This is a genomic window from Companilactobacillus mishanensis (assembly GCF_003946505.1).
Classification (GTDB): domain Bacteria; phylum Bacillota; class Bacilli; order Lactobacillales; family Lactobacillaceae; genus Companilactobacillus; species Companilactobacillus mishanensis.
Map to the genome: position 1 here is coordinate 57672 of NZ_RHON01000004.1, position 182176 is coordinate 239847.

The 182176-nt window shown below is 37.1% G+C and carries 185 protein-coding genes, 1 tRNA gene and 2 pseudogenes (1 of these 188 running past the window's edge); 118 read left to right on the top strand and 70 right to left on the bottom strand.

Annotated features, from left to right (window positions below):
- On the top strand, positions 1-471 hold the 3' portion of the coding sequence (locus EKM63_RS05645) for a sulfite exporter TauE/SafE family protein (protein WP_125704599.1). The gene continues 375 nt to the left of window position 1, outside the view; only the last 471 of its 846 coding nucleotides appear in the window; its start codon lies off the left edge, out of view; its stop codon occupies positions 469-471.
- Positions 471-830, top strand: a complete 360-nt coding sequence (locus EKM63_RS05650; protein ID WP_125704601.1) for a DUF1634 domain-containing protein — start codon at positions 471-473, stop codon at positions 828-830. The genes EKM63_RS05645 and EKM63_RS05650 overlap by 1 nt, the downstream gene beginning before the upstream one ends.
- A 56-nt stretch (positions 831-886) precedes the next feature.
- Here the strand turns inward: EKM63_RS05650 and EKM63_RS05655 are convergent, their stop codons facing one another.
- Positions 887-1603 (bottom strand): zinc metalloprotease, encoded by a 717-nt coding sequence (locus EKM63_RS05655; RefSeq protein ID WP_125704603.1) that lies wholly within the window; start codon positions 1601-1603, stop codon positions 887-889.
- 246 nt (positions 1604-1849) lie between these two features.
- Here EKM63_RS05655 and EKM63_RS05660 point away from each other — a divergent pair, with 246 nt between their 5' ends.
- The gene (locus EKM63_RS05660) at positions 1850-2257 is read left to right on the top strand and encodes a DUF1828 domain-containing protein (RefSeq protein WP_125704605.1); all 408 of its coding nucleotides are present in this window, start codon (positions 1850-1852) and stop codon (positions 2255-2257) included.
- A 59-nt stretch (positions 2258-2316) separates the two neighbouring features.
- On the opposite strand, the gene EKM63_RS05665 is transcribed toward EKM63_RS05660, so the two are convergent.
- From EKM63_RS05665 to EKM63_RS05675, 3 genes are all read right to left on the bottom strand, one after another.
- Positions 2317-3294, bottom strand: a complete 978-nt coding sequence (locus tag EKM63_RS05665; RefSeq protein ID WP_125704607.1) for a hypothetical protein — start codon at positions 3292-3294, stop codon at positions 2317-2319.
- Positions 3295-3510: 216 nt separating this feature from the next.
- The gene (locus EKM63_RS05670; RefSeq protein ID WP_125704609.1) at positions 3511-4380 is read right to left on the bottom strand and encodes a hypothetical protein; all 870 of its coding nucleotides are present in this window, start codon (positions 4378-4380) and stop codon (positions 3511-3513) included.
- Between the two features lie 320 nt (positions 4381-4700).
- Entirely contained in the window at positions 4701-5537 is an 837-nt protein-coding gene (locus tag EKM63_RS05675; protein WP_125704611.1) for a hypothetical protein, read from the bottom strand.
- A 221-nt stretch (positions 5538-5758) separates the two neighbouring features.
- Here EKM63_RS05675 and EKM63_RS05680 point away from each other — a divergent pair, with 221 nt between their 5' ends.
- The 10 genes and pseudogenes from EKM63_RS05680 to EKM63_RS05725 all read left to right on the top strand — a co-directional run bounded on the left by EKM63_RS05680 (position 5759) and on the right by EKM63_RS05725 (position 15009).
- A complete protein-coding gene (locus EKM63_RS05680; RefSeq protein WP_125704613.1) occupies positions 5759-6256 on the top strand; it encodes a hypothetical protein in 498 nt (165 codons plus the stop codon).
- 344 nt (positions 6257-6600) lie between these two features.
- Positions 6601-7599 carry a helix-turn-helix transcriptional regulator gene (locus EKM63_RS05685; protein ID WP_164504912.1) on the top strand — a complete coding sequence of 333 codons (999 nt, stop codon included), beginning with the start codon at positions 6601-6603 and terminating at the stop codon, positions 7597-7599.
- Positions 7600-7744: 145 nt separating this feature from the next.
- Positions 7745-8488 (top strand): hypothetical protein, encoded by a 744-nt coding sequence (locus EKM63_RS05690; protein ID WP_125704617.1) that lies wholly within the window; start codon positions 7745-7747, stop codon positions 8486-8488.
- A gap of 14 nt (positions 8489-8502) precedes the next feature.
- On the top strand, positions 8503-9174 hold the full coding sequence (locus EKM63_RS05695; RefSeq protein ID WP_125704619.1) for a snapalysin family zinc-dependent metalloprotease: 672 nt from the start codon (positions 8503-8505) through the stop codon (positions 9172-9174).
- 23 nt (positions 9175-9197) lie between these two features.
- Positions 9198-9866, top strand: coding sequence for a zinc metalloprotease (locus EKM63_RS05700; protein ID WP_125704621.1), 669 nt, complete (start codon positions 9198-9200; stop codon positions 9864-9866).
- Between the two features lie 21 nt (positions 9867-9887).
- Entirely contained in the window at positions 9888-10550 is a 663-nt protein-coding gene (locus tag EKM63_RS05705) for a snapalysin family zinc-dependent metalloprotease (protein ID WP_125704623.1), read from the top strand.
- 172 nt (positions 10551-10722) lie between these two features.
- A complete protein-coding gene (locus tag EKM63_RS05710) occupies positions 10723-10911 on the top strand; it encodes a hypothetical protein (RefSeq protein WP_125704625.1) in 189 nt (62 codons plus the stop codon).
- Between the two features lie 96 nt (positions 10912-11007).
- Positions 11008-13398, top strand: a pseudogene (locus tag EKM63_RS05715) (helicase C-terminal domain-containing protein).
- Positions 13376-14092, top strand: a complete 717-nt coding sequence (locus EKM63_RS05720; protein ID WP_125704627.1) for a hypothetical protein — start codon at positions 13376-13378, stop codon at positions 14090-14092. Before EKM63_RS05715 ends, EKM63_RS05720 begins: the two are co-directional and overlap by 23 nt.
- Positions 14089-15009 carry a sce7725 family protein gene (locus tag EKM63_RS05725; protein WP_125704629.1) on the top strand — a complete coding sequence of 307 codons (921 nt, stop codon included), beginning with the start codon at positions 14089-14091 and terminating at the stop codon, positions 15007-15009. Before EKM63_RS05720 ends, EKM63_RS05725 begins: the two co-directional genes overlap by 4 nt.
- Before the next feature lie 22 nt (positions 15010-15031).
- Here EKM63_RS05725 and relB read toward each other — a convergent pair whose 3' ends face one another.
- Positions 15032-15280: a type II toxin-antitoxin system RelB family antitoxin gene (relB, locus tag EKM63_RS11440; RefSeq protein WP_318530632.1), complete on the bottom strand. Its 249-nt coding sequence runs from the start codon at positions 15278-15280 to the stop codon at positions 15032-15034.
- A 203-nt stretch (positions 15281-15483) separates the two neighbouring features.
- A complete protein-coding gene (locus EKM63_RS11595; protein WP_225418271.1) occupies positions 15484-15567 on the bottom strand; it encodes a putative holin-like toxin in 84 nt (27 codons plus the stop codon).
- 810 nt (positions 15568-16377) lie between these two features.
- On the opposite strand from EKM63_RS11595, the gene EKM63_RS05735 reads away from it, so the two are divergent.
- The gene (locus EKM63_RS05735; RefSeq protein ID WP_125704631.1) at positions 16378-17016 is read left to right on the top strand and encodes a hypothetical protein; all 639 of its coding nucleotides are present in this window, start codon (positions 16378-16380) and stop codon (positions 17014-17016) included.
- A 363-nt stretch (positions 17017-17379) separates the two neighbouring features.
- Positions 17380-17517: a hypothetical protein gene (locus tag EKM63_RS11285; RefSeq protein WP_153383538.1), complete on the top strand. Its 138-nt coding sequence runs from the start codon at positions 17380-17382 to the stop codon at positions 17515-17517.
- A 306-nt stretch (positions 17518-17823) separates the two neighbouring features.
- On the opposite strand, the gene nrdF is transcribed toward EKM63_RS11285, so the two are convergent.
- The 4 genes from nrdF to nrdH are packed head-to-tail and all read right to left on the bottom strand — an operon-like array spanning position 17824 to position 21604.
- Positions 17824-18798, bottom strand: coding sequence for a class 1b ribonucleoside-diphosphate reductase subunit beta (gene nrdF, locus EKM63_RS05740; protein WP_125704633.1), 975 nt, complete (start codon positions 18796-18798; stop codon positions 17824-17826).
- A gap of 45 nt (positions 18799-18843) precedes the next feature.
- The gene (gene nrdE / locus EKM63_RS05745; RefSeq protein ID WP_125704926.1) at positions 18844-21009 is read right to left on the bottom strand and encodes a class 1b ribonucleoside-diphosphate reductase subunit alpha; all 2166 of its coding nucleotides are present in this window, start codon (positions 21007-21009) and stop codon (positions 18844-18846) included.
- Positions 20996-21370, bottom strand: coding sequence for a class Ib ribonucleoside-diphosphate reductase assembly flavoprotein NrdI (nrdI, locus tag EKM63_RS05750; protein WP_125704635.1), 375 nt, complete (start codon positions 21368-21370; stop codon positions 20996-20998). Before nrdI ends, nrdE begins: the two co-directional genes overlap by 14 nt.
- A gap of 3 nt (positions 21371-21373) precedes the next feature.
- Complete coding sequence (nrdH, locus tag EKM63_RS05755) at positions 21374-21604, bottom strand: glutaredoxin-like protein NrdH (protein ID WP_125704637.1); 231 nt, start codon at positions 21602-21604, stop codon at positions 21374-21376.
- A 260-nt stretch (positions 21605-21864) separates the two neighbouring features.
- Between nrdH and EKM63_RS05760 the strand changes: the two genes are divergently transcribed.
- Entirely contained in the window at positions 21865-22491 is a 627-nt protein-coding gene (locus tag EKM63_RS05760) for an LVIS_2131 family protein (RefSeq protein ID WP_125704639.1), read from the top strand.
- A gap of 101 nt (positions 22492-22592) precedes the next feature.
- Here EKM63_RS05760 and EKM63_RS05765 read toward each other — a convergent pair whose 3' ends face one another.
- Positions 22593-22802: a DUF2187 family protein gene (locus EKM63_RS05765; RefSeq protein WP_125704641.1), complete on the bottom strand. Its 210-nt coding sequence runs from the start codon at positions 22800-22802 to the stop codon at positions 22593-22595.
- 91 nt (positions 22803-22893) lie between these two features.
- Here EKM63_RS05765 and EKM63_RS05770 point away from each other — a divergent pair, with 91 nt between their 5' ends.
- Both EKM63_RS05770 and EKM63_RS05775 read left to right on the top strand, forming a co-directional pair.
- Entirely contained in the window at positions 22894-23451 is a 558-nt protein-coding gene (locus tag EKM63_RS05770; RefSeq protein ID WP_191988654.1) for an AAA family ATPase, read from the top strand.
- 213 nt (positions 23452-23664) lie between these two features.
- The gene (locus EKM63_RS05775) at positions 23665-24405 is read left to right on the top strand and encodes a C40 family peptidase (protein ID WP_125704643.1); all 741 of its coding nucleotides are present in this window, start codon (positions 23665-23667) and stop codon (positions 24403-24405) included.
- Between the two features lie 382 nt (positions 24406-24787).
- Here EKM63_RS05775 and EKM63_RS05780 read toward each other — a convergent pair whose 3' ends face one another.
- Positions 24788-25174 carry a MerR family transcriptional regulator gene (locus EKM63_RS05780; protein ID WP_125704645.1) on the bottom strand — a complete coding sequence of 129 codons (387 nt, stop codon included), beginning with the start codon at positions 25172-25174 and terminating at the stop codon, positions 24788-24790.
- A gap of 67 nt (positions 25175-25241) precedes the next feature.
- Between EKM63_RS05780 and EKM63_RS05785 the strand changes: the two genes are divergently transcribed.
- Together EKM63_RS05785 and EKM63_RS05790 are read left to right on the top strand one after the other, a co-directional pair.
- Positions 25242-26021 carry an SDR family NAD(P)-dependent oxidoreductase gene (locus tag EKM63_RS05785; RefSeq protein ID WP_225418264.1) on the top strand — a complete coding sequence of 260 codons (780 nt, stop codon included), beginning with the start codon at positions 25242-25244 and terminating at the stop codon, positions 26019-26021.
- Between the two features lie 258 nt (positions 26022-26279).
- Positions 26280-26639, top strand: a complete 360-nt coding sequence (locus tag EKM63_RS05790) for a hypothetical protein (protein WP_125704647.1) — start codon at positions 26280-26282, stop codon at positions 26637-26639.
- A gap of 314 nt (positions 26640-26953) precedes the next feature.
- Here EKM63_RS05790 and EKM63_RS05795 read toward each other — a convergent pair whose 3' ends face one another.
- The 4 genes from EKM63_RS05795 to mazE all read right to left on the bottom strand — a co-directional run bounded on the left by EKM63_RS05795 (position 26954) and on the right by mazE (position 30003).
- A complete protein-coding gene (locus tag EKM63_RS05795; RefSeq protein ID WP_125704649.1) occupies positions 26954-28279 on the bottom strand; it encodes an MFS transporter in 1326 nt (441 codons plus the stop codon).
- A gap of 3 nt (positions 28280-28282) precedes the next feature.
- On the bottom strand, positions 28283-28795 hold the full coding sequence (locus tag EKM63_RS05800; protein ID WP_125704651.1) for a DUF1440 domain-containing protein: 513 nt from the start codon (positions 28793-28795) through the stop codon (positions 28283-28285).
- Between the two features lie 607 nt (positions 28796-29402).
- The gene (locus EKM63_RS05805; RefSeq protein ID WP_125704653.1) at positions 29403-29777 is read right to left on the bottom strand and encodes a type II toxin-antitoxin system PemK/MazF family toxin; all 375 of its coding nucleotides are present in this window, start codon (positions 29775-29777) and stop codon (positions 29403-29405) included.
- Positions 29764-30003, bottom strand: a complete 240-nt coding sequence (mazE, locus tag EKM63_RS05810; protein ID WP_125704655.1) for a type II toxin-antitoxin system PemI/MazE family antitoxin — start codon at positions 30001-30003, stop codon at positions 29764-29766. The genes EKM63_RS05805 and mazE overlap by 14 nt, the downstream gene beginning before the upstream one ends.
- A gap of 327 nt (positions 30004-30330) precedes the next feature.
- Here mazE and EKM63_RS05815 point away from each other — a divergent pair, with 327 nt between their 5' ends.
- The 5 genes from EKM63_RS05815 (at position 30331) to EKM63_RS05835 (ending at position 32767) form a co-directional block, all read left to right on the top strand.
- Positions 30331-31074: an SDR family oxidoreductase gene (locus EKM63_RS05815; protein ID WP_125704657.1), complete on the top strand. Its 744-nt coding sequence runs from the start codon at positions 30331-30333 to the stop codon at positions 31072-31074.
- A 12-nt stretch (positions 31075-31086) separates the two neighbouring features.
- A complete protein-coding gene (locus EKM63_RS05820) occupies positions 31087-31476 on the top strand; it encodes a DUF2255 family protein (protein ID WP_125704659.1) in 390 nt (129 codons plus the stop codon).
- A 206-nt stretch (positions 31477-31682) separates the two neighbouring features.
- The gene (locus tag EKM63_RS05825) at positions 31683-32015 is read left to right on the top strand and encodes a hypothetical protein (RefSeq protein WP_125704661.1); all 333 of its coding nucleotides are present in this window, start codon (positions 31683-31685) and stop codon (positions 32013-32015) included.
- Positions 32016-32227: 212 nt separating this feature from the next.
- The gene (locus tag EKM63_RS05830; protein WP_164504913.1) at positions 32228-32491 is read left to right on the top strand and encodes a type II toxin-antitoxin system RelB/DinJ family antitoxin; all 264 of its coding nucleotides are present in this window, start codon (positions 32228-32230) and stop codon (positions 32489-32491) included.
- A gap of 6 nt (positions 32492-32497) precedes the next feature.
- Complete coding sequence (locus tag EKM63_RS05835) at positions 32498-32767, top strand: Txe/YoeB family addiction module toxin (protein ID WP_125704665.1); 270 nt, start codon at positions 32498-32500, stop codon at positions 32765-32767.
- On the opposite strand, the gene EKM63_RS05840 is transcribed toward EKM63_RS05835, so the two are convergent.
- Positions 32764-34164, bottom strand: a complete 1401-nt coding sequence (locus EKM63_RS05840; RefSeq protein WP_125704667.1) for an aminotransferase-like domain-containing protein — start codon at positions 34162-34164, stop codon at positions 32764-32766. The two genes, EKM63_RS05835 and EKM63_RS05840, sit on opposite strands and share 4 nt — an antisense overlap.
- 119 nt (positions 34165-34283) lie before the next feature.
- Between EKM63_RS05840 and thiD the strand changes: the two genes are divergently transcribed.
- From thiD to EKM63_RS05855, 3 genes are read left to right on the top strand one after another with little or no spacing between them, the layout of a single operon-like run.
- Complete coding sequence (gene thiD / locus EKM63_RS05845; RefSeq protein ID WP_125704669.1) at positions 34284-35069, top strand: bifunctional hydroxymethylpyrimidine kinase/phosphomethylpyrimidine kinase; 786 nt, start codon at positions 34284-34286, stop codon at positions 35067-35069.
- Positions 35066-35575, top strand: a complete 510-nt coding sequence (locus tag EKM63_RS05850; protein WP_125704671.1) for an ECF transporter S component — start codon at positions 35066-35068, stop codon at positions 35573-35575. Before thiD ends, EKM63_RS05850 begins: the two co-directional genes overlap by 4 nt.
- Before the next feature lie 6 nt (positions 35576-35581).
- The gene (locus tag EKM63_RS05855; protein WP_125704673.1) at positions 35582-36154 is read left to right on the top strand and encodes a TIGR01440 family protein; all 573 of its coding nucleotides are present in this window, start codon (positions 35582-35584) and stop codon (positions 36152-36154) included.
- A 293-nt stretch (positions 36155-36447) separates the two neighbouring features.
- Here EKM63_RS05855 and EKM63_RS05860 read toward each other — a convergent pair whose 3' ends face one another.
- The 7 genes from EKM63_RS05860 to hflX form a co-directional block, all read right to left on the bottom strand.
- A complete protein-coding gene (locus EKM63_RS05860) occupies positions 36448-37500 on the bottom strand; it encodes a Fic family protein (RefSeq protein ID WP_125704675.1) in 1053 nt (350 codons plus the stop codon).
- Between the two features lie 596 nt (positions 37501-38096).
- Positions 38097-39023: an ABC transporter ATP-binding protein gene (locus tag EKM63_RS05865; protein WP_125704677.1), complete on the bottom strand. Its 927-nt coding sequence runs from the start codon at positions 39021-39023 to the stop codon at positions 38097-38099.
- On the bottom strand, positions 39023-40075 hold the full coding sequence (locus EKM63_RS05870; protein WP_125704679.1) for an ABC transporter ATP-binding protein: 1053 nt from the start codon (positions 40073-40075) through the stop codon (positions 39023-39025). Before EKM63_RS05870 ends, EKM63_RS05865 begins: the two co-directional genes overlap by 1 nt.
- Before the next feature lie 11 nt (positions 40076-40086).
- Positions 40087-41109, bottom strand: a complete 1023-nt coding sequence (locus tag EKM63_RS05875) for an ABC transporter permease (protein ID WP_125704680.1) — start codon at positions 41107-41109, stop codon at positions 40087-40089.
- Positions 41109-42041, bottom strand: a complete 933-nt coding sequence (gene opp3b, locus EKM63_RS05880) for an oligopeptide ABC transporter permease (RefSeq protein ID WP_125704682.1) — start codon at positions 42039-42041, stop codon at positions 41109-41111. The genes EKM63_RS05875 and opp3b overlap by 1 nt, the downstream gene beginning before the upstream one ends.
- Positions 42042-42063: 22 nt before the next feature.
- Positions 42064-43698, bottom strand: coding sequence for a peptide ABC transporter substrate-binding protein (locus tag EKM63_RS05885; protein WP_125704684.1), 1635 nt, complete (start codon positions 43696-43698; stop codon positions 42064-42066).
- A 143-nt stretch (positions 43699-43841) separates the two neighbouring features.
- Positions 43842-45128 carry a GTPase HflX gene (gene hflX / locus EKM63_RS05890; protein WP_125704686.1) on the bottom strand — a complete coding sequence of 429 codons (1287 nt, stop codon included), beginning with the start codon at positions 45126-45128 and terminating at the stop codon, positions 43842-43844.
- A gap of 372 nt (positions 45129-45500) precedes the next feature.
- On the opposite strand from hflX, the gene EKM63_RS05895 reads away from it, so the two are divergent.
- The 3 genes from EKM63_RS05895 (at position 45501) to EKM63_RS05905 (ending at position 46769) form a co-directional block, all read left to right on the top strand.
- Complete coding sequence (locus tag EKM63_RS05895) at positions 45501-45944, top strand: LytTR family DNA-binding domain-containing protein (RefSeq protein WP_164504914.1); 444 nt, start codon at positions 45501-45503, stop codon at positions 45942-45944.
- On the top strand, positions 45941-46408 hold the full coding sequence (locus tag EKM63_RS05900) for a DUF3021 domain-containing protein (protein WP_125704690.1): 468 nt from the start codon (positions 45941-45943) through the stop codon (positions 46406-46408). Before EKM63_RS05895 ends, EKM63_RS05900 begins: the two co-directional genes overlap by 4 nt.
- Before the next feature lie 76 nt (positions 46409-46484).
- Positions 46485-46769: a type II toxin-antitoxin system RelB/DinJ family antitoxin gene (locus EKM63_RS05905; protein WP_125704692.1), complete on the top strand. Its 285-nt coding sequence runs from the start codon at positions 46485-46487 to the stop codon at positions 46767-46769.
- A gap of 203 nt (positions 46770-46972) precedes the next feature.
- Here the strand turns inward: EKM63_RS05905 and EKM63_RS05910 are convergent, their stop codons facing one another.
- Positions 46973-47890, bottom strand: a complete 918-nt coding sequence (locus EKM63_RS05910) for a zinc-binding dehydrogenase (protein WP_125704694.1) — start codon at positions 47888-47890, stop codon at positions 46973-46975.
- Positions 47891-48008: 118 nt separating this feature from the next.
- On the opposite strand from EKM63_RS05910, the gene EKM63_RS05915 reads away from it, so the two are divergent.
- Positions 48009-48665, top strand: coding sequence for an HAD hydrolase-like protein (locus EKM63_RS05915; protein WP_125704696.1), 657 nt, complete (start codon positions 48009-48011; stop codon positions 48663-48665).
- Between the two features lie 75 nt (positions 48666-48740).
- Here the strand turns inward: EKM63_RS05915 and EKM63_RS11290 are convergent, their stop codons facing one another.
- From EKM63_RS11290 to EKM63_RS05925, 3 genes are all read right to left on the bottom strand, one after another.
- On the bottom strand, positions 48741-48887 hold the full coding sequence (locus EKM63_RS11290; RefSeq protein WP_153494208.1) for a hypothetical protein: 147 nt from the start codon (positions 48885-48887) through the stop codon (positions 48741-48743).
- Between the two features lie 152 nt (positions 48888-49039).
- Positions 49040-49789 (bottom strand): sulfite exporter TauE/SafE family protein, encoded by a 750-nt coding sequence (locus EKM63_RS05920; protein ID WP_125704697.1) that lies wholly within the window; start codon positions 49787-49789, stop codon positions 49040-49042.
- Between the two features lie 157 nt (positions 49790-49946).
- Positions 49947-50327 (bottom strand): winged helix-turn-helix transcriptional regulator, encoded by a 381-nt coding sequence (locus EKM63_RS05925; protein WP_125704699.1) that lies wholly within the window; start codon positions 50325-50327, stop codon positions 49947-49949.
- A gap of 178 nt (positions 50328-50505) precedes the next feature.
- On the opposite strand from EKM63_RS05925, the gene EKM63_RS05930 reads away from it, so the two are divergent.
- From EKM63_RS05930 to EKM63_RS05940, 3 genes are all read left to right on the top strand, one after another.
- Positions 50506-51258 (top strand): SDR family oxidoreductase, encoded by a 753-nt coding sequence (locus EKM63_RS05930; RefSeq protein WP_125704701.1) that lies wholly within the window; start codon positions 50506-50508, stop codon positions 51256-51258.
- A 132-nt stretch (positions 51259-51390) separates the two neighbouring features.
- Positions 51391-52176, top strand: a complete 786-nt coding sequence (locus EKM63_RS05935; protein ID WP_125704703.1) for a glucose-1-dehydrogenase — start codon at positions 51391-51393, stop codon at positions 52174-52176.
- Between the two features lie 34 nt (positions 52177-52210).
- The gene (locus EKM63_RS05940; protein WP_125704705.1) at positions 52211-52969 is read left to right on the top strand and encodes an alpha/beta hydrolase; all 759 of its coding nucleotides are present in this window, start codon (positions 52211-52213) and stop codon (positions 52967-52969) included.
- 15 nt (positions 52970-52984) lie between these two features.
- Here the strand turns inward: EKM63_RS05940 and EKM63_RS05945 are convergent, their stop codons facing one another.
- From EKM63_RS05945 to EKM63_RS05965, 5 genes are all read right to left on the bottom strand, one after another.
- Complete coding sequence (locus tag EKM63_RS05945; protein ID WP_125704707.1) at positions 52985-53539, bottom strand: bifunctional transcriptional activator/DNA repair enzyme AdaA; 555 nt, start codon at positions 53537-53539, stop codon at positions 52985-52987.
- Positions 53523-54038 (bottom strand): methylated-DNA--[protein]-cysteine S-methyltransferase, encoded by a 516-nt coding sequence (locus EKM63_RS05950; RefSeq protein WP_125704709.1) that lies wholly within the window; start codon positions 54036-54038, stop codon positions 53523-53525. The genes EKM63_RS05945 and EKM63_RS05950 overlap by 17 nt, the downstream gene beginning before the upstream one ends.
- Before the next feature lie 149 nt (positions 54039-54187).
- Positions 54188-54463, bottom strand: a complete 276-nt coding sequence (locus EKM63_RS05955) for a helix-turn-helix domain-containing protein (RefSeq protein ID WP_125704711.1) — start codon at positions 54461-54463, stop codon at positions 54188-54190.
- The gene (locus EKM63_RS05960) at positions 54450-54818 is read right to left on the bottom strand and encodes a type II toxin-antitoxin system RelE/ParE family toxin (RefSeq protein WP_125704713.1); all 369 of its coding nucleotides are present in this window, start codon (positions 54816-54818) and stop codon (positions 54450-54452) included. The genes EKM63_RS05955 and EKM63_RS05960 overlap by 14 nt, the downstream gene beginning before the upstream one ends.
- Positions 54819-55216: 398 nt before the next feature.
- Positions 55217-56659 (bottom strand): APC family permease, encoded by a 1443-nt coding sequence (locus EKM63_RS05965; protein ID WP_125704715.1) that lies wholly within the window; start codon positions 56657-56659, stop codon positions 55217-55219.
- 178 nt (positions 56660-56837) lie between these two features.
- Between EKM63_RS05965 and EKM63_RS05970 the strand changes: the two genes are divergently transcribed.
- From EKM63_RS05970 to EKM63_RS06035, 14 genes and pseudogenes are all read left to right on the top strand, one after another.
- Positions 56838-57590: an ABC transporter ATP-binding protein gene (locus EKM63_RS05970; RefSeq protein WP_125704717.1), complete on the top strand. Its 753-nt coding sequence runs from the start codon at positions 56838-56840 to the stop codon at positions 57588-57590.
- A gap of 12 nt (positions 57591-57602) precedes the next feature.
- A complete protein-coding gene (locus EKM63_RS05975) occupies positions 57603-59384 on the top strand; it encodes an ABC transporter permease (protein ID WP_125704720.1) in 1782 nt (593 codons plus the stop codon).
- Positions 59385-59778: 394 nt separating this feature from the next.
- Positions 59779-60516 (top strand): amino acid ABC transporter ATP-binding protein, encoded by a 738-nt coding sequence (locus tag EKM63_RS05980; RefSeq protein WP_125704722.1) that lies wholly within the window; start codon positions 59779-59781, stop codon positions 60514-60516.
- Positions 60517-60532: 16 nt separating this feature from the next.
- Positions 60533-61357, top strand: a complete 825-nt coding sequence (locus tag EKM63_RS05985) for a glutamate ABC transporter substrate-binding protein (protein WP_125704724.1) — start codon at positions 60533-60535, stop codon at positions 61355-61357.
- Positions 61357-61995 (top strand): amino acid ABC transporter permease, encoded by a 639-nt coding sequence (locus tag EKM63_RS05990; RefSeq protein ID WP_125704726.1) that lies wholly within the window; start codon positions 61357-61359, stop codon positions 61993-61995. Before EKM63_RS05985 ends, EKM63_RS05990 begins: the two co-directional genes overlap by 1 nt.
- A 15-nt stretch (positions 61996-62010) precedes the next feature.
- Positions 62011-62664, top strand: coding sequence for an amino acid ABC transporter permease (locus tag EKM63_RS05995; RefSeq protein WP_125704728.1), 654 nt, complete (start codon positions 62011-62013; stop codon positions 62662-62664).
- Positions 62665-62970: 306 nt separating this feature from the next.
- The gene (gene nhaC / locus EKM63_RS06000; protein WP_125704730.1) at positions 62971-64350 is read left to right on the top strand and encodes a Na+/H+ antiporter NhaC; all 1380 of its coding nucleotides are present in this window, start codon (positions 62971-62973) and stop codon (positions 64348-64350) included.
- 350 nt (positions 64351-64700) lie between these two features.
- Positions 64701-64832: a hypothetical protein gene (locus EKM63_RS11540; protein ID WP_263852855.1), complete on the top strand. Its 132-nt coding sequence runs from the start codon at positions 64701-64703 to the stop codon at positions 64830-64832.
- 164 nt (positions 64833-64996) lie between these two features.
- Positions 64997-65854, top strand: a pseudogene (locus EKM63_RS11450) (Abi family protein).
- A 420-nt stretch (positions 65855-66274) separates the two neighbouring features.
- Entirely contained in the window at positions 66275-66529 is a 255-nt protein-coding gene (locus tag EKM63_RS06015) for a hypothetical protein (RefSeq protein WP_125704736.1), read from the top strand.
- Positions 66468-67280 (top strand): hypothetical protein, encoded by an 813-nt coding sequence (locus EKM63_RS06020; RefSeq protein WP_125704737.1) that lies wholly within the window; start codon positions 66468-66470, stop codon positions 67278-67280. The genes EKM63_RS06015 and EKM63_RS06020 overlap by 62 nt, the downstream gene beginning before the upstream one ends.
- 24 nt (positions 67281-67304) lie before the next feature.
- Positions 67305-70169, top strand: coding sequence for a glycoside hydrolase family 3 protein (locus tag EKM63_RS06025; RefSeq protein ID WP_125704739.1), 2865 nt, complete (start codon positions 67305-67307; stop codon positions 70167-70169).
- 189 nt (positions 70170-70358) lie between these two features.
- Positions 70359-70820, top strand: a complete 462-nt coding sequence (locus EKM63_RS06030; RefSeq protein WP_125704741.1) for a phage tail protein — start codon at positions 70359-70361, stop codon at positions 70818-70820.
- A gap of 1085 nt (positions 70821-71905) precedes the next feature.
- Positions 71906-74764, top strand: coding sequence for a glycoside hydrolase family 3 protein (locus tag EKM63_RS06035; RefSeq protein ID WP_125704743.1), 2859 nt, complete (start codon positions 71906-71908; stop codon positions 74762-74764).
- Positions 74765-74851: 87 nt separating this feature from the next.
- Here the strand turns inward: EKM63_RS06035 and EKM63_RS11295 are convergent, their stop codons facing one another.
- Positions 74852-75001, bottom strand: a complete 150-nt coding sequence (locus EKM63_RS11295; protein ID WP_153494206.1) for a hypothetical protein — start codon at positions 74999-75001, stop codon at positions 74852-74854.
- A 212-nt stretch (positions 75002-75213) separates the two neighbouring features.
- Between EKM63_RS11295 and EKM63_RS06040 the strand changes: the two genes are divergently transcribed.
- On the top strand, positions 75214-75483 hold the full coding sequence (locus EKM63_RS06040; RefSeq protein WP_125704745.1) for a LasU family protein: 270 nt from the start codon (positions 75214-75216) through the stop codon (positions 75481-75483).
- A 199-nt stretch (positions 75484-75682) separates the two neighbouring features.
- On the opposite strand, the gene EKM63_RS06045 is transcribed toward EKM63_RS06040, so the two are convergent.
- The gene (locus EKM63_RS06045) at positions 75683-76474 is read right to left on the bottom strand and encodes an alpha/beta hydrolase (RefSeq protein ID WP_164504916.1); all 792 of its coding nucleotides are present in this window, start codon (positions 76472-76474) and stop codon (positions 75683-75685) included.
- A 169-nt stretch (positions 76475-76643) separates the two neighbouring features.
- The gene (locus EKM63_RS06050; RefSeq protein WP_125704749.1) at positions 76644-78338 is read right to left on the bottom strand and encodes a phosphoenolpyruvate carboxykinase (ATP); all 1695 of its coding nucleotides are present in this window, start codon (positions 78336-78338) and stop codon (positions 76644-76646) included.
- Between the two features lie 186 nt (positions 78339-78524).
- Between EKM63_RS06050 and EKM63_RS06055 the strand changes: the two genes are divergently transcribed.
- A tRNA-Asn gene (locus tag EKM63_RS06055) sits at positions 78525-78597 on the top strand.
- 122 nt (positions 78598-78719) lie between these two features.
- Here the strand turns inward: EKM63_RS06055 and EKM63_RS06060 are convergent.
- Positions 78720-79379 (bottom strand): histidine phosphatase family protein, encoded by a 660-nt coding sequence (locus EKM63_RS06060; protein WP_125704751.1) that lies wholly within the window; start codon positions 79377-79379, stop codon positions 78720-78722.
- 163 nt (positions 79380-79542) lie between these two features.
- Between EKM63_RS06060 and EKM63_RS06065 the strand changes: the two genes are divergently transcribed.
- From EKM63_RS06065 to EKM63_RS06080, 4 genes are all read left to right on the top strand, one after another.
- Positions 79543-80163, top strand: a complete 621-nt coding sequence (locus EKM63_RS06065) for an NAD(P)-dependent oxidoreductase (protein ID WP_125704753.1) — start codon at positions 79543-79545, stop codon at positions 80161-80163.
- A gap of 8 nt (positions 80164-80171) precedes the next feature.
- On the top strand, positions 80172-80615 hold the full coding sequence (locus EKM63_RS06070; protein ID WP_125704755.1) for a flavodoxin domain-containing protein: 444 nt from the start codon (positions 80172-80174) through the stop codon (positions 80613-80615).
- 134 nt (positions 80616-80749) lie between these two features.
- The gene (locus EKM63_RS11390) at positions 80750-81355 is read left to right on the top strand and encodes a sunset domain-containing protein (RefSeq protein WP_191988655.1); all 606 of its coding nucleotides are present in this window, start codon (positions 80750-80752) and stop codon (positions 81353-81355) included.
- Complete coding sequence (locus EKM63_RS06080) at positions 81352-82209, top strand: DNA/RNA non-specific endonuclease (protein WP_225418265.1); 858 nt, start codon at positions 81352-81354, stop codon at positions 82207-82209. The genes EKM63_RS11390 and EKM63_RS06080 overlap by 4 nt, the downstream gene beginning before the upstream one ends.
- 46 nt (positions 82210-82255) lie before the next feature.
- On the opposite strand, the gene EKM63_RS06085 is transcribed toward EKM63_RS06080, so the two are convergent.
- Positions 82256-83161, bottom strand: a complete 906-nt coding sequence (locus EKM63_RS06085; RefSeq protein WP_125704757.1) for a proline-specific peptidase family protein — start codon at positions 83159-83161, stop codon at positions 82256-82258.
- 191 nt (positions 83162-83352) lie between these two features.
- Here EKM63_RS06085 and EKM63_RS06090 point away from each other — a divergent pair, with 191 nt between their 5' ends.
- Positions 83353-85749: an NEAT domain-containing protein gene (locus EKM63_RS06090; RefSeq protein ID WP_125704759.1), complete on the top strand. Its 2397-nt coding sequence runs from the start codon at positions 83353-83355 to the stop codon at positions 85747-85749.
- A 289-nt stretch (positions 85750-86038) separates the two neighbouring features.
- Positions 86039-86305, top strand: coding sequence for a type II toxin-antitoxin system HicB family antitoxin (locus EKM63_RS06095; RefSeq protein WP_125704761.1), 267 nt, complete (start codon positions 86039-86041; stop codon positions 86303-86305).
- A 27-nt stretch (positions 86306-86332) separates the two neighbouring features.
- Here EKM63_RS06095 and EKM63_RS11565 read toward each other — a convergent pair whose 3' ends face one another.
- The gene (locus EKM63_RS11565) at positions 86333-87079 is read right to left on the bottom strand and encodes a winged helix-turn-helix transcriptional regulator (protein WP_125704763.1); all 747 of its coding nucleotides are present in this window, start codon (positions 87077-87079) and stop codon (positions 86333-86335) included.
- Between the two features lie 292 nt (positions 87080-87371).
- Here EKM63_RS11565 and EKM63_RS06105 point away from each other — a divergent pair, with 292 nt between their 5' ends.
- From EKM63_RS06105 to phoU, 5 genes are all read left to right on the top strand, one after another.
- Complete coding sequence (locus EKM63_RS06105) at positions 87372-88268, top strand: phosphate ABC transporter substrate-binding protein PstS family protein (protein WP_125704765.1); 897 nt, start codon at positions 87372-87374, stop codon at positions 88266-88268.
- A 106-nt stretch (positions 88269-88374) separates the two neighbouring features.
- Entirely contained in the window at positions 88375-89298 is a 924-nt protein-coding gene (gene pstC / locus EKM63_RS06110; protein WP_125704767.1) for a phosphate ABC transporter permease subunit PstC, read from the top strand.
- Positions 89295-90182: a phosphate ABC transporter permease PstA gene (gene pstA / locus EKM63_RS06115; RefSeq protein WP_125704769.1), complete on the top strand. Its 888-nt coding sequence runs from the start codon at positions 89295-89297 to the stop codon at positions 90180-90182. Before pstC ends, pstA begins: the two co-directional genes overlap by 4 nt.
- Before the next feature lie 7 nt (positions 90183-90189).
- The gene (pstB, locus tag EKM63_RS06120; protein WP_125704771.1) at positions 90190-90984 is read left to right on the top strand and encodes a phosphate ABC transporter ATP-binding protein PstB; all 795 of its coding nucleotides are present in this window, start codon (positions 90190-90192) and stop codon (positions 90982-90984) included.
- Positions 90985-91043: 59 nt separating this feature from the next.
- Complete coding sequence (gene phoU, locus EKM63_RS06125; RefSeq protein WP_125704773.1) at positions 91044-91763, top strand: phosphate signaling complex protein PhoU; 720 nt, start codon at positions 91044-91046, stop codon at positions 91761-91763.
- Positions 91764-91836: 73 nt separating this feature from the next.
- Here the strand turns inward: phoU and EKM63_RS06130 are convergent, their stop codons facing one another.
- From EKM63_RS06130 to aroC, 8 genes are read right to left on the bottom strand one after another with little or no spacing between them, the layout of a single operon-like run.
- On the bottom strand, positions 91837-92616 hold the full coding sequence (locus EKM63_RS06130) for a shikimate kinase (protein WP_125704775.1): 780 nt from the start codon (positions 92614-92616) through the stop codon (positions 91837-91839).
- Positions 92609-93451, bottom strand: coding sequence for a prephenate dehydrogenase (locus EKM63_RS06135; RefSeq protein WP_125704777.1), 843 nt, complete (start codon positions 93449-93451; stop codon positions 92609-92611). Before EKM63_RS06135 ends, EKM63_RS06130 begins: the two co-directional genes overlap by 8 nt.
- Positions 93452-93454: 3 nt before the next feature.
- The gene (gene aroA / locus EKM63_RS06140; RefSeq protein WP_125704779.1) at positions 93455-94738 is read right to left on the bottom strand and encodes a 3-phosphoshikimate 1-carboxyvinyltransferase; all 1284 of its coding nucleotides are present in this window, start codon (positions 94736-94738) and stop codon (positions 93455-93457) included.
- Positions 94739-94765: 27 nt separating this feature from the next.
- The gene (aroB, locus tag EKM63_RS06145; RefSeq protein ID WP_125704781.1) at positions 94766-95836 is read right to left on the bottom strand and encodes a 3-dehydroquinate synthase; all 1071 of its coding nucleotides are present in this window, start codon (positions 95834-95836) and stop codon (positions 94766-94768) included.
- Positions 95837-96829: a 3-deoxy-7-phosphoheptulonate synthase gene (aroF, locus tag EKM63_RS06150; protein ID WP_125704783.1), complete on the bottom strand. Its 993-nt coding sequence runs from the start codon at positions 96827-96829 to the stop codon at positions 95837-95839.
- A 24-nt stretch (positions 96830-96853) separates the two neighbouring features.
- Positions 96854-97663, bottom strand: coding sequence for a shikimate dehydrogenase (gene aroE / locus EKM63_RS06155; RefSeq protein ID WP_125704785.1), 810 nt, complete (start codon positions 97661-97663; stop codon positions 96854-96856).
- Positions 97664-97667: 4 nt separating this feature from the next.
- Positions 97668-99638, bottom strand: a complete 1971-nt coding sequence (tkt, locus tag EKM63_RS06160) for a transketolase (protein ID WP_125704787.1) — start codon at positions 99636-99638, stop codon at positions 97668-97670.
- Positions 99639-99665: 27 nt separating this feature from the next.
- On the bottom strand, positions 99666-100844 hold the full coding sequence (gene aroC, locus EKM63_RS06165; RefSeq protein ID WP_125704788.1) for a chorismate synthase: 1179 nt from the start codon (positions 100842-100844) through the stop codon (positions 99666-99668).
- Between the two features lie 705 nt (positions 100845-101549).
- Here aroC and EKM63_RS06170 point away from each other — a divergent pair.
- The 5 genes from EKM63_RS06170 to EKM63_RS11300 all read left to right on the top strand — a co-directional run bounded on the left by EKM63_RS06170 (position 101550) and on the right by EKM63_RS11300 (position 105431).
- Entirely contained in the window at positions 101550-103400 is a 1851-nt protein-coding gene (locus EKM63_RS06170; protein ID WP_125704790.1) for a heavy metal translocating P-type ATPase, read from the top strand.
- Positions 103401-103482: 82 nt separating this feature from the next.
- The gene (locus EKM63_RS06175; protein ID WP_125704792.1) at positions 103483-103713 is read left to right on the top strand and encodes a heavy-metal-associated domain-containing protein; all 231 of its coding nucleotides are present in this window, start codon (positions 103483-103485) and stop codon (positions 103711-103713) included.
- Positions 103713-104267 carry a ferritin-like domain-containing protein gene (locus EKM63_RS06180; protein ID WP_125704794.1) on the top strand — a complete coding sequence of 185 codons (555 nt, stop codon included), beginning with the start codon at positions 103713-103715 and terminating at the stop codon, positions 104265-104267. The genes EKM63_RS06175 and EKM63_RS06180 overlap by 1 nt, the downstream gene beginning before the upstream one ends.
- A 25-nt stretch (positions 104268-104292) precedes the next feature.
- Positions 104293-104976 (top strand): Crp/Fnr family transcriptional regulator, encoded by a 684-nt coding sequence (locus tag EKM63_RS06185; RefSeq protein WP_172968611.1) that lies wholly within the window; start codon positions 104293-104295, stop codon positions 104974-104976.
- A gap of 308 nt (positions 104977-105284) precedes the next feature.
- Positions 105285-105431: a hypothetical protein gene (locus EKM63_RS11300; protein WP_153494198.1), complete on the top strand. Its 147-nt coding sequence runs from the start codon at positions 105285-105287 to the stop codon at positions 105429-105431.
- A 16-nt stretch (positions 105432-105447) separates the two neighbouring features.
- On the opposite strand, the gene EKM63_RS06190 is transcribed toward EKM63_RS11300, so the two are convergent.
- Positions 105448-106281: a class I SAM-dependent methyltransferase gene (locus tag EKM63_RS06190; protein WP_225418266.1), complete on the bottom strand. Its 834-nt coding sequence runs from the start codon at positions 106279-106281 to the stop codon at positions 105448-105450.
- Between the two features lie 96 nt (positions 106282-106377).
- On the opposite strand from EKM63_RS06190, the gene EKM63_RS06195 reads away from it, so the two are divergent.
- A complete protein-coding gene (locus tag EKM63_RS06195) occupies positions 106378-106935 on the top strand; it encodes a M15 family metallopeptidase (protein ID WP_125704796.1) in 558 nt (185 codons plus the stop codon).
- A gap of 91 nt (positions 106936-107026) precedes the next feature.
- Complete coding sequence (locus EKM63_RS06200; RefSeq protein ID WP_125704797.1) at positions 107027-107596, top strand: LOG family protein; 570 nt, start codon at positions 107027-107029, stop codon at positions 107594-107596.
- Between the two features lie 109 nt (positions 107597-107705).
- On the opposite strand, the gene EKM63_RS06205 is transcribed toward EKM63_RS06200, so the two are convergent.
- Positions 107706-109805: a KUP/HAK/KT family potassium transporter gene (locus EKM63_RS06205; protein ID WP_125704799.1), complete on the bottom strand. Its 2100-nt coding sequence runs from the start codon at positions 109803-109805 to the stop codon at positions 107706-107708.
- Positions 109806-110267: 462 nt separating this feature from the next.
- Positions 110268-112820 carry a YhgE/Pip domain-containing protein gene (locus EKM63_RS06210; protein ID WP_125704801.1) on the bottom strand — a complete coding sequence of 851 codons (2553 nt, stop codon included), beginning with the start codon at positions 112818-112820 and terminating at the stop codon, positions 110268-110270.
- A gap of 641 nt (positions 112821-113461) precedes the next feature.
- Between EKM63_RS06210 and EKM63_RS06215 the strand changes: the two genes are divergently transcribed.
- The 7 genes from EKM63_RS06215 to EKM63_RS06245 all read left to right on the top strand — a co-directional run bounded on the left by EKM63_RS06215 (position 113462) and on the right by EKM63_RS06245 (position 119853).
- Entirely contained in the window at positions 113462-114040 is a 579-nt protein-coding gene (locus EKM63_RS06215; protein ID WP_125704803.1) for a TetR/AcrR family transcriptional regulator, read from the top strand.
- Positions 114041-114289: 249 nt separating this feature from the next.
- Complete coding sequence (gene pxpB, locus EKM63_RS06220) at positions 114290-115024, top strand: 5-oxoprolinase subunit PxpB (RefSeq protein ID WP_125704805.1); 735 nt, start codon at positions 114290-114292, stop codon at positions 115022-115024.
- Entirely contained in the window at positions 115017-116033 is a 1017-nt protein-coding gene (locus EKM63_RS06225) for a 5-oxoprolinase subunit C family protein (protein WP_125704807.1), read from the top strand. The genes pxpB and EKM63_RS06225 overlap by 8 nt, the downstream gene beginning before the upstream one ends.
- Before the next feature lie 15 nt (positions 116034-116048).
- Positions 116049-116453 carry an acetyl-CoA carboxylase biotin carboxyl carrier protein gene (locus EKM63_RS06230; protein WP_125704809.1) on the top strand — a complete coding sequence of 135 codons (405 nt, stop codon included), beginning with the start codon at positions 116049-116051 and terminating at the stop codon, positions 116451-116453.
- A gap of 10 nt (positions 116454-116463) precedes the next feature.
- Positions 116464-117777: an acetyl-CoA carboxylase biotin carboxylase subunit gene (locus tag EKM63_RS06235; protein WP_125704811.1), complete on the top strand. Its 1314-nt coding sequence runs from the start codon at positions 116464-116466 to the stop codon at positions 117775-117777.
- 78 nt (positions 117778-117855) lie between these two features.
- On the top strand, positions 117856-118605 hold the full coding sequence (locus tag EKM63_RS06240) for a LamB/YcsF family protein (RefSeq protein WP_125704812.1): 750 nt from the start codon (positions 117856-117858) through the stop codon (positions 118603-118605).
- Between the two features lie 21 nt (positions 118606-118626).
- A complete protein-coding gene (locus tag EKM63_RS06245) occupies positions 118627-119853 on the top strand; it encodes an NRAMP family divalent metal transporter (protein ID WP_125704814.1) in 1227 nt (408 codons plus the stop codon).
- Here the strand turns inward: EKM63_RS06245 and EKM63_RS06250 are convergent.
- The gene (locus EKM63_RS06250; RefSeq protein WP_125704816.1) at positions 119845-120609 is read right to left on the bottom strand and encodes a biotin--[acetyl-CoA-carboxylase] ligase; all 765 of its coding nucleotides are present in this window, start codon (positions 120607-120609) and stop codon (positions 119845-119847) included. The genes EKM63_RS06245 and EKM63_RS06250 overlap by 9 nt on opposite strands.
- 289 nt (positions 120610-120898) lie before the next feature.
- On the opposite strand from EKM63_RS06250, the gene helD reads away from it, so the two are divergent.
- Complete coding sequence (gene helD / locus EKM63_RS06255; RefSeq protein ID WP_125704818.1) at positions 120899-123208, top strand: RNA polymerase recycling motor HelD; 2310 nt, start codon at positions 120899-120901, stop codon at positions 123206-123208.
- A 35-nt stretch (positions 123209-123243) separates the two neighbouring features.
- Here helD and EKM63_RS06260 read toward each other — a convergent pair whose 3' ends face one another.
- On the bottom strand, positions 123244-124689 hold the full coding sequence (locus EKM63_RS06260; protein ID WP_125704820.1) for a hypothetical protein: 1446 nt from the start codon (positions 124687-124689) through the stop codon (positions 123244-123246).
- A 117-nt stretch (positions 124690-124806) separates the two neighbouring features.
- Here EKM63_RS06260 and EKM63_RS06265 point away from each other — a divergent pair, with 117 nt between their 5' ends.
- From EKM63_RS06265 to EKM63_RS06290, 6 genes are all read left to right on the top strand, one after another.
- On the top strand, positions 124807-125808 hold the full coding sequence (locus tag EKM63_RS06265) for a tRNA dihydrouridine synthase (protein WP_125704822.1): 1002 nt from the start codon (positions 124807-124809) through the stop codon (positions 125806-125808).
- 165 nt (positions 125809-125973) lie between these two features.
- The gene (locus tag EKM63_RS06270; RefSeq protein ID WP_125704824.1) at positions 125974-126453 is read left to right on the top strand and encodes a hypothetical protein; all 480 of its coding nucleotides are present in this window, start codon (positions 125974-125976) and stop codon (positions 126451-126453) included.
- Between the two features lie 356 nt (positions 126454-126809).
- Positions 126810-127787 carry a UDP-glucose 4-epimerase GalE gene (gene galE / locus EKM63_RS06275; protein WP_164504917.1) on the top strand — a complete coding sequence of 326 codons (978 nt, stop codon included), beginning with the start codon at positions 126810-126812 and terminating at the stop codon, positions 127785-127787.
- Positions 127788-127822: 35 nt separating this feature from the next.
- Positions 127823-128701: a mechanosensitive ion channel family protein gene (locus EKM63_RS06280; protein ID WP_125704828.1), complete on the top strand. Its 879-nt coding sequence runs from the start codon at positions 127823-127825 to the stop codon at positions 128699-128701.
- Positions 128702-128777: 76 nt separating this feature from the next.
- On the top strand, positions 128778-129311 hold the full coding sequence (locus tag EKM63_RS06285; protein ID WP_125704829.1) for a helix-turn-helix domain-containing protein: 534 nt from the start codon (positions 128778-128780) through the stop codon (positions 129309-129311).
- Positions 129312-129319: 8 nt separating this feature from the next.
- The gene (locus EKM63_RS06290) at positions 129320-130207 is read left to right on the top strand and encodes an IS3 family transposase (RefSeq protein ID WP_263852857.1); all 888 of its coding nucleotides are present in this window, start codon (positions 129320-129322) and stop codon (positions 130205-130207) included.
- 62 nt (positions 130208-130269) lie between these two features.
- Here the strand turns inward: EKM63_RS06290 and EKM63_RS06295 are convergent, their stop codons facing one another.
- Genes EKM63_RS06295 through EKM63_RS06305 form a run of 3 tightly spaced genes read right to left on the bottom strand, consistent with a single transcriptional unit; the run spans position 130270 to position 131829 of the window.
- A complete protein-coding gene (locus EKM63_RS06295; protein ID WP_125704833.1) occupies positions 130270-130578 on the bottom strand; it encodes a bacteriocin immunity protein in 309 nt (102 codons plus the stop codon).
- 22 nt (positions 130579-130600) lie between these two features.
- The gene (locus tag EKM63_RS06300; RefSeq protein WP_125704835.1) at positions 130601-131236 is read right to left on the bottom strand and encodes a GPP34 family phosphoprotein; all 636 of its coding nucleotides are present in this window, start codon (positions 131234-131236) and stop codon (positions 130601-130603) included.
- A gap of 11 nt (positions 131237-131247) precedes the next feature.
- Positions 131248-131829: an SGNH/GDSL hydrolase family protein gene (locus tag EKM63_RS06305; RefSeq protein WP_125704837.1), complete on the bottom strand. Its 582-nt coding sequence runs from the start codon at positions 131827-131829 to the stop codon at positions 131248-131250.
- 99 nt (positions 131830-131928) lie between these two features.
- On the opposite strand from EKM63_RS06305, the gene coaA reads away from it, so the two are divergent.
- Both coaA and guaA read left to right on the top strand, forming a co-directional pair.
- On the top strand, positions 131929-132855 hold the full coding sequence (gene coaA / locus EKM63_RS06310) for a type I pantothenate kinase (RefSeq protein ID WP_125704839.1): 927 nt from the start codon (positions 131929-131931) through the stop codon (positions 132853-132855).
- Positions 132856-132934: 79 nt separating this feature from the next.
- Positions 132935-134485, top strand: a complete 1551-nt coding sequence (guaA, locus tag EKM63_RS06315) for a glutamine-hydrolyzing GMP synthase (RefSeq protein ID WP_125704841.1) — start codon at positions 132935-132937, stop codon at positions 134483-134485.
- A gap of 159 nt (positions 134486-134644) precedes the next feature.
- On the opposite strand, the gene EKM63_RS06320 is transcribed toward guaA, so the two are convergent.
- Positions 134645-134971 (bottom strand): helix-turn-helix domain-containing protein, encoded by a 327-nt coding sequence (locus tag EKM63_RS06320; RefSeq protein WP_153494194.1) that lies wholly within the window; start codon positions 134969-134971, stop codon positions 134645-134647.
- 177 nt (positions 134972-135148) lie between these two features.
- Here EKM63_RS06320 and EKM63_RS06325 point away from each other — a divergent pair, with 177 nt between their 5' ends.
- The 8 genes from EKM63_RS06325 to EKM63_RS06360 all read left to right on the top strand — a co-directional run bounded on the left by EKM63_RS06325 (position 135149) and on the right by EKM63_RS06360 (position 142379).
- On the top strand, positions 135149-135880 hold the full coding sequence (locus EKM63_RS06325) for a hypothetical protein (protein WP_125704844.1): 732 nt from the start codon (positions 135149-135151) through the stop codon (positions 135878-135880).
- Positions 135881-136064: 184 nt separating this feature from the next.
- On the top strand, positions 136065-136418 hold the full coding sequence (locus tag EKM63_RS06330) for a hypothetical protein (RefSeq protein WP_125704846.1): 354 nt from the start codon (positions 136065-136067) through the stop codon (positions 136416-136418).
- Position 136419: 1 nt separating this feature from the next.
- Positions 136420-137055: a hypothetical protein gene (locus tag EKM63_RS06335; protein WP_125704848.1), complete on the top strand. Its 636-nt coding sequence runs from the start codon at positions 136420-136422 to the stop codon at positions 137053-137055.
- 261 nt (positions 137056-137316) lie between these two features.
- A complete protein-coding gene (locus EKM63_RS06340) occupies positions 137317-138510 on the top strand; it encodes a Rep family protein (RefSeq protein WP_164504918.1) in 1194 nt (397 codons plus the stop codon).
- Complete coding sequence (locus EKM63_RS06345) at positions 138494-138700, top strand: DUF3173 family protein (protein WP_125704852.1); 207 nt, start codon at positions 138494-138496, stop codon at positions 138698-138700. Before EKM63_RS06340 ends, EKM63_RS06345 begins: the two co-directional genes overlap by 17 nt.
- Positions 138690-139907 carry a tyrosine-type recombinase/integrase gene (locus EKM63_RS06350; RefSeq protein WP_225418267.1) on the top strand — a complete coding sequence of 406 codons (1218 nt, stop codon included), beginning with the start codon at positions 138690-138692 and terminating at the stop codon, positions 139905-139907. Before EKM63_RS06345 ends, EKM63_RS06350 begins: the two co-directional genes overlap by 11 nt.
- 318 nt (positions 139908-140225) lie before the next feature.
- A complete protein-coding gene (locus EKM63_RS06355) occupies positions 140226-141068 on the top strand; it encodes a hypothetical protein (protein ID WP_125704856.1) in 843 nt (280 codons plus the stop codon).
- Positions 141069-141485: 417 nt separating this feature from the next.
- The gene (locus EKM63_RS06360; protein ID WP_125704857.1) at positions 141486-142379 is read left to right on the top strand and encodes a YitT family protein; all 894 of its coding nucleotides are present in this window, start codon (positions 141486-141488) and stop codon (positions 142377-142379) included.
- Between the two features lie 55 nt (positions 142380-142434).
- Here the strand turns inward: EKM63_RS06360 and EKM63_RS06365 are convergent, their stop codons facing one another.
- Positions 142435-143367, bottom strand: a complete 933-nt coding sequence (locus tag EKM63_RS06365; RefSeq protein ID WP_125704859.1) for a helix-turn-helix transcriptional regulator — start codon at positions 143365-143367, stop codon at positions 142435-142437.
- 87 nt (positions 143368-143454) lie between these two features.
- On the opposite strand from EKM63_RS06365, the gene EKM63_RS06370 reads away from it, so the two are divergent.
- Positions 143455-144099, top strand: a complete 645-nt coding sequence (locus EKM63_RS06370) for an FMN-dependent NADH-azoreductase (protein ID WP_125704861.1) — start codon at positions 143455-143457, stop codon at positions 144097-144099.
- Between the two features lie 54 nt (positions 144100-144153).
- Here the strand turns inward: EKM63_RS06370 and EKM63_RS06375 are convergent, their stop codons facing one another.
- Both EKM63_RS06375 and EKM63_RS06380 read right to left on the bottom strand, forming a co-directional pair.
- Positions 144154-144456 (bottom strand): bacteriocin immunity protein, encoded by a 303-nt coding sequence (locus tag EKM63_RS06375; RefSeq protein WP_125704863.1) that lies wholly within the window; start codon positions 144454-144456, stop codon positions 144154-144156.
- A gap of 103 nt (positions 144457-144559) precedes the next feature.
- Positions 144560-145240, bottom strand: coding sequence for a YjjG family noncanonical pyrimidine nucleotidase (locus tag EKM63_RS06380; RefSeq protein WP_164504919.1), 681 nt, complete (start codon positions 145238-145240; stop codon positions 144560-144562).
- Positions 145241-145327: 87 nt separating this feature from the next.
- On the opposite strand from EKM63_RS06380, the gene EKM63_RS06385 reads away from it, so the two are divergent.
- Both EKM63_RS06385 and EKM63_RS06390 read left to right on the top strand, forming a co-directional pair.
- Positions 145328-146053 carry a CPBP family intramembrane glutamic endopeptidase gene (locus EKM63_RS06385; protein WP_125704867.1) on the top strand — a complete coding sequence of 242 codons (726 nt, stop codon included), beginning with the start codon at positions 145328-145330 and terminating at the stop codon, positions 146051-146053.
- A 152-nt stretch (positions 146054-146205) separates the two neighbouring features.
- A complete protein-coding gene (locus EKM63_RS06390; protein ID WP_225418268.1) occupies positions 146206-147189 on the top strand; it encodes a DUF4767 domain-containing protein in 984 nt (327 codons plus the stop codon).
- Between the two features lie 58 nt (positions 147190-147247).
- On the opposite strand, the gene EKM63_RS06395 is transcribed toward EKM63_RS06390, so the two are convergent.
- Positions 147248-147706, bottom strand: coding sequence for a GtrA family protein (locus EKM63_RS06395; RefSeq protein WP_153383911.1), 459 nt, complete (start codon positions 147704-147706; stop codon positions 147248-147250).
- 145 nt (positions 147707-147851) lie between these two features.
- On the opposite strand from EKM63_RS06395, the gene EKM63_RS06400 reads away from it, so the two are divergent.
- Positions 147852-148400: an HAD family hydrolase gene (locus EKM63_RS06400; RefSeq protein ID WP_225418269.1), complete on the top strand. Its 549-nt coding sequence runs from the start codon at positions 147852-147854 to the stop codon at positions 148398-148400.
- Here EKM63_RS06400 and EKM63_RS06405 read toward each other — a convergent pair.
- Positions 148397-149074: a type 1 glutamine amidotransferase domain-containing protein gene (locus tag EKM63_RS06405; protein WP_125704871.1), complete on the bottom strand. Its 678-nt coding sequence runs from the start codon at positions 149072-149074 to the stop codon at positions 148397-148399. The genes EKM63_RS06400 and EKM63_RS06405 overlap by 4 nt on opposite strands.
- Before the next feature lie 157 nt (positions 149075-149231).
- On the opposite strand from EKM63_RS06405, the gene EKM63_RS06410 reads away from it, so the two are divergent.
- The 6 genes from EKM63_RS06410 to pepI all read left to right on the top strand — a co-directional run bounded on the left by EKM63_RS06410 (position 149232) and on the right by pepI (position 156012).
- Positions 149232-150998, top strand: a complete 1767-nt coding sequence (locus tag EKM63_RS06410) for an ABC transporter ATP-binding protein (protein WP_125704872.1) — start codon at positions 149232-149234, stop codon at positions 150996-150998.
- Positions 150999-151088: 90 nt separating this feature from the next.
- Positions 151089-152072: an aldo/keto reductase gene (locus tag EKM63_RS06415; protein WP_125704874.1), complete on the top strand. Its 984-nt coding sequence runs from the start codon at positions 151089-151091 to the stop codon at positions 152070-152072.
- Between the two features lie 483 nt (positions 152073-152555).
- Entirely contained in the window at positions 152556-153515 is a 960-nt protein-coding gene (locus tag EKM63_RS11570; protein WP_318530631.1) for a C40 family peptidase, read from the top strand.
- A gap of 372 nt (positions 153516-153887) precedes the next feature.
- A complete protein-coding gene (locus EKM63_RS06425) occupies positions 153888-154340 on the top strand; it encodes a LytTR family DNA-binding domain-containing protein (protein ID WP_164504920.1) in 453 nt (150 codons plus the stop codon).
- 2 nt (positions 154341-154342) lie between these two features.
- Positions 154343-155110, top strand: a complete 768-nt coding sequence (locus EKM63_RS06430; protein WP_125704878.1) for a LiaF transmembrane domain-containing protein — start codon at positions 154343-154345, stop codon at positions 155108-155110.
- A 17-nt stretch (positions 155111-155127) separates the two neighbouring features.
- Positions 155128-156012, top strand: a complete 885-nt coding sequence (pepI, locus tag EKM63_RS06435; RefSeq protein ID WP_125704880.1) for a proline iminopeptidase — start codon at positions 155128-155130, stop codon at positions 156010-156012.
- Positions 156013-156249: 237 nt separating this feature from the next.
- Here the strand turns inward: pepI and EKM63_RS06440 are convergent, their stop codons facing one another.
- Positions 156250-157680 carry an MFS transporter gene (locus EKM63_RS06440; protein ID WP_125704882.1) on the bottom strand — a complete coding sequence of 477 codons (1431 nt, stop codon included), beginning with the start codon at positions 157678-157680 and terminating at the stop codon, positions 156250-156252.
- Between the two features lie 983 nt (positions 157681-158663).
- On the opposite strand from EKM63_RS06440, the gene EKM63_RS06445 reads away from it, so the two are divergent.
- Both EKM63_RS06445 and EKM63_RS06450 read left to right on the top strand, forming a co-directional pair.
- Positions 158664-159314, top strand: a complete 651-nt coding sequence (locus EKM63_RS06445) for a hypothetical protein (RefSeq protein WP_125704884.1) — start codon at positions 158664-158666, stop codon at positions 159312-159314.
- Positions 159315-159668: 354 nt separating this feature from the next.
- Positions 159669-160208 carry a GNAT family N-acetyltransferase gene (locus EKM63_RS06450; RefSeq protein ID WP_125704885.1) on the top strand — a complete coding sequence of 180 codons (540 nt, stop codon included), beginning with the start codon at positions 159669-159671 and terminating at the stop codon, positions 160206-160208.
- 33 nt (positions 160209-160241) lie between these two features.
- Here the strand turns inward: EKM63_RS06450 and EKM63_RS06455 are convergent, their stop codons facing one another.
- The 3 genes from EKM63_RS06455 to EKM63_RS06460 all read right to left on the bottom strand — a co-directional run bounded on the left by EKM63_RS06455 (position 160242) and on the right by EKM63_RS06460 (position 161422).
- Positions 160242-160700: a nitroreductase family protein gene (locus EKM63_RS06455; protein ID WP_125704887.1), complete on the bottom strand. Its 459-nt coding sequence runs from the start codon at positions 160698-160700 to the stop codon at positions 160242-160244.
- Positions 160701-160850: 150 nt separating this feature from the next.
- The gene (locus tag EKM63_RS11305; protein ID WP_153383894.1) at positions 160851-161024 is read right to left on the bottom strand and encodes a hypothetical protein; all 174 of its coding nucleotides are present in this window, start codon (positions 161022-161024) and stop codon (positions 160851-160853) included.
- Positions 161025-161137: 113 nt separating this feature from the next.
- On the bottom strand, positions 161138-161422 hold the full coding sequence (locus EKM63_RS06460; RefSeq protein WP_125704889.1) for an iron-sulfur cluster repair di-iron protein, ric: 285 nt from the start codon (positions 161420-161422) through the stop codon (positions 161138-161140).
- A 163-nt stretch (positions 161423-161585) separates the two neighbouring features.
- Between EKM63_RS06460 and EKM63_RS06465 the strand changes: the two genes are divergently transcribed.
- On the top strand, positions 161586-161822 hold the full coding sequence (locus tag EKM63_RS06465) for a cytochrome b5 domain-containing protein (protein WP_125704891.1): 237 nt from the start codon (positions 161586-161588) through the stop codon (positions 161820-161822).
- 53 nt (positions 161823-161875) lie between these two features.
- Here EKM63_RS06465 and EKM63_RS06470 read toward each other — a convergent pair whose 3' ends face one another.
- Entirely contained in the window at positions 161876-162628 is a 753-nt protein-coding gene (locus EKM63_RS06470; RefSeq protein ID WP_125704893.1) for a Fic family protein, read from the bottom strand.
- A 121-nt stretch (positions 162629-162749) separates the two neighbouring features.
- Between EKM63_RS06470 and EKM63_RS06475 the strand changes: the two genes are divergently transcribed.
- The 5 genes from EKM63_RS06475 to EKM63_RS06495 all read left to right on the top strand — a co-directional run bounded on the left by EKM63_RS06475 (position 162750) and on the right by EKM63_RS06495 (position 169383).
- Positions 162750-165284, top strand: a complete 2535-nt coding sequence (locus EKM63_RS06475; protein WP_125704895.1) for a M1 family metallopeptidase — start codon at positions 162750-162752, stop codon at positions 165282-165284.
- A gap of 475 nt (positions 165285-165759) precedes the next feature.
- Complete coding sequence (locus EKM63_RS06480) at positions 165760-166320, top strand: hypothetical protein (protein WP_125704897.1); 561 nt, start codon at positions 165760-165762, stop codon at positions 166318-166320.
- A 162-nt stretch (positions 166321-166482) separates the two neighbouring features.
- Positions 166483-167415, top strand: a complete 933-nt coding sequence (locus EKM63_RS06485; RefSeq protein ID WP_125704899.1) for a hypothetical protein — start codon at positions 166483-166485, stop codon at positions 167413-167415.
- Between the two features lie 216 nt (positions 167416-167631).
- Positions 167632-168147, top strand: a complete 516-nt coding sequence (locus EKM63_RS06490) for a helix-turn-helix transcriptional regulator (protein WP_164504921.1) — start codon at positions 167632-167634, stop codon at positions 168145-168147.
- Positions 168148-168198: 51 nt separating this feature from the next.
- Complete coding sequence (locus EKM63_RS06495) at positions 168199-169383, top strand: hypothetical protein (RefSeq protein WP_125704903.1); 1185 nt, start codon at positions 168199-168201, stop codon at positions 169381-169383.
- Between the two features lie 45 nt (positions 169384-169428).
- Here the strand turns inward: EKM63_RS06495 and EKM63_RS06500 are convergent, their stop codons facing one another.
- Positions 169429-170208 (bottom strand): PhzF family phenazine biosynthesis protein, encoded by a 780-nt coding sequence (locus EKM63_RS06500; RefSeq protein ID WP_125704905.1) that lies wholly within the window; start codon positions 170206-170208, stop codon positions 169429-169431.
- 275 nt (positions 170209-170483) lie between these two features.
- Here EKM63_RS06500 and EKM63_RS06505 point away from each other — a divergent pair, with 275 nt between their 5' ends.
- Entirely contained in the window at positions 170484-171119 is a 636-nt protein-coding gene (locus EKM63_RS06505) for a DUF6574 domain-containing protein (RefSeq protein WP_125704907.1), read from the top strand.
- A gap of 17 nt (positions 171120-171136) precedes the next feature.
- On the top strand, positions 171137-171844 hold the full coding sequence (locus EKM63_RS06510; protein WP_164504922.1) for a zinc-ribbon domain-containing protein: 708 nt from the start codon (positions 171137-171139) through the stop codon (positions 171842-171844).
- A 52-nt stretch (positions 171845-171896) separates the two neighbouring features.
- On the opposite strand, the gene EKM63_RS06515 is transcribed toward EKM63_RS06510, so the two are convergent.
- From EKM63_RS06515 to EKM63_RS06525, 3 genes are all read right to left on the bottom strand, one after another.
- Positions 171897-172595: a Bax inhibitor-1/YccA family protein gene (locus EKM63_RS06515; RefSeq protein ID WP_125704911.1), complete on the bottom strand. Its 699-nt coding sequence runs from the start codon at positions 172593-172595 to the stop codon at positions 171897-171899.
- A gap of 81 nt (positions 172596-172676) precedes the next feature.
- A complete protein-coding gene (locus EKM63_RS06520) occupies positions 172677-175847 on the bottom strand; it encodes an AAA family ATPase (protein WP_125704912.1) in 3171 nt (1056 codons plus the stop codon).
- Between the two features lies 1 nt (position 175848).
- Positions 175849-177012 (bottom strand): exonuclease SbcCD subunit D, encoded by a 1164-nt coding sequence (locus tag EKM63_RS06525; protein ID WP_125704914.1) that lies wholly within the window; start codon positions 177010-177012, stop codon positions 175849-175851.
- Positions 177013-177106: 94 nt separating this feature from the next.
- Here EKM63_RS06525 and EKM63_RS06530 point away from each other — a divergent pair, with 94 nt between their 5' ends.
- The 5 genes from EKM63_RS06530 (at position 177107) to EKM63_RS06550 (ending at position 182036) form a co-directional block, all read left to right on the top strand.
- Positions 177107-178210, top strand: a complete 1104-nt coding sequence (locus EKM63_RS06530; RefSeq protein WP_125704916.1) for a DUF6508 domain-containing protein — start codon at positions 177107-177109, stop codon at positions 178208-178210.
- 84 nt (positions 178211-178294) lie between these two features.
- Positions 178295-178636, top strand: a complete 342-nt coding sequence (locus EKM63_RS06535) for a hypothetical protein (RefSeq protein ID WP_125704918.1) — start codon at positions 178295-178297, stop codon at positions 178634-178636.
- 132 nt (positions 178637-178768) lie between these two features.
- Entirely contained in the window at positions 178769-180547 is a 1779-nt protein-coding gene (locus EKM63_RS06540; RefSeq protein ID WP_125704920.1) for a DUF2075 domain-containing protein, read from the top strand.
- Between the two features lie 3 nt (positions 180548-180550).
- Positions 180551-180886 (top strand): nucleotide pyrophosphohydrolase, encoded by a 336-nt coding sequence (locus tag EKM63_RS06545; protein WP_125704922.1) that lies wholly within the window; start codon positions 180551-180553, stop codon positions 180884-180886.
- Between the two features lie 319 nt (positions 180887-181205).
- Positions 181206-182036 (top strand): SHOCT domain-containing protein, encoded by an 831-nt coding sequence (locus EKM63_RS06550; protein ID WP_225418270.1) that lies wholly within the window; start codon positions 181206-181208, stop codon positions 182034-182036.
- The last annotated feature ends 140 nt before the right edge of the window (positions 182037-182176 follow it).

Sequence of the window (182176 nt, forward strand, 5' to 3'; positions counted from 1 at the left end):
GAGGCAGTCTATACAGAGCAGAATTCGACCGTCCAGAAACTTAAGTTGGCCGATTCATATTATGACAAAGCAGAACAGAAACAAGTCGATTACTCTTTGAAAAATATTCCTGGAGGATTCATTATGATGTGGGCCGCTGGATTAGCCAGTGGACTGCTAGGAATCGGTAGTGGAGCCTTTAAAGTCATCGCTATGGACACAATTATGAAGATGCCACTCAAACCATCAAGTGCCACAAGTAACTTGATGATGGGAGTCACAGCCGCAGCTAGTGCGACCGTGTATTTCTTCAATGGATCGATCAAACCCGATATCGCCGGACCATTGGCAATTGGAGTTTTAGTTGGAGCCACGATCGGTGCCAGGTTGATGCAAGTCTTGAAGCCAAAAGTGATCAGAATGATCTTCGTACCAATTATTTTCTATATGGGATTGCAAATGGTCCTTAAAGGATTCGGGGTGATCGCATAATGGAAAAAAAGGAAATGCGAGAAGTCGAATTAGTAATCGGAAAGATATTGCGGATTGGAGTCATCGTTTCAGCAATCGTAATAGTTTTAGGAATATTGCTGTTTTTCATCAATGGTGGAAGTGGATATGCTGACGGCGAATGGCCACGCAGATTCGGAGTAATGTTCCAAGGAGTATTCCAATTGAAATCGTATGCTGTGATCATGTTAGGAATCTTCTTATTGATCCTGACGCCAGTGTTGAGAGTCGTCGTATCGATTTATGCGTTCGCCAAAGAACACGATAAATTGTACGTTTACATTACGACCGCCGTTTTGATTATTTTGGTGTTTGCTATGGTATTTGGATATAATGGATAAAACAAAATCCACGAGCCTGTTAGGTTTGTGGATTTTTTGATCTCATCGAAATTTTATTATTTGCTAGCTGTCATAGCATTATCTAAAGCGAGTGGTGCATACATGCGGATAAGGCTAAGTGAATCGTAATCAGTAATGTTTTTAACGTTTTTACCCATTACAGTTTGTTGAACGGAGTTATCGTTCCAGTTTATATCAGTATCAGTAAAGCCAAGTGCATGTCCAGTTTCGTGTTCATATAGTTCAAGACTGGCAGTCGAAGTTGTTAACTGTTTGTGATTTACTTGAATTACCGCAGATGTGAATACATCATTACCTTCATGCCAAGTTACTCCACCAGGTGTGTTTGTTTGATCATCAAAGTCATACATCATATAAGCATCTTTTGGTGTGTCTACTTGATAGAAATTGAAAACGCCAGGTGCTGCATCGTTCCAATCGGAAATTGCTTGTTTGATGATACCTTGTTGTTTAGCAGGAATTCGGGAATCAATCCAATATGGCACATCTTGAGATGGTGTGATTCCAGAGAATCTATTTACATAGTGCATTTGACCATTCTTGTCTGTTTGTGGAACTTGCACTAATGGTCGGCCCTTAAAATAGTCAGCTCTCTTATTAATAGCATCCTTATCTAATGTGTCATAGAATTTCGACTGTGGAAATAAGTTATCTGTTGATGCGTATACTGAATTGCTTAGAGCAGGTAAGGCAACTGGAACTGCCATAACTGCGACAGCGAGTGCAGTTAAAAATTTCTTGTATAGCTTCATAGTTCTATCCTCCATAATTTTAAATTTTACGAGGTAATTGATTTATCTCGTATTTAATTTACAACTTCATCTTACGTGGAATAAGGAGGAATCCAAGAATCAAAGCTGGTACATCAGCGTTATAACGATGAGAAATTAAAATTGTAATGCTTCAATTCAGAGAGTATTGTTGTGTAGCATGGCAATTGTATTTAATTTTACATATGGCTCAGTGCAAAGTTAGCATGATGGGAATGAGTGTTAAGTATGACAAAAGAAATCGAAACTAAAGAGTTGAAACAGAGCATTAAGGAGTTCTATGCCAATGCTTTTTCATTTAGCAGTCCCAATAATTCAGAGTATACGAGAATAGACACTCCATTTTATGATCGTCATAAAAACCAAGTAATCTTATATACAAAAAGAGTAGGGGACTCATATATTTTGACCGATGGGGGATACGTATTGGATGATATAGAATCTAATGATTTTTATTTAAAGGAAACAAAAAATCGTCAGTTATTGGAATCTCAACTAAATATATATTCCATTTCAGTAAACTTTGAGAACAATGAACTATATATAAAATCAAGAAACCTGGATGATTTAGGAATGAAGCTAAATCTGTTACTTCAAGCAGTACTGTTTGTAAACTGTATGCATTTGAACAGATAAAATAAAATCCACGAGCCTGATAGGTTCGTGGATTTTTTGATCTCATCGAAATATAAGTATTATGCTTGATCCTTTTCAATAGCACCTGTCTCTAGGTTAACTAATGTATGATCCATGGCGTTTCCACCGTCGTAAGTCTTGTTGTAGAAGACTGCATAGTTACCAGATAGTTGTTTTGATCCTTCAGCATGAGTCTCATCCGAAGAACCACTGTGTACAGTTGGGTTCTCTACGATTTGACCATCATATCCATTCTTAACAGTATCAAAGTTTCCATCGTTAGTTTTTGAATATGGAAGATCAAGTTTCTGTCTCATTTGATCAATCGTATATTTACTCTTATATGTTTTTCCATCTTTGCTTGTAATTGTGTACTTAAGATCGTCTGAACCTTTGTTTGATGAAGATTTTGTATCAGACGAAGTGTCGCTTGAAGGCGATTTTTGAGCTGATAGTAAGGCAGCTTTTGAGTCGTAATGCTTGTACCAATCTATGGTATAAGTGCCATCATCTTTAAGCACCTTAGTTTTGTCAAAGGAACTAGCAGAATTATCGCTCATTCCTTGAGCCTGTGCTTGATCACTCATTATGTAAGTACCAATATAACTGACACCATTTTTAACTTTTGTGGAAATTTTTACGTAGAAAGTAGGGCGACTGGAATCATAATGATTATCGATACCCTTCAACACGTAATCAGTATCAGAAACTTGCTTGTATTGAACAGAGTCAAGGACTGTTGCATCACCTACTCCAAAAGAAACAGATTTGTCTAAGAAATACATTGGTGCCAAAGTTTTCTCACCATAGGCGTTGGTCATTCGACCATAGTAACCCTTGTACTTAGCTGGAACACCATCAGTCCATTTGTTTGGATATGTAGCTTTTCCATTGTCGTTAGAAGAACTCTGCTGTGAAGTAGTGTTACTTTTTTCTGGTACAGAAGGAGTTGATGAGCTGGAACATCCAGCTAGAATCAATCCTAGTAAAAATAGTGGCAGTAGTAATAGTACGTGATTTATTTTTGTGTTCTTCATAATTTAAATTATTCCCCTTTAAAATGAAGCCATCGGATCTTCATTGTAACGTTCGCCATTTTCAATATTTATCAAAACGTAAGTATCATTCAGTGCACCATCGGTTGCGCGAGTACCAAAGTAGACATAAGTTCCCTGCAGTCTGAGTGAACCAGAAGCATACGATTCATCTTTTGATCCGTCGTGAACTAGTGGGTTAACTTGAATATTACCCTCTTACTTGTTGGCAATCATGTGTTCCCCGTCATTGTCGTATTCTCTGTAAGGTAAGTCATACTTCTTTCTCATTTGATCAATTGTGTAGATACTCTTATATTTCTTACCATCTTTATCAGTGAGAGTGTATTTTAATGGTTTTGTACCGCTGTTTGATGATGAAGATGATTTAGTTTTAACACCTTTTGCATAGTCATCTGCAGCAGCATCTAAAGCTTTCTTTGATTTGTATTTGCTGTACCAACCAACATTATTCTTTTTACTTAAGTTCGCAGACTTGGCTTTTGCTAGCGGATCTTTATCAGTACTATTTGAAAATAAGGAAGAAATCCCTGCTTGTGTTACACCATTTTTAACAGTAAATCTGATTTTGATGTAGCAAACTGGATGCTCTGCATCGTAATGATTATCGATACCTCTAATTACAAATTCATTAGGCGCAACTTGCATGTACTTGGGCGAATCCATAATCATTGTATCTCCAAGGCCAAAAGATACAGATTTATTCTGAATAGTTAATTTGTCCATAGCTTTGTCTTCGCCATATGCAGAGTGTCTACCGTAGTAACCTCTGTATTTGGCAGGCACACCATTTGTCCATGAGCTTGAATATGTTGCTGCACTATTAGTGTTAGAAGTGTGTTTTGCTCCAAAACCGAAGAAACCACCTGACTTCTTATTAGAAGTACTCTTCGTTTTGTTACCAGAATTGTCATTTTCGTTGGAGTTGCCAGAACCTGATTTTGTTGATGAGATTTGGTTTTTCTCAGGTACTGATGGAGTTGATGAATTTGAACAACCTACTAGAACAGATCCTAATAGTGTGAATGATAAAACTAATATAGAATGCTTTACTTTGGAAAGCTTCATAAATATAATCCCCTTTTTGTTGATTGACTATAGTTAAATCTTACTTCTGATATGTGTTGGAACAAGAATCAAAACTGGTACATTTTAGTTTTTGGCGTTATAACGATTGATTTTATAATTTTAAAAATCATGAATCAATCGTCAAGCATGGTTGAATCAAATACATACTTAGATACCATAGATTCAGCAATGTTGCATCAGCTATGATTTTTACAAGAATGAACGTGTGGACAAAGAATAGTCAGTCTAGCCTCGTTATCAGGATAGACTGACTTAAGTAAGAATTAATTTAATTTAAAATTCATGAGTATAAATGGTGATTACTCTAAGACATGAGGATAATATTTTGCGGTTTCAATTTCGTGTAATTCAGTGGAAGCTTTATCATCTTTGGGTAACCCATTTTGTTTGTAATACATGGCACTGTTTGGATCATCATCTATGTGATAATTAAATGTACTACGATCATACGTTTTATAGAAATCTCCTTGACCATAAATTGTGTGAGTCGATGGTTGATAGAATTGACCCGGAGCAACACGGTAAAGGCTATTGGGATTATATTCAAATGTCCCATTGTAGTCCGGACCGTAAAGTGGACTCCCGTTGTTATCAGATATTTTTCCTTCTTCACCAGTGGAATTGTCTTTATATTCGTAATGGGTTACATCTGATTCTTGTTTAGTTTGTAGAGCAGTATAAGCAGTTCCCGAATCGTGATCTTTTAATTCTCCTGACTGGGTTTTTTCGATTGCAATTTTTCTTGCACCATTGTTTGATTTATTGGGTGTAACACTGATGTTTCCTGAGTTGCTCTTACTTATCTTGCCATCAAAAAATTTGTGTTCAGGGTAAATATTGCCATTTGCTTGTTTTCTAAACTCATAAACTCCCTTTGTGCCGAAAGGATGAATAGCAAGTATTCGATCTGGGTTTTGTTTATCCTGTAAGAAAATATTGTCGTTTGATTTAGTTTTTTTCCTATTTGAATTTGTTTTGATTGAAGCATCTGCTTTATCGTTATGCTTATTAATGTTATTCTCAGTTGTTTTAATATTTGTATCTGAATAACTATTGTATGCCGAATAGATAATTCCGAAAATCACAGCTGACACAATTATTGCAATGGAAATTATCAGTTTAAAATGTTTTTTCATAAAAGGAAATTCCTCCATATTCTTATTTGTATGGTTAAAGCTTACTTCAGACAGCACGTGATTCAAGAAACAATGCTGGTACATTTTTAGTTTATCCGTTATAACGATAGATTTTATGTTTATTATTTTTACGCATGTGTATATAATAATCATATTAATACAAATAAACTTATATTTTATTATTTTATTGAGTAATAAATAAACATAGGGGATGTTAACACATGAAAAGATTTTCAAAGTTATTTCTATTATCACTTGTTGCTGGTGTAACTGTCTTTGTCTCAGCCGCTGGAACGATTAATGCAGCAAGTACGGATTCTCCAAAACAACAAACTCTTATTCAATGGAACATTAGTAGAATATCAGCTATTGATCCTGGTGGATATACTTATTATATTGAGAGTAGTAATACCAAATTAATTAATGACTTTAAGAGTGCGGCACAAATGGTAAATGATGAGCAGGGGTCAAAACCTAATAATAAATATAAGCTGATGGTAGTAAGCAACAAGGCTGATGCCAAGTTCGTTGTTAAGGATAATCAAATTATTGATTCAAATGAGTTGTATGATGAAATTGATTATCTTAATGGTGATGGTTGGATCGATGGCGGCGAAATTCTGGTTACAAATAAAGCTGTTCAGCAAGATGATGCTCAAATTATCAAGGACCTATATCATGAAATAAATCATTCAATGGGACTGGGTGATAATAAGTAATCGCACATTGTCCCATTAAATGTTTAAACAGAAAGAAATCTCAATTTAAAGTTATTACAAGCAAACATTTGGTTATATCTATATTTACCTTTTGTAAATTTAGAATTACAGACCATGTGTTTGTTTTTTATTGGGCTGATTTAAATGGTTTAAAAAAAATATTCTGTTAAAATAATTCCCCCAAAATAAGGACTTTCAAAATGATCAACAAATTGAAAAATCACAAATTTATATTATTATTGCTTTCTATAATTAATATTATATCGTTATTTTACTTAAAATTAATTATAATTAATAGCGCAAACGGGATATATTACTATCCGTTCTTTAAAACGATGAGTTTTATGGAATATATAAGTCTATCCGGGGTCAATTTATTTGAGTTTGTTTTGTTAGTTTCAGTGCCGATTTCATATATTTTCTTGATACTCAGTCGATTTTCTAAAGACGACTATCTCATTTTTTTAGTTCTCGGTGTTTTAGAAATTTTGGCCGTGCTGTTTCTTATATTAAACATGATCACATTCCAGTTGGTTCATCGGGATGTAACAGCGTTGATTGGACCTAGCATATACATTGCCTTACTTCACGGAATCGGTGGAGTGCTGTATGGCTGGAGTGAAAATCGTAAAAGTACTACCGAAGTTGAAACTAACCAAGCAAAATTTGAGGGAATGGAAGATATGAAACCAATTGGGGATATTCTTAGAGAAAAACGTGAGGCTGGTAATTTAACTCAGCAAGAATTGGCTGATAAAATTCCGGTTTCCAGACAGACTGTTCATAGATGGGAAGCGGGTAAATCGCATCCTGATATGGAATACATGATCAAAGTTGCTGAAATTCTGGATTTCCCAGTTGTTGAATTTTGGGGAAATGATAGTGAACAGGTCAACAACGAAATTGGAAATGTTGTTAAGAAGAGAAATCGATATCGTCAGTCTTTGTATTTCCTATTAACGTTAATACTGGTCAGTTTCACGGTTACTGCTGTGGCGTTTTTAGGTAAAAATGTAAATTCTCCATATATTGACATGGTCAATCCATTCTTAAAAGAAAGAACCGGTTATGCTTTGGTAACACAAGCTGGACAGCACAAGGCTATCGTTGTCGATAGCGAGGATGGGGACGGAAACATTGTTACATTGAACGGATACAGTAATAAACAGGAATTTGTCCGCGTGGTTCATAAAGGATCGTATGTAAAAACTGAAGTCAGAAAAGTACCTCGAAACAAAATTCCATCGAGGATAATATACAATCTGTTCTATGCAAGTCACTTCTCTAACCTGAATGAAGGGTTGAGGCAAATGCAAATATCGTATTCTAAACGAGATATATAAAAATGACGTTCATCATTTGATGGACGTCTTTTTTTACACCGTTATAACGGTGAACATGCAAATGTACCAGCTTTGTCTATTGAGACTGTAGTGATTTGGCCATATTATCGAATCATAGATAACAAGCTAAAGAAGGGAATTGATCATGTCACAGAGGGAGAAAGTTCTAAATGAATATAAAAGATACGCAGATCTTTGTACAGATATACAAAACAACTTGGCTGAAGAAAGTAGCAAGATTGAAACTATTAGAAAGTTAAATTTTCAAATAGCAGCGAAGAATCACGATGCCGGGTTTTTAAATGCCAAGTTGATAAAAGTAAGAAATAAATTGGTTAAACATAGAATTCAACTAGCAATCATTTCTTATTTAATTCTATTTCTGGTGATGTTTGCATGGATAGTGCTAATAGATAATGGCAATACTGCGACGTTCAGTATTCTACTAACAATCTTAGTTCCATTTATAGTATCGGTGCTCGAATTACTTATTTTTGATAAAGAAGTAACTGTTCCATACATTAAGATAAGTGAAGATGAGAAGACTGATGAGTACAGAGAGCTGGAAATGGAAACAATTATAGGAAGAAAAGATTTGAACAAACTGATTTCGAGATATCAAGCATTTGAATCAAATGCCTTGATATCAGGATTCATAACACCATCTGATCAGATAATCGGACCAACCATTGAGACGATGGGGGAGTTCAAATATCCGTTCATTTCAGCGGAGTTGAGAAGTATTCACGACTATCTCAAAAAGAGACAAGCTGAAAATATTTATGAAGCATCAATGCTGTATTCACAGCGAATAAATTTTAAAAGCTCCTCGGAGCCGGATCCACAAATATTAGTGAACGTCGCAAAAGCGGCAAATTATGCAAGATAAAGGGAGAACTCATAATGAAAAAATTTAGTTTAAAGAAAGTCATTTTATCAGCTGCAGTAGCAATGGCAGTGTTAGGAACGGGAATTACAGCATCAAGTACATTTGAAAATACAGCAAAGGCTGATACCGCCGAATCCACAGTTACATTTGATGATGGCGTTGGTACACCTGGAAGAACTGTTATGTACAATGTTGCCACTGGAGCAGCTACAAAAGAAGCTACTCCAACATTTAGTAGACTGAAGGATGCAACTCATATAAATGTATATATTGATCCAGGCCTGACTGATGCTGAAGTTAAAGCTGTACTTGCGGCAACTCAAAGTTGGTCATATGCAGCACAAAAATTGAATTTCTATATAACAACTGATCCTTCTCAAGCACAGATCAAATATTTAACTGGTAACTCTAAAGAGGGTACTGCAGGTATGACAACGACACATATTCATAATGGTTACATTTCCTATAGTGATGTTCATCTAAACTTGCAACACCCTGATACTTATGACAATACAATGGTCAGAGCATTAATCCATGAGACCGGACACGCATTGGGATTAGATGACAATTATGATATGGAAACAAGCAGTGTAATGTATGGTGTAATTACACAAAAATCAATTGATTCAGGCATTACACCAAAGATGTATGACATCAATAATATTGATAGTTTGTACGGATTTTAATTAGACATTAGGGGAAAGTAATTATGAAAAAATTTAGTTTTAAGAAAGTTATTTTATCAGCTGCGGTTGCAATGGCAGTGTTAGGAACAGGAATTACAGCAACAAGCTCCTTTGAAAGCACAGCAAAAGCCGATAGTGCAGAATCCACAGTTACATTTGATAGTGGCAATACATCTGGAAAGGTAGTTCAGTATAATGCAGCTACTGGAGCTTCTGCAACAAAGGATACTCCAACCTTTGGTAGCTTGAAAGATCCCACTCACATCAATATTTATATCGATCCATCATTAACTAGCTCCGAAATCAAAGCCGTTCTGTATGCAACACACAGTTGGTCATATGCAGCACAAGAATTGAATTTCTATTTAACAAATGATCCATCACAAGCACAAATCAGATATGTTACAGAAAAAGCGGATAATGGAACAGCTGGTCAAACAACAAGTTATTCATCAGATGGACATATTTTATACAGTAAAGTTCGTTTGAATTTACACGAACCAGATAATTACAATAACCTCATGGCAAGAACTCTAATTCATGAAACAGGTCATGCACTAGGATTAGATGACAATTATGACATGCCTACAACTAGTGTCATGTATGGTGTTGCAAATGCAGAATCAATGGGGTCAGGTATTACTCAAAAGACTTATGACATCAATAATATCGATAATTTATATGGGTATTAATTATAATTTAGGGGAAAACTAATGATGAGAAAATTTAGTTTTAAGAAGATTATTTTATCAGCTGCGGTAGCAATGGCAGTGTTAGGAACAGGAATTACGGCTTCAACGACTATGGAAAATACAGCAAGTGCTGCTGAATCTACAGTTACATTTGACCGTGGGTCTAATGGACAAGTTACACAATATAATTCATCTACCGGTGCTACCGCAACAGAAGATGGTCCAACATTTAGCAAGCTCAAGGATGCAACTAATATCAATGTTTATATTGATCCGGGATTAACTTCGGCCGAAAAAAAAGCAATTTTTTATGCAACTCAAAGTTGGTCCTATGCAGCACAAAGATTAAATTTCTATCTAACAACGGACCCTTCCCAAGCTCAAATTAAGTACTTAACAGGTAATTCTAAAAAGGGAACTGCCGGTATGACAACCTCACATATTTTGGGCAACTATATTACATCAAGTGATGTTCATTTAAATTTATCTGAACCTGATAATTACAATAATATGATGGCGAGAACATTAATTCATGAGACAGGTCATGCATTAGGATTAAACGACAATTACGATATGCCTACAACCAGTGTCATGTATGGTGTTGTGGATACAAAATCAATTAATTCTGGTATTACGCCAAAGGAATATGACGTTAATAATATCGATAGTTTGTATGGATTTTAAAAACAACTGAAACTAAGTCTTCTCCCAAGAAAGAAACTTAGAACACAAAAAGGCAGTTCAATACAATTTAGTATTGAACTGCCTTTTTGTGTTTGGTGAGAATATTTGGTTTCTATATCGGCATAACTTTGATATTGTTAAGTCAAACGGTAATCAGAGAAGAGTGATCGGAATGCATAATCGAATATTGTGGATAAGTATGGGAAGTGCGTTTGGGGCAATGGCTGTGATGGCAATTGTTAAGTATTTCTTTGATTTAAATTGGATTGGCACCGGCATCTTGATTATAGTTATGGCTGCATTAGCTGGATTGATTGCTAACTTTTTTGATCAGCGGCATAAATCGAATAGTTCTAAATGAATACATCTCAAATTGAGGTGTATTTTTATTTTCAGAAGACAAACTCGAACGTATGTTTTACAATGTTAGATAGCGAATTCGGAAGGAGGCGACAGTATGGCGACTAAAATTGGGATTCGACAATTGGTCGAATTTGTTTTGCGTAGCGGCGATTTGAATGAAAGCAAAAATAGTCAAAATACTGCTCTTGAGGGTGCCAGGATTCATCGGCAACTTCAAAAAAGCCGTCCAGTCGATTATGAGAGTGAAGTTTATCTGAAAAAAGAAGTTTCTATGAACGGCCAAGATTATCTGATATCTGGCCGTGCTGATGGAATTCAAGTCAATGATGATGAAGCTATTATTGAAGAAATAAAAACTTCTGATCAGGAGTTCAAGGATATTTCTGACAACACGATGGAGCTGTATTGGGGTCAGGTCAAGGTATACGGCTACTTGTTGCTTTAGGATGAAGTAAAGTTCGATAGTGTTAAATTGCAGCTGACTTATTTCCAAGTTACGACTGCCAAAGCTACTACGACTGAGAAAAGTTTTACTCGTGATGAACTGGAAGAATTCTTTCAAAGCTTAATTGATGAGTATGAATACTGGCTCAAGTTGCGTTCTGATTTGCGTAATCTCCGTAATGACTCGATTTCTGAATTGCCATTTCCGTTTCCTGAATTTCGGACTGGTCAACATGAGATGGCAGGTGCCGTTTATAAAACAATTTGCCTGAAGAAACGTTTATTTGTTGAAGCTCCAACTGGAACGGGTAAAACTATTTCGACTCTGTTCCCTGCTATTAAGGCAATGGGTGAAGACCGTATTGAGCGGTTATTCTATCTGACTGCCAAGCAGAGTACTCGCCACGTTGCAGAGGAAACTGTCGAAATGATGGCTAAAGACGGTCTCCGTATCAAGTGCATTACTTTAACTGCCAAGGACCAGATTCGTTTTCCGGAAGAAAGGGATTTGTTGCCGGAAGAGAATCCATTTATGGTCGGTTACTATGACCGCTTGAAGCCTGCTTTGAACGATTTGTTGCAGCATGAGGATATAATTACCCGCGCTGTGATTGAAAAATATGCTCGAAAACATATGGTGGATCCATTTGAGTTTTCTCTGGATACTTCGTTATTTTGTGATGTTATCGTCTGTGATTATAACTACTTATTCGATCCACTTGTATATTTACAACGATTCTTTACTGAAGAAGATCCAGATAACTTTTTCTTGATTGATGAAGTTCACAACCTAGTTAGTCGTTCACGAGACATGTATTCAGCGACTGCTAGCAACCTGCCTATTAAGGATTTACTGAAGCAAGCGCAAGAACAACATACTAAAGCAGCTGATGATTTCCAAAAGCAATTGAAGAAAGTTAGAAAAGTTTATAACAGTATCAAAAGTAACATGATGGATGAGAATAAAGTCGACGAGATTTCGGATGAATCGCCTGATGATTTATTGAAGGCTATGTCGAAATTTAACGATTTTATGACTGATTGGATGCAACAGCAGAAGCCATCAGACTTTTTGACAGCAACGAGAGACTATTTTTTTGAAACTCTGACTTTCGTAAAAATTGGTGGTTTCTACGATAAGACTTACAAAACGAGAATCGTGCTCGATGGTCCAACTGTTGTCGTGAAAGAATTGTGCCTGGATCCCAGCAACTTTCTCAATCAATCACTTCAGTTAGGGAGCGGTGCTGTATTGTTCTCCGCTACTTTATCACCAATGAATTACTATCAGAACGTATTGGGTGGGGAAGATAACAGTTTGGCTTATCAATTGCCATCACCATTCCCACCAGAAAACCAAGATATTTTGGTGACTCAATATATCAGAACGACCTATGCGCAGCGTGCTAACAGTGAACCTAATATAGTTGCTAGCCTACATTCTTTGATTGAGGCAAAAACTGGAAATTATCTATTTTTCTTCCCATCATATGGATATTTAAGACAAGTTAAATCAGCGTTTGAAGCTAAATATCCTGATATCAAAACAGTAACGCAGGAAACTTCAATGGACGCAGTTGCCAGGACGGAATTCTTGGAACAATTTCATGAAGATCCTGATGAGACATTAGTCGGATTTTGTGTGTTAGGTGGGATATTCTCAGAAGGAATCGACTTACGTGGAAACCGCCTGATTGGTGTCGCAATTATTAGTGTAGGATTACCTGGGCTGAGTGAAGAAAACAATCTTATCCGTGGTTATTATGATGAAAATAATGGTCAAGGATTTGCTTATGCTTATCAATTGCCAGGGATGAATAATGTCCTGCAGGCTGCCGGAAGATTGATCAGAAGTAGCCACGATGTTGGGGTGATTTTACTGTTAGATCAACGATTTGCCAGCTACCGGTATACGCAATTATTCCCACCGCATTGGAGAAATTATCAGAGGATACCTTCCCTAGACAGATTAACTAGTACAATTAACGATTTTTGGAATCAAATGGAGACGAAATCAGATGAAAACAAAACTGACTCGTAATTTAGAAAGTACACTTTATCAATATTGTTATGAACAAGGTGCTTATGTGGTCGAGGAAGTATCGATGCCAGATAAGAAAGGTATCGTTGATACTCTGAGTTATCAACAGCTTCCTGATGGACAAATAGAGTGGCGCTGTTATGAGCTTAAGGTCACAAAGAATGATTTTCACTCAAAAGCCAAGTTGTCATTTATTGGTAATTATAATTATTTTGTTTTAACGCAGAAATTATTTGAAGAAGTTGAGGATGAGATTCCAAGTCATATTGGAGTGCTTATTTACCGTGCATTTGATAAGAAGGCAGTTGATCTCGCACCGCAAACATTGCGGGCACCAGGATTTTTGACAGTAGCAAAAAAGGCCCAGTATCAAGGCTTACAAGTCGATGAAAAGGGGCTGACTAGTCATTTCGTGGCTTCTTTGTTTCGTGAAGTTGATAAAGCAAAACGTGTCGAAAAAGGCCTACAGTTATATTCAGATGACAAGCTCTTCAAAGAGTTAAAGAAGCGTGCAAAGACCGGTTATGATGTTTACAATCCAGATCATAATTTGTATGACCACTTTATTGATGATACTGAAAGTGATGCCGTAACGGCGTTGCAAGAAGAGTTGGATGCCAGAAACGCTGAGTACCAGGAGTTGAAGTTGAGATATGATGCATTGACCCAGCCAAATTTGGAGGGAAAAGTATGACCTACTATCCCTATTTGCGTGGACGAATGTATGACTTGTTAGCCCTGAAAGAATCAGTTGAAGCAGGCGATTTAGGACCAGATATTGTACCAATAATCGAGCCGGTCCGTGATTCTAAAGAGTTGCAACAGACTGTAAAGACACTGATTGAACATGAGCAACCATTTAGCGTAGTAGCGAACCCACAAGTTAGTGTCTACGGATTGAACGACACAAAACTATATCCATTACCGGATTTAACAACTATTCCATTCTTTTATCCAACAGCGATATTGGCGCCTGATTTCAGCACCGAGTTTGTAGAAACGGCAACGAATCAAAAGACTTTATTGATAGCTAAAAATTATCAGATTTTAAAAGCATATGAGAAGACAAGAATTTTGAAAAAGGTCAGTGGGGTTCTGATTCCGGAAGAAGCTCGAATTCACGAATTAGTCGGCGACAAGGCAATTTCCCTGACTGATCCATTAACTTTTGTGCCACATGTTGAAGATTATGCGGACATAGAGGATGAGTTTTTCGAAGGGGCTAACTGGTACCGCCAAAATGATAATTACCAAGGATTCGGCGATTATTCGATGGTCGGCAGCTATTACTTTGATAAAGGAATGCCATCCAGAGCCATTGCCCTACACGTAATTTATGCAACCGAAGATGGCAGCCTGAGAATTCATCATTTCGTTTCCGACAGCAATGAGAAAATGAGTGGCCAGAAAGATAAATTTTTCGAGGCAATCAATAAATTGGCAAAATGGGCGCCCAATAATATTCGAGGATTGAACGACACACCAGCGTTAAGAGAGTTGATAGAATACGCCAACCATGATAAATTCCCAGGATTAGGCATAGTAAAGAAACTCTCAATGCGCCACCATTTTCAACTAATGCATCGATTGTTTGAAATAAAAAAAGCATAGGTCCATTGCGGATTTATGCTGACTAATCATTTCCAAATTTTTTGATGACTTTAGTCATCGAAACAGTCTTTTTGCCTGAGTTAATGTATTCTTTGTGAGCCAGTTCTCCAACTATAGAGTCATAGGAATCTTCGAGCTCTTCAATTGAATAAGTTAATAAGAGATCGGATATTGAAGTATTATAAAGCGTAGCCATGTGTTGTAACCAAGCTTTTTCATCCTTAGAAACATGAACATAAATGTTTGCTATTATACTGTTCTCCCATTCGATTGATTAAGTTGATAGTAGTCCATATATGCACAAATCCACAAGTGGAAAAATAGAGCCATTTTCTATTGCACTAATATATCATGCTGTTATACTTGGGTTGTAACAAAAAGAGGAACACCAATTAAGGTATTCCCCTCGTAGCCCGTTAGACGGTGGCTTGAAACAGATACACTAATGACCGGAAACTCGCCAAAGCTAGACGGTCATTTCTTTTGTTTAAAGGTAAGTATTAGTACTACCAATGTTGAGAAAGCAATCATCAACATCAGAGAGTCATACACACTCATGTTTCCTTTCCAGGCAACACTTGCTATTATTAACCATTGGCATCACCCTCATTTTGTGAAAGTTAGCCACCGTCTAAACTTGCTACCAAATCATCATAGCATATATATACGTCGATATTACTCCCACAAGGGAATAAGACGACTAATTAATCATCTAATTTATTATAAATTAGATGATTTTTTATTTATTTCAATATAATTTCACAAAAAAAGTCCAACCAATTGGCTGAACTTTCGACTAACTATTTAAAATGTCTAATTAACTTTTGATCCAATGGAGGTTGTCCATTTTGTGGTTGAGGTTTAACTGCCTCGTTCAATGTGTGTTGGAAATCATTTGGGAAGTTATTCATAGTAGTATCCTTCTTGTCGTTTAAATTTTAGTTTTTGAAATATTTTGATTCTTTGATTAATGCGATTGATGCAGAAGTATATGATTTAGATGACTCTGCATTCATATTAGTTTTAGTGGAATTTTGTTTCATAATCGATATCCTTCTTTAATTGTATTTTTTATAAGTTTAATGTTTTTTATTAGTGTAATTTTTGAATGTTATTGAACAATGGATCAATAGCTAAATCAGCTTTACCATCGTGTCGTACCGCTGTGTTAACAGCGTTGTGAAAATCGTTTGAGAAGTTATTCATGTAACTACCAACCTCCTTTCTATGTCTTACATTATTGCTTCTGGAGCTTAGGTGGAGCTTAAAATAATGTAGTCAATTTATGAAGATGATATGAATAATTATGACGAGAATATTATATTCTTGATATACTCTACATAGGATACACAGGGGGGAGAAATCACGATGAAAAAATGGATGATGTTAGCAGTTGCTGCTGTAGCTCTGGTTACATTGGAGGAAACAACAACAGTGAGTGCAGCTACGATGACGATAGTTGATAAAATGGCGCCAGATTATACGGAAATAGTTCCTTATGATTCAAATATTCGTGAACCAAATTATGCGGGAATCAGCACGGTCTATACAAAGAATGCACTAACGACAATTTATGATTCAAATGGTAAGCCATATGAAACCATACATTTGGCTCCGAAGACTGCTTGGCACACCGATAAAATTTTTACTCAGAATTCAAATAGTAGTAATTCATCAGCTTTTACACAATACTTCCGAGTTTCTACAAACGGGTTTGTTAAAGATAGTGATATAACCATCGTAAATCCAGATGGTACATCAGTATTAAAAATGAATGAGTTCGGTGAGGGAGAGGCTTACAATAATTTCATATGGGGAAGTGGAAGAAATTACAATATAGTTCCGCTACAAGCGGGAACAACGTGGAAAATAATAAACGTCAAGCACATACACTATAGAATTCGTTTGGATAATCGAGACTTTAAACGAACAGATTACTTATTACAGATAGGAAATAATGTGTACTATTCAGTACTACAAAGTTCAGGTAAATTCACAATTGAATAAAAAAAGCTGATCCATAAGGACCAGCTCAAACCAGGGGAAAGGTTATAAATGAAATACTTGATTAAGGTTACTAAATTCTATTAGAAGCGTGTGACGCTATCGAACAATTGACCAACAGCGTTAACATCGTTAGCGGCTGTATGAATACCAGTAGAAACACCTGCACGTAATGAGTTTAAAATAATCATATTAATTTGTTCCTCCTTCTTTTGAACAAGTTCATTATGCAATTGGAGTCATAAATTAAACTTAAAAATCAGAGAACTTTCCGTATTTAAGTAAATAATTGCAGAATCAGGTTAATTATTTACAATTACAAGTTTTTGAGATATGGCGGAAGTATACTAGATACGAGGTGATCCCATGGAAAATGAATTAAAGAAACCAAATCAAAACATTCTTGATTCAGTGAAAGAAGTCGAAGACGACCTTTCAGGAAAAATTAGATTACCATCAGCAAACAATATAGAGGCGTTGAACAAAATATTAAATGGCAATTAAGAAAATATTCTTAACTGAAGCCAGCAAAATACCCACAAGCGATTAAGCGAGTGGGTATTTTGCTGGCTTCAAATATTTATTATTAATGATGTCCAAAGTGAACCTCATACCAAAACCCCAAAAATATGGTTATGGAACAATCTAGTTCGTAGGCCCGGTTCGCCGGGGGCTCAGCCGTGAATGAACGTATGTCGCCTTCGGCGCATGCGCAACCGTTGAAAATGTTGGCTACGCCAACAAGCTTCGAGGAAGCCAGCCCCCGCCGAACCGGGACGTAGAACGGGAAGAATATTACTATCTATCTACTTACTTCTTCTCACGACCAATATCATAATCATTATCCTTCATAGCCTCAACCTTACCCATCAAATAACCATTACCAACCTGTGAAAAGAAGTCATGGTTAGACGTACCGGTTGAAACTCCGTTCATAACGATCGGATTAACATCCTCAGCGTTACCATCAGGGAATAGAGGACTTTGACCAAGGTTCATAAGGGCCTTGTTAGCGTTGTATCTAAGGAAGACAAGGACTTCATCAGTCCAGCCAATATCATCATACAAAGTATGAGTGTATTTTTCCTCATTGTCATAAAGCTTGTACAACAAGTCATACATCCAGTCTTGCATCTTGCTTTGTTCCTCTTCAGAAAGCTCGTTGTAACCCAATTGGAATTTGTATCCAATATAAGTTCCATGAACTGATTCGTCACGGATGATCAATTTGATGATTTCAGCAACGTTAGCAAGCTTGTTGTTACCAAGATAATAAAGTGGTGTATAGAAACCTGAATAGAACAAGAATGTTTCCAAGAAGACACTGGCTACTTTTTTCTCTAAGCCGGTACCGTTTTTGTAAATTTCGTTGATGTATTCAGCTTTTTTCTGGAGGAACTCGTTGTGATCTGTCCATTCGAAAATTTCTTCGATTTCTTCAGCGGTATTCAACGTACTGAAGATAGATGAATAACTCTTAGCGTGAACTGATTCCATGAATTGAATATTGTTGAAAACAGCTGTTTCAGCTTGAGTACGAATGTCTTTTCTGATTTCTTCAATACCATCTTGAGATTGAAGTGTATCAAGCAAAGTCAATCCACCGAAAACGTGTCCGACTAGTGTATGTTCTGTGTCGCTCAATGTACGCCAGTCATCAATATCATTTGAAAGTGGAATACGTGTATCTAGCCAAAATTGGGAAGTAAGTTTTTCCCAGGTAGCCTTATCAACTTGGTCCTCAATTTTATTCCAATTGATGGCCTTATAATATGTATCAACCATGTCAGTTCTCCTCTGTATAACTATTTAAATCTAATATATTTTACCTTAAATTGAGCAGCTTTCGCACTCGTTACTTCCGATTTCATCATTATTTTCTGTAAATGTTCTTACATAATAAAGTGACTTGATTCCTTGGTAATAAGCGTAGTTACGCAAAATACTTAGGTCACGTGTTGTTTGTTTAGGATCTGTCTTCCATTCGTAGATTCCTTCAGGAATTTCTGAACGAACGAACAGTGTTAAACTCATACCTTGGTCAACGTGCTTTTGAGCGGCAGCGTAGATATCGATAACTTTACGCATATCTGTGTCGTAAGCTGACTTGTAGTAGCCAATTGTGTCATTACTTAGAAGTGGAGCTGGGAAGTATAACTTACCATTTTTCTTTTCTTGACGTTCTTCAACAAGACGTGTGATAGGCTGCAAACTAGCACTTGTGTTATTTACGTATGAGATTGAACCTGTTGGTGCAACAGCCAAGCGGTATTCATTGTAAAGACCGTATTTTTGGATGTTCTTCTTTAGTTCTTCCCAATCAGCTTTTGTAGGGATGTCGATACCATCGAATAATTCCTTAACACGGTTCAATTTAGGAGCGAAATCTTTATTAAGGTATTTGTCGAAGTATGATCCATCAGCGTAAGCAGATTTTTCGAAATTGTAGAATGTTTCACCTTTATCTTGAGCAATCTTGTTACTTTCGAATAATGTCCAGTAGTTAAGAAGCAAGAAGTAAATTCCTGTAAACTCGATTGACTCTGGTGAGCCATATTCGATGTGCTTGCTTGCTAAATAAGTGTGAAGTCCCATAGCACCGAGACCAACTGAATGGCTCAACTTGTTACCATGTGCGACTGAAGGAACAGCAACGATATTTGAGGCGTCACTGACATAAGTAAGAGCACGTGTCATTGAACGAATTGAACGTCCAAAGTCAGGGCTTTGCATCATGTTAAGAATGTTTGTTGAACCAAGATTACAACTAACATCTGTACCCATTTTTACGTATTCTTGGGCGTCGTTGATTTCTGAAGGTGTTTGAACTTGTTGGATCTCAGTACATAAGTTACTCATGATAACTTTACCGTCGATAGGATTGTCGCGGTTAACAGTATCAATGTTCAAGACATATGGATAACCAGATTCTTGTTGTAACTTACTGATTTCATCTTCAAGCTCACGTGCTTCGATCTTGTATTTCTTGATACGGTCGTCTTTGACCATGTTGTCATACTCTTTTGTAATATCAACATATGAGAAAGGCACGCCGTAGACACGTTCAACTGAATAAGGGCTGAATAAGTACATATCTTTGTCTTCACGAACTAATTCGTAATACTTATCAGGTACGATAACGCCTAATGATAAAGTCTTAACACGAACTTTTTCATCAGCATTTTCTTTCTTAGCAGATAGGAAGTCAATGATATCAGGATGGAAAACGTTCAAGTAGACAGCACCGGCACCTTGTCTTTGACCAAGTTGGTTACTGTAACTAAAACTGTCCTCGAGCAATTTCATAACTGGAAGAACACCAGATGATGAGTTGTCGATTCCTTTGATAGGTGAGCCAGATTCACGCAAGTTTGAGAGTGTAATACCTACACCACCACCGATACGTGACAATTGGAGGGCACTGTTGACAGTACGTCCAATACTGTTCATATCATCAGTAACTTGTAATAGGAAACAAGATACGTATTCACCACGACGTTTTCTACCGGCATTCAAGAATGATGGAGTAGCTGGTTGATAACGTTGAGCAATCATTTCTGTAGCAAGTGACTTAGCTAGATCTTGGTCACCATGTGCGAATAATAGTGCGTTAAAAAGAATTCTCATTTCATAGTTTTCGAGGTACAAGTCACCATCGTTAGTTTTGATAACGTATTGGTTGAAAAACTTGTATGCTGCCATGAATGATTTGAATTTGAAATGTTGATCCAATAAGTAGTTATATAAACTTTCGATGAAATCAAATGGATATTCGTCCACTACTTCTTTTTCGATAAAGTCGCCATCGATCATAAAGTCGATGTGATCTTTGAATGTATCGAATTTCTTAGTATTAGGATTAACGTTTTCATCAAAAAAAGCCTTAATGGCTTCTTGATCTTTGTTTAATGGAATCTTGTCATCAACTGGAATGTTGATCTCGTTATTCAATTTGAAATAACTTACATTTGTTACGTCTAGGTTATTTAGCCCCAACTTCACTCACGACCTTCTTAAAGTTTTTTACATCTTTATCGGTTCCATTGAACTCGAATTCAAACACAACAGGTACATTTAATCCCTTAGCAATGTCGCGTGCTGTGTGATTATATAATGTATTGAAATTGCGATTGCCGCCGCCTGCTACGCCGACACAATTTTTTGCATTATCTTCATATTGTAGAAAATCAATCACAGAATCCATCATATCATCGTCATATGAAGGAACGATGAGAATAAAAGACCGACCCATTTTGTGGAACGGATCGGCATCATTTATTTGGTATCCTTCTAAACCAGTTTTATTCATAAAACGAATCGTCTGGCCTGTAATTGAGTAAAAAGCGATGTCGGTCATATATTAACCGACAAGACCTTTCAAGCTATCTGGACGAAATCCGACGATTGGATCACTGTCTGCAGGCATAACAACAGGAACACTTTGGTATCCTTGTTGCTTAAGCATATCAAGATATTGTGGTTGTTGATTGATATTACGTTCTTCAAATTGGACGTTATGTTCTTTTAAGTATCTCTTTGTCATTTTACATTGCATGCAATTATTCTTGCTATATACGATTACGTTGTTCATAGTGCTTAACCCCTTTATTGAATGATTCAAAGACTAGTATAAAACAATTAAAATGAAAAGTAACTACATTTATACTATATATTGTGGTCGGTGGTATTTTTGCTACCGTATAAGGTGTGTCAAAATGCGGTAGGTCGCCATTTATCGAGATATAAAAAATTTGAATTTAATAAAAATGGGGCACTCGTGTTAAAATTAGCATATCAATAATTATAGCAATCCAGTAATATATTAAACATAAGATTTTAGGGGAGAAAAAAATGAGTGCATGGAATTTTATCGGAATACTTGCTTGGATCATAATCATCGTTTTACTATTTCTCGTCGTATTTAATATTAGAAATCGTCATCTAAAGATTTTAGTTGAAGATCGAAAGAAAATAACTTGGAAAACAATTGCTGTTGACGTTATCGAGATACTAGTTGTTATAGCTGCCGTTAGTGGGATGTTATACACAACTTTATTTACTCGTGTGAATTTGAATGATAAAAATGAAGTCAACGTCTCATATAAGTTTGAACCAATGATCGTTCAAACGACTTCTGATGGCCAAGGATACTACGTTAAAATCGACAAAGAGAATTCCAACAAGTCGACTAACGTTTACCAATATTGGTTGAACAATTCGCAATACAGTGTTTCCAGCCGTGATTCATCAGTTCAAGATGCTTCGTTACCATTTAACGTCTCAGGCGTTCGTTTAGATTGGCCAATGAAGAAAATCAAGAAGATGGATCAAAAATATCAGTACGCTTATGTAATTACAGCTGAAGCAAAATATAAAAATAACTTCATTAATGGTCTTGGTTTGAAGGCAGGTAGATTTGCATCAGAATACCGTGTTCTCCGTGTTCCTGACAGATCATTCATTCAAGTAGATAAGTAAACAATATACTTGTCTTGTAGCAGTTTTCTCGTATAATACAAGACAACAACAAAAGAGGGGGCTAAACCAATTTGGTTTAGCCCCCTGAGTTTCCGAATAATTTACTTAGCTTTAGTCATTTTCTTAGCACTAACAACGATTTTGTTGTTTAGTTCCATTTTGTTTGAGTCGTCTTTTGGATCATTCTTAGTTATTTCAACAAGTGCTGAATGTTCGTAGACTTTTTCAACCTTGCCTTGGAATGCATAATCCATATCTTCTTCGACTTTACAGTCGTATGTTTCGCCAATTTTTACGTCTTCTATTTTCATATCCAAACTCCCTAGAGTTATTTACTTAACAGACTAGTATCATAATATAGTAGAAAGATTTTTTCAAACCAAAAGTAATAGGATGATAATCATGAATAAAAAAGTCATAGTGATAACTGGTGCTAGTGGTACTGGTAAGACAACAATCAGCCGCTATTTAAAAGAAAAATATAATATTCCACAAGTTTTGACACACACGACCAGATTGCCTCGTGATGGAGAGGCTAATTGCGTAGATTATTATTTTGAAACTGATGAAACGTTTGAACATAATCACTATCTTGAAAGAGTCGAATACAGTGGACATAAATATGGATCGTCTGAAGAGGGATTACAGAAATCTTGGGATGTTGCAGACATCGTTTCAATTGTAGTGGATACAAAAGGGGCAATAGCCTATCAAGAAAAATACGGTGATTCTGCAATTATTATATTTATGAAAGCAGATTTAGATGCTGTGGCTGAACGATTGAAGTTGCGTGGGGATGAAAAAGCTCGTTTGGAACAAAGAATCAAAAGCCAAGAGAATCAACGTGATCGAGAAGTTCCTAAGGAATTTCAAAGAAATTATTATGAAATTGTTAACAAAGACATAAAAAAGACTAAAGAGTGCGTTGATCGAGTAATAGAAGAAATAAAATTAAAATAAAATTACATAATTTTTACAGAGTAAATACCACGGTTGAGCCAATTGTGTGTATTTATTTTTTTGTTTTTCAAAGTGTAACATTCTTATACAACTCTTGTAACAATTATGAAACATTCAGAGTGTATAGTAGTCCTCGTTGAGTGATAAAAGTAATTTAATTTATGAAATTTAAAACATTAAAAAAAAACAACCATTTACGGGGGAAATTTAATTTTGAATAAATCAGTAAAAAGAAGTCTTGTTACATTTACAGCTGCTGCTTCATTAGCAGTTACAGGTTTTGGTATCTCTACATTAGCTGACAACGCTAATACAGCAGATGCTTCTACAATCGTTACAGAAAACGTACCTTCAGTTGTACGTGCTAACTCAGATATCAAGTTATACACAGCTGCAGACAACAACGCCAAAGAAGTTGGTCGTTCACTTGCATCTGGTACAGACTGGGCCGTAGTTGGTGCAGCAAAAGACGATGCCGGTAACATGTGGTACGCCGTTGCTAACAACGAATGGGTTAAGGGTGCTGACGTTACAACAGATCCTTCAGCTACACAAGCAGCTACACAAGCAGCTACACAAGCTCCTTCAGCTTCATCAGTTACAGAAGGCTTGATCAACACTGCTAAATCATTTATCGGTACACCTTATGTATGGGGTGGTAAAACACCAAGTGGTTTCGACTGCTCAGGTTTCACATCATACGTATATTCACAAGTTACAGGTAAGAACATTGGTTCATACACAGTAGCTCAAGAATCAGCCGGTACAAAAGAATCAGTACAAGCTGCTTCAGCTGGAGACCTATTATTCTGGGGTAACTCAGGTTCAACATATCACGTTGGTATCTACTTAGGTAACAACCAATATATCGCTGCTCCTCAACCAGGACAATCAGTTAAAGTTTCAAACATCTCTGGTTACTTCATGCCTTCATTCGCCGTTCACGTAAACTAATATAAAGCGAATACGAAACATATAAAATTAAATACTACCCGTAAAAGACACGACGTTGGATCGTGTCTTTTTTATTGTCAAAAATACCGTAATAATTGCTGCAAAACATATTCGTTATGATAAGATAATAGAGCAACATTTGTTGCCTACCAGCCTTTTTTAGTTGGTAGTACTACTTATTGAGATGCCCTATGTGTGGACACCCAGTTTAATAAGTTCAGCTGAATAAAATTCGGCTTGTGTTTCATTATGATGAGGAAGGGTAAGAGACGAGAATCTTACCTTAAGGAGACTTGCTAGAAGTTCGAGAATACTTCTGGTAGGTCTCTTTTTATTTGGTTCAGATTACAAAAAAACTCTCCCAAAATGTTTTGGGAGAGTTTTACTTTTGTAGATTCTTAAGTTTGTTCTTCTCTGATTCCAGATGATCCGTTTTTCTTTGCAGGAATTCCTTCTGCTCTTGGATCTCAGAGATACGTTTATCCAGGTTTATATCAAGTTGATGTAAAAATTCAATTCCGTTGTCGTAATCTTTGGCATCCATTTTGCCATTTCCTAAAAGAGTCATAAAATCCTTACATTCTGTGATAGTTGCTCCTAGTTTTCTAAGGTGCATGACTTTATTGAGTTCTTCAATATCACTGTCAGAGTATTCTCGTTGTCCCTGACTGTTACGTCCAATTGGTGGTAATAATTCAATCTGTTCGTAATATCGCAAAGTATCATAAGTAACATCGAATTTTACAGAGACTTCTTTAATTGTGTACATATTTATTCACCTTTTTTTAAATATTCGCTTGCGCTAGTGTAACACTAGCGTGCTAGGATGTTCAATATTGAATGAGAAGGGACGTAAAAATATGAACGAAAAGACTATTACACTAGTAACAGGTGGCAATCGAGGAATGGGATTGGAGATTGTCAGAGAATTAGCTAAAGCAGGACAAACTGTCATTTTAGGATCACGTAATCTTTCAAAAGGACAAGAAGCTGTTAAAAAGTTAGTAGATGAAGGAATCCAAGCTGGTGTCGTTGAACTAGACGTAAATAATCCAGAATCTGTAGTTAAAGCAGCAAAAACAATCGAAGACAAATATGGCTATTTAACAAGCTTGATCAACAATGCAGGAGCAGTATTTGATTTCCGTCAAAAACCATCAGAGATCAATTTAGATGATGTAAGAAAAGATTTCGAAGTGAATTACTTTGGACTGATCAGCGTTACAGAAAATATGATTCCACTATTAAAGAAGAGTAGTAATGCAAAAATCATCAACGTTTCCAGTATGATGGGCTCGAAAACAGAAGCTCTTAATCCAGAATCAGAAGTATACAACGCAGTTGCAGTAGGATATCAATCATCAAAAGCAGCTGCAAATATGTACACAGTTCAGTTAGCAAAAGAATTTAAGAGAGAAAACTTGCCAATTACAGTTAACGCGATCGACCCAGGAATAGTTGCAACCGAGTTCGGTGGAGCCACACCAGAACAAGTATCAGCCATGGGTGGAAAGCCAGTTGATTTCGGAGTAGCAAGAACAGTCGAATTGGCAACTGATTTTGATAATAAAGACACAGCTACATTCAGCAATACACATGGAAAAGTTGCTTGGTAATAACTACATATAGGTAGAAAAGGAAGAGTGGGTCAGAATGATCCACTTTTTTTTGCTGCTACTTCTTAATAGGTAACAGATACAGCTATTGTTGTCACACCAAAGGATGCTACTCAAACTATTATATGGAGAGTATCTTGAAAAATCTTCACAGATATTATTGTATTTATATTATATTAATACTATTATATTAAATATAAATATATTTATATTATACATAGGCGTATTTATAAACATTTTATTGTGGGGGTATTTTATATGAAGATTAATAAAACTTTTAAAGGTGTTTTAGCAGCTGCTATGATGCTTAGTATTGGGGTAGCGCCAGTTGTTGCAATGAGCAACGTTAATACAGTTCAAGCATCACCAGAAAGCAGAGATTTTCCGGATGGAACTAAGTTTCCAGACCCTGAAACTCTTATAGTATATTCAGATGGTGGCGATTCTGTCGTATTTCTACGTAACTATAACAACGGTAAGCTAACAATGTCTAATCGTGGACTAGCCAATGATAGCGGTTGGTACGCAGATGAATACATGTGGGTACAGGGTGAAAAGTACTACCGTGTGTCAACCAATGAATGGGTTGCATCTAGAGATATTTTGTACTTTGATTAATATTTAAAATACTTATTAAGGCATTCAAATTTTGAATGTCTTTTTTAGTACGTAGTTTTGTGAAGAAATAAAAAGAACACCAAAGCTGCAGTTTAAAAATTAACCAACAACAGTATGGTGTTCTGTAACAGATATTTAGTTTTGAAATAAAATACGATTGAGTGCTAGCACGTAGGAAAGGTTCGCCGGGGACCAAGCAGCGGAATGAACGTATGTCGCCTTCGGCGCATGCGCAACAGTTTAAAATGTTGGCTACGCCAACGAACGTCATGGAAGGAACCTGACCGAAGTGCGGCAGTGAACAATAGACTAAACTAGTTAGTATTTTCGCGAATAGCCTCAGTAATCTTAGTCTCGTTATAACCCAACAAAATCAAAAACATAACAACATACAAAACCAAAGGAATCAGGGCATAATTGAGATTGATCGCCGATATTGCACTAGCTGTCTGCACATGATTAGAAGAATAACCTGCAACACTAAGCGATTCAGCAGTGATCAAACCACCAAGTCCAAGTCCCAGGTTAACTCCGAAATCATCAGTCGAAGCCAGCACACCTTCTGCTTGAATACCCATAGAAGTACCATATCTGATAGTGTCCGCGATCATAATTGAAACTAATCCGATGATAAATCCATTACCGATCGAGTTGACGAAGATACCTGTAAATATGGTAGGTAAATTCTGTGTATAAGCACCGAATGAAATTATTGCTTGTCCGATAAAACCAGTAATGATACCAATCAGCATGGTATTCTTTTTACCGATTTTTGCGGAAACAAAGTAAATTGCTACAACACCGAGAAGTGCTGTGAAAGTAAATCCATTAGCAATCGAAACTAGGTTCTCGTCCCTCATAACATATTTAAAGTAGTAGACAGTCGTCTGATTCTTGATTGAGGTCGTTAACCAATACAAGAAGATGACGATTGAAATGACGATCCAGGGTTTATTCTGTTTTAACATATTCCAGACGCTCTTGAGTGGTTGATGGCTGATTGTTTTATCAGTGAAACGCTCTCTGACGTGGAAGAATGTGTTTAAAATCAAGGCTAGGGAAATTATACCGAATAGAATAATTGTTCCTAAGAAGCCTTTTTGTTGGTCTCCACTGCCAAATAGTTGAACTAATGGCAATGTAAAAACGGCAACGATGATTTGGACAGATGAACCGAAGAATTGTCTGATGACACCGAGTAATGTGGTTTCCTGCTCGTTATCAGTCATAGTTGGTAGAATTGACGTGATTGGCAAATTGACAGCTGTGTAGAAGAATCCTAAACCTAGGTAAGTTACATATGCCCAGACTAATTTTCCGGCATGAGGGAAGAATGTTGGTGTTACGAAAGTTAAAATGGCAAAAATCACATATGGGAAGGCATACCATAAGAAGAATGGACGACTTTTACCCCAGCGAGATTTAGTATGATCGATCATAATACCGATGATCAAACTTTCGAAAACATCCGCAGTTCTAGCCACAACAAAAAGAATAGCTACTTCACTTGCGGTCAAACCAAAAACATCTGTGTAGAAAAACAACAGATAAGTAGTCATCATTTGGAAGACTAAATTATCTGCAGCGTCACTTAAACCATAACTAATACGTTCAGTTAAAGAAGTTCGCCATTTACTCATTGGCTATTTCTTCGCAGTCAAACGACGATAAAGTTCACGACCAACAATATCGTTAGTCCACATCCAAGCAATGTGGCCAAGTGCTTCAGAAATATGTTCTTCAGTAGGCTGATCTTCAGCAGCAGGGACAGTTTTCATCATTGGCATGATACCGATGTGGAATGCGACCCAAATTGCTAAACCGAAGATTGCGCCAGAGCCGACTCTTAAATAAGGACGGTTTTGTGACAAAACTTCATAAATAATTGCGAATGAGGTTGAGAAACCGAAGTGCATCAGGTAACTGACCCAAGGCAATTTATGTCCAGAATAAGAATATGTAGCATGAGTAACTTTTTCTGGGATACCAAATTGTTGTAGTAGTTTCTGTGGAGGATTAGTAGAATCACGTTCAGCTGTACGTGGTGGTAGCACGTTTTCCCAGCCAAGTTTAACTAATCCAGAGACCACACCTGTAGCAGTGCCGGCAATGACAGCTGCCTTCAGGTCAGTCTTTTGCTTCCTATTAAGTCTCATAAAAATACCTCCTCAAGCTATTTGTCTTCATTATAGAACAAGCTTCAGATACATGCTTCCGTTAAGTTTCAAACTAGGAAAGAATTTCTTACAAAAAGCGGTCATAATTTCTTCATACTTTTAATGAAGATTATTCTCAATTAGATAATTATTTGTTCATAATTCGGCGGTATTCTTTATACATAGACAAATAACAGAGAGGTGATAGATGAGACAGACTTCTGAAAGTTAAATATCCCCGATAGATATTTTCATAAATTACTTACACAACTTACTAAATATAAATAATCCCTAATAAATATAACTAAATAATATTCCCCCCTAAAAAATATTATTTAACCCCTAAATATATATTCCCCTATATATACAAGTAAGCCCGATCGAGCAATCTTTTGGGCCAAATTAAAAGAACACCGCATGCGTTGGCATCGGTGTTCTTTTGTTTTTAGTTGCACTAAGCACCTCTGGTGCGTAGTGCAACTTATGTCTGTGTGAGAACTCCACACAGACGTTCCGTTAAAAAGAAACTAGAGAGTCAGATCATAAATTAGAATGGTGCATAGTGCGACTTATATATTCGAAAAAAGGTCGACGGAGATGTTTATCATCAAAAAATATTAAAAATATCCTTGATTCCGTCTAGTCCAGCAACTTTAACACTATTACTAACATGATCAACTACTTGACCATTTCTAGCTTCAAAATCGTAACCCAATACGCTATTTGTTAAGGCATACCCAGATATTTTATTGGTAGAAATTTTGATGGCAGTTGGATAATTATTGGGAATTTTCGAAGTAATAGGAAAACCGACAATCATTCCAGTCAACTGATTATAAATATCAGAACTCATCACTAGCATAGGACGTCTAATATTGTTCGAATTCGGATCGTGTCCACCATACTCGTGTCCCGCATGTGGTTCAAAATTTATCCAAATAAGATCACCTTGCTTTGGGGATGTTCTATTATTTCCAAGCATCTTCTTTACCTATTGGATTACCATTATCGCCTATACCCATCTCTTTCATTGCTGATCTAAAATCGTAATCTTTGTTGGCTTCGTATACATTCTCGTGTACAGGGATGAATGATAATATTCCATTTTCATCAATCATAGGCTTGTATTCCTCATTTTCCTTAACATTGAAGCTAGCAGGTATAGTTATCATCAAAGAATTTCCTTGTTTTCTCGTTTTAACTGTCATTTGACTAACCTCCAATTGTTAATGTAATTATACATGTAATTACGGATATATACCATAGTTATGTATAAGGTAAATTACGTACATTTAATAAATTTATTCTGAAAATTCTTAAATCTTTTTTGGAACCATACTTCCAATTTTCACTTAATTTCCAAATTTTGGAACTATACTTCCAATTATTCAAAAAATCCATAATTTTGGAAGTATGTTTCCAATTACACCATGCTTAAAAAGCATAGAAATATATAAAAATAAGGTATTAGACATATATATAGAATGGACTTAATCTAATACTTGTAAATTAAGTGAACGAGAGGAATTTTAAATATGATTGAAAATAAGGTAGTAGTAATTACAGGGGCATCAAGTGGTATTGGTGCCGCAACAGCAATTCTTTTAGCTAAGAAGGGTGCCAAATTAGTATTGGGCGCACGTCGTGAAGATAAGTTGCAACAATTGGTCAATAGAATTGAGCAAGATGGCGGAGAAGCCGTCTATCAAGTAACTGATGTTGTTGATCCAGACGACAATAAGGCCTTAGTTGAAAAAGCTAAGAGTACTTTTGGCAAAGTAGATGTCATCTTCTTAAACGCGGGATTGATGCCAAATTCACCACTTTCAGAATTGAAGACAGACGAATGGAATCGTATGGTCGACGTTAATATCAAAGGTGTGCTAAATGGTATTGCCGCTGTATTGCCAACTTTTAAAGAACAAAAATCAGGTCACGTTATTGCAACTTCATCTGTTGCCGGCTTGAAAGCTTATCCTGGTGGAGCTGTATATGGTGCTACTAAGTGGGCAGTCAAAGACTTGATGGAAGTTCTCCGTATGGAATCCGCTCAGGAAAATTCACATATCAGAACAGCAACGATTTATCCTGCCGCTATCAAGACAGAATTATTGGACACTATCACCGATCCAGAATCAGCCAAAGGGATGGAACAAGTTTATAACCAATATGAAATCGGACCTGACCGTATTGCGAATGTTGTCGCATTTGCTATCGATCAGCCAGATGATACAAATGTTAACGAATTTACCGTTGGTCCCACAGACCAACCTTGGTAATGTGGAAATCTTATGACGAAAAATAATAATGAGGTTTGGACTTTGAAACAGCTAAAGGATTTTTCAACCGCAGATGATATGAGAATCTCACCGTTTTATAGCGATGGAAAAACATATGGAACACCAACGTGGATCTGGTCAGTTGTTGTGAATGATCAGTTGTACGTCAGAGCATGGAATGGTCAGAATTCTCGATGGTATCGTTCTGCTGTTCAACAAAGAGCTGGCAGAATGTATCTGGCTGGTAAGAATTTTGAAATCAGTTTTAGAGAGGTAGCTGATACAGAGCTAAATGATAAAGTCGATGCTGCATATCGTAAGAAATATGCTGGGAGTGCTTATTTAGATTCGATGGTCCAAGCAAGACCTAAAAGTTCGACATTAAATATTATCCCAAGATAAATTTAAACTTGCCAACTGTCTTAAAAACGTTGAGGTAAACATCCATGCAGACTGTTATAACAGGGATATTTGATGAGCACTTACTCAGTAAACAATTGATTTCTCAAATGAGATAAGTACCTACAGACATTACTTTTGAATATAATTTCAGCATTCGGATAAATGCAAGTATACTAAGCATACATAATTGAAGGCGGGGTATTCTTTTGATGAAGAAGTATATGTTGGAGATTTTTGTGGGTCATGGAGGGGAATGCATAGTATATTTTCATGATGTTTCGAGTGTTGTAATTGAAGACGCAAGCTTAAGTATTAATCAAATAGTCAATGATCTGGACCAATTTTACAGACTTGTTTTTGAAAAAGAGCAAATAATAATTTTAGGAAATAATGGAAGTAAAATAATAATTAATTCGAATAGTTACTATTCCGTTGGAGCCATTGTTGAAGAGGACGCAACACGTTCCGTAATTTATAGGAATCGGAAAAAAGAGCAGCAAGAAAGCAATTCATTGATTTTTCAAACTTATCAAGATTAATCACTTAACATAAATTGGAGTTCCATCAATCGTTTCTCGTCCATGAGAGCGACATTGAATCGGAACTCTTTTTTTGTGAATAAATTTAAATAAATAATTCTTCTTTTGCGTAATTAAAATATATAGAAGCAAAAGGATGGTAGTAAAGTGATGGTAGTAAAGTGATGTTAATTGGTAGCAACATGATATATACTTGCCGTGAGGTGATTAAAATGACAAGTAAATCTGATAAAGTTCAAGTTTCTTTTAGAATTGATAAGGATGATAAAGAAAAGGTTATGGAGATATACAATAATCTTGGAATGAGTCTTTCAACAGCGTTCAATGTATTTGTGAAACGCAGTATCCTCGAAGGAGGATTTCCGTTTGAAACAAGAGATCCGTTTTATAGCAAGAAAAATATGAACGAACTTGCCAAGAGAATAGCCCAAGCAAAAAACAATCCAGGAGAGGTTCATCAGCTCCTGGATGACTAATATGCAATGGATAAAAATAGAAAATTAACGTTTATTGATCAGGCATGGAATGAATATGTGTATTGGCAATCCGAAGATAAAAGGACACTTAAAAGAATAAACAATTTGATCAAGTCAATTAAGCGTGACGGATATAACGAAGGTATTGGTGAACCCGAATTACTCAAATATGAGGATAATTCTACGTGGTCCAGACGAATTGATAAATATAACAGATTGGTGTATTTAGTTACTGATTCACATATTAGTATTATTCAATGCAAAGGTCATTATTAATTACGCAACCTAAATTGGAGTTCCATCAATCGTTTCTCATCCATGCGAGCAACATTGAATCGGAACTCTTTTTTTGTTGCCCCATAAACTGTTCCGGGTTTGACTAGAATTTTTTCATCGAGTAATTTATTGAATATATCTGGATCATCTTGAGTTATCCACAAGTAGAATCCACCGTCTGGGACTGTGAATTTCCAGTTGGGACGGTATTTATGAAAGATTTCGGCCACAGCTTCACGTCTTGCCTGTAGTTTCTTAGTTAATTGAATCAATCCGAGTGAAAACTCTGAACTTGTCAAAGCTGAATTGACCATCTCTTGAGCCAACATGCTTGGTACCATGTCGAGTTGTTTTTGGACTTGTAATAGTCGTTGTCCGATTGCTTGTGGGGCGATGATCCAGCCTATTCTTGTACTTGAACCCAACAATTTTGAAAGTGAACTGATATAAATCACATTTTCTGGAGCTAGTGATTTCAAGGTTGGCGTGGAACTTTGGTCATTTATTAACCAGCCAAAAACGTCATCCTCAACGATTGCTACTTGGTATTTTTGGCAAATCTCTAGGACTTGTTGACGTTGGTTTAGAGTCAGGGTCTCGCCAGTTGGATTTTGGAAAGTCGGATTCAAAATAAGTAATTTTATCCGATGTTTTAGAATGACTTCTTCTAAGCGTTTCAGGTCGAATTGACTGTGGATAAGTGGAACTCCGTAAGTATTTATCCCCAGGGTTTGGAAAACGGCGGTGGAATTAAAATATGACGGATTCGTAAAGGCGATTGAATCCCCCGCACTCAACAAACTGCTCAATACCAACAAGAGCGATTGTTCAGCACCGCCGGCAATCATGACAGTTTGCTTATTCAAATCAATTTTCTGCTGGATTTCTTGTTGACGGGTCAATGTATTGATCAAGTCCAGATATCCGGTTGATGAAGCATGCTTTTGATCCTTTAAATAGGCTTGCCAATCCAATTTGAAAGTACCCAGATTAGGAATCAATTCTGCTGGCAATTCGTTTGCCGCGCCGTCGATGATATTTTGTGGGTCGAGTATCCGTGCTTGATTCAATTCTTCTGTCGTTAGGTCGGGATTGGCGTTGGTGGATGACAGTAGTGCTTGCCAATTAATGTTTACAGATAAAGGTTTCAAATGAGGTAGCTCGGCAACGAAAGTTCCGCTACCTCTTTTTTTGACCAATAAATCTTGCGACGTCAGTTCGGCGATTGCACGGGTAACTGTTGAACGGTCAACATCCAGTAACCTTGCCAAATTACGTTCTGCGGGAAGTCGTTGTCCAGGAATGAGCTGATCAGTTTGGATCAAATGCTTGATCAATTGAATGATTGCTTGATATTTAGGTTTGATATTTGGTAGATCTGCTGACCAGTTGATCATGGCGGACGCCTCCTTGAATTAATTGTTAGTATACTAATTGGCTGGATTAAAAACAATCCAATTGGCTGTTGTATAGCTAACATTATCTAGGATAATAGAAGAAATTAGGAGGTGATCGTGTGGAAAATGTGTTAACAATTGCAGGCTCAGATAGTTTGGCCGGTGGTGGATTACAAGCTGATTTGAAGACATTTGAAGAATTTAATGTTTTCGGATTGAGTGTGATCACTAGTGTGGCAAATATTTTTCCAGATGACCTCAAAATCAATGTTCTCAGTCCCAAGTTGTTGCATGAACAATTAGATTCTGTTACGTCTCAGGTAAAAATAGCAGCGTGCAAAACTGGTCTATTAGGCTCTGTTGAGAATATTCAATTAGTTGCAGAAATTATCAATGAATGCCAGATTCCCGTGGTAGTTGATCCGGTTTTGGCGTTTAAAGAAGGTACCAGTGATAATGATCCAGATTATCTTGAAGCGATGAAGAATGACTTGTTACCACTTGCGACAATTACTACTCCTAACATTTCAGAAGCTGAACAATTGAGTGGTATCAGTATTTCCAGTAAAGAAGACATTCAATTGGCAGCTACTAAAATTCAACAATTGGGGGTTCTAAATGTCTTGATAAAAGATGGTCGAGAAACTGGTGACGACTACTTATTAACTGGAATTGAACAACATTGGATCTCAAGTGAAAAACTGATTTCAAACACTACAAACGGTGCAGGTTGCACACTTTCTGCAGCAATCACCGCCTTACTATCACAAAATAAAACAATTTTAGAATCGGTCACGATTGCGAAAAAATTTGTCCACGATGCAATTGAATTAGGGGTGCTGATCGACACAAATTCAGGAAGTGTTTGGCAAGGTGCCACACGGAAAAAGGGGAACCAAATATGAAACATAAAGACTTATTAAAACAACAAGTTTTGGCGGCAATAATAACAGCCTTAACAGTAGCGATGTCCATCCTAGTTGTCATTCCAGTACCGGCAACACATGGGCTGGTAACATTGTGTGAAGTAGGAATTTATACTAGTGCAATATTATTCGGAAATCCGGTCGGATTCATGGTCGGTGGAGCAAGTGGATTCTTGATCGACATCATTTCAGGATATCCAGTCTGGTGCTTATTCTCGTTGGCAATCCATGGCCTACAAGGATTCACCGTTGCTTTCTTATCTAAAAAACATAAATCAGGAATCATTAATTTATTAATACCGCTATTAGCAGGAAGCGTAATAATGGTAGTCGGATATTACCTATCCACAAGTTTGTTATTCGGCTGGCCAGCAGGATTAGCGTCGATTCCAGGAAACTTATTACAAGTTGGATTTGGAATTGTCGTAACAATATTAGTAGTCGGGAGTTTAAGGAAAATCAAGCCTAACTGGGCTCAGGGGTAAGGAAATATGACTTTTGAAAATTTGGAAAAAGATTTATCAAAAATAACTGAAGAAGTGTTGGAAGCCGCAAATTTGCGTCCAAATGATGTATTCATTTTAGGATGTTCAACTAGTGAGGTAGTTGGCGGCCATATCGGCAAAGATTCCAATCCGGAGATAGGGCAAGGAATCATTAAGACACTGCTTTCAGAATTAAAACCACGAGAAATAAATTTGGCAGTTCAAGGCTGTGAACATATCAACCGGAGTGTTGTTGTAGAAAGAAAAGTTGCCGAAGAAAAGGGTTTCGAAATAGTTTCAGTAGTACCAGCAATGCATGCTGGGGGAGCCTGTTCAGTTGCAGCTTTTGAACAATTCGAGGATCCGGTAGAAGTTGAACATATCGTAGCTCAAGCTGGGATCGATATTGGCGATACATCTATCGGAATGCATGTAAAATTTGTTCAAGTTCCGGTACGACCTAGTCAAAAGGAATTGGGTGGTGCTCATGTGACGGCATTGAGATCACGCCCTAAGTATGTCGGTGGTCCAAGAGCTAATTACGAACCAATCGAACGTAAGAACTATGTAAAAGAATAGTTGAAAAGGGACTTCATACTTATTTTTTGTATGAAGTCCCTTTTTTTGATAAATATGCCGTCTTCAGAGCTGAGAAATATTTCCTGGCTGTGCGGTACGGTTCGAGCCTTGGTCTCGAACCTCGGTTTTAAGCCTTACCACGGTTCGGTAAGTCTTCAAACTCGCCCGGTGGTGTAAGAGCTAAAGCTCAACGCCACTTTCACTGCCAGAATATTTCTCAGCTCTTACGACTGGTTTGGAATAAATTTTGAAATTAGATTTAATCTATGTAAAATTTGGAATATTTACATAGATTAGACAACTAGTACATATTTTGTTGAGCGTCCTCCACCTAACTTGTGTATTTTCCCACTAGTCGTCAGATCGGCTAGTCCATGTTCAATTGATGATTGGCCATATTGGGGGATAGTCGCCATAATATCTCTTTTTGACATTGGTTTAAGTTCGTTTTGAAGTGAATCTATTATTAGCATAGTTACAGATTTCGGTTTGTTAATAGTTGATTCAAGATGAGAATCTAGTTCTCGATAGGCTTGAAGAACAATACTTAGAAAAAAGTCTATAAATGGTCCATAGTCGTTTTTATTGTTATTCCACCCATCAGAACTTAATTTCAACGCTTGATAATATTGACTCTTTATTTTTTCAATCAAGCTTTCCAAGCTGATATAACGCCCAACTCCATAGTTAGATTGATACAGTACAAGTAGTGTTAGTAACCGTGACATTCGGCCATTTCCGTCCCTAAATGGATGAATAGAAACGAAATCAAAGACAAAGGCCCCATTGAGGATAAGTGAAGGAAATTTGTCGAGTTGTTTTGCTTTGTTGAATTCACTACATAAGTCGTCAATCAAATTGGGAGTTAAAAATGCTGCTGGTGGATCGAATCTGATTTCTTCTGATCCGTCTTTAAAGGTTGTAACAATTTGATTATTTATGTCTTTAAATTTTCCACCCCAGTTACTGGCGGTAAAACTAAACAGATGCTTATGCAAAGTTAAAATGGTTCCTGAAGAAATAGGAATGTAAGCATATTGTTGATGAATCAAGTCCAGGACATCACGATATCCAGAAATTTCCTCTTCACTACGATTACGAGGCATTGTTTTCTTGGCCATAATTTGTTTAAGACGAGTGTCTGAAGTATGAATACCTTCAATACCGTTTGATGCATCAGTACTCTGAATTTTTGCGACTTCAACAAGGCGTTCTAAAACAGAATCGTGCGACTGAAGATCAGAAGCCTCAATTTTTCCACGGATTTCGGAAATTTGAATAATTTTCTGAGTCATTTCCGGAGTAATAATCAAGTCATTGAGAGAATCGTAGTCAAATTTTTTCATAGTAAAAATCTCCTAATCTATGTAATTATAACAGTATTTACATAGATTAGGAGAATGTATGAGTTGAATTAATGTTGTTTGTCATAATCTTCAAGGATCTTCAATGCACCAGCATGTTTAAACAGTGATAACCTCAAACCTTTTAAAAATTGTTTCTCTTCAGCATTATGTTTATGATTATCGTCTGCAGAAAAATCGCTTTTTTTTATTAAGCTCGTTTATCATAATTACACCTTCAATTACTGACGTGTGGTGATATTGAAATTTGCGAATATAGTATTCTACTTAAGATCTTAATACTAAAATGACTAAAGTAGAATCGGTTGTTATTTCAAAAAATACCAATATTAAAACAGACTTACCTGATTAGTTTTCATAATTATATAGACAATTTAGTTCGTAGGTCAGGCTCGCCGGGGGTGCAGCAGCGTAGTGAACGTATGTCGCCTTCGGCGCATGCGCAACAGTTTAGAATGTTGGCTACGCCAACGAACGCTAAGGAAGCCACACCTCCGCCGAGCCTGACCGTAGAACGGCAGTGAACCCCACACCACAAACCAAAAAGGACACTCACAATTGTGAGTGTCCTTTCGTTTTTAATTTTTAAACTTAGCTGCAGTTGCATCATCACAATACAAGAAATGCCCAGGCAAAACTTCTTGCAATGTCTGATTATCAGTAAAGTGCTTAGAATGGTCAAAATCAATACGCTTACGAGTTTTCTCAACTTCAGGGTCAGGAACCGGGATAGCTGATAATAAACTCTGTGTGTAAGCGTGAAGGGGATGACTGTAGATTTCATCAGCATCTGCCAACTCAACAATTTTACCGTGATACATAACAGCGATTCTATCACTGATATATTTAACCATCGACAAATCATGGGCGATAAACATATAGGTTAAACCTTGTTGTTTTTGAATATCTTGCAACAAGTTAACAACTTGAGCTTGGATAGAAACGTCTAAGGCTGAAATTGGCTCATCAGCGATGATAAATTGTGGATCAACTGCCAAGGCTCTGGCAATACCGATACGTTGACGTTGTCCACCAGAGAACTCATATGGGTAACGTGTCATATGCTCAGGATTCAAATGGACCATACCAAGTAGTTCCTTAATACGTTTCTCACGCTCGTCGTCATTTTTAACAAGACCGTGAATGTCCAATCCTTCAGCAATAATATCCTTAACTTTCATTCTAGGATTCAATGAAGCGTAAGGATCTTGGAAAATCATCTGCATGTCTCGACGAAATTGTTTCATCTTAGGACTGCGATTTTTGAGCTTGCTGATATCTTGTCCTTTGAACAAAATTTGTCCACTTGTTGGATTATATAAACGGATGATACTGCGTCCAGTGGTACTTTTACCTGAACCAGATTCACCAACTAATCCAAAAGTTTCGCCAGGATAGATATCAAAAGTCACGTCATCAACGGCTTTTACTTCGTTAGGTTTACCAATGTTGAAATATTGTTTGAGATGTTTGACTTGTACAATAGGTGTCTTTTCGTCTGCCATTATTTAACACTGCCCCCTGACTTTAAAGCTTGAAATTTTTCGAAACGTTTTTGGATCGATTCTGGTGGTGTAACTTTTGGTGCATCTGGATGCAATAACCAAGTGGCTGCATAATGCGTCTTCGAAACTTTGAAGAAAGGTGGTTGCTCTTCTTCGTCAATTTCCATCGCATATGAGTTTCTTGGTGCAAAGGCATCTCCCTTTGGTGGGTTCAACAAGTTAGGTGGTGTACCAGGGATCGAGTTCAAATGATCTTGTTCGCTGGTGTCCAGAGTAGGCATTGAATCAAGCAAACCCCATGTATATGGATGTTGAGGGTTGTAGAAAATCTCATCAACAGTTCCATATTCTACGAATTTACCAGCGTACATTACGGCCACACGGTCGGCAATACCAGCAACGACACCAAGGTCATGGGTTATGAAGATGATCGAGGTACCGATTTTTTCTTGTAATTCTTTAAGTAGATCAATGATTTGAGCTTGAACTGTAACGTCCAAAGCTGTTGTTGGTTCATCTGCAATTAGAATTTCTGGATAATCCACGATTGCAATGGCGATAACGATACGTTGACGTTGTCCACCAGAGAATTGGTGAGGATAATCTTTCATTCTAGCCTTTGGGTTAGGAATACCAACTAGTCTGAGCACTTCTTCTGCACGGTCCATAGCTTCTTTTTTAGAAACCTTATGATGGATCAAAAGTGGTTCAGCAACTTGCTTACCAATAGGCATAGTTGGGTCAAGCGAAGTCATAGGGTCTTGGAAGATCATAGCAATTTTGTCGCCACGGATCGCATCCATTTCCTTATCGGATTTTTGTAGAAGGTCGTCACCGTGGTACAAGATTTGACCTTCTGGAATATCTGAGTTTTTAGCTAACAATTGTAAAATTGAACGGACTGTGATGGATTTACCGGATCCAGATTCACCAACTATCGCTAACGTTTCACCACTGTTTAGATGAAAGTCAACGCCACGAATAGCTTGGACAGTACCGTTATAGGTTGCAAAGTTAACATGTAAATTTTTTACATCTAGTATTTTTTCCATAACTATTCTCCTTAGTCTGATGATTGTGGATCAAAGGCATCACGTAAGCCGTCACCTAGCAGGTTGGTAGCAATCATGATGATACTCAAAACGATTGCTGGTGCCCACATTTGGTAAGGCAAGAATCTGAAGGCTTTTTGACCGTCAGAAAGCAATGTACCTAATGATGCGTTTGGTGCGGGAATACCAATTCCGATGAAACTCAAGAATGCTTCAAAGAAGATAGCATTAGGAATGGTAAACATTGTTTGAATAATAATTGTTGATGATAGGTTAGGAATCAAATGCTTTGTAGCAATTTTGGTTGATGATTCGCCTAACGTTCTAGCTGCCAAAATATATTCTTGCTCTTTCAGCTGGAACGTCTGGGCACGGATCAGTCTGGCCATCGTGACCCAATCGGTCAAGGCAATCGCAATAACAATTGAAGCTAGACCGGGCTTTAAGATGATCATCATTAAGATAACAACAATCAAGTTAGGGATGGAAGAAATGATTTCGATAATACGCTGTAAGACGATATCAGTCCTTCCACCTTTCCAACCAGAGATTATTCCGTATGGAAGTCCGATGATCAAATCGACTAAGGTCGCCAGAATGGCAACGATAAGTGACAATCTAGTTCCGTAAATTATTCTAGAAAGCAAATCACGGCCAAGATAATCAGTACCTAATAAGTAAGTAGTTCCTTTAGGTGCGCCGACCTCTTTATAGGCGTTAACAACTTTACCGCCACGTTTTTGCATACCATTGAATCCGGGAATGTTAGCTTCACCGATCTTAGGTGGCAAGTTAGCGTACTCAACTTTTTGTTCGTTAGGGTTGTGAGGTGCCACGATTGGAGCGAAGACAGAGATAAGAACAATGATACTAAGTAAAACCATGCAGACGGTCGCAACTTTGTTAGAAAGCAGACGACGACGTACATCTTGCAAATATGTTAGTGAAGGTGTGCCAATCTTTTCTTGTTCTTGATTGTCATCTTCATGGATCATTTTAAATTTTTCTTTTGGTATTTGCGGAGTTTGCTCCATTATTCTTTACCTCCATTTCCTAGTCTGATTCGTGGATCAATGAATCCGTACAAGATATCAACAATCAAGATAACCAAGATCAATAGGAATGAATAGAAAATCGTAAGTCCCATGATAGTTGGATAATCATTAGTTGTGATCGATTTGACGAATTGTTCACCGATACCAGGAATTGAGAAAATATTTTCAACGACCATTGATCCGGTCATAACTGAGACTGCCATTGGTCCAATAATAGTAACAACGGGGATCAATGAGTTTCTCAAAGCATGTTTAGTAACAACTTGCCAACTTGAATTACCTTTGGATTTCGCTAATTCAATGTAATCACTACTCATAACATCGACCATTTCGGTTCGCATGAAACGGGCAACGTTACCAAGCGGTAGAGCTGCCAGAGCTAAGGTAGGCAAGACACTTGATTGGAAGTTATCCCAAAGGGCAACTGGATAAATGTGCCATTTGAAGGCTAGGTAAAATTGAAGTAAAACGGCTAGGACGAAAGAAGGAATCGATAATCCTAGAATTGAAATAAATGTAGCGAGTGTATCGACCCAAGTGTTTTTACGGATAGCAGCGAAGGCACCTAAAAGGATACCTAAAACAGTTCCGACAATCATAGCTTGAGCACCAATTTGCATTGATGGAGCAAGTCTTTGGCCGATCAATTGAGTAACAGGTTCGTTGTTAAATTGGAAAGATGTACCCAAGTTTCCTTGGAACAATCCACCCATATAACGAAGATATTGGATAAGTACTGGTTGATCCAATCCATATTGTGCTTTAACGATGGCTAATTGTTCATGTGAAAGACGATTCTGGTTAGTAAATGGAGTACCAGGAAGTAATTTCATCAAGAAGAATGTTATCGAAGCAATTATGAATAGGGTCAAGAACAAGTAAAGAATTCTTTTGAGAATATATTTAGTCATGTTTTTCTCCCCAACTCCCTAATTAATTTTTGTAAGCTGTGACTAAGTTATACATACCGTTTGGTGAAACTCGGTAGTTTTGAACGTTCTTTTTAGTTAAGTTTGCTTGATAGTATTGATACAACATAACGACACCTTGGTCTTCAGTCAGAATCTTGGTAGCTTTAAGCATGTCGTCCCAACGTTTTTCTTTATTGTTGGCATCAGTTGTAGCACTACGTTTGACTAGGTCATCGAATTCCTTGTTTGAATATTTACCATCATTTTGTGCATTACCAGTAGTAAATATTTGTAGGAATGTATATGGATCAGGGTAGTCAGCGTTCCAAGCAGTAACGACCATTTGGAAATCACCGGATTCTGATTTCTGTAGACGAGACTTGAATGGAAGGTTACTCAAACTTAATTTCAAACCAGGTAAGTTTTTCTCCATCTGACCTTGGATGAACTCGTTTTGTTTCTTAGAAGTATCAGTATCATCACCGATCAAATTGAAGCTGAGGTTCTTTTGACCAGTTTCTTTGATACCTTTCTTCCATAACTTAGCAGCCATCTTAGGGTTGTAAGAACTGTATTTCTCAACAGACTTGATTGGTTTTTCACTCGTGAAGTCTTTTCCAGTTTCAGGATTGTATGACATGCCTGAAGGAATTACAGAAGCGGTGAAACCACCAGTATTACCAAGAACATTTTCGTCTAATTGTTTACGGTCGATCGACATACCGATAGCACGACGAATATTCTTATTTCTGAAGAAAGCATATTTCTCCATGTTCATTTCAATGTAGAAAGTTGATGAGAATTTATCATTGGTAAATGTCTTATAAGTAGACACTTGACGAGCAGTATCTCCACCGATTTTTTCAAGACGGTTGATTCTGTTTGAATCATAAAGGTTCAATTGAGTATTAGGATCTTTGGCTACATAGTATTGAACTTTGTGTAATTTAACTTTTTTAGCATTCCAGAACTTATCGTTCTTAACTTCAGTCCAACTATTGTCAGAAACGTGCCAATTGATAAGTTTGAAAGGTCCATTGAAGACCATTCCTTTGCTGTTTAGGCCATATTCTTTGCCAGCTTTTTCCACTGAAGGTTTGTACAATGGGAAAAATGTAGCATTTGCCAATAATTGGTTGAAATAAGGAATCGGATCATCAAGTGTAACTTGCAAAGTATATTTGCCTAATGCTTTGACACCAAGAGAATCGACTGGCTTTTTACCAGAACTGATGTCATCAGCGTTTTTCACACCTGAAAAAATATAAGCATATTGAGATGCTGTTTTTGGGTCGACCGTGCGACGCCAAGAATAAACGAAATCGCTGGCTGTCACTGGTTTACCATTTGACCATTTAGTATGTCGCAGTTGATAGGTATAGGTTTTACCGTTGTTAGTAGGTTCAACCAACTTTTTGGCAACAGCTGGTTGAAGAGTTTTACCGTCGAAACGATAAAGACCATCCATTGTATTTGTTAAAGCCTGTCCACCAATGACGTCGGTATTGAGTGATGTATCCATCGAAGCAATAACGTCAGATGAACTGATAGCCAAGGTATCTTTACTGTCCTTTTCGACAGACGAACCACAGCCAGTAAGTAGCAACATAATACCAAATAAAGGTATAAGTCCCCATAAATACTTCTTAGTTTTCATACTTTCCTCCCTGTAACGTACGTATGCAACATATATTAGAATACTCTATTCAAAATTAATCACAATAAATTCTGATTAAAATTATTCTAATTCACAAGCAATAATATTGTAGCTAATATTTGGGCAAAAGAAAAGAGGACTCCTTATTTGGAGACCTCTTCTTGAATAAAATTATTATACTTTTCTAATTCATCTGGACTTAAATTAGCAGTTAGCAATGAACCATCTGCTGTGAAGTCTTTAGATTGAATTTGAGCTGAACGCAAAATCTCTTCAGCAATTTTTTGTTGAGTATAAGGTATCAACAAAGTTACTACTTTATATTGTGCGAATAGCTTCAACTTGATCAAGTTGACCAGTTTATCGATTGACTCTTTATCGAGGGCTGAATAGTAAATATTATCACCTTCGATAACTGGGAATTGTTGTCCCGGTTTAAGATCAGCTTTGTTAAAAGCATAGATCATTGGCTTACCTTGGACGCCAACTTCGCGCAAAGTCTTTTCAGTAACATCGATCATATTGCGCCAATGTTCATCACTGACATCGATAACTTGTACAAGTAGATCAGCATCTGCAGCTTCTTTCAAAGTTGTTTTGAAAGATTCAATCAGATTATGTGGCAACTTGCTGACGAATCCAACTGTATCAGATAGAAGGAAACTAGTATTGTCTTCCAAATCGATTTTACGAACACTAGTATCTAGTGTGGCAAAGAGCATATCCTTTTCGAAAACTTTTCTGTCTTCGGAATCGTCTTTATTTACGTTTAGCAAACCATTCATTGTCGTTGATTTACCAGCGTTAGTATAACCAACTAGTGAAACCAGCGGAACAGTCGTATTGGTACGACGACGGCTTTGAACGTCGATAGTTTTATCAACTGATTTAAGTTGAGTACGAAGATAATCGATACGTTTACGAATTACACGACGATCCATTTCCAACTTAGTTTCACCAGCACCACGGTTAGCAAGACCACCTGAAGAAGATTGTTGATCAAGTGGATTACCAGATGGGTGAATCCGAGGAAGTTGATATTGCAATTTAGCAATTTCAACTTGAAGTTTAGCTTGCTTAGTGTGAGCTCGATTTGAGAACACCTGCAAGATCAATTCAGTTCTATCCATAAATGATAGTTTAGTACTTTTTTCAAGATTACGAATCTGTGATGGAGTAAGTTCATCGTTCAAGATGATCGTAGTTACATCATCAGCATTGGCGATTTCAGCAATCTCAGTGACTTTACCTTTACCAAAGTAAGTTGCACCACTGACAGAATCAGCATTTTGCTTGATAACTTCAGCAACTTCCATGTTGTTTGCGACAACTAAAGAACCAAGTTCTTCCATAGTATAGTCAAAGTCAGGTTGCAGGTGACTGACACCTGCGATAATTACACGTTCTTTATTATTATTTAAGTCTTCCAAATTTGCCTCCAAAGAGAGAGCGTGCCAAAACTCGGTCAGCTTCTGAGCATAACATGAAAATCACAATATCCGCTTTATGGATATGGTGATTTTGGTGTTAAGCGGAGGAAGTTGAGTTTTGTCGCGCGTTTCCGCATACTTAGCAAAACCCAAAGTTACGCCACGTTCTCGTGTTATTTATATATGTTGTTATTGATATTTCTTAAGCGCATGAAACGCATGGCAATCAAATCCCTTCAAAATTATTATTACAATGATAACACGATTGTTGAGTTATAACCATTTAGACCGATTATTCGACCATTTATTCCCAAAAAGTTTTGATTTTTCTTTAAACGATATATATTACAAATGAAAGGAGGTTTTGTACGTATGATAATTAATTTCAATATAGCCAAGAAATTTATTGAACCTCTAATTACAATCAATACTGATGAAAAAACCTCTGATATGGAAAGACTTGCTAAATCCATTGATCGAATTTCTGATGGCTGGCAAATTCAAGGGATTCAGAATGGTAGGAAAAAACAAATTTCGATGTACCAAATAATTGGATTTCATACAGATGGTAAAAAGGTGATCTGTCAGACTTCTGAAGGCGAATATAGAGTCAACAAGCGGATTTATGAGTTGAAAGACGCTTTGCCAGATAAGTTATTCATCCAAATCTCTAGTTCAGAAATTATAAGCATTGCTAGTATTAAAGACTTGGAACTAACCAAATCTGGAATATATCAAATCAATTTAAATGATGGCAGTGAAACATATACTTCTAGAAGGTATATGAAATTGCTTAGAGAGAAGCTTTTAAAATGAAAACATTTAATAGATATTTTATAGTCGGATTCAAGGGAATTTTTATTGGAATAGCAATAGGCTTTCTGATGTCATTGTTGTTCTCATTTATATACAAGACCCCAACGTTTGTACCATCTTCTTCAGACTTTTATTTAAAATATAGCAATCTAAGAATTGCGACAGGAATTTCCACATTACTTTGGGCGGGGATGGGACTAGTTTTTTCCTTCGCAAGCTTGGTTTTCAGAGTTGATAAATGGAGTATTACGAAAAGAACAATCGTAAACTTTGTGATTACATTTTTCGGCTTCACTCCGTTGGCAATTTTGGCAGGATGGTTCCCAAGTACAGCGTATTGGTACGCCTTCTATGTTGTGACTTTTCTGATAACGTATACGGTCATGTGGATAATTTCCATGAATATTGCTAGAAGTCATGTTCGAGAGATCAATGAAAGAATTCAACAGTTGAATGGAAAATAATTTTTTGAACTCATTGTGAGCTTTATCCGAGGTCTATATGATGGTATAATGACTTTACACGAAAGGGATGATTAAAATGAGTTTGAGTTCAACAACGATTAGATTAGATGATGATCTTAGAAAAGAATTAGATATTAGACTCAAAGCAACAGGGCTTAGTTTGAATGCATATTTTACGTTAGCAACCAAGCAATTTGTTATTCAGAATCGGGTCCCATTTGAAATTGTTGCCCCTGAGGTCCCTAATGAAACAACTCGGATTGCAATGGTCGAAGCAGAAGCAAAAGAACTTGGAATTATCCCTGATGATACTCCTGAATTTACAGATGTTGAGGAATTGAAAAAATATTTAAACAAATAAAAACTGCGATTATTAATTTAATCGCAGTTTTATTTTATATTCAGCTTTTTTAAAACGAACAACACAAGACAAACTATGAATACCGCTCTAACCACCCAAGCGGCAAGAAATGTTCCAAAAAGTATGTAAAAGGCCTGATGGAAAAATGTATTACTTGTTAAATCAGTTAATAGCGGTAACCAAGGCATAAATATACTTCCTTTCTAATATTGTAATAAGATCCTTCCAGATGAATGTGAGTTCTTGGATATGTTTTGAGCTTTGATCACATCTTTGAAATCGAATATTTCTTGGATGTAGGCGTGTAATTCATTATTGGAAAGTTGCTGAATAACTTTCTTATAATCTCCGGGCATGATTGGTCCTTGTGTGAATGAAAATGATTGATCAGATTTTGTTGTGGAAAAATTTGGTAATGACAAGGATATGATTTGTAGATTGTTCAAATTTTGTGAAATTGTCGAAAGTAGTTCTGGCCGTCCGACGGTATCTAGGACCCTATTTATTTCTGGATGTGCCTGGAGCTGATTGACCAAATTGGAAGTATAGTCGATAAATTCATCGGCACCTACATTGAGCAAAAAATCTTTATTTTGGGGATGTCCCAGAGCAATGACATGAACATTTCTCATTTTTAAGAACTGGATCATGTACGTTCCAACACCTCCAGAAGCGCCAGTGATCAAGATTGTGTCACCAGATTCGGCGTGGATTTTTCTGACAGCACTCAATGCAGCATCTGCACCACCGATGATTGTTGCCCCTTCAGCTAGACTGACATCATCTGGTAAGGTAAATAAAAATGGCGATATCAAGATATTATTTATCTGCTGAGAAGTACCAGATTGAGAAACCCCAATAACTTTTCTACCCATAAGATTGTTTCTCGCCATGATGCCGGTTTCTTTGACGACGCCGCTGAAGCTGTATCCGATAGTAATTGGTAAATTCACAGGTCGGATGTTTCGTAGTTCGCCAGTTTCTGTACGCCAATCATAAGGCAGAACTGGTGTATATTTTGTTTCAATCAGGGCCGATAACGGTCCCACTCTTAGTTCATTGATATTTTTTATTTTTAAATCTTCGATACCATTGAAAGATTCCTGTATGATAGCCTGCATAATATTTACCTCCGTCATCATTAAAAGCATTGTATTTTATACGCAAAATTTATAGAAATCAGTATTCTGATATTTGGCGGTGTACAATTGAATTAACTAAGTTTTTGGGGAGGGAATTATGCAAAAATATTTAACATTTGACTGTTATTTTACTTTATTGGATGAAAGTAGCTTGTATGACAAGGTTGCGGAAATCGGCGAGAAGCTAGGCGTTGATGGCAAGTCTGCCCGTGAACGATTCGTAACTTATCAAGAAGACCGCTCGAACATGCATCCATATTTGGATTACGACCTACTTACCAGAAATAATTTGATCAATCTGGATTTTAAGTTTGGATTAGAGCACAAATTTGAGAAGTATTATGTTGAAGTGATGGAAGCTCATCGTAACTTGAAGCCTTATCCAGAAGTAATTGACACCTTGGAAAAATTTATTGCATTAAGATATAAATTGATCATGATGTCGAATTCGTCTTGGAGTATAATTCCAGAAAACGTCAAGGCGTTGGAAGTGCCATTTGATGTCTGGACTGCAGAAGATGTTCATTCGTACAAACCAGATCTCCATTTCTTCAAGCCAGTAGAAGACCATTATGGATTCAACGAACAAAACCATATCCATATTGCACAGGGATATATGAGTGATATGGAGCCTGCCGGTGCGATGGATTGGCCAACAGTCTGGGTAAATCGTTATCACGATAAGGCCACAGGATTATATAAACCAACATATGAAGTATCGAAGTTAGATGAAATATTACCAATATTGAAATGAAAAACAGAGAGCTGGCGTAATTCAGCTCTCTGTTTTTTTAGAAATGTTTGTATTTTTTGAAGCGTTGATTTTAATTTAGATATTCAAATCTTTGAAAAAGGCTTCGGTACTATCAGCTGTTATGAAATTTGTTTTATCACCTCTAGCAGCTTCATCGGCAAGTTTTTGAGTCTCGTCATTTAAAATCTCGTTGTCATATTCGTCAGAATGTATTTTTTTCATAATTACGCCTCCTGATGAGTACGTGAGTGCTCATTTAGTACTTACACAATAACACGTGCTATCTGTAATGACACTAAATTAGACGTAATAAAATATATTTCTAGTTTAAGAAATTTAAAAATGGAATCAGCATAGTCTGACTCCATTCAAGTCTATATAACCATGTGCAATCCCATAACGACTAGCAATATACCAATAAACGGTTTTACATAATTATTGAATTTAACTGGATCCATTTTGGCTAACATCTTCGGTGCAACTAATCCACCAACGATAGCACCGATCATCAAGCAAACTCCAATTTTCCAATCGATATTTCCGGTTGATAGATGGAATAATAACCCAACACCTGTCGTACCAACTAATATGTAAGAAGAAGTTGCTGCGGCCCGGATCATGTCCAAATTCATCACTAATAATCCGGCTATAACTGGTCCACCACCGCTTAATCCAGCAATACCAACCATTAGTCCAGCCAAGATTCCAAACAAGGCAGTTTTTAAATTAGCGTGTGCAGTTTTTGCATCCGCCTTTTTATTTGAGAAAAATCTTGAGTACAAAATTTGAATTCCTAGAACGGTCAAAATAATTGCAACAATCCAGGTATATATTTTCATAGGAATGTATGGAGAAACCAGTGCACCCACGATGGCTGCAGGGATGGCAGAAATCAACATTTTATTTCCAATTTTAAATCGAATATTGCCAGTCCGATAATGTCCGTATGCACCCACACATAGTGAGGGGAAAGCAGTGAACAGTGAGGTTGCCGCTGCTACCGGAGCACTTAGATGAAAGAATGTTGTTAAAACTCCTATATATAAAGCGGCCCCACCACCACCAGTGGAAAGTACGAATAATCCAATTGCAAATCCAATCAATATCAAGGAAACATAAGTCATTTTGGTGCCCCCAGTCGATGTCTATATTACTCTCAAAAATATAATTAACCAATTATAGATTGGGCACTTAGAATGAAACTTAATAAGATATGACTTGCATCAATCTGATAGATTTATTTTATATTGAAATAGACATCCGTAGTATGGCATCTCATAACTAATTACTATAACCATCATGTTCTGGATAAACGAGATCAACTGTCTGCCCTTTATCTTGCAAACGTTTGATCCTATCTTCACCCCAAGACGACATTGCCACCAATACCTTATTCAAAGTGTGACCATACTCAGTGATTTCGTATTCAACATGTGGCGGAACCTCATTGTAGACGTGTCGTTCAATGATTTCGTCTCGTTCTAATTCTCTTAACTGATCAGTCAGTACTTTGGGTGAAATTCCTGGAACGACTCGGCGTAATTCAGCGGGACGTATTGGTCCTGCTCCCATGTGGCAAAGAATCAATGGTTTCCATTTTCCACCCATAACGGCAAGGGTCGCCAAGACACCGTTTTGATAACTTTCTTGTTTTTCTGCCATTTGTAATACCTCACTTGTTAAAAATATTTTACCATTTAAATTTTTTTTATTTTCTATTTTCCTAGAGTGCCAACATAACTTACTTTTAGGTAAGTAATGTATGTAAAAGTGCCTAATTGTTTATATTTTGAATCCCAGTAAACTGTGTCCATAAAGTAAATCACAGGAGGATTTAACAATGGAATTCATTCAAAACAAAGTAGTAGTTATTACAGGTGCTTCAAGCGGAATTGGAAAAGAAACAGCAACACAACTGGCTGCCAAAGGGGCTAAATTAGTTTTAGGCGCAAGAAGAGAATCTGCACTTAAAGACTTATCTGACTCATTGAAAGAATCATATCCTGAACTAGAAATAATTTATCGCTCAGTCGATGTTACCAAAAATGAGGAAGTTAAGGAATTAATTGATGCTGCTGAGGAAAAATTTGGAAGAATTGACGTCCTATTTAACAACGCTGGATTGATGCCTATTTCCGAATTACGTGATGGGAAAGTTAGCGAGTGGGAACAGATGATGTCAGTCAACGTCATGGGCGCTTTATATGGTATCAATGCTGTCCTTCCTATTATGGAAAAACAAGGTAGCGGACAAATCATCACAACTGATTCTGTAGCTGGACACTTCACTGGTGCTGGTTCAGCCGTATATTCAGGTACTAAATATGCAATGCGTGCCATCATGGAAGGATTGCGCGTTGAAGAAGTTGGCAAGAATATCAAGTCGACAATGATTTCACCAGGACACGCACAAACTGCTTTGGCACAAACGATCTCTGATCCCGAAACGAGAGCCGCAGTTAAGGCTACAGAAATGAATGAAGGATTGAATGTCAAAGATGTCGCAAGTGCTGTAGTTTATGCCATCAACACTGAAGACACAGTCGCAATCAATGAAGTGATTCTTCGTTCAACAAATCAACCCGATTACTAAAATTATTTTAAAAAAAAGCTTGCCCTAGAGTCCAGTCGAGGGTCTATATTTAACCTCGTTCAGTTGATTTTTAGAATTATAGGACTATTTTAAAGTTGTAATAAAATCAAATAAGGTTGGAGGGATTTTCATATGTACAACGATTTAAAAGATAAAGTTGCCGTTGTAACTGGCGGTTCTAAAGGCATTGGTAATGCTATTTCTGAAAGATTTGGTAAAGAAGGCATGTCAGTTGTTATCAACTATAACAGTGACAGAAAAGGTGCCGAAGATGCTGCCAAAGTCGTTTCAGATAACGGCGGTAAGGCATTCGTCTTGCAAGCTGATATCAGTACAGAAGAAGGCGCAAATAGTCTACTAAATGCCGCTATTGAGCAATTTGGCAATTTGGATGTTTGGGTCAACAATGCTGGGATGGAAATTAAATCTCCTACTCATGAACTTTCATTGGATGACTGGAATAAAGTCACATCAATTGATCAAACTGGCGTCTTTTTGGGCGCAAAGACAGCTTTGAAATATTTCAAAGATAACAATATCAAAGGGAATATTATCAATATGTCTTCAGTTCATGAACAGATCCCTTGGCCAACATTTGCCAGTTATGCCGCCGCAAAAGGTGGAGTAAAGCTATTCACACAGACGATTGCCATGGAATATGCCAAAGATGGGATTCGTGTAAATTCCATTGGACCTGGTGCCATCAATACGCCAATCAACGCTAAGAAGTTCGCTGATAAAGCACAATATGATAAAACAGTTTCGATGGTACCAATGGACCGTATCGGTACACCCGAAGAAGTTGCAGCCGGTGCAGCTTGGTTAGCATCAGACGAATCAAGTTACGTGACAGGAATCACACTATTTATTGATGGTGGAATGACATTGTATCCTGCATTTAAAGACGGAGAAGGTTAAAATATATTCATAACTAAAACTTTAGGAGACAATTTTGAGTTCAAAAAATATTGTTGAGGAATATAGAGTTACCGAGGGAAGCCGATTCGTCTATATGCGGACGATACGTCAGAAATCACTAGCAGAGCCAGCACCAACTATGATTTTTTCACACGGATTAGGTGAGACGCATAAATATTTGATGGATTATGCCAATCATTTTGCCGAGAAAGGTTATGTGTGTGTAGTGTTTGACTTTTGCGGTGGTGGCAATATGAGTCGCAGCTCTGGCAAGACAAGTAGGATGTCGATCTTCACGGAGCAAGAAGATTTAGAAACTATAATTGGATTTACCCAATCATTAAAATACGTTGATAATAGACACATTATTCTAGTGGGAGCCAGTCAAGGTGGAGCAGTTTCCGCAATGGTGGCCGATGAGATTCCAAACGAAATTGAGTCACTGGTATTGATGTATCCAGCGTTCAATATCCCATATAGCGCCAGAAAAACTTACGCCACAGTAGATGCAATACCTGACCATGTCTTCCAATGGGTAGATTTAGGTAAAGTGTATTTTGAAAAACTGCTCGATTACGAAATTTATGATCACATTGCCAATTTTGAGAAACCCATCTTAATAATTCATGGTGATCAAGATAAAATCGTTCCAATTCGTTATTCAGAAAAGGCAGAAAAAGTTTATAAAAATGCTGAACTGAAAGTAATCGAAGGCTCAGGTCACGGATTTTATGAAGATGACCGAAACGTATCAATGCAATTATTTGATGATTTCATATCAAAACTAAAATAAGCACGATATAAATATTTAACTATTTATATCGTGCTTTTTTGATTGGAATTGTTTAGGAGTAACACCAAACTGATTTTTGAATAGCTTGATAAAATAAGCCGGATTGCTAATACCAACTTGTTCACCGATTGATTTAACTGGGTTTTCAGAATTAATCAACATGGATTTAGCTGCATCTAATCGAATGATAGTCAGTCTTTGTTGAGGTGTCATACCAGTTAGATCCTTGTATACATGACGTAAATAGGACTCAGAACCGTGTATTTCATTAGCTAGGTATTCCAAAGTAATATTATTTGAATAATTTTCTTCTAAGAAGTTATCAATCTCTTTGACCCAGATCTCATTGGAAACAATCGCATTAAGAGGACGACATCTTTTACAAGGACGAAATCCATCAGCAAGAGCCTGGTCAGGGTTCGAATAGATACTAATATTTTCTCTTTTAGGTAATCGAGAAGGACAAGAAGGACGACAAAAAATCTTTGTAGAAGAGACCGCATACCAGAACTTACCGTCATAATTCGTATCATTATTTTTGATAGCCAGCCACTCAGATTGCGTTACCATGCTTAGCACCTTCTAAATCCAACAAAGCGATTTTACGATCGATTCCGCCAGCATAACCAGTCAAAGAACCATCTGCACCAACAACACGATGACAAGGGATGATGATAGAAATTGGATTGTGACCAACAGCACCGCCAACAGCACGAGCAGCAGATTTTCGACCCCCGCGCATTTCACCAATTCTGTCAGAGATTTCTTTATAAGTAATAGTTTGACCATAAGGAATGGAAGTCAAGACTTCCAAAACAAGCCCTCGAAATTCAGTGACCTCAGGATAAAGAGGGACAGCAGAAATAGCAGGCTCATAACCAGAAAAGTAAGCATCCAACCAATCAGAAGCCAAACGAATTGGAGAATTGACCCCAGATTCAATAGAATCCATATCATAACCAGCACCAAAATGAGCTTGGCCAGAAAACCAAGCACCAACTAAGAACTTATCATGAGCCAACAAAACCATTTCCCCAAGAGGAGAATTATAAGCAGATTTGAGATACATAAAGACCAACTCCTTTGCAGTAAGAATATTACAACAAAAGAAGACCAAAAAGTATAACAATCTGGCTTTTTAATCCAAAGAAGAAAAAAAGAACCAACGATTAATTATCGTTAGTTCCTATAGTTACGTTACCTAAATGATTGAATTAATTAGTTAAAATTTACTTCTAATTTTTTTCCAAGGGCAAAAGCGAGTTTGGATAAAGTATCAAAACTAGTGTTATCTCCGCGTTCAATGCGAGCCACTGTTGATTGGGGTACTGAAGCCTTTGCAGCCAATTCCTGCTGAGTAAGTCCTGCAGCTTCGCGTGCCTTCATCAATGCGACGGCACTTTCTAATTTAGCACTTTCGGCTTCGAATCCTTTTTTGAACTCTGGATCTTTTAACTGTTCTTTTAAATAATCGTCAAATTTAATTGTTGTCAATTGTGTGTTCCTCCAAATATTCATTTCTGATTAATTCGGCATGATGAATCTCTTTTACTGGTGTTTTTTGAGTTTTTTTACTGAATCCGTGCGTTATGACAAAGTGATTTTCTTCAGCATGAAAATATAGGGATCTTTGAATATTTGTCCCTAAATTAGATCGTAATTCAAACAAGTTACCACTTATCTTTTTTATCCATTTCATTTTCTTGCTTGTAATTAATCCGTATCTTTGAACTTTATCAATCGTTGCAAATAATTTTTCACGATCTCTTTTGGGTAAGGTATTCATGAATTCCATGAATTCGTTGTGGCCATTGGGTCTAGTATAAAATTCAAAAGTAGGTTTTTCCATAGATTTATTATAGCATATAATGATGAAAACAACAGTATATGCTATTAAACATAATCTTTTCGATTTTTCTGAAATAGGTGATTTTGGCTTTTCAATTCAATCATCCAAAAAAGAGCCCATTCCCAAAGAGGGGAATGGACACATTAATATATTTTTTTTAAAATCACCAATCTGCAGTGAACCCCTTAAAAAAAGGAGGATTACTGTTTGGGTTATCTAATCAGAGTTAACCACAATTCAGCACGAAGGGAAGGAGATACGGAGGCCAAGCCGTGGCATTTATCTTGAAACGGCAAAGGCCGTTGCTAGATAAAAGATGTGATTTATGACCGCTTTTTGGCATAAATCCATCTCACAGCGTCCACGCCTCCGTATTTCCTGACCGAAGTGCGGAAAGGCTACACTAATTCGTCATGACGACGCTCAGCCCGAGCAATCAAAGGCAAAATAACCCCAACAGCAATCATCAAAAGCGGCTCGATAATATTGAGCGCCAATACATGATACCAAGTACCAGTACCATAAACCTCATCAACTGGCAAAATACCCATAGTAGCAGCACCGAAAGTGATCAAGAAACACCAAGCACCAACGATAACGGCCCATTTTTGATTTTTGATATAAGTGAAGTCAGAAGGGAACTTCTTAGGTTTCAAACGAACAATAATAAACGAACTAAATAAGAAACAAGTCGTATATGGAGAAACGATTCCGTTCAAGTTCAGCAGTTGATTAAAGATAGAATTCATATTTGGCAAGGTTGCACTAAGAACCATGATCACGGTACAAATACCAGTTGTTAACCAGTAACCATTGATTGGCAAACCACGTTTGTCTGTTTTTGTAAGTCCCTTTGGTAGATACGATTTTGCTGTATCAGACAAGAACATACGTGTACCGGCATCGATCAAGACAGCTAACTGGGCCATCATGTAAATTGCCTGTGTTATCGCGAATACATATAGGAAGAATCTTCCCATTCCAAAATCATTTCCCATGGCTTGAAAGGCATAGTATGAACCGTTCATCTTCAAGTCGTTAGGCAGGTGATGGGCGTTGAAGAATACTCCCAGTGAGAATGAACCAAGGACAGTCAAGAATCCTGTCATAATGGCTAACATCCACATAGCTTTTGGAAAGTCCTTCTTACCATTTTTCATTTCAGTAACATATGGTGCGGCAAATTCTGAACCATTCATAGCAAAAATTACTAATCCGAAAGTTGATAGATAATGTAAATCAAATTTTGGAATGAATGATTTTAAGTTAAATGGTTGTGTATGTGGCATATTTCCTTGTCCAAGGTATACGACTGTCATGATAACGTACAGGACAGTTACGATGAACATTGCTCCACCACCGATAATTCCCAACCATTGTAGTGAGTTTTTCAAATGATGTTGAATAAAAATAAATAGCGTAAAAATTGCTGCAGTAAGTAATGCGAACATACTATTACTCATTGTGTTCGACATTGAATTGTTTCCGTGGATCAACCAACCGAATGAAATAAGCATTGAGTTGGCAACATCGACGATGTAAGGCAATCCTGATACCCAATATGTCCACGCACAAATATATCCCCAAATGTTTCCACTAGTACCACGGACCCAAGACGACATTCCACCACCTTCGTGGCTAAAAACTGATCCCATGTGTCCTACCATCATTTCATAAGGTACGACGAATAAAAATAGCATTAAAATCCATGTTGTAACAATACCGAGTCCCTGATTTTGAAAATTATAAATAATATCATCAAAACCGATCACGGTAACGAAGTCCATCAAGGCAATGACAGGCCAGCTAATATACGACTTTTTTGAGTCGATTTCTGGCATTTTCTCCCCCAAATCTAACACCCCTAATAATCAAATTTTTAAAGAACTAACTAATTATAAGAAAAAATATACATCAATTCCAGATAATCTTACAAAAGTGTAAGTAATTGTAATATGAATCGAACGACCTTTAGCTGATTTTTTCATAAGATGGGTATATCAGATGGAGGGAACACACATGACAAAAATAGTCGAAGTTAAAAATATCGAAAAAATTTATGGTAAGGCCAATGAAAAACAGTTCAAAGCTTTGTCGGATGTAAATTTTGAAGTTCAACCTGGCGAATTCGTGGGAATCATGGGTGCCTCAGGTTCAGGTAAAACAACTTTATTGAATATCTTATCCACATTGGATACAGCAACTAGCGGGGAAGTTAAGATTGCTGGTGAGGATATCACAAAATTAAAGAACAATGAAATGGCAGACTTCCGTGCTAACAAAATTGGCTTCATTTTCCAAGATTTCAACTTGTTGGAAAATTTAACAGCTTACGAAAATATTGCTTTGCCACTGGCATTACAAAATACTAGTCCTAAAAAAATCAAACCAGCGGTCGATAGTATTTCTGCAAAATTAGGTTTAACAGAAATTCTAAATCACTATCCAACAGAATTATCTGGTGGTCAAAAACAACGTGTTGCCGCAGCTAGAGCTTTGGTACACAACCCTTCAATTATTTTCGGGGATGAACCAACTGGTGCTTTGGACTCAAAGAGTGCTCGTGCCTTGATGGACACCATGACAAAAGTTAACAAAGAAGATAACGTTTCTATCCTATTAGTAACGCATGATCCATTCTCAGCAAGTTTCTGTGACCGTATTTTATTCATCAAAGATGGTGAAATCGGTCAAGAGTTGAAAAAAGAAGAACATTCTCGTGGTGAATTTTATCAAGAAATTTTAGATTCACTTGGAACATTTGCGGAATAGGAGGGGACTTAAATGTTAAATAAATTAGCTATAGGTGGAATAAAGCATCGTCTACGTGATTACAGTGTTCTGTTCTCAGGTTTGATGATAGCAGCATCCATCTTTTATATGTTTTTATCGTTGGCTTTGAATAAGGCATTCTTGAAATCCAATTCACCAGCACAGGCAACAGCCTTTATCTTCGGATTCGGTATTGTACTTTTAGCAATAATTACCATTGTTTATATAAATTATGCGAATAAATTTTTATTGAGTATGCGGCAAAAAGAGTATGGGATGTTTATGATGCTCGGTGCCAAAAGTAGTAAAATTTCCAAAATGATTTTCGTTGAAACATTTGCGATTGGAGCTATCGCTACAGCTGTTGGTTCATTGATTGGTATTGGTATCACAGGCTTTGTCGGTGATTTACTAATCAAAAATATGGATATGCAAGTCAGCCACTTCAATAGCTTTTATCTACCAGCATTGCTTTGGACATTTGTATTTTTCATCGTAATATTTATTTTTTCAGCATTAAGAAATTCAATATCACTTAGATTTACTAAAGTTATGACGCTGTTGAACATGGACAGCCAACCAACTAAACTTAAGCGCAACAATGCCTGGACTATTATCCAATCAATCTTAGGAGTAATTTTATTAGCAATCGGATATTGGTGCATGGTCAAAATGGGTAAGGATGCTACATTTATTTTCTTAGGTGTCCCTGTAGCCCTATTCACTATCGTTGCCGGTACATATTTCGTTATCAACTCACTAACGACTACCATTATTAATTTGTTGAAACGTAATACAAGCTTTTCACAAAAAGGTTTGAATAATTTTACCTTGTCACAATTGAACTTTAGAATTGCTGACTACACAAAAATCCTTTCAATGGTATCGATCATGTTCGCACTTGCTCTTGGTGCAATCACTGTTGGACTAGGATTCCGTCAACAAATCGACACTGTTGCTAACGGTCAAAATTATTATGATGCAAGTATCAGAAACATCAATAATAAGGAACAAAACTTGGTCGACAAAATTGACCATAAGAAGTTGACGGTATATGAATTCAAGAATACTAAGAAATTCACTTATTACCGTAATAGTGATCTCGAATCACAAGGATTTACGTACAATAAATTCAGTAAATCCATGATTTCTAAAGAGGTTCCTACACACAAATCTAACCCTTCAGTTGCTTTTCAATTGCAAAACACTATTCCAGTTGATGAAGCTGCACCTCAGGCTAAATTTGTCAGTGATGCGAAATTTGATAGCTTGAGTGGCAAGCCTGAAACGATGACGTTTGTAAAGACTGATTCATTCAAGAATAATTTATCAACGTTTAAAAAGATTTCTGAAATACAGGCAGCAAGATATCCAGCTTATAAACAATTCGGTGGCGATAAATATTCAGTTTATAAGAATATTAATAGCTTCTTCTCAGGACTAGAATTCATGGGATTCTTCCTTGGAATCGCCTTCCTGGCAATGTTAGCAAGTTGTTTGATGTTCAAGATATTGTCTGGAGCTGCTGGAGACGTCAAACGTTACAACATGCTTTACAAAATTGGTACTAGACAAAGATCATTACGTCAAACTATCAATAAAGAAATTGCTGTGTTGTTCTCAGTTCCTGCAGTTTTAGGAATAGTCCATGTGCTAGTTGGTTTACAGATGTTTAAGCCATTGTTATATAAACCATATATGCACATTGAAGTGCCATTCCTGATCTTCTTCGTACTGTATCTGGGTTATTATTTCATAACCAGATATTTGTATAAGAAGATAGTACTAAAATAAAAGATTCCCCCGTTTTAAATGAAAAAATATCCTCAACAGATATTGCCGAAAACTTATGTTTTCGGCTTTTTTTTAATATCGTAGATTAGGACTTTATAATAATTGTGTAAGCGCTTAATTGGAAAAATCAAAAATATTTTTGAAAAATTGATAATAGTTGATATATCGTCAAGGAATAGCGGTATCATTGCAATGTTGATTTAAGTTTATAAGTATTTAAGTGGAAAAATTACTGTAGGTAATTTCATTTTTATTGCCAAACGCTTAGAAAAACATTAAAATTTCTTTAATAGTCATTTTTAGTGATAGTGTCGCTTAACCGATTTCTGTGTTAGTGCTCAGAAGCCACCCAGGTTTTGCTACGCTCTTACACGATACGAAGGGAGAATGTTATATGTCGATGATCGAGTTTCGCGATGTGCAAAAATATTATGGTAAATTTCACGCATTGCATGACATTAACTTAGAGATTGATAAAGGGGAAACTGTTGTACTTATTGGACCTTCTGGTTCTGGTAAAAGTACTTTGGCAAGATCTGTTAACGGATTGGAAACTATTCAAGAGGGCCAATTGATCGTTAACGGTCATGATATTGCTGACAAGAATACTAATATCAACCGTATCCGTACTGATGTTGGTATGGTTTTCCAACATTTCAATCTATATGCTAATAAAAATGTTCTTGAAAACGTTATGTTGGCTCCAAGAATTGTTTTGAAGATGGATGAAGCTGAAAATAAAAAGTCAGCTATGGCTCTTCTTGATCAAGTTGGTTTGGCTGATAAAGCTGAAAATATGCCTTCACAAATTTCTGGTGGACAAGCTCAGCGTGTTGCTATTGCTCGTGCTTTGGCCATGAAACCTCGTTGTATGTTATTTGATGAACCCACTAGTGCTCTTGATCCTGAAATGATCGATGATGTTTTGCGTGTTATCAAATATGTTACTAACCAAAGTGATATGACATCTTTGATTGTTACTCATGAAATGGGCTTCGCACAGGAAGTTGCCAACCGTGTTATTTTCATGGCTGATGGACGTATTCTTGAGGATGACAAGACTGATACATTCTTCGAGCACCCTACAAATGAACGTGCAAGACAGTTCTTAAGTAAAATTATTAAGCACTAGAAGGGGGCAGGATATTATGAAAAAGTTTAAATATTTTTCGATGTTTGTCATGTCCTTGCTTCTAGCACTGATCCTTGTCGGATGTGGTTCAAAGCCGCTTTCTAAACAGGATGTTTTGCAAAATGCCAAGGACGCAAACACTATTAGCTGGGGTGTTAAGGCTGATACAAAATTAATGGGACTTATTGATGTTAAGGACGGTCAGGAAAAAGGTTTCGAAATTGACATGGCCAGAGCATTAACTAAGAAAATTTTGGGTAAGAATGGTAAAGCTAAATTTGTTACTGTTACTTCTCAATCACGTATCCCATTACTAAAAAATGGAAATATCGATGCCATTATGGCTACAATGACAATCACTCCTGAACGTCAAAAAGTTATCGATTTTTCTAATTCATACTTTGATGCTGGACAATCTATTTTGGTAAAAGATGGGTCACCAGTCAAAAGAGTTCAAGATTTGAATAATAGAACTATTATCGGAGTTGTTGGTTCTAACTCTGTTGAAAATGTTAAGAAATATGCTCCAAAGGCTCGAGTACTTCAATTACAAGATTATGCTCAAGCTTTAGTTGCTCTGAAATCTGGCCAAGGGGATGCTTTGACAACAGATAACGTTATTTTAGCTGGTATGGCTGTTGAAAATCCTGGCTATCGTGTTCAGGGTAAAGCTTTCACAACGGAACCTTATGGTATTGGTATCAACAAGGATCAACCTGAATTCAAACATGCTTTGAATAAAGCTATCAAGGAAGTTGAAGCTGATGGTACTTATAACAGACTGATCAAGAAATGGTTCGGAAACGTTCCAGGATTCAATTATAGGGAGGTGCTACGCTAATGATTTCAGCATTCACAAATAACTGGCAAAACTTCCTAACTGGATTTGGCTGGACACTTCTATCAAGTATCGTGGCGTTATTTTTCAGTTTGATAATTGGCTCGCTTTTCGCCATTTTGGAAGTTGTACCTAACAAAGCTTTGAGAGTTATCGGTAATATTTATGTGGAAATTTTCCGTAATATTCCCTTACTTGTTATCACAATGTTTTTCTATTTAGTTATTCCATTGTACTTTGTTAAAATCAACGGATTTACCGCTGGTACGATTGGGTTGACGATTTATACTTCGGCTTTTATTGCTGAAACCGTCCGTTCAGGTATCAATTCAGTTGATGTCGGTCAGATGGAAGCATCACGTGCTCAAGGGATGAAGTATACACAAGCTATGCGTTATATCGTTTTACCACAAGCATTCAAATTGGTTATTCCACCATTGGGAAATCAATTCGTCAACTTGGTCAAAAATTCGTCAGTTTTAGCCTTCGTTGCTGGATTTGATTTGATGTACCAAGGTAACGCGATTGCATCTCAAACTTTTGATACTGTAAATACCTACTTGGTAGTTGGTGTTTTCTACTTGATCATCACATTACCGATCAGTTATTACATGCAGCATCTAGAAAGAAAATTGGCTTAGAGGGGAGAATGAATTATGCAAAATTGGATTGATGCTTATTCTGCCGTCAACTTGAAGTTCCTTCTCCAAGGTCTCTGGGTCACGGTGGAAATCTCAATTATTTCGGTTGTATTTAGTATGATAATTGGTTCCATTTTAGGAATCATCCGTTATACAAAGATTCCATATTTCTCAAAAATTGTCGGATTCATCATCGATGTTATCCGTAATTTACCATTACTATTGATTATCTTCTTCGTATACTTTGGTCTACCAGCGTTTGGATTCAAACCGGATACGATTCCAGCCGCCATTTTAGCTATGACTGTTTTCGAGTCAATGATGGTTGCGGAAATCATTCGTTCAGGTATCTTGGCAGTTGATGTTGGCCAGATGGAAGCGGCCCGTGCTGTAGGTATGAAATATACCCAAGCAATGTGGCATATCGTGTTACCACAAGCATACAAGAAAATGATTCCTGCCTTAGTTAGTCAATTGATCTCATTGATCAAGGATACTTCTTTGGCAACTATCATCGTTGTGCCAGAATTAATGCAACATGCTCAAGTTATTTACGGTCAAAACGCAAATTATATCGTTCCAATGTACTTAGCTTTAGCAATTTTATACTTTATCGTATGTTACGCACTGTCAGTCGTTTCAAAGATTATCGACAGACGTTTAGCTTAAGATTGTGAAATTTTGGTTGACGAACATAGGAATAATTGTTAATATTCAAGACATTAAAGACAAGTGTTTGAACAAAGTAATACTGCATCTGTGTGTAAGAAAGCCAGTGGTCGATGCGAACTGGTCAGGGTGTTAGTACTGAAATACCAAACATGACTTGGTTTTCCAAGCGGAAATGAGTGCCGATATCACTCTCGAGTGGAGGTCTGCTTAGGTCTCAAGCTGGGTGGTACCACGGTTGAATACAGTCAAATCGTCCCTGTTGCATTTATTGCAGCGGGGACGATTTTTTTGTGGGAGAAGCATATGAAAAAAGAGCGGGTAAGTTTTAGAGAAGCAATCTTACTTTTACTAGTGATGCTGATAATTTTGGGAAGTGGTGTTATTGGATTTGGATTGTCACCACAAACTCCAGTTTTAGTAGTAATTGGATTGTTGATTTTATGGGAGAAAATTAAACGTGCAAGTTGGGATGAAATTCATGATGGAATCATGGAGGGAGTAAAAAATGGTATCGTGCCGATATTTATTTTTATTCTTATCGGTGCCTTGATCGGTACTTGGATAGCAGCCGGTGTAATTCCATCGATGATGGTCGCTGGTTTCCATTTGATTTCTGCACAGTGGTTCGTGCCATCGGTATTCTTGGTCTGTGCTTTGATTGGAACGTCAATTGGATCTGCATTTACGATTGTCTCAACTATCGGAATAGCTCTATTTGGAATGGGAACGACGATGGGTGTCAATCCCGCACTGGTAGCCGGAGCTATCATTTCAGGGGCTATTTTTGGAGACAAAACATCACCTCTTTCTGACTCCACAAATCTTGCCGCCGCCATGGCTGGATCAGATTTATTTGCTCATATCAAGAACTTAATGTGGACCACAATTCCAGCATTCTTGATCTCATTAGTGTTGTACTGGATTTTAGGATTGAATGAAACTGGGGCCAAACTTACTAATATTGCCCCAACTTTACACACTTTAAATACGCATTTTGTTGTAAGTTGGTGGGCAGTTCTTCCTATTATATTGTTATTCATTTGTGCAATCTTGAGAATTCCCGCCATAGCAACCTTGTTGTTGAATATTGCGGTTACCATCGTAATGATTTTTATTCAGAAACCAGGAACCTCAGTACCAGATATTGCCGGATTTATCGAAAATGGTTTCGTATCTAAAACAGGGAATGCCAATGTCGATGCACTGTTGACTCGAGGTGGAATAACTTCAATGATGGGGACAGTTTCGTTGATATTCCTTACACTTTCGCTAGGTGGATTGTTGATGAAGTTTGACGTCATCCAAACCGCCATTGCACCATTGGCAAAACGACTCAAGTCAGCAGGATCATTGGTTACAGCCACGATACTTTCAGGTATCGGAGTTAATATTTTCGTCGGTGAACAATACCTGTCAGTTATTTTGCCAGGTAAAGCATTTAAAGAAACATTCAATAAGCGTGGATTGGATAACTTGGCCTTGAGTCGAGTACTTGAAGATGGAGGAACTGTTATCAACTACTTGATACCTTGGGGAGTTGCCGGAGCATTCGCTGCCAACACCTTAGGAGTACCAACACTAGAATTTCTTCCATTCTGTTTCTTTAGTTTATTGTCACCAATTTTGTCGATCATTAGTGGATTCACTGGGATTGGCTTGAAACGCATGCAGCCAAAAAATTAATAGAATGAAAAAAGCTGACTCATTTGAGCCGGCTTTTATTATAGAAAATTCTATAAGATTTATATCAAAATATAATAAATATCTTTGTGCCTTTTAGTTGATTCTTAATGCTTTTAGTCCACAATAGAAAGAGTATCAAGGGATGGAATTTCACTTCCTGCCAAAGGAGGTGTTACTAATGGCTAGACATAAAAAGCCACGCCGTGAGTTTAGAATTTCACTAAACTTCTTGGTCGTGGCAATGTCATTCAAAGTCATCTGGTAATACTTTTTACACAGGGGAGAGGGATAAACTCTCCCTTGGTACTTTGTGCAACTAAAGAATAACTGTTCTAAGGAGAAATAGCAAGATGAAAAAACTCATTGACACAGAACATGTTCAACTGACTATTGAAAGAGTTGAACCTAAATTAAGTGTGCTATTTGTATATTTGATTTTGATTGGTGGATTGGCTCTACTTTCACTTTTCAAAGTCCGTTAAATCAAGTATTATCAGTGGTTCAGTTTAGGTATTTTATAAAAATTATGTTATTTTAAGTACTGGGTAAAGAATGAAGGTGATTAAAATTGCGTAGCCCAAAGCAACTGTCATATGAGGATCAGTTGGACCTCTTTGAAAAGAGAGGGATGACACTTGATCCAGAAATGCGCGACAAGAACATCAACGCGATAGAAGCAATCGGCTATTACACATTGAAACAATTTGCCTATCCATTTGCTTACAGGGACGGATATAATACTCCGGACTATGATGGATTAGAATTTGATTTTGTAGTTAAAAGATATTATCAAGATAAGAATCTTCGTATCAATTTGCTGCATGCAATCGAAGATATTGAAGTTTCAATGAATAGTTTGATTTCTCACGTTTTGGGAAATAAATATGGTGCGTTTGGCTATTTAGATTTTTCAAATTGGGCTGATAATAGAATTTCAAAATACAGTCTTGAAGAACGACAATTTTACTTTAAGAAATCATTATTAAGACAAGCATATAATTCAAATATATGAGATTTAGACTATCGGGAGAACTTAAATGCCGATAATTTTCCAACAGTTTGGTTAATGACTAACCTCTTAACTTTCGAAACAACATCGACTCTGATCCGGCTCATGTCGCCGGATAACGTCAAATACTTTACCGATTATTTTGACTGTACCCGAGATGAATTGGTCTCTTGGTTAGAGTGTTTAAACTTCGTCAGAAATATTTGTTGCCACAATTCAAACTTGCTAGATATTACATTGTCTACCGATGCAATGGCACCGAAAGATTATCAAGAATTCTTGTGGTTTAAGAATATTAATGGTGATATTAGCTACACTAATAAGATAGCTTTGGTGATCGTAATTGTCGTACATATGATGTATGCCATTAATCCAAAATATCGATTTGATAATATAAAACGATCCTTCACTAGTATTACCAGAGATATAGATGGGTCGATCGAGAAATTAGGATTTAAAAATATGGATGCATTCTATGACATCTTTAGAAAATAGCCGAAAGGCTATTTTTTTTGCGATAATTTCTAAATTCAATCTCATTTTATTTAGCTATTTTTAGTTAATATCTTGCCTAATTATGAGTGTTTTTATGAATACAACTACAGGGATGCCTATATTACGGCAATTCAATATATTATATAACTTTCAAAAATTTAAATTGTGGTTATATTATGACTTACATTTTAATTTTATTTATTCATTTTTTTGTATTAATGGTGTATAATTTATCTCGATTTGGTACCGCTGTCATTAAAAGAATTCTGTTGATATTTACTGATTAGTCAAGTTTTGTGGGAGGAATGCGACTAAACAGGTTTTTAACGAATTACATTATTGGGAATGGTTGGGGTAGTACTAATGAAAGTCCCTAAGTGTGACTAAATAGGGCATTTTATATTCGAAAAGGGGATTCTTATGAAATTAAAAAAAGCTTTGATTTCGTCCTCATTTGCCATTGCCATTGCTTTGACAGGAATCACTGTTGCTTCAGGCACAGCAAATGCCGACACTACTAATAATACAAATACTACTGGCGACGCTTATGTAACTACACAAGTCGCTCCACAAAACGTTTCAACATCAACAGATGCAGCTCAAACTGCTACTGATGCAAACAGATACAACAAAAGATACAGATACAAACGCTGTAGCAACTTCTGCTACAACTGATACACAAACACAAGAACAAGCTCCACAAGCAAATGTTACTGATTCTTCAGCAACACAAGCAACAACAACAGCTGCAACTGACACAACATCAGCAACAAAATCTGATGAGAATCCAGTTGTTTCTAAGATTAAAACTACAGCTAAAAAAGCTGTAGGCGACATTGTTGGTAAGGATATCGTTGGACCAGTTTCAGGCGACGTTCTTTCAAAAGTTAAACCACTTTCAAATGTTTACGCTGGTGCGGTTGGATTTGCTGATCCTGAATCAAACTCACTAGGTAATGCTTCACACGCTATCCAAGATGCAGCTATCGACGTTGTCGGTGCTATTCCAGGTGTTGGTGGAGTTGCTTCAACAGTTATGAAATTAGTACAACCACTAGACTTAGTTGATAATGCTATCGGTGGTGTTTATGGATTAGCTACAGGTAAAAACAATTTGATCCCTGACGCAATTGGTAACAAAGTTGCTGACGCCATCAATAACAAAGATGCAGATACTAAAGAAGCAAAAGCTGCAACAGTTCCTGCAGATACAGCATTTTATTCAAACAGAAAATTAAACAATAAAGTTACAACTACTACACAAGCTCCATTATTTAACGTAATGGGCGAAACAGCTACTAGATCATTGGCTCCAAATACGGCTTGGTTCACTGATCTACAACGTGTAAATACAAAAACTGGTCAAACATTCTATCGTGTTTCTACTAACGAATATGTTCGTGCCCAAGATGTTGTTTTAAGTTAATTAAAATAAAAATGAGGTGAGACGATGAAGAAACTTTCTTCAAAGAAACTCATCACCGTTTTAACTAGTTTAATTACAACATTCGTTTTCGGGTTCGTAACTTATTCAGCTGATACGGTCAACGCTGAAACTACCGATACGACTCAAGGCGCTGTTCAAGTTGAACAAACCACGCCTGCAGTTACTTCGGATACAAGCCAGCAAGATGATGTTTCAACAACGACACCTGCTACTACCAGCGATACTGTTTCTGCAGTAAACGCTGATTCTAATGCAAATGTCCAAGCGAGTTATTCAGCCACTTCGGATCAACCAAACGATACTGAAATTGCTAACTCTCAATTAGCTACTTCAGCTGCCGAAGATGGTATGGTTTTATTGCAAAACCAAGATAATTCATTGCCAATCTCAACTGACCAAAGTGTTGCCTTATTCGGTGCCGGTGCATACGGTACTGTCAAAGGTGGTACCGGTTCTGGTGACGCCAATCCAAGACAAACTGTTAATATTTGGGACGGATTGCAAAATGCTGGTTACCAGGTCACAACAAATGATTGGCTAACAAAAACAGCTGCAGACTACGATCAAAAGAAAGCTGATTTCAGTAAAACAGCTGTATTGTTGAGTACATTCAACTATACAGATCCTGAAATTTCACAAGCTGATTTTGATGCAGCTCCTGCCGATGTTGGTATTTACGTCTTATCACGTAATGCCGGTGAAGGTAAGGATCGTACAAATACAAAGGGCGACTATCAAATCACTGATGCTGAATTTAATAACATCAAGAATATCGCTAATAATTATAGTAATAGTGTTTTACTCCTCAATGTCGGTGGACCTATCGATATGTCATTCTTATATGAAGTTCCAAACTTGAAGAGTGTTCTCTTAGTTTCACAAGGTGGTCAAAATACAGGAACCGCTGTTGCCGACCTTATCAGTGGAAAAACTACTCCTTCTGGTAAATTGACAGATACATGGGCACTAAATTATTCTGATTATCCTTCTTCAGCAACATTTGCTGAAAACGATGGAAATTCTATGACTGAAAACTATAATGAAGGAATTTATGTTGGATATCGTTACTTTGATTCGTTCAATATAATCCCTCAATATGAATTTGGTTATGGACTTTCATATACAAACTTTTCAATCAATCCTGACAAGACTTATGTTGACGGCAATAACTTGGTTTCACAAGTTACTGTAACTAACACTGGTGATACATATTCCGGACGTGAAGTCGTTGAAGAATATTATTCAGCACCTGCTGGTACTGTCGACAAAGCTTTCCAAAATTTGGCAGCCTATGCTAAAACTGATGTCTTAGCACCTGGACAAAGCCAAACTTTGACATTGTCATTCCCTATTTACAACATGGCTAGTTACGATACAAGTACAGCCAGCTACATTATGGATGCCGGCGACTACATTATTAGGATCGGAAATAGTTCACGTAATACACATGTCGCAGCTGTTTTGAATTTACCTGAAAAGGTAACAACGGAACAACTTGCCAATGAAATGATGCCAGATGCAGATCCAACTACTTTACATGGTAGCTCGACAATGTATACTCCTGCTGATCAAGCAGCTGAAATGGCATCTGCAACACAAATCACTTTAGATCCATCAACATTAAGTTACGCATTAGGCGACAATACTTCACAATATGACACCAACCGTGTAACTACATATGTTGAACAGGGTAGCAATCAACTACTACCAAACAACGGATTGAAACAAGATATTCAATATGTCGATCCAGCTGAAGGGTCATCATTATTTGATGTTTATACTGGAAAGATCACAATGGATCAATACGTTGCTAGTTTATCTACAAAACAACTTACAAAGATCGTTAATGGTAACTTGGATCTCAATGCCGAAGGATTCGAAGCTTTGAAGAATCAAATAGGTATTGGCCAAGGTGGAAGCTCAAACGTTGTTGTTGGTGGAGCATCAACAACAGTACCTGGTGCAGCTGGACAAACAACTTCAGCATTACTAGATCGTGGAGTTCCCGTATCAGTTAATTCAGATGGTCCTGCAGGTTTACGTTTGACACCGATCGCAACTAAGAACGGACAAACAATTTATCAATATGCTACAGCATGGCCAATTGGAACCTTGATGGCTCAAACATGGGATCCAGCAATGGTTTATCAAGTCGGAAATGCTGTTGGTAAAGAAATGGCTGAATTCGGAATCGATACTTGGTTAGCTCCAGGTATGAATATTCATCGTAATCCATTAAATGGACGTAACTTTGAATACTATTCTGAAGATCCATTAGTTGCAGGTATTACAGCTGCAGCCGAAACACGAGGAGTACAATCAAATCCTGGTGTCGGTACAACTATCAAACACTTTGTAGCTAATAATGAGGAAACAAACCGTTTCGTTACAAACTCAGTTATTGGTGAACAAGCTTTACGTGAAATCTATCTAAAAGGTTTCGAAATTGCTGTCAAAGATGCTCAACCAGAGTATGTCATGTCATCTTATAACCGTGTAAACGGTGAATACAACTCAGGAAACTACGATCTATTAACAAATATTCTTCGTGGCGAATGGGGCTTCAAAGGTGGAGTTATGACTGACTGGTTCAGTTTCAAGAGTTTCACAGATCCAGCAGCATTGATGCACGCTGGTAATGATTTGATCATGCCAGGTGGAACACAAATTCCATTGCAAGTCGATGCTTCAGTTTTGCCTATAGGTGGCAATAAGTTGATGCTTGGCGACCTTCAAAAATCAGCCAAGAGAGTTCTAACTTCAATAATGAACACAAATTCATTTGCGAAAACTTATAATGTACCTGTAAATTCATTTACACCACAAGATGTTTCGACGACAATGGGTGCAAATGGACAAAATTGGTAGGAGAGGTGAGATTTTATGGATGATATAAAAAATATTTTTCATCAAGTTGGCGAATATGTACAAAATTTGCCAGAGATCTTAGACGCACTATTCAATTAATAGAAATCCCCCTAAAGATTAACTTTAGAGGGATTTTTATTTCAATAAAACGGTATAATATGATTGATTTTATTTATGGAGGACATGGCTATGTCATATAAAGTAGATTTCAAAGATGTTTCGACAGTCGGATTGGAAAGTTCACCAGTTGCTGATGCATTGGCAGGTTTGAGAGCCAATGAGGCCAGATATTACTGGAATAAATTTAAGCATGAATTTGTAACTTATACCTTGGATGAGGATAAAGAGACACTTCCTTGGATCGAGAAAATTCTTGCTGAACGTGATATGAAGTTTCCATATAAGCCTTTGGAAGTAACTCAATTTGAAGAAGACGGAACTAAGTTTGCTCACGTTTTTTACGAAAACGGTCTTGAGGTCAATGTGATGTATGCGCTTGAAGATGGTGGCAAACGTGCTGTTGGGTTTAAGTTATCTGATGGGATGGAAGTTCCTCAGGAATTCGAGGGTAAGTTTAAGTTTGCACACCAGAAGTCGAAGTTAGCCGGTACTATCCGCGGTTCGTTTTTTGTTATTAAAGGTGAGTATTAAAACTGCTTTTTTTGTGGGATGCTGCCGATTCCGGAAGAAAATAAATTTTTTGGCTGGAACGCCATCGAGCCATTTGGAGCCTTTCCGAGTTCTGGAAAGTCTTCAAACTGGCTCTTTGTCTAAGACTCGTTCCGAGTCTAAGACAAATTTGATGGCTGAGCCAAAATTTATTTTCTTCCTGCATCTGGTGTTCGGTGTAATTTTATTACTCAAATTTCATTGTGTTTTCGTTGGTGGCAATTATGTTTTATCCAGCGATATTAATGTGTAGTGAAAATGTCAAAATCTCTGAATCAGTTTGCCACTGATTCGGAGATTTTTTGTTTTGCCATTTTAAAATATCACATTCAGAACCAATTCATTGGATCTAATATTTTCACAAAATTTTCAGATAATTCTTTTTTAAAAGTGTTTTTCAATTTTTTATCTTTATTTGAAAATATCGTTTTAGAAAGTGCGACTATGAATGATATGACTATATATGTTATTAACGCTGTTAGTAAAATCATTAAAATAGTTTTCAATATAATTTTCCTCGCAATTCATCTCTTGAAATTGAATGATCATGGTACCTCTAAAGGTATCACACAAATCTAAACAAAAATAATTGAAGTTTTTATATTCCAAACATAAGTTGTAGTATTGATTCTTATATAAATTTCTAAAACAAGGAAAAAACAGTCAAAAAACTGAACAACAATGATTTCATTTCTCACTACCTAACCAGTAAAGAAGTGAATCCACCCACTCACTCAACCCCAACTTAAATTTTTATGAGAACTTATCTAGATGTAGGAATCAAATCGATTTCGGCTCAGATCTGGGCGTTCCCTTCCTTGGTCGTTCGTTGGCGTAGCCAACACTTGAGATGGTTGCGCATGCGCCAAAGGCGACATACGTTCCTTAAAATAATCGATTTGATTCCGGAATCGGCAGTATAAAACCACTTTTCATAAAAAAGCCACTCTATTTACTGAATATTTATTAAAAAACATTGTCACATAAATGTAACAATACTGTATAATAATCAGTATGGTAACGCTTGCAAAAGGGCGTTATACATCTATAGGTTTAGGGGTGATAGGATGAATAGAAAACAGAAGCGGATTTTATTGCTGCTGATCAGTGCTATCTCGGTATTTTTCATAAGTTTCTTTACATACCTTGGCAATGCATCTGCTGCAACGACTTCTGATTCTGACGTTTCAGAGACAAGCTCACAAACGTCATCTAATGGGGCAAACGATGGTGCGGTGACTAACGCGTCAGCTACTACTGATGTGAATGCTAACACCACTGCTAACTCTGATGAATCGGCTACTACTAGTCCAGATCCTAATGAAACTGAAATTGCTAATTCTCAATTATCAACTTCTGCCGCCGAGGACGGTATGGTATTGTTGCAAAACAAGAATGGAACTTTACCTATTTCTACGGATGACTCAGTAGCTTTGTTTGGTGGAGGCGCCTATGGAACTGTTAAAGGGGGCACTGGTTCCGGTAATGTGAACCCTCGTAAAACTGTCAATATTTGGGACGGTTTAAAGGATGCTGGTTATCAAATCAAGACGGATGATTATTTAACAGGTATTGCAAAAGATTATGATACTCAAAATGCTGCTTTTGCTAAATCTCATCCTATGATGGGTACTTTTAACTACGCTGATCCACAAATTTCTCAAGCAACTTTTGACAGTGCTCCAGCTGATGTTGGTATTTATGTTTTGTCACGTAACGCTGGTGAAGGTGCTGATCGTACTGACACTAAAGGTGATTACGAGATTACTAATGCAGAATTAAACAACATCAAGAATGTGGCACAAAAGTACAACAAGAGTATTTTGCTACTAAACGTTGGTGGCCAAGTTGATACTAAGTTTATCGATCAGATTCCTGATCTTGATAGTGTTCTCTTGGTTTCACAAGGTGGTCAAAATACTGGTGTTGCCGTCGCTGATTTATTAAGCGGCAAAGTGACTCCTTCTGGTAAATTGGTTGATACTTGGGCAAATAATTATTCTGATTACCCAGCTTCAGCTACTTTCGGTGCCAATGATGGCAATACTGAAAAAGAAAATTATACCGAAGGTATCTATGTTGGTTATCGTTATTTTGATACTTATAACGTGACACCACATTATGAGTTTGGTTACGGTCTTTCATATACTGATTTTAAAGTCGCAACTAACTCAGTTTCAGTCAACGGAACGAATCTTGTTACAAAAGTAACTGTAACTAATGTTGGAAATAAATACTCTGGACGTGAAGTTGTTCAAGAATATTATTCAGCACCAAAGGGTACAGTCGACAAGGCTTTCCAAAATCTTGCAGCATATGCTAAAACAGATGTCTTAGCACCAGGACAAAGTGAGACTTTGACTATGTCATTCCCAATCTACAATATGGCAAGTTACGATACTGCAACTTCTAGCTATATCATGGATGCTGGAAACTACATTGTAAGAGTCGGTGATAGTTCACGTAATACTGATGTTGCTACAGTTTTGAACCTTCCAAATAAAGTAACCACTGAAAAACTTTCTTCAGAAATGGCACCTGCTGTTGATCCAACAGTCTTGCATGGTAGCGATAATACTTATGTTCCTGCAAATCAAGTTGCTGAATTGGCATCGGCACCTGTCATCAATCTAGATAGTTCATCATTAAACATGGTTCGTGGAAACAATGCATCGACTATCGACGAAAACGCCGTAACGACCATTGTTAACAAGAACTCAACACCAAAATTACCTACAACTGATTTAGATCAAACAATCGTTTCGATCAATGCAGCTAATGGATCAAGTTTGAAAGATGTTTACAGTGGCAAGATCACAATGGATCAATTCATTGCCAGTCTATCCACAAAACAACTTTCACAAATCGTTAGTGGAAACTTAGTCATGACGGCTAAACAACTTGCTTCAACATATAATATGATGAAGAACGGTATGGATAGCGTGTCAAGTGTCGACAGTTCTGATCCTGATACAGCTTCTGCATTATCAATTATTGGTAGTGCTTCAACTCAAGTTCCAGGTGCTGCTGGTCAAACTACTGGAGAACTCAAAAACAGAGGAATTCCTGTTTCAGTTAATTCAGATGGTCCTGCTGGACTACGTTTAACACCAGAATCTAAAGTCAATGGTCAAACAAGATATCAATACGCTACAGCTTGGCCTATCGGAACTTTGTTAGCACAAGCATGGGACCCTCAAATGATGTATAAAGTTGGGGATGCTGTAGGTAAAGAAATGAAAGAATTCGGAGTAGATACTTGGTTAGCTCCTGGTATGAATATTCATAGAGACCCATTAAACGGCCGTAACTTTGAATACTACTCAGAAGATCCACTCGTTGCTGGAGTTAGTGCTACAGCTATTACAAAGGGTGTTCAAACAAATCCTGGCGTAGGCACAACTGTAAAACACTTCTTCGCAAATAGCCAAGAGTCCAGTCGTCAGACGATGGATGCTGAAATTGGTGAACAAGCAATGAGAGAAATTTATCTTAAAGGCTTTGAAACAGTCATGAAAGATGCTCAACCTGAATATGTAATGTCATCATACAACCAAGTAAATGGACAATATAATGCCGCTAATTTCGACTTATTAACAAATATTCTACGTGGCGAATGGGGTTACAAAGGTACAGTTATGACAGACTGGTATAACTTGAAGAGTTTGTCAGACCCAGCATCAATGATGCGTGCCGGAAATGATTTGATCATGCCCGGTGGTACACAACAAGCCTTACAAATTGCTGCAACTAATGCAGCTGATGGAAACAAATTAGCATTAGGTGATCTACAAAAATCTGCAGAAAGTGTCTTGAACACTATTATGAAAACTTACACATTTGCACAAGCAAATAACCTAACAGCTAAATCAATTACTCCTTATGATGTCGATAGTATTATGACAGCCAATGGAGCTAGTTGGTAGAAGAGAATCATATAGTAAAATTTGTGTGAAAGCACAGGTATAATCCTCCCCGGATACAAATAAGCCCCGACCATTTGGTCAGGGCTTTTATTTATTCTTTTTCTTAGGTTTATCTTTTTGATCCTGTTTAACTTCAAAATTAATAATTTTATCAGAGGAACTTTTACCAACGATTTTTGCTAGTGCTTTGGATATTTGGCTCAGTTGTTTGACCATATAGTCATCTTCTAATCCCAATTGTAATGCCCCCCAGCAATAAAGTTAAAATCACTTGGATTATACCACATGTTATTGATTAATTAAGGTGCTAATGTTAACGTTAAATCAGAATCTAGCATTTGAAAATATAGAGGATTTGAATTCTGAATTATATCTTTACAGTTATTAATTTTTAAGAACCACCAACGATGATTTGGTTTGGAAAATTTAAAAACGAATAGGTGATAAAAATGGAATTCAAGAAAAGTGCAGTACAGATACCTAATATTATATTGATATTATTGGTGATAATTGGAATCTTTTTGAAACAAGCTAGTTATATTGCAGGTGGTATCGGGGGACTTTTTGTCTATAATTCCGTAGCACTAGCTATTATTTGCCTTAGTTTGTCATATAGACATGAACAAACAAAAGGGCAAAACAAAGTTAATCTGATAATTATGGTGGTATTGCTGATTTTAGTAGTTCTGCTTGCCATGTACTTCATGACTCACAATTAATTAAATACAAATAAGCCCCGACCATTTGGTCAGGGCTTTTATTTATATATGAAAAGCCTTCGGACCGCGAATCCAAAGGCTTTTCAGTGTTTTTAAAATTTAATTGTTATATGATGCTGCCATATGGTAAATAGGAAGTGGTACTTATTGGAAGTAACGACTGATTCCAATCTTGGGAATCAGTACTGTCAACCTCAGTTCAGTTCAAATCGATATATTTCGAAATGATCTGTGCCATTTGAGGTGCAGAAACTTGGTTACAGTGAATGGCATCTTCACCGCTCAAGTATAGATATGTCAATGATGCAGTGTGTCCTGGGAAGATATGACTTCCGTCCATGGCACTTTCACGTGCTACGACTGTATCAGTTGAAGTATCGTCTCCGTTACGTCCGATTACGTTGTAAACTTTCATGCTTGGATTTAGACGACCGGCACCAGCAGCTTGGCTGATGAGAAGTGGATCAGCGGGGTCACCATTATTTGCTCTCATGTTGTAAGGAGTTCCTACGGTAATGAATGTGCCGCAGGCTGTAGAAGGATATGCTTCCATATATCTTGTTACAATATTTCCGCCGTTTGATTGTGCGACGAAATCGTCATGAGTAAAGGGATCCTTAGCTTGATAACTTTGAATAGCTGATTGTAATCCAGCAGCATTGGCATATACTGCATCGTCGTTCCAAAGGATATTATCAAATGCTACAGTTACAAAAGGTCTTTCGCCAGGGTTGCCGGCTCTAACGTCAGTTCTTGTAACGGCACCATTTGGTGCAACATTAAGTTTTACTACGGGATGAACATTGCTAGGGTCAAGTTGTTGATACATTGAATCCCAGCTGTTCTGGTCTGAATAAGAACCTGGTACAAAGAAAATTGGATCACTAGTTGTGGCAGCTTTTGAAGTTTGAACGTTACTAAATTGAGTTACGCAAATCAATGAAACTAATGAAACGAATGCTATTAAAAACGCTGTTATTTTCTTTTTCATAATTAACTCTCCGCGTTGCGAGAGCTTCATCACGGTTATAAAGTATCATGATTCTTTTTGTGGGTAAATTATAAGCCCCTGATATCCCGGTTCTACTTTTGTTATAATATTTTTCCGGAAATGAAAAAGCCTTCAGACGTTGTGTCCGAAGGCTTTTGAGGTTTCAAATTTAGTTATTCATCAATTGATCAAGCAATTCTTTAGCTGATTCTTGGAGGCTATCTTTAGATTTATCATAGCCAAGATGAGTATAAATTTCACCAACATAGATATTATCTTGATAAAGTTTATTAAATACTTTATCGATAATTGGACGTGTTCTTTCTTCTTCTTGAACTGGTCCAAATGGGTTAGCAAAGAATGTTGTACTCATACCAACTTCATCAGTTGTACCAAGAGCTTTTCTCTTACCAGCGATAAATGTTGCTTTAGCAGCATCTTCATCTGGGAATTGGTGCAAACCTATCTCTGAATCGTAGTTATTTGCGTAGACCCACATGTCGATTGTATGATGTTGAACCACACGTTTGTATGTGTTGGCAGGCAAGATAACACGGGCATTCTTCAACTCAGGGTTCAAGTAGATACCACGATCCATGTTATTGAAGGCAACTGAACTACTCAAGTCGTCCAAACGAACGAAGGCACCAGTTTCTGTACCTTGTGCGTATAGATTGCCATCTTTGTCGAATGCAAAACTACCCATATCATCAAAAATAGTTTCAATGTTGATAATTTTGTCATCGGCAATTTCTTGAAGCGCTTCGATTGATTCAGATTTTCCGGCACCAGAATCTCCAAAGAAGACAACTGTCTTAGTCTTACCATTTGAGAAACTGATTTTAACCATTGAACCATGGATTGGAAGTCTGTTTTCGTAAATCATGTGAAGGTTATGCAAAGTTAAGCACATCTTCTTCATATAACCAAAGTATGTAGTCTTGTCGTTATATGGAACTTCACCGACCCAGATATCATTAGCTTCATCATGGTAGTAGTGACATACGTCGCCTTCAGTTTCAGGTAGTCCGAATAGCAAGATTTCGTCAGGTTTCTTACCCCTAACTTCTTCTTCACTAGCAACTTCGAACAAGTTACCTAAAGCAATACCACTGACAAAATAGTCTCGGTGGAAGTAGATATATGATAGACTTTCACCAATTTTGGCAGGGAAGCAATACCATTCGTTTGATTTACCGTTGAATTTCTTAATAGGGTTGTCGGGAACGGCGTCGAACAATCCTTCACGTTTGTTACTCTTTGTATGCATCATCATTGGTGGACGTAACATCAAAGTGTCCAAGAATCTGATACTTTTTAGATTTTCGTAACCTGCTGGAGTTGGCCAATCGATAGATTGAGTGATAGCACAAGCATTAGTACCAGCATTGATTTGACGATAGGTATGGTTTGAGAAACCTTGAACCTTTTCTTCAACTGCACGGTAGAGATCGATAACCAATTCGTTGAAATTATTATCGATATCCATGAATCCGCCTTTAATAACGGCGTTATTATGTTTATTGATTACTGAAACACGGAAGTATTGACGGTAGTATGAATAAAGATCTTCAATACTTTGAAGGATCAAGTCTTTATCATATTTTTCATATACTGCGGTATTATCGGTTAAGATAGCCTTCAATACATTTACATATTGTTCTGGATCTTCTTGAACAATATCGTCTTTAGAATTACTTTGTTGTTCTGCTAAATATAGTTTTACTAGATTTAGTAGACCTTTACTGTTTACAAGTTGAAAAATATTTTGAATATAACCTTCGCTATAATTGAGTACAGATACTCTGCTATCAGGGTTGATATAAAAGGAATCTGAATCAATAGCCTTTAATGGTTTCAACATTAAAATTCTCCTTTCAAGTTACGCATATTTCTATTCTAAAACAAAACAGTGAAAACATACAGCAATATATTAAATTTTCATTAGAAAAATTACAAGTTTCTAATTTTGGTAAAGGATTTTGTTGAAAAATGGAATTTTTTTGCTGAAAAATATATTAATATGATTATTGTAATCAAAAGTATTAATTGCTCAGTAGTTCAGCTGGTAGAACGCTTGACTGTTAATCATGAGGTCGTTGGTTCGAACCCAACCTGGGCAGTAGATAAAGTGTGAAAAGGGGCGGTAGTTCTTGAGCTTTTCTCAAGGATTGCGGCTCTTTTTACACGTTTAGGATGTGAAAAAAGAGAAAACACTACAAAATGTGTTTTCTCTTTTTGATTTCTATTTCAATAATTTATTATAAGTAGTAACACGTTTTTCACCATCATCACATTCAAGAATAGTCAAACTTGAGTTACGTGGGCTAACTGTAATGTCGAAGTTACCAGCATTATATCTGTCGGTGATCGAGCGAATCGTTGTTCCGTGTGATACCAAAAGTATTCTGTCGCCGTCTTTGGCAATATCATCTAATTTATCGAAGCCTTTATCCAAACGAGTCCAGTATTCTTCAGCGTTTTCGGCATCATGGAATGGGTCAGCTTCTTTGACGAAATCTTTACTGGCATCCATTCCGTATTTTGTGATCACTTCTGAATAAGAAGTGCAGCCGTGCATTGCACCAACTGTGAACCATGTTTGGCGTGAACTGTTTCCTTCGAAATAGCCATAGAATTCTTCACGGAATTCAGGCAATTTTACTGGAGTAATTTTATCATGATCTTTATTTGCATCAACGATTATTTTACATGTATCGATTGCACGACGAGCGTCTGAAGAGAATGCAGCGCTGAAGTCTACATCTTTAAGTGCTTCGGCTGCTTGTTTAGCAACTTCAACTCCATCTGGAGCAAGTGGCGTATCTGACCAGCCTTGCATTTTATCGTAACGATTGAACCATGTTTTACCGTGTCTAACCAAATAAACTTGATATTTTGCCATTTTATCCTCCATTATTTAAGAAATTACTTTTAAACTAACAATAATAGTATATCAGATGGGAAATTTTTCTGGTAAGAATGGAGCCTTAATAACAACAATAGATTTATTAATGAGATAATATATTAAGTGCGTTTAATAGGTGATTAAAAAGGAGATAGTTACTATGAAAATTGCTGTTATTGGTGCTAATGGAAAAGAAGGCTCGATGATTGTCAAAGAAGCTCAAAGTCGAAACATCGATGTAACTTCAATCGTTAGGGATGCAAAGAAGTCTCCAACTGATAAATATATCGTTAGTGATATTTTTGGATTGAAAAAGGAAGACATAAAATCATTCGATGCAGTTGTAAATGCAACAGGATTCTTCGGTGATGATGTAGTTAAATTTGTGCCATCAATTGAACATTTAGTCGAAATCTTTTCCGGTGAAAATACAAGACTGCTTGTAGTTGGCGGTGCTGGCTCACTTTATCTTGATGATTCACACACTCAAAAGCTTTATCAATCTGATGGATTTCCAGATTCTGTAAAACCATTGAGTGAAGAGATGGGCAAATCCTTAGACGTATTAAAGAAAAGTAATATAAACTGGACATATGTAAGTCCCGCAGCTGATTTTGATTTCAAAGCTGAAAAAACTGGTAAGTACGTTGTTGCCGGCGAGGAACTAACTTTTGATAAAAATAAAAATAGTAAAATTAGTTACGCTGATTACGCAATCGCTATGGTCGATGAGATCGAGGAACCTAAGCATGAAAATGAACGAATCAGCGTCAGATGGTAGGGGTGCAAATGAGTAATATTTTAATTACATATACAAGTATGACTGGTCATAATGAAAAAATCGCCAAACATTTAGAGGAGTATCTCAAGGGAAAAGGTGCAGATGTAACACTTGAACAGTTAGTAGATAGCGATGCCTTCGATTTACCTGACTATGACGCCGTTATAGTAGGAAGTTATACGTATCACGAAGGTGAATTACCTGACGAGGCACAAGATTTTTATGAAGATTTAGAAGATGTTGATCTAGACCGTACAAAATTCGCCGTTTTCGGATCGAGTTCTAAAGGACACATCCACTACGGTCGTGCCGTTGATTACTTTACAATGCAATTGAATAGTAGCAATGGTGATCAAGCCGCCGATTCTGTTAAAATCAATGGAGAAGTAGAACCAGATGATTTGAAACGTATCGAGACAATGGCTGATTATGTTTTGAAAAGTTTGGAATAATTTTTATTAGTAATTAAATAATGGGAGCTTGTAAAAGCTTCTTTTTTTTCGAGTTAAAGTCAGATACCATAGTCGTATGCATTAAATTTTTTAAGGGGGGAGAAAAATTTGATCAATTTTTGGCGTTTGTTTCATTGATTGTATTCATTTACTTTCTAGTGAAATACATCAAGAACCGAAAAACTCGTATTGGTCGAGAGGCTAAGAAACCAATGTGGATCAGTTTGGTCGTATTTATCGTCCTTGGAGCATTTGCAGGGGCAGGAAATAGTCCAGACGAACCAACAAAACAGGTATCTTCGGATGAACCTGATACAGCTAAACCGGTTGTTATAAAAAATGTTGGTAAGGGAGAATATGATTCTGCCAAGAAGAAAAATAAAGAATTACTAGCTAAGAAAAAAGAACTTTCGGATAAAGCTGATTCGTTAGATTCTCAGATGAACGATATCGAACAGGCTGAAGCGGCAGAGGCAAAATCCAACGAACCTGCTGCATCTGAAGAACCCGCTCCAGCACCTGACCCAACTCCGGCACCAGCTCCAGCGCCAAATACAAATACTAATCAAGGTAATCGTGATTTAGATACTTCTGGTTCTCAACAAATTGTTGGTAATGTTAAGTCACGTATTTATCATGTTCCTGGTCAGCGGGGATACAATATGAACTCAAGAAATGCTGTTTATTTTCAAAATGAACAAGAAGCCCAAGCAGCAGGCTATAGGAGGGCTAAAGTTTGAGAAATAAACTGTTAAAAAATATATCAATAGTTGTAATGCTGTTTACGATGTTCACAGCAGGATCATTGAATTCCAATGAGATACAAGCAGATGCCACTCAAACAAAAGTCTCCGCAAGTTTCAATTTTAAAAAAGAGGCTAAGAAACTTCGTGGCAGCAATAAGCAATTAAAGAAAGATATCAAGGCTCTTGAAGATAAGATAGCTAAGAAAGAGCAACAGATCACCGATCACAAGAGTAAAATGGATGGCAGCACTAATTCTTCATCGAAGAGTGAACTTGCCAAACTAAATTATTCTGGCAAACAAGAAGTCATTGTCGATAACAATAAGCCTGGATTCAGCGATTCTGACATGAGTACTGCCAATGGTCCTTGGCAAAAATATGGTAATTTGGACAGTATGAATCGTGTTACAGGTGCGAATGCAATGTTGAACCAATCCTTGATGCCAACTGCCAAGCGTGAAAGATTGTTTGTTAATCCAACTGGATGGCACAACAAGAAGGTCAAGGGTGGCTGGCTATATAACCGAAGCCATTTGATTGGATATCAATTTACTGGTCAAAATAATAATCCTAAGAATTTGATGACAGGTACAGCGTCATTGAATAGTCCAGAAATGTTACATCATGAAATGGACGTGGCATATTATTTGAAAGGTAACCGAAACCGATACGTGCGTTACCGAGTGACTCCAATTTTCAGAGGCAATGAGTTGTTGGCTCGTGGAGTTCAGATGGAAGCACAGTCAGTTGGAAATGATGCAATCCACTTTAATGTATATATCTTTAACGTTCAAAGTGGCGTAACTCTTAATTACAATGACGGAACTAGTCAAGTTTCTAATCAATAAAAATAGACATCATCTTCATTAATAGAAGATTGATGTCTATTTGTTTTTAATCGTTAAAATTACCAGATTCAACATTGGTAATAAATTTCTTCAAGTGATCAAAGTAAACTGGTGCGTTATCGATCATATGATGGTGTCCACCGTTTGGAGTTGTTTCCAAACGTGCGTGTGGAATTTCCTTTTGCATGATTTTTGCTGTAGAGATTGGCATTGTTTCGTGTTCACCAAAGGTGATCAAAGTTGGAACAGTGATTTCTTTTAGATGTTCTCTAAAATGCCATTGGTTAAGTTTTCCGGTAATAACGAACTCATTGTCACCTTGGAAAGCATTATAAACTGGAGTTGCCATTGTATCGATCAAGTGAGAAATGGCTGTTGGTTGTTTGCGGTCGATGTATTCCTTGTTCAAGACATCAACGTAACTTTGATATGTTGCGTCATCAAGGTCATTTTCGTCTTCTTTTTTCTCCATATATTTAACTTTGTCAGGGCCAAGAGCGTCAAGACGACATTGGTTGATACTCTTTACATAGTCGTCGATTTCGTCGACCATACTTGAGATGATAGCACCTTTAAGATGTTGACCATATTTTGCGGCGTACATTTGAACTAGAGCGCCACCCCATGATTGTCCAATCAAATAGAAATTGTCTAAACCTAATTTTTGTCTAACTTCTTCAACTTCGTCTAAGAAGTAGTCATATGTTAAATATTTGTCAGCAATTTCAGGGTCGCTGTAATCTGGTTGGTCAGAATACCATGATCCAAGTTGATCATACATAGAAACTTGAACACCAAGGTCTGCCAATTTTTCACCAAAGTTTTCCCAGTATTCGTGATTACCACCAGGTCCACCGTGAAGACATAGAAGTTGAATGTCTCCTTCGCCTTGTGTATTAGTCCATAAATGGTAGCCATTATCTAGTGTAATGATTGTTGTACCTTGCTTCATTTGCAGTAGCCTCCTGAATTTATAAATATGTACAGTATATTACTATGTTTGCCCGAGTCAAAATAATTAACTATAATTATATTATTTGATAATTAATTTATCGCAATCAAATATTCGATAAGTATATTATATGAATATATGATAAAATTGATTTATCTATAAAAACAGATACATTACGAGGGGGCAATACAATGAAGAAAAGCATTGTTAAGCTATTGGCCGTTGGTATGTTGCTTGGGGGAGCAATCGTTCCTGCCACAGTCACAAATAATGGTTTTGCTAGTCCAGTTACTACAACTCAAACTGCAAAAGCCGCTACTACCGATGATCAAGCACAAACAATTAGTTATAAAGTTTTGAAGACAGGTACAAATAATTCATCAATGTCTAGCCAATACTTTACAAAAACAGCTACTGTTACACCAAATGGTGATGGTACTTACAAAGTTACTTTAAAAGTTAATATTCCATCATTAGGTGGTATTTCTATAGGTGTAGATATTCTTAACATGAATGGAAAACCTGTTACTGATGGTAGTTCATATAATGATAATGGTAAGAATTATATGGATGTTAGTTTTGACATTGATAGCTTGTCAGATTTAAGCAATAAAATGACAAGTGACATGAAAATTAAATTAGGACCAGTTTCATTACCAATGTCAGTATCTGCTGATTTTGTATTCGATACAAGCACTTTGAAACCTGACACAAGTACAGATACTTCAAAACCAAGTACTGACACAGATACGGGAGACAAGGATCCTATCATTCCTGATACAAACACAGATAACGGAAGTACTGTTTTACCTGGAACAGATAGCAACAACTCTGGTTCTAATGTAATTATTGGAACACCAGTTACTACACCTTCAACATCGACTGTAACTGATCAAGAAATTCCTTATCAAGTTTTGAAGGAAGACCCTTCTCAAGGAGAATCTGTTTCAACTCAATTCTTTACTGGTAAGTCTAAAGTATCTAAGAATGATGATGGTACATACAAGGTCGCTATGACTTTGGTTTACCCAACTAGCTTTGGTACTCAACCTGTAACAATTGATTCCATTAATGGTGGATCAATCAATCCAGATGATACAAAGTATTATAGTAATGACGGCAACAATTACATGGATTACAGTTTTAATATTAAGAGCATGTCTGATTTAGATAACTTGATCCCATGTACAATGAGTATTGATGTTTCAAACCTTGGATTCAAGTCTACTGAAAGCGTGAACTTCAAGTTCAATGCGACTGCTTCTGGCGTTGCTGGATCAAGCGCTGTCGGAACTGCAGGTACATCAACTGGTGCAACTGGCACTAATGGATCTGGAGTTTATGGTTCAACTTCTGGTTGGCCATCAGGATCAACTAGTGGTTCAGGTACTGGCGCAGCTGGAGCAACAGGTTCTGCTGCAAACAGTATGTTGCCACAGACTGGTAATACAACTAGTTCAGCTACTGTTACACCAAATGGTGATGGTACTTACAAAGTTACTTTAAAAGTTAATATTCCATCATTAGGTGGTATTTCTATAGGTGTAGATATTCTTAACATGAATGGAAAACCTGTTACTGATGGTAGTTCATATAATGATAATGGTAAGAATTATATGGATGTTAGTTTTGACATTGATAGCTTGTCAGATTTAAGCAATAAAATGACAAGTGACATGAAAATTAAATTAGGACCAGTTTCATTACCAATGTCAGTATCTGCTGATTTTGTATTCGATACAAGCACTTTGAAACCTGACACAAGTACAGATACTTCAAAACCAAGTACTGACACAGATACGGGAGACAAGGATCCTATCATTCCTGATACAAACACAGATAACGGAAGTACTGTTTTACCTGGAACAGATAGCAACAACTCTGGTTCTAATGTAATTATTGGAACACCAGTTACTACACCTTCAACATCGACTGTAACTGATCAAGAAATTCCTTATCAAGTTTTGAAGGAAGACCCTTCTCAAGGAGAATCTGTTTCAACTCAATTCTTTACTGGTAAGTCTAAAGTATCTAAGAATGATGATGGTACATACAAGGTCGCTATGACTTTGGTTTACCCAACTAGCTTTGGTACTCAACCTGTAACAATTGATTCCATTAATGGTGGATCAATCAATCCAGATGATACAAAGTATTATAGTAATGACGGCAACAATTACATGGATTACAGTTTTAATATTAAGAGCATGTCTGATTTAGATAACTTGATCCCATGTACAATGAGTATTGATGTTTCAAACCTTGGATTCAAGTCTACTGAAAGCGTGAACTTCAAGTTCAATGCGACTGCTTCTGGCGTTGCTGGATCAAGCGCTGTCGGAACTGCAGGTACATCAACTGGTGCAACTGGCACTAATGGATCTGGAGTTTATGGTTCAACTTCTGGTTGGCCATCAGGATCAACTAGTGGTTCAGGTACTGGCGCAGCTGGAGCAACAGGTTCTGCTGCAAACAGTATGTTGCCACAGACTGGTAATACAACTAGTTCAGCTATTTTAACTTCTATCGGGGTTTTGGTTGCCGGATTAGGAATGCTAGTTTTCAAAAAATCATATATTAAAGATTAATTACCAGAAAGCTGTGACATAGGTCGCAGCTTTTTTGTATCTCCAAATGTTTACAGACTAAACGTGCGACAAAAGACTGCAACCTCCGCTTAGCTACGAAACACGAACGATTGAAAGTACCAATCATCCGTGTGTCTAGGCTATGCTCGGTGGCAAAACGTCTTCCGTCACACTCTCTTTTTTTCAAAATTAAACAAATTTCTTTCACAATGTAGGAAACAAATGTCTATCTAATGGGCGTATAACTAATAATAATTATTATTGATAATATACTTATTGGAGAGACATTATGATTAATAAAATAACTTATCCAGCGGTAGTAGCACAAAGTGTTCTTGATGATCAAATCATGTACAATGTTTCATTTCCTGATTTATCGTCTGCAATCACGTACGGCACCAATCTTCGTGAAGCATTATTAAATGCCCGGACCTTGTTGAAATTATTATTGGATGGAGAAGAAGCTTTGCCGGAGTCTTCGACGATGACTGAGGTTCAAGCCCATTATCCAAAATGTATGGTCTCGTTAGTTACAGCTGAATGGAATAAAGAATAGGACTCGAAATTTAATTTCGAGTCCTATTTAATTGCCTTCGGCGACTAATGGATATGAGAGATCCAAGATGTACCCGAATCCTCGTATTGTTTTTATCCACTGTGGATTCTGTGGATCTTTTTCTAGTTTGTCACGAAGGTGACTGATATGAATGTCTATTATTCTCGATGAACCTATCGAATCATACCCCCAAACACCTTCAAGCAGTTGATCTCTGCTTAATACTTGCCCACGATGCTTCATTAGATACCAAAGTAAGCTGAATTCCTTAGGAGTTAGACCAAGATCAACGCCGTTGTTGGTAACTATGTATTGTTTGAAATCTATTTGTAGATTTTCACACTTCACACAGGCTCGGTCTTTGATCTTTTTTGAATCTTCGAAATCTATTAGGTTGTTCTTCTGTGTCTTGTTATACACCCAAAATAGTTGTTTTAATCTGGCTATCAATTCGACGTAATCAACTGGTTCAATCAAATAGGTATCGATGTTTAACCCGTAACAAGTAAGACGTTCATCGTGATTTTCTTTTGGAGAGATCACGATAATTGGTCCTTCAATATTTTCACGTAAGATTTGTAGTTCTTTTTTGTGTTTCTTTAAGGGAGCAGCAGATAAATCCCATATTAATCCAGAAACTTCACCATTGTTTACAAGCTCGATCGTTTGACGAGGGTCAGTCATATTACTGATATACCAGCCCTGTTCATTACAATGACGGTTAATCTCAATGAATAATGACAAGTTACTACTCAGCAAAACTAAAGGTTGCATTTATTCATCTGACCTCCAGATCAATGACATTCTGTTTTTTATTCGGTAAGTACCTAGAGTATAACAAGTGCTAAAGGTCAAAGTCTGTTTTGAACCCTCCATTTTCTAATCTATTTTCGTATAAAATTATATAAAAAATCGAATAATTTGAGCTTTTTGAGCATTTCCTGTAACACAAAATTTACATTCAATTTACATTACCTATACTCATTCTTTACATTGACCGTGTAAATTAAAGGCAGACTTAAAAGATGGCTAGAAGCCTAATTATATTATTTAAGGAGTCCTATTTATGAAAAAGAGAAACCTAATCTCAACACTTGTCATGTTAGGTGCTGTAGGTACTGTATTAGCAGGATGTGGTTCTAACAACGCTTCATCTAATGGTAGTTCAGATGCCAGCGACCATTCAGGCAAGATTACTGCTGTTGGATCAACAGCCCTTCAACCATTAGTTGAAAAAGCTGCAGGCAATTTCCAAAAGGATAATAAGAAGATCGACATTACTGTTCAAGGTGGTGGTTCTGGTCAAGGACTAAGCCAAGTCCAAGATGGCGCCGTTGCAATTGGTAACTCAGATATCTTCGCAGAATCAAAAGATGGTGTTGATGCTAAGAAACTTGTTGACCACAAGGTTGCCGTTGTTGGTATGGCACCAGTTGTTAACAAAGATGCCGGTGTTGATAACGTTTCAATGTCACAATTGAAAGATATCTTCACAGGAAAGATCACTAACTGGAAAGAATTAGGCGGTAAAGACGAAAAGATCACTGTTGTTAACCGTGCTCAAGGTAGTGGTACTCGTGCAACATTCGAAGACGCTGTTCTAAAAGGCGCTACAGCTGTTAAGTCACAAGAACAAGATTCAAATGGTACTGTTCAAAAGATCGTTTCAAGTACACCAGGTGCTATCAGTTACTTAGCATTCTCATACTTGAACGACCAAGTAAAACCTCTATCTATCGATAAGGTAAAACCAACAGATGCCAACGTTGAAACAAACAAATGGAAGATTTGGTCATATGAACACATGTACACAAATGGTAAGGCTAAAAACGCTACCGCTGACTTTATCAAGTACATGGATTCAGAATCAGTACAAAAAGATTTAGTTAAGAAAATGGGCTACATTAGTATTCACAATATGAAAGTAGAAAAGGATTCTAAAGGCGCTGTTACAGACAAATAGGATTCTTGTTTTTCAAAAAAAACTTTGACCAAATTAGAGGGAGATTTTGTCAAACTCGTTTGATTGAAGTTTTTTTTCTTGTATATTTTTGGAGGATTTAATTTAAATGAAAGAGACTCAAAACAAGTTGCTATCTAAATCAAAAGCAACGCGTGAAGATTATCTCGGTAGATCAATCTGTTATTTCTGTATAGGGCTGATTATCGCTTTGGTAGTTTGTATTTTGTATTTTATTACGACGCGTGGTATAGCAACTTTCACTCAAAACCATGTTAGTGTGTGGGGATTTCTAACTGGACAAAACTGGAATCCAGGAGGGGTCGATAGTCACGGTAAACCAGAAGTTGGCGCTTTGCCAATGATCGTCACTTCATTCAGCGTTACCGTTCTTGCAGCATTAGTTGCAACTCCATTTGCTTTAGGTATGGCAATATTTATGTCAGAAATTGCCGGAAGCAAGGGTACAAAATTCTTACAACCCGTAATTGAATTACTAGTTGGTATTCCTTCAGTTGTCTATGGATTCATTGGACTATCTGTAGTTGTACCAATTATTAGAAAAGTTTTTGGTGGTACTGGATTCGGTATCTTAGCAGGTACGATCGTACTGTTCGTCATGGTATTACCAACAATTACATCACTGTCAGTTGATAGCTTAAAGGCTGTACCAATGAGTTATCGTCAAGCTTCACTTGCACTTGGTGCAAATCGCTGGCAAACGATTTACAAAGTTATTTTAAGAACAGCAGCACCTGGATTATTAACAGCCGTTATTTTCGGTATGGCCCGTGCGTTTGGTGAGGCACTAGCTGTACAAATGGTTATTGGTAATGCTGTCTTGATGCCACATGGTCTAGTTTCACCGGCATCTACTTTGACCAGTAAATTAACTACTGAAGTTGGAAACACTGTTATGGGAACTCTTCCTAACAATGCATTGTGGTCATTAGCATTGATCCTATTGTTGATGTCATTGTTCTTCAACTTGGTAGTTAGATTTATTGCGAGGAAAGGCAGTATTAAAAAATGAATCCTAAACGTGTAAATAATATTGCAACGGGCGTTATCTTCGCATTAGTAGGTATTGTTGTTGCGATTCTATTGTTTTTGATCGGCTATATTTTATTTAATGGTGTACCAAATATTTCTTGGAAGTTTTTAACAACTTCTGCTCAAGCTTTTAGTTCTGGTGGTGGTATCAGAGATCAGTTATTCAACTCGCTATATTTGTTAGTTTTGACACTGATTTTGTCATTTCCAATTGCTTTGGGTGCCGGAATTTATTTGGCTGAATATGCTCCTGATAATTGGGTAACAAATTTGATCAGAACAACGATTGAAGTTTTAAGCTCACTTCCATCAGTTGTTGTAGGTTTATTTGGTTACTTGTTCTTGGTTATTCAGTTACAACTGAGTTTCTCAATTTTATCAGGTGCGATTGCTTTAACATTCTTCAATTTGCCTCTATTGACTAGAAGTATTGAAGAATCATTGAACAGTGTTTCAAGTTTACAAAAAGAAGCTGGTAAATCTTTAGGACTTTCCGATTGGAAAACTATTACTAAGATTTTATTACCAGTAGCGTTACCAGGAATTTTGACAGGTGTTATTTTAAGTGCCGGACGTGTATTCGGTGAAGCTGCTGCTTTGATTTATACTGCTGGTCAAAGTGCTCCTGCCGTAAATTATGGTAACTGGAATTTCCTTGATCCAACTAGCTTTTTAAATCCAATGCGTCCAGCCGAAACATTAGCTGTACATATTTGGAAAGTTAACACGGAAAGTGTTACTCCTGATGCACACTTGATCTCAAGCGCATCTTCAGCAGTACTAATAATAGTAATTCTGATCTTCAACTTAGGGGCACGTTATCTCGGTAATCACCTCTATAAGAAGATGACAGCAACGAAGTGAGGTTTTTATGAAAACATATAATTTTGACGAATCTTATATAGCAGATGTTCCTGGCGAAAAGGAAATCACTGCTAAAGACGTTCAAGTATTTTATGGAGACAACCATGCAATATTCAATGCAAATTTGAAGTTTCTCAGAAACAAAGTTACTTCATTGATTGGTGCCTCTGGCTCCGGTAAATCAACCTTCTTGCGCTGTTTGAATCGAATGAATGATCGTATTGCCACTGTTAAAGGTGAAATTGATTATCAAGGAACAAACATCAACTCAAAGAACGTTAATGTTTACGAAGTCAGAAAACAAATCGGGATGGTATTTCAAAGACCAAATCCATTTGCTAAATCAATTCGTGAGAACATGACTTTTGCGCTGAAAGAGAATGGTATCAAAAGTAAAGATAAACTTGAAGAACGTATTGAAAGTAGTTTAAAAGAAGCTGCCCTTTGGGATGAAGTAAAAGATGAACTAGATAAAAGTGCACTTGCATTATCTGGTGGACAACAACAACGACTCTGTATTGCTAGAGCCATTGCAATGCGTCCCAATATACTTTTACTGGATGAGCCATGTAGTGCTCTGGACCCAATTTCGACATTAAAAATTGAAGAAACTGTAGTCCGATTAAAAGAGAATTACACGATTATCATTGTTACCCATAACATGGGACAAGCTACTCGTATCAGTGATTACACTGCCTTCTTCCATTTAGGGCATGTGATCGAATATGATGCGACAAAAAATATTTTTGAAAATCCATCTATGCAAGCAACATCAGATTATATTTCAGGAGACTTTGGATAGTCGGGGAGTAATATGTAATGCTTTAAAGATTGATTTGGAATCGGAGGACGATAAACAATATGCGGAAATTGTTTTCTAGTGAATTAGGAAAGTTACATGAGCAATTCTTAGAGATGGGTGTTAATACTAGCGAACAGATTTATCAAGCAACCAAAGCTTTCACAACACACGACAAAACACTAGCTAAAGAGGTAGTCGAAAATGATCAAAGTACAAACGGAGAAGAAGTTCACCTTGAAAAAGAGGCCTTTGATTTCATCGCATTACAGCAACCTGTTGCTACAGATCTACGAATTATCATGGTTATTCTAAAAGCTAGTTCAGACTTAGAACGTATTGGCGATCATGCCGTAACTATCGCCCAAGAGACAATTCGAGGAGAAACCGATTTAAGACTTCCAATTATCGAAAAAAACATTGCCGATATGACTGTTCAGATTAGGCGAATGCTCGAAATGGCATTAGATTCGTATATCAGAAATGATGAAAAAGCAGCCAGACAAGTGGCGGACGAAGATTTAATCATCGATAAGCATTATGTAATTACCAGAAATATGATCACGGATTCAGTTCAAAATGGATTTATGCAAGCCAATACTGGCTCAAGTTATTTGATGGTCGATCGAATGTTAGAAAGAATCGGAGACCATATCGTTAACTTGGCCGAATGGACTGTATACATTGGTACTGGCGAGATGGTCGAACTCAATCGTGGAAAACGAAATCCAGGATTAGTCGAAGAACTTATTGAAAAGGATAAGTCAGAAAGAAACACTTAAAAAAATAAATAGTGATTTTGTCAAAAACCGAAAAATAGCGATATCACCTCAAAAGAGGGATATCGCTATTTTGCTATCCAAACATCTTATTCTCATGATTAATTGATGTTGATGTCAGTAAATCTACTATTTCATCAATCAATATGTCAGAAACATTTTCGTCATCACGGAATTCTTTCTTCAGTTCACTGCGCATTTGATCCATACGTCCGTGTTGTACAACGGATAGGCCGGTATCTTTTTTTACGTCAGCAATTTCTTTTACGACAGTTAAACGTTCTGAAATTAGATTAACGATTTGGTGATCTAAACTGTCGATCTCACTTCTTAATGAAACTAGTGCGTTGTCTGGAGAAAATAGTTTGATAACTTCTTGAACGATTTTCTCTGGTCGTTTGCCGTTTGTTTGAATAGTTGAGTCAGCCAAACTTGAGTATAACGGTTCGCGTAATGCCCAACGATCCATCAATTGTTTCATAGATAATTGGCGAAGTAGAGGACGTTCAGTATCGGTAGCCAAGCGGCTGATGACCGTTGCCAAGTCGGCTTGTAGGAAGATAACAGTTGCATCACTTTTGGCAATGATCTCACGGTTGATATCAGATTCGACGATACCACCACCAGTACTGATAACACCTGAATTTTGCAGGCGGTCTTCGAGTACTTTGGTTTCCATCGTGCGGAAAGCTTTTTCACCGTTGTCTGCCATGAAGCTCTTGATTGATGTTCCAGTTTCCTTGACGAATTCATCATCTAAATCTAAAAATTGTTGTTTAGTTTCTTTAGCCAATTGTTGTCCGACAGTTGTTTTGCCGGCACCCATAAAGCCTATCAATATTATTGTGTTAGTCATTTTTAGATTCACCGACCTGTTCTCTAATTTCTTGTGCGTTTGTAAGTTTGTTATTTAAAACTTTAGTGTCACCGTCTGCGATAGCTGCTCGATAATCTTTAAGTGTATCTATCATCGTATCCATGGCGGTCAGGACTTGTTCTTGATTTGTCATTAGGATCCCGGTCCACAAATCGGGACTTGAGTTGGCAATTCTAGTAGTATCTTTGAATCCACCAGCTACTCGTTGTTGCCAAGTTAATTGATTATTTGGAAGTATTTGGTCAACTGAATCGGTCATTGCGAAAGCAACGATGTGAGGTAGGTCACTGATTCCAGAAATCAATCGATCATGCTCTTCGGCTGACATTAATTGGAAAATTGATCCTAATGATTTTAGCATGGAGCTTGCTCTGGTAGCTACTATTTGTTTTCCAACTAAGAAGAACGGAGCTCCGATAAACATATCTTTATTACGGTTGTCGATTCCTTCTTGATCAGTTCCAATCATCGGATGTCCACCGATAAAGTTGTCCAATCCTTCAGCATGTTTCATGATTTCTGTCTTAGTAGAACCGATATCAACTATCACTGCATTTTCTTTGACCGGTAATTTTTTGAGAAGTTCCATAGCTTCGATAATGTATGGAACATGTGCACTCAATACTATTACGTCAGCGTCAGCAACCGTGGCTTCATCGAAGTGTCCTTCGACGTTGATAACATTTTCGATTAATGCCGTTTCAATAGTATCCGGATCAGGGTCAATGCCGGTAACAAAAAAACGATTTGATTTTAAATTTTCGGCAATCGAGCTACCCATAGCTCCAAGACCATCAACTATTGCTTTTTTCATAATTTATACAAGTCCTTCTAAGTTTTCGAAAAATGTTGGATATGAGATTTTGACACTGTCGTCATCGTCCAAAATAACTGAACCGTCCGTGATAAGTGCGGCAATGCTCAGCATCATTGCGATTCGATGATCGCCGTGTCCGAAGACGTGAATGTTATCTGACTGTAGTGGAGTTCCACCATTAATGATGAATCCGTCGGATGTTGGAGTGACATCGGCACCTAATTTGGTTAGTTCTTCTTGAACTGTTTCGATACGGTCAGTTTCCTTAACATGCAATTCTGCCGCATCCTTGATAACGGTGGTTCCAGTTGCTTGCGTGGCTGCCAAAACGATTATCGGTAATTCATCTATTAATGAAGGAATGATACTTCCTCCAACTTCGATGCCGTGTAATTGGCTAGTGGTGACGGTGATATCAGCGATAGGTTCACCGAAATCATCCTTCATATCGATTGAAATATTGGCTCCCATTTCTTTCAAAACAGTTATGATACCGGTTCTGGTTTCATTGACGCCGACATTTTTTATCTTCAACTTACTATTTGGGGTAATCAATCCAGCCACGATCCAGAAAGCTGCGGATGAAATGTCGCCAGGGACTTCAATTTCGGTTGGCTGTAAAGTTTGGTCAGCAGGGATGTGAATCGTATCTCCCTCAATATCTACTTTGACTCCGAATTTTGGCAACATAGCTTCAGTGTGATTTCTTGTGTGGAAACTATCGGTCAGGCTGACGTCTGAGCCGGCTGCTAATCCAGCTAATAGAATTGAACTTTTAACTTGGGCTGAACCGACTTTTAAAGTCTGTGCAAATTTACTTGCGATTTTTGATTGATGTATTTGAAGTGGTAAGTGTCCATTTTGACTGTCGATATTTGCCCCAATTTCGGTCAATGGATCAATGATTCGGTCCATCGGACGTTTCGAAAGGCTGTTGTCGCCATGAACTTCAGCTTCGATATCTGCTCCTGCCATCAATCCAGTCAGTAATCTCGTAGACGTTCCAGAATTACCCATGTCTAGTGGAATGTTAGGTTTTTTCAGTCCGCGTATTCCGTGCCCCACAACTTCAGTGACTGTATCAGATTTGATGTCTATGTCGGCACCGAGTGATCTTAAAACGTTCATCGTACTCGTAACGTCAGCTGAATCTAATCGATTTAAAATTGTTGTCGTGCCATTTGCCATGGCTCCAAACATCAATGCTCGATGAGATATGCTTTTGTCGCCAGGTACGATAAGTGATCCGTTAAGACCTTGTTTTGCTGTGGGCAATGATTTCATGGGTAAAACTCCTTAGATATTTTCTGATTAGTTATTAGTAATAGTAGAAACAAACTCTGGCATGTCTGTCAGTTTAGTAGGGACAATTTTTGGTTGTCCGATATCAGTTAAAGCGACTAGATTCAAAATTCCATGTTGGTTTTTCTTGTCATTTTTTAGATGGTCGAAAAACTCTGGAGTTCCAATCAACTTTGAAGAGGTCGGTAAGCCGACAGCCTCAAGACGTTTGCGAATATCTTCAGTCACGTGCTTAGGAGTGATTTTAGTAGCTTCGAAGCATTCAGAAATTGTTACCATGCCGACTGCGACTGCTTCGCCGTGCATCAATTTACCATCAGCTAATAATTCGATTGCGTGTCCTAAAGTGTGGCCAAAGTTGAGAATGCGACGAAGATTGCTTTCTTTTTCATCTTGCATAACCACGTTAGCTTTGAATCCGACTGAACGTTCGATCAATTCTTGAGCATTGCTTAAGATATCATCCACTTTGGAAATTTTTCCAGTGAGTTCGAAGAAATCTCCGCCTACTAAAGCACTACATTTAACAACTTCGCCGTAACCTTCGACAAGATTTCTTTCAGATAAACTGTTTAAGAAAATCGGGTCGATCACGACTAGATCTGGTTGATAGAATGAGCCGATAATATTTTTAACTTTACCAAGATTGACGGCGGTTTTGCCACCAACGCTTGAGTCGACCATAGCAGTTAGGGAAGTGGCGATTTGGATAAAAGCAATCCCACGCATGTAGAGACTAGCGACAGTTCCGGATAGGTCACCGACAACTCCACCGCCTAAAGCAATTACGCCATCGCCACGTGTGAAGCCGTTATCTGCCATTTTTTGGATTATTTTTCCAACGTAGTCGAGGCTCTTTGAATGTTCTCCGACTGGAACGGTAGCAGTGATAACGTCGAATTTAGCTTTTTTCAGTAGATTGACGGTCGTATGTAAGTAAAGATCACCAACTTGTTCATCGGTTATAACGATGACTTTTCTGTTTGACCAAACTTCTTGGACTAATTGTCCGATCTGGCGATTCAAGCCCATTTCGATTTTCACATCGTATTGTTTATCAGGTAGAGTTACGGTTATCATTTATTTCTCTTCTTTCACTAAGTTGTGGATGTCAGTTGCAACGTGTGCCAAATGGTCGAATTGTTCAGGTGTAAGAGCTTGTTTACCATCAACAAAGGCTTCCTTTGGATGATTGTGGATTTCTACCATCAAGCCATCAGCACCAGCAGCGGCAGCAGCAAGGCCAATTGGTTCAACAAATTTTGTTACACCAGCGGCGTGTGATGGGTCGCCGATAACTGGGTAGTGAGTTAAATCTTTTAAAACAGGAATTGCAGAAACATCGAATGTATTACGAGTGTATTTGTTGTCGAAAGTTCTAATTCCACGTTCCATCAAGATGATTTGGTGGTTACCACCGGCAGCAATGTATTCAGATGCGTTCAATAGGTCATCGATAGTTGCTGACATACCACGTTTTAGAACGACTGGTTTGTTAGTTTTACCAACGGCTTTTAACAAAGCAAAGTTTTGCATGTTACGAGTACCAATTTGGAAAATATCTGTGTATTTGTCGATCATTTCTAAGTCTCTGGTATCCATGATTTCAGTAACCATGTCCATGCCTAATTTGTCAGCAGCTTCACGGTGCCATTTGAGTCCTTCTTCACCAAGGCCTTGGAAACTGTATGGGTTTGTACGGGGTTTGAATGAACCACCACGGAGCAATGTTGCACCTGATGCTTGAACATCTTTACCCATTAAGAGTACGTGTTCTGCGGATTCGATTGAATCTGGTCCGGCAATCAAGGCGAAACCTCCGTCACCGATAACACTATGTTTTGTTTTGATAACAGTGTTTTCTGGGTGGAATAAACGGCTGGCTTGAATAGCTGCTGGATGATCAGTAATAACTTGTTTTACATTATCGATTTTGAAAGGTACATCTTCCAAAGCTTTTTGATCGACGAAACCAACACGGTCATTATGTTGGAATACATGTTCCAATTTGTTTTCTGTTGCTTGTTGCATCACTTTGTTAGCGTCTTCTACATTCTTTAATTCGATTATCATTATTTAAATTCCTCTTTTGTTTTTTTAGTTTTTTACCATTTTTGTCATTAAATCAATTGGTGCTGTCTTATTGAACCATACCTCAAAGCTCAAAGCACCTTGTGCAATCAACATGTTCAATCCGTTTTCAGCGCTAAGCCCGGCCTGACGAGCAAAGTTGATAAATGTCGTGGGATTGTCACGGTAGATAATATCCACTACATGAGCGGGTTTGGTTACTTTGTTAAAATCTGCTTGAGTCAAAATACTCTTATCGTCTCTCATACCAACATTTGTGGCATTGATGATCAAATCTGCGTTTGGAAGCGCGTCATCAATTTCTGCTAAGTCTTCCAAATTTATGTTGAATAATGATTTGATCTGTTGTGCGTGGGATTCGAATCTTTCTGAATTACGATTGAAAATTCTGATATTGGTATTTTCCGGCTTGTAAGCTAGGATTGCTCGAGCAGCTCCACCGGAGCCAATCAGGATAACGTTCTTGGGCGAATTGTTGATAGTTTGCCAGAAGCCCAAACCATCAGTTGATGTCCCGATGAATTTGTCACCAACACGTTTAACTGTATTGACCGATTTTAATTTTTTTGCCATCGGGTCGATTTCGTCGAGAAAGTCGAGGATTTGATTCTTGTATGGCATTGTCACATTGAAACCACTGATGTGTTGCTGTTTTAATTTTGAAATTTCTTTCTTAAGCTTATCAGGTGCGAATTCAAAAGCTTTGTATTCAGCGTTGATATCGCAATCTTTCATCGCGGCATTTTGCATCAATGGTGATTTAGAATGATTGGCTGGAAAACCGATAACACCGTACAAGTTTTTTTCTATATCCATTTCCTTATCCTACTTTCTCCATCTTGAAGAGGAGATTCTTAACTTCAGCGACAACATCATCAACAGTGAAGTCGAAGTTTTCTATAACAACATCAGAAGCTCCGGATTTTCCGAAACTGTCGATACCGATGATTTTACCGTCAAGGCCAACGATGTTAGCCCAACCGAGTGAACTTCCCATTTCAACTGCGATCCTACGACGTTGATTGTTAGGGAGAACACTTTCACGGTAGAGAACATCTTGTTGCATGAATTTGGCTTGATCAGGCATTGAAACGACACGTGTGAAGATGTTTTGAGCTTCAAGCTCTTTTTGTGCTTCCAATGTTAAAGCCAATTCTGTTCCGGTTGCCATCAGGATGGCTGACAATTTACCTTTTTCAAACGATGCAACGTAGCCACCGCGCTTTTCTAATAATGTGGCTGAATTGTCGCTTGGTAATTCGACGATATCTTGGCGGCTGAGGAACATTACTGTTGGACGGTCAACTGATTCAACGGCCATCTTCCATGCTGAAACAATTTCGTTAGGACTTCCAGGTCTAACTACATTTAAGTTAGGGATACTTTGAAGTCCGGCTAGTTGTTCGATAGGTTGATGTGTTGATCCATCTTGTCCAACGGCGATTGAATCGTGTGTGAAGATGTAGATGACTGGAAGCTTTTGTAGTGCACTCAATCTGATTGCGGCCTTCATGTAGTCTGAGAAGACTGCGAAAGTTGAACCGAATACTTTCAAACCACCGTGTAAGGCGATACCATTCATGATTGTGCTCATTCCGAATTCGTGAACACCGAAGGGGATGTTTTTACCTAATGGATTGTCAGCTGAGAATGTGCCACCATCGGTAATTTCTGTTTTAGTTGATGAGGCTAAGTCAGCAGCTCCACCGATCAAATTAGGAACTTGTTTAGCAAGGTCGTTCAAAGCTGTATGTCCAATGTTTCTACCACCAGCGGCAGTACCAACTTTGAATGTCTCTAGTTTGCTTTCATCTACTTTGACGTTGCTACCGAAGTCACGGAGAATTTCAGCTTTGTCAGAACTTGCATCGAATTCTTTTTCCCAAGCTTGATGAGCAGCAATTCCTCTGTCACCGACTTTTTCATGGAAAGAAGCTTCAATTTCAGCTGGAATTTCGAATGGTGCTAAGTGCCAATCCAAGTTATCTTCCAAAACACTCAAGGCTTCGTCATTTAATGGAGCGCCGTGAACTTTGTTTGTTCCTTCGTTGGGAGCACCTTCACCGATAATTGTTTGAATTTCGATGAATGCTGGATTTGGTGATGCTTTGGCTTTTGTGATAGCTGCGTCGATTGCATCGATGTCATCGCCATCTTCAACTAGGAAAGTATCGAATCCGTATGATGCAAAGCGTTGACGTTCGTTAGTTTTGAATGAACGACTTGTTGGTCCATCTAATGAAACTTCGTTTGAATCGTAGAGAACTACTAACTTGTTCAAGTTGTTTATTCCGGCAAATTCAGCAGCTTCATGAGAAATTCCTTCCATTAAGTCTCCATCGCCAACGATTGCGAATGTATTGTGGTCCATCAATTTTCCAAATTGTTTTTCTAATCTCTTTTGTGCGACTGCCATACCAACTGCCATCCCTAAGCCTTGGCCAAGTGGTCCAGTAGTTGCGTCAACACCAGGTGTAACTCCGAATTCGGGATGTCCTGGTGTACGTGATCCCATTTTTCTGAATGATTTAAGATCGTTGATACTTACGTCGAAACCTGATAAGTGGAGGTGACTGTATAGAAGAGCTGATCCATGTCCGGCTGATAAAACTAAACGATCTCGATTGATCCATTTTGGTGATGTTGGGTCTACTACTAAGTGTCTTGTTGCCAATGTGTATAACATTGGTGCGACGCTTAGTACGATTCCGGGATGACCTGAGTTTGCGTTTGAGATAGCGTCGATTGCTAACATTTTAAGTGCTTTTATATTTCGTGTGTCCTCTTCCATAATTGTTCTCCTCTTATAACATAATTTTTAGAATTCCTTTATTTCTTCTCTGTAGGCTGTTAGTTGTTCTTTTAATCTGCCTAAGTTATCTGTATCAAATTTATCTAAGATTGCCTTAGCAAGCTCGATTGCTACCATATGCTCGGCAATCACTGCTGCGGCTGTTACTGCGGTAGTGTCTGATCTTTCGATGCTGGCTTTGTGATCCTCATGTGTATCTATATCAACTGAGTGCATCGGACGATAAAGTGTTGGGATAGGTTTGACGACACCTCTTACGGCTATCATTTCACCAGTAGTCATGCCACCTTCGAAACCTCCCAAGTTGTCAGAGCCTCGATAAAATCCTTTATCTTCTGACCAAAAGATTTCATCCATTACTTCGCTACCAAATTTTTCTGAATTATTGAAGCCTCCTCCGAAATCAACTCCTTTAAAGGCATTGATTCCGACGATTGCTCTAGCAATTTTTGCATCCAGCTTATCGTCAGCTGTCACATAAGAGCCAAGACCGGCAGGAACACCAGTTGCGAAAACTTGAACTGTACCTCCAACGGTGTTGCCTTCTTTTTTAGCTTTATCGATGACAGCTTGCATTTCGTTATCAGTTTCTTCATCTAGTGTTCTAGTTTCGAAACTCTCTGTTTGTTGGCGTAAATCGTTTAGGGTATTAAACGCTGTTAGATGCTCCAACTTAGTTTTTGCAGGACCGATGTTTAAGACGAATCCGTGAACATCGATTCCTAATTCTTTTAATAGTTGTTTAGCAACAGCTCCAACTGCGACTCTCATAACTGTTTCTCTGGCTGATGATCTTTCCAAAACATTTCTCAAATCACTGAAATGACGATATTTCATTCCGCCAACTAAATCGGCATGTCCTGGTCTAGGTCTCATAACTTTTCTAACTGAATTTTCATCGGTGGCTGGTTCGTTAGGATCCATGATGCTGGCCCAGTGATTATGGTCATCGTTGTGAACGTTCAATGTAATAGGTGAGCCTAAAGTAGTTTGGTGTCTTACACCTGATAGAAATTTAACAGTGTCACTTTCAATAACTTGACGTTGACCACGTCCGTAGCCATGTTGACGACGAGATAATTCTTTATTTACATCTTGTTCAGTAAGATGAAGTCCTGAAGGAATTCCTTCAATAATTGCGATTTCTTCTGGTCCGTGGCTTTCTCCGGCAGTCATATATTTCATTTTGTATACCTCTTTGATTTTTAGTCTTTCTAAGCGCGGAGCGCTAATCTAGGTTTCTCGATAAACTCTGGTTCTTTTCAATCTGAACGTAAATGCCCTTGGCATTTGCGTAAGTCTCTCTATGTGCGAAGCACTTAGAGAGACTAAAATAGCGGCCAACTAAGTGTGAAGAAACACTTGGTCGGCCGCTAAATAAACAAACAGTCAATGAAAATAATGTCTTACTCAACCAAGTGTGATGTTAAAAGAATTCCACTCGATCAAGTAGTAAGCATCTTAAATTGCTACTATTCCACGAGTGCGCCGTGACCGACGCACCCTTGGGTGACTCGGTCACTTCTCGAAATAGTAGTAATACCATGATGAAGATATGCTTAACGGTTGATTGTTAACAGACATTATCATTATTAGTCCTGCTTTCATAAATTTAATCAATTTCTAATTTTCATATACAATAGCACAGGAATATCTGGGTTGCAAGCGACCTTTAGGCATTTTCTACTATTAGATTGAGTGTAATGTATATTTTTTTTATTCGATAGTTGTCGTAAAGCCCTTTTATTATAACGATTCTGGCATCTTTTTCATACAACAAATTATTTATAAAACTTTTTCAAGAAAAATTGTAAACTTGACTTAGGTCAATTCTATTTGGGTCAAAACCCCATACAATATGATTTGTAAGTTAGAAAGGGGAGCAAGAAAATGAAATTTAATATCTGGCTACAAAAACATCAAAATAAATTAACAGCAGTCATCGGAGTATTGATTGTTGTAAGTTTATTCTTTACATACTTAATTAAGATGGACTTAGTCGCAAACATCTTAATGATCATCGCAAGTATTATGGGAGCAATTCCTATCGCCTTGCACGCATTCTCAGCTTTGAAAAATAAAGTAATTAGTATCGATCTATTGGTAACAATCGCGGTTATCGGAGCTTTCATAATCGGTGAATATATAGAATCTGCCGTTGTTACCTTCTTATTCTTATTCGGTAATTACTTGGAACAGAGAACATTACAAAAGACACGTTCATCTGTTAAAGATTTGACACAAATGGCACCAACACAGGCCGAACTCATAGATGATGATGGAAATATTTCGACTGTGGATATTGATGACTTAGATGCCGGAGATCACGTTGTGGTCAAACCCGGTGGTCAAATTCCCGTTGATGGAAAAATCGTTGACGGAACTGGTTATGTGAATGAAGCTTCTATTACAGGTGAATCCGCACCTGTTGAAAAAGAAGATGGTGATCCAGTCTTTGCTGGCTCACTGATCGACAACGGAACAATCACTGTCGAAACATCAACAGTTGGTGAAGATACAACTTTCGGTAAAATCATCGAACTAGTTGAAGAGGCTCAAGATAGTCAATCACCAGCCGCAAGATTTATTGATAAGTTTGCTACATATTACACACCCGCAGTTTTGGTGATCGGTATTTTAGTTTGGATCTTCACACAAAACTTTGAATTGGCGATCACAGTCCTAGTGCTTGGATGCCCTGGTGCCTTGGTCATTGGTGCCCCAGTTTCAAACGTTGCCGGAATAGGTAACGGAGCCAAAAATGGTATCTTGATGAAAGGTGGAAATGCCGTAAATAGCTTTTCACACGTTGATACATTAGTTTTGGATAAGACAGGAACATTAACGACCGGTAAAATGACAGTTTCCAAGATGGACTCATTTGGTACAGATAAAAACGCTGATATGGCAATCCTTTCAGCAGTTGAAAGCAATTCAGATCATCCTTTGGGACGTGCTATCACTAAATTTGTTGCTAACGAAGGAATCAAGGATCTTCCAGAAATGCCAGAACTAGATACTGTTAAAGGTCAAGGAATGGTCGGAACAGATGACTCACAAGAGATTTTAGTTGGTAATGAAAGATTAATGCAAAATAATGGAGTAGAAATCACTCCAGAAAACAGAAAAGCAATCGATGCCAGATTAGATGATGGCGATTCTATCGTTATGATGGCAATTAACAAGGAAATCAGACTGATTGTCGGAGTTAATGATGAACTAAGGCCAGATGCATTTGAAGGTCTTACAGCTCTTAAGAAAGCCGGCATGACAAAAATCGTTATGTTGACTGGTGATAATAGATTGGCTGCACAACGTGTTGCTGAAAAATTACCGATTGACGAAGTTCATGCAGAACTATTACCTGAACAAAAAGTTGAATTCGTTAAACAATTTAAAGCCGAAGGTAGAAAAGTTGCCTTCGTAGGTGATGGGATCAATGATAGTCCATCACTAGCTACAGCTGATATTGGTATCGGAATGGGAACTGGTACAGATGTTGCCATCGATACAGCTGATATCGTCTTAGTTAAATCAAGTTTCAAATCACTCGCACATGCTTATATTTTGGCAAAGAAAACAGTTGCTAATACTAAAGAAAATATCACTATCGCTGTTGGTACCGTCGCATTACTTCTATTAGGTCTATTAGTTGGAGTTATCCAAATGGCCAGTGGAATGTTCGTTCACGAAGCAAGTATTTTAGTAGTTATCTTTAATGCGATGAGATTATTGAGATAAATTTGATTTTCTTGATATAGATCAATTTAATATCCGCAAATAGGTACTACTATAGAGTTAACGATTAAGGAGGAAACAAATTATGGCAAAAGCAATTTTACAATTAGGCGATTTAACATGCCCATCATGTATGACAAAGATTCAAAAGGCAGTACAAAATCAAGACGGTGTTTCCGATGTCAAAGTTTTGTTCAATGCTGGAAAAGTTAAAGCAGATTTCGACGAAGATAAAGTATCTGCTGATCAATTAGGTAAAGTAATCACTGAATTAGGATATGAAGTTAAAAAGATCAAAGTTAAGGAGATTGCATAATGACAGAACAAGCAACTATTGAATCAAAATTCGCAGCAGAACAAAAACAGGCCGATGCAGATCACCACAAACCGACTGCTGGTGCAATGACTAACCATGTTTTATCAAATCATGCAATTCTAAATACAAAGTTGCATCAAATCCAATGGTTCGTAAAAGGACCAAATGCTGAGAACTATAAGGCTGTTTTATCACAAGTTATTTATGAAAATTATGAATGGTTTGATAAGATTGCTGAACAACTTTTGGATGAAGGTGAGATTCCTTCTTCGACAACTGACGAGTACAAAGAATATACTATGTTAGAAGAACATGGTGAGAACAAATATTTGGATGCTGACGAAATGCTTGAAACAATAGTTCAAGATTTAGTTACTGATAATATGTTTGTCACACGTGCGATTAAATTAGCAGAAAAAGAAGACCGTCCAGCATTTCAAGAACTATTAGTCGAAATGTATGGTTGGAACAATCATCAGATCCGTGTATTCCAAGGATTACTTGGCAAGACTGCTACAGAAGGTCTTGAAGACGACGATGATGACGACGAATAAAATTTCCAGATAAGGAGCAATAATTATGGCAAAACTGGCTCATGAACATACAGGCGAAGACTGTTTAAGTTTGGTAACAATTTTCCAATCATTACCTGAAAAAGATTTGGCAATCGTGGCTGATATCGTATCAGCACACCACTTCAAAGCGGGCGAGTTCTTATATCAAGCTGGCGATGAAGCGAACGCCTTGATGATCGTAGCTCATGGACAAGCCAAGGTTTACCAAATTGCTGCTAACGGTAAGGAACAGATGTTGCGGATCCTTCAAACTGGTGAGTTCGACGGTGAAGCTGCACTATTCTCTAACTCCGAGAGAACAAGTTTTGCAGAAGCATTGATGGATACAGATGTTTGTCAGATTTCTAGAGGCGACTTCCAGAAACTGATGAAATCCTCCCCTGAGCTAGCTGTAAATATGGTCAATGCTTTTGGCCAACGGATCACTCAATTGGAGCAACAAACAACTGAAGTTACTACCGCAAGTGTGGAAAGTCGTTTGGCTAATTATCTTCTTGAAACTAGTGCTGGTTTGGATGATGCTCGGTTTACTCTTCCGCTAAAGAAGAAGGACATTGCTACTTATCTTGGCACTACTCCGGAGACTATTAGTCGTAAGCTTACTAAGATGGCTAGTGATAATTTGTTGGAAAACAAGGGTTTGCAGGTTAAGATTCTTGATTCTGATGGGTTGGCTATGTTGGTATAGGGTTTGGTTTTACTGCCGATTCCGAAGAGAAATCGATTGTTGCGGGGCTGGAACGTAGCTGGACCACTTGGAGCTTTCCCAAGTTCAGGGAAATCTTCAAGCTGGCCCTTTTGCTAAGTCGAGTTCCTCGCCTAAGCAAAATATAGCTACTGAGCCCCAATCGATTTCTCTTCTACATCTAGATAGAAATAACCACTAGTAATTTGTGGGATGGTCAGAACTGATTTTTTGGTCCTGACTATTTTTTTGTTTTAGGGGATTGGGTGAACAATGCGTGTATACTTGTTTTAAATTGAGGGGATGATACTTTGCATAAGGACTGGATTGAACTTGATAATTTGATTGCTGAGAACAATCGGCTTTGGGATGGTCATGTTGAGAGTGAAGCTGAAAAGGCTGAATTTATCAAATTTTTCAAGGCTTATAAAAAGAATCTTAAAAACGAAAAGAACTGATTCCTTATTTTGGTAATCAGTTCTTTTTGCATACTAGGGCGAATGTTAGTGGAATTTTTGGGTATTTTTTTGGAAGGATGTACCAGTCGTCTTTTTCTCTAAGGTATGGCAATGCTTTCCACTCAGTTTTGTCGTATTCTCCTAGAAACTCTATTGTTAAGCCTGCTTGTATCAGGCTATTGATGATTTCTTCGAAGGTGTGATTCCAATTGTGATTGGTTGTGTGTTTTATTTTGTGCTGGGAATTATCGGTGTATGAGCTATCACTTTCGTAGGTGTCGGTATTGCCTTCAAAATATGATGCTGTCACGTGCATTGATCCGAAATTTAAGGCCGCCAACATTGGGTGGTCGTCTCTTATCATGAATGTTCCACCGGATTTTAATAGTTCACTGATTGATTGTGCCCAGTCTGTTAGGTCTGGGAGCCAGGTTATTGTACCCATGCTAGTCACGATTGCGTCGAACTTCCTGTCGATTTTTTGGGAGGCATATCTTGCATCCCCTTGAACATATGTGATGGGTTCGGTAGCTTTTTTGGAAATTTCTCTGGCAAATTTCAGCGAGTTTTCAGAAAAGTCTAGTCCATATACTTGTTTTGCACCCAGACGTTTCCAAGACAGGGTATCGGTTCCGATGTGGCATTGGAGGTGTAATAAATCTAAATCGCTGATAGTTTTGCCAGGTAGAAAGGGTTTTAAGACTTCATAATCATGCTGTGTAGTGACTGATATTTCGTCGTGATCTTGGACCAATCCGTCTACGTCATAAAATTTTGATTGCATATGTATTTCTGCACGATCGTTCCAGTTTTCCTGATTATCGAGTATTTCTTTATTGTTATCAGACAAGTTGCTCACCTCATTAATATCAGACTAACAGATAAGTGATGGAATCCAAGCGATATACCAGATATACTTAATGAACAATCTAATGGAGGTGCTTACATGGATTCACGTAAAACTGGCTTCACTAATATTCAAAAGCTCGATCCCAGCATTATTGTTGAACTTCGCTACGCCACCATGAATAATTTTACTGGGCAAGTTATCTATGATTTTAACGTCGCAATCGCTCGAACGGGGACGGCTGAAAAGTTGGCAGTTGCCAGCAGAATTTTAAAAGAAAAAGGCTATCGTATCAAAGTTTGGGATGCCTATCGTCCGGTCGAAGCTCAGGAGAAGTTGTTCGAAGTATATCCTCATCCGGAATTTGTAGCTAAACCAAACCCTAATTTTTCGCATCAAAAGGGTGTCACATTTGATTTAACGATTTGTGATATGGATGGTAATGAAATGGAAATGCCAACTGAATTTGATGATTTCACTGAAGCTGCTTTTCGAAAATCTCCAAGAACTAAAATTCAAGATAACAATTATCAGATTTTAGATTCAGCTATGAAGCAAGCTGGATTTGTTGGTTACGAAAATGAATGGTGGGACTATCGAGATTCAGAAATGGACGAGTATGGTCCCAGTAGTGTCGATCCAAATGAATATTTTTAGAATGATTTATTTGTAAGAATTATTAATAAGCTAGTGATTCACTCCTTTTGAACTATGGTAATGTAATCTTCAAAGGCAAAAGGAGATAAAGATGGAAAGAATTGCTGTATACTGCGGAGCTTCAGAGGGTAACGATGATATTTATAAGGATGCTGCAATCAAGCTGGCTGACTACTTAGTCGATCATAAACTTGATTTGGTATACGGTGGCGGCGGAGTCGGTTTAATGGGGATTCTCGCCAAAGAAGTATTGAATAAAGGTGGCAAAGTTCTAGGAATCATGCCACATGAATTGGTTGATCGAGGGGCAGCCTGTGATGGATTGACAGTTTTAAAAGTTGTTGAAAATATGTCTGTTCGGAAAGAAAAAATGTTGGAGCTTTCTGACGGATGCATTGCTTTACCAGGTGGTCCAGGAACGCTTGAAGAAATTATTGAAGCTTTTTCATGGGCTCGTTTGGGTGACAACAGTAACCCCTGCGTGTTCTACAACGTAGATGGATATTACGATCCTTTGAAGCAAATGTTCGATGATATGACTGCTAAAGGTTTTCTGACTCAAGAAGATAATGACAAGTTATTTTTCTCAGATTCTCTCGATGATATTTGGATGTTCATGGAAACATACATCCCACCTAAGATTCGCGAATACGTCAAATAAAACTGATTTCTATTAAGGAATCAGTTTTTTTCATTTGGTTACCTTTGGGTTACAAAAAAGCCTTGTTCCTTCGTCAATTCTTGACTCTGGTACAAGACTTTTTTTCTTTTTAATCATTTAAAACTTTTTCTTTTGTTTCAGTTTTCACTTTTTCTTTTAATTCGATGCTATCTCTTTCTTTTTCCTGATCACTCTCAGCTTCGTTTCTTACTTTCTCTTTAACTAGGTAAGGGTCGGTGTGATTTACCAAGAATAGTGGGACTTTTTCTTCAGTTACATCGCTGAATTCTAGGCCATACCATAGGGCTGGGGGTAGTGTTAGGTTCTGCAACAATAGGCGTCCTCCTATTAGGAATCGGTCCCAACTTGCTAATTCTTCTTGGGCTCCTAGGTCTTGGAATTGTTCGTTTAGGATTACGAATTTGAACGATCCTACTCTGCGGTTGGGCATTACTGTATATTTTGGTGTCTGTGGGTCGATTACTTTATCGTCTAGCATGGCGTTTACTATTTGTCTGATGTAAATATTTACGTGCTGTGATTTTTTGAATCCTACGTTCAATTGAACATCCACCACGTTTCTGGTGTGCATCATATCTACAGTGTAATTACATTCATAGGGTTTATCGGTCTGATTTACTGTGATGAACCAGTATACTTTGGCTCTTTTTGGTTCTTGGTCCAAAATTGAATAGATTATGGCTCGTTTGATGGAATAATCTTCTCCAACTCGGCTGATGAACACCAGATTTGTAGCGTACATTGGTACGTTTTTATCCTGACTTAATTTCTGGAATTGGGGGACATAATCTATTAGGGAAACGGATTGACTCTCGTTTGAGTGATAATCGCGACGCTTGTTTCCGAAATACCAAATCACCATTATCATCAAGATCAGAGTGGTGATTATGATTGTTACATAGCCACCATGAATAAATTTTGTCAGGCTGGAGACTAGGAATAAGGTCTCCAATGTGAAGAAGAAACTTACGAAAATATTTGCCAGTAAGGGATGTTTTTTCATGATCAAAAATTGATGCAGAAGGATTGTTGTCATCAACATGGTCAAAGTAATGGCTAAACCATAAGCGGCCTCCATATGTTCAGAAGTCTGAAAGCTCCAAACTATTCCAATGGTTACTAAGCAAAGTGCCCAGTTGACTGTTCCAATATACAACTGACTTTTGATTTTCCCAGGGAATCTAACTCTTAGTCTTGGAAGCATTTTTAATCCAATTGCTTCTTCAACTAACGTGAAGGATCCGGTTATCAACGCCTGCGATGCGATGATTGCGGCAAACGTCGCAATGATTATCGCAGCGAATTTCATATTGCCTGGTAACATTTCGTAAAATGGATTTATGTTGGCAACATTGAAATATTGAGGATCAAGGTAGTGGTTGATGACCCAGGCACCTTGTCCGAGATAGTTAAGCATTAGCATTGTGCAGACAAAAGGCCAAGTTGCGTATATATTATATTTTCCAACTTGTCCCATATCGGAATACAGAGCTTCGGCACCAGTTGTTGCTAGGAATACACTACCAAGAATAAATATTCCAACGTGATTAACAGGACTTGTCAAAATTTTAACAGCGTAAATTGGTGATAGAGCTTTGAATATTGACCAGTCGTGCGTGATATTGATGAAACCAGCGACACCGATAAAACTGAACCAGATCAACATGATAGGTCCAAATGATTTACCAATATTCTCAGTTCCAAATTTTTGAATGATAAAAATTGTTAATAAAATTACTGTGACTAAAATTATGATAATACTTTGGTTGTTAGGAAGCACGAAACCACCAATTGTTTGACCTTTGAGACCTTCCATGGCAGAAGTGACAGTAACAGCTGGAGTCAAAGTTCCGTCCGCAAGTAGAGCCGAGCCGCCAATCAAAGCAGGAATGACCAGCCATTTTTTTGAACGAACTAAGGCATAGAGAGCGAAGATACCACCTTCAGAATGGTTGTCAGCCTTCATAGCGATTCCAATATATTTGATTGTAGTTATCAGCATTAGAGTCCAAAAAATCAGAGAAATCGAGCCGATGATGTATTCAGGAACAGCCTGTTGCATTTTCCCGGCATCATGAATAATGGCATTCATAACGTAAAGTGGAGAAGTACCAATGTCTCCATAAACAATGCCTAAAGTAATCAACATGCCAAGTTTTGAAAATGAGGAAATCTTTTTAATAGCCATTTGTATCACCTCATATGCAATTAGGATACTAGTATGTTGTTATTAATTTATCAATTATAATGAACTATATTTCATCATTATTTTTATCATGCAAATTGTCGATCGTATTAACCAGCATACCAGCCATACTTATTTACAAGAAATCATAAATAGAATCAAAAAAAGTGCCCGAAAACGAAAGTTTTCAGGCACTTTTTGCTATAATACTTAACCTTGATTTCAAGCTAACCTAAATCTGAACATCAAACAAAAAATAAATACAAATCAGGCGCAAGAGTTTCTATCTAGATGTAGAAGATAAATCGATTTGGGCCAAGTGGTGAAATTATTCTTGCGTACGAAGTACGCTTAGAATAAGGTCAAGTTTCAAGACTTACGAAGTAAGGCTCGAAATTGTGCCCACCACGTCACGGCCCAAAAATCGATTTATCTTCGGAATCGGAAGCAAAAGCCTCTAAACCGTTAAACCAGGGAATGCTTAGACGCTTCCTCTGTATAATCAATCTCTTTAATACGAGAACGACGGCGAGTATAGAATAGAAAACTCAAGAATCCGAACACAGCAGTAATACCAACCAACACGAGAATCTGAGGTAAAGCATTACTACCGATCATCAGAGTTGCACGGAAACCATCCACGGAGTAACTCATAGGTAGCCATGGATGCAGTTTTTGGAAGAACCCGTTCGTTAATTGAATAGGGTAGGTCCCGGCAGATGCTCCAAGTTGTAGCACCAGCAATATCATACTGATGAACGACCCAACCTTACCGGCAACTAGGTTGAGCCAGGAGACAATTGCCATGAATACCAGGCCGGTGAAGAATACCATGAAGAAAGTTGCGATTGGATGAATTGGAGCCAATCCGTCGATAACTTTCAATAGGATATAAACAACGATACTCTCAGCTAAGACGAATCCTGCCATTAGGGATGCCTTGCTGACCCACCAAGCGAATCCGCTGTGAGGGTATTTACGTGGAGTGTACATATCGAACATCAAGTTGAACGCTAAGGCACCAATGAACAATGATACAGAAAGCATATATGGTGTCATACCAGTACCATTATTTGGCGCGTCATCACGTTCAGTGTGAGTTGTTTTAGTTGGTTGTGCGACTTGATCATAAGTCAGTTTTGACGGATTGATTTTTGACTCTTTAGCGCCATTGGCGAGTTGAGTTGATAAATCGTTGCTTCCATCGTAGACTTGGCCGAGTCCTGAACCCATCTGTGTGGATCCCGAATGTAGCTGGTCAGCACCGCTAGAAATTTGTGTGGCGCCACTGGCTAATTGTCCTGCACCAGATGTCAATGTGGAGTTGTTAGCGGATAATGTATTCAATCCAGAATTAAGTTGCGTTGCGCCAGTAGCTAATTGTGAAACGCCACCTGTCAACGTTGGAACTTGACTGTTTAGACTTGATAACCCGCTGTTTAGGGAATTGGCACCATTATTCAAACTTGCGTTGTTGCTGACAAGTTGGCTAGTTCCAGCAGATATTTGACCTGTACCACTGGCTAGTTGTTGGCTGTTTGAACTCAATTGTCCAATGCCTTGAGAAAGCTGGTTCATACCTGACGAGGCAGACTGGATCTGAGTTGTCAGAGCAGCTGAATTTTTGGCCAGTTCAGCGATGACGGTTGTTATATCATTATTTGCCGTTGCCTGTGTGCTCGAGAGTGAATCAATATCTGCACTCAGCGCATTGGCTGATTTCTTCAAAGCACTTGTGTCAGTGGTTGAAGTATCATTGGTTCCTTCAACGGCCGACAACATGGCGGCTTTTTGATCAGCGGTCAGACCTTTTTGGTCAGCGGCTGCGGATACTCGACTTTTAATGCTGTCTTTTTGATTCTGACTTTGATTATCGATTTCAGTTTGAAGACTCTCTAAATCAGATTTCAACGCTGAAGATTTTGTAGTACTGTTTTCATTCAATTGTGATTTGAGATCTGTTAATGAACTGCTCAAATCATTTAATTGACTACTACTTGTACTGCCATTTCCAACTTGCTCGAGTTGTTTCGTCAAAGCGTCACTGGCTGTCGCAATTTGACTTAGTCCAGAATCGAGCGTGTTGGCATTAGTAGCCAATGTTCCGGCTCCGGATACTAGTGAGCTAGTCCCATTATTTAAGGAATCAGCAGCTGTGTTCAACTGGCTAACACCGGAAGTATAGTTTTGAACTCCTGATGCTAATTTTTTACCACCTGTTGAAAGCTGGCCAACTCCACTTGATAGAGAAGAAGTACTACTGTTCAGCTGGTTCAATCCAGTTGCTAGAGTAGAGCTTCCGTTCGCTGCTGATGAAACTCCCTGGACGTAGGTGTTTAAACCATTATTCAAAGTATTTGCACCATTTGCGAACGTCAGTGAACTAGATGATAAAGTATCGAGGCCACTTGTCATTGTGTTATTGGCTGACACCAGCTTTTCACTACCAGTTGCCAATTTATTACTACCTTTGGCTGCCGTATCCATACCGTTACTTAGCTTCTTGATGGAAGCAAACATGGTTTTGGAATACGTTTTAGTGACTTCTTCAGAAACAGATTGGGCGACCTGTTTTGCTGCAGAAGCGGTCATTTTTGAGGCTATATAGTTATGGCCAGCGCTCGTTTCATAATGTAAAACCATTTTCTTAGGATTTTTCTTCATTAAAGTAGTAGCATTTTTTGAGAAATTCTTTGGTATGGTAATCGCCATATAATATTTCCCGTTGGCTAGACCTTTGGATGCCTCTGAACCACTTTTTACTACTTCGAAATCCATCGCTGAGGATTTCTTGAGGGTCTTGCTTAAATCTTTACCAACGGCTAAATTTGTACCTTGGTAATTTGTGGACTCGTCGTGATTTACGACTGCCACGGGAATCTTGTTCAGCATTCCGTAAGGATCCCACATGGATTGTAAGAAAGTTACGGAGTAGATTGATGGTATGAAGATGATTGCTATCATAACGATCATCATGAACTTGTGCTTAGCAAGATATTTCCATTCAGCTCGAATCATATCATTCCTCCATTTCTTCTTTTCATCAAGCAAGATAATACACACTTGTGTAGTAAGATACTATAGGGATTAATAGAGTAATTCAACCACATATTACCATGTTATGTGGCTTAAATGGTTATTTAATATTAAAGCGTTCCCATAAAATATATATTTTTGGACGAAAAAAAGACCGCCACTTTTATGAGGGCGGTCTTCTGATTTAGGGGAGGTAAAGAATAATACTTCAGTGTCTTGCACTGATCCCTGAATTTTTATCAATGAATTACTGCGGAATAAAACATTGGTGAGTTATCGTATCTGAGGAGTTTCTACAACTTAACTTACTGAACACTGATGAGTCAGTGCTTGGATGGCAGTGAGTGCGTTTTCGAAAAAATAATATAGTGATAATGAAATAGCTCTACAGGGAGATTAATCTTTAAATAACACATGTGATACGGAAGGACCAACGATAGTTGAACAATTCTGAAAAATTGTAGTAAAGAATCGTCACCTATTCCTTAAATGTATTATATAATATTAATAATTAATACACATGTGTGTAGAATACAGTAAAATTTTAGATAGAAAATATCAACCACATATTTTCCAAATATGAGTATTATTGTAAATTTAACATTTTAAATGGAGACATAACAATGGCAGTAGTAGACAGACGTGTTCAAAAAACAAATAAAGCATTGAGGGACGCCTTCCGAGATTTATCTAGGGATAATAGATATCGCGATATCACCGTCAAAGCTTTGACTGAAAAGGCGGGAATCAATCGAAAGACTTTTTATCTACATTATGATTCTATTGATGATTTTGTTAATACTTTCGTTGATGAATTATCAAATCAATTATTAACCATCATTACTCAGAGACCTGTTGGCGAAACAATGTCAATTTCCGGACGAATTTTTGATGATGTTTTTGACTATTTTGACCGCTCAAGAGATTTCCTGACTTTCTTAATGATGTCAGATGAATACAGTTTTTTATCAAGGCAAGTGGAAAATAATGTTGCTGCTGGTTTTGCGAAAGCTTTACGAGATTGGTACCATATTTCAAAATTGGATGCGACAATCATCTCGAGCTTTATGATCCGTAATGTCACGATGCTTTTTAGAATGTATTATCGTGGACAAGCCAAGTTTACTAAAGAGGAATTCAAGAATTATTTATTACGACTCGATTTTTCGGGTGTCCAATCATTTATCAATAAAGAACAATAGAAACAACTATTTAGGTTTCGAGAAACGCTATCAGTTCGGTAACGTCGCTCGGAACCTTTTTTTAATAAAAACTCGATTTATCTTATAAGAATTTAATTTAGCTTATTTGAGTTATTCAATTTTTGAAGTGGTTGATATTTAACCGACATGTGAGTATTTAAAGAAAGGAAAATATTCTTCCATTGAATGATGGTCAAATTACCATTACAATTAAATTAATTTATTTCTAATTATTTAGGGGGCTGACAGATGGATTATTCTTATTTCCAAATTAGTGAACAAGCGCTGGAAGTGGTTTTTCCCGAGCAGATAGATGTCCAAGAGAATAAGTTGATTCAGTTGGTGGCTCGAAAGTTGATTGAAGAAAAAGCTGTCGGTGTGATTGGTGTGATTCCGGCATATCATACTTTGACGGTCAATTTTGACTATGACTTAACTTCTTATCACGACTTGATCGATGAGATCGACACTTTGATCGAAACTTCAGACAGTGAACAATCGACTGAAAAAACTATCGTTGAGTTGCCTGTTTGTTATGACCGCGAGTTTGGTCCTGATCTGGATGACGTTGCCAATTTTGCTTCTATTAGTGTGGATGAGTTGATTAAATTACATTCGAGTACGGATTACTTCATATATATGATGGGATTTTTGCCGGGATTCGCCTACATGGGATCAGTCCCAGAAAACATTGCCATGCCGAGACTGGAAGTTCCACGTAAGAAAATTGCTCCAGGTTCAGTCGGTATTGCCGGAGCACAAACAGGCATGTATCCAGTCGAATCACCAGGCGGCTGGCGCTTGATCGGTCGTACGCCGGTAAAATTATATGATGTCACTGATCCAGTTTTGAAGTACAAATCTGGCGACTATATTAGATTTAAGCCAATAACCAAAGATGAATACTTCGCTATTCAGGCTCAAGATGAAGCTGGAGAATATCAGTTGAACGTTATCAAGGAAGGTGGGGAATCTAATGATTGATTTTGTAAAAATTTTAAATCCAGGATTGTCCACTACTATCCAAGATAGAGGACGAACGGGCCATCAAATAGAAGGATTCCCTGAGTCTGGAGCAATGGATAGATTCAGCTTTCGACTGGCTAATATGTTGGTCAACAATCCATTGAGTACGGCTGGATTGGAGTTTGTTTTAGCTGGTCCAACGATGAAATTCAGTTGTGATACGTTTATCGCCATTACTGGGGGTAAATTGAAGGCAACGTTGAATAATAAACCAATCGAACAGAATCGCGCCGTTCAAGTATCAGCCGGATCGATTTTGAATGTTGGGCAAATGACAGAAGGAAACTATGGATATATTGCTTTCGCTAATGGTGGTGTTACCACTCGCCCAGTTTTAGACAGTTGCTCGACAACTTTGAGAACTGGTATGGGTGGTATCGACGGTACTGCCTTGCAGCATGGTGATAATGTTCCAATAATTGAAAGTGTTGTCATGCCGAGCCTCAATGCTAGAAAAATTTCCTTACAACCTGAACAAATACAGGACGTTCATTTTGTTGAAGGTCCGCACTGGAACATGTTTTCAGAAGCTGCTCATAAGCAATTCTCAAATCAGGAGTATGAAATCTCTGAACAGATGGATCGAATGGGATACAGATTATCAGGTGAACCATTAGAAACGCCAGAAAAGAGTCTACTTTCTGAAGGAACTGTTTTTGGAAACATCCAGATAACTCGTGACGGTAGCCCAATTGTCTTGATGGCTGATCGCCAGACCACCGGGGGTTATCCAGTTATCGGAACAGTAATTGCTGCCGATTTAGTGGATTTGATCCAGACTCGCCCAGGTGTGAAATTCCGTTTTGTCAAAGTAGGTTTAGATGAGGCTATGGATAAATTAGTCGCTAAACGGAAAATTTTGAATGATACTTTTATTAAATTTTATGAAAATAGATACGATGAACCGATAGGTCCAATTAGAAGAAAATCGGTCAGAATTGAAAAATTGATCAAACAAAGTAAGTAGAAGGGACGTATATCAATGGAGTTAGATAGAGTAAAAGCACTGATAAAAATGTTGCAGGATGCTAACCTTAGCCATTTAGAAATCGATGACAAACAAGGACATATTATTTTGAAGCAGAAATTGTCTGAACCTGCCACACAGACAGTAGTTCCAACAGTCTCACAACAAGCAGAAGTTGAAGCTGAAAGAACTATCAATGCACCATTTGTTGGTACATTTTATGTTTCAGAGCAACCTGATAAAGCTCCAATGATCAAAGCTGGAGACACTGTTGCAGTTGGGCAGTCAGTCGGAATAATTGAAGCCATGAAAATGATGAATGAAGTCAAATCCGAAGTTGAAGGAACTATCGACAAAGTTCTCGTTTCAAATGGGGAGACCGTTGAATTCGATCAACCACTATTTACTTTGAAAGATTGAGGTGTGACATTTGGAAAAAATATTGATTGCAAACCGTGGTGAGATTGCCATTCGTATTATTCGTGCTTGCAAAATCTTGAATATTCCGAGTGTTGCAGTTTATTCGACCGCGGACAAAACGGCGATGCACGTTGCGATGGCCGATGAATCAGTCTGCATAGGTGGACCCAATCCTGAGGATAGTTATTTGAATCAGGAAAGCTTGATCTCCGCTGCACAGATAACGCAAGCAGATGCCATCCATCCTGGATACGGTTTTTTGTCAGAAAATGCTGATTTTGCCAAATTGTGCGAGGATTCCAATATCAAATTCATTGGTCCTAGCTCAAAAGTTATTTCGATAATGGGTGAAAAAGCTGCCGCCCGTGAAACGATGATAAAAGCTGGAGTTCCAGTAATTCCCGGAAGTGATTCAGATTTTTTGAGCTTTGAAGATGCCAAGCACGCTGCTGAAGAAATTGGCTATCCGGTCATGCTCAAAGCTAGTGCCGGTGGCGGTGGTAAAGGGATGCGTGTCATTACTTCACCAGACGATTTTGAAAACCAATTTAATCTTGCTCAGTCAGAGGCACAGAGTGCTTTCGGTGATGGTCATATGTATGTCGAAAAATATCTAGCACATCCGCGTCACATTGAAGTTCAGATTGCAGCAGATAAATTCAATAACGCCGTTGCAATAGGTGAACGTGATTGCAGTTTGCAGCGTCGTCACCAGAAAGTAATCGAAGAAGCTCCAGCTTATGCTTTGGACGAAGAGACCCGTGAACAAATGTACGATGTCTCAGTTCAGGCTGCCAAGGATATTCATTATGAAGGCCTTGGTACGATGGAGTTTTTATTTGATGGACCAGGCAAATTCTACTTTATGGAAATGAATACGCGTGTTCAGGTCGAACATCCAATTACTGAATTGACGACTGATGTTGATTTAGTCGACCTTCAAATAAAAATTGCACAAGACGAACCATTACCATTTGCGGAAGTTACAAGAAAAAACTTTGCCTTGGAATGTCGTGTAAATGCTAAGACTGCCGGAAAAATTGATGCATTACATTTGCCAGCTGGACATGGAATCAGAGTTGATAGTGCTTTGTATCAAGGCTACTCTGTCCCAGCAAATTACGATTCAATGATCGCAAAAATTATTTCATATGGACCAGATCGAGCCACAGTTATCACGCAGATGTCTGAGGCAATAAATGAGACAGTTATCGCCGGCATCGCAACAAATCTAGATTTCCTTTCACAAGTATTGCAAGAACCTGAATATTTGACTAACAATACTGATATCGGTTGGTTAGATAAGTTAACGAAATCAAATTAGTGGGGATTTTTATCAAACATACTCCGCGACACTTGTTAGTTACAGATATTCAAAACAAAACATTTAGGGGGTTAGAAAATGGCAACTATAGATTTAAATAGTGATTTAGGTGAGGCTTTTGGTAGATATAGCCTCGGTCGTGATTCTGAAATAATTCCACTTGTTAGTTCAGTTAATGTCGCTTGTGGTTATCACGCCGGTGATTCTGATGTGATGGCACAAACAGTTGAGTTAGCCGAAGAAGCTGGTGTCGGTATCGGAGCTCATCCTGGATTTCCAGATCTACAGGGGTTCGGCCGTCGCAAGATGGACATGAAACCTGCTGAAGTACAACATATGGTGACATATCAAGTTGGTGCCTTGCTGGCATTTACGAAGTCGAAGAAGCTACATCATGTTAAACCGCATGGAGCATTGTATAATGCAGCTGTCAAGGATCATGATTTGGCCGTCGCAATCTGTAAAGGTATTGCCCAAGTAGATGGTGATTTACCGATTTATGGATTGGCTAATAGCGAATTGATCTCGGCTGCAAAAGAAGTTGGCATTCCTTTTGCACAGGAAGCCTTTGGTGATAGAAACTACAATGCTGACGGGACTTTAGTAAGTAGAAGTTTGCCCGATGCTGTGATAAAAGACCCAAAACAAGTTGCCAAACGAGTTGCTCTAATGATAAATAATCAAGAAATAATTGCTCTAGACGGGACTAAGATTCCGTTAAAGCCTGATTCCATCTGTGTTCATGGAGACAATCAGGCGGCATTGGATATTGTTAAAGAATTGAGAAACGGATTATCGGAAGCTGGGATTGAAATAAAAACTTTTTAATATATGAATAGGGGAAACTGCATGAAAAAAGAAGAAGAAGTAGTTAAGGAGATTCCGTCAGCCGGCCGCTCACCGAGAAGTATTGCGATGGGTGCGGCATTCTTAATGGCGATGGCTGCAGTTGGACCAGGTTTCTTAACACAAACTGCTACCTTTACTGGGCAAATGGGTGCCAATTTTGGATTTGCCATTTTGCTATGTATCATCGTCGACTTCGTGGTTCAAATGAACGTTTGGAGAATCATCGTTGTCAGCGGAAAACGTGCTCAGGTTATTGCTAATGAAATTTTGCCTGGACTAGGTTATGTACTGTCATTTCTAGTGGCCGCCGGTGGCTTACTATTCAACATCGGTAATATTGGTGGAGCCGGATTAGGGCTGAATGTGTTGTTCGGGATATCTCCCGAAAATGGTGCGATAATTGCCGCCTGCTTTGCTATAGCAGTTTTCGTAGCCAAGAATGCGATGACAGTCATGGATCGAACTGTTCAAGTTTTAGCCGTCGTTAAAATCACCATTTTGATTTATATAATGTGTGTCATGGCCGTTCCTTATAAAGCTGCCGTTACACATACATTTATGCCGACAAATATCGACTTTTATTCAATCGTTACTATCGTTGGTGGTACTGTTGGTGGATATATTTCATTCTCAGGTGGCCACCGTCTGATTGAAGGTGGGCTCACTGGTAAAAAAGAATTGAAATACGTCAATGAAGGTGCAATTACTGGTATTGGTGTCGCATCGCTGATCAGAATTTTGCTATTCCTTGCCGGTTTGGCCGTTGTTACAGTTGGATACAAACTGGATCCAGCTAATCCAGCAGCTTCGATTTTCAAATATGCTGCCGGTAACTTTGGTTATAAATTCTTTGGTATTTTGTTATTCGCTGCAGGGATGACATCGACTTTAGGATCGACATTCACTTCGATTTCATTCTTGAATTACACGCACACGGCAAAATCAGAAATGAAGTTGGCAAGATATAATCGTGCGATAGTTGTAGCATTTATCGTGATTTCAGCCGCCATCTTCTACTTCATTGGAAATCCAGCAAAGGTTCTAGTCGTTGTTGGTGCCATCAATGGATTTATCCTGCCAATCTCACTTTCAATTCTGTTGATTGCTGGATATAAGAAAAAAATAATCGGTGATTATCATCATCCATTATTCTTGGCTATCACTGGTTGGATAGTTGTCGCATTTATGTTATTTGCTAGTATTGAAACATTAATTAAGTTATTTTAAATATACTTTAGTTATTTCTCCACTGTTGAAGCAGTGGAGATTTTTTTTGTCATCTTTTATTACTAGAGACCCATCTGATTTTATCTTCTCTGCTGTACCAACGATGTGCTGATTACCATTGACCAGTTCAACACGCTTTCCGATAGTGCCACAAAATCGGATGTATTCGGCTAGAAAATTTTCAGCATGATTGATTTTGAAGAACTCATTTACAATATCAGCAATTATTTTGTTTCTATTTACTGTGACCGAGTCGGTGATGGAACTGGCAATGTCTTGAATCTCTAGTGGAAAATCGGTTGTGTTGAGATTGACTCCGATGCCAAGAATTACATAAGCGATGCCATTTTTGCCGTCATTAATAGATTCCGCAAGAATTCCGGAAATTTTTTTATTATTTAACAAAATATCATTGATCCACTTAATTTTTAAATCAGCATTGGGAAAATTCAGCCGTAATGCTTTAACAGTGGAAACGCAGGCTTTCAAGGTCGGCAAGTCGGTCTCAATCTTATTTATTGGTAGAAGTAGGCTCATGTAGATTCCAGTGTTAGAAGGTGAGTAGAAGTCACGTTTGAATCGGCCGTATCCCGCTGTTTGATGGTCGGCAACTATCAAGATGGCAGTATCTGGGCGTTTTTCAGCAAGCTTTTTTGCATAGTCATTAGTCGAATTTATTTCGTCGAATGTCAGGATATTTAAGCCGGAATTCAGATACTTAGCTATTTCATTTTTGGCGAGAATTGTATTAGTCATGAGAACTCCTTTATCCAATTATTCTATCATTTATAGTTTTGGACCATTTTTCGAAAATATTTTTATGTATTGTCAGAAGATTATCCCTAGATTTCAAGGAGTAAAATATTTACAAGCAAATTTTTAAATGGGTACTGCTTTATTGATTATTATTCAGAATGCTTTTTATATGGCTGACCGTCACAATTGCCTACATCATGGGCTCTGTCTGACTTGAAAGCGGTATGAAATTTTTGAATAAATATCTTAATAATGGTAATATTATATGACTGAAATTTAAGAGGTTACTATGACTAATAAATCAGAACTAGAACATTTAGATGAAAAGAAAATTGAACAATCACATCTTGACGATGTAATTGAACTTGTAAAAACAACTGAAGACAGGCTTAAGAGCCATCTTGAAATTGCTGAACGTGATTTGGAAGTCATCAATAACGCTTTCGATGATATTCATGTAGGGATGGACGGGGATGCTATTTCCTTCGATGCTGCCTTGTCGATCCATCAACAACAACAAATGTTGGATGAACGTAATAATAGCTGGCAACAGAATCGTCAACGACTAGATATTTTGAAACGTTTGGAAAAGACTCCATACTTTGCTCGGCTTGATTTCCAAGAAAAAGGTGAGCCAAAACGAGAAACGATTTATATTGGTATGAGTTCACTAACTGACCAAAATGATCATTTCTTGATCTACGACTGGCGTGCTCCAATTTCATCAATTTACTATGATGGAAATTTGGGAGAGGTCCACTATCAATCACCAGATGGCGACCAAGAAGTCGACTTATTCTTGAAACGCCAATTCTTGATCGAAAACGGTAAAATAACTTCTTTCTTTGATACTCAAGAGACAATTGGTGACCAAATGTTGCTTGAAGTTTTGGACGAAAAATCCTCAACTCATATGAAGGGTATCGTCAAAACTATCCAAAAAGAGCAAAACAAGATCATTCGAAATACTGACTCGAAATTGCTCTTCGTTCAAGGGGCTGCTGGATCTGGTAAGACTTCCGCAATCCTGCAACGTATCGCCTATTTACTATATCGTTATCGTGGAAACCTTACTTCTAGCCAAGTTGTAATGTTCTCACCAAATATGCTTTTCAACGACTATATCAAGGACGTTCTGCCCGAAATGGGTGAACAAAATATGGTCCAAATGACGTTTATTCAATATGTAGCACGTCGTTTGCCTAACTTGAGTGTCGAAACATTAGCTGAGAAATTCGAGCATGACGAAAATTCTAATCAAAAACAAGTTTCGAAATTTGTTGCTGACAATGAATTCTTCAAGATTTTGACGAATTATAGTGAGCTATTGAATCAGAGCGGGATAAGTTTCCGTGATTTGAAATTCCAAGGCAAGACCTTTATTTCTAAAGAAAAGATCAGTGAAATTTACTACAGCTTTGGTCAACAATACAATCTTGGCAATCGCTTGGATGCAACTGTTGAACGTTTGATCAAAATGCTACATCGTAAAATTGGTGCAGAAATGCGTTCGAAATGGGTCCAAGAACGTATCGAAAACTTGAGTCAAGAAGAACTACAAGCTCTTTACAACACGGCTGATCAAGAATTCAAGAGTGGTGACAATGAGCGTAAATTCTTAGCTAGAAAAATCGTAACTAAGACTATGCAAAAAGTTTACAATCAAATCAACCATTTGCGTTTTATCAACGTTTCAGCTAACTACTTACATTTCCTTCAAGCAGTTTCAAAAGTCGCTGATTTGTCGAAATATGACATTACAAACGAACAATGGGATAAGTATGTTAATGAATTTATTGAGGATATGAATAATAAGCGTATTTCGATGAATAATATCACTCCATATTTATATCTATATGATTTAATTACTGGTAAACATGGTGAGTTGGATATGAAGTTTGTCTTTATTGACGAAATTCAAGATTACACACCATTCCAGCTAGCTTATTTGAAATTCAAGTTTCCAAGAGCACGCTATACGATGTTGGGTGACTTGAATCAGTCCATCTTCACGAAGAAGAATAGCCAAACACTGCTTTCTGAAGTGCAAAGTTTATTCAATGCGGATGAGACTAAGGTTGTTCAACTGACGCACTCGTATCGTTCGACGAAGCAGATCACTAACTATACGAAGTCTATTTTGACTAATGGCCAAAAAATCGAGCCATTTAATCGTGATGGTGACTTACCAAACGTGATAATGTCTGACAGTATCAAGGGTTCAGTTGCACGTGTAGTTGATCAACTTCAAAAAAATGATGAACAGAATTTCACGACTGCTATCATCACCAAGACTTTGGAAGAAGCTGTCGCTCTGCAAAAGGACTTGCAACAACAAGAAGTTCCTGCAACATTGATCAAATCTGAAAATCAACGTTTAGCTGCTGGTACGATTGTGCTTCCTTCATACTTGGCTAAAGGTTTGGAATTCGATGCTGTTATCGTTTGGGATGCGTCGAAAGATAAATTTGATGAAGATGAACAACAGTTGATCTATACAATTACTTCAAGAGCGATGCACAAGCTGACAATCACTGCTATTGGTGAGTTATCACAGCTGCTACAACGCATTCCTGAAAAATATTATACTGTGGAATAAGCAAAAGTCAGCTCTCAAAATGAGGGCTGACTTTTTTAGTTTTCATTGTCGTGTCGGTCTAAATAGTTTCGCCAATAGGTGCCATCTTGTTGCAGTAGATCATCATTGTAGAAAACGTAATCCCGATGTGGGACGTGAGTTTTGAGTGGTCCGGCTCCATCCAAGAAGTCAGACTGTTTGACTCGTTCAAGATTGGCAAAATAGTTTTGGTACATCTTAACTTGATAATTTCCAGCGACTCCGATAATTAGCAGAATAATTATTGGAATGAAAAATTTAAAGTTATAAATTTCAAAGGTTGAGAGAACAAAGTTTCCAGCAATCAAGTATAGAAATACATAAGGGATAAATTCTGGGCGACATGAGATTGGCGTCATAACGACTAGAACTGGAGCAAATGAAATTCCTGCTAATAGATAGTAAAGATACATCAGTTTATTGTTCTTAAATTGTACAAAAATCGAGAATCCCAAAAATAAAATAAATGATAAACTGGCAATCGTATCTAACTGATTGAAAGTATCTAGGCCACCGCTGAATAGAAACTGCTTTTTTGGTTTAAAAAAGCTTAGGTATATTTTTGAAAATGCAAAGTAGATCATAAATAGTAGACTCATAATTATTTCAATCCATTTGGCATAACTATTTAATTTTCTGCGGATAGATAATAGAATAATAGCGAGACAAATTGAGAAAATGACTAGTAAGTTAAAAGAAAGCAGCCAATAATGTGTGAATGACGAAAGCATTTTCCAAATATCGGTTAATGCGAAGCTAGTACGGCGATAGTTGGAGGTATTGCTGGTGAAGTATGATAGGTTGGTGAACATGATCAGGGCCGACAATACTGCACCTGTTAGATAGCTGATTTGGTAAGCTCGGGGATGTTTGTGTGAATTCAAAATAATGATTATGCCCACAGCGATTTGAAGAATGGTCGTTGTTTCAAGAAATAATCCGCCACTTAATCCGAGAATAAATGCGACTACTGCCAATACTTTTGAGTTGTGATCGGTGCCGAGCTTTTTACAGATGACGAGGTAGGTCAGAATTATTGCTATTGGCGGAACGTAAACGATAAAGGCATTGTTCCAGAGCAGAATATTTTGCTTGAAGCCTTTGGGCAAAGTAAATGCCATGGAAATTGCAATTATTAATGGTATGATAGATTTTTCTCGACGTAACAATTGCCAAATTGCCCAAATTGCTAGTGTCCAAAAGAACGCAAAAAGAAGCATAGCAATGGGTCTACTATGCATCATTAGCATTTCCAAACTGTTAGCTAAATACCGACCGTTGGAACTTCCGCCGTAGATTGAATTAGCGGAGTAGAATGCATGATGTAACAAATACATTCCTTTATCGCCATACCAGAAGTAATCGTCGCCAACTGGTATTAAAAATAATCTAAAAATGGCAAAATAAATAAATACACATAAAAATGTGAATGTTGTAAATATAGAAGATTTTGTAACTTTCATAACTTTCCCCAAATATAAAATTGAATCAATTCAAATATGACATATACATTTGCGGGTAATTATACAATATAAAAATAATAATATTGATTCAATTTAGGAAAATTAGGAGATGAAAAAGTGACCAATTCAGAATACTGGAATAGTGTTATTGAGAAAGCCAAGTCAGAAGGACGTCCATTTTTCAGTTTGGCACCAATGGAGGCTGTAACTGGATCAGTTTTTCGAAGAGTAGTCGCCAAAGCCGCTGCGCCAGACTTGTTTTACACTGAATTCACGAATGCACTGAGCATAACGCATCCAATTGCCAAGAAAACTACCAAAGGCAGATTGTATATCGACCCAGCTGAAAATCCCAAACCTATCATTCAATTATGGGGAAACAATAAGGAGGATTTCGAAAAGGCAGTCGTTGAGGTCAAAAAAGATGGCTATGAAGCAATCGATTTAAACATGGGATGTCCGGATATCGCCGTTATAAAGAACCATAGTGGAAGCGATTTGATACGCCATTTTGACACGGCACAAGAAGTAATCGACGGAGCTAGAAAGACAGATTTACCAGTGACCTTGAAAACCAGAATTGGATACAGTGAAGTTTCGGAATATAAAGAATGGATTCCATTCTTGTTGAAGCAACACGCACCAGTTTTGACTGTACACATGCGTACTCGAGAAGAAATGAGTAAAGTTCCAGCTCACTACGAGTTGATCGATGACATCGTCAAGATGCGTGATGAAATTTCTCCAGAGACCTTGTTACAAATCAACGGGGATATAGCAGACTATCAAGCAGGAATTGAATTGGCAAAAGCCCATCCAGGAGTTGATGGAATAATGATTGGACGCGGAATTTTTACAAATCCATTTGCTTTTGAAAAAGTACCTCAAGAACATTCAAGTGAAGAGTTGCTAGGATTGTTGAGGTATCAACTCGATCTGTATGATGAGTTCGTTGCTAAAGGAATCCCTGGTCATTTTGCACCATTGCAGAGATTCTTTAAAGTTTATGTCAGAGGGATGAAACATGCCGCTGAGATCCGTAATGATTTGATGTCAACAAAGACTACCGATGATGCTCGAGCAGTTATATCTAAGATTGAAGCTGGCGGGTATGAGTAAGAGTTTTAAAATTATATAGTAATGAAAATGGAAGCCGCAAATTATTGCTGCTTCCATTTTTTTTAGGAACTAACTAAGTATTAATTCAGCAGGATTTTGCAAGGGGACACACGAGAGCATATAATTTATTTCAGATATTTGTAATGTTACTTGGGAGAGTTAATTATGTTAACAATTGGTAATTGGATAGTAATCATAATTGTATTTACCATTGATATAGCAATAATATATTATATAAAAAAATTGAAAAATAAATTGTTCCCTCAAAGGAGCAAAAAAGTAAATTATTCAAGTATCAATAACCTTGATAGCAATCTTTGGGTCCCTCTGGATAAAGACGGCGATTATGACACAATTGATTTTGTAATATCAGAGATCAATTATAACGGGAGCAATAAAATTACATTTGATCTTAATGATGCACTAAATATCCAATCAGCTTTACTGGATTTGTTTGGAGAGGAATCATCAATTCATGTTGATTATCAATCGCCAGTTTTATTATATATTGGTGACCTTACTGAAATTCATAGTGTCTTATTGGAGGTAATAGACGATGCAGTATGTGCAGATGTGGGATATTGTAGTTCAGCTGATGAGCTTGTCAAAATGATTGAACAAAAATTTGAATTGAAAGTATATTAGATCGAATAGTTTTTGAAAGTTTGATTTATAAATTTGATGTAAGACTAAAGGATTATTTATTATCTAGTCCGTAGGCAAATTGGGCTGGGGCCGAGCCGTGGCATTGTCCTTAGCTTGCCAAAGGGCAAGGTTAGGACAAAACCGAGTTCCAAGACTTTCGAGAACTGCGAAAGGCTTGGAATCGAGTTCACAGCGACCACGCCCCAGCCCAACTTGCCGGAGGACGGCATCATTACAAATATTTATATAAAAAAATCAAAATATTCAATAATTTTACGTGTTAATTTAATGCTATAATTTTGGAATCAAATTCCAATAATGTAAGAAGTATTTCGTTATTGCAGGGGGTTCTAAGATTGAATATTTTGATCACAGGTGGGGCAGGATACATCGGTTCCAATATTTATTTGGCGTTGTTTAAAAATGGCTTCAATCCGATAATAGTCGATAATTTTTCAGAATCGGCAGAGTCTAGAATCACAGAACTTGAAAAGCTTACCGAGCATGAAGTTTCTTATGCAAATTGCGATATTGCTGACATTGAAGACATGACAGACATTTTGAATGATTGGAAAATCGATGCTGTAGTCCATGCTGCTGGTTTCAAAACAGTCAGTGAATCAGTCAATGAACCTTTGAAATACTATAAAAATAACGTTGCCGGTATCATCAATCTTTTGATTGCAATGAGACATGCCGATGTTAAAAAAATTGTGTTCAGTTCTTCAGCCAGTGTGTACGGAAATCCTAAGGAATTACCCGTCACTGAAGAAGCACCCACAAATCCCGTTAGTCCCTATGGACGTTCAAAATTACAATGCGAAAATATAATTCGTGATACTGTTTCCGCAAATTCAGGATGGAGCGCTATTTCTTTGCGTTACTTCAATCCAATTGGAAAAGATAAATCCGGTCTGCTAGATGACTTTAGTAATGGAAATATTAATAACTTGTATGATGCGCTCAAAGAGGTCTTGAACGGAAATCTTGACCACTTGAATATTTTTGGAAAAGATTACGACACTATCGATGGCACCGCTGTGCGTGATTTTATACATATCACAGATCTTGCCAATGGCCACGTGTCAGCCTTAAATGCTGTACTTAACTCTGAAAATCACTACGATACGTTCAATCTGGGATGTGGTAATGGAGTCAGTATTTTAGAATTGAAGAGTATGTTTGAAGAAAAGTTTCAAAAGAAAATCCCGTTTGAATTTCAACCAAACCGTCCTGGAGATATCGCAGTTAATTATGCTGATATATCAAAGGCTCAACGCATATTGAAATGGTCACCAGAACTACAACTAGACGGATCCAAAATCCAAATTTAAAATTTTGAAAAATTAGTGTTTTCCGATAAAATAGTATGTCAGAAGTATTCACGAAGGGAACGTTAACTAATTTGAATTCTGCTTTAAACATCAACACATTTTTTAGAAATATATTCTTGAAAGTAAATTGGGAGAGTCTAGGTGAAAAGATTCTCTCAACTGTTGCACAATTATTGTTCCTGACAGTAGTTTTATTGCTGATAAATTTGATCGGTAAAAAAGTGATTCGGAGATTATTCAAAAATAATCTACAAATACGCAGAAATCCGGTTCCACAAAATAAGATGGATACTATTTATACCATCGTCTTGAACATATTTAGATATGTCTTACTATTTTTCTGGATCTACGCAATTCTGTCTGCACTTGGAGTTCCAGTTGGAACACTGATTGCCGGAGCTGGAATATTCAGTTTGGCGATCGGACTTGGTGCACAAGGATTCGTTTCCGATATGGTCAATGGATTTTTCATCCTGTTGGAACAACAGATTTCTGTCGGTGATTATATCAATGTTGATGGTATTGAGGGCACAGTCACTTATGTCGGAATTAGAACGACACAGTTGAAATCAGCTGATGGAACGTTGAATTTTATTCCTAATAGAAATATCACCGTCGTCAGCAATAAGTCTCGTAATGATATGAGAGCCTTGGTAGAAATACCGGTGGCGACTGACTCTCCATTTGATGAGATAGAAAAAATTATCTCAGAAGTTACTGCAGATTTAGATTTGAAAAAATTGAAAATCACGCAGAAACCTAAGATATTAGGATTTACAACCTATGATGATGGATCAATGGCTTTGCAGATTATTGCATTCACTAAACATGGCGAGCAGTTTACGTTGGATGATATTCTATTGAAAAAATATTTGTTGGCTTTAAAAGAAGCCGGAATCACATTACCTAGATAAAACAAAAGACCTTCCAGAATTTAAAGTGCCCTACAATTGTTAGACAAAAATTCTAACGATTGTAGGGTATTTTTTTATGACTAAATATGATCCTATCCTCAAAGCTGAGGTAATAAATAATTATCTACAGGGAAACCGTAATTACAACGATTTAGCCGAAAAATATAACTTGCCTGCCAGAGAAATTGGTCGCTGGATAAAAAGGTACGAGTTATCTGGAACAGATTCCCTTGTCAGACGTAAAGGTAAACGTAACTTCACAGCAGAGTTCAAGTTGAGTGTGATAGACTACTATCAAACTCACGATGAGTCTACTACAGAGGTGGCCGCCAAATATGACATCTTAGCGTCCCAGGTAAGTGCTTGGCGAATATCATTCCAACGTGATGGTATTGAATCTCTGCAGCCTCATCAAAAAGGCAGGAAATCTTTGAAGAAGAAAAGTAAGAAGCAAGTAAGCAAATTAGCGAACAAAAATGAAGTCGATCGTTTGCGAGAAGAACTAGCTCAGAAGAATCAGGAACTTTATGACACAAAGTTGGAGCGAGATATTCTAAAAAAATCAATGACCCTGTTCGGACCTTCAAAGGGCGTCAAAAAACAGAAATAGTCGATCAGATCAGGGCTGACCAAGCTGAACTTCCAAAAGTCGAAAGATATAAGATTGGTGACATACTTCGTGTCATTGATTTAAATAAGGCAACTTATCATGATGAGAGGAAACGAATGAAGAATCATAAGGATAAGTATGTCCAACAGAAAAAGGCAATATTGGAGATAGCTAAAGAAGGTACCTTCCGTGGCAGATTAACATATGGTTACCGTAGGATTGGCGATGCATTAGATAAACGAGGAATACATCTATGTGGAGATACCATAAGAAAATTAATGTCAGAGATGGGCATTCAAGTATCGATGTATAACAAGCACATCAATCATCATTACTCCTCATTTAGAGGTAAAGTTGGGAAAGTTTGTATCAATGCATTGAATCAATTATTTGAAGAAACAGAACCTTACATGGTGCTTCATACAGACGTTACACAAGTTAAATTAGCCAGTAATAACTGGGCTTATATTTCAGCAATCACAGACGAAGCTAGTAAAAAAATCTTGGCATTTCAAATAAACGATAGTCCTAACAAAGAACTGATAAAAAACACATTAAGTGAACTCCTCAAAAAACTACCTGATTGGGCAAAACCAATCATTCATTCTGACCAAGGATGGCACTATCAACTAAGTTATTACACTGAAACACTGATAGAAAACAATCTAGTTCAAAGTATGTCTAGAAAAGGAAATTGTCTAGATAACGCACCAATAGAGAGCTTCTTCCACATATACAAGACCGAATGTTTAGTAGGATTTCCACCATGCAAAAATATAGATGAACTGGAAAAGATCTCTCAGGAATACGTGAACTGGTATAACAATGTAAGAATCTCAAGAGAAACAAAAAGCATGTCCCCGGTAAATTACCGAGAACATGCTTTAGCAGCATAAACAATTTAACTTTGTCTAACTTTTGTCTTGCACTTTAATTTTCTGGAGGGTCTTTATTTTAATTAAAACCAAATTGGTAACAAGAAAGCAGCAGCCACAACGGAATCATACTTAGTCGCATCATTTTTCAATTGATTGTGTAGCAGTACCAATGCTTTAGGAAAATTCTCCTTGTTAGCCAAGTACACCAAAGCTATTTTCTTACATAACTTGGTCGATTCTAACTCCACATCTTGATTTTTTTCTAAATCAGCGGCACTCTTCAACAACATATCACGCAAGTCTTGTCGTTGCTTAACATCTTCATCTGAGTAAGCCGTACTGATTTCATCAAGCATTTCCTTAACACGAGTATCTCGTGATTTTTTCATCGTATCATCTTCTAATGACGAATTATCCTAGTACCGTCAAAACTACCATGTTCAATCGTTTTGATAAACTGATCAGCTTATCATAAGTTGGATCAACAGATGCTTCTTTGATTTTTGTCTTCAACTGACGTTGTTCAAATGGAGTAAAGAAGATTTTTAAATCGTGGTTCCCATATAAAGTTGCTAACAACGCAAAAGTCTCAGGTGAAATTTTTGGAGCGTTGAGGATTTCATTTCTAACATCTTTAACGAGATCCTTTTTGACTTGATAATCAGGGATGTAGTTGTTTGTCTTTGTGATAACGCCAGTTACAGCTTTAGTTACGTCAACTTTATCGACTAAAGAATCGCCAATTTCGTTGTAAATTTGTTTAGTGATTCGTTCCTTGGTAGCCATGGCACGCAAAACGTGAGTGACACTTTTACCTTGATTCTTGTTGATGATTTGGAAGAATTCATTCAAATAAGTTTTGTCATCTGGCAAAAGTTTATTTATGATAACACTATTATCAGTTAGGTCGATGATGTCGTTCAAAGCTAAGTCGAAAAACGAACTTTCAGCTAAGAATGCACGGCGGCGGGTGTTTTTGAAGATGCGAACACTACCTTTTTCGTTACATGATAATATGAAATATTTTTGAGGGATATTTAATTCCATAAGTGCTCCTTTTAATTGGAAACTAATGCATTTTGTTTTACTAGCGTTTCCTGGATTTTAGGAACTATTTCTTGCTCCAATAAATCGTAACCACGTTTGGTAAAATGTACACCATCTGGACGAATTAGTGAATCAACTTTTGGATCTTCGGTCATTTTGTGCAAAAGATCGACATAAGGAACTTGGAGTTGCTTGCTTAGGTGCTCAGTGACTAATTCAAATTGCAATTGTCGAGTCCATGGACGGTCAGGATTGACGCGCCAATTTGTGTATGGTGGTGAGACCAAAACCGATTTGTTATAACCGATTTCTTCTATAATGTTGGATAGGTTTGATGCAAATTTTCCAGGTTTCATCTCATCGGCAGTGGAAATATCGTTAGCTCCAAATCCAATGACACAAACGTCTGGCTTGAGTTTTACACAGTGATTCAAAACAGAAACAGCATTAGTTGTTTTATATCCTGGAACAGAAATATTTATAATCTTATCGTCAGGAAATGCCTTTTTAATGCGGTTTGTTAGCTCACCGCTAATCATTCCATCATGATATCCAGCCATGATAGAATCACCAAATAATACTATTCTTTTCATTTAATATAAGTTCCTCTATAAAAATGTTCTATACTATATTAAGAATACCAGAAAAAAGGGAAAAGTTAATTAACAATCATCAATAAGTAGGTTAAAAATATGCAAGATTTGTCAAATTATTATCAATTTTCGCGAGCAGAGTGGCAGAACTTTCACGGGGAGAATCATAATCAGGCAATAACCGATGCAGAACTGCGTAAGATAAAATCGCTCGACGATGAAATATCGACCGATGACGTTAAAGTAATTTATGGCCCTATTCGCCATTTGCTTCATGTCTATTTGAAGAATTATCGTAAATTGGTCAAATTAAAGAATGAATTTATGGGTAAGAAGAATCAGAAGGTACCCTTTATTATTGGTGTCTCCGGATCCGTTGCGGTCGGAAAAAGTACGACTGCGCGTCTTCTCAAGATAATGTTGGAGCGTGCCTATCCACAATATGTGGTGGGACAAATGACGACCGATGGTTTCCTTTATCCTAGTGAAGTGTTGAAAGAAAAAGGCATCATGGACAAGAAGGGTTTTCCAGAGTCATACGATATGGAGAAACTTCTCAAGTTTTTGACAGATGTGAAAACTGAATCAGGAGTCGTCCGCTATCCACTTTATTCTCACAATATTTATGATATTATTCCTGATAAATATGAAGAAGTTGATAATCCCGATATTCTTATCGTTGAAGGTATCAATGTATTACAACTCCAGAAGGATTCCAATATTTATATGAGTGATTTTTTCGATTTCAGCATTTATATCGATGCTGAAGTTGAAGATATTGAGAAGTGGTTCTTGGATCGCTTCGACAAGCTACTAGAAATGGCCAAGGACGACGAGAACAGTTACTACCACCAATTTACCCAGTGGCCAGTTGAGAAAGCTAACAAGATGGCTAGAGACGTCTGGGATGAAATTAACTATCCTAACCTGAAAGATTACATCGAGCCAACCAGAACTCGAGCAAATTTAATTTTGCACAAGTCGACTGAACACCAAATTGATAAAGTACTTTTACGTAAATATTAGAAAGTCAGTCGTTTAAGGTTGTACAGCGCCGATATTTTCATATACAATATATAAAATAAATAAAAAGGGAGATCGTGATTTGAGCAAACAGTGGCCAAAAGCTGACGGCATAGTCGTTATCGATTATGGTAGCCAGTATAATCAATTGATTACACGTCGTATTAGAGATTTCGGAATTTACTCTGAATTGATGCCTAATACTATAACTGCAGCAGAAATTAAAGAGATCAATCCTAAAGGTATTATTTTGTCAGGTGGACCAAACTCCGTTTATGACAAGGATGCCTTTACCATCGATCAAGAGATCTACAAGTTAGGCATACCTATCTTAGGTATTTGTTATGGGATGCAACTTATGTCATACAATCTCGGTGGAAAAGTTGAATCTGCCGACAACCGTGAATATGGAAAAGCTGATATCGAAGTTACCGATGACTCAGCCGTTCTGTTCAATGGTCTACCTAAAGAACAATTTGTTTGGATGAGTCACGGTGACCTTGTTCGTGAAGCACCAGAAGGCTTCAAAGTTGTTGCTACAAGTAAGAATGCACCAATTTCATCAATCGCTAATGACGAAAAGAAAATGTACGGAATTCAGTTCCATGCTGAAGTCCGTAACACAGAATTCGGATTAGATATTTTGAAGAAATTTGCTTTCGACGTTTGTGGTGCAGAAGCAAACTGGTCAATGGATGATTTCATCGACCAACAAATTGAAAAAATTCGTGAAGAAGTCGGCGACAAGAAAGTTCTATTAGGACTTTCAGGTGGTGTTGATTCTTCAGTCGTTGGCGTTTTGTTGCATAAAGCAATCGGTACACAACTAACAAGTATTTTCGTTGACCACGGCTTGTTACGTAAGAACGAGGCCGACCAAGTAATGGAAAGTTTGAAAGGTAAATTTGGACTTAACATTATTAAAGTCGACGCACAAAAACGTTTCTTAGATAAACTGGAAGGCGTTACAGATCCAGAAAAGAAACGTAAAATCATCGGTAATGAATTTATCCAAGTGTTCAATGATGAAGCATCCAAGTTAGATGGAATCGACTTTTTGGCACAAGGAACACTTTATACAGACGTTATCGAAAGTGGTACAAGTACCGCACAAACAATCAAATCACATCATAATGTAGGTGGATTGCCCGAAGACATGCATTTCAAGTTGATCGAGCCACTACGTACATTGTTCAAGGATGAAACACGAGAATTAGGCGAAAAATTAGGCATTCCACATGACCTAGTTTGGAGACAACCATTCCCAGGTCCAGGACTTGGAATTCGTGTAATCGGAGAAGTCACACAAGATAAGTTGGAAATCGTTAGAGATAGCGATTGGATCCTACGTGACGAAATTAAAAAAGCCGGCCTAGAAGAAGAAGTATGGCAATACTTTACAGTGTTACCAGGAATTCGTTCAGTCGGAGTAATGGGTGATGGCCGTACATATGACTATACAGTCGGAATCCGTGCCGTAACTTCTATCGATGGAATGACCGCAGACTTTGCTAAGATACCTTGGGATGTATTGCAAAAGATATCCGTAAGAATCGTAAACGAAGTCGATCATGTTAATCGCATAGTGTATGACATTACAAGTAAGCCACCAGCAACTATTGAGTGGGAATAAGTATTATAAATTATTTGAAAGAAATATGCCTGTAATAAAGGGTTTCTGAAAACATAAGTTGTTTTAAAATGATTTGAAATTACTTGGTTTTCTGCCAAAGTTCTGCCAATATGAGACATATTCAAAACAAAAGCTGTGACTAAATTTAGCCACAGCTTTTTATTTATCCAAATTTTTAGCATTAATCAGAGTTAAGATGGAATCACTAATCTTATGACGATCATTATCGTTCAGAGAAATAATATAGTTGAATAATTGGGTTGTAGATGAGTCGAAAGATGTATTGGAGAAAATGTCAGACAATGATAATCCCAGAGCAGTTGCTATTGAGGATAGTTTTTCTAAGCTGAGTGAAGATATCACATTGCGTTCAACTCTTGAAACAAGAGAAACAGAAACATTTGCTTTCTCAGCGAGTTGTTCGATTGTTAAATTCAGATTTTGTCTTCTTCCGCGCAGAATATTCCCGAAATTTGAGTTTTCCAAAATTGTTACCACCCTTTACATAGCAGTTTGTACTAAAGAAGGCAGAGACAAAACAGCTGAAAATACTCTTTATTATTGAAAAAGGGTTGGAAAGACATATTTATGGTATTATTTTATTTGTAATCATAAAATAAGGTATTTTATGACACTATTTTGATTCATGGGGGGAATAGTCAGATGAAAAAACATAAGATTTGGGGAATTATCATAACTATTGCAATATTTATATTTATTACTTCAGGATGTGGTATTGGAGGACTAAGCGGCAAAAAAGATATTTCGTTTTCAGATATTGTGAATAGCAAACAACCAACTGCGATGATTGACACATACAAAGCTAATTATAATTCGAGTTCTTCCTCGATTGATCCAACTCAAGAAGTTAATGGGATTATGGTTTTTCAAAAAGGGACAGTCAAATTCTACGGCTTTGGGTCAAACAGACCAGAACTGAAAGATTTGGATAATAAGTCGAATGAAGAACTCATTAATTATGCAAAAACTGAATCTAAGAAACGTTTTAACAGTGAAAAAGCATTAGAGATAAAAACCGAAAAAATGTACACTAAGCGAAAAAGATATATTCAGAGGTATGAAGGTAAACATTATACAGAACCTATCGCTCAAAAAGTTACTATATATGCACACAAAGGTGGTAATACCAATACTTTGGATTCTGAATCTTTTACTGTTAATGAACCTTGGGTGGATACAGCTTCAAATAAATTCCCAAGCCAGTACATATTCAAAACAGCGGTAAGTAATATTAAGAGCCCTAACAATAAATATGGTGGATTCGCAACATATTCAAGCCAATTACTTTTTAAGTATGATAAAAATAAAGAAAAAACATTCCATTTTGATAACCCGAAAACAAAAGGGATTAAAGTTAGTTCAAATTGGGATTAATAACAACACTGGGATAATTCCTGGTGCTTTTTTTATTGCTTAAGAAAATCTTAATAATTTTTTTTAATTCCTTATAACGGAACATTTTTATTTTTTGACTTAATGCATGTTGATGACAACGATATTCAATGCTAGTTTGATATCAGCTTCGATCGAAGTCAGAAAAATATTTGAGGTGAAGTATATGCTAAAGAATTATTTAGAAATAAATCAAAAAGCTAAAAATTTAATTGAAACATCTCCGATGATTGTAACCCAAACTAGAGATGCGTTTGAATATCAAGACGGACAAAGAACAGAGAAAACGACTGGTATCAATGTGAGTGGTGTAATCATTGAAGGAGACATATCAGGCGAAGAAATAAAGATTAAATGCCCATCTACTACAAAAGCTAAAGTTGGTTCAAAAGTACTGGTAAAAATTGAAAATTCAAGAGTATACGCGAAAACTCAGCGTAATAGCAACTTTGCCAATGTTGAAGTATCTTTGACTGGATCAATTAAAAACGTCAACTCAATTATCGAAAAGAAGGATTAGTATGGATATTATTAATGTCGCTTTTAAAATATATTTAATAATGATTTTAACGGTAATACTTATTCCGATTCTTGGAATACTTTTTGATAGTTTTTTTCGGAAAGTAAATAAAAAAACGTTTGTTAGAATTAATAATCTGGATCAACAGGAAACTGTCCTGAATCAAAAACAAAAGGACGTTGATAGTAAAGCCAAGAATTTACAAGTTGAGCAAAAACATTTTGATAAAAAGGTGAAGAATTTTGAAGTAGAAAAGGCAAATTTTGAGATTATTTCACGGCAACAAAATGAGAAATATGACAAATTAATCAAGAACTGGTCGCAATCAGTTCAACCTGTAATGATTAATGCCCAACAGGATGTTTTGAAAAGGGTAACTTCTGATATCAGTTTTGCAACATCACCATTTCTTAAAGAATTGAAATCCTATAAAGGATACCTGTCAAAGAATGTCGATTTTCGGGTTCCTCCAATCGTTGTTGATGAAATTCGACACTTGATATTTGAGAACTTTAAATCCAGTAATTCATTTAAGTACGTAAATGAATCATTTAATAACTCAGTTGGCATTGGATATAATCCTGTCTTAACTGCTTGGGAATTGTATCGATTATACGGTGACGATATTGTCGAATGAAAAATGAAACGCTTGTAATTAGTGAACGATCACGAAGACAAGAACTGCAACAAAATAAACAACATTGCGAACCCAGTTCAAGATGTTGTTTATTTTTTCAAAGTTCATTGTCCCAAGTGAGCTAGTGCCAAATCTTTGATTTTCACTAATTACATTCGAGTTTGGGCTTGTTCAAACTCGCAATGAAATGTGTCAAAAAGCGTGAAAAACTGTGATATATGGGGTATATATTATCATAGGAAAATGTGCTATGAGTCAGAAATGGAGAAAACATTGAATAGCACTGGAAAAAGAACAAGATCGATGATGTACGTACAACAAATGTCAAAATTGCCATTTGATTTAAAAGATATTGATAGAAGGTTAAATAATTTAAACTGTGAGAAATGGGCTTATATTGTTCACAATCGTGATACCAATAAAATTGGGAAACCCATTACTGAACACTTGCATTTGATGATGTCGTTTGAGAACGGACGACATATCGCTGCAGTTTCAAAAAAATTAAGCGATAGGATGAATACCATTCAAGATATGACCAAGCGTTCAAATACGAAGAATGGAACCGAGAATGGGTTTGCTTACTTGGTACATGCTACAAAAGGCGCTGTCAACAAATATCAATATGACGTAAACGAAGTGGTTTCAAATTTTGATTATAAAAAATTTATTGAGAAATACATTCTTACTAGTAAAAGAATAGAATCCGAAACTACAAATGAAACTGATGAAATTAATCGTATTCTTGATTTATTGGGAGCAGGTGTTATTAACACCAAGATTGCAAGAGAGAAAATGCTTTCACTTGGCGGACATGTCCTTGCACGTAATGCTGATAAAATTGATACAACTGCACTTGCTACTCTTGAAGTTAAGTATTCAGAATGGGTGGAGGAACATGATAAATCTACACGTAAAGGAATTCCGGTTATATGGATTTATGGAACATCTGGTACTGGAAAAACTAGGTTTGCTAGAACCTTTGCTAGCAGGGAGACTACATTTGTAACGGGTGGTTCAAATGATCCCTTTCAAGGATATTTCGGACAATCAAATATTGTTCTAGATGAACTTCGGCCAGGCACATTAAAATTTGAAGACTTGCTAAGAATTATTGATCCATTTTCAACAGATTCAATGACAATTGCTAGGTATAAGAATCGTCATTTAATTCCAGATGATTTCCTGATTACATCTCCGTATAATCCAAGGCAATTTTTTGAAAAGAGTGTTTCTGAAATTAGCATCGATCAATTTGAACAACTGATTAGAAGAATCTCAAATGTATTATATTTCGATAAAAAATATATTTATGAAATTGATAAGTATTCGAATGATTTTGATGATCCTATCATATTATCTCAAGTAACTAATAAATTTTATGTCAGTCATTATGAAAATCCTCAATTGAAGTTGAAAGCTATTCTGGAGGGAAATGATGAGACAGTTAATTGATAAGAGTTATCTGATTAATATAGGCTTTAGGGAACATCAAGCGATTATGATTATTAGATTATCTAAAAAATATATGGTTTCTCAAGGATTTACGTTTTACAATAATAGTCGTTTGGGGTGTGTTCCCAAAATTGCGGTAGAACATATTACAGGTTTATCTCTTCAAGGAGATGAATCAATTGAAAACTAAATATAGAGGTGTGTACAAAGATTCAAATGGCAAATTCTTTTACCAAGTATATCTAGGTATGAATGAAAATGGAAAGAAATTACAGATTAAGAGTCGTAAGGATCAGGCAGGTAATTATTTTCATTCAGCAAAAGAAGCAAATCTAGAGCTTATTCGAGTTCAAAGAGACTTTCAACTTAACAGTCCAAAATATACAAATAAGATATCATACACAGAATTCGTTAAAAAAAAGTACTTGCCGGCCTATAAAATTAACGTCGAGAACAGTACCTACTTGATGAAAAGTAATGCATTTAAAATTATTTTGAACAGATTTAAATTGTTTGAGTTGACGCAGATTTCAGTCCGTGATGCAGAAAGTTTTCGACTTTGGTTGTTGGAGGACGCTGGTTATTCTCGTGATTACGCTGCACTTGTATACGGAGCATTCAGAAAATCACTTAATTATGCGGTCAAACTTGGATATCTTACAAAGAATGAGTCAATGAAAACTGAAGCTATTTCAAAAAGCAAAGCACATGTTAAATATTGGACAAAGAAACAGTTTGAAAATGTTATAACCAATATTTACATCGATGATTATTTTGAAAACATGTGTTTCGTAATTTTGTGGACGTATTATATGACCGGTATTAGGGTTAGTGAAGGACTGGCGTTGAGATGGAGTGATATTGATTTTTCAAACAAAAAAATGGATATCAGTCATTCCTTGCGAAGAAAATCAAAAGGTGATTTTGATATAATACCGTATACTAAGACTGCTAGTGGTATTCGCAAAATTTCATTAGACGGAGATACCTTACGGATCCTGTCAAATTGGAAAAAAAGGCAGCAAGCTCATGGATTAAATCAATTCATTTTCAGTGTTACAGATAGACCAATTTATCGATCAACTGTATTAAGAATAATTCAGAGATATGCAAAACTAGCAGGTGTTCCACTAATCCAAGCAAAGGGATTGCGACATTCTCACGTGAGTTATTTAATAAACGAATTTAATGCTGATGTACTTGTTGTATCAAAAAGATTAGGCCATTCTAGTCCAGAAATTACATTGAAGTATTATGCTCACCTTTGGGGTGTTAATGACGAAAATATAGCAAAACAATTAACTGGGAACATTAATATTCAATTCTCAAGTACAAAAAAGATTAAATTCAATGGAAACCAGTCAATGAATTTGTCTGCCAAAATTCTGCCAAAGTAAATAATTGTTTGTTTCAAACTGCTTTAGTACAATATATTCAAGAGTTATCTCACTATTGAGTGGGAATAAAAATTTTAACTGATTTGAGCCACATCAATTATTGATGTGGCTTTTTTGGATAAAAATTTACATAAAAATGAAATTATTTACAATAAATTTACTGAATTTACACATTAAATTGATATTCTGAAAAAATACCTTTTGAGTGAATAAATTTTGAAATGTAGTAGGGGATCAATTGGTACGAGGTTTAGTAATTGAACTATTAATCATATTTTTGAAAAAGGGGATTACACTAAGAAAAGTGTATAAATCTAAATGAAATTACAAAAATCAGTATATATCGGTATTATCGTAATATTTTTGTCTATAATCACAGGATGTACGAGTACACTTAATGCAAAAATAAGTCATGATCATCCACAGAATTCCAACAGAATATCTAAGATTCATGCAGATGTAAAAAGCGTATCAAATGAAAAAAATGAAGATAGAAAGTTTGAAAAACTAAAATCTCTGGAAAATAATTTTGATAAATACTTATATTCTAAACAAAAATCTAACAAAGGTGTCGATATTTACAAAAAGGGAATTGCTAGTGGTAAAAAATATTTTGTAGAGCTTGATCGTGATACATTGAATAAGTTAACTTCGGGAAATTCAAAGATTGGACAAAAAGACGATCTAGATCAAAATAATAATCAGCTAGGTGATTTGCTGAGAAGAATTGATAAGGAGGGCACTGTTGTCTATTCAGACACTGAATTATCAAAGTTAAAGAAAAAGATTAATCAACAAATTAGTACGAACCAGTCAAGCATTGAAAAGAAGAATAAAGTAGAAAATCCACCAGTAAATAAGTCGAACAATATCACTCCAAGTGAGTCGAAAGTTGAACCTAAAAGTTCTTCAAAGGTTACATTAGAAAATGCAGTATATTATGCAAAAGAATATATAAGGCAAGTAAAAGGAGAGGAAGTTGAATTTAATTTGCCAAGACCAGAAGGTAATGGTAATTTTATCGAAATATTTCATACTCCAGGAGATATATCTGAGGGTGGCGAAGTATATGTTGGTTCAGATGGTACATGTTCATTGATAAATGATGGAGATCAATTTACTGATCCGAGGAAAATAACAATATCATCAACACTTGATTAATTCGTTTCAATTAATAATTAAAATAATCAGCTTTGGAATTATAAAAATGTGTTGTAGGTTCAATTGAGATGTTGGAATCAACGTTTTAAACATTCAAAATATAAAACGTTTAATATTGATGTGAAGTGGTCAAAAATTAATCCGAAGAAAACAAATATAATTTTTAAACGCCGTAAAGGGGCATTCATTGATTTGATGATGAGTGTCCCTTGTTTTACTCAGGAATTTCTATAAATAAAAAATATTTAGACTTTGATGATTATAAAGTTTCCAAAGAGAACATATGCCTTAACTGATTTAAAATAGTAATGACATTTTGAAATCTATATCAAGAACTGATTTATCTATACTATAATTAAAAATAGTTGAGTACACGATATTTTAAATAGTGCAAACGATTGTATTAGGGGAGAAAATATGAATCTAAAGTGGTGGAACAAACATAACAGTTTAGAACTATTAATGATCACAATAGGCTGTGCCATATATGCATTCAGTTTGGACATGATCTCCATTCCAAACGGTCTGGCTGATGGTGGTCTTAGTGGTGTTACCTTGATTATCAGATATTTCTTTCACATCAACCCTGGTATTAGTACGTTGATCCTGAACATTCCACTGATTTTCATCGGATTTCTATATCTAGGCAAGCGGACTATGTTCTACACACTTTATGGAACTGTTTGTTTGTCAGTATTCCTTCTGTTTTGGGCACATCAACCTTTCATCAAACCATTACCATTTCAACATGATTTATTGATTTCCTCTCTTGCTGCCGGTGTATTATCTGGTCTCGGAATTGGGCTGACTTTCCGATACAATGGTACAACTGGTGGTAGTGATATTATGGCACGGGTCGGTCAGAAGAAATTTGGCCTGTCATCTGGTAAGGGTGTGCTGATCATGGACTATCTGGTCTTGTTCCTCTCACTCTCATACTTGGATTTTTATCACATTATGTATTCGCTGATTGTTAGTTTCTTGTTGGCTAGAATGATTGATCTTGTCCAAGAAGGTCCTAATCGTGCCAAAGCTTTGTTTATTATTTCTGATCAATATCAAGAAATTGCTGAGGAGATCGATAAGAACTTAGATCGTGGTTTTACATATTTGAACGCCGAGGGTGGCTTTCACAATGATGAAAAGAAGATTATTTATCTGATTATTCAGCCACGTGAAGTTCCACAATTGAAACGGATGATTGAGGCCGTTGATTCTAAGGCTTTTGTCACGGTACTGAATGCTCATGAAGTAATTGGTGAGGGCTTTAGTTATCAACGAAAGAGATATCACGTTAGTTTTCATAAATAATATTATAAAGGCAACTTGTTACTGTTCTATTTTGAACAGTGATATGTTGCCTTTTTTAATAGGACTCAATTATTCCTTTCAATTCACCTAAATAAGCTTGCTGTAGCTCTTCTGGATAATTGATTTTGACATTTTTCCCAAGTGAAATCAGATACTCGACCATATAATCAAACTCTTCTCGATTATAGCCACCGTACATCAATATTTTCCCGTTTTCCTTTTTGACCCGCATGTTAGGATAGTTGTTCTTTTGAAATAATTCTTCTCCTAATTTGGTCAGCTCACATTGAAAGGGGATGTCGTGATAAGTTTTCTCATATTCAATTTGAAATTTTTTCAGTTGTATCCTCGAGTACGTGTCGGTAATCTCAGCGTTGATCTGACAAGCTATAATTCGGTCGCAGCGATAGGTGTTCCATTGTTTTCGATTAATATCATAAGCATCGCAAAACCAAATTCCGTTACGATATAGCAGGTTGAATACTTGGATTTGTCGAACGGGATTTTCTGCCGTCTCATAGGTTATATCGATGACTTTTTCATCGACGATTGAGTCTAAAATTGTCTTCAAAAAGTTGGACGATGAAATTGAAGGTACCCGATAATAGCTGACGCTTTCTTGCAACTTTTCGATATAATCTTGTTGAGATGTAGGTAAAGTTGATAGCAATTTATCATAAATATGCTGATAATTTTTTTCAAATGGTGTGGATGACAACAACGTCAGTGCTTTGATAGCAAAGAAGATGGCACTCACTTCCTCAAGGTTGAATATAACCGGCACCAGCAATTCCTTTTTAATCAGCCGGTAGCCGCCGTATCTACCATTTTCCACATACAGTGATAGACCCATGGTTTCAAGATCGCTGATATCTCTGAGTGCAGTCCGTTTTGAAACTTGAAATTCGTTGGTCAAATCATTTATATGAAAAGAATTTTTATTACTGAGAAAAATTAGTTCTTGGTTGAGTCTTTCAGATTTATTCATTTTTTACCTCAATATATTTAAAGGTGACATACCCTGACACCTTTAAATTGTAAGATATTCATATTGAGAAGGGAAGATAAATTAAATATGAAGACATTAATCATTAACGCACAACCAGATTTCCGAAACGGGGATCATTATTCTATTAAATTACAGAATCAATTTATGAAATTATTCCGAGAAAAATTTCCAAACGAGTCGATGGATGTAATCAATCTTTATGATATGGAAATCCCACAATTGACGACTGATCAGTTACTTGGCATCTGGGACAAGCAATCTAAGCACATCGCGTTAAATTCTGAGGAAAGTCGAATTTTCCAAATTAATCAGGATTTAATCGCGCAATTCAAGGAACATCATCGTATTGTGATTGTTTCACCGCTACATAATTTTAATGTGACATCGAAAATGAAGGATTATATTGATAATGTTTTGGTGGCTCACGAGACATTTAAATATACCGCTGAAGGCTCAGTTGGATTGATGACAGACAACTACAAAGCTTTGTTGTTGCAGGCCAGTGGCTCAATTTACACTAATAACGATCGATACACACCACTAGAATTTTCAAGAATGTATCTAAAAAGTATGTTTGAAGAATTGATGAGTTTTGATAAGTTTTCAATCGCCAGAATCGAAGGCTTGCAAACAAATGGAGTCGATATCAATCAAGCTGTTGAACAAGGAATGGAAAACCTTAAAGTTGAGTTTGAAAAATTCTATGCATAAATTTAAAAGGGACTCCGAATGTTATATTCAGAGTCCCTTTTCGTGTAGTTTTAATTACATTTCATCTAAATTCAAAAGATTATTCTTGGGATCGTGATATAAAACATCAGCGGTTCCCATGTCTCTCAATTGACGCCAGGTATCTTCTTGTTCTGAAGAAAGTGTAAGATTGTCAGCTTTTCGAAGGTAGTTTACTGCACTGGCGGCATGTGCTGCAATATCCCCAACATCTGCTCCATCTTCAAGACGATTATAAGCCTTCAGTAATGGAGTTCGTAATTCTTCATTTGTTGTTGAGTTGTACAATTTTTTGATCAAAGCTTTAACTTCATCAAGTTGGTTATTTTTTTCAGTCATGATAGTTTACCTTCCAATAATTTTAAAAAAATTGGTGTCATTAAAGTTATGATATCAATGAAAATAATTATATCACTTACTGAAAATATAACTTCTTAATAATTTAAATAACATCCAACAATTCATTAAGTCCATCAATAGTATAAGTTGGTTTGATATCGCTATTGTTAGCTTCATGCTCGGTGTCATACCAGACACTATCAATATGAGAACGGTTGGCGCCATCAATATCGGCACTCAAAGAATCGCCAACGACAAGCATTTTTGAATTGTCATTCTCATTAAGGTCAGCTTTTACAGCATCAAAAAACTGAACGTCAGGTTTCTTATAGCCAATGTCTTCAGATAGGAAAATTTTGTCGAAATAATTAGTTATATTTGCGCCATCAAGTTGAGTATATTGTTTGAATTTTGTCCCATTGGAGACGACAAATAGGTGATGATCCTTGCTGACAGTGTCCAACATGTTTATGGCATTCGGCATCAATTCGTGTTCAGACGCAAATAGATACTGAAATTCTTCTTCAAATTTCGCACTGTCAACATGAATGTCATATTTCCCGAAGAATGTATTGAAGCGTCTGTCTAACAATTGATCACGGGTGATAGTGCCGTCCTCAAATTGGCCCCACAGTAAATCATTTACTTGGAACCACCAGTGTATTTGGTCTTCGTTGAACGGAAAAGTTTTGGCGATTTTCATTTTACGCAATGCAAGTCGAGCATTTTCTTTAGTATCGAAAATTGTATTGTCTAAATCAAAAAGTATATTTGGGTATTTCATAGAAATCATCCTCACGTGAATATTAAACCTACTATAAAGTTATATAATTATAATATTATACTTGTAGCATGATTTGGGGGAAGAATTATGTTAAAAAAATATTGGTCGATAATTTTGTTTACTGTGGGGATGTTCTTTTTAGCAGCATTGGTAAACATTTTGCTAGAAATAGTTTCAGGCGTTGCACATATACCAGAAGTGTACGGCTCATACATCCAGTACATAATCATCATGATCCTTTACGTATACATCAATCGAGAATGGGTTCATCAAGAAATCCATTTCAAGTCGAAGGTACCGTGGAAAGAACAAATTCCTGCATTGATATTTATTGTTGGGGATATGATTTATTTATTCTCGACAAATTCAGGTTTCGAAATGTATGTCACAGGAATAGGTTATTCAATTGGATCCGCCGTGACAGAAGAATACTTTATTCGCGGAATCGTTCTTATAGCCTTGCTACACTTGGCAAAGGATAAAGGTGTTTGGGGGACTCTCTTAGCAATATTTATCTCCAGCGTTTTGTTTGGTGCCATGCATATAATTACCATGTTGGCTAATCAATTGGGCTGGGGAGAGATAATTACCGCATTCTCAATGGGAATGGTTTATGCAGCATTATACATCGCTACCGGTACAATACTTTGGCCAATGTTTATCCATCTTGTACAAGATTTGGTGGTATATTTATTGCCACATTCAAGCTTCACTATGCCTACAATTTGGTATTTTGTAGTGTGCTTATCGATCACATTGATAATTTTGATTCCATATTTTAGAAGAGAAGATAAACAAGTTTTTTATAGCTAATATTAAAAAGCAATCACTAGATCGAGGTGGTTGCTTTATTACTTTGAGGAATTATATAAATATAATTATAAATAATCTTGAATTACGGATTTCATTAATTTAGACTTAACTTATGCTTATTTAGGGAAACTATATTAAAGGGGAAATTAATCGTGAGAATAAAAAATGTGCGATTGCTAATTGTTCTAGCATTTGGTGTATTTTTATTAGCTGGATGCAGTAACAGCACTAAATCAGTACCAGTTCAAAATGGTACTTCTGCTAAGAAATCTTCAACAGATACAACCTCAACAACTTCTAGTCCAAAGAAGTCTTCAATACTTTGGGACAATAAGAAGGACAGCAAGTTAAGTAGTTTTATGAGACAATGGGGACCAACAATGAATCAATCATATACAAAATATGATGGTAAAAATTCACTGGATACTTCAACCGGAATCAAATATCCTGAGGACTTGAATAAAGTGACTGTTAACGGATCTAATGCTTCGATAGGTTGGAGCAAGACTGGTAAAGGCAACAACGAATATAACGTAGTTGCAATCTACAATTATGTTGGAACTGTTCCTCCACTTCCAAGTCATATTACGTATTTCTTTGCTTTCCATAATGGCAAACCAGTTGCCTTGGTTGATCAAACACGCGATGGCAATCCTCGTTTGGCTGAAACATCAAATAACAAAGTTAAGACAAGTTTCGCACGTATTGCTGATGGAAAATCAGCCGGAAATGTTACTGGATCAACTTCTAATAACAGTTCAAAACAAAGTAGTTCAAACAATAAGAGTTCAAACGAAGACGTTTCGGATCCTAAAATGCTTGGTGTAATGGTCCATCAACTTACAATGCCTGATGATGATATTGAAAAAGAGCCAATGCTTGGTGTGTATACACATAATGATAAGTATTGGATTGGAATCGGTACATCAGTTTCTACAGTAGGATATTCTATTGATGGCGACAATATTCATTATTATGTCAGACCATACGGCTCTACCACACCAACTTATAAGCAAGAACGGATTGAACATACAATAAGTAAGAAGGAATTAATAGACAAATATTATTCAACACCTGCTCAAAAGCAAGTAGTTCAAGATGTTGCAAATCGTATGCCTGCAATTGATGGAGACTAGGCAAAAGATACTGAATTCAAAATAATCATAAATAAGCATCCACCAATTTGGTGAATGCTTATTTGTTTGTATCTTCTGATTCTAATCTCTGACTGCCTTGGTCTATCTTTTCACGTTTTCTGAAGATTATAAATTTGCTAAAGAAATAATTTAATACCACAACGATAACTGTCGCAATTACTTTAGTAATCATCGGATTAGCTTTCATCAAGGAAACACCAATTGTCATTGTTCCCTGATCGAAGACCCATGATCCTGCTCTGAATAAAAAGAACGAACCCATTTCGATCCAGAAAGCCCGCCATGTATCTGTATGTGAGTTGAAGACCCACAATTTATTCGTCACATAGGCGAAGACTACTGATAGGAAATAGGCAATCACGTTGGCGATTTGGTAGTTTATTCCCATAGGGTAGTGGAACAGCCAGAACAGTACGATGTTGACTAAAGTTGTCAGTACGCCAAAAATCAAATAAGGGATGGTATCTTTATATTTAGTCCATAATTTACTTATCATTATTTCTCCAATATTAAATCAATTACTATTATTATACATTGATATTTTAGTTTTTATCTTGTGAAGTTGGCATAGTTGTAATGTGCTCAGAATGATATACTTAAAGACAACTTGAACCATAACTATATTTGGGGAGTATATTTTGATGATGAGTGATTTCGACAAGCAACGGCCTGCATTTGGATTTGATCTTGACGGTACATTATTCTCCATAAAACTGATATTAAAACGATTCAGTCAGATAACTGGTCACACAATATTATTTGAAGATATGACGAAATATTCTATGGCTGAAACTTTTGGACTGACTGAGGATCAAGAGTATGAAATCTTTTCTAAAATAAAAGACGATGTCAATTTGAATAGTAAACCACTGAAAAAGACAGTCGAGTTGACGCATCGTTTAGCAGCACAAAATTGCCCAATAGTTATTATCACCGCTAGACGTGAGAGTGCATTTGCGGAAACTACTAAAGCTCTACAACTGGCCGGCATTAAATACGACCAAATTTTTATGAATGCCAATGAAAAAGCCGATATTATCTTAGAAAATAATATCGGCCGGTATTTTGATGATCAGGGTCAATTGATTGAAAAAATGATGGATCATAAAGTTTCTAAATCATGTGAAATGACCTTGATCGATGCTCCATATAACCAAGGATTCCATTGTGACAGTAGGTTGTTTGTTTAGTTCACAGCTGCTAATAATAATTTTGCGACAGCACGGGGTGAGAAGGGATTCTGACCGGTGATCAAGTGTCCGTCTTGCACAGCAAACTCTTTATAAGCACGTTTCTTTTGGAAATTTTCTCCACGTTGTTTAGCAAGGTCTTCATTCAAAAATGGGACAACTTTTTTCTTGCCGGCTAGGATTTCTTCGCTGGTAGTGAAACCGGTGATGTTTTTTCCTTTAATAACGTATTCACCATTGTCATCTTTAATATTAAATAGTCCGGCGATACCGTGACAAACTGATGAAATATAGCCACCTTGATGATAAATCGAGAGGGCTATTTTTTGTAGTTCAGAATTCATTGGGAAATCCCACATAACGCCGTGTCCACCGGTATAGTAAATCGCAAAATAATCGTCAGGATTTACTTCAGTAGGTTTCATGGAATGCATTAATGCCCGTTGTTGAAAATCGTCACTCTCATACATTTTCATAATTGAAGCGTCGACATATTTCATGCCTCGTGGATCTAGCGGTACGAAGCCACCTTTAGGACTAACATAGTCAACATCGATCCCAGCGTTTTGAATTTCTTCAACGAATTCGGTAGCTTCGCCGAGCCACAATCCAGTTGGATCATCGGTTCCTTTGTAACGAGTTACATTAGTTAAAACGACCAGAGCTTTTTTCATCATCCACACTCCATTCCTTTTTTATACCTACATGATATACCAAAAGTATAATTTCAAAAATAATTGAGTAATCCACTTGCATTTCTTTCGGTACCGAAGTATACTCGTTTTTGCAATTTAAGTTCGGTACCGAATAATATATAACGAGGTTAAAATAATGCATAATGGAGCAATGATACATGGCGATTTGCCAAAAAGAAATGGGACGTTCAAATTTACCGATTTCTTGAGTTTGATAAATAGTGTTAATCCTAAAAGAGGACTGTTTGTTTTAGGAATGCTCTTGAGTTTAGTCACGAGTGGCGCAAGTTTGATCGTTCCGCAGTTGACCAAAGGATTAGTCGACAGCAGTAGCTTGTCAAAAATTGACAGCAAGATGATTGTTGTCCTAGGCGTCGCCTTCGCAATCCAGCTAGGATTCGGAACTATTGGCGGCTTTATTCTCAGATATGTCGGTGAAACTTCCGTAAAAACTCTTCGTGAAAAATTATGGGAACATTTATTGAAGTTACCAGTAGGTTATTTTGATGATCATAAATCTGGTGAAAGTAGTTCTCGCTTGGTCAATGATACTAGTGTTATCAAGGATTTGATCACATCACAATTTCCAAACTTTGTAACTGGAGCTATTCAATTAGTCGGTTCGATGATCATTTTATTCTTCATGGACTGGAAGATGGCCGCATTGATGTTTGCGGCAGTGCCAAATTTTGTAGCAATTTTATTGCCTATCGGAAGAATCATGTCTCGATTAGGTCGCAAGTTACAAGCGGCCACAGCTGATTTCAATGCTGATGTTAGTGAAAAATTATCAGAAGTACGTCTGATCAAATCTAGCAATGGTGAAGATTTTGAAAAGACAACTGGTAGTGGATTCATCGACCGTATTTTCAAAGTTGGTGTTAAAGATGCCAAAGTTGAAGCTGTTTTACAACCAATTATGACGACTGTAATGTTAGTAATGTTCGTGGGAATCCTCGGATATGGTGCCGTCAGAATCCAACAAGGAACACTTTCAAGTGGCTCACTCGTTGCCTTCCTACTATATTTATTCAACATCATCACACCGATTGCCAGCTTTGCAACATTTTTCTCACAAGTCCAAAAAGCTATGGGTTCAACCGAAAGAATCCAAGAGATGTTGGGAACAGAACCAGAGATCAATTCAACTGGCAAATCAGTCGATGTTGAAGGAAAGACGATTACAGCGGCTGACGTAAGTTTCAGTTATGATGCTGATAATCAGATTTTACATAACGTTTCATTTGAAGCAAAACCCAACACTGTTATAGCTTTCGCAGGACCAAGTGGTGGTGGAAAATCGACAATTTTCGCATTGCTAGAAAGATTTTATCAACCAGATGATGGTGGAGTTTACGTTGGAACACAAGATATTCAAGGTATTGATTTATCAAGTTGGCGATCACAGATAGGATATGTCTCACAAGATTCCGCAGTATTTGCCGGAACAATCCGTGACAATTTGCAGTACGGACTGAATACAACTTTGACCGATGATGAGTTGTGGCATGGATTATCTTTGGCATATGCAGATGGATTCGTAAATGATTTTCCAGAAAAGCTAGATACACAAATTGGCGAACGAGGTGTCAAATTGTCAGGCGGACAGAAGCAACGAATCGCCATTGCCCGTGCCTTCTTGCGTGATCCAAAGATACTAATGCTAGATGAAGCAACCGCCAGTTTGGATTCAGAATCCGAAGAAAAAGTTCAACGTGCATTGGATCAATTGATGATCGGTCGAACAACCTTGGTAATCGCACATCGACTTTCGACAATCGTTGATGCCGACCAAATTTACTTCATTGAACATGGAACTGTGACTGGCCATGGAACTCATAAAGAATTAATGCAGGACCATGAGTTGTACGCACAGTATGTTAATGAGCAGATGGTTAACTAAGTATAGTAATTCCTAAAGTTTATACTCTGGTATAACCAATTTTATAGTGATAACATCGAACTTGATACAACACGATTGTAGGAGGGTTCTATGAAATATCGTAGATTTGGAAAAACTAATTTTAATGCTAGTGAGGTTTCGCTAGGTACTTGGCAACTGGGCTCAAAATGGGGAGATCCTTTTGATGAAAAGGATGCTCTTGCTACTTTGGATGCTGCCTATGATGCTGGTGTAAACTTTTTCGACACTGCTGATGTCTACCAAGATGGTGAGAGTCAACGTGCTTTGGCTAAATTTATCAAAGGCAAGGGAGATAAAGTTTTCGTTTCGACAAAAGTTGGACGTCGACTTGATCCTCATGTTGCCAGTGGTTATAACGAAAAAAATATTACAAAATATGTTGAGGACTGTTTGACGAACCTTGATGTTGATGCACTTGATAACGTTTTGTTACATTGTCCACCAACTGAAGTTTTCTACAATCCGGAACCATTTTTCACTTTAGACAAGCTGAAAAAAGAAGGAAAAATCAAGAATTACGGTGTCAGTGTTGAAAAGGTTGAAGAAGGAATGAAAGCTCTTGATTACGATATTTCATCTGTCGAAATCATTTACAACATGTTCCGTCTCCGTCCAGCTGATAACTTTTTCAAAATGGCTAAGGATCATGATGTCGGAATCATCGCCAGAGTCCCACTTGCCAGTGGATTGTTGAGTGGTAAGTATACACTCGATACTAAGTTTGGTAAGAATGACCACCGTACAACAAACAGAAATGGTCAAGAATTCGATGCAGGAGAAACATTCTCTGGAGTAGATTACGCAACAGGTGTCAAAGCCGCAAACGAGTTAAAAGAAAGACTTAACGCAGGCGACAAGTTAGCACAAATGGCATTACGTTATATCTTGATGTCAGATGCCGTCAGCACAGTAATTCCTGGAGCTTCAAAACCAGAACAAATCGAAAGAAATGTTATCGCTGCCGATGAACCAGCATTCACACCAGAACAAATGGAAATCGTTCGCGATGTTTATGATAAGTACATTAAAAATCCCGTTCAATATAAGTGGTAGAAAATAGAGGCTAGATTCTATATGAATCTGGTTTTTTTTGTGTAATTTCAAGACTAACAAAAAAGCATGGAACGTACGTCGCCTATGGCGCGTGCGCAACTGTTGAAAATGTTGGCTACGCCAACGAACGACCAAGGAAGCGCACAGCCGAAGAATATTTCCCAGCTCTGGAGACGGAATCATTATACTTATCAAAAATTATTAATTAAGTTGTACAAACCAACAACTGATGATAATCTGGTTAAAGTGAATTATCCCGTTTATACAGGTAAGGAGAAATTAAATATGAATAAAAAGGTTATAACCTCATTGGCACTAGGATTAGGTATCCTTGGAGGACTAGCATTCAGCCAAACAAATGCCGACGCTGCAACAACTGGCATTGTTAATACTTAAAAACTAACAACTTTATATAACTTAGATGGTCAAACAATTAGAAATCGTTCGCTTGGTCCAAACACTGCATGGTATTTTGACCGTGAAGTGCAAATCGGTGACATGGGTAGTTTCTATCGTGTCTCGACTAACGAATATGTTAAAACTGGCGATGTTGAAGTCTCAAATGGTGACAACAATACCTCTTCAGATTCAGTCGACAACGCTGGTGTTGCCACTATCGCGTATGCTCCCTCTGACGGTATCGATTTGTACAATGGCTATGGTGCCAACAAGTCAGCATCTGGTCAAAAATTGGCTAACGGAACTCAATGGAAATTTTCTCAAAAGGTTATCGATTCAAACAGTAACGCTTGGTATTTGATTGGTAATAATCAATGGATTGATGGTACTTATACAAAAATCAATAATGAATCATTTTCTGATTCAGCCGCAAATACTTGGGATCCAAATTTTGCTGCGGTAAGAGTTGCTAAAGATACTGAAATCTACAACAACGACAATTATGGTTCAGGTACTCAAGGATCAGCTGCCACTGGAAAATTATTACAAGTTTCATCAACACTTCAAGAAAATGATGGCATTTGGTACGAGTTAAGTAGTGGTGGCTGGATTCCCGCTGCTGTTGCTAACCAAATTGCAGCTAAACGTCCTGCTGTTTCATTGAACGGCAAGTCAAAAGATGCTGCTATTGAAGATGTGATCTCTGCTGCTCAAGCTCAATTAGGAAAACCATATGTGTGGAACGCTAAAGGACCAGATAGTTTTGACTGCTCAGGCTTGATGCAATATGTTTTCCGTCAAGTAACTGGTGACAACATCGGTTCATGGACTGTACCTCAAGAATCAGCTGGAACAAAGGTTTCATTGAATGACCTTCAACGTGGTGACTTAGTATTTTGGGGTCCCGCTGGGGCAACTTATCACGTCGCATTATACCTCGGCAATAATCAGTATTTGAATGCTCTACGTCCTGGTACTAATGTAAAAATCGATTCCACTTCATCTAGCTTTGCTCCATCATTTGGTGTCCGTATATTTAACTAGAGGTTGGTTGAGTAGTGATAAACCGCCGTCTGTGGTGAAAAGCGAGGAGGCCTGCTGTGGGACCGACCCGAGCCTTGGTCTCGGGTCTCGATTTTGAACTTCGCAGAGACCGCAAATTTCAAAACTCGTCCAGTACTGTAGGCAATAAACCGCCAACAGTACTTTCACTGCTGGCGTCCTCGTTTCCAACTCCAACTAATTTTTATTTAGTAGTGAGAAATCATATATGCAATAATCGCAAGAAGCCATTCAACTATTACAGTTGGATGGCTTTTTTAACCGCTTATGTACTAATTTTGACCACTTAGTCATATAGTATATTCAACGAAAACTTTCTGTGGTGTAATACTTTTAGCGAAAGGGTTGTTGGTTGTGAAAATAAGGGTAGAGATATCTCCGAAATATTCGGAGAAAGAAATTGTCGTTAGATCATCTGCAGATGACGACGAGTTGAAGGAAATAATTAGAGATATTGAAGAGATTCAATCCAAGTTGGGTAAAATCAATGGTTATATTGACGATACCGTTTATTCATTATCTCTAAATGATATTTTATTTTTTGAAACTAACGATAGAAATATTTATGCCCACACAACTGACAAAGCTTTTCTGGTCCATTTTCGTTTGTATGAATTAGAAAATAATTTACCGGATAATTTTTTGAGAATATCGAAATCTTCAATCATCAATGTGGATGAGATTCTCTCATTAAACACTTCGGTAACCGGAAATCTGATCCAATTCAAAAGTTCTTACAAGACGATTTATGTATCAAGAAGATTTTTAAAAGAGCTAAAAAATAGATTAAATCAAAGGAAGTTTTAACCATGAGAAATAGAAATGGCGTTTTCTGGGGCTTGTTCCTCTTAGTTGGCGCAGGCGTTTTAGTCGCTAGTCAAATGCACTTATTCAGCATAACAGTAGGAATTTGGTCGATAATTCTCACAATTATTTTAGTTGCCGTACTTATTAAGAGTTTGGTCTACTTTGCCGTTCCAGGTGCTGTCTTCTCCTTGGCATTTCTAGCAATAATTTATGCGGGGCCGTTACACATTACTTACCTAGTTCCTTGGACAATTTTGGGAGCAGCATTATTGATAAGTATTGGTTTATCACTGATACTTCACCCATTTTTGGCAAAACATCGTCCTTGGATGAAAGGTGAAAATTGGAATCACGGTCATTATTACAATCACCATCGAGACAGATTTAATCATAGACACCACAGAGATGTGGACGTTGATGTTGAAACTGTTGAAGATTCATATATTGATGTCTCAGTTCGTATGGGTAGCAGTGTCAGATATGTGAACTCTGAGGATTTTAAACAAGCCAATATTGATGTATCAATGGGAAATGCGAAAGTCTATTTTCAAAATGTGACTGTTAAAGAATCTGCTATGATTAATGTAGATGTTTCACTTGGTGGCGTGGAATTGTTTGTTCCTAAAGAGTGGAACGTAATTGAAAAATTAGATGATAATGATTTAAGCAGTGTGACAGAAGTCGGCTTCAGGGACAAAAGTGAAGATAGTCCAAAAGTAACAGTTCAAGGATATTTGTCACTGTCAGGGATGAAAATCAATTACATCTAGTACAGTAGGTGAGTGATTTGAAGATAACAGAAGGCTATATGCCATTTGGCGAATATAAAACATATTATCGAATAGTAGGCGATTTGAAGTCCGATTTAACGCCATTATTACTTTTACATGGAGGACCTGGCTCGACACACAATTACTTCGAGGTCTTCGATGAATTGACGGAAAAAACTGGACGTCCAGTAGTAATGTACGATCAATTAGGATGCGGGAAATCAGACATGCCTGATGATGACAATTTGTGGACAGCAGATACTTGGGTGTCAGAATTAAAACAATTACGAGCATATCTAGGATTGGACAAAGTACATTTGTTAGGGCAATCCTGGGGTGGAATGTTAGCCATAATTTATATGTGTGATCACCAACCAGCAGGAATCCAGAGCCTAATTTTAGCCAGCACATTATCTTCCTCAAAGTTGTGGGCCCAGGAACAACATAGATTGATAAAGTTCATGTCGAAGCAAGATCAAGAAGCCATTGCTGAAGCAGAAAAGACCAATGATTTCACCAAAGAAGAGTATAAACAAGCCAATAGCACCTATATGCACCAACATGCCATCGGACCAAAAACAGATGATTTGCCAGAATATTTGACTAGAAAAAAGCAAACCGGAACCAGATCATACCAAGTTGCCTGGGGACCAAATGAATATAATCCCACAGGGAATTTAGAAAATTATGACTATACAGATAAACTAAAAAGTATTAAAGTGGCAACCTTAGTAACCAGTGGTACCAACGATTTATGTACACCTTTGATAGCCAAAACCATGTATGATCAACTACCAAATACAAAATGGAAGTTATTCGAACATAGCCGTCACATGGCTTTCTTTGATGAAAAAGATGAGTATCTAAAAACATTAAATAATTGGTTAGAAGCCAACGAGTAAAATAAAAACACCATATTTAAGTTAGAAAAACTAACAAGAATACGGCGTTTTTTGTTTTATTGTATAAATAATTATGATGTAAATCATGTTACCGTCTAAACGAAATGAGGTTTATCTTAGCTTGGCAAAAGCCAAGGTTAGATAAAGGTTGTTAATTTGATACCGTACTTTGGATCAAATTCAATCCACAGCGTGACGCCCCCGTAATGAGGAACCTCCTAGCGGAAGTGAGCCACGCTATCCTCGATGATTCATGAAATTAAATCCAGAAATCACAGTAGCAATTAAACAAATAACCAAGGAAACCAAGAATGCCGAATGCATACCATAAATGAAATATTCGGGATGTGCTGGAATATAAGTTGAAACTTTGTATCCAGCTGTATGGCTCATTGACGCGAATAAAACAGTTGTGGCGATGGAAATACCAATAGCCATACCCAACTCTCGAGCTAAAGCGTTGATACTGCCGGCAACTCCGAGTTCTGCTTTCGAAACGGAACTCATGATCAAGGTATTGTTTGGTGCCATGAAAACTCCGTAGCCAAATCCGACGAGTCCAATGAAGACCATGAACAGCCATAGTGGAGTGTACAGGGTGGTGATCATGAAACCTAATTGGCTCAATGTAAGGATACATAAACCTAGGAATGTCAGTAAATGCCGACCAATTTTATCAGACAGACCACCGATGATTGGGGCGATGATTCCTTGTAATATTGGCAAAATCATTAAGATATATCCGGCATAGTTTGCGGGTAAATGACGAGCATTTTGCAAATAAAATGGTGCGACTACGTTTAAGAAGAAGCTAGTTATAAAAATTAATAATGCACAGAAAATGTTGATTGAGAATCCCAATCTTTTGAACAATTTTAAGGACAATATGGGACTGTCGACGTGTAATTCGAGATATATAAATGCGATAAAAGAAATAGCGGCGATGGCGAATAATCCAAGAATGCTGGGTTTTCCAAAGCCAACCTCTTGTCCTATAAAAACGCCGATAAATAATGCGACCATAGTTATAGCAAAGGTTGTTGCACCAGGGATGTCAATTTTATCCTTGCTGAAAGTGACGTCCTTGGGTAAAACTTTTTGTCCAAAGATGATAGCCAAAATTCCAATCGGAACGTTGATCCAGAAAATGTATGTCCAGTCTAAATGAGCTAGAAGAATTCCACCTAATCCAGGTCCGGCGATAGCACCTAGCGCGACGAATGAGCCAATAGTACCTAGGGCTCGACCACGTTCACGCATTGGAAAAACTTCAGTGATGATACCATTGTTGACACTCATCGTCATAGCGGCACCAACAGATTGAATTGCTCGAGCGAATAGTAATGGAAATAGTCCGAAGTTCAATCCACATAATAATGAGCCAATCGTGAATAAAATTGAGCCGATTTTAAAAATCTTAATTTTCCCGTGATTGTCGCCGAGTTTTCCAAATAGCAACAACAGGGCACAAATGGTTATTAGATAGATGGATACGACCCATTCGGATTGATTCATTGGGATCGACATATCCTTGCTCATTACCGGCAATGCGATATTTACGATGCTAGCATCCAAAGTTGACATAAAGGTGAAAATTGAGACAGACGCCATGATCCACCAGCGATTCTTTTGGATCTCAGGGTTATCTGTGAAGGCAACATTATTCATAATTATTTACTCCTTGAGATAAATTATAGACCATGCTTGAGGTTATTTTGGAAAAGTATTTTATTTATATTGTTATATTTGCAGTGGTCAGTCTCCGGAGCTGAGGGGATTTCCTGCTGTGCGGGCGTCCCGAGCCGTGGTCTCGGGTCTTGGATTGAAGCCTTTCACGGTTCGCAAGTCTCCAAACTCACCCGGTGTTGTATGGACTTCGTCCTTACAACACTTTCACTGCTGGGAAATCCCCTCAGCTCCTCCGACTTGAATTTATCCAGTTTAAATATTTTTCGAAGTTTTATGGAGTTGGGTTAATTCGATTTTGGAGTTTGTGAGTAATGCTTTCGAAATACCAATTGGTCAATGGTTATATGTGGCTGCTTCTAGAAATTCAGATATCCGATGGGAGTAGTGTTTGAGTAAAATTGAACGTAAAAGTTTGTTAGAAAAAGTGGCCCTAATTGAATTGGCTTTTGGAGAAGTTTAATTGAACTTTCCACAAAACTTCTCGATATAGTCGAAATCTCTGATCGAAGATTACACTATCTTATACCACCAAGAATAATATATTTATGTTGAAACCCTAAACAATGATATACACAAAAACATCAAGGACATCTAAACCAGTCGAAGGCGCTGGGAATATTTCCAAGCAGTGAAAGTGTTGAGAGGGCAAAGCCCGAAAAACACCGGTGGCTTTTAAGACTTGCGAGAACTACGCAAGGCTTAAAACCAAGGTCAGAGACCAAGGCTCGGACCGACCGCACAGCAGGAAATATCCCCAGCACCGCAGACGGAATATTATAATCTATTCATATAAAAAACAAAACAAATTAAATAGTCATTTCTGTAACACGTTCGTAACAATAAACATATAATCACCTTTAGAAAGTGAGTTTAACAGCTTTAAAGGGTTAGAAGATTTACACTTTCGAAACAATTCGAAATCATCATCATTGGTGAATGAGAAACTAAGGGATTAAATAAAAATGAAAAAAGATATGGATGTATGTGTTAATAGAGATAATAAATTTTCACTAGTTTGCAAACTTGTAATAGCAGGACTTGCCGCAACATCAATCGGCTTGGCAGCAACATCGGGGAATGTTGCTAACGCTGCTACTACTGATGCAACAACGAGTGCAGCAACAACTAGTGCTCCATCATCGAGCACAACTGCAGCAGCTACCAGTGGTCACGCAGGCACTGAGATTATGACATCTTCAAGTGATAAGGATGTTGGCGTACCTGCAGGACAAACTGGACTTCCAAATAAAGTTGAATATCAATACGACCTTAATGGTCCAAAATATTTAACAGACGAAGCTGCACAATGGATCAATAAAGAAATTTCTGGAACTGTCAAAGAAACACCGGCTGGAATTGCTCAATTAGAAGCACAGGCTCAAACTTGGATCAATGCACAAGAAGCTAAAGCCGCACCGAAGAAAGCTGCTCCAGTTAAGACAAGTCTTGCTGCAAAAGCACCACTTGCATCTCCTTCAGCAAAAAGATTTCCACAAACAGGTAATTTAATCAGTAAAGGCTTGAGTGTTGCTGGAATTATCTTGGCAGCATTAACTGCAGGTATTTCTTACATAAAAGTAACTGGTAAAAAGATTTTTGGAAGATTGATTTAACGAAATTATTTTAACCTTCGATCAGTAATGGTCGGAGGTTTTTTGTTCAATTAGTGTTGCACTTTAATTGTAAATTCGTCATATACAAAAAAAAGAGAGACTCAAAATGAGCCTCTCAGTGACCGAGTCACTATAAAGAACTATAAGACTAGATAAACTAGTCGGCACCATGTGCCTGTACATACAGATTACTATGTTACTATGGTAAGTCAAGATGAGATGTTCTTATTACTAAATATATAATTAAGAATACCTATGTTTAAAAACGTACTTTGTACTGTAAATAGTAAAATGGAATATTATTTTTCGTCATTGTGGTAAACTACTTCTATTAATTACGAAAAGAAGAATATCATGGTAAGAATTAGACCTGTTAATATTGCTGATGCTAAGGCAGCCTTGGCAATTTACGCACCGTATGTGACCAACACATCGGTAACTTTTGAGTATGAAGTTCCAACTGAAGCCGAGTTTGAAAACCGAATTTCTGAAATTTCTAAAGTATATCCATATTTAATTGCTGAAGACGATGACGGAACGATTTTGGGATATGCATATGCCCATCGATACCGACCACGAGAAGCCTACGATTGGGCAGTTGAAATCAGTATCTACGTTGATAAAAACACTCGTGGAGCTGGAATTGGCAAGATGTTATATACAACTATGGAAGAAGAATTAGCCAAACAAAATGTGGTTAATATAGTTTCTTACGTAACTGGCGAAAACAAAAATAGTGTAGCCTTCCATGAAAAAATGGGATATCAAGAAGTTGGTATCTTGAAGAAAATGGGCTATAAATTCGATAAATGGTATGACGTTTACGTTATGCAAAAACGAATCAGTGACACTGATCATCCAGGTAAATTTATTCCAATATCAGAAATAAAATAATGCATCACTTCCTTTTTGGGAAGTGGTGCATTTTTATTTAACAATATTAATTTTAATACGATCCATAGGTATCTCACGTGGAGTGAATTTTTCAGTAGTTTGACCAACTGTCAATCCAAACACAGCACTGAATCCATCGGGCAAAACTTCGGTTGGAACTGAGCGCATGCTACCCATATTATAGTTGGAACCAAGTCCCTGGTCTTGTGCAGCCAATTCCATGTTGTGAACGATGGCTCCAGATGAAACATATTGCGAACTGCCGAGATTCTGTGCTGAAACAACGATGAATGTGGGGGCATCATAGGTTCCACCGATTTGTGCGAGAACTTTGGGATCCTGGATGACGGTCAATCGATATTCGTCATAACTACCGAGTGACACCGGTGCAGCATTTGCGGCCATCAAAATTTTCTTCAATTGTTCGTCGGTGATTTGACCTGAATATTTTCGAATTGCTCTACGTGATTTGATCATGTTTAAAGTTTCCATTATTTAACACACTCCTTGTTTGTACTTCCACCTATATATTAATCTTTTTATGGTGAAATTATAAAGAAGCAAAATGGATCATATCTGGTCAACAAGCTAGCACGTACTAAAAAATCATCAACTTTCGTTGATGATTTTTTGTTTGAAACTTTATTTTTTGAAGTAAACTAATCCTCCCCAAACTGCGGCAATAAGTGAAATCACAAGTGCAGTGGAGGGAAGCAATACCAAGTAATTCGTCGGAATCGATGTAAAGGATAAAATGCGTGAAATAATAAGCAGTGTCAATGCAATAACGAAAAGTACAATTGGTGCTTTTTTCATATTCTCACCCCATCAAAAAAGTTGTTATGTAAATAACATGACATTTATATAACAACTTTATCACTTAGAGTTCTATTTACCTATGAATTATAAAATATCCTTCAGGGATGATGTTAGGCTTTAGCGTTGATCTCATCGGCGTTAGCTAACATATGATAAGTTGCCTCAAATGTTGGGCAAACATCATCAGGAATAGCATAGTTTTGTGTGGTCTCTCGCATTTGTGCAAAATTGTTGTCGAGGTTTGCTCCAGCGGCAACAGCCTCTTTTAAGTTTAAATATTCTTTTCTTACTTCGAATACTTCTGGGTGATTCTTGCCGTGTGCGGCAGTGATTGCACGAGTAAATGTATCTAACTTATCTTGATTTTCTGATAAATAATCTTTAACTGTTGCCATTTTTGAAAACCTCTTTTCTTTTAATACCTATAGAGTACAAGAAAAAGTGGATCATTGAATTGACCAATATCAAGTTTTACAAACTTATTCATATATCTTGTTTATAGCATGATAAACATGTCATAATAGAAATATAGATATTTTTGTGAAAGAGGAGGGTATTATGGCAGAAAAAGAATTTACATTGGAAGAATTAAAAAAATATGACGGGCAAAACGGTAACAAGGCTTACGTTGCAATTGACGGTGTAGTTTATGATATGACTGATGTAGAGCCATGGAAGGGTGGCAAGCATCATGGAAATGTTGCTGGACAAGATCTGTCAGAAGTAATTCCACATGCTCCACACAAGAAGACAGTTTTACCTAAGTTGCCAATTGTCGGTAAATTAGTTAAATAATAAAAGGTTTCTGAATCTGACAGTAAAGTCGGATATCAGAAACCTTATTTTTTTTAGTCGCGAAGCTCTCGCTTAATTTTTCGAGTGGACAAATCTGAATTGTGTTCTTCTTCAATGGGCTTGCTTAATTCTTGAAGTCGGTCACTATCATTTGGAAGTAGTTTCATCATTCTCGAGAATGCAGTTTCGAGGTCGGTCTCATTTTTTGCACTGTAGTATCTCATTAACATCAAAGTAAATTCGGCTCGATCCAAATCATTGATAGGTAAGATCAAATATTTTTCATTTTCCAATGTTCCATATGCGTCGTTAGCAGCAATTAATGCTGTCCGCTTATTGCCATCTTGAAAAGGTTGCAGTTTTGATATTTCTACAAAAACCTTCCATGCATCTTGCTCTGATTTGTCTGAATCGTTGAATTTTTCTACGATTAAGTTCAGGTCACTCTTCGTAACTACGTCAGGTGGAAAGTAAGCATCTTTACTGTCATTACTGATCAAGATAGCAGTCCTATCATCAGGATTATAGTTAGCATTCCGTAAGTGACCTGGCATATTAGGTTGTTCATCAGATGCTGATTTGAATTCCTTATTGATAGCGATTATTCCGTCAGTACTGAAGCCAATTTTTTTTATTGCCGCGATTCCGTTGAGTGAATCGTTAAAAATTGCAATATCATCGGGATCGTTATTCAGTGGTTTAGTGGATTTTAAATCGAGTGCTTGTTTTGTTTGGTAAACTGTACTGCCATATCCATTTAAAGTTCCCAGAGATGTGATAAATCTTGCTAAAGCCGTGTTATCCATGATTTCCACCTCCTGAGTATTTATTGAAATCATAGCTTATTCAATCTTAGAAGTAAAACTTGTTTTATTGAAAGTCGTATAATAGAAGACGAATATATTTTTTGAAATCATGGAGGAACTTATGACTGAAATTACGCATTCTTATGATACGTTTCAACCAACACATTACGATATTTTCATAGATATCGATCGTGGAACTAAACAAATTTCTGGTAAATCTGTTATCGATGGCGAAGCTCAAGCCAAAGATATTTTTATTCAACAAAAGAATATGGAAATTGAATCTGTTCAAGCTGACGGAAACGATGTTCCTTTTGAAGTTGACAATAAAAAAGAAGTTATCAATATCACTTTGCCAAAAGCTGGCGAGACAACTTTAGCAGTTACTTACAAGGCTCCTCTAACTGACTCGATGATGGGTATTTATCCTTCATATTATGAAGTTAACGGTGAGAAAAAAGAACTTATTGGAACACAATTTGAGACAACTTTCGCACGCCAAGCATTCCCAAGTGTTGATGAACCTGAGGCTAAAGCAAAATTTGATCTAGCTATCAAGTTTGATGAAAAGCCTGGCGAAACTATTTTGGCTAACATGCCAGAAGTTCGTAAGGAAAACGGAATTCATTACTTTGACACGACTGTCCGCATGTCGACTTACTTGATTGCCTTCGCATTTGGTGACCTACAAAGCAAGCAGACTACTACTAAGAGTGGTGTAAAAGTCGGCGTATTTTCAACTAAAGCACACGAACCTAAGGAACTGGATTTTGCCTTGGACATTGCTAAACGTTCAATCGAATTCTACGAAGACTTCTATCAAACACCTTATCCACTACCACATTCATGGCAATTGGCACTACCTGATTTCTCAGCCGGTGCTATGGAAAACTGGGGCTTGGTAACTTATCGTGAAGCCTATTTGTTGCTTGATCCAGACAACACAGCTCTTGATACAAAGCAATTAGTTGCGACTGTTATTTCTCACGAATTGGCTCACCAATGGTTCGGTGATCTAGTCACAATGAAGTGGTGGGATGATCTCTGGTTAAATGAAAGTTTCGCCAACATGATGGAATATGTTGCTATCGACGCCATCGAACCTGACTGGAATGTTTGGGAATTATTCCAAACAACTGATGTTCCTGCAGCTTTGCAACGTGACGCAACTGACGGAGTTCAATCTGTCCACGTTAACGTTGAGGATCCAGCTGAAATTGATGCTTTGTTTGATAGTGCCATCGTGTATGCCAAAGGTGCCCGTATGCTAGTTATGATGCGTGCCTTGGTCGGTGACGATGCATTGCGTGAAGGTTTGAAGAATTACTTTGCTGCTCACAAATATGCTAACGCCCAAGGTTCAGACCTCTGGGATGCAGTCGGAGAAGCAGCTGGAATGGATGTTGCTTCTATCATGAACACTTGGTTGGAACAACCAGGATATCCAATCGTCCACGCCCGTGTAGTTGACGGTGATTTAAAGATTTCACAACAACAATTTTTCATTGGGGATGGCAAAGAAGTTGGCCGTCAATGGAAGATTCCGTTGAACAGTAATTACGATGTTGCTCCTAAGATTTTTGGTGACAAAGAAGTTGATCTCGGTAACTACGCGGAATTGCGCAAGTCTAACGGTGTGCCTTTCCGTGTTAATGTCGGCAATAATTCTCACTTTATTGTTCGTTATGACGATACTTTGATGAACGATATTATGGAAAACTTGGATACTGTTGATTCAATTTCACAAATGGCTATCTTGCAAGATGTTCGTTTGTTATCAGAGTCCAGACAAATTTCATACGCTGACGTTGTGCCATTGCTGAAGCATTTCGCTGATAATAAATCGACAGTTGTTAACTCAGCAATTTATCGTTTTGCATACAATTTGCGTAAGTTCATCACACCAAATACTGATGAAGAAAAGAATTTGAAGAAGTTATATAACAACTTGAGTGCCAAGCAATTGGAACGTTTAGGCTGGTCACAAAAATCTGGTGAGACAATCGATGATCAATTGACACGTCCATCAATTTTGAACGCTGCTTTGTATGCCGAAAATCCAGATGCATTGAAGTCAGCACACGAGTTATTTGAAAATAATAAAGATAACTTGGCAAGTTTGCCAGCTGATATTCGTATTTTCGTTTTGAGAAATGAAGTTAAGAATTATGGTAATGAAGCTTTGTTTGACAACTTGTTAGAGCAATATCGTCAATCAACAGATCCAAGTTACAAGTCTGATTTGTGCGTTGCTATTACAAGTACAAAGGATCCAAAGCTGATTGCAAAATTGATTGAAAAATTTGAAGATGCCAATACAATCAAACCTCAAGACTTGCGTGCTTGGTTCAGTGGAGTATTGAATAACGCTGATGGTGAACAAGCCGCTTGGGATTGGTTGAGAAATGATTGGAAATGGCTCGAAGATACAGTCGGTGGAGATATGGAGTTTACAACATATATCACCGTTGCAATGAGCGTCTTCCGTACACCAGAACGTTTGAAGGAATTCAAAGCTTTCTTCGAACCAAAAATCAATACACCAGGACTTACTCGTGAGATTTCTATGGATATTAGTATTATCGAGAGTCGTGTTGGCTTGATTTTGGATGAGAAGGATGACGTTAATGCTGCTATTAAGAATGTCGTTGGGTAACTAAATATTTAATTTCTGAGGTTCACTGCCAGACTTCGGTTAGGTTCGGCGGGGCTGGAACACAGTGAGTCGCAAGTGTGCCATAGTGCGGTCACACTGGTCTCCTTTTGTGTAGTCTCGGCCTTTGCCGAGTCAACACAAATCCCACTGTTTAGCCCCGGCGAACCTTCCCTTCGTCTTCCTGCTTATCTATGTATCCAACACTAGAGTGAAATCAAAAGTATATTTACAATTTTTTAAAGCTTGAATAACTGTAGTCATCTGAATGATAATATTCGGATGGCTATTTTTTGTTAAATATTTTGAGAATATTATTATTTATATTTTGATGTGGCTATAAGTCAGAGACTAAAGGGAGAACAGATATTAATTAAATAGTCATTTTCATATAATTCTTGTAAAACAATATGAAATATATTGAATTTAATCTCTTCATGATGTATAACGTAGTTAATTCAAAGAGGAGGATTAAATTATGTGTAGGATCAAGCTTGTTATTGATAATGTGGAATTTGAAATAGAGGGTCCACAAGAATTTGTTGACAAAAAAGTTCAAGATTTTTTAGAAACATTGCCTAAGATTAATAGGGTTCCAGTTGTACATGAAGTCGCAACAAAAAATGATACGTCACAAAAAGTAATTAGTCCAAACGAGAAGAAAACAAAATACAAAAACGAATTTCTATCAAAAAAACTTTTATATGACGATGATGGGGTTTTAACGCCAACCTTTTACATTCCTGGTAAAGGAAAAGCAGATAAAACTAGAAATTGCGCAATATTAATGGCTTATTTCGAGGATGATGTTTCTAGTGAGGATATAAAGTCTATTCTAATTAAACAAGCTGCATTCGATCAAAATAATTTCTATAAGATATTGAAGCGTTCAAACCCTAATTTGATTATTAAAAATGGAGGAGATAAGCATTTATTGAACATTTCCGTAACGACAATTGGAGAGAAAAATGCTATCGAAATGATTAAATCTATCAAATCGGGTATGGCTGGTGATTCAGAAATCAGTTTAGAAATTTGATTTAACAATTCAGTACATCGTAAATCAATATTGAATAAAAATAGCCATCCAAACTAAAATATTTGGATGGCTATTTTTATTCTGCGAAAGTCTTTAACGTCATGGAATATACGGTATAATATAAATATATTTATAACTTTATTAATTGGGGGAATTATTGTTATGACGGGGAATAAATTTATTGATCAACCGTACATCAGAGCTGTTGCAGTCCTATATTTTTTAATGTATTTTTTGGCAGCCACACATCGGACAGGTGCTTTTGGAAGTATGGCACCAGTTTTGCTTCTTGGTTCGGTTATTGGAATTATTGGATCACTCTTGCCAAAAAGGTTGGCAGCATTAGTACTTTTGGTTGGATTTGTTTTATGTCTCATTGGATATAATGTAACTCAATATCCAAATCAATCCTATTCCGGAACTTTTGTGAAAAGTCTTCTTTTTGAAGTTAGTTTAGCAGGCTCGATATATTTCTTTGTCCTTTATCAAGGTATGGCAAAGTTGGGATCCTTAATGGACTGGATTATTTGGATCTGTCTAGCCGCATTTATTGTTTACTTTATTATTGCAAAAAAAGATCAGTACTACGCTGGTGTTCAAGGGGCATTATTGCAATTTAATCATTCAGACCGTCAGACTTTATTATCTGGAAGTGGGTTTTATTTGTACTATCTTGCGACGACACAAGCGAAGTTATTTATTAATATGTTTGTAAATTTATACGCATATCAAACTGCAGCCATAATTTTGTCAAATTGGGTAGGTCATTTTTCCCAAGGACTAGCTTCGATGATATCAGGTGATTATGATGCATCTAAAAACTTGGTTGATTCATTTTTAAGCACAACCGAGTATGTCCCAGTATTTAGAGTTTTTTCAATAAGTAGGGATAAAGGTCAAACGGTTCTGAATGGCCGACAAGGTACAACCAAAGTTGTTAATGGCAGTTTGGAATTTACCAATGGGATACTAGCTATGATATTGCAAATGGGAATAATATTAGTCACATTTTACATAAGTCCTTTTATAGTATTTTTGTTCTTTTTAATTCATTTGGGTACATTCGTAAAAAACTATCGTAATGCTAACCAATAAGAAAATCATGAATAATCAATTTAGTTCCTGAATCACCTTTTTAAAAAATAAAAAACATCGAATTTAATTTCGGTGTTTTTTTGCGTGATTTAGTACTGTCTCATAAAAATAACTACTAATAGTTATCTATATGAGATAGACTGGATTTACCTCACAGGTAAATATCATTGGAAAATGAATTCAGAGAATTATCATTATCAGAAAGGGGACCTTTTCATGAAACACAGTAAAAACAGTATTGCAGTTCCGCCCGGGGCAACTATTCGCGAACAATTGCGGTATCGCAAAATGACTCAAAAAGTTTTTGCAATTCGTATGGATTTAACTGAAAAACACATTAGTCGCCTCATTAACGGAATAGTCGAATTAACGCCTGATGTTGCCAATCGCCTTGAAGATGTTCTTGGAATTCCTACGTCATATTGGAATGGACTAGAAGCTAATTATCGTTCTGAACTAGCTAGAGTTAACACTGAAATCGATAATGAAGAGGAATTAGAAATTTCAAATAAATTTCCTTATGAAGAGGCTAGTGCCAATGGTTGGTTGCCAGTGACAAACGATGCCGTGGTTAGATTGACCAATTTAAAAAAGTTTTTTGGTGTTGTTAAATTGAAGTCGTTGGAGAAATTAAATCATCTAGATAATGATCAGCCAGTTGATTATTCAGAACTTCTATTCAAACAACATGAATCAAATGAATCATTTCAGAAAGAAAATTCATCAGTTTGATTAAAAAAATTCAATGTTTTTATTAATAACAATTAGTGGAATAATATAAATATGGAAAATATATACAATGAAAAGTATTATGACCTCACAAAATATATAGGCTACTTAAGCCCACGCCTGGATAATGATGGCAATCAGATTTTACGTCGCAAGGGTTACAAAGATGATGGATTCGATGTGTTTGCCATGGTAGTGCAAGGACTCAGAGACAGATTGTTGATGTTCTGTCGTCTAATTGAGGATCCGGACCCAATAGTAGATGAAATCACCAAATATTTGTCTAATCCTAAAAATCCACTTCGAGTGCCTGACAAGGAGACTGAATTGGTCAAATTTCTCAAGCAATTGAAGGATATGGACCTTCCAGATAAGATGCCAATTGACTATGTTCAAATCCATATTGGTGAGTTCGTCAAACATGAGGTTTATGTTATAGATTTCCGGAATTTGATGTATGGTGACCAACAAGGATTCGATTCTGATCCACGTAAACTTGTAAAATTTGATAATAAAACCAAGAAAAAGTTACAGGACGCCTTTGATCAATTGCGTCTCAACTATTGGGATAGAGACTACTTTAGAGTTGATAGTGATAATGAGGATGATTTTCTTTCATGGATAGGTAGTGAATATTGGCGAATTAAGGTGAACTATCATAACGGCCGAATTATCTCGTCTTCCGGTGCTGCAGAGTATCCGTTGGAATATAATACTTTAAAAATTATTTACCAGTTTGTTCAAAATGAAATCTTACCTGAACAGAAAAGAATCTTGGCAAGTTTAATGTTTAAGCATCAACGCATATTTGCTGAAAAAGGTCCTACCATTGAAGACAACAAGTACTTTCCCATCGTTAAGAATATTCGCATTTTTGAAAAAATGAAGCTTGCTCAGTATGACATTGCCGTCATTCCTGATGATTACGATGAAATAGATAATATGGTCAAAACGGAGCACGAGGTTATTGATGATTTGGGTGGAGATTTAGCAGATTATTTTAATCGAGAAACAGATATTACCAATGCAAATTTACAAGATAAACTTGCCAAATATAGTTTAAAACATCGAGAAATTGACTTTGAATCTGTCGATGTTTCTGGGATGCCTGGAGAAGAAGTATTATTAATAATCTATGATGTCTTTCAAGTAGATCGATTTGTTGAAAATCTTTATGAAACATTATGTAGTCAAGGATACATGTTGAATTGGATGTATCGACTATTAGAAGTTGGTTAAAAAATACCGTTGCGATTTTATCAATAAATCGTAACGGTATTTTTATTAAATATTTACTTCGTTAACTGAGTAAAGTGCAGCTTCACCACTCAATTTAACACGGCCACCATCTAACTCACAGTGTAAAATTCCTGAACGATGTGATGATTGATAAGCCAAAATATTATTTTTTCCAAGCTTTTCAGCCCAGTAAGGAACAATTTGACAGTGGGCACTTCCGCAAACTGGGTCCTCTGGAACGTTTGTTTTTGGCCCAAATGAACGTGAAGAACAATCAAATTTATCGCTCTTGGCAGTTACATTGGTCAATAATCCATCGAATTGCTTCAATTTTTCTAAATCGGGATGCAGAGTTTCTACATCTTGTTCGGTGGGAAGAACACACAATAAATCACGTGCCATATAGGCTTCTATTGGACGAACTCCGAGAGCGTCTTCCATCGCATCTGTAACTTCGATTTGCTTATTTGTATAAACTGGGAAGTTCATTTGAAGCAAGTTATCTTTCTTTTCGACAGTTAAATCACCACTCTTCACGGTTGTAAATGTCACTTTGTTTGTCTTAGGTGGGAAGAATTTGAAGACAACGAATCCAGTTGCCAAGGTAGCGTGACCACATAGATCGACTTCGCCACCTGGAGTGAACCAGCGCAAGTTGTAATGATCATCGGATAGTTTCACCGCAAAGGCAGTCTCGGATAGATTGTTTTCCATAGCAATATTCTGCATCAATTTGTCTTCGGGGAATTCATCCCAGAATGTGACAGCAGCGGGATTGCCTTTGAATACTTCATTTGTAAATGCATCAACGATAAATGTTTTCATTTGGGACACCTCTCAGAAAATAATTGGGATTAGTATACTCCAAATTCATATTTTATTACAATCCATCTAATAAAATTAAAAATATTCCTAAGTAGGGAATTTGATATATTGGTTCTTCATTCTAGACTTCATTTTTATCTGTGGTATAAGATTTAGAAACTGCAAATCGCCAATGATGAAATTTAGTGGAATGGATGTTATTTATGTTGGAATGTTCAAAGTGCTCTCGAGAAGTAGAAACGGGAGACAAATTCTGCACAGAGTGTGGAGAAACAATGGATCACGGTGTTAAGGAAGAAAACTTTTTAGCCGAGATGGCGAAATGGTTTGTTCAAACGATAAAGCGACCAACGAAAGCTCCCACGACCAATAAGTATTTTGGCTTAGCTGCTTTGATAGTTAACGTTTTATTGATAAGTACAGCGGCACATATGATGATCAATAGAATTTTTTCCGTACTGCATATGATCAATTCAGACGTACCAACGGGGATGTCGTTATTTGTCAGAATATTTGTCGCAATGGTTGTATTCTTCGGAGTTCAAGTTGCTGCTGGATTTGGAATGTACCGACAGATAATTAAAGACTCGACGACTATTTATAAATTTATGAACCGAATCGCAACTTTCTCGAACTTGATGATCATCGTGGGATTGGTGTTTAACTTATTCGTAATGATCGGTGGAATTTCCTCGATGCAAAATGGCGGATTTAGATTAGCCATTTATGTCTTAGTCGGACTATTAAGCATCATTTGGGTAACAAGTTATTCGATGGTATTTTCGTTTGCAAATATTAAAGACAAGTTCGACAGAATTCAAACCGTATTGGTGACAGTTGTTGCAAACCATGCTGTCCTGGCATTAACGGGATACATTTGTTTTAAGATTATCCAAGGGATGGCAAAATAAATTAGATGAGGTTATATATGGACGAAGTAAAGTTTTGTCCAAACTGTGGGATTCAATTAATTGATGTGGAAAAATTTTGTGCTGAATGTGGAATCGACATTACAGAAAATTTTGAAGAAGTAAAAGTTGTCAAAAATGATGAGAAAAAGAGATTTAAGATTAACCTTGTTAAGTACGGGAAACTGAAAGTTTTTGGCACATTGGTGATTCTGCTGGTTGTCTTTGGAGTTGGTAGTAATTGGTATAACACCAAGGAACACCAAGTTCAGCGAATCGAATCTAGTATTGCACATGGATATACCAAGCAGATGCGTAATAATTTGATCGACCTTTCTGGAAAAAAACTGTCTAATTCCGATTTGAAAGCTCTGGCAGAGTTGGTTAAACATGATAAGAATGCTAAAAAATCAATTCATAAACAGTTAACCTCCAAAAAAGGTGAGATATTCAACCTTCGAGAAAAAGGGAAGGTCATGGGATTTTTCCCAAGATATCAGGCTGAAGTGACTTCAATGTGTATCACGGTTGAGACTGATGCTGATTACCCATTGATGTATGTTGATGGAAAAAGAGTCGTTGCTGAAGATGATTATTATGGAGATTATGAGATCAACAGGATAATGCCTGGGATCCATAAGTTGAAAATCAAAGGTTTGTTCAGTCGGTATAGTGACCAAGAGTCCAAACTGACCGTCACACCTGACATGAAATATATTATTGAGTAAATAGAAGAAAGCACATTTCAGATTATCCTGAAATGTGCCTTTTTGCGTATATCTAGTTACTGTCACCAAAGATTGAAAGTAGACTCATGAATACGTTAATGAAGTCTAATACTAAGTTGATTGAAGCTACCAATGCGATAGCACCAAGACTTTCTGAACCTTCAGCTTGTGCATAAATACGTTTGATATTTTGCGAATCAAAGGCAATGTAGAATAAGAAAATTACTACGACTGCGATATTGATAAGTAACATCATCATTGAACTCTTGAAAATCAAAATGTTGATCAATGATACGACGATGATTGAAATCAAGCCGATCATCAATGTTCTGCTCCAAGTTGTTAAATCTTTTTTCGTAATGAAACCGAAGGCTGCAGCAACAATGAAGACTGCCGAAGTAACAACCAGCGCTTGAGTGATGCTAGCTGCTGAATACAAGTAGAAAATTGGAACACCGATTACCGAAAGTGCAACCAAGAATGCTACATAACTGACAAACGTCATAAAATACGATCGAGTTGCGAAGTAGTTACAAAGGCTGATGAATCCGAATGCCACAGCAACTACCAGAATAGTGAAGATAATGCTGTGTGCACCAGCTAAGCTGAAAATAGCTTTCGAAAGACCGGCATTTCTGGCAATTGCATTTGCGACGACCAGCCACAATGCGATTCCAAAACCAGTGTACAAGTACACAAGAGAAGTGAAACGAGCCAAACCATTGGCTTTTGCTTTATCTATAGTTTGCATAAAATCCTCCTTATTTAGTGATTTATATTATAACAATTGTACAATACTATTTCACGTTTAGTGTAATACCTTGATTTTATCTTATTTACTAATCAATCGAACACGACTACGTCCGTCGCCAACTTTTTCAATAAGAACTTGTTGACCGATAGTAGCTTTCATACTATCGATATGACTGATAACTCCAACCATGCGGTTTTCGCCAATAGTTTCCAAAGCTACCATGGCTTTCTCCAATGTCTCGTGATCGAGTGACCCAAATCCTTCATCGACAAATAGGGCATCGATTTGAACTCCGTTGGCTGATGACTGAACAACTTCACTCAATGATAGGGCAATCGATAGGGCAGCAATAAATGTCTCTCCACCTGACAAGGTATTTGATGAACGGATTGCGCCTGTTTCGTTATCGTAAACGTTGATATCTAGACCGTGGTCGGTACGCTTGTTGGCACCTTCGCTGGCGATTTCAAACGTATAACGGTTGTTAGAAAGCAGGTTGATGAAGTGATCATTGGCATAATTAAGAACTTTACGCAGGTAATTTTGAACAACATATGTCTCGAGCTTTAGCTTATCTTCGTTACCTTCACGGCCATTAACAACGTTGTACAAGCTAGTAATTTCCGACAATTTCTTCGCAAAACTGCCTTGTTCCTTCATTATATGTTGAATATTCTCATAGCTATTTTGAGTATTGTTGAAAATAATATTTAGCTCAGTTACTTGTTTAAGAAGCGCATTACTTTTTTCTTTCGCTTCAGATAGTGCAATCTGTAGTTTTTCAATATCAGGAACTTTCTTACCTTCCAATTCAGCGGAGTTCTTTTGAATATCCTGTTCGAGAATTTCTTTCTCTTTTTGATATCCAGTAATAGTAGCTTGAAGTTCCGAAATGCTGCCGTCATTGATTTCATCAATCCATGATTTTAAGATGTCTTCACTATCAGTTTTTGCGTTTTCATCAGATAACGCCTGTTTCAAAGACTCTTTAAGTTTCTTGATTGAGGCTGTTTTATTTTCAATTTGGGTGTTCAAATCTTTCAATCTGGTTTGGATATTTGATAAAACTTTATCAGCTTCTTGGGCAACTTTCTTGGCTTCTTCGAATTTTGTTTGAAATTCTGCTATAGCATGCTCCAAGTCTGATTTTTCGGAAAGAAGTTCAGTACTATTTTTGTCCTCAATATCTTTTAATTCGGTGGAAAGTTTTTCCAACTCAGTCTGATAGGTCTTGAGATTAGCAGTTTTGCCAGACAGAGTTAACTTGATTTCAGAGACCAAGTTATTTTGAACTTGAAGTGATTGTTCTAGTTCTTTGATTTCAGAATTTATTTTACGGGATGCCTCTAGCTTGTCATCAACTTCAGCGATGGCCTCAACAAATAATCGAGCGATTTTTACATCATCAAATTTATCGGGGAAATCCAATTTTGAATCAGCAATCAAGTTTGTATAGTTTGAAGCCAAGTCATCTTGAGATTTTTTCAGCTCAGCAGTTTTAGTTTTAATCTCACTAGCATTGTCAGCAACGTTCTTTTGGACAACTTTTAAATTGTTTTCTGCAGCAGCATATGTCTTTTGAGAATCATCGACTGCTTGCATTGAAGCTTTCAATTTAGACTCATCCGCATCGGCGTTATGAACAACGTTGGGATGTTCCGTAGATCCACAAACCACGCAAGGCTTTCCGTCTTCCAATTCTAGTTGGAGTTGGGCAATCATCAGTGATTGACGAGTTTTGATTTTGTCATTGTAATCAGATTCAGCAGACTCTAATTCTGTTTTACTGGTTTCCAATTGTTTTTCTAACGCATCAGATTTTTTCTTTAACTCAGTGACTTGATCAGTGACGTTGCTGATGGAGTTTTCAAGAGGTGAAAGAGATTTGTTGAGCTGTTCACGTTCAGCTAACAAACTATCTTTGCTAGCTTGAAGTTCGTCTGCATTAACCGTTTTGGATTTCTTGTCTTCAATTGATTTAGAAATTTCAGCTGACTTGTCAGATTTTGTTTTGATATCGGCTTCTAATTGAGAAATTTCTGGAGTCAGTTTTTCAATGTTAGCGTTCAATTCCTCGTAGCGTTGGACTTTGGGAATCAACGTTGTTAAAGACTTAACACGTTTATCTTTTTCGTCAAAGTCAGTAGATTGATCAGAAAGTTTTTTCGAAGTTGCAATAGCTATGTCATTAGCCTTCTTAGCATCATCAACTTGACCATTCATAGATTCTTTATCAGCAATATTTTTAGCCAAGTCACGATTGCTAATTTCCAAATCACGGACAGTATCTTTGAAGCTATTAGCCCAGTCCAGTTCGGCATAATGGGCTTGCTTGGCTTTAACATCTGCTTCTTTAGCAACAATATTTTCTTGGTACTTCTTCTTGGAATCTGCCAAATCTGAGAATTTTTTCTGTAATTCACGGCCAGCTTGGAAAGCATTATCTGCCTTTTCAAGAGCTTTATCAGCGGTAGTAGACTCAGTTTTAGCCACCTGCAGTTTTTCGTTACGGGCATCGACAAATGTCTTCAAAACTACGACTTTTTGTTCATCAGATTCGTGTGATAATGCTTCTTTTTCTTCATCTGATAGATTTATCGTGTCATATTGAACAGCAAGGTCATTTGCAAATTTTTCACTTTGCTTACGTGATGAATCATATGTGTCCTTTAATTTTGAAGTGAAGTCTGAGAATACCTGTGTACCAAAAATTTTCTTCAGGATTTTCTCTTTATCAGCTGTATTAGATTTCAAAAACTCTGAGAAATCGTTCTGTGGTAACAAGATTATCTTCTTAAATTGATCTGCAGAAAGATTGAGAATTCCGGATATTTCAGTTCCAACGTCCATGCTCTTTGAGGCAATCGATTCTATTTCAACTCCACCGACTTCTTCAACGATTCCTAATTTGGCATCTGAGTTCTTTTTCGTAAGGCCTTTACCACTCTTTTTAGCGAGCCACTGTTCGGGTTTTCTCTCTATCTTATAGAGATTGTTACCTTGCTCAAAATAGAAAATTACCCGAGTTTCCTGATTATCTGGAGCAAATTGACTACGCATTTCCTTAGCATCTCGGTCACCAGTTGTCGTGCCAAATAACGCAAAGGTCATCGCATCAAAAATCGTTGATTTACCGGCACCAGTATCACCTCCGATTAGGAAAATAGGGGCTTCCTCCAGTTTTCTAAAATCAATGATCGAGTGCTCATGTGGTCCAAAATAATTCATTTCCAAATAGACTGGTTTCATGCTATTCTCCCTTCTGCAATTCTACAAAAATATTGTCGACTAACTCTTTTTGATCTTTAGAAAGTGGGTCACCAGTGATGGATTGGTAAAATTGTCCGACCACATCTTCATGACTCATTTCACCGATATTTTGTCTAGTAGATTCATTATCCTCTTCGCTTTTTACACGTTGGTAATCCAACTCAACAACTGTTCCATAAATTTGTTGTAGTTCAGCACGGACATTGGCATGAATGTGTTCGCTAGGTTTGAACTCCTTGATAGTTATGGCGAACCAGGCTTTGTCGGTTGGTTGAGTTTTATAGAATGCCGGATCCAGTAAGGTTTTCCAGTTTTCTTCTAATACAATCAAGTCAGTTACAGGAGTTATTTCGTGGAATTTACTTGTGATGGAATTTTCTGTAATATCAACAATATAGACACCTTTATTTTTATGTTGCATACGAGCTTCTTTAACATTGAATTTTACGGGACTGCCTGAATACTTGATGTTCTCAGCAGGGGAGGCATTATGAGTATGGATGTGTCCTAACATAACGTAATCAAATTTGTCGAATTGACTAGCAGTTAAAGTGGCAAGACCTCCGACTTTAGACGAAGTTTCACTTGTTAATTCTATTTCTTCATCAGCACTTGGAGTCACAGCAAAATGAGTTATCAGAATATGTTTTTTATTGGCATCAAATAATTTATACATATCTGCCAAAACTAAATCCATGGCGTCACCAATCGTATGAATATCGTCGTTACCGTAGTAAACACGAGCATCCATTGGATCGAAAAACGGCAACATGAAAATTTGTGCTTCAGGGGTCTCGATAGGTGTGAAAGCTTCTTCTAACAAGGTATTCAGATGAAAGTTAGATAGCTCCATCCATGTACGACCGTAGTTCAGACGCTTGCTACCATCGTGATTACCAGAAATTGCATATATTGGTAATTTGTTTTCGATATTGATAGTCTGCAACATTTCGTCCAAAGCAGTTACAGCATTGGTGCTGGGAACGGCGCGGTCATAGATGTCACCCGCTATAACGATTCCATCCACATCCTCGTCCTTGGCGATTTGGATAATTTGTTTGAAAGCTGCCTTCTGTTCATCCAAAAGCGAAAACCCGTTAAGCGTGCGGCCAATATGCCAGTCGGCTGTGTGTAAAAGTTTCATTCTGATACCTCCGTGTATATTAATTGTAATTGTAGCAAAGTTAGAGTTTAATGCAGGTAAAATAAGAATTATATGTAAGGACGGCGAAAATATTATGGCAATCTCAGATCAAAAATATAACGATTTGACCAAGTTTGTTGGACAATTGAGTCCCCAAGTTGACTTGGATAATAGAAGAATGTTGAAACTAGTTCGAGGCTCTCAAGATAAATTTGAGGAAATAAGCCCTGGAGCATTTCGATTTGCCTTCAGAATTTTCTTGATCCAATATCCCGGTGAGCAACAGATATTGCAACCAATAGAACGTTGCTTGCAAGCTGATAATAGTCAGTTAGTTTCCTATAGTAAAGAAACTGAATTGGTGCGTCTGCTGAAACGATTGAAGGATATCGATTGGAAGAACGCTGATGTCAAAATTGATAAAATCAGTTTTAGCGCAGGAGGATTCGGACCCGTACCTGATAAAATTACGCTAGATTTCGCAGATAAATTGATGATTCGTGAAAATGATTATTTGCATGAAGATCGAGATGTCGTCATTCCAATGAGTGACGGGATTGCCTATAGCAAGCTAGCAGTCTTGCAACAGCTACATCTTGAATATTGGGACACCAATTACTTTTCAGAGATTACCAATGGCGAGCAGTGGCAAGTGTCCATCCATTATAGTGATGGAACTAAGCAGGAAATCTGGGGTTCAAACGCCTATCCACTGGGCTTCGATAAATTTAGAGAGCTGTTTGAGGAAATAGATTTCGATACAGTTAAGCCAAAACCTGCTCTTAAGAAAATTGTTTCCTATGATAGTAATAAGTTTTACGACATTATCAAGTATATTCCAACGATTGAGGAACGCACTAGTGGTAAATGGTTGAACGAAAAAGGACTCGGGCGACATCCATACTATCAGTATGAAGATATCATTTTTGATTTTATAACTGACGTGAATGAATTTGTTGAAAACAATACTGAAATTAATATTCGTGACTATCAAGAAATATTATTGATATCTGGAATCGAAGTTGACATTCAATCCTTTGAAAACGTGGATGTATCAAAAGCAGCCGAGGATATCGTGCTTTGTCTGATCTATGCACAGATAAAACAAGAACGGTTAGTCGAAGGAAGTTTGAGTGTTTCCCTACGAAACGGCGTTATGTTGGACTGGTTAAAACGACTAGAAGAATTAGGAAAATAAATTACAGTATGCCACATTTTACTTTCTGAAAATAAACTAGTATTATGGTATTTATATTTTCAGAAACAAATGGGGGCATTATAAATGCATTTAAAGAAATTAGTAGCAGGATTATTGATAGTCGTTGCACTATTAGCAGTCGGAATCGGATTGAGTAGTACATCAACAAAGTCAGCAAATGAAGCATTTGCTACAACATATAATCATGAAAACGCAACAAAGAAAACAAGTTTGAAGACAGCCACACAAGCTAGAGAATTCTTAGCTAACAAGTATGGGGATGCCGGTTGGACCAGCACATACTCAAGTAAAGATAAGAAAGCCAACTTGTATTGGACATTCGTTGCAACAAAAGATAGCGACAACGGATTAGTTAAGGCCGGACATACACTTTATGTGCATGATGATGGCACTGTTGTTTATTAAAATATTTGACCGTTAGGGAAATTTTCCCTGACGGTTTTTTTGCTTTATAAAGAGTTATAAATAAAACAAGCTTTATCAAAAACGTTTTGCAAGGTATCATGGTACCAACAAAGAAGTTTGGAGACTCTACAATTGGTAAAAATTTCTGCCCCTATTATTCGAAAATTTGAATATTCTCAAAATGAAATTCAAAGTCTAGATAAAGAAATAACAAACGAGAAAGATAGCAAATTATTATTACGCTATCCAACAATATATATAGTTAATGATCAATTTTCTGATGACAAATATTCTATTTACGTTGGTGAGACCACAGATATTAAGCGTAGATCCTTGGAGCATTTACAAAATGACTCTAAAGAGGATGCTGCAATTGATGAAAGTTCTCAAAAGTTTTGGCAAGATGTAGATAATTCAAAAGATGCAGAAATGTACTTAATAGGACATGAACACTTTAATAAGTCACTGACATTGGATATTGAGAATAAATTGATTCATTATATGTCAGGCATTGATAAGGTGGATCATCTATATAATAGAAGAACTAATCAACAAGAGGATTATTATACATCAGATGAATTGAATCCAATTTTTTCGAAAATTTGGAATAAGCTAAGAAATGATAATAGAGAATTATTTCCCTTAGAGCGAGTTATTCGGGATTCGGCCATTTTTAAAGCTTCACCTTTCCATAAATTAACTAAGGAACAATTTGATGCTAGAGATCAAATAATTATGAAAATCGAGGAAGCTCTTAACAGAAATAAAGAGGGTCAATTAATTCTCGTAAGCGGCGAAGCTGGTTCCGGTAAAACGGTTCTTTTAAGTAGCTTATTTTATGAATTATCCCAATTATCTACTAAAAATGGAGATAATAAGATTCTTGAAGGAAGTTCTCAGTACTTACTAGTTAATCATGATCAGCAGTTAAAAGTGTATGAACAAATAATCGAGAAGCTTGGATTAAGTTCTAAGGATGGAAAGAAAATTGTAACGAAACCAACAATGTTTCTAAATGAGCATGAAAGTCTTGATAAGAAGGCGGATGTGATTTTAGTGGATGAAGCGCATTTACTGTGGACTCAAGGAAAACAGGCGTATCGTGGTGAAAACCAATTACAGGATTTGTTGGATAGGGCAAAAGTAGTTGTTGCGATATTTGATGAGAATCAAATTCTATCTAGAGAACAGTATGTAGATGAAAATGAGATGCGTAAAAGATTACACGAAGCAGATTTATCTGGGAACTATATTAGATTAGAAAATCAAATGAGAATGCATGCAAATCCAGATACCATCGGTTGGATAAGAAACGTAATTGATAAACATGAAATATTCAAGATTCCAACTGATCATCAATATGATCTCAAAGTTTTTGATTCACCTGAGAATATGTTCAAAGCTATTGCGGATAAGTCTAAAAACCAAGATTCGGGTATTTCTAGAATGTTGGCAACATTTGACTGGGAGTATATTGACAAAAAGAAACCAGAAAATGAAGATTACTGGAATGTAAAAGTTGGTGATTTTTCTATGCCATGGAATCTTCAATTGCCAGAAACAAAAGAGCAAAAACTTAAAAATAGAAACTTGGCTTGGGCTGAACAAGAACAAACTATCAATGAAATTGGATCGACTTTTACGATTCAAGGATTTGATTTAAATTATGCCGGTGTAATTATTGGACCGTCCGTTAAATATAGAGATGGGAAAATAATTTTTGATAAAAAATGTAGCAAGAATAAAAAAGCTACGCAAAGAAGAACTTATAACGGGAAGAAATTAGATATCTCAGATAGGCTTTTAAATAATGAATTAAACGTCTTATTAACTAGGGGCGTTAATGGTCTATATATCTATGCAGTTGACGAACAGTTGCAGAGGAAGTTAATGGAGTCACAGGAGGAATAGAAAATGCCACAATCATCGATGGAAAAAATAAATAAATTTAGAGACGATAGAAATTGGAGACAATTTCATAATGAGAAGGATCTTGCAATCTCCATTTCTTTGGAAGCATCTGAATTACTCGAATTATTCCAATGGAAGCAATCAAAAGAAGTTGTTGAGAAGAAACCAGAACAGTTAAAAGAAGAGTTGGCAGATGTACTAATTTATTCATACATGATGGCTGATAATTTAAATCTTGATATTGATGAGATCATTGAAAGTAAACTAGAAAAAAATAATAAGAAATATCCAGTTGATAAAAGTTTCGGCAATAATTTAAAATATAATCAACTAAAATAAAAAGATCCCTCACACCCAAATGAGGAATCTCAATAAAATTTTCTTGTTACCCAAGGAAGTATTTAGTTTTCGTAGAATCTAAATGGTTAATTCCAACAGACGGGTGTTGTATCCGCCTGCATCATCAATATAAACCCAAACATAAATTTATTAAACAAAAAAGCACTCTTAAATTTAACTTTAAGGGTGTTTTTTCCATGTTTGAGATAATATTATCGATTTATGAAATTCTGTATAGATTTTTATGTGAAATTCCAGATATGTATTTTCAAAATTGGTTGATACAATTTATTTAGTTTATATGTCAGGAGTTAATAGAATGTCTACAAAAGTATGCGAAATTTGTAAAAAGAAACTTGGCCTTTTAAAAACGAGGTATCATTTATACTCTGCTAATGTTGTTTGCTGTAATTGTGCTCACAATGCAATGTCCAAATTAAATTTATTTGATGTTGATGGTGATATTGATACATTGAATAAAATAGATATCAAACAATTAAGTAAAATCGCAACGGAAGATGTAACTTCTGAATACTTATATGAAGTTTTGCATAAAAGAAATGAAGTAATTATTGAGGATCCTAAATTTGTTATGGAAAGGTGTCAAAGCGCCGGTGATTTTCATGCTGACTTTCACTCTAAAATTCTTATGTTGACTGTTGAATCAATTCCGAAAGGAACTTGCTACAGATTTTCGGAAATTACTTCGTACATTCCTCATTTAGTAACACGAGAAGGAAAATCATACAATGGAATTACTAGAGCTGCAGTTGGAGGTATACTTCTTGGACCTGCTGGTGCCGTGGTTGGAGCTGTAACAGCATCTAGAGGTGAAGACCTGATAAGCCGTATAGCGATAACTGTTTACCTTAATGATGGATCATCGTTCGAAGTCAATATCCTAAAGAATATGAGTGGTTCTGAAGATATTGAAGTTGTTAATGAGTCAAAACGACAATTTGAGGATATAACGATACTACTTGATCGAATTTTAGATATCAACAAAATGAATGAGAATAAAGAAACGTCCATGCAAAATGACCAATCATTTAGTATTGCAGATGAAATTATTAAATATAAAGAATTATTAGATATGGGTATCATTAATGAAGAACAATTTGAAACACAGAAAGAAAAATTATTACAATAAAAAAGATGCGCCCCAAACCAAACTGAAGTGCACCCTCTTAATTGGAGACAATTAGGAGGGTATTTTTCTATGGCCAAATATACGATTGACCAAAAATTAGAGGCAATTTCAATGTATGAATCTGGACAAGGTAGTACTAC

What these genes read in the sequence shown, in the direction of transcription:
- EKM63_RS05650 (WP_125704601.1), top strand. Translation starts at nt 471, where the DNA reads ATGGAAAAAAAGGAAATGCGAGAAGTCGAATTAGTAATCGGAAAGATA.
- EKM63_RS05655 (WP_125704603.1), bottom strand. Translation starts at nt 1,603, where the DNA reads ATGAAGCTATACAAGAAATTTTTAACTGCACTCGCTGTCGCAGTTATG.
- EKM63_RS05660 (WP_125704605.1), top strand. Translation starts at nt 1,850, where the DNA reads ATGACAAAAGAAATCGAAACTAAAGAGTTGAAACAGAGCATTAAGGAG.
- EKM63_RS05665 (WP_125704607.1), bottom strand. Translation starts at nt 3,294, where the DNA reads ATGAAGAACACAAAAATAAATCACGTACTATTACTACTGCCACTATTT.
- EKM63_RS05670 (WP_125704609.1), bottom strand. Translation starts at nt 4,380, where the DNA reads ATGAAGCTTTCCAAAGTAAAGCATTCTATATTAGTTTTATCATTCACA.
- EKM63_RS05675 (WP_125704611.1), bottom strand. Translation starts at nt 5,537, where the DNA reads ATGAAAAAACATTTTAAACTGATAATTTCCATTGCAATAATTGTGTCA.
- EKM63_RS05680 (WP_125704613.1), top strand. Translation starts at nt 5,759, where the DNA reads ATGAAAAGATTTTCAAAGTTATTTCTATTATCACTTGTTGCTGGTGTA.
- EKM63_RS05685 (WP_164504912.1), top strand. Translation starts at nt 6,601, where the DNA reads ATGGAATATATAAGTCTATCCGGGGTCAATTTATTTGAGTTTGTTTTG.
- EKM63_RS05690 (WP_125704617.1), top strand. Translation starts at nt 7,745, where the DNA reads ATGTCACAGAGGGAGAAAGTTCTAAATGAATATAAAAGATACGCAGAT.
- EKM63_RS05695 (WP_125704619.1), top strand. Translation starts at nt 8,503, where the DNA reads ATGAAAAAATTTAGTTTAAAGAAAGTCATTTTATCAGCTGCAGTAGCA.
- EKM63_RS05700 (WP_125704621.1), top strand. Translation starts at nt 9,198, where the DNA reads ATGAAAAAATTTAGTTTTAAGAAAGTTATTTTATCAGCTGCGGTTGCA.
- EKM63_RS05705 (WP_125704623.1), top strand. Translation starts at nt 9,888, where the DNA reads ATGATGAGAAAATTTAGTTTTAAGAAGATTATTTTATCAGCTGCGGTA.
- EKM63_RS05710 (WP_125704625.1), top strand. Translation starts at nt 10,723, where the DNA reads ATGCATAATCGAATATTGTGGATAAGTATGGGAAGTGCGTTTGGGGCA.
- EKM63_RS05720 (WP_125704627.1), top strand. Translation starts at nt 13,376, where the DNA reads ATGAAAACAAAACTGACTCGTAATTTAGAAAGTACACTTTATCAATAT.
- EKM63_RS05725 (WP_125704629.1), top strand. Translation starts at nt 14,089, where the DNA reads ATGACCTACTATCCCTATTTGCGTGGACGAATGTATGACTTGTTAGCC.
- EKM63_RS11595 (WP_225418271.1), bottom strand. Translation starts at nt 15,567, where the DNA reads ATGAGTGTGTATGACTCTCTGATGTTGATGATTGCTTTCTCAACATTG.
- EKM63_RS05735 (WP_125704631.1), top strand. Translation starts at nt 16,378, where the DNA reads ATGAAAAAATGGATGATGTTAGCAGTTGCTGCTGTAGCTCTGGTTACA.
- EKM63_RS11285 (WP_153383538.1), top strand. Translation starts at nt 17,380, where the DNA reads ATGGAAAATGAATTAAAGAAACCAAATCAAAACATTCTTGATTCAGTG.
- nrdF (WP_125704633.1), bottom strand. Translation starts at nt 18,798, where the DNA reads ATGGTTGATACATATTATAAGGCCATCAATTGGAATAAAATTGAGGAC.
- nrdI (WP_125704635.1), bottom strand. Translation starts at nt 21,370, where the DNA reads ATGACCGACATCGCTTTTTACTCAATTACAGGCCAGACGATTCGTTTT.
- nrdH (WP_125704637.1), bottom strand. Translation starts at nt 21,604, where the DNA reads ATGAACAACGTAATCGTATATAGCAAGAATAATTGCATGCAATGTAAA.
- EKM63_RS05760 (WP_125704639.1), top strand. Translation starts at nt 21,865, where the DNA reads ATGAGTGCATGGAATTTTATCGGAATACTTGCTTGGATCATAATCATC.
- EKM63_RS05765 (WP_125704641.1), bottom strand. Translation starts at nt 22,802, where the DNA reads ATGAAAATAGAAGACGTAAAAATTGGCGAAACATACGACTGTAAAGTC.
- EKM63_RS05770 (WP_191988654.1), top strand. Translation starts at nt 22,894, where the DNA reads ATGAATAAAAAAGTCATAGTGATAACTGGTGCTAGTGGTACTGGTAAG.
- EKM63_RS05780 (WP_125704645.1), bottom strand. Translation starts at nt 25,174, where the DNA reads ATGTACACAATTAAAGAAGTCTCTGTAAAATTCGATGTTACTTATGAT.
- EKM63_RS05790 (WP_125704647.1), top strand. Translation starts at nt 26,280, where the DNA reads ATGAAGATTAATAAAACTTTTAAAGGTGTTTTAGCAGCTGCTATGATG.
- EKM63_RS05795 (WP_125704649.1), bottom strand. Translation starts at nt 28,279, where the DNA reads ATGAGTAAATGGCGAACTTCTTTAACTGAACGTATTAGTTATGGTTTA.
- EKM63_RS05800 (WP_125704651.1), bottom strand. Translation starts at nt 28,795, where the DNA reads ATGAGACTTAATAGGAAGCAAAAGACTGACCTGAAGGCAGCTGTCATT.
- EKM63_RS05805 (WP_125704653.1), bottom strand. Translation starts at nt 29,777, where the DNA reads ATGCTTGGAAATAATAGAACATCCCCAAAGCAAGGTGATCTTATTTGG.
- mazE (WP_125704655.1), bottom strand. Translation starts at nt 30,003, where the DNA reads ATGACAGTTAAAACGAGAAAACAAGGAAATTCTTTGATGATAACTATA.
- EKM63_RS05815 (WP_125704657.1), top strand. Translation starts at nt 30,331, where the DNA reads ATGATTGAAAATAAGGTAGTAGTAATTACAGGGGCATCAAGTGGTATT.
- EKM63_RS05820 (WP_125704659.1), top strand. Translation starts at nt 31,087, where the DNA reads ATGACGAAAAATAATAATGAGGTTTGGACTTTGAAACAGCTAAAGGAT.
- EKM63_RS05830 (WP_164504913.1), top strand. Translation starts at nt 32,228, where the DNA reads ATGACAAGTAAATCTGATAAAGTTCAAGTTTCTTTTAGAATTGATAAG.
- EKM63_RS05835 (WP_125704665.1), top strand. Translation starts at nt 32,498, where the DNA reads ATGGATAAAAATAGAAAATTAACGTTTATTGATCAGGCATGGAATGAA.
- EKM63_RS05840 (WP_125704667.1), bottom strand. Translation starts at nt 34,164, where the DNA reads ATGATCAACTGGTCAGCAGATCTACCAAATATCAAACCTAAATATCAA.
- EKM63_RS05850 (WP_125704671.1), top strand. Translation starts at nt 35,066, where the DNA reads ATGAAACATAAAGACTTATTAAAACAACAAGTTTTGGCGGCAATAATA.
- EKM63_RS05855 (WP_125704673.1), top strand. Translation starts at nt 35,582, where the DNA reads ATGACTTTTGAAAATTTGGAAAAAGATTTATCAAAAATAACTGAAGAA.
- EKM63_RS05860 (WP_125704675.1), bottom strand. Translation starts at nt 37,500, where the DNA reads ATGAAAAAATTTGACTACGATTCTCTCAATGACTTGATTATTACTCCG.
- EKM63_RS05865 (WP_125704677.1), bottom strand. Translation starts at nt 39,023, where the DNA reads ATGGCAGACGAAAAGACACCTATTGTACAAGTCAAACATCTCAAACAA.
- EKM63_RS05870 (WP_125704679.1), bottom strand. Translation starts at nt 40,075, where the DNA reads ATGGAAAAAATACTAGATGTAAAAAATTTACATGTTAACTTTGCAACC.
- EKM63_RS05875 (WP_125704680.1), bottom strand. Translation starts at nt 41,109, where the DNA reads ATGGAGCAAACTCCGCAAATACCAAAAGAAAAATTTAAAATGATCCAT.
- opp3b (WP_125704682.1), bottom strand. Translation starts at nt 42,041, where the DNA reads ATGACTAAATATATTCTCAAAAGAATTCTTTACTTGTTCTTGACCCTA.
- EKM63_RS05885 (WP_125704684.1), bottom strand. Translation starts at nt 43,698, where the DNA reads ATGAAAACTAAGAAGTATTTATGGGGACTTATACCTTTATTTGGTATT.
- EKM63_RS05895 (WP_164504914.1), top strand. Translation starts at nt 45,501, where the DNA reads ATGATAATTAATTTCAATATAGCCAAGAAATTTATTGAACCTCTAATT.
- EKM63_RS05900 (WP_125704690.1), top strand. Translation starts at nt 45,941, where the DNA reads ATGAAAACATTTAATAGATATTTTATAGTCGGATTCAAGGGAATTTTT.
- EKM63_RS05905 (WP_125704692.1), top strand. Translation starts at nt 46,485, where the DNA reads ATGAGTTTGAGTTCAACAACGATTAGATTAGATGATGATCTTAGAAAA.
- EKM63_RS05910 (WP_125704694.1), bottom strand. Translation starts at nt 47,890, where the DNA reads ATGCAGGCTATCATACAGGAATCTTTCAATGGTATCGAAGATTTAAAA.
- EKM63_RS05915 (WP_125704696.1), top strand. Translation starts at nt 48,009, where the DNA reads ATGCAAAAATATTTAACATTTGACTGTTATTTTACTTTATTGGATGAA.
- EKM63_RS11290 (WP_153494208.1), bottom strand. Translation starts at nt 48,887, where the DNA reads ATGAAAAAAATACATTCTGACGAATATGACAACGAGATTTTAAATGAC.
- EKM63_RS05920 (WP_125704697.1), bottom strand. Translation starts at nt 49,789, where the DNA reads ATGACTTATGTTTCCTTGATATTGATTGGATTTGCAATTGGATTATTC.
- EKM63_RS05925 (WP_125704699.1), bottom strand. Translation starts at nt 50,327, where the DNA reads ATGGCAGAAAAACAAGAAAGTTATCAAAACGGTGTCTTGGCGACCCTT.
- EKM63_RS05930 (WP_125704701.1), top strand. Translation starts at nt 50,506, where the DNA reads ATGGAATTCATTCAAAACAAAGTAGTAGTTATTACAGGTGCTTCAAGC.
- EKM63_RS05935 (WP_125704703.1), top strand. Translation starts at nt 51,391, where the DNA reads ATGTACAACGATTTAAAAGATAAAGTTGCCGTTGTAACTGGCGGTTCT.
- EKM63_RS05945 (WP_125704707.1), bottom strand. Translation starts at nt 53,539, where the DNA reads ATGGTAACGCAATCTGAGTGGCTGGCTATCAAAAATAATGATACGAAT.
- EKM63_RS05950 (WP_125704709.1), bottom strand. Translation starts at nt 54,038, where the DNA reads ATGTATCTCAAATCTGCTTATAATTCTCCTCTTGGGGAAATGGTTTTG.
- EKM63_RS05960 (WP_125704713.1), bottom strand. Translation starts at nt 54,818, where the DNA reads ATGGAAAAACCTACTTTTGAATTTTATACTAGACCCAATGGCCACAAC.
- EKM63_RS05965 (WP_125704715.1), bottom strand. Translation starts at nt 56,659, where the DNA reads ATGCCAGAAATCGACTCAAAAAAGTCGTATATTAGCTGGCCTGTCATT.
- EKM63_RS05970 (WP_125704717.1), top strand. Translation starts at nt 56,838, where the DNA reads ATGACAAAAATAGTCGAAGTTAAAAATATCGAAAAAATTTATGGTAAG.
- EKM63_RS05975 (WP_125704720.1), top strand. Translation starts at nt 57,603, where the DNA reads ATGTTAAATAAATTAGCTATAGGTGGAATAAAGCATCGTCTACGTGAT.
- EKM63_RS05980 (WP_125704722.1), top strand. Translation starts at nt 59,779, where the DNA reads ATGTCGATGATCGAGTTTCGCGATGTGCAAAAATATTATGGTAAATTT.
- EKM63_RS05985 (WP_125704724.1), top strand. Translation starts at nt 60,533, where the DNA reads ATGAAAAAGTTTAAATATTTTTCGATGTTTGTCATGTCCTTGCTTCTA.
- EKM63_RS05990 (WP_125704726.1), top strand. Translation starts at nt 61,357, where the DNA reads ATGATTTCAGCATTCACAAATAACTGGCAAAACTTCCTAACTGGATTT.
- EKM63_RS05995 (WP_125704728.1), top strand. Translation starts at nt 62,011, where the DNA reads ATGCAAAATTGGATTGATGCTTATTCTGCCGTCAACTTGAAGTTCCTT.
- nhaC (WP_125704730.1), top strand. Translation starts at nt 62,971, where the DNA reads ATGAAAAAAGAGCGGGTAAGTTTTAGAGAAGCAATCTTACTTTTACTA.
- EKM63_RS11540 (WP_263852855.1), top strand. Translation starts at nt 64,701, where the DNA reads ATGAAAAAACTCATTGACACAGAACATGTTCAACTGACTATTGAAAGA.
- EKM63_RS06015 (WP_125704736.1), top strand. Translation starts at nt 66,275, where the DNA reads ATGAAATTAAAAAAAGCTTTGATTTCGTCCTCATTTGCCATTGCCATT.
- EKM63_RS06020 (WP_125704737.1), top strand. Translation starts at nt 66,468, where the DNA reads ATGCAAACAGATACAACAAAAGATACAGATACAAACGCTGTAGCAACT.
- EKM63_RS06025 (WP_125704739.1), top strand. Translation starts at nt 67,305, where the DNA reads ATGAAGAAACTTTCTTCAAAGAAACTCATCACCGTTTTAACTAGTTTA.
- EKM63_RS06030 (WP_125704741.1), top strand. Translation starts at nt 70,359, where the DNA reads ATGTCATATAAAGTAGATTTCAAAGATGTTTCGACAGTCGGATTGGAA.
- EKM63_RS06035 (WP_125704743.1), top strand. Translation starts at nt 71,906, where the DNA reads ATGAATAGAAAACAGAAGCGGATTTTATTGCTGCTGATCAGTGCTATC.
- EKM63_RS06040 (WP_125704745.1), top strand. Translation starts at nt 75,214, where the DNA reads ATGGAATTCAAGAAAAGTGCAGTACAGATACCTAATATTATATTGATA.
- EKM63_RS06045 (WP_164504916.1), bottom strand. Translation starts at nt 76,474, where the DNA reads ATGAAAAAGAAAATAACAGCGTTTTTAATAGCATTCGTTTCATTAGTT.
- EKM63_RS06050 (WP_125704749.1), bottom strand. Translation starts at nt 78,338, where the DNA reads ATGTTGAAACCATTAAAGGCTATTGATTCAGATTCCTTTTATATCAAC.
- EKM63_RS06060 (WP_125704751.1), bottom strand. Translation starts at nt 79,379, where the DNA reads ATGGCAAAATATCAAGTTTATTTGGTTAGACACGGTAAAACATGGTTC.
- EKM63_RS06065 (WP_125704753.1), top strand. Translation starts at nt 79,543, where the DNA reads ATGAAAATTGCTGTTATTGGTGCTAATGGAAAAGAAGGCTCGATGATT.
- EKM63_RS06070 (WP_125704755.1), top strand. Translation starts at nt 80,172, where the DNA reads ATGAGTAATATTTTAATTACATATACAAGTATGACTGGTCATAATGAA.
- EKM63_RS06085 (WP_125704757.1), bottom strand. Translation starts at nt 83,161, where the DNA reads ATGAAGCAAGGTACAACAATCATTACACTAGATAATGGCTACCATTTA.
- EKM63_RS06090 (WP_125704759.1), top strand. Translation starts at nt 83,353, where the DNA reads ATGAAGAAAAGCATTGTTAAGCTATTGGCCGTTGGTATGTTGCTTGGG.
- EKM63_RS06095 (WP_125704761.1), top strand. Translation starts at nt 86,039, where the DNA reads ATGATTAATAAAATAACTTATCCAGCGGTAGTAGCACAAAGTGTTCTT.
- EKM63_RS11565 (WP_125704763.1), bottom strand. Translation starts at nt 87,079, where the DNA reads ATGCAACCTTTAGTTTTGCTGAGTAGTAACTTGTCATTATTCATTGAG.
- EKM63_RS06105 (WP_125704765.1), top strand. Translation starts at nt 87,372, where the DNA reads ATGAAAAAGAGAAACCTAATCTCAACACTTGTCATGTTAGGTGCTGTA.
- pstC (WP_125704767.1), top strand. Translation starts at nt 88,375, where the DNA reads ATGAAAGAGACTCAAAACAAGTTGCTATCTAAATCAAAAGCAACGCGT.
- pstA (WP_125704769.1), top strand. Translation starts at nt 89,295, where the DNA reads ATGAATCCTAAACGTGTAAATAATATTGCAACGGGCGTTATCTTCGCA.
- pstB (WP_125704771.1), top strand. Translation starts at nt 90,190, where the DNA reads ATGAAAACATATAATTTTGACGAATCTTATATAGCAGATGTTCCTGGC.
- phoU (WP_125704773.1), top strand. Translation starts at nt 91,044, where the DNA reads ATGCGGAAATTGTTTTCTAGTGAATTAGGAAAGTTACATGAGCAATTC.
- EKM63_RS06130 (WP_125704775.1), bottom strand. Translation starts at nt 92,616, where the DNA reads ATGACTAACACAATAATATTGATAGGCTTTATGGGTGCCGGCAAAACA.
- EKM63_RS06135 (WP_125704777.1), bottom strand. Translation starts at nt 93,451, where the DNA reads ATGAAAAAAGCAATAGTTGATGGTCTTGGAGCTATGGGTAGCTCGATT.
- aroA (WP_125704779.1), bottom strand. Translation starts at nt 94,738, where the DNA reads ATGAAATCATTGCCCACAGCAAAACAAGGTCTTAACGGATCACTTATC.
- aroB (WP_125704781.1), bottom strand. Translation starts at nt 95,836, where the DNA reads ATGATAACCGTAACTCTACCTGATAAACAATACGATGTGAAAATCGAA.
- aroF (WP_125704783.1), bottom strand. Translation starts at nt 96,829, where the DNA reads ATGATAATCGAATTAAAGAATGTAGAAGACGCTAACAAAGTGATGCAA.
- aroE (WP_125704785.1), bottom strand. Translation starts at nt 97,663, where the DNA reads ATGGATATAGAAAAAAACTTGTACGGTGTTATCGGTTTTCCAGCCAAT.
- tkt (WP_125704787.1), bottom strand. Translation starts at nt 99,638, where the DNA reads ATGGAAGAGGACACACGAAATATAAAAGCACTTAAAATGTTAGCAATC.
- aroC (WP_125704788.1), bottom strand. Translation starts at nt 100,844, where the DNA reads ATGAAATATATGACTGCCGGAGAAAGCCACGGACCAGAAGAAATCGCA.
- EKM63_RS06170 (WP_125704790.1), top strand. Translation starts at nt 101,550, where the DNA reads ATGAAATTTAATATCTGGCTACAAAAACATCAAAATAAATTAACAGCA.
- EKM63_RS06175 (WP_125704792.1), top strand. Translation starts at nt 103,483, where the DNA reads ATGGCAAAAGCAATTTTACAATTAGGCGATTTAACATGCCCATCATGT.
- EKM63_RS06180 (WP_125704794.1), top strand. Translation starts at nt 103,713, where the DNA reads ATGACAGAACAAGCAACTATTGAATCAAAATTCGCAGCAGAACAAAAA.
- EKM63_RS06185 (WP_172968611.1), top strand. Translation starts at nt 104,293, where the DNA reads ATGGCAAAACTGGCTCATGAACATACAGGCGAAGACTGTTTAAGTTTG.
- EKM63_RS06195 (WP_125704796.1), top strand. Translation starts at nt 106,378, where the DNA reads ATGGATTCACGTAAAACTGGCTTCACTAATATTCAAAAGCTCGATCCC.
- EKM63_RS06200 (WP_125704797.1), top strand. Translation starts at nt 107,027, where the DNA reads ATGGAAAGAATTGCTGTATACTGCGGAGCTTCAGAGGGTAACGATGAT.
- EKM63_RS06205 (WP_125704799.1), bottom strand. Translation starts at nt 109,805, where the DNA reads ATGGCTATTAAAAAGATTTCCTCATTTTCAAAACTTGGCATGTTGATT.
- EKM63_RS06210 (WP_125704801.1), bottom strand. Translation starts at nt 112,820, where the DNA reads ATGATTCGAGCTGAATGGAAATATCTTGCTAAGCACAAGTTCATGATG.
- EKM63_RS06215 (WP_125704803.1), top strand. Translation starts at nt 113,462, where the DNA reads ATGGCAGTAGTAGACAGACGTGTTCAAAAAACAAATAAAGCATTGAGG.
- pxpB (WP_125704805.1), top strand. Translation starts at nt 114,290, where the DNA reads ATGGATTATTCTTATTTCCAAATTAGTGAACAAGCGCTGGAAGTGGTT.
- EKM63_RS06225 (WP_125704807.1), top strand. Translation starts at nt 115,017, where the DNA reads ATGATTGATTTTGTAAAAATTTTAAATCCAGGATTGTCCACTACTATC.
- EKM63_RS06230 (WP_125704809.1), top strand. Translation starts at nt 116,049, where the DNA reads ATGGAGTTAGATAGAGTAAAAGCACTGATAAAAATGTTGCAGGATGCT.
- EKM63_RS06240 (WP_125704812.1), top strand. Translation starts at nt 117,856, where the DNA reads ATGGCAACTATAGATTTAAATAGTGATTTAGGTGAGGCTTTTGGTAGA.
- EKM63_RS06245 (WP_125704814.1), top strand. Translation starts at nt 118,627, where the DNA reads ATGAAAAAAGAAGAAGAAGTAGTTAAGGAGATTCCGTCAGCCGGCCGC.
- EKM63_RS06250 (WP_125704816.1), bottom strand. Translation starts at nt 120,609, where the DNA reads ATGACTAATACAATTCTCGCCAAAAATGAAATAGCTAAGTATCTGAAT.
- helD (WP_125704818.1), top strand. Translation starts at nt 120,899, where the DNA reads ATGACTAATAAATCAGAACTAGAACATTTAGATGAAAAGAAAATTGAA.
- EKM63_RS06260 (WP_125704820.1), bottom strand. Translation starts at nt 124,689, where the DNA reads ATGAAAGTTACAAAATCTTCTATATTTACAACATTCACATTTTTATGT.
- EKM63_RS06270 (WP_125704824.1), top strand. Translation starts at nt 125,974, where the DNA reads ATGTTAACAATTGGTAATTGGATAGTAATCATAATTGTATTTACCATT.
- EKM63_RS06280 (WP_125704828.1), top strand. Translation starts at nt 127,823, where the DNA reads ATGTCAGAAGTATTCACGAAGGGAACGTTAACTAATTTGAATTCTGCT.
- EKM63_RS06285 (WP_125704829.1), top strand. Translation starts at nt 128,778, where the DNA reads ATGACTAAATATGATCCTATCCTCAAAGCTGAGGTAATAAATAATTAT.
- EKM63_RS06295 (WP_125704833.1), bottom strand. Translation starts at nt 130,578, where the DNA reads ATGAAAAAATCACGAGATACTCGTGTTAAGGAAATGCTTGATGAAATC.
- EKM63_RS06300 (WP_125704835.1), bottom strand. Translation starts at nt 131,236, where the DNA reads ATGGAATTAAATATCCCTCAAAAATATTTCATATTATCATGTAACGAA.
- EKM63_RS06305 (WP_125704837.1), bottom strand. Translation starts at nt 131,829, where the DNA reads ATGAAAAGAATAGTATTATTTGGTGATTCTATCATGGCTGGATATCAT.
- coaA (WP_125704839.1), top strand. Translation starts at nt 131,929, where the DNA reads ATGCAAGATTTGTCAAATTATTATCAATTTTCGCGAGCAGAGTGGCAG.
- EKM63_RS06325 (WP_125704844.1), top strand. Translation starts at nt 135,149, where the DNA reads ATGAAAAAACATAAGATTTGGGGAATTATCATAACTATTGCAATATTT.
- EKM63_RS06330 (WP_125704846.1), top strand. Translation starts at nt 136,065, where the DNA reads ATGCTAAAGAATTATTTAGAAATAAATCAAAAAGCTAAAAATTTAATT.
- EKM63_RS06335 (WP_125704848.1), top strand. Translation starts at nt 136,420, where the DNA reads ATGGATATTATTAATGTCGCTTTTAAAATATATTTAATAATGATTTTA.
- EKM63_RS06340 (WP_164504918.1), top strand. Translation starts at nt 137,317, where the DNA reads ATGGAGAAAACATTGAATAGCACTGGAAAAAGAACAAGATCGATGATG.
- EKM63_RS06345 (WP_125704852.1), top strand. Translation starts at nt 138,494, where the DNA reads ATGAGACAGTTAATTGATAAGAGTTATCTGATTAATATAGGCTTTAGG.
- EKM63_RS06355 (WP_125704856.1), top strand. Translation starts at nt 140,226, where the DNA reads ATGAAATTACAAAAATCAGTATATATCGGTATTATCGTAATATTTTTG.
- EKM63_RS06360 (WP_125704857.1), top strand. Translation starts at nt 141,486, where the DNA reads ATGAATCTAAAGTGGTGGAACAAACATAACAGTTTAGAACTATTAATG.
- EKM63_RS06365 (WP_125704859.1), bottom strand. Translation starts at nt 143,367, where the DNA reads ATGAATAAATCTGAAAGACTCAACCAAGAACTAATTTTTCTCAGTAAT.
- EKM63_RS06370 (WP_125704861.1), top strand. Translation starts at nt 143,455, where the DNA reads ATGAAGACATTAATCATTAACGCACAACCAGATTTCCGAAACGGGGAT.
- EKM63_RS06375 (WP_125704863.1), bottom strand. Translation starts at nt 144,456, where the DNA reads ATGACTGAAAAAAATAACCAACTTGATGAAGTTAAAGCTTTGATCAAA.
- EKM63_RS06380 (WP_164504919.1), bottom strand. Translation starts at nt 145,240, where the DNA reads ATGAAATACCCAAATATACTTTTTGATTTAGACAATACAATTTTCGAT.
- EKM63_RS06385 (WP_125704867.1), top strand. Translation starts at nt 145,328, where the DNA reads ATGTTAAAAAAATATTGGTCGATAATTTTGTTTACTGTGGGGATGTTC.
- EKM63_RS06395 (WP_153383911.1), bottom strand. Translation starts at nt 147,706, where the DNA reads ATGATAAGTAAATTATGGACTAAATATAAAGATACCATCCCTTATTTG.
- EKM63_RS06400 (WP_225418269.1), top strand. Translation starts at nt 147,852, where the DNA reads ATGATGAGTGATTTCGACAAGCAACGGCCTGCATTTGGATTTGATCTT.
- EKM63_RS06405 (WP_125704871.1), bottom strand. Translation starts at nt 149,074, where the DNA reads ATGAAAAAAGCTCTGGTCGTTTTAACTAATGTAACTCGTTACAAAGGA.
- EKM63_RS06410 (WP_125704872.1), top strand. Translation starts at nt 149,232, where the DNA reads ATGCATAATGGAGCAATGATACATGGCGATTTGCCAAAAAGAAATGGG.
- EKM63_RS06415 (WP_125704874.1), top strand. Translation starts at nt 151,089, where the DNA reads ATGAAATATCGTAGATTTGGAAAAACTAATTTTAATGCTAGTGAGGTT.
- EKM63_RS06430 (WP_125704878.1), top strand. Translation starts at nt 154,343, where the DNA reads ATGAGAAATAGAAATGGCGTTTTCTGGGGCTTGTTCCTCTTAGTTGGC.
- EKM63_RS06440 (WP_125704882.1), bottom strand. Translation starts at nt 157,680, where the DNA reads ATGAATAATGTTGCCTTCACAGATAACCCTGAGATCCAAAAGAATCGC.
- EKM63_RS06445 (WP_125704884.1), top strand. Translation starts at nt 158,664, where the DNA reads ATGAAAAAAGATATGGATGTATGTGTTAATAGAGATAATAAATTTTCA.
- EKM63_RS06450 (WP_125704885.1), top strand. Translation starts at nt 159,669, where the DNA reads ATGGTAAGAATTAGACCTGTTAATATTGCTGATGCTAAGGCAGCCTTG.
- EKM63_RS06455 (WP_125704887.1), bottom strand. Translation starts at nt 160,700, where the DNA reads ATGGAAACTTTAAACATGATCAAATCACGTAGAGCAATTCGAAAATAT.
- EKM63_RS11305 (WP_153383894.1), bottom strand. Translation starts at nt 161,024, where the DNA reads ATGAAAAAAGCACCAATTGTACTTTTCGTTATTGCATTGACACTGCTT.
- EKM63_RS06460 (WP_125704889.1), bottom strand. Translation starts at nt 161,422, where the DNA reads ATGGCAACAGTTAAAGATTATTTATCAGAAAATCAAGATAAGTTAGAT.
- EKM63_RS06465 (WP_125704891.1), top strand. Translation starts at nt 161,586, where the DNA reads ATGGCAGAAAAAGAATTTACATTGGAAGAATTAAAAAAATATGACGGG.
- EKM63_RS06470 (WP_125704893.1), bottom strand. Translation starts at nt 162,628, where the DNA reads ATGGATAACACGGCTTTAGCAAGATTTATCACATCTCTGGGAACTTTA.
- EKM63_RS06475 (WP_125704895.1), top strand. Translation starts at nt 162,750, where the DNA reads ATGACTGAAATTACGCATTCTTATGATACGTTTCAACCAACACATTAC.
- EKM63_RS06480 (WP_125704897.1), top strand. Translation starts at nt 165,760, where the DNA reads ATGTGTAGGATCAAGCTTGTTATTGATAATGTGGAATTTGAAATAGAG.
- EKM63_RS06485 (WP_125704899.1), top strand. Translation starts at nt 166,483, where the DNA reads ATGACGGGGAATAAATTTATTGATCAACCGTACATCAGAGCTGTTGCA.
- EKM63_RS06490 (WP_164504921.1), top strand. Translation starts at nt 167,632, where the DNA reads ATGAAACACAGTAAAAACAGTATTGCAGTTCCGCCCGGGGCAACTATT.
- EKM63_RS06495 (WP_125704903.1), top strand. Translation starts at nt 168,199, where the DNA reads ATGGAAAATATATACAATGAAAAGTATTATGACCTCACAAAATATATA.
- EKM63_RS06500 (WP_125704905.1), bottom strand. Translation starts at nt 170,208, where the DNA reads ATGAAAACATTTATCGTTGATGCATTTACAAATGAAGTATTCAAAGGC.
- EKM63_RS06505 (WP_125704907.1), top strand. Translation starts at nt 170,484, where the DNA reads ATGGATCACGGTGTTAAGGAAGAAAACTTTTTAGCCGAGATGGCGAAA.
- EKM63_RS06510 (WP_164504922.1), top strand. Translation starts at nt 171,137, where the DNA reads ATGGACGAAGTAAAGTTTTGTCCAAACTGTGGGATTCAATTAATTGAT.
- EKM63_RS06515 (WP_125704911.1), bottom strand. Translation starts at nt 172,595, where the DNA reads ATGCAAACTATAGATAAAGCAAAAGCCAATGGTTTGGCTCGTTTCACT.
- EKM63_RS06520 (WP_125704912.1), bottom strand. Translation starts at nt 175,847, where the DNA reads ATGAAACCAGTCTATTTGGAAATGAATTATTTTGGACCACATGAGCAC.
- EKM63_RS06525 (WP_125704914.1), bottom strand. Translation starts at nt 177,012, where the DNA reads ATGAAACTTTTACACACAGCCGACTGGCATATTGGCCGCACGCTTAAC.
- EKM63_RS06530 (WP_125704916.1), top strand. Translation starts at nt 177,107, where the DNA reads ATGGCAATCTCAGATCAAAAATATAACGATTTGACCAAGTTTGTTGGA.
- EKM63_RS06535 (WP_125704918.1), top strand. Translation starts at nt 178,295, where the DNA reads ATGCATTTAAAGAAATTAGTAGCAGGATTATTGATAGTCGTTGCACTA.
- EKM63_RS06545 (WP_125704922.1), top strand. Translation starts at nt 180,551, where the DNA reads ATGCCACAATCATCGATGGAAAAAATAAATAAATTTAGAGACGATAGA.
- EKM63_RS06550 (WP_225418270.1), top strand. Translation starts at nt 181,206, where the DNA reads ATGTCTACAAAAGTATGCGAAATTTGTAAAAAGAAACTTGGCCTTTTA.